This is a genomic window from Herbidospora daliensis, from assembly GCF_001570585.1.
In the GTDB taxonomy this organism is placed as follows: domain Bacteria; phylum Actinomycetota; class Actinomycetes; order Streptosporangiales; family Streptosporangiaceae; genus Herbidospora; species Herbidospora daliensis.
In genome coordinates, this window is sequence record NZ_BBXF01000007.1 from 201508 (window position 1) to 409142 (window position 207635).

Genomic DNA, 207635 nt, shown 5'->3' on the forward strand with positions numbered 1-207635 from the left:
CGCAACAACCCAGAACCGCCCCAAAGAGACCAGCCACCCCCGCAAGACCAACCCCGAGACAAGCCCCCCGCCAACCCTGCCCCGACGAATGGACCGACACGTGGCTCTGGGAGATGTGCCAGGAGGAAGCGCGCAAGCCGGCCTGAAAACCCCGCGCCAACCCATGCGAACGGTCCACAAGGCGCACATGGAACAAGACACGCCAATCGGTATGTAACGGCTCCTACGACTCGGCCACGACCACACATCCTGCTGTAGTAACGTGCGTCCCTGACCGAGGTCACGAATTCGCAAACGGAGGAGTCGAGCGTGCGATCAGCGGGACTGGTCGCGGCCCTCATGCTGGCGCTCTCAATCGCTGCGCCAGCTCAGGCCGCGCCGGCACGGACCGCGCCGGCGCAGACCACTCCGTCGAAAGACCCGGCCACGCTGACCGAGCTCCGGCGCGACGCCGAAGAGGCGGCCAAGGGGATCGAGGCCGCCACCAAGGCGCTCGTCGCGCGGCAGAAGGAGTTCGACTCCTCCAACAAGCAGCTTGAGGCAAAACTCACCCAGCTTCGCGCCGCCGACCAGGAGCTCGCGAAGATCCGGCAGCCGCTGTCCGACCTGATCGAGGTCATGTACCAGAATCCGGCCAGCCGGAACATGGCCTCCATGCTGACCAGCTCGAACGGCGAGGCGTCGCTGCGGGCGATGAGCGACGCCAACCAGCTGATCGCGGGGCGCAACATCGTGGTCGTCGACGCGACCCGCCTGTTCCAGGATCGCGAGCAGCTGGCCTCGGAGGCGCAGGAGCTGCGGGCCACCAAGCTCCTCCAAGAAGCCCAGCTGACGTTCGAGATCGACACGCTGCGCAAGCAGTCGCAGAAGACGGTCAAATCCCTTACGTCGGCGCTCGCCAAACTCGGCGTGAAGCGTGGTGGGGGCGCGTGCGACCCGACGAGGGTCGTGCTCGCGGAGGAGTACGCCAACGGCCTGCTGCCCACGAACGTGCTCTGCCCGCTGCCCTTCAAGGGCGAGGAACTCCGCGCCGACGCGGCGATCGCCTTCGCCGACCTCAACCTGGCGTACAAGAAACGTTTCGGACAGCCCCTCTGCGTCGTCGACAGCTACCGCAGCCTCCGCGACCAGCAGATCGTCTACTACCAGCGCCCCGGCCTCGCGGCCATCCCCGGCCGCAGCAACCACGGCCTCGGCCTGGCGATCGACTTCTGCGGCCCGATCCGCGTGTACAAATCCACCGAATTCGTCTGGCTCGAACAGAACGGCAAGAAATTCGGCTGGATCCACCCCGACTGGGCCTACGTGAGCCCCTTCGAACCCTGGCACTGGGAATACGACCCCAAGATCGGCTCCCTCCTCTAAAAAGCAGTCTCCGTTACGGCTCCGCCCACCCCGGCACCCCCCGCCGCCGAGACCACGCGCCGCCCCCGGCGCCAACCGGCCGCGCCATCCCCGCCCCGCAACGACTGGAACCGCCCCAAAGACCACCTAACGCGGATGGATCGCGATCGACAACCGCGCCCCCGCCTGCGCCCGAGCCAACGAGGCGGCCTGCCCGGTCGTCGTGGCCAACACGAGCAGCCCACCCTCGTCCGACTGCGCCTTGGTCAACACGGTCACCCGCTCGGCCGCGGTTTCGGCATGCGTCTCATAAGCGGCCAGAACGTCGATCACATCCCCGGCCGCCACCAACCCGGCGGCGTCCGCATCCTCAACCCGCACGGGCGTGGCCACCACCCCCCGCGCATCAGATCCGAGCAACCCACCCCCGAGCAACCGAGCATCGGTGAGCACCTCCCCCCGCCGAGCAGCCCCCGTCAACACCCTCCCGACCACAGCGGACCCGGCCGCCAGATACCCGTCAGGCACAACGGACGCCGGCACCCGAACCGTGGAAAGATCCCCAGCCGCAAGACGCCCGCCAGAAAGATCACGAGCCGCGACGAGAACCGCCACACCCGACGGAGCCCGTACAGAGACAAGGGCCCCCGCCACCGCCAGCCCAAGCAGAACAGCCGAGATCAACCGCCGCCGCCGAGCGAGCACACGAGCCCACCGCGCCGGCACCACGACACGCATGACAGAACTCCAGGCGAGAAAGGGGACGCGGCACCCACCCATCGAGCCCGCACCACAGAACCGAACCGCTCCCACCATGGCCAGAGGAGTGAATCGTTCCAACCGCGGCGAGACGAACACAAAGAACACGGGCAGGCGCAATCACATTGGACCCACCCGAGGGACGGCGGCCAACTGATCGATCACCCAAGTTCCGCCCCGAAAGACGTGGCTAGGTCATTGATCACGTAAGAACCACCCCCGAGAGGGCTAGGCAAATCATCGATCACGTAGAACTCACTCAGGAGGGCCGCAGCTAAGTCATCGATCCTCTGGACCCACCCTGGAAGGCGCCGGCCAACTCATGGATAGCGCAAGACCCGCCCGGGAGGGCGGCGGCCAACTCGTCGAGGAACTCCCCCAGGAGAGAGGCAATCAGGTCGTTGATCCGTAGGACCCGCCTAGGAGGGGCGGCCAAGTCGTCGAGAGGACCCGCATAGGAAGGCGGCAGCCATCGATCACGACAGACCCCTGCCGCCCACAGCACCGACTACGGAAGTTCGAACGGCAGCTTGATCCCGTCCAGCGCGTTCCCGCAAGCGCAAGCCCGTTCCTCCGGCAACGCCTGCACCACCTGCCCCACCAGCGACCGCATCCGCTCCACGTTGCGCGCGAAGAACGCCATCACCTCTTCATGGGTGACCCCTTCGCCCGCCTCGACCCCCGCGTCGTGATCGGTGACAAGCGACATCGACGTATAACAGAGCGCCAACTCCCGAGCCAGCACAGACTCAGGAAACCCCGTCATCCCGACGATCGAGCACCCCATGCTCGCGAACCACTTCGACTCGGCCCGGGTCGAGAACCGAGGCCCCTCGATGACGACCAGGGTCCCACCGTCGGACACATCCCAGCCAGCAGCGCCCGCCACGGACACGGCGGCGGAACGCCCGTCAGGGCAGTAGGGGTCGGCGAACGACACGTGGACGGCGCCGCCCGCGTCGTAAAAAGTCTGGACACGACCGGAGGTGCGGTCGATGAGCTGGTCGGGCACGACCAACGCGCCGGGGCCCAGCTCGGCGCGCAGGGAGCCGACGGCGCTGGGGGCCAGCACCTGGCGCACGCCCAGGGAGCGCAGCGCCCACATGTTGGCCCGGTAGGGGATGCGGTGGGGTGGGAAGCCGTGGTCCCGCCCGTGGCGGGGGATGAAGGCGACGGTGCGGCCGCCGATGCGCCCGACCGTCACCTTGTCGCTGGGAGGCCCGTAGGGGGTCGCGACATCGATCTCCTCGGCGTCGTCGAGCAGGGAGTAGAACCCTGAACCGCCGATGACACCGATGTCTGCACGATTGACCATGGCGCCGACACTAGCGCCCCCGGCCCCACCCGGTGAGGCCGTCTCCGCCTTCCTGTGGACAACCCACTTCGGCGCTGGTCAGGCCGCCGGCGTGCTCGCGGGAGTGGTGCTGGCCGGGGTGCTCGTCTCGGCCGGCTTGCTCTCGGCAGCAGGCTTGGACGCCGTCGACGAGGTCGTGGACGACGACGTCGACGACCGGTTGTCGGTCCGGTAGAAGCCGGAGCCCTTGAACACGATGCCCACCGCGTTGAAGACCTTGCGGAGGCGGCCCTGGCACGCGGGGCACTCGGTCAGGGCGTCGTCGGTGAACTTCTGGACGACTTCGAGCTGCTCACCACAACTGGTGCAGGCGTACTGATAGGTGGGCACGCGGTCCTCCTCGACTTGGCACTCGACCCAAGTGACTGCTAAATGATAAGGCAATCGGCAAGCTGCAACGTTGCCGTGGGGGAGTTTAGTCCCCTGTCTCCCCATACCAGCCTGCGAGTTTGCCTCTGCGAGAGACCGCGCGCAGGCGCTTCTCCACGGTGCGGCGCTGGGCCGCGGTGGTCACGACGAGCAGCTGGTCGTCGCGGCGCAGGCGGGTGCTGCCGTCGGGGACGAACGAGTGGCCGTCTCTGACGACCATGGTGACGGCGGCGTCGGCGGGCAGGCGGAGCTCGAAGACCTCGACGCCGTGGAGCTTCGACTGGGGCGGGATCCGCACCTGGAGCAGGTCGGCGTTGAGCTCCTCCAGCGGGGCGGCCTCCACGTCGAGGTCGCGGGCCTCGCCGTCGTTCGACAGGCCCAGCACACGGGCCAGGAACGGCAGGGTGGGGCCCTGGATCAGGGTGAAGACCACCACGATCACGAAGACCTCGTTGAACAGCGCCTTCGCGCCGGGCACTCCGGCCGCCCACGGGATGGTGGCCAGGACGATCGGGACCGCGCCGCGCAGGCCGGCCCACGACAGGAAGACCTGTTCTCGCCAGCTGACGTGGTCGATGCGGGTGAGACGGACCGCCAGAGACGACAGGACCACCGAGATCGGGCGGGCCAGCAGCACCAGCGCCAGGCCGGCGACCAGGCCGGGGATGATCTGGCTGGGCAGCTCGTCGGGGCTGACCAGCAGGCCGAGGATGACGAACAGGCCGATCTGGGCCAGCCAGGCCGCCCCTTCGGCGAAGCCTCTGGTCGCGGCCCGGTGGGGGAGGCGGCTGTTGCCGATAATGAGCGCGGCGACGTACACGGAAAGGAAACCCGAGGCGTGGAGCAGGACCGCGCCGCTGTAGGCGATGAAGGCGACGGCCAAGACCGCGATCGGGTAGAGGCCCGAGGCGGGCAGCGCGACGCGGCGCAGCGCGTAGGCGGCGATGGGGCCGGCGGCGCAGCCGACCGCCGCGCCCGCGGCCAGTTCCCACAGGGCGGTGCCCAGAACGTTCCACGTGGTGGGCATGGGCGCGCTGACCTGGCTGAGCATCACGACGACGATCACCGTGGGGGCGTCGTTGAAGCCCGATTCGGCCTCCAGGGTGCCGGCCAGGCGGGGCGGCAGCGGGAGGCGGCGCAGCACGCTGAAGACCGCGGCGGCGTCGGTCGAGGCGAGGATCGCGCCCAGGAGCATGGCCGTGCGCCAGTCCATGCCGAGGAAGCCGAACACGGCCAGGGCCAGCACGATGATGCTGACCGCGACGCCGAAGGTGGCCAGCACCAATGCGGTCGGTACGGCCTTGCGCACGTGTTCCCAGTTGGTGGTCAGGCCGCCTTCGGCCAGAATGATCGCGAGGGCGATCAGGCCGATCTGCTTGGCCAGTTCGGCGTCCTCGAAGTGGATGCCGAGGCCCGACTCGCCGAGGGCGACGCCCAGGGCGAGGTAGAGCAGCAGTGAGGGCAGGCCGGTGCGGTGGGCGACTCTGACCGAGACCACGGCCGCCAGGACGATCACGGCGGACAGGAGGAGCCATCCGTCGATGTCCAGACGCACCAGGTCCCCTTTCGTGATTTATGTAGATTCTTTCACAGGAACAACACGGATCCCGGACGGCAACGCCGCGTACCGCACGCGCTGGTCATGCGGCTCGGCGGGCACGCCCGCACGCAGTTCCCCCTCGTTGAGGAGGGCCACGGTCGGCACGTTGGGGCCCACTCTCGCCAGGGCTCTGTCGTAGGAGCCGCCGCCTCGCCCGAGGCGTACACCCGAATGGGGATCGACGGCGAGCGCCGGGACGATCACCAGCGCGGCGGTCCTGATCGTGTCGACGCCGCGCCTGGTGTCGACCGGTTCCATGATCCCGTGGCGGCCCGGCGCCAGGGTGTCGGGACCGTCGTAGACCGCCCAGTCGAGGTCGTCGTCGTCGCGCAGCACCGGCAGGATCACGGTCGCGCCGTGTTTCCACAGGGCGAAGACCAGGCCCTCGGTGGACGGTTCCGTTCCGGTCGACCAATAACAGGCGACGAGGCCGGCCATCTGGACCCATGGCTGGTCAAGCAGGGTCTCCCTGATCCGGCGAGCGCTCTCACGGCGATCGTCGGCGTCCATGATGGAACGTTCACGCAGAATTTCGCGCCTCAGCTCGAACTTGTCCAAAGAGCCCTCCACTAGCCTTCATCCATGGGTGCTGACTTCGACTCCGTAACCAAAGCCGTCGTCCCCGCCGCCGGTCTCGGGACGCGATTCCTGCCCGCGACCAAGGCCACTCCGAAGGAGATGCTGCCGATCGTCGACAAACCGGCGATCCAGTATGTCGTCGAGGAGGCAGTCTCCGCGGGGCTGCTCGACGTGCTGATGGTCACCGGGCGCAACAAACGATCCATTGAAGACCACTTCGACGTGGCCGCGGAGCTGGAGGGCGCCCTCCGGGCGAAGGGCGACGAGAAGCGCCTCTCGCAGATTCAGGAACCCGTCGACCTCGCGACCATGCACTACGTCCGCCAGGGCGAGCCGAAGGGCCTCGGCCACGCCGTGTTGTGCGCCAAGCAACACGTCGGCCACGAGCCGTTCGCGTGTCTCCTCGGCGACGACATCATCGACCCCAACGACCCGCTGCTCAACCGCATGATCGAGGTACGCCAGCAGCGCGGCGGCAGCGTCATCGCGCTGATGGAGGTGCCCGAGGAGCAGGTCTCCCAGTACGGCTGCGCCGCCATCGAGGCGACCGACGAGGACGACGTCGTGCGGATCACCGACCTGGTCGAGAAGCCCCCGAAAGAGGAGGCGCCCTCGAACTGGGCCATCATCGGGCGATACGTGATCGACCCGGCCGTCTTCGAGGTGCTGGAGAAGACCCCGCCCGGCCGGGGCGGCGAGATCCAGCTCACCGACGCGCTGCGCACGCTCGCGTCGAGCACCCCCGAAGAGGGCGGCCCCGTCTACGGCGTGCTCTTCCGCGGCCGCCGCTTCGACACCGGCGACAAGCTGCAGTACCTGCAGACCGTGGTGGAGTTCGCGGCGCGGCGGCAGGACCTCGCCCCCGAGTTCCTGCCCTGGCTGCGAGAATTCCTGAATGAGGCACAGCCCTAGCGATCTCAAACCGGTCGATCGGCACCTCGCCGACATCCTGGCGACCGTCCGCCCTCTCGCGCCGCTCGAGCTCGACCTCGAGCGGGCGCTGGGGGCGGTGCTCGCCGAAGACGTGACCGCGCCGGTCGACCTGCCGCCCTTCGACAACTCGGCGATGGACGGCTACGCGGTCGTCGCCGCCGACCTCGCCGGTGCGCCGGTCACGCTGCCGGTGACCGAGGACGTCGCGGCGGGCGACCCGCTGGTCCGCGCGATCGGGCCGGGCCTCACCGCACGGATCATGACCGGGGCGCCGCTGCCGGCGGGCGCCGACGCGGTCGTGCCGGTCGAGTACACCGACGGCGGCACCGCCAACGTGGTCATCCACAAGCAGGTCGAGCGCGGCAACGCGATCCGCAGGGCCGGTGAAGATGTGCGGGTGGGAGACGTGGTCCTGGCCGCGGGCACGCGCATCGGCGCGGCCCAGATCGGCATGCTCGCCGGCGTGGGGCGGCGGCGCGTGCTGGTCCGGCCGGTGCCCCGGGTGGCCGTGCTCTCGACTGGCGCCGAACTCGCCGAGCCCGGCACCCCGCTCGGCCACGGCCAGATCTGGGAGTCCAACAGCTTCATGCTGGCCGCCGCGGTCCGCGAGGCCGGCGGCGAGGCGTTCCGCGTGGGCTCGGTGACCGACGACCCGCGTGTCTTCATGGAGACTCTGGACGCCCAGCTCGTCCGGGCCGACGCGGTGATCACCAGCGGCGGGGTCTCGATGGGCGCCTACGAGCCGGTGAAAGAGGGCCTGAGCCCGCTCGGCACGGTCAAGTTCGAGAAGGTCGCCATGCAGCCCGGCATGCCCCAGGGGTTCGGCGTGGTCGGCGACGACGAGATCCCGATCTTCACCCTGCCGGGCAACCCCGTCTCGTCGTATGTCTCCTTCGTCCTGTTCGTGCGCCCGGCCCTGCGCCGGTTGCAGGGCCTGCCCGCCGAGCTGCCCGCCTCGGTGCGGGCCGTGTGCACCGGCCGGCTGCGCTCGCCGCAGGGCCGCCGCTCCTACCTGCGCGCCGTGCTGGCCGGCGACCGGGTCACCCCCGCGCGCGGCCAGGGCTCCCACCAGCTCGCCGCGCTGGCCGCCGCCGACGCGCTGATCGTCGTACCCGAAGACGTGACCGAGGTCCCCGAGGGGACGACTGTTGAGGTGATCCCGCTGTGAATCTCACCCATCTCGACGAATCGGGCCAGGCCCGCATGGTCGACGTGTCAGAAAAACCCGTCTCTGTCCGTACGTCCACCGCCTCCGGTCGTGTGCTGCTCTCCGAGGAGGCCGTGGCGATCCTGAGGTCGGGCGACACCCCGAAGGGCGACGCGCTCGGGGTGGCCCGGATCGCCGGGATCATGGGCGCCAAGAAGACCCCCGACCTGATCCCCCTCTGCCACCCCATCGCCCTGCACGGCGTGAAAGTGGAGCTGACGGTGGTCGATTCCGGCGTCGACATCACCGCGTTCGTGAAAACGGCCGACAAGACGGGCGTCGAGATGGAGGCCCTCACCGCCGTGACCGTGGCCGCCCTCGGCCTGATCGACATGATCAAGGCCGTCGACCCCGCCGCCGTCATCACCGACGTGCGCGTCGAGGAGAAGACCGGCGGCAAGACCGGCGACTGGCGGCGCCCGTGATCCGCGCCCTGGTCATCACCGCCTCCAACCGCGCCGCCGAGGGGGTGTACGAAGACCGGTCGGGCCGGATCCTCCACACCCTCCTGGAGGAGCACGGCTGCACGGTCGACGGCCCCGTGGTGGTCCACGACGGTGAACCGGTGTATGAAGCGTTGGTGAAGGGGCTCGAGTCGGCGTACCACGTCATCGTCACCACCGGGGGAACCGGGCTGACGCCGACCGACCTGACCCCCGAGATGACCCGGCGCGTGCTCGACCGGGAGATCCCCGGCATCGCCGAGGCGATCAGGCAGGCCAACCGCGAGAAGGTGCCCACCTCGGTGCTCTCGCGCGGACTGTCGGGCCAGGCGGGCTCGACCCTGGTGGTCAACCTGCCCGGCTCCACCGGCGGCGTACGCGACGGAATGGCCGTCCTCGGCCCCATCCTCGGCCACGTGGTCGACCAGATCCGCGGCGGTGACCATCGCGTCTGATGGCGCGATTCGGTGAACAAGAGGGATGATTGACAAGTGGATCGACTTCGCGGCTGGCCCGCGACCCTGGCGGAGGGCCCCATCGGCCTCCGGCCGCTCCGGCTCCGCGACGTGCGCGTCTGGCGGGAAACCCGCCTGCGCAACGCCGACTGGCTGCGCCCCTGGGAACCCAGCAACCCCGAGACGCCCCTGTTCCGCACCGGCCTCAGCCCCTACGTCTCCATGGTCGGCACCCTCCGCCGCGAGGCCAGACAGGGCCTGGCCCTGCCGTGGGTCGTGACGTACAACGGCGCCTTCGCCGGCCAGCTCACCGTCGGCGCGATCGTCTGGGGCTCGGCCCGCTCCGCCCAGGTCGGCTACTGGGTCGACGGCGCCCAGGCCGGCAAGGGCATCATCCCCACCGCCCTCGCCATGGCCGTCGACCACTGCTTCTTCACCACCGGCCTCCACCGCCTCGAAGCCAACATCCGCCCCGAAAACCACGCCAGCCGCCGCGTCGTCGAAAAACTCGGCTTCCGCGAGGAGGGCGTACGCCGACGGCAACTCCACATCGACGGAGCGTGGCGAGACCACATCTGCTACGCGTTGACCGTGGAAGACGTGCCCAGGGGCCTGCTCGTCCAGTGGCGCCGCGCCCGAGACTCATCGGCCGCACGTCACGGCGAGTCCCCGTAGGCGACAACAGCTTCGACGATCTCGCGACACACCGGACCGAATGCTCGTCAATCAGTGACACGCCGCCTTACGGTGCGTGACGTGAGCATGCAGGCGGGCGGAGACCGGGAGGAGAGCAGCCGATGAGCAGCGTCCTCCTATATCTGGCCATCGTCGCAATGTGGCTCGGCGTCCTCGTTCCGATGTGGCTACGCCGCGACCGCTATGTCCTAATGGACGAAGACAAGGACAACACCGAGGGCGACACCTTGATCGAAACCCCCGATCAAGCCACCCCCTCACCCACGACTGCGGAATCGTCGCAATCACCGGAAGAGGAGGCATCGGTGTCCGACCCCGCGGCCTCCTCCGACCCCCAGTACGCCACCAACCGCCGCAGAGCCCGCATCCGGGTCCGCCGGCGCCGCACCCTGCTGTGGTGCGTGGCCATGGTGCTCGTCTCCTCCGTGGCCGCCTTCCTCGGCGCGGTGCCGTGGTGGGGCGTCGTGCCGGCCGCGCTCCTTCTCGGGCTGTACGTGACGTTGCTGCGAGTGGCCTCCAAGCTGGAAGACGAGCAGCAGGACCTGGCGGCCCGCGTACGGGCCGATCGGATGCGACGGGCGCGGCAGGAAGCCCGGCGGGCCGCCGAGGCGGCTCTGGAGGCCGAGATCATCGAACTGGAGAAGAAGCGCGGGGGCGTGTTCGACCAGTACGCGGATCACCGGCGAGCGGTGGGGGACTAGGCGTGGATGGCGCGAAGGGGTGCTGGAGTTTGGTAGCCTAGATCTCGTTCACGGGGCTATAGCGCAGTCCGGTAGCGCACTTCGTTCGCATCGAAGGGGTCTGGGGTTCAAATCCCCATAGCTCCACTCATGAACTTGCAGGTCAGAGGCCAGTTCCGCTCAGCGGGGCTGGCCTTTTTGATCTTCTGAGTGACAAACTGAGTGACTGCGCCCGATCGCGTCCTGAGGGGCCTCAAGGCGCGCTTGCGGCCACCTGTGTATCTAGATCGTCCTTTGGCAAATCCTCCAAAGCGCTGCTGGGCTTCACGCCCAGCTGAGGGCGGCGCTGGCCTTCAAGTACGAGAACGCCGTCGCTGACAGCCGCTCCCTACGTGCGGCGACCCATGCGAGGGACGGGGGTCACGTTCACTTCCTCAACGCGGCCATCGCTGGGACTGTCGATTTTCCTTTATATGCACGATCGTCCAAGTTATGTCAACTATGAGAGTTTAATCCGAATTGATGTACTTCCTGTGCTTGCGGCCGATTGATTGATGCCATTGGTGCCAATAAATCCAACGTAATGGAATTTTTTTGGGGCATGCCTAAATCTATATAGTGACTGACTAATTTCGCGCATTACGCGAGACCCCCTTGTGTTCTGTAGTTTTGGATGGTCGAAGTGGTTGCTTGTCGCCGTTAAAAAGTGCGATGCCAGTCCATGAATAGATTTATGTCGCGATCAAATCGCGCTTTGGGTCCGCAACTTAACTTCTCCGCAGATGTTGTCGCTAGTTTTATTTCACGCGCCAGACACTGCTTCCACATTCTTCGTGTGCTTGTAATGGGCTATTAACAAAGAAGGGCTCGAAGTTGCTCGTCATAGCGGCCGGACCGCGCGCCCGGTCGACTCAGGAGCCTGCCGAGTCAACAGTGAGAGGGGGTGGCGCAAATGGCTGGGCGGCGCAAGAATCGGGGCCCGTCCGACGCCGGGGAACCGGCTTGGGTGTCGATTCTCGCGAGAGTCGTTGCTGAGACGGTCGGGGCAATCCTCGACCGTCTCATGCGAGGGGGATAAATCGTCGGGCAGCTGCTAGGAGCCATGTAGCCAACTCCTAGCAGCGCCTCTAACGCGCGGGCCTTCGTAGAACGCACCCACGGGCTGCGGAGGCCCGCTACGTCGAAGGATAGCAACGCACGTCATGATTCCAGGTCGGCTTTGCCTGGCGCAGTGAGATGTGTGTCCAGCTTCACCAAGGTCAAAGGCCAGTTCCGTCGACCGGAACTGGCCTTTTGATTTTCTAAATGGTTAAGCCTTGAAGATATCGTCCATGGCCTCAGCGCCCTCCAACAGCATGGGCCGGAGTTGCTTCCTGTAGACGAGTTCAGTGACCTTGGTGTTGCTGTGGCCGACCAGGCGCGAGATGTTCTCGATGGGGACGCCGCTGTCCGAGAGCAGGGAGACGAAGCTGTGCCGCATCTCGCGCGGCGTCCACTCCTTCTCGTTCAGACCGGCCTTCTTGAGGACCTTCCGGAAGGCGCGGCGGACATTGTGTGAGTCGAGTTGAGTGCCGACCGTCGAGGCGAACACGAGGTCGTTCTCCTGCCACCGCTTCCCGGCAGCCTTGCGGGCGACGGCCTGACGCTCCTGATGGGCCTTCAGCGCCTCAGCGCAGCGCTTCGGCATGGCCAGCGTGCGCCGGGACATCTGAGTCTTGGTGTCGCCACCGGCCCGCACGGACCGCCACACCATGATGGACGCGGGTTCGCCCTTCAGGGCGACGTGCGACCAGGTCAGGGCGCGGAGCTCCTCCGTACGAGCCCCGATCAGCAGAGACAGGACGATGTACGCGTTGAGCAACGTCCCGTCCGCCGCGTCCAGGACGGCTTCCGCCTGGTTGAAGGTCAGGGACTTGGACGGGCGGCCCGGCCGGCCTTTCGGGATCTCGCACAACAGGACCACGTTGCGCTTCACCTTGTCGCGGGCCTGGGCGCGGTTGACCGCGCGGAGCAGGATCGAGCGGACCTCACGCAGGGACCGGGTGCTGAGGACCTTCGAGCGGTCGGCCAGCCAGGTGTCAACTTCGTCGGCGGAGAGCTCGGCCAGCTTGCGGGCGCCCAGGCAGGCGATCACGTGTTTCTGGCCGAGGATCTTGCACTTCTCGACGGTGGCGGAGTCTCGGCCGCTGAGGCCGAACAGGAGCCAGTTCTCCACCGCGTTCGCCACGGTGTATCCGGCCGAGGAGACGAGGAGGCCCTCCTCCCAGTCGCGGATGATCTGCTTCAGGCGTGCCTTCGCTTCGGTCTTCGTCTTGCCGCTGGCCTTCTTGACGATGCGCTTGCCCTTCGGGGTGTAGCCCACCGTGAGGGATGCGATCCAGCGCTGACGCTCTTCGTCCCAGTGGAGACCGCCGTCTCCCGGGCTACGTCGCTTGGTCATCAGGCTCCCGCCTCCCGCTCCAGAAGAGTGATGTAGTCGGCGATGGCGCTCGCGGGCACCAGCCGGGTCCGGCCCTCCTTGACCGACCGCAGACGGCCGGACCGGATGAGTTCGTAGATCACCGTGCGGCTCAGGCCGAGCAGGTCCATCGCGGTGGCGACCCGATAGAGGCGGAAGGACGTCAGCTCACTTGCCATGGGCGGTCCCCGTTCCCTTGAGCTCGGCGGCCAGGGCGGCTTCACCAGGGGTGAGGCCCTGACCGGCATAAGTCCACGAGCCGAGGACGAGCGTCGTCGCCGGGTCGCGGGTGATGCGGATGCGGAAGTCGGTGCGTGCCTGACGGAGGCGCGTCAGCGTGGTCGAGTAGCGGCGGCTCTTGGTCGAGAAGTGGCCCCGGAATCCGAGCATGTGAGCCCACTCGCGGAGCCGGAGGTGGGCGTACTCGGGATGGGCGATGTGGTTGCCGAGCCGCCAGGCGGTGCGGATCAGTTGGGCGGTGTGGTCGGGCACGCCCTGGGCCTTGAGCCGGGCGATGTCGTGAGCCCTGACCGGCCGGTCGAGCGTGCCGGAGGTCTCGGCCGACTTGGTGGCGTACTTGGCGACGTATCCGGCGACGGCGCGTTCGGTGATAGCGCCGGAGGCGGTGATGACGGAGACGTCGATCTGTCGTCCCCAGCGGAGAGGCTTGTCCAGGCCGGGGACGTCGAGGCTGACCGCGAGCGCGGCCGACCGTATTGCGTCCCCGAGCAGTTCAGCGGTGGCCCACGGCGGCGGTGTGACGAGCCCGGTTGATGAGCGGCCGTCGAGTCGGATGACCGCGTGGAAGTGGACCAGGCCGCGCGCCTGGTACTCGGCGACCTTGGCGAAGGAGACCCGGGTGGTGGCGTCGAAGGTGGTCCGGGACAGTCCGGCCGTGTTGGCCAGGTGACGGCGCAGGTAGATGGTGAAGCGCCGCCAGAGGTCTCCGGCGTGGGCGTTCCACAGGACGTGGCCGGTGTAGTCGTAAGTGCCCGGGTCGATGGCCTGGCCGATACGCGGGTCGCCGGCCTTGTGCCAGTGGCGGCAGGACGGGCCGGTTCGCCGAGGGTGGCAGACCACGGTCTTGCCGTCCTTGCCGGGACCGCGATGGACCGGGCCGAAGGACGGCGCGGTGAGCGTGGCCAGCACGCGCGGGTGTGCGCTGACGGTCGAGGGCACGCCCTTGTCCCCGCCGAGGAGTCCGGCGCGGATGAGGTGGAAGGTGTCGCGGCGGTAGACCTCGGCGCAGGCCGGGCAGCGGGACGCGCGGCGGTTGCCGCACCTCAGCAAGAGATGCCCGTGCGGTTCGGCGCTGGTGTCGTACGTGCTGACGATCTGGCCGGTCTGGGTGTCGAGCGTTTCGGTGTGGCCGGTGAGCCGCATCGGCTCGCGGCAGCCGCCCAGTCGTTCGACCTGGTCGAGCCAGCGGTTCAGGTCGTGGCCGGAGCGGCGGGCCAGGTCGCGGATGACCGGGCCGATGAGGTCGCTCAGCGCGGTCGGCGTCACCTGAGCGACTTCAGGGCGTGCGAAAGACAACGGTTCTCCTGGTGAGCTATGAGATGCGGCGCGAGGCGGGAGCTGGCAGGCGTCGACCGCCTCGCGCCGAGAGTTCAGATGCCGTGGTTGTCGATGCCGGTGCCCAGGCAGTCGAGGCAGGTGACGGCCTCGCCCTGGTCGTCGTTGACGAGACCGGTTCCGCCGCAGGTGCAGCAGCGGGAGCGGATCACAGGATGCCGGTGCCGCTGCAGTCGAGGCAGAGCGCCCAGGTGTCGAACTCGGCGATGGAGCGGCCACGCCTGACGATGACGGTGTCTTCGATCTGGCCTTCGCCACCGCAGGTCAGGCAGGGGACGGGCTTCTTTCGAGGCATGAGAATCCCTTTCAGGCCGCGTAGGCGTTGTACTCGTCGTCGCTGATCGGGACGACGTCGGCGGTCGTGATGTCGGCCCAGGTCGGGCGCAGATGGGCGTAGGTCACCGCGGCTTGCTCGGCTTGTTGCTCGCTGACGTACTCGGATCGGGCCTTGTACCAGCGGCCATCTGCGCCGGTGACGACGGCGAGACCGGGAGTCTCGGCGGGGATGAGCCGGGCGGCGTTGAGCGCGGCCGGGTCCATGTCGCCGAGTGTCATGTTCGCCGTCTCAGGGTCGTTGACGCGGTGGCAGACGCGGCCGGAGAGCTGGGCGCGGAGCGCGGTGACTCCCGGGCCGAGGTCGGAGCCGACCCGCTGGCCGCAGATGACGAGGTAGACGCCGAACGCGCGGCCGAGCTGGGCGATGCGGATGAGGTTGGTCGCCGTCGCGGCGATCTCGTCCTTCTCGGACTTGTCGGCCATCAGGAACAGCTCGGCGACCTCGTCGACGAACATGATGACCGGGACGGGTTGGGCGTCCTCGGGAAGCTGCCAGATGTTGCGCACCCGATGGTCACGGCAGGTGGACATGCGCCGCTTGATCTCGTCGATGAGCCGGTTCAGGACCGCCGTCATCTGCGCGCGGTCGGTGGCGAGCGCCGTCAGCCGATCCTCGTACGGGGTGAGCTCGACCCCGCCCTTGAGGTCGCACCCGATGATGGCGAGAGGTTGCGGTGCCAGACCGCAGATGAGCCGGTTGATGAGCGTCGACTTGCCTGACTGGGTCGCCCCGGTGATGAGCCAGTGCGGCATGGTGGTGAAGTCGATGACCCAGGGCGCGTTGGTCTCCAGCCGTCCAACACAGACCTTGAGGAACTGGTCGACGACGGAGGCGCTGACCGAGGTGAGCGGGTCGTACACGGTCGCTTGAAGCTGGACCTTGCCGGGTTTCCAGCGCAGGACCCGGACGGAGTGCACGCGCCATGCGTGGCCGAGGTGGTCGAGCTTGGCGGTGTAGTGGTCGGGCGTCTGGCCGTCCGGGAGGCGTACCCACAGCTTGAAGCCGTGCCGCAGTGGCAGGACCAGGCCGAGCCCAGGTGCCTTGTCGACCTGGACGCGGCGTATCCGGCGCTTGTCCTCCCGGCCCTTCGTGAGCAGGTCGAGGGCGGTGATGCCGTCGAGCGTCCATCGGATGCGGCGCCGTTTGGTGCTGAGCCCGCACCCGGCCGCGACGTTCCCCCACGTGAGGTAGACCCGCGCGGCCCGCAGGGGGTAGCCGACGCCGAGCCAGAACGAGGCGGGGTGCAGGTGACGCCAGGTCACCAGCAGCGCGGCGAGGAACGGGAGGACACCCCCGATCGGGGCGAGTGAAACCAGCAGGTCGGTCATACTTGGTGCCTCTCTTCGGTGAGCGAAGGGAAGGCCCCGGGAGCAGGGGAGCTGGCAGGCTTAGGCCCGCTCCCGGGGCGTAGACGTGGCCTGGTCAGGCGGCCTTGCCGTTGGCCGGGACGATCGTCTCGGCGCGAAAGCCGAGCCCCGATCGGCCGTTCATCTGCCAAAAGAAGGCGGCTAGGCCGACCGGCCGGACCTGAACCCCCTCAGGCAGGCTCGGGAAGGTCGCGGACGGGAAGGTCACGACGATCACCGGGTTGCGGCGGTCGTCGTTCGGCTTGGGCAGCAGCGGGACGGTGTAGAGCTCCCGGCCTTCGGCGTCCCTCTTGATCTCGCCAGTGGCGCGGTCGACGATCTTCGCTTCCGCCTCACCGGCGACGACGAAGGACAGGGCCGAGAGGTCCACGGGGATGTTGCGCATGCTGAACACACCTCTTGTCGGTTGGTTGTTGCCGCGATCGGTGGCGGCCTGAGAACGCAGAAAGCGCCTGTGCTGGTGCTGCGATCCCCCGGTGTAGCAGGGACCTCAGCGCCAACACAGACGCTACCTGGTACTTGCAGTATTAGCTAGTACTTCAAGTACTAGTCCTAGTACTTTTTCTACGCGCCGATCCGATCAGCGAGTTCTCGCAGGTCAGAGGCGGGTGGGTCCTGCATGGTGAGCAGGTCGGACACGAGCTGACGCGCCATGCGGTGGTTCCGGAGCTGCTCCGGCGTGATCCTCTCCGCGTCCAGGAGTGCGCTCGTGGCCTCGGCGACCTGGCGGCGCTGAGCGTGCGCGCGGGCCAGGTCGATGTGCAGCCGGGCGCGGCGCTCGCTCGACAGCGTGGACGTGTCGACGGCCGTGCCGACCCGGAGGGCGTGACCGGCGTCGCCGAGCTCGACCGCCACGGCGACCTCATAGAGGGCGACGTTGGCCGGGCCGAACTCGGTGTTGTAGTCGTTACGCCCTTCGCCGAGCTTCTCGGCGATGCTCCGGGCGCGGGCGAGGTGCTCGTACGCGGCGTCGGCCTGGTTGACGCGAGAAGCGGCGACGGCGCGTTGCAAGGTGAGGCCGCCCCACAGAGACATGGCTTCGGGCTTGCCCTGCTCGGCGAGGAACCACAGCGCCTCTGCGGCGGTGCGGGCGGTCTCCTCCGCCTGGTCGAAGTGGCGCGCGCCGAGGAAGACGAAGCCGAGCCGGAAAGCGCCGGCCCCGACCATCAACGGGTCACCGCCACGCTCGGCCGCGACCATCGCGCGGTCGGCGGCGATCCACGCGGCCTCAGGCTCACCGAGCTTGGCCAGCGCGGCCGAACACGCCTGATAGAGGGCGGCGAGCATCTCGTACAGCTCCGGGCGGCGCTCTTCCGGAGCCGAGCGGGCCGCGCCTTCCAGTACGGGGATGAGACTGCGCAGCAGGTCGCCGAGCTCGACGTACTGGCTCTCGTGGGTGAGGTGCCAAGCCCGCTCGACCTGCGGGCGGATCTCGTTGGCCGGGGGAACGGGGGCGGCGTGCAGCATCGCCTTGAGGATGTGCGCGCCGGAGAGCACCAGGCGGAGGTTGGCCGAGCCGGGGATCTCCTCGGTGGTGGCCGCGACGATGGGGGCTTCGGCGGCGAGCTCCGATAGGGGGACTTCGAGGGTCTCGGCGACCTTCTCCAGGACCGACATGCGGTCGATCTTGCGCACGCCGCGCTCGACCTGGGAGACCCAGGCGACCGAGCGGCCGACGAGCTGGGCCAGCTCTACTTGGGAGAGACCGCGTCGCTTTCGCTCCTGGGCGATGCGTCGGCCCAAAGCGCGTTGGTACTCGTCGCTCATGGGGTCGTGACCTTGCCGACCTGGAGGTCGAGCCAGTCGACTTCCACGCCGGACAGCAGTTCGTCACGGGCGCCGAGGAACCGCTTCGTGTGCTCCTGCTCCTCGTGAGCGTCGAAGGCGTCGCGGTCGCGGTAGAGCTCGTAGAAGATCCGCAGGAGTGGCTCACCGTCGACCTTGTGGACGGTGTAGACGAGCGTGCCCGGCTCGTGCGCCTTGATCCCTTCGATGGTCTCGCCGATGAGCTGATCGAACGCGTCGGCGGCGGCCTGGTCCTTGCAGGTGAAGCGGACTACTAGCCCGAACATGGCACCTCTCCCCTCGTGGTGGACGTGTCGGAAACGCCACCTCGCATCTGATCAGCACTTATTGTGCGGGGCAAGTACTCGAAGTGGCTTGTACTCTCAATACCATAACAGTACTTTAAGTACCGATAGCGATCTGACCGCGTTTGGCCTGCGTGATCGTGAGGTGCCCGAGATGAACGCCCCCGCCGTCGAGTGGCGTCAGACCTTCCCCGGAACCGCCCAGCAGGTCGCGCGAGTGCGCCGATTCGTGGCGCTGCACCTGGGGGACCGGCGCGAGGTCGATACGGCTCAGCTGATCGTTTCGGAGCTGTCGGCGAACGCCGTGAGGCACACGAACAGCGGGGAGCCCGGAGGCCGGTTCTCGGTGACGTTACGGGTCGAGGGTGATCAGCTGTGGATGGGGGTTCTCGACGAGGGCGGCCGGGCCGTGCCCGAGGTGTGCAAGGCCGACGAGCGGGCTGAAGGTGGACGAGGGCTTGACCTCGTTGACCACCTGGCGGAGTCGTGGGGCGTTCACGGGGACGAGCGGAGCCGGACCGTGTGGGCGACGGTTTCGCTGTCGCCCCGGTTGCCCTGTTCAGGAAGGAGTGCCTGAGCCCGCATCCCGAACGGGCGCAGGAGGATCAGCGGGAGCTGACGTGGCGGGCGCCGGTTGGGGATCGGCCACCACGGGTGATCGAGTGGACGTGTGACTGTCTGCCGACGGTGTACGAGCTCTGCGAGAGCGGGGGACAGGCGTACTTGCGCCGGACCAGCCGCGGGAAGGTCGAGGAGACGCCCCGGGTGAACGTGAACGAAGGGCGGGCCATGTGGTCTGACCTGTTGGCGGGGCGTGCTCAGTAGCTCTGATGCCGGGAGCTGGTTACAACCTTCTTTACGGGTTCAAGCCGCCGCCCTGCGGGCGTCGGCGGCGCGGGGCGGCCAGGCGCGGCCGGGCATGCGGCCTCTTCGGGCCGACCCGTCCGCGCCACCTTCCCGCGCCCGATCCAGGGACGGCGGTCTTGACCGCGTAGCCGGGTGAGAACCAGCTTCGGGCGGGAGCTACGGCGGTGCCGGCCACAAGGAGCCAAGGGCCTTTTCGCCTCCGGCGGGGGAGTCCGGCCCCGAGGTGATCGCGGGTGCAAGACGTGGCAGGTCCGTAGTTGGTGGCGGGGGGATCACCTCGCACACCGTCGTCCCAGGCAAGCCCAGCAGACCGGAGGCTCCGGCTCAAGCCCGGCTGTGCACGTAGGGCAACCAGCGGGCGAGGAAGGTCACCGGGAGCATGTACACGCGAAGCCGAGCTTGCCCCTCCGCCACCGGCCCGCTGCCCCTCCGGGGTGGGACGACGGCGTACGAGGTGATCAGTTGATGCGGAAAGGTTTGCTTCTAGCTCCTGCTGATACATAGCGTTAGCACCGCTAGTCTCGCAACAGTTGGTTCTCATCTACCGGCTCGCCTCTGGCAGGCGAGGCAAGATCCGAGAGCTAGATTAGCGTCGGATAATGCATCACAAAAACTAATGACCAGGAGCAGGGAGCCGGGCGGCTGAGATGCTTATCAGCGAGATAGTGATCGAGAACATTAAGGGATTCGGAGCAAAAGAAGCCGGTGTAGCGCTCGACTTCGTACGGGAAGATGGAAGTCTACCCAGATGGGTTGTAGTCGCAGGCCGGAACGGGGCGGGTAAGTCGTCCTTTCTTCAGTCGATTGCGCTGGCTATTGCAGGACCATCCGCTGCAAGAACCCTTCGTGAGACATTCGCAGATTGGATTCGAGAGGACGTCGACGAAGCCTACGTGAAGACACGTCTGCGATTTTCTGACTTTGATGCCTTTGCTCCTGGGCGAGTTCCGAAGTTTGAGCCATGGTCGGGCTTGAAGTGGATTCGTCAAGAGGAAGGTCCGGAACCGTCTATCGAAAAGACAAGAGACAAGGTACGCGAGAATTGGGATCCGGTGCGGGGTCCATGGTCGGCCAATCCGCAGGGATGGTTTCTAGCAGGTTACGGACCATTTCGACGTCTCTCGCTAGCTCCAACCGAAGCGCAGCGACTGATGATGACTCCAGGTAGACCTTCCAGCCTGGCGAGCCTCTTTAGAGAAGAAGCGTCTCTCTCTGAGTCTGTTCTGTGGCTTCAACAACTCTATCTCCGAAGGCTTGAGGGCTCTGAAGACGCCGACCGTGTAGAGAAAGCCGTACTGAAGCTCTTGGGGGATGGGCTACTGCCAGAGGGCATGACAGTAAAGCGGGTAACTTCGGATGGCTTGTGGATTACCACTCCGGACGGTATAGAGCTTCCTCTTCGGTCGCTAAGTGACGGATATCGAACAGTTGCTGCACTGGTTCTCGACTTGGTGAAGCAGCTATACGCCGCATTTGGTGATCTCAAAGAAATAGGTGGGGAAAAGATTGCGTTTGGCCATTCGGGTGTCGTTCTTATTGATGAGATTGATGTTCATCTCCATGTTTCCTGGCAGCAGAGGATTGGCTTCTGGCTAAAAGAGCACTTTCCTAACCTGCAATTCATTGTTAGTACGCACAGCCCTTTCATTTGTCAGGCTGCCGATGATAAGGGCCTAGTTCGCCTTTCCGCTCCCGGTGAAGGAGAGGGGGCAAGAATCGTGGAAGGAGAGTTGTTTAATCGAGTCGTAAATGGCACGGCGGATGACGCGGTTCTGACTGATCTGTTCGGTTTGGAAACCCCTTATTCGCGGCCTACGCTTGAGCTGCGAAACGAGGCGGCAAGCCTAGAGATGAAGGCGGCCTCTGAACATATCTCTGTTAGCGAGCAGGCTCGACTCAAGGAGATAAAATCCAGGCTGCCGCGGACTCCGTCGAAGGATGTAGCGGATGCTATCCAGCAGTTGACGCTAAGTTTCGACGATGCAGAAGATTGAGAGGCTCCCGCTCGGCAAGTTGGAGCAGAAGAAGCTTGATGATCTTTCCTTGGAAGTTGCACGCTCCAAGGATCCGAAAGCTACGGCGACGAAGCTTTGGGAGAAGCTGGATCGAAGACTAAAAAGTGAAGTTCAGGCTGTCCTTGCCCGGATGAGCTCAGGGCTTGAGCGATGCATGTACTGCGAAGATAGCCAGGGGACTGACATTGAACATTTTCGACCCAAGTCTGCATATCCAGATCATGCTTTTTCTTGGCTGAACTACCTACTGGCCTGCACGCGTTGTAACAGCAACCATAAACGTACTTTGTTTCCGTTGGGCTCTGATGGTGATGCTCTTCTAATTGATCCCACGGTAGACGACCCTTCGGCTCACTTGCAGTTGACCCCAACTACTGGTCTCTATGTAGGTATAGATGCGAAGGGCGATGCAACTATCGGCGTCTGTGGATTGAATCGGGACGTATGTGCAAGCGGAAGATCGAATGCATGGACGGCGATCGAATACCTGATCCCTTCGTATGTTAAAGCTCTGGAGAGCGGCTACTCAGATAAGGCATTCAAGATTCTTAAGGTGTTGCGCGAGTACCCTTTTCAGTCGGTCAGAGTGGCAATGGTAAAGGTCTTTTCGGAAGCGCAAGATCCTGGGCTGCTGCTTTCTGCTGAAGTTATTTCGGCGTTCAGGGAATACCCGGAACTGAAATAATCTGCGCGCCCTGCCGGCGTGGTGGACTGCTCATGCGGTGCAGGCCTCATAGCCACTCTTGTACGAAGTCATCGTCATAGTCCTCATCTCCATTCATCATGAGGATTGCGCGACCCTGGTTGATGAGACCTTCAGAGTCAGGTATGGCGCAATTCGCGCAGACTTCGCAACCATAGTTGTAGTCATAGTCGAGTTCTCCATTGAACGCTGACTTGTAGTCGGCTCGCGCTTCCGAGACGTCGAAGCTCTCTTCGCATCTGACACATGTCGCCATGCCGATACGGTACAAGCTTTGGCCTCTCACAGTGAGCTATAAAGCCAGCTGCACCTCTGCTGCTTGAGTACAGATCCCTGCCGCAGGTTCTACGCGGGCGGGTTGGTGAAGCGCGGTCCCGACATCTAAAAATGACCAATGACTCAGTGGGCGGGTTTGCTAGGTCGGCCTGTCGGTCGCTTGCCAGAGCGACTCAGGCTCGATGGGTTGAGGCGTCCATCGCCCCTCGGGTCCGCGTCGATGGCGGAACGCTAAGGCATGCAGGGTGAGTGACAAACTGAGTGACAACGGGTGCGTACACCGGCGGACGCTGCCGATCATCGATGGACCGAATCACCAGGTCAACGGCCCAACAGGCTGGATAGAGCAGGCTGGGCAAGTGGCTTCGCATCGAAGGGGTCTGGGGTTCAAATCCCCATAGCTCCACTCATGAACCTGCAGGTCAGAGGCCAGTTCCGCTTAGCGGGGCTGGCCTTTTTGATCTTCTGAGTGACAAACTGAGTGACTGTCCTCGACGATCCGAGATCATGTATGCCGACGTGGATGGCGGCTGGCTCGCCGAGAGCGGCATCCAACGGCGTGCGCCAATGAGGAGCACAACGTAGGTAAGCCTGCAGAGTGCTACAAGGCTGCGGTTACCAGGGATCACGCCGGATATGAGGTGATTACCCCACTGCGCAGATCAGGTGTTAAGCATGCTGCTGAGGTTCAAGCCGCAGTCTCACCGTGGCGAACGCTGTAGCCAGGACCCATCACTCCTCTGGTGCCGAAGCTCTGAGCGTTGCAACCGAGTTGTGGTTCACCGTCTTGACTGTGGTCGCTGGCATAGCCGCCTGGCCGTATGGCTGCAGAGCCCCATGTCTTGCATTCTCGGAAGGAACTGAGTCCGCATGGGTAGTCCCTACCAGCAAGGTCGGAGCATGTCCGCAAAGCATGGCAGCTGAAGCCTGCACACCCGCTGAGCTGGAGAAACGGGGCTATCTAGCGTCGGTGCCTATAAACGTGAAGGCACCACTTCTGCGCTGGAGCGATGGCCTGCGACATTCCAGTCAACAGAGGACATGTTTTGGCTCGCAGGCCTGCTAACGAGGGGCTAATCAGGACTACGATGCCACAATGACCGACGATCGTGACCGCATGCTGCCTGCCGAGGATAGCGAAGGCGGGGATCTTGACGAGTTCCGAGCTCTCGTAAAGGCGGCGTTTGAGCAAGCGCTCAGCAGTGGGAAGTCGACCTGGGAGGAAATGACTTCGGCTGTCCTGAAAAATCGGTTGCTCAATCTTACGCAAGGGCAGTTCACGGAGAGTCGTTACGGATCTCCGAACTTTATCCATCTTGTGCATAAAGTCCCGGATCTCCTTAGCGTTACTAGCAGCAAGCCGCCATTCAATCTGAGGATCAACTCTGCCGCCGTAAGCTCAAAAGAAATTAAGGTCGATCAGGGGATACCCCCCCTTGTTAGCGCAGGAACGTTCGCTCCACTAACGGAGAAGGATTGGCGCAAGGCGCGAATTAGAGATGATTTGTGGCGTGCGGTTCTGGACTATGCGAGCGGAGAGACTTACGTACTGGATATTGAAAGCGGCCATGCTCGGCCGGGGACATCGAACGACTCGAATCTTCCGCTCGCCCCAACAGTTTCCAGCGACGCCGTTGCGTCGTGGAGGAATGAGTTTATCGAGTCGCTCGCGCTACCAGTAGCGGAAAAGTTTGCTGAAGAGCTACGGGTATGGAAGGCAGGTAAAGGGCGCCAGTCTGACCTTCCTCATAGTGTCCGCGGGCTTTGGTCGGGATTCATAAAGAAAAAAGTAAGCGGCATATTGTTTGAGTGGTTTGACAGGCTGGGCGAGTCGCCGCCCAAGGACCTGATTCAGACGCCAAATAGCCGAGTTGTCCCGCCTGCTGAAGCAATTCAAGAAGTTGTTCATACGAGACAGTTGAGAGATTATATAATCCGCGCCATTCGGGTAATGACCTATGAAGAGCTCGTCCAGGTTACGCTGCCGGCGTCAGTCATGCTTCGCGCTTCAGATCAGGAGAGTCGGTAGGGGTGGCCGAAGTCTCGGAGGCGGAAGTAAGCGTTCCGAAGGGTCTGGGGCCAGGTGATACTCCTAGCTCCCTTACGTGGCCTCGCAGCCTTTGGCTCGTACTGCCAGCGAATCCCAGCAAGACACAGCTCGAGACGATAAAGAAATTTCGCGCACAGTTTGGTAATGAGAAGGAGATCTCGGTATCAGAAGTTCGGATTGAGGAAAGAAGGGGCGCTGGGGGTATGGTTTTCCCGCTTATCTCTGCGCAGGATATTTCTGGCCTTTATCGTCGAGCTCATCGGGCTCGGACGGTAGTGATTGCGTTCGGCAGCGCAAAAATTCTCCTGGATGGTAGGGAGTTGCCCAGCAACAAGGGCTGCATGTCTTTGGAAAAATTCATTAGATACAAGTGCTTCTATGTATTGATCAGTAGGCTGGAAGAGGTTGAAAAGGGCTGGGCGAAGGCCCTGGATTGGATGAATGAGCGTCACTGTGAGGGCCCGAATGACCCGCGCTGTTTTCCTGTTGCAGCATTTGATGCCCAGGGCGAATGTTCATTAGACAGTGCAGCGGGGCGCCAGGAGTTCATTGCGCTGCATAAAGAGACAAAGTCGAGCAAGCATCTCACGGATGCATGCGGCCGTACTTGGCAGCGAGGGCCAGATCATTCGCGTGATCTAATTCAAGTTGCGGGGACGACTCTGCCGATTGGATTCCATTGGGACGTTCAGGCGGCGCGCAATAGCACTATCGCAACGGGTTGGGAGGTGTGGCATCTGCCGAAAGGTGGCTACACAAATATTCACCCAGATGCTATGGTGCGGGGCGGTCATGCTACTAAGAAATACCCGTCTTCCGCTGGCTCGAGTAAGCCGAAGACGCCAAAAGCGGCTCGTAGCCAGGCGCGTCGAAAAAAGTGATAAAAAAAATGCCCCGCATGGCGGGGCATTTCATCGGGGCTTAATCTCAAGAACTTGCGCGACAGTACGATGCAGATCGCCCATTAAAACTTCAAAGTCTGTGGCATTCAGCGTGTAACGCCGAACGCGATAGCGTAGTCTTAGCCCGATGGAGCTCTGCGTACCGTCACTACGTTTCTTTGAGACTGGCTCTCAGTAGTAGCTACCACTGAAGGCCTGTCCACGGAGTGTTGCCACCCGGCAGACAACCTCAAGGTATCACACGGTCATCGTTCTGACAGGTCAGGCCATGTCTTGCTTCAGCAGGGCTGCTCTTCCCAGGTCGCCGTGATTGTCTGACACTCGCAACGTCGCAGTCCTACAGCTATCTACTAGCTAGTGACCAGTTCCGCTGGACGGAACTGGTCTTTTCGACCTTCCGAGCTCTAACTAGGTCACTCCGACGCGAAGATGCTGTCCATGGCTTCAGCATCCTCTATGAGCATCGGGCGAAGCTGCTTCCTGTAGACGAGCTCGGTGACCTTGCTGTTGCTGTGGCCGACTAGGCGCGAGATGTTCTCGATGGGGACGCCGCTGTCCGAGAGCAGGGAGACGAAGCTGTGCCGCATCTCGCGCGGCGTCCACTCCTTCTCGTTCAGACCGGCCTTCTTGAGGACCTTCCGGAAGGCGCGGCGGACGTTGTGTGAGTCGAGTTGAGTGCCGACAGTGGAGGCGAACACGAGGTCGTTGTCCTGCCACCGCTTCCCGGCAGCCTTGCGGGCGACGGCTTGGCGTTCGTTATGGGCCTTGAGGGCCTCGGCGCAGCGCTTCGGCATGGCGAGCGTGCGCCGGGACATCTGAGTCTTGGTGTCGCCACCGGCCCGGACGGACCGCCAGACCATGATGGACGCGGGTTCGCCATCAAGGTCGACGTGCGACCAGGTCAGGGCGCGGAGCTCTTCGGTACGAGCTCCGATCAGCAGCGACAGGACGATGTACGCGTTGAGCAACGTCCCGTCCGCCGCGTCCAGGACGGCTTCCGCCTGGTTGAAGGTCAGGGACTTGGACGGGCGGCCCGGCCGGCCTTTCGGGATCTCGCACAACAGAACCACGTTGCGCTTCACCTTGTCGCGGGCCTGGGCGCGGTTGACCGCGCGGAGCAGGATCGAGCGGACCTCACGCAGAGACCGGGTGCTGAGGACCTTCGAGCGGTCGGCCAGCCAGGTGTCAACTTCGTCGGCGGAGAGCTCGGCCAGCTTGCGGGCGCCCAAGCATGCGATCACGTGTTTCTGGCCAAGGATTTTGCACTTCTCGACGGTGGCGGCGTCCCGGCCGCTGAGGCCGAACAGGAGCCAGTTCTCCACCGCGTTCGCCACGGTGTATCCGGCCGAGGAGACGAGGAGGCCCTCCTCCCAGTCGCGGATGATCTGCTTCAGGCGTGCCTTCGCTTCGGTCTTCGTCTTGCCGCTGGCCTTCTTGACGATGCGCTTGCCCTTCGGGGTGTAGCCCACCGTGAGGGACGCGATCCAGCGCTGACGCTCTTCGTCCCAATGGAGACCGCCGTCTCCTGGGCTACGTCGCTTGGTCATCAGGCTCCCGCCTCCCGTTCCAGAAGAGTGATGTAGTCGGCGATGGCGCTCGCGGGCACCAGCCGGGTCCGACCCTCCTTGACCGACCGCAGACGGCCGGACCGGATGAGTTCGTAGATCACCGTGCGGCTCAGGCCGAGCAGTTCCATCGCGGTGGCGACCCGGTAGAGGCGGAAGGACGTCAGCTCACTTGCCATGGGCGGTCCCCGTTCCCTTGAGCTCGGCGGCCAGGGCGGCTTCACCAGCCGTGAGGCCCTGACCGGCGTAGGTCCACGAGCCGAGGACGAGCGTCGTCGCCGGGTCGCGGGTGATGCGGATTCGGAAGTCGGCGCGCGCCTGCCGGAGGCGCGTCAGCGTGGTCGAGTAGCAGCGGCTCTTGGTCGAGAAGTGGCCCCGGAAGCCGAGCATGTGAGCCCACTCACGGAGCCGGAGGTGGGCGTACTCGGGATGGGCGAGGTGGTTGCCGAGCCGCCAGGCGGTGCGGATCAGTTGGGCGGTGTGGTCGGGCACACCTTGGGCCTTGAGCCGGGCGATGTCGTGAGCCCTGACTGGCCGGTCGAGGGTGCCGGAGGTCTCGGCCGACTTGGTGGCGTACTTGGCGACGTATCCGCGACCGCGCGTTCGGTGATGGAGCCGGAGGTGTCGGCGGTGATGACCGAGACGTCGATCTGTCGGCCCCAGCGAAGCGGCTCGTCCTGGCCGGGGACGTCGAGGCTGACCGCGAGCGCGGCCGACTGGACCGCTTCCCTGAGCAGTTCCGCCGTGGCCCATGGCGGCGGTGTGACGAGCCCGTTTGATGAGCGGCCGTCGAGTCGGATGACCGCGTGGAAGTGGACCAGGCCGCGCGCCTGGTACTCGGCGACTTTGGCGAAAGAGACGCGAGTGGTGGCGTCGAAGGCGGTCCTGGACAGACCGGCGGCGTTGGCCAGGTGACGACGCAGATAGATGGTGAAGCGCCGCCAGAGGTCTCCGGCGTGGGCGTTCCACAGGACGTGGCCGGTGTAGTCGTAGGTGGTCGAGTCGATGGCCTGACCGACGAGTGGGTTGCCGGCCTTGTGCCACCGACGGCAGGCCGGGCCGGTTCGCCGAGGGTGGCAGACCACGGTCTTGCCGTCCTTGCCGGGACCTCGATGGACCGGGCCGAAGGACGGCGCGGTGAGCGTGGCCAGCACACGCGGGTGTGCGCTGACCGTCGCGGGGACACCCTTGTCTCCGCCGAGGAGACCGGCCCGGATGAGATGGAAGGTGTCGCGGCGGTAGACCTCGGCGCACGCCGGGCAGCGGGACGCGCGGCGGTTGCCGCACCTCAGCAAGAGGTGTCCGTGCGGTTCGGCACTGGTGTTGTACGTGGCGACGATCTGGCCCGTCTGAGTGTCGAGCGTTTCGGTGTGGCCGGTAAGCCGCATCGGTTCCCGGCAGCCGCCCAGCCGCTCGACCTGTTCGAGCCAGCGGTTCAGGTCGTGGCCGGAGCGGCGGGCCAAGTCGCGGATGACCGGGCCGATGAGGTCGCTCAGCGCGGTCGGCGTCATCTGAGCGACTTCAGGGCGTGCGAAAGACAACGGTTCTCCTGGTGAGCTATGAGATGCGGCGCGAGGCGGGAGCTGGCAGGCGTCGACCGCCTCGCGCCGAGAGTTCAGATGCCGTGGTTGTCCATGCCGGTGCCCAGGCAGTCGAGGCAGGTGACGGCCTCGCCTTGGTCGTCGTTGACGAGACCGGTTCCACCACAGGTGCAGCAGCGGGAGCGGATCACAGGATGCCGGTGCCACTGCAGTCGAGGCAGAACGCCCAGGTGTCGAACTCGGCGATGGTCCGGCCACGCCTGACGATGACGGTGTCTTCGATCTAGCCCTCGCCACCGCAGGTGAGGCAGGGGACGGGCTTCTTCTTCCGAGGCATGTGAGTCCCCTTTCAGGCCGCGTAGGCGTCGTACTCGTCGTCGCCGATCGGGACGACGTCGGCGGTCGTGATGTCGGCCCAGGTCGGGCGCAGATGGGCGTAGGTCACCGCGGCTTGCTCCGCCTGTTGTTCGGTGACGTACTCGGATCGGGCCTTGTACCAACGGCCGTCCGCACCGGTGACGACGGCCAGGCCGGGCGTCTCGGCGGGGATGAGCCGGGCGGCGTTGAGTGCGGCCGGGTCCATGTCGCCGAGCGTCATGTTCGCCGTCTCGGGGTCGTTGACGCGGTGGCAGACCCGGCCGGAGAGCTGGGCGCGGAGCGCGGTGACTCCGGGGCCGAGGTCGGAGCCGACGCGCTGGCCGCAGATGACGAGGTAGACGCCGAACGCGCGGCCGAGCTGGGCGATGCGGATGAGGTTGGTCGCCGTCGCGGCGATCTCGTCTTTCTCCGACTTGTCGGCCATCAGGAACAGCTCGGCGACCTCGTCGACGAACATGATGACCGGGACGGGTTGGGCGCTCTCGGGAAGCTGCCAGATGTTGCGCACCCGGTTGTCACGGCAGGTCGCCATGCGCCGCTTGATCTCGTCGATGAGCCGGTTCAGGACCGCTGTCATCTGCGCGCGGTCGGTGGCGAGCGCCGTCAGACGGTCCTCGTACGGGGTGAGCTCGACCCCGCCCTTGAGGTCGCACCCGATGATGGCGAGAGGTTGCGGTGCCAGACCGCAGATGAGCCGGTTGATGAGCGTCGACTTGCCTGACTGCGTTGCCCCCGTGATGAGCCAGTGCGGCATGGTGGTGAAGTCGATGACCCAGGGCGCGTTGGTTTCCAGGCGTCCGACACAGACTTTGAGGAACTGGTCGACGACGGAGGCGCTGACCGAGGTAAGCGGGTCGTACACGGTCGCCTGAAGCTGGACCTTGCCAGGCTTCCAGCGCAGCACCCGGACGGAATGCACGCCATGCGTGGCCGAGGTGGTCGAGCTTGGCGGTGTAGTGGTCGGGCGTCTGGCCGTCCGGGAGGCGTACCCACAGCTTGAAGCCGTGTCGAAGCGGCAGCACCAGCCCGAGCCCGGGTGCCTTGTCGATCTGGACACGGCGTAGTCGGCGCTTGTCCTCCCGCCCTTTCGTGAGGAGGTCGAGGGCGGTGACGCCGTCGAGCGTCCATCGGATGCGGCGCCGTTTGGTGCTGAGCCCGCACCCGGCCGCGACGTTCCCCCACGTGAGGTAGACCCGCGCGGCCCGCAGGGGGTAGCCGACGCCGAGCCAGAACGAGGCGGGGTGCAGGTGACGCCAGGTCACCAGCAGCGCGGCGAGGAACGCGAGGACACCCCCGATCGGGGCGAGTGAAACCAGCAGGTCGGTCATACTTGGTGCCTCTCTTCGGTGAGCGAAGGGAAGGCCCCGGGAGCAGGGGAGCTGGCAGGCTTAGACCCGCTCCCGGGGTGTTGACGTGGCCTGTTGTTCAGGCGGCCTTGCCGTTGGCCGGGACGATCGTTTCGGCCCGAAAGCCGAGCCCCGACCGGCCGTTCATCTGCCAGAAGAAGGCGGCCAGGCCGACCGGCCGGACCTGCACACCCTCGGGCAGGCTCGGGAAGGTCGCGGACGGGAAGGTCACGACGATCACCGGGTTGCGGCGGTCGTCGTTCGGCTTGGGCAGCAGCGGGACGGTGTAGAGCTCCCGGCCCTCGGCGTCCCTCTTGATCTCGCCAGTGGCGCGGTCGACGATCTTCGAGCTCTGCGAGAGCGGGGGACAGGCGTACTTGCGCCGGACCAGCCGCGGGAAGGTCGAGGAGACACCCCGGGTGAACGTGAACGAGGGGCGGGCCATGTGGTCTGACCTGTTGGCGGGGCGTGCTCAGTAGCTCCGATGCCGCAAGCTGGTTACAACCTTCTTTACGGGTTTTTTTCGAGGTCTCGGTCTGATTTCCAACCTGTGCAGACGGTACTAGCACCGACCGAAGGCCACGAACGGCGGTGGCGAAGATGCCTCGATCTCGTAGTTAGAAGACGCTAGCGTTGCCGTTGCCTCAAGTAGTGGGAAGACAGCTCCTACCTAAAAGCGTAAGATGAGAATTGCGGGTATCAATCATTGGTCGACTTTGCGAAATAGAGGATTAGATGCGCAGGCCTGATGGACATCGCATTGAAAGGCAGGGTGTGGCTTACTGTCAGTCTTTTTTTGACGTAGATCTCGGGTGGATTTTCCGTGAACAGACTATCGGCGACTATGGCATTGATGCCCAGGTCGAGATTGTCGATGACGATAGAGTTGAGGGCAAGCTTATTGCCGTCCAGATAAAATCTGGAGATAGTTATTTCCGAGAAAAGAGTGATGGTGGATGGACCTTTCGCCCCAAGGGTGAACATGTTCGATACTGGCTCGCACATGCGCTTCCTGTAATCATCGTGATTTTCGATCCAAAATCAAATAAGGCTTATTGGCAGTCAGTCTCAAAACACACTCTCTCTCGAAGTGGCAAGGATGGATGGAAGCTGCACATACCTTCGCTCCAAGAGTTGTCAGTTTCGTCAGCTAGACCCCTGTCGAAATTAGCCGAAGGGGACCCATATGTGCTTAGGTTGCGTAGCCTGCAGCTAGCTCATCCCTGGATCGAGATGCTCTCTAGGGGATCCCGACTCTTCGTTGAATATGACGACTGGGTTAATAAGACGTCAGGGCGTGGGACTGTCACGATTTTTGCCGAAGGGAAGGATGGTGAGGACGTAGAGCTCGGTAGCTGGGCATTCATCGCTGGATTACATGAAGAACGAACTCACGATTTTTTTGCCTGGGCCGAACTCAATATTGACACCGACTACTACTATGAGCATGACTATGCCCAGTTCGAGTTGGAGTGCGGCATCTGGGATGGCGAAGATGGGAAGTACCATATTTTTGAAGATTTCCGCGAGTGGCGCAAAGACTATTTTGGGCCTGGGATTCGCCCTTACTCCAATACCGCCGGGGAGGTTGCTCATTATCGACTGGAGCTAACGCTTAATGATCTTGGTGAGTCCTTCCTCGTCGTGAACGAATTTCTAATGAAAGATGCAGTTGAACTTCTTGTGAGGGAAGAGGGTGATTGAGTTCTGCTGGTTTCCCGGCAGCTCATCTCCTGCTTTGAGTTGGCGCCAGTAAGCGCTGGTCAGATGCCAAATCAATCTTGGGACGGCGCGGCTGCGGGTTGATCCCCGCGCCGAAATGACGGTGGTGCCGGCCACAACAGATCAGAAGCTTTTGCCTCCGGCGAGGGGATTCCGGCCCCGAGGTGATCGGGCTCGTAAGACCTGGCGGGTTCGTAGTTGGTGGTGGGGGGATCACCTCGCAGGCCGTCGTCCCAGGTAAGCCCAGCAGACCGGGGGCTCCGGCTCAAGCCCGGCTGTGCAGGTAGGGCAACCACTGGGCGAGGAAGGTCACCGGGAGCATGTACACGCGAAGCCGAGCTTGCCCCTCCGCCACCGGCCCGCTGCCCCTCCGGGGTGGGACAACGGCGTACGAGGTGATCAGGTTGGATGCTGAGCTTGTGCCGCCTTACAGTCCTGGAGCAAAATCAAAACTGTGGTTGATTCCGTGAATGAGTGGACGGCATCCTGATGGATTGAAAAGCAGGCATTGGAATAATGCATTGAGTTCAGAATGCTTGTTGAGGTAAACTGCTTTGGTTTGAGAATTGGGAGTTGCGAGTGAATGTAAGTGAGATCATAGCCATCTACGCTGCCGTCGTCGCAACTATCGCAGTGGTTGTTCCATTTTTGCTGCTTAGAATTTCTCGCAAACAAAGAATGGAGTTAGACATAGTTCCTACTAGGGTTGGTTCACGTGATGGTGGAACGCTCCGCATGATTACTCTTGAGGCTAGGAATCGCGGGGATCATCCCGTGAGGGTAGTTTCGGCATATATATCGGCGGGAACGGTTGACTTCGATTTCCATCCAGGCGAAATTAGGGTTGAACTGGTGTCCGGAGAGTCGTTGTTTGGATTCAAAATCCAAGAGCCCACAGGTGTGACACCTACGGGTGTTCCTTTACCTGAGATAATTCTGCCGCGGGATGCGGGTAGTCGCGTTGTCACAACTCGAATAATTGAGGCGGCCCAAATGGCGGTTGCGCGATCATCAATGGAAAATCTGGATGAATCACGCAAGCAGGACTTCAATCGCCGACTCTCCGAAGCATTCGATGGTGATATTCGAGGAGGTATCGAGATTTCCACGGGCGAGTTCTTTAGGCGTGAGCTTGGCGCATTTGATTGGCTCTCGTTTAAGAAGAAATAGTTCGCCAAATCCGTTTTATGTTTAGGGTGTATCTTGTAAGGAAACAGGGGTGATTGAAGTCTTGCTGAGCATCGCTGGATTCAACGCACGATAAAATTCGGGGCGAGCGACGCTGTCCCGTGGCAACGCGTGCTTGGCTACAAGATTGGAAGCTTTCGGGCGAGAGTCCTTGCGCGCGCTCGAACGTCGCTCAAGTAACGGTGGAAGCTGTTGTTCCGGTTCTGGTCAAGGTTGAGCGGAAGATCTATCCGAGCGATCAGCGGCGGACTCGGCGAGCCAAGGTTCTGGATGCTGAATCCATGACACATGGGCATGATCGCCCATCCAAGTCGACAGTAGCTCTTCTCCGGCTGGGCCAAAGGTCAGCCGCCGGCCGCTGCCCACGCGACGCAGTTCGAGCCCGAGCAAGCAGCCCAGTGTGAGCCGCAGAGTGGAGCTTTCAGCGTTGCCCCTGTAGTGGTACTGGATCCTCTTGCGTAGGTTCCGCTTGCTTGTGCGCGTCGTCATCCGACGAGGAGCAATGCCGACATAGAGCAGGGTGTCAGTCGGCAACTGGGGATCAGGCGACTCGGTAAAGTGCCACCCGTAGACGCCGGAGGCCGCAGGGACTGGGCTGGGGTTTGTTAGCACTTCGGCCCTTCGCCACAACTTCTCAGGCTCAATGAGGGCTGAGGTGTCCATCGCATCTCCTCGCGTTCCGGGCCGATGGAGAGGCTAGGCCATGAGGGGTGAGTGACAAACTGAGTGACAACGGGGACGCACACGGATGGACGCCGCAGATCATCGACGGACTATAACCGCAGTTCAACGGCCTGGAAGGCCGGACGGTGCAAGGTGCTCAAGTGGATTCCTCGTTTACTCCGGGGGGCGACCCCCGGACCCCCGGTACGAGAGGGCTGTCGCCCCCTCGCGCTCCCCCTGGTCCGCTTACGCGGCCCTGGCGTCGCTGTCGCTCCGGGGTCGCTTTGCTCCCTGGCGAAGGGCTCCGCCCCTCGCGCTCCCTGGACAGGCCTCGCTTCGCTCGGGTGGAACTCGCTTCGCTCGTATAGCCAGACTCCGAACAGCATCCCAAGAGTGCGGTTTGCCGTATTGATCTTCTGAGTGACTAACTGAGTGACATCGGTCAGTTCGACTGGGGGCGCGCTGCCCGTATCCGGCCTGACATGGAACGTGTCCTCGTGACCCAGCCGCTCGGTCTTCAGCGCTCAATCCGGTGCGGGCACCCTGAACCTTCGAGGGGACCGGCAGGTATACGGCGCATACAGGCACCTGCCAGGGTGGATTCCATGACCATGGTGACGCCCGAGATGATCGACCACTACACCGAGCTCTCCGAGCGACTGAAGGAGGTCAATTCGTACATCTGCAATTCCATGGGGTGGATCGTTCTGCGTGGCCGGGACACTTCGTTGAGCGTTGAGGACGTGGTCCGCCGCTTAGGCGTCGACCCCGGCCTCACCAGGGTCCAACCGCTCCTGAAGAACGGCGAAGGTGCTGTCGCCGAGCAGGTGGGCACTGACGTGATCGTCGCCCTGGCTAACGTCTTCGTCCCCGCCTCCGCGATGCCGGCCCTTTCCCAGAACGCTGAGGTGTGGGGGTTCTGGTACCTGGTCAATAACACCAACAGCCTGTTCTACGCCGCCGACGGCCACCTCGTGACCGAGGTTGATGTCTGGAGCCCTTACCCGGACGAACGCGTGGGCACCGATCCGCACGCGCTCGACGCCGTACTGCACGAGCTCCAGGCCCGGTCGGAGGCTGAGCACGCTGGCGAAGACGCCCCGGACTGCATCGACATGGCGTTCGCCACGGTGGAGGCGCTGACGGGGGCGCGGCTCACGGCCGAACATTTCACCCGGCCGTTGCCATGGTTCCTCCCCCGGCTGACCTGAACTCCCGCAACACCGGTGGGTGGGGAGCGCGATCCGAATGGTAGATCACCGGGCGTCCGGACGGCGGTTCCACCATGGCCGCTGCAAGGCGTCGGTCACCAGGTAGGTGCGTAGATGGTCGGCAGTGGCCCAGCCGATCACCCGGCGTGAGGCCAGGTCGATGACTGCGGCCAGATACAGCTAGCCCTCATCGGTGGCGATGTAAGTGATGTCCCCGCACCAGCGGGTGCCGATCGCCGAAGGGCCGGGCTGGAATTCCACGGCCGATCAGGTCGGGCCGTTTCCCGGTGTCCGGGTCGGGATCGTGGTGACCTGACGGCGGCGCCGGTGCCGGCTCTGTAACCCCAACAGGCGCATCAGCCGGGCCGCCCACCGACGACCGCATTTCCAGTTGCGCAGAAGTGGCTCAAGGTGAGTGACCAATTGAGTGACAACGGGGGCGAACTCCCGGGAACATCGTCGAACCGCGAGACACCTTAGGGCCAGCTCAACGGCCCCACAGCGCATGTGTTTACCGGCACCACGCTCCTGGAGCGGGCCCACGCCGCCAGAGCCATCAGGCGCGACCTCGGCGTCGCCGACCTGGTGCCGCTCATGTGTGGCATGGCCCACGCCATGACCGTCCACGGCGGCGATCTCGCATCCGGATCGAGACCGGCCACCGCTACCGGCGGCCCTGCTCGAAGGCATGAATACCTGACCATCTGGTCTTGACTTAATTGGTTTTGTATGGTCATCGGCCATTGTTACCAATATACGGGAAATGTACTCGCCGCTTCTAGGCTCAGAGGGAGTTAGCTGCCCCGGGCGAATGCCGGGGCCGCGGAAAGGTGACGACCCGATGAGAAGAAACACGCAGAGAATGGTCGCGGCGGCGGCAACGGTCATGGCGGTCATGGCCTTGATGACGCCGCCCGCATCCGCCGCCGCGACGAAGCGCTGGCAGGGGTACTGGGGCTACTGCCTGACGATGACGAGCAACAGCGCCAACGCCCAAGCCAAGACGGGAAGCTGCACCTCGGGATGGAACATTTGGAAAAACGATACGAATCACAACAAGGCCACCATCACAAACATCTACACCAACCTCTGCCTGACGATCGCCGGGGGCAGCAAGACGTCCGGTGCGCAGGGCGTCCAGTATCACTGTGACAAGGACCCCTCGCGTTACTGGAAACTCGTCAACGTGAGCAGCAAGAAATGGAGATTTCAGAACCTGAACTCCGGCTACTGCCTCATTTCCGGGCCTGCATCCGGCAGCATCACCCAACAGGCGCCGTGCACCAGCCCCGCCGCGGTGTGGACCGAGATCTCCGCCTGACGCGCAGAATGGCCGGCCCGGATGGATTCCGGACCGGCCATTCGCTCACGGCGTTCGGCGCGGTCACCCCGTCGAGGATGGCCACCGCGTCGGAGCCCGTGGTTGACGCCCCTTCAGGGCGGCTGCCACGAGCCGTTCCTCGTTTACTCCGGGGGCGACCCCCGGACCCGCTATACGAGAGGGCTGTCGCCCCGTCGCGCTCCCACTGGTCCGCTTACGCGGCCCAACATCGCTGTCGGCTCCGAGTCGTTCTTGCTCCTTGCGAAGGGCTTCGCCCTCGCGCTCCCTGGAAGAACTCGCTTCGCTCGGATCGTGCTCGCTTCGTTCGACTCTCTTTCTGCGCGGCTGACGGATGACCGAGTAAGGCCGATGACGATCTTGCTGTCCTCATCTCTCTGATCCCGGGAGCCAATTCGGGAGCCGATGTTTTGACGATTGCTCGCTCAACGCGACTTCCGCGAGACTTCAGGCCACCTCAGATTGGCTGGTTGGCCTTGACTGGATGAAGTGCGCTGGAGACAGTCCCCTCGCGAGCAGGGACTACAAGTCCCTTGTCGTTGATGCGGAGATCGACCTTCGAGGCCTCCGGGCCTGAGGGAGGTCGCCCTGTTGCGCGAACCAGGTAGGACATCACTCCGTCGCTATTGGACGGCCCTTGATTGCGGCGAGTCCCGGGGCGGTCAGTAGCCGGGCTGCCCACCGGCGGCCAGCCGGGCTGCTGCCTCGACAGGAGTGTCGTCATAGCCTGGCCGGGCCACGAGTACCGATTGGAAGAAGTGCCCCTGCGTCTCATCTGGATCGTCATCGGCCTCGAACGGTCGCCAGAGTGCGAGGTATGACTCTCGTGCCGTGAACCCGTCGTCGTCTTCGTTCGATGTGAGGTCGACGTACCTTTCGAGCCGCTTCACAACTTCCAGCGCGGGCAAGCCGAAGATGTCGATGTCGCGGTAACGCACCACGTCGCGCTCGTGAGGGCGCCACACCTCGATCGCATTGACCTGGTTCCGTGTCAGCCCCACGCCGAAGCCCACGCTGAATCCAAGACCGCTTGGTAGGTGAAGCGCCAGTTCGCCGTAAGCGGTCGGTGTCAGCGGGCCGAACGTTTCGAGCGCTGCTCGAGCCTCGTCCGGCGTCATCCCGAGCCGCAGCGGACCCACCCCGTGAGGAGGGTCGAGCACCAATTCCATAGGTTGATCATTGCAGGGTGCCTTCGTGGGACGGGTTCTGGCCGGGCTCTGAGGGTTCTGACGTGAATAGGCGCTTGGCGGTTTCGACCACGACAGCTGGCCCGACGCATACCCGGCGTCTGACCCAGTTGGCTTTGAAGAAACCTTGATGCAGCGTGAGTGGTCACCGGGAGACGTCGGCCGGGCATCAGGTTGCGCCGCTCGGTCAACCCGTCAGCGAAAAGCCGCCGCGTTGCGGTTCGCCCAGTCGGCGAAGGTGGCCGGCGTGCGGCCGAGGATCTTCTCGACGTCTGGGCTGATCCTCTGCTCCTGGACGGTCGGCGTGCCGAGAATGTCGAGTGTGGTCTCCACCACCTGGGCCGGCATGAACCCGAGCATCTGGGCGTAAGCCTCCTCCCTCGTCTGCTCCCTGAACGTGACGGGCTCGCCGATGGCCTCCGCGATGGCCGTCGCGCGCTGACGTGGCGTCGTCAACGCAGGGCCGGTGAGTTCGTAGATCGCTTTCTCGTGTCCCGGCTGGGTCAAGGTGGCCGCGGCCACGGCCGCGATGTCGTCGGGGTCGATGATCGGAAGGCCGACTTCGCCGAACGGAGCCGCGATCGTGCGGGCCGCCGTCACGGATGGCGCCCACGCGAAGGCGTTGGAGGCGAAGCCGCCGGGCCGCAGGAACGTCCAGTCGGTGCCGGAAGCCATGACGGCCTGTTCGAAGGCGGCCAGGGCCAGCCCGTGTGACGGAGAGTCCGCCCGGGTCGCCACTCCCTGCGACGAGAGCAGGACGATCTTTCCGGCGTCCGCCCAAGCACCCACGACCTGGGAAGCGTCCCCGGCCATCATCAGTTCTCCTCCGACCAGCAGAAAGACCGCGTCCACCTCGGAGGAAAGGTCGGCAGTGGGCTGGGAAAGGTCGGTCGCGAGCGCGCGGACGCCGACCGGCACGTCCGCCCCCGTGATGCGGCGGGCGACGGCGGTCACCTGGTGTCCCTGTTCGGCGAGGAGGCGGACCAGCGTGCGGCCGACGTTGCCGGTGGCGCCTGTGACGACGATCATGTGATCTCCATATAAGTTAGTTGACTGACTCACTTCAGAGAGAACGTAGCACGGATCGATCACCTAAAGTTAGTCAGGTGACTGACTTGAAAGATTCCGCCCGAGCCCGCACGGCCAGCGCCAAGCGCCAGCGGCTGATGAGGGCGGCCGCCGAAGTCATGCACCGGCAGGGAGCCGAGCGCACCACCATCGCCGACATCGCCCGTGCGGCCGAGGTGCCCGTCGGCAACGTCTACTACTACTTCAAGACCAAGGACGAGCTCGTCGTCGCCGCCCTCTCGGAGCACACGCACCAACTCGACCTGCTCACCGGCGAGCTCGACCGGCTCCCCGACCCTCGCGAACGCCTCAAGGGACTGATCGGCGCCTGGGTGGCCCAGCGTGACCTCGCCGCCCGTTACGGGTGCCCGACCGGCACGCTCGCCGTCGAGCTGGACAAAGGCCAAGGCGGCTTGGACGTCGAAGCGGGCAAGGTCATCCGCCTGCTGCTCACCTGGGCCGAGGCACAGTTCCGCGAGCTGAACCTCCCGCAGCCCGACGGCCTCGCGCTCACCCTCGTGGGCGCCTACCAGGGCATGTCTCTGCTGGCCAACGCCCTACGCGATCCCGGGATCATGGAACGCGAGGGCGCTCGCCTGCTCGCCTGGATCGACTCCCTCTGAGGCGGTCACTTCATTCGGAACACCGGTCCGCGTGGACGGAAGGGGAGTGACGCCCCTTCAGGGATCAGGTACGCGTGCTCTCGCCGCACCCGCAACACGTCACACCACCCGTCGGTGATGATCAAGATCGGGCCGGCGCGAGGGAAGTCGTCGGCCTTCTCCAGCAGGTTCACCCCGGGCTGCAGCACCGTTCCGCCGCGGCCGCGCACGCGGACCTTTGCGGCGATCGTCTCGACCGGCAGATATCCGGCGTCATAGGCTGCCGCGTCGCAGAACACCACCCGCGCATGCGGTACGTCTCTCGCCATTGCATACGACGCGATCGCGCCCAGGGCCTTGCCCAGGAGGCGGACGTCCATCGAGCCCGACGTGTCCAGGACCACGCCGAACGTCGCGTGCCGCACCACCTCCTCCGGGAGGATCCAGCCGGGGCGGGGGATGTCGGGGCTGGACGACTGGCGGCGTGACGCGCGGGCGTAGGTGCGTTTGCGGGTGGGGCTGGGCACGTGTTCGTCGAACCAGCGGGCCAGTTGGGCGTCCCAGGGCAGTGGGGGCTGGTCGAGGGCGCGGATCTCCTGTTCCAGGCCGCTCGGCAGGTGGCCGCGGCCGGACGACAGGTGGTATTCGAGGCCGTTGGCCAGGGCGCTGCGGTAGTAGGCGTCGAGGTCGGCGTAGCGGCCGGGGGTGGCGGGTTCGTTCAGGAGGTCACCCAGGCCCTTGCCGCGGAGGGTGGCCAGTCGTCGCATTCGGCGCAGGTCGGTGCTGATGCGGTCGTACACCTCTTCGCTGGAAAGGCCCCTCAGGTCTGGGTCGTAGAGGAGTCCTTCGGGCATTTCGCCGACGTTCATCTCGACGAGCCAGCCGTTGACGACGTAGTCGCAGGCCACGTTCCACAGGTAGGGGTCGCGGCCGCCCACCCGGTCGCCGTGGCGGAGGGCGGCGTGGAGCATCTCGTGGGCCAGCACGAAACGCCACTCTTCCGTGGGCAGGTCGCGGAGGGGGTTGATGTAGATCTCGCCCGCTTCGGCGCTGACGGCGGCGATCGCGATGTCCCAGCCTCGGGCCACGTCGGCGTCCGCGACGATCTTCAGGCCGGCTGCCAGAGCGCCTAGCAGCGGATAGGACGATACGAACCAGCCCAGAGCCAGTTCCCACGGCGGTTTGCGGCGCAGCGGGTCGCCGCCGGAGGCGACCGTCACGGCCGCCGTCGCCGCCGAGGAGACGCCGACCGCCAGCTCGGCGGGGTATTTGTACCACTCGGCTTCCCGTTCGGTGGCGACGATGAAGTCGGGGTGCGCGTGGGGGGTGTGCTCGACCGGCACGCCGGGCTGCCAGCGGCGGGCGAGGGTCGCCTCGTCTTCGACGGGGAGTTCCGGCAGTGGACGGGGTGGGCGGCCGATGCCGACCGAGCCGAGGAAACGGTCGACGGCCACGCAGCAGGCCGCCTGGTAGTGGACCTTCGGGGCGCGTCGCCTGTCGCGGCCCGAGGGGCGGTCGAGGTCGCCGGGTTCGGCGGTGCTCGGGTCGAGGTGGCCGAAGCCGGCGTGCAGGAACAGGTGGGCGAAGACCCAGGCCCAGAGGTCGGATTCGGCGCGGATGCGTGGATTGAAGCGGATCCGGTCAGGCAGGATGTCGGCCCAGACGTCGTTGGGCAGGTCTTCGTCGTCGATCAGGTCGAAGTGCATGGTGCGGAACAGCGGGTGTTGCGCGACTTCGTGCCAGCCCTGATAGACGGCGATGCGCCACGGGTTGGGTTTGCGCTGCTTGGCCATCACGCCCGCGCCGCCGCCAGGCGAGGCAGGTCGCGGCCGACCTCGATGAGGAACCACGACGGCAGCACCGGCACGCCGTTGTCGTCGGTCGCGATGACCAGCTGGGCGCATTCGAGGCTGACCTCGGCCAGTTCGATCAGCAGGGCCTTGGCCCGGAACGCCAGCTTCTGCAGGGCGGGGGAGGCGTGCTTCTTGGACGCCGGCAGGTCTTTCGCCAGCCGGGCCCGGAACGCCTCCGACAGGAAGAACAGCAGGTCGCGGTCTTGCGGATCGCGCGGCCAGGCCACCTCGCCCTTGAGCACGGCGTCGAGGTCGAAGGCGTGCCTGACCGTCTTCACATAGGCGCGGAACGCCGACGCGTGCACCGGAGACAGGATCCCGTGCGCGAGCACGGCGAGCGTGTCGCCGTCGACGGTCTCGCCGTAGGCGTGCAGCGCGTCGGACAACATGTGCCACCCCCGGGGCGTGGAGAACGCCTCCTCCGTCTTCGGCGGCGGGCTCCACAGGTGATCCGGCCGCTGTACGAGATGGTCGACGACCCACCGGTGCACCCCGTTGGCCGAGGCCCAGGCGAGCCAGTCGTCGACCGAAGCCCGCAGGTGCAGGTGGATCATCCGGTTGATCAGGGCCGACGGCATCGGCCGGGCGAGCGCGTTGTCGGTGGCCCGGTTGCCCGCGCCGATGACGACCGACCCCTTGGGCAGTTCGTAGGTGCCGATCCGCCGGTCGAGGATGAGCGAGTAGAACGCCTTCTGCACCTCGGCCGAGGATGCGTTGAGTTCGTCGAGGAACAGGCAGTAGGGCTCGTCGCGGGCGATCGACTCGGGCGGCGCGAACCGGCTGCGGTCGCCGACGATCTGCGGCACGCCGATGAGGTCTTCGGGCGCGAGCTGGGTGCCGAGCAGCGTCACGCACTCGAGCCCCAGCGACTCGGCGAACGCCCTGACCAGCGAACTCTTCCCAATGCCGGGAGCACCCCAGAGGAAGACGGGACGCACCAGGGCGACGTTGAGCAACACCTCGGGAAGCGCGGCCGGCGTGACGGTGACGGTGGCCTGCATATGTACCAGCTTCTCGAATCACCACATCTCCGGCCATCGGTTTTATGAGCCGGACGAGCGGCAGACCCGAGGGTCCGGCCCCGAATCACTACGAGGCCGGTCCTCGGATCGTCCAAGGATCCGGCCCCGGAATCATTCCGAGGCCGGTCCTCAGGCTGTCCGCCGTCCCCTTTCGGGCGGGTCACCTGAACCGGTAGCCGGACCGTGCCGCACCGCTCCGCTGGTCGGTGAAGGCGGCGACAAGCCCGTCGTGGCCGCGCCCGCCATCCAGGTGTCACTTGGTGCGGTCGGCCCCTTGTCGCCCGGATCAGCAACAGTTGCTGCCACCCTCGGTGCCGACGATGCGGCCTATCCAGTCGACGCAGCGGTCCGCTGCTGGTTCGGTCGCCCTTGTGGTTGCCCGGGTCAGCCGCAGTTGGTGCCGCGTTTGCCGCCCTCCGTGCCGGAGATGCGGCCCATCCAGTCGACGCAGCGGCCCGCCGCCGAGATGTAGATCGGGCCCGCGTAGGAGGTGTACTTGCCGCCCTCGTACAGCGGCCAGTGGGTGCCGACCGGGTTGAGGGCCAGACCGGCCTCGACCAGGACCCGGGTGCCGACGCTGTTCCGTTTGGCGACGACGCAGTTCTTGCCCGTCGAGGAGTTGTAGGTCAGGAAGACGGTGCCCTTGGTGCCGATCGGGGCGGAGTTGACGACGCCGTAGCCGGCGCCGCACTCACCGCCGTAGGACGCGGCCATGGCCGGCTGGGCCGAGGTGAGTGTCGCGGCGAGCACGGCGGTGGCGCACGCGGTGGTGACGGTGGCCTTCGTGACGAGTTTCATTGGTCCCCTTCCAATGCCTTCGAGAACGGATGCTGCGACGTCAGCCGCAGTTGGTGCGGTCGCGGCCCACTGTGAGTGCCGAACGTGCCGCCCCAGTCGACGCAGGAGCCCGGTGCCGACAGGTGGACGGGGCCCGCGTAGGTGGTGAAGGTGCCGCTGTCTTCGAACCAGGTGGTCGTGCCCGAGCGGCGGATGCGGGCCTCCACGAAGGTGGCGGCGCCCGGCGTCTGCCGCAGGGTGACGACGCGGTTCTTCTTGGTCGAGGCGTTGTAGGTCAGGTAGACCGTGCCTCGGCCGTCGGGGAAGACACACACTTAGCCGGAGCCGCGCTGGTCGCCGTAGAGCATGGCGGCTGCCACGACCGTGGCGGCGTCGGTGAGTCCCAGCGCGGCGGCCTTCCTCAGGATGCGCACGACAGAGATCCCTTTCGCTGTGAGAGGTCGGTGCGCTTCACGCTGGCACGGGTTTTCGTCCAACCGGTAGCGATCTCCGTCCGGCATTTGTCCGGTGGACATTGGACAAATGAAACCGCAGGTCAGCTCACTCGGACGTCCAGGAAGATCGGGCGTTTGTCGGGGAACAGGAGGCGGCCCTCTGCGTCGACCATCTTCCAGAAGATCTTGCAGGCGCCGGAGGTCGCGGGCGCCTCGACCGTCACCCGGACGTCGACCGAGCTGCCCGGCGGGGTGTGGGGGATCTCGACCCTTCTGGGGGCGGCGCAGAGGGTGTCGTTCACTCGCATGAGGAAACGCCCGGCCCATGCGACCTTGCCGGCGTTCCTGATCCGCCACACCTTCTCGAACGCCTCGCCCTTTCCGACCAGGGTGCCGTCGGGGATCGTGACGTCGGCCTCGAAGACCGACTCGTCGAGGGGGACGGGGGTCAGCATGGAGGTCTCCGGCGACCCGCCGTCGAACAGGACCACCCCGGCACTGACGACGGCGAACACCGCGACGACGGCGGCGAGAACCTTCGGTCGGAACCGCGCAGCCGCTCGCGAGCCCGACGACACCGGCCCAGGAAAGGTGACGATGAGCCCTTCCGCTGGAGGTGGGGTGATGCCCGGCGAAACACCCGACTCCGTCGAGGACGGTGTCGGGGCCGCAGATGACAGGGCGATGCCTTCGGGAAGCACCTCCGTCAGGGCCTTCGTCCGGGTCCAGTCGGATCGCCACTCCCGTTCGGCCGCTGCCGGATCCTGGCCCAGCCGCCCGACCGCCAGCACCCGGACGAACTCCCACGTCACCCCCCAGCTCGGCAACACCCGCCCCTGAGCCGCGGCCGCCAGCGACGACTTCGACGCCGCGGCGCCCTGGGCGCACATCTCCGCGAACGAAGGGTCGCCGGCCGCGATCTTGAGTTGCCACAGCCGGTCGGCGAACGCTTCGACCGGGCCCGCGGCCGGATCGGGGCGGTTGGGTCTGCGGCCGCGCCGGTCTCCCCGTGCGTCTCTCAACTGGCCCCCCGGATCTTCGGCTCGGCCGCCGACACTACACAACACCGAACTTGACCCGCCCCAGTAAAGAGGCGACCTGTGGAAATCGGTGACCGTCGGGTTCTTATGCTGCAATGGTGACTATCCGTGATCAGATTCATCACTCTGCGCAGCGACGGGGCGGGGTTCGGTGAACGCCCGGTTGAGGCTGGCCGCGTCGATCACCCCGGCCGTCGCCGTGCTGGCGCTCGTGATCGTCTGGGGGCGGGGGCTGCCCGTGGCCGTCGAGGTCGTGGTGGTGTTGTTGCTGGCCGGGTGTGTGCTGGCGGCCGTCCATCACGCCGAGGTGGTGGCGCATCGGGTGGGGGAGCCGTTCGGGTCGTTGATCCTCGCCGTCGCGGTCACCGTCATCGAGGTCGGGCTGATCGTCACGCTGATGCTCTCGGGCGGGCCGGGGGTCGCCACGTTGGCGCGCGACACCGTCTTCGCCGCGGTGATGATCACCTGTAACGGCATCGTGGGGTTGTCGTTGCTGGTCTCGGCGCTGAAGCGGGGGACCGCGCCGTTCAATCCCGAAGGGACCGGGGCGGCGCTGGCCACCGTCATCACGCTGGCGACGTTGTCGCTGGTGTTGCCGACGTTCACGACCAGCAACCCGGGGCCCGAGTTCTCGGGGCCGCAGCTCGTCTTCGCCGCCGTGGTGTCGTTCGGGCTGTACGTCCTGTTCGTGTTCGTGCAGAGCGTGCGGCACCGGGACTACTTCGTGCCCGAGGGAGACGACGCTCCGCACTCCTGGGTGCCTTCTCACCGGGCCGCGCTGGTCAGTCTCGGGCTGCTGGTGCTGGCGCTGGTCGCCGTCGTGGGGCTGGCGAAGGTCGAGTCGAAGAGCATCGAGGACGCCGTCGCCTTCGCCGGGCTGCCGCCATCGGTGGTGGGCGTCGTCATCGCGCTGCTGGTGCTGCTGCCCGAGACCCTCGCCGCCGCCCGGAACGCGCGGCGCGACCGCACCCAGATCAGCTTCAACCTGGCGCTCGGGTCGGCCATGGCCAGCATCGGGCTGACCATCCCGACCATCGCGGTGGCGTCGATCTGGCTCTCGGGGCCGCTCATGCTGGGGCTGGGGGCGGTGCACATCGTGCTGCTGATGCTCACGGCCGTCGTCGGCACGCTGACCGTGTTGCTGGGGCGGGCGACGTTGTTGCAGGCCGGAGTGCATCTCGCGCTGTGCGGGAGCTACCTGTTCCTGGCCGCGGTGCCCTGAGCGGTCAGCGCAGGGCGTCCATGTCGATGACGGTGATCGTGTCGCCGTCGCGGTAGTAGGTCGCCTTGTCGCCGAGCACCAGGCTCGGGTGGCCGCCGCCCGGGCCGTAGCCCAGGAGGATGTGGCCGGCCCGGCCGCTGGCCAGGTCGTAGAGGGCCGAGCCGGGCGCGCCGTAGGGGTCGGGCTGGATGAGGTGGACGACGTGCCCGCCCCACAACCGGGCCGAGGGCCGCCCGGGGAAGGGGCGGGCGGCGGTGCCGTCGCGCCGCCACGCCTCCACCAGGTCGGCGCACCATTCGGGGCCGCAGCCGAACCAGGTCTGCCGGCCTTCCGGCATGGGCTTCCGCGACCGGGTGCCGTCGCGGAGGTTGAGCAGCTCCTCGCGTCCCCGGCTCGCCCACGGCCACTCCATCAGGACGTATCCCGTCGAACCCGGCACCTCGCTGACCGCGCCCCCGGTCAGCGGGATCTGCCTGACGGCCGCGTCGACCGTCGACCAGACCACCATGCCGTTGGCGACGCCGAGGCCGGTGAGCGACGACGGCGACGGCTCCAGGGTGGTCAGCCGCAGGGGATCGCCGCCGGTCAGCGGCACCGACCAGAGCGCTCCCGCGCTCCACCAGACGGCGTGGCCGTTGCCCGCGATGAGATTCGTCGTGTACGCGTTCACAGTCGCCAGCACGCTGAAGGTCCGGCGGGCCAGGTCGTACAGGAGGATCGACTGCTGCTCGCCCTTGCCGACGACGAGGTCGCCGACCACGTCGGCGGGGGTGAACGCGACCCCGCCCGGCCCTTGCGCCGGAACCTGGTGCACGGCCCTTGGCCACACCCGCTCGATGGGGGCGACCGGCGGGGCGGCGTACGGGCCGGTGAATTGTGGGCGGTCGGCGAGGCCGCGTACCGCCAGCATGATGCCGCTCGCCACGACGACGAGGGAGACCGCGACGGCGAGCGGCGCGAGCCAGCGCGACGAGGCCGGGCGGTGCGGCGGCGGCACGGGGTGGGTGAGGCCGTCGTCGGCGACGGTGGCGGCCTTCGCGGTGAAGGCGTCCTTCAGCAGCTTCTCGATGTCGCTCATCCCGACGCCCTCAGCTCTCGTTCGAGGCGGTGCAGCGCCCGCATGACAGTCGAGCGGACCGTGCTCTGGCGCAGGCCGGTCACGTCCGCGATCTCGGCGTCGGACAGGTCGAGGTAGTAGCGCAGCACCAGCGTCTCCCGCTGCCGCGCGGGCAGCCGGGTCACCGCGGTCAGCACCTCCTGGCGGGTCTCGCCCAGCAGCGCCGCCGCCTCGGCCGACTCCGCCGGGACCAGCGCCGGGGGCGGTTTGTGCAGGGCCACCCTGCGGCGGCGTAACGCCGAACGTGCCCCGTTGAGCACGCTCGACCGGACATAGGCCAGGGTCAGCACGCCCGGGCGACGGCCGTGGAGGCGGGCGAAGACGTCTTGGACGATGTCTTCCGCGGTCTCCCGGTCGCCCACGAGCAGCAGCGCCAGCCGGATGAGTTCGAGCCGGTTCTCGCGATAGAGGGTGACCAGAACATCGCCCGACTCCTGGAGCATGTCACCCGTCATGTCTATAGAACGCCCGACCCCCCGCATCCGCTGCGCGAGGCCGGGCACCTAATTCAGCCGAGCCCCGCGTATCGCCGGGGCCGCAGGGCCTGGGTGCGCAGCGCCGACAGAGCCGCCGCCTGGCCGACCGGGGTGAGCTGCCAGGTCGAGCGCCAGTCGCACGACACGCGCAGGTCGAGCGCGTCGAGGCGGCGCTGGAACTCGCCCATCGGGCCGCCCAGGTCGCGGGCGCTCACCTGCGCGCCGGCGGCCGAGCGCCAGCCCTCGCCGTTGACCACCTCGGCGACGCGTTCGCACAGATCTGGATAGTTGTACGCCGCCCCGTCGGCCAGCAGCATCAGCGCCGACTCGCGGATGGACACCTCGAAGTCGTGTTCGCCCTTGGCCGGGGTCAGCAGGGTCGCCGTGACGGCCGTCCAGAGAACATCGGGGTTGTCGGCCAGCTTGCGGCCGGCCGAGGTCAGCACGAGTTTGCGGCCGGTGCGCCGGACCGCCTTCAGCTCGCCCATCATGATCTCGCGCAGCATCGTCAGGGTCGGCACGTCGGCCTCGCCCCTGACCGTTCCCGACGTCAGCGTGTCCCAGCCGAACAGCTCGACCGACTCGACCACCAGGGCGCGGGCGACGTTGAACTTCTGGGTCAGCGGCACCCCGCCGGTCTCGGCCCAGTCGAGCAGCCACCACAACGAGGCCAGATGGGGCTCGTCGGGTGGCGTGACGGGCGCGTGGAGCCGCACCTCGAACGGCTGGGCCAGCTCCCGCCGGGGCCGGCCGCGGCCGAGCACCCACCGGTTGAGGCGTTCGCCGTGGACGCGGTGGAGCCAGCAGTCGCCGCCGAGCTCGGGGCGCGGGCTGGTCAGCCACCGCCGGGTGAGGTCGAGGCGGCCCTTCAGGAACGCCTTCGCGCCGGGCTGCGGCAGCTCGCCCGACACCAGGGCCAGTTCGAGGGCGGCCGCGCAGGCCACGTGGGCGCCCAGTTCCTCCGGACCCATGATGGAGCTCCAACTGAGCTCCGGGACGTCGGGAGGAAGGACTCCGGTCGCCTCCACGGCGTCCTGGTAGGCGGCGGTGCCGGCCTCCTCGCCCTCACGGGCGTAGACGCGCAGGATGCGGGTGGTCGTCGGCGAGTCGCAGAGGGCGGCATAACGCTCCATGCCGCCCAGCTCGAACAGGCGCCCGAGGGCGCGGGCGATCCCGTGGCGGTCGCCCGTCACCTTGATCGGAAGGGCGTACCAGAGGAACTCGCAGACGTCGAGCTGGCTGATCGTCTCAAGGGCCTCGCCGCCGGTGAGCCACTCCACGGCGACACGAGCCGAGTCGGCGACATCCGGCTCGGCTCGCTCCAGCTCGGCGAGGAGGGCCGCCACGTCAGGTGCGGGCATGACCCGCAGTCTGCCGTATGGCACCCACCGTTGACGACGACCGAGAGACACTCGGGACCACCCCCCTAGTGACTCACGATACGGACCGCCCCGCCAGAGGTCAGATCCAGCCCTTCTTGAAGAGCATCCGGTCATACCAGTCCTGGTACGGCAGGAGTTCCGCCGACAACACCGGATAGAGCCACCAGAAGTTCAGCAACGACAGCAGGGCGAACACGCCGACGGCGATCGCTCCGGCGCGTCGCCGCTGCAGCGGAGCTTCGGCCGGGCCGATGAGCAGGCCCGCCGCCAGCACGATGGCCAAGATCATGAACGGCACCATCGGGATGGCGTAGAAGAGGAACATCGTGCGGTTGTCGGCCCAGGCGAAGTAGAACCAGGGCAACCAGCCCGCCGCGTAGCCCAGCAGAACCGCCCCGGCCCGCCAGTCGCGGGTGGCGACGTACCAGGCGATCATGGCGATGAGGGCGGCGAGACCGGCGTACCAGATGATCGGGGTGCCGGTGCCGAGCACGGCCCACGAGCAGCTGTCGGTGCCGCAGCCCGAGGGCGACTCGTAGAAGAACGCCACCGGGCGGGTGAGCAGCGGCCACTGCCACGGTTGCGACTGGTAGGGGTGGGTGGTCTCCAGGCCGGTGTGGAACGACAGGATCTGGGTCTGGTAGTCGATCCACGACCGCATCGAGCTGAACACGAAGTTCTGCCAGCCGCCCGAGGTGGCCTCGGCCCAGTTGCGGCCGTAGCCGCGGTCACCCGCGAACCAGCCGACGAACGAGACGACGTACACGACCAGGGACAGGATCGCCACCCACACGAAGGCGAGCGGCACGTCGAGCTTCAGCGTCGCCAGCAGCGGGCGGCGCAGCCCGACCGCGCGGCGCGCGCCCAGGTCCCACAGGACGGTCATGATCCCGAAGGCGGCGATGAACAGGATGCCGGTCCACTTGGTCGCCAGCGCGGCGCCCAGGCACAACCCGGCGGCCAGCCGCCACGGGCGCAGGCCCAACTTGGGGCCCAGGTCGCTGATGGGGGAGTTCTCGTACCAGTCGGCCAGCCGTTCGCGGGACTTGTCGCGGTCGACGACCAGGCAGGCGAACCCGGCCAGCAGCCAGAACATCAGGAAGATGTCGAGCAGCGCGGTGCGCGACAGGACGAAGTGGAGGCCGTCGACCGCGAGCAGGAAGCCGGCCAGGCAGCCCAGCACGGTCGAGCGGGTCATCCGGCGGGCCAGCCGGGCCAGCAGGAAGATCGAGATCGTGCCGACCAGCGCGGCGGCGAACCGCCAGCCGAACGGGTTCAGCCCGAAGATCCACTCGCCGAGGCCGATCATCCACTTGCCGAGCGGCGGGTGGACGACGTAGGAGCCGCAGTCGACGACGTTCTGACAGACCTTGAAGATGTTGTCGTCGCCGCGCAACATCGCCTGGTTGGCGGCGTCGCCGTCGAGGAACTGGGTCTCCACGCCGTATTTCAGCGTCGACCAGGCGTCTTTGGCGTAGTAGGTCTCGTCGAAGACCACCGCCTTGGGCACCTCGAGGCGGTCGAACCGCAGGAACCCGCCGAACAGGGCGATGAGCGCGGGGCCGAGCCAGGCCCACAACCCGTCACCCGGCATCGGCGGCAGCAGCCGCTCGCGTACCGAGAGCACGCGCTCCTCCGGGTCGGGCTGTTCGGGCGCCTTGTCAGCGAAATCTGTCACGGCCACGGCGACACACTACTGGCGACACGCCGTCACGAACACGACGTACACCCCGATTCCTGACGCAGCGGCGCGGCCGCAGCGTCGGACCTGAGCGCGAGGACCGCCGCGCCGGAGGCGCGGCCATCACCCGGTGAAGCTTTCATACTTGAGTGGTGACGGACTACGGGACCCTCGTGCTGGCCGGCGCCCCCATCGGGCAGCCGGGCGACGCCTCGCCGCGGTTGCGGGCCGCCCTGGAGAGCGCCGACGTGATCGCCGCCGAGGACACCCGGCGGTTGCGCCGCCTGGCCACCGACCTCCAGGCGGAGATCACCGGGCGGATCGTCTCCTACTACGACCAGAACGAGGCCGCCCGCGCCCGGGAGCTGCTCGGCCACCTGCTCGACGGGCAGAAGGTGCTGGTCATCACCGACGCGGGCATGCCGGGCGTGTCCGACCCCGGTTACCGGCTGACCCGGCTCGCGGTCGACGCGGGCGTGCGGGTGACGGCGCTGGCCGGGCCTTCGGCGGTGACCACGGCGCTCGCGGTCTCGGGGCTGCCCAGCGACCGCTTCTGCTTCGAGGGTTTCCCGCCCCGCAAACCCGGCGACCGGGGCCGGCGGCTGGAGAAGCTCGCCGACGAGGAGCGCACGATGGTGTTCTTCGAGGCGCCCCACCGGCTGGAGGCCTCACTGCTGGCGATGGCCGAGGCGTTCGGCGCCGGCCGGGAGGCCGCCGTGTGCCGCGAGCTCACCAAGACCTATGAAGAGGTGCGGCGCGGCACCCTGGCCGAGCTGGCCGCCTGGGCGCCCGAGGCCAAGGGCGAGATCACGATCGTGGTGGCCGGCGCGGCGCCCCGGGAGGTCTCGGTGGACGACCTGCTCGGCGAGGTCGCCCGGCTGGAGGCGACCGGGGTCACCCGGAAGCAGGCCATCGCCGACGTGGCCCGCGACGCGGGGGTCTCGAAGCGCGACCTCTACAACGCGGTGCACGCGGGCTAGGACACGACCGGTTCGGCCGCCAGCGGCTCTTCGGCGCGTTTCCTGGTGAAGCGCACCTGCCGCAGCGCGATGGCCGCCGCCAGGCAGGCGAGCGGCACGGCCGGGAGCAGGTAGCGGTAGTCGAACTCGGCGGTGGCCGCCGGGGCCAGCACCAGGCCGGCCGCCCCGAGGAACGGCAGCAGCACCGGGCCGCCCAGCGTGCGCCAGCGCTGGACCACGCCGACCAGCCCGGCCAGCAGCAGCAGGCCCAGGACCGTGCCCGGGAGCCGCACCACCGACTGGTAGCTCATCATGAACGTCGAGAACGGGGCGACCTTGACGGTGGCCGCCTCGCCGTTCTCGTAGCGGGTGGCGTCGCCGTTGGTGGTGCCCCGGTAGGAGCTCCACTGGGGGAGCTTCGTGGTGGTGTTGTTGCTGAACTCGTAGAGGCCGAAGGTCTTGTTGTCGGGGAAGACCGGGCGGCCCCACTGGAAGGCGCGGAAGAAGTCCTTGGCGACGGCGGCCAGGTAGTCGAGCGGCTGGGCCATGATCGCGCGTTTGGCGAACTCGCTGGCGATCTGGTTGGTCTCGGCGTCGAACTTGCGGCCCGCGCCGAAGACGTGGAGCTGGTTCTCGTTGTCCCACCACAGATAGGCCTGGGCCGACTTCTCGCGCTCGGCCACCGGCGTGTTGATGCAGAGCAGCGCCAGATCGAGGTCGTCGCGCGGGTCGAGGCCCATCTTGTCGCAGTCGGCGAACAGGGCGGTGCGCATGTAGAGGATCACGCCGTCGCTCTGGGTCATCGCGAAAGGGCCGTTGACCGCCTTGAACCAGCCCATGTAGCCGATGACCGGGATCACGCAGGCCACCAGCATCGCCACGATGGGCTTCCAGCCGACCCGCTTGATCAGCATGAACGCCACCACGAGCGCCAGGATCGGCAGCCCGATGCTGCGGGTCAGCGCGGTCAGCGCGAGCAGCCCGCCGACGGCCGCGCCGACCTTCCAGGTCATCGACCGGTGCCAGAGCACCAGCACGATCACCCCGGTGACCAGCAGGGTGAACATCGCGTCGCTCATGATCAGCTGCTCGAGCTGGATCTGGTAGGCGTCGAACAGCACCGGGACGGTGGCCAGAGTGGCGGCCCACCCGGCCATGGCGAACCTTTTGACCAGCAACGCGTAGATCAGCCCGGCCGTGGCCAGGCCCATCAGGTGTTGCGTGAGGACAACGAGGCTGAAGCTGTGAAAGGGTCGCAGGAGCAGCATCCAGAAGGCGTAGCCATCCGGTCTGATCGGGTGGGGCCTCGGGTGGAGCGCGACCGAAACGTAGTCGTAGGAGTCGTTGAACCACATCGCCGGGCCGAAGCCGAGCATCGTGACGAGCCGCAGCAGCGCGCCGACCGCGAGCGCGGCGGCGAACCAGCGATGATTGCGCAGCGTGACGACGAGACGCTCCTTCCAGGTGACCTGGGGGGCGCCTGTGACGGCGGGTTCCGCGACCGCGACCATGGTTACAGAATGCCAGGGGTTTTCGGGACTTGACCCGCCCCCCTTGGGGCAGACGGCATCATGGTCTGATTACTGACCGGCGATCACAGGTGTAAACGGCAGGGGTAACGAACGTGGAACTGACAGTGGTCATGCCGTGCCTCAACGAGGCGGAGACCGTGGAGGTGTGCGTAACGAAGGCCCTGGCCTGCATGCGCGAGAACGGGATCGACGGCGAGGTGGTGATCGCCGACAACGGCAGCACCGACGGCTCGCAGCAGCTCGCCCGTGACGCCGGCGCCCGGGTCGTGCACATCGACCAGAAGGGGTACGGCAACGCCCTCATCGGCGGCATCCGCGCCGCCCGCGGCAAGTACGTGATCATGGGCGACGCCGACGACTCCTACGACTTCACCAACCTGATGCCGTTCGTGGAGGAGCTGCGCAAGGGCGGCGAGCTCGTCATGGGCAACCGCTTCAGGGGCGGCATCGCCCCCGGCGCCATGCCCCCGCTGCACCGTTACCTGGGCAACCCGGTCCTGTCGTTCGTGGGCCGCCTGTTCTTCCCGAGCGCGATCCAGGACTTCCACTGCGGCCTGCGCGGCTTCCGCCGTGACTCGATCCTCAAGCTGGGCCTGCAGACCGGCGGCATGGAGTTCGCCTCCGAGATGGTGGTGAAGGCCACCCTCCAGGGCCTCGACGTGCGCGAGGTGCCGACCACGCTGGCCCCCGACGGCCGCTCCCGCCCGCCGCACCTGCGGTCGTGGCGCGACGGCTGGCGCCACCTGCGCTTCCTGCTGCTCTACAGCCCCCGCTGGTTGTTCTTCATCCCGGGCCTGGCCCTGATGATCTTCGGTTTGATCGTCGGTACGGCGCTGACCTTCGGCCCCGTCTACATCGGCCAGCTCGCCTTCGACGTCGACACCCTCGTGGGCGCCTCGGCGATGGTGGTGATCGGCTTCCAGGCGGTGCTGTTCGCCCTGTTCACCAAGGTGTACGCCGCCGAAGAGGGCTTCCTGCCCGAGTCGCCGCGGATCAGGAAACTGATCGACATCGTCACCCTCGAACGCGGCCTCATCATCGGCGGCCTGCTCGCCCTCGCCGGTCTGCTGGGCCTGGTGGCCTCGCTGGCCCACTGGGGCGGCAAGGGCTTCGGCGAGCTGATCCCGGCCGAGTCGCTGCGTCTGGTCGTGCCGTCGGCGACCGCCTTCATCATGAGCTTCCAGACCATCTTCGCCTCGCTCTTCATCTCGATCCTGGGCATCCGCCGCTCGCGCGAGACCCCGGCCGACATCGCCGCCTCGGCCGCCGAGGAGGCCGCGGAGGCGGTCAACAAGCAGCCGACGCTCTGACCGCACGACCCTCCTGCCGCACGTCACCGGCCTCTTCCCCGATCGCCCGATCGCGGAGGAGGCCGTTTTCGTGCGGGCGCAGGGCGGGAATAAGGCTCCGATCCGGTGGTCGGATGCCTCTAGGCTTGAGGCATGTCTCAGCACATCTTGACCGCCGTCGCGTGGCCCTATGCCAACGGGCCTCGCCACATCGGGCACGTCTCCGGGTTCGGCGTGCCGTCCGACGTCTTCAGCCGCTACCAGCGGATGGCGGGCAACAAGGTGCTGATGGTCTCCGGCACCGACGAGCACGGCACGCCGATCCAGGTCCAGGCCGACAAGGAAGGCGTCTCCGCCCGGGAGCTCGCCGACCGCTACAACCGGGTCATCGCCGAAGACCTGACGGCCCTCGGTCTCTCCTACGACCTGTTCACCCGCACGACCACGCTCAACCACTACGCCGTCGCCCAGGAGATCTTCCTCGGGCTGCACAAGAACGGCTACATCTTCCCCAAGACCACGATGGGCGCGGTCTCCCCGTCCACCGGGCGCACCCTGCCCGACCGCTACATCGAGGGCACCTGCCCGATCTGCGGCTACGACGGGGCGCGTGGCGACCAGTGCGACAACTGCGGCAACCAGCTCGACCCGATCGACCTGATCAACCCCAAGTCGAAGATCAACGGCGAGACGCCGAAGTTCATCGAGACCGAGCACTTCATGCTCGACCTGCCGGCCTTCGCCGACGCGCTCGGCACCTGGCTCCAGGGCAAGCAGGGCGAGTGGCGGCCCAACGTGCTGAAGTTCTCGCTCAACCTGCTGGGCGACCTCCAGCCGAGGGCGATCAGCCGTGACCTCGACTGGGGGGTGCCGATCCCGCTCGACGGGTGGAGCGACCGCAACGACAAGCGGCTCTACGTCTGGTTCGACGCGGTCATCGGCTACCTGAGCGCCTCGGTCGAGTGGGCCCGCCGGTCGGGCGACCCCGACGCGTGGCGCGCCTGGTGGCAGAACCCCGACGCCCGGGGTTACTACTTCATGGGCAAGGACAACATCGTCTTCCACTCCGAGATCTGGCCGGCGATGCTGCTCGGCTACAACGGAGAGGGCGCCCGGGGCGGCGCGGCCGGGTCGCTGGGGCGGCTCGACCTGCCCTCCGAGGTGGTGTCGAGCGAGTTCCTGACCATGGAGGGGCGCAAGTTCTCCTCCTCGCGGTCGGTCGTGATCTACGTCCGCGACTTCCTGGAGCGCTACTCGGCCGACGCGCTGCGCTACTACATCGCGGTCGCCGGGCCCGAGAACCAGGACACCGACTTCACCTGGTCCGAATTCCTCAACCGCAACAACGGCGAGCTCGTCGCGGCGTGGGGCAACCTGGTCAACCGGTCGATCTCGATGGCGTCCAAGAACTTCGGCAAGATCCCCGACGCGGTCGACCTGACCGACGCCGACCGGGCGCTGCTCGAGCGGTCGAAGTCGGCCTTCCCTGCGGTCGGGGCGGAGCTGGGGCGGTCGCGGTTCAAGAACGCGGTCACCGAGGCGTTCGACGTGGTGCGCGACGCCAACCGCTACCTGGCCGAGCAGGAGCCCTGGAAGATCAAGGACGACCCGGTCCGCCAGGGCAGCATCCTCCACGTGGCGCTCCAGGTGGTCGACGACGCCAAGACGCTGCTCACGCCGTTCCTGCCGAACTCGTCCAACAAGATCCACGAGATGCTCGGCGGGCAGGGCGTCTGGTCCGGCATGCCGGAGATCCGCGAGGTCGACGAGCAGGGCGGGCGCTCCTACCCGGTGATCACCGGTGACTACAACGGCGCGGCGAAGTGGGAGCACACGCCGATCCAGTCGGGCACCCCGCTGGCCCCGCCGAAGCCGCTGTTCGCCAAGCTCGACGCGAAGATCGTCGACGAAGAACTGGCCAGACTGGAAAGCTGATGTCCGTTCCGCTCCCCGAGGCGCTCGGCGCCGAGGTGTTCGACAGTCACTGCCACCTCGACATCATGGTCGGGGAGCGCAAGGCGTCGTCCGGCGATCCCGTCGCCCTGGCCGCCCAGGCGGCCGGGGCGAGCGTCGAGCGCATCCTCGACGAAGCCAAATCGGTCGGGGTGACGCGCCTGGTCACGATCGGCTACGACCTGCGCTCCTCCGAGTGGGGCGCCGAGATCGCCCGTGACCACGAGGGCGTCTACGCCGGCGTGGCGATCCACCCCAACGAGGCTCACGCGGCGACCCCCGAGGTGCTCGACCGGATCGAGGCGCTGGCGCGGCTCGATCACGTGCGGGCCGTGGGCGAGACCGGGCTCGACTTCTACCGCGACTGGGCTTCCAAAGACGACCAGCACGCCTCGTTCCGGGCGCACATCGAGATCGCCAAGCGCACCGGGAAGGCGCTGGTGATCCACGACCGCGACGCCCACGACGCGGTCCTCGACGTGCTCGACGAGGTGGGCGCGCCCGACGTGGTCGTCTTCCACAGCTACTCGGGCGACGCCGAGATGGCCGAGCGCTGCGTCGCGGCGGGCTACTACCTGTCGTTCTCGGGCCCGGTCACCTACAAGAACGCCGCCTACCTGCGGGAGGCCGCGAAGGTCGCCCCGGCCGAGCTGATCCTGGTCGAGACCGACGCGCCCTATCTGCCGCCGACGCCCCACCGCGGCAAGCCCAACGCGCCCTACCTGATCCCGCTGACGCTGCGCTGCATCGCGGAGGTGAAGGGCACGACGCCGGAGGCGCTCGCGGAGATCATCAATGTGAACGGTCCGCGCGTTTTCGGTGATTGGTAATGGGATGTCACGGTACGGTGTGAGTTGACCATGGCGCTTCCGGAAGGACGCATCCGTGTATTCCCCGACATTGGAGAGCCCCGCGCATGACACGGGCGGCCAATTGTCGGGCTGGGAACATCCGGTCGAGAAACCCGCTGAGGCGCCGTCACGGTTGAGGGCGCTGGTCCGCCCGTGGCTGGCCGTGGTGTGCGCCGCCGCGCTGGGGGCCTCGGTCGGCCTGGTCACCGGGGTCGGGCTGGCCCGCGAGATCACCCTCGACGTCGACGGCAAGCTCACCACCCACCGGTCGTTCGCGGCCGACGTCAACGGCGTGCTGAAGGCCGCCGGGGTGCCCTACGAGGAGGGCGACATGGTCTCGCCCCCGCCGTCGGCCGAGATCGGCGACGACATGACGATCGTGGTCAGGCACGCCCGGCCGCTGACGCTCACCCTCGACGGGACCTCCAGCACCCATCTGACCACGGCTCTCAACGTCCAGGACGCGCTCGAAGAGCTCAAGATGAACCCCAACAAGCTGCAGTTGTCGACGACCAGACTGCGGCAGATCCCGGTCGAGGGGTTCCAGCTGAACGCGCGGTCGCACCGCAAGGTGACGATCGTGGCCGGCAGCATGCGCATCGAGACCACGACGATCGGCCGGACCGTCGCGGAGGTCCTGAAAGAGGCGAGCGTCGAGCTCGGCGAGGGCGACAAGGTGTCGCCCGGCCTGTCGACCTTCCCGCCCGAAGACACGGTGATCCGGGTGACCCCCGGCCTGCCGCCCCACACGATCCCCATCTCGCCCGACGTGGCCGCGCTGAACTGGGAGGCCCTGGCGCGGTGTGTGTCGGGTCCGGGCGGGCTCTACGGGTTCGGGCTGAAGATGTGGCGCGCGGTCGGCGGGGAGAAGCGGCCGGCCGACTGGCCCGAGGCCGAGCAGACCTACCGGGCCCAGCTGCTCTACCAGCGGCTGGCCGGCGACTGGAAACGCGCCTGGCCGGAGTGCGGCGACCGCCTCTGAGCCGCTAGTCGACGGCATGGCCGTAGTCGACCGAGCCGGTCGGCGCGGGGGTCGCCGCCGAGGTGAAGACCGCCCCGACGCCGTTCCGGTCGGGTGCGCCGATCAGCAGCCCAGAGGGCCCGTCGGCCGCCAGCGACCAGCCGTAGCGCTGGCCCGGCTGGGGCGGGACCGGCAGCGCGGTCACCCGTCCGTCGACCGTGCTGGTGTGTACGCCGCCCGTCGCCCCCTTCGTGTAGGGGTGGCCCATGGCGAGCCTGCCGTCGCCGGTGAACGCCAGGGCCCAGCCGAGACCGGTCGTGCCCGGCACGGTGATGGCCCTGACGGGTTCGAGGTCGGCCCAGAGCTGCACCATCCCGGCGTCGCGCGGCCCGGCGAGAGGCGCGCCCGCGGCCAGGTAGGAGACGCCGCCGATCCGGGCGGTGGCCAGCGTCCAGCCGAAGCGGTTGCCCGCCTCCTCCGCCACCTCCGTGGTCGCCTGCCCGAGGTCCCACTTCTTGCTCTTGTACGGCGCCCCCGCCAGCACGTCCTGGACGACGACCACCGTCCCGGCGTCGACGATGCCGCTGGCGACCTGCCGGCCGGTGCCGTCGTTGTCCTCGTAGGGCACGCCGACGGCCAGGTCGGGCCGGTCGGGGTCGCCGTGGAAGGTCAGCGACCAGCCCCACATGTCGCCGACCTCGCCGTTGCCGATCATGCCTTCGGACTCCTGGTTCAGCCGCACCCTCCCTTGGGGGGAGAGCAGGTGGACGGCCCCGGCGTCGGTCAGCGGGTCGTCGGAGTGCGGTTCGCCGACGGCCAGCACCGCGCCGCCCGGCAGGTCGGCCGCCGCGAGCGACCAGCCGAAGTGGGCGTCCTTCTCCGGGTCCGGCGCGGTCAAGGTCCGCACGCCGCCCGCGCCGAACACGTAGACCGCGCCCTCGTCGCGGGCTCCCGCGTAGGGGGCGCCGACGACGACGTCGAGACAGCGGTCGCCGTCGACGTGGGCGGTGGCCACGGCCCAGCCGAAGCCGGTGTTGGCCTCGCCGCCGGGAGCTTTCAAGGTCTGGCCGCCGAAGGTGACGGTCTCGGCGAAGGGGTCGCCCACGGCGTGGCCCGTGTCGGCGCAGGGCGCGGCGGCGGCCGTACCGGAAGGAAGGAAGGCCGCGCCGAGCAGCAGGGCGGCGAGCAGCCGGGTCACAGGGCCACCTCCAGGCCGCCGCCGAACTGGAGCCGGGCGGGGACGCGGTCGTCGGGGAGGTCGAACACGAGCATGCCGTCGGAGCGGCCGCCGGGCCGCAGCCCGCTCGGCAGCGGAGTGGAGAGGCGATGGGCCTGGTAGGCGGTGCCGGTGTCGTCGAGCAGCACGGGCGTGGCGGCGATCGAGACGAGCTCGCCGCCGGTGTTGACCATGCTCCACGGGATCACGCAGAACTCCCCCTGCGTCGCCGCGACCCCTTCGAAGTCGGCCAGCCCGCAGCGCGGGTCTTTGGTGACGACCAGGTCGACGCCGAACCCGGCCCCGACGGTGATCCGCCGGCCGACGTCGCCGTCGGCGGCCTCCTGCGCGGCGATCTGCACGGCGGTACGCGGCTCGTTGTCACCCGACACGACCAGCACCCCGACGCTCACGACGAACGCGACGAAGATCACGATGGCCCCGATGAGCCAGCGGTCGGTCCGCGACCGCGGTGGCTTGATCGGTGGACCTTCGGTGGTGTCGGCCTCGTTCGCGGTGACGACGGTGACGGGGGCCGCCTCCTCCACGGGTTCGGGGAAGGACGCCTGGAGGGTGCGGTTGAGCTCCTCCACCGGCATCAGCGGCTCGGCCTGCCGGACCTCCGGGTCGCGCGCGGAGACCGCCGGCAGCGCGCCGCCGACCAGGGCGATCAGCAGATCCTGCGCGGTCGGGCGGCGGGTCGGGTCGGGGTCGGTGGCGAGGCGGACCAGCTCGTTCAGCGGCTCGGGGAGCGCGCCCAGGTCGGGGCGGCTGTTCAGGACGCGGGCCGCCAGCGTCACCATGTTGCCCTGGCCGTAGGGGTGGCGGCCGGTGCCGGCGTACGCCACCAGGCAGCCCCAGGCGAAGACGTCGGTCCACGGGCTGACCGGCTCGCCGCGCACCTGCTCGGGCGCCCACCAGCCGGGGCTGCCGAGGAGCTCCCCGGCCTGGGTGAAGTCGTGGGAGGCGTCGAGCGCGCGGGCGATGCCGAAGTCGATCACGCGCGGGCCCGACAACGACAGGATCACGTTGGCCGGCTTCAGGTCGCGGTGGACCAGCCCCGCCACGTGGATGGCCGCCAGGGCCGCCGCCACGCCCAGGGCCACGCCGTGGAGCGGTCCCGGTTCGAGCGGGCCCTCCTGGGCGATCTGCCGGTTGAGCGGGGTGCCGGCGATGTACTCGGTCACCATGTAGGGCCGCCCGTCGGGGGTGTTGCCGTTGTCGAGCACCTGCGCGGTGCAGAACGAGGCGACCTTGCGGGCGTTCTCGACCTCGCCGTGGAAACGCGCCGCGAAGGCGTCGTCGGCGAGCTGGGAGCGGACCACTTTGAGCGCGACCAGGCGGCCTTCGGTGACGGCCAGGTAGACCGTGCCCATGCCGCCCTCACCCAGGCGGCCCAGAAGCCGGTAGGTCCCGATCGTGGCGGGATCGTCGGGGCGGAGCGGCTCGGCGCCGGTCGGTTCCATCTGAGGGCTCTCCTAGGGCCTGTGCGCGTTCATGGGGGATTCGGGGCAATCGCCAGCATGGATTGCCCGCGGGGGTCGCGAACAGGTAATTCGACGCGTTCGCATGCCCGACACTGGTTGCATGAGTCTGCTCGGGCCCGTCGAGGTGCGCACGCTAGCCGAGAAGTTGAACATCCGGCCCACCAAGAAGCTCGGGCAGAACTTCGTGATCGACGGCGGCACCGTCCGCAAGATCGTCAGAGTCGCCGAGGTGACGGCCGACGACGTCGTCATCGAGGTCGGTCCGGGGCTCGGGTCGCTGACCCTGGCGCTGTTGTCGGAGGTCGCCGAGGTCGTCGCGGTCGAGATCGATCCGGTGCTGGCGCGCCAGCTCCCCGAGACGGTCATGGTCATGCTTCCTGATTACGCCGACCGACTGCGGGTCGTCCAGGCCGACGCCTTGCGCATCGTTCCGGATGACCTGCCGAGCCGGCCGACCGCGCTGGTCGCCAACCTGCCCTACAACGTGTCGGTCCCGGTCGTGCTGCACCTGCTGCAGATCCTGCCCGAGCTGCGCCGCGGCCTGGTCATGGTGCAGTCGGAGGTCGCCGACCGGCTGGCCGCCCGCCCCGGCTCCCGCGTCTACGGCGTGCCGTCGGTCAAGGCCGCCTGGTACGCCGACGTCCGCCGCGCGGGCCCGGTCGGCCGCAACGTCTTCTGGCCGGCCCCCAACGTCGACTCCGGCCTGGTCTCTCTTGTCCGTCGTGAGCCCCCGGCGACCACCGCCACCAGGGAGGAGGTGTTCGCCGCGATCGACGCGGCGTTCGCCCAGCGGCGCAAGACCCTGCGCGCCGCCCTGGCGGGCTGGGCGGGCTCCCCGGCGCTGGCCGAGGAGGCGCTGGTGAAGGCGGGCGTCGACCCGCAGGCCCGGGGCGAACAGCTCGACGTGGCCGACTTCGCCCGGATCGCCGAACACCGCCGCTAGGCTCCCGTCACGTGATTACCGTGCGTGTGCCCGCCAAGGTCAATCTTCAGCTCTCCGTCGGCCCGCTCCGCGACGACGGCTTCCACGACCTCGTCAACGTCTTCCAGGCCGTGTCCCTGTTCGACGAGGTGACCGCGTCGGAGTCAGACCGGGTCGAGGTCGTCTGCGACCACGCCGACGTGCCGCTCGGGGCCGACAACCTGGCCGCCAGGGCCGCCCACGCGCTCGCGCCCGGCCGGGGCGTCCGGCTGGAGATCAAGAAGACCATCCCGGTCGCCGGCGGCATGGCCGGGGGCAGCGCCGACGCCGCCGCCGCGCTCGTCGCGTGCGACGCCCTGTGGAACCTCGGCAAGACCCGCGAGGAGCTGATGGAGATCGGCGGCACGCTCGGCAGCGACGTGCCGTTCGCGCTGCTCGGCGGCACCGCCGTCGGCACCGGCAAGGGCGAGGTCCTGACGCCGATGGAGGTCTCGGGCGACTTCCACTGGGTGTTCGCGCTGGCCGACGGCGGCCTGTCGACGCCGCAGGTCTACGGCGAGTGCGACCGCATCAGGGAGGCCACCGGCGACCACGCCGCCTGGCCGGTGCTGAGCGACCCACTGGCCAGGGCGCTGGCAGAGGGCGACGCCGCCGCGCTCGGGGCCGCGCTCGTCAACGACCTGCAGCCCGCCGCCATCATGCTGCGCCGCTCCCTCCACCGCACCCTCGACGAAGGGCGCGCGCTCGGCGCGCTCGGCGCGCTCGTGTCGGGCTCCGGGCCGACCTGCGCGTTCCTGGCCGCCGACGAGATGCACGCCCGCGAACTCGCCGTCTCGCTCACCAGCTGCCGTGAGGCCGTCGTGGCCTCCGGACCCGTGCCGGGAGCCGCGATCGTCTAGATAGGCTTGGCGGGCGATGAATCTGGTCAATCTCGAATCCGTCTCCCATGCCTTCGGCCCGAAGGCGCTGCTCACCGGGGTGTCGCTCGGGGTCGAAGCGGGCGAGCGCATCGGTGTCGTCGGGCGCAACGGTGGCGGCAAGACCACCCTCGTCTCGATCATCGCCGGTGAGCTCACCCCCGACAGCGGGCGGGTGACCCACACGCGCAACCTGCGCGTCGGGGTGCTCGCCCAGCGCGACCTCTTCGATCCCGACGCGCCGATCCGCGACATCGTGCTCGGCCAGCAGGCCGACCACGAATGGGCCGGCGACGCCCAGGTCCGCGAGATCCTCGCCAACCTGCTCGGCGACCTCGACCTGTCGGCCCACGCGGGCGCCCTGTCCGGCGGCGAACGCCGCCGCACGGCGCTGGCGAAGCTGCTCATCGGCGACCACGACCTGATCGTGCTCGACGAGCCCACCAACCATCTCGACATCGAGGCCATCGCCTGGCTCGCCGGCCACCTGTCGGCGCGCAAGTCGGCCCTCCTCGTCGTCACCCACGACCGCTGGTTCCTCGACGCCGTCTCGACCCGCACCTGGGAGGTCGTCGACGGTTCCGTCGAACGCTACGAGGGCGGCTACGCCGCGTTCGTGCTGGCCAAGGCCGAACGGGCGCGCATCGCCCAGGCGGCAGAAGACCGGCGGCAGAACCTCATGCGGAAGGAGATCGCCTGGTTGCGGCGCGGCCCGCCCGCCCGCACGTCCAAGCCGAAGTTCCGCATCAACGCCGCCGAGGCGCTCATCGCCGACGTGCCGCCGGCCCGCGAGACCGTCGAACTGCTCAGGTTCGCGACCGCGCGCCTCGGCAAGACCGTGTACGACCTGGAGAACGTCACCCTCCACGCCGGTGGCCCGAACACGGGCCCGCTCGTGCTCGACCACTGCACCTGGCAGTTCGGCCCCGGCGACCGCATCGGCCTGATCGGCGTCAACGGCTCGGGCAAGTCGACCGTGCTGCGCCTGCTGTCCGGCACCGTCACCCCCGACGAGGGGAAACTGGTCCAGGGCCGGACCGTCAAGCTGGCCCACCTGTCGCAGGAGCTCGCCGAGCTCGACCCGACCCGGCGCGTGCTGGAGACGGTCGAGGAGATCCGCAAGTACATCACCGTCGGCAAGAAGGAATGGACCGCCTCCCAGCTGCTCGAACGCCTCGGCTTCAAGGGCGAGGCGCAGTGGAAGGTCGTCGGCGACCTGTCGGGCGGCGAGCGGCGGCGGCTCCAACTGCTGCGGCTCATCATGGACGAACCCAACGTCCTGCTGCTCGACGAGCCGACCAACGACCTCGACATCGAGACGCTGACCGAGCTCGAAGACCTGCTCGACGGCTGGCCCGGCACCCTCGTCGTGGTCAGCCACGACCGCTACTTCCTGGAGCGGGTCTCCGACCGCACGGTCGCGCTGCTGGGCGACGGCCGGTTGTCGATGCTGCCTGGCGGGGTCGACGAATACCTGGAGCGCCGCGCCGCCGGAACCGCCGTGTCGGCCCGTGCGGCCGCAGCGGAGCCCGTGACGGTCGTCGCCGAGGCCGCAGAGAAGAAGGTCTCCCAGAAGGAGCTGCGGGAGCTCCAGAAGGAGCTGAGCCGGCTGGAGCGGCAGGTCGACAAGCTGTCGGAGCGTGAGGCCAAGGTGCACGCCCAGATGGCCGAGGCGGCCAGCGACTTCGAGAAGCTCGGCAAGCTCGACGCCGAGCTGCGCGACCTCGGGGCCCAGAAGGAGGCCGCCGAGCTCGAGTGGATGGAGCTCGCGGAGCGCATCGGCGAGTAGTCCAGGTCTTCCATACAAATGAGAAGGAGCCCGGTTGGCCGACCGGGCTCCTTCTTTTAGCTTCAGATGACTTGGGGCACCTTCCGAGTCATCTCAGCACTACGCGTTGGTGGCAGATCAGACGATCTTGCCGGACCAGAGAGCCGCCGCCACCTTGTAGACGCCGTAGGTCTCACCGTCGAAGTACGGCGAAACCGAGGTGTCGTAACGGTTGTTCTTGTCGGTGTCAGCGACACCGATCGTCACACCGTTCAGGTAGCCGAGGCGACGGGCGCTCTTGTACTGAGCCAGCCACGACGAACCGAGCGAGCCCTCGCCCGTGAAGGACGACTTGACCCCGATGATCTCCTCAGCCTTGATGTCCGAGGCCTTGGCCGCGAACGTCTTGCCGTAGGTCCACTTCAGGGTGTGCCCGGTGAAGGCGTGGTTGCCGTCCGGGTGCTTGCCGCTCGGGTAACCGAAGACGTAGACCGACTGGCCGACCTTCTGGTTGTACGCCAGACCCTGGCCACCGACGTTGTCACCGAGGCGACCGACGTCCTTGAGGCCGATGTTCAGCGTCGAGCCGAACAGGATGTAGTCGACGTCGTAGTTCAGCCAGAAGGTCCGCTTGACGTACTTGTAGGTGTTGCCCCACTTGTACGAGAAGACGAAGGTCTTGTAACCGGGCTGCCAGTAGGAGTCGCCGTCGTTCTGGGTGCCGGGAGCGGAGCGGAACTCCTCCTGGCTGATGAACGTGTCGGTGACGCCGGTGCCCGGCTTGAAGGTGTGCGCCGGAGCGTCGGCCTTCACGTTGTACGACTGGAACTTCTTGAACTCGTTCCAGGTGACGCCGTCAACCTTCTTGCCCTCGGGGCCAGCGGTGACGTGGTCGTCGTCGACCTTCTCGACGATCCAGAGACGGGACGCGCCGGTCTCCTTCTTGTCCTCGAGAGCCTTCTTGGCGGCCTCGGCGGCAGCCTTGGTCTCGTGCTTGCTGAGCTCGCGGTCCTTGTACACCTCGCCGGCGACGGGGAGGACACCGTTGTACACGTTCACGAACGCGTAGTTGCGGTCGCCGTCCTCGTAGACGTCGAAGTCGTAGTGCGTGAAGGCCTGCTTGCCGACGTAGATGCCCCACGGGGTCTTGCCCTGGTAGTAACCGGGGATGAAGACCCACTTGTCGAGGGTGGCCTTGTTGGACGCCGTGTCGTAGACACAGTGACCAGCGGTGGCGACGAGGTTCTTGTAGCTGCTCTGGAGCGAGGTGCCGGTGCACCAGTGCGGCTTGCCGTCAGCGCCGATGAAGAACACCTTGCCCGAGGTCTTGGGCAGGTTGACGTTCTTCGAGACGCTGGTGGTCTTCTTCTCGTCACCGATGGCCGGAACGATGCCGGGCTTGGTGTCGGCGGTGGGGCCACCGGTCGACACGTGCTTGCCGACGACCTGAGTCTCGACGTTGTAAGGCGTCGCGCCGATCAGGTTGGCCTTCATCTCGCCGTACCAGAAGGCCGCGACCTGCTGGGCAGCGAGGTTGGTGTTGGCCAGGCTGTCGGAGGCGACGTCGCCAGCAGCCTGCGCCGGGGCGGCGACGACCGCGGAGGCAAGCAGCCCCGCGCTCAGACCGCCCAGAATGAGCGTGCGCTTCATGTGGAACTCCCAGGTCTGTCGTGGGACGTCACTTGCGCCCCATGCGTCAGGAAAGGAACGTTCAAGAAGCTATAAGACGGAAAGGGGGTGTGAAAGCAAAAAGACCAACTGCCCGGGGCGGCTGGGATGGGGAAAGTTGCTGTAAACCTGTGGGGTTCCTGTGAAGATTCCGTTATTTCCGCTGATCGCAGGGCATGTCGATCTGTCACGCCATGGATCGATCCAGCTCAGACGTGTGATGTAAATCACACCACTCTGAGGGGAACCAGATCGTGGGTTAAGACCGTCTTAGTCCGACACGACTACGCAGTGTCGGATGTGTCGAACGGTACGAGAAGGGTGCGCAGCAGCCCGGAAAGATCTTGCTGCTGCTGCCGGCCGAGGGCCGCGAGCAGCTCTTGCTCCCGCCTGAGCAGGTCGGCGAAGGCCGAGTCGACCCGTTCGAGCCCCTTGACGGTGAGCCGCACCAGCACGCCGCGCCGGTCGTCGGGGTCGGGGTTGCGGGTGACGAGCCCGGCGGCGGCCAGCCGGTCGATGCGGTTGGTCATGGTCCCCGACGTCACCAGAGTGGCCCGCAGCAGCGCCCCCGGGCTCATCTCATAAGGGGAACCGGCCCGGCGCAGCGCCGTGAGGACGTCGAACTCCCAGGGCTCCAGCCCGTGCTCGGCGAAGGCGGCCCGCCTGGCCCGCTCGAGGTGCCGGCTCAGCCGCGACACGCGGCTCAGCACCTGGAGAGGCGTTACGTCGAGGTCGGGGCGCTCCTGCCGCCAGGCCGCGACGAGCCGGTCGACTTCATCCTCGGCTGAGCTCATGGATGACGAGTCTAGCTTTTCTTGACGTCAAGACATCTCTCTTGATATCAAGTATCTTTATGTCAAGAGATTCCATCTGGGACCCCACCGTCTATGGGCGGTACGCCGATGAGCGGGCCCGGCCCTTCTATGAGCTGACCGGGCGGATCAGGGCCGAAGACCCCGCTCACGTCGTCGATCTGGGCTGCGGCACCGGTGACCTGACCGCGTCGCTGGCCGTTCGCTGGCCGCACGCGCGCATCCACGGGGTCGACTCCTCGCCCGAGATGATCGCCAAGGCCCCGCAGGGCGCCACGTTCGAGGTCGCCGACGTGCGCGACTGGACTCCGGCCGAGCCGGTCGACGTGATCGTGTCGAACGCGCTGCTCCAGTGGGTGCCCGAGCACCGGGAGCTGCTCGTGCGGTGGGCCCGGGAGCTGAACCCGGACGGCTGGCTGGCCTTCCAGGTGCCGGGGAACTTCACCGCGCCCAGCCACCAGGTGATCAGGGAGCTCTGCCAGAGCGCCGAATGGGCCGGAGAGCTGGCCGACCTCGCCTGGCGCGACCCGGTCGACTCCGCCGCCGGCTACCTGGAGCTGCTGGCGGGCGAGGGCCTGACCGTGGACGCCTGGGAGACCACCTATCTCCACGTGCTCCAGGGCGACGACGCGGTGCTCCGCTGGGTGAGCGGCACGGCGCTGCGCCCCATGCTCACCCGCCTCGGCCCCGACCGCCGCGAACGGTTTCTCGCCGACGCCGGCCGGGTGCTGGCCGAGGCCTATCCCCGCCGCGACTACGGCACCCCGTTCGAGTTCCGCCGCATATTCACCGTGGCGCACAAATGATCACCGGGATTCACCACGTGCAACTCGCCGTCCCGCCCGGTCGCGAGGACGAATTGCGCGCCTTCTACCGCGACCGCCTCGGCCTGACCGAGATCCCGAAACCGGCCGGGCTGGCCGGGCGCGGGGGCGTGTGGTTCCGCGGGGAGGGCGCGGAGTTGCACCTCGGCGTCGAGGAGGGCTTCCGGCCCGCGCGGAAGGCGCATCCGGCGCTGCTGGTGCGGGACCTCGCGGAGGTGCTCGCACGATTTCCCGAATGCGAAATCGATCGGCTGCTGCCGGGATATGTACGCAGTTACATCCACGATCCGGTGGGAAATCGTCTAGAACTTATCCAGCCCGTGTCGCGATAGGCGATTTGTTCACCTTCAGGTGGCATCATGGCCGCAATTCGGCCGTTTCACGTTTACCTGGAGGTGCTGGTGGCGATCGAGATCGAGGACAAGTTCGATGTCCCAGACGAGTTCGTCGTGCCGGACCTGCTCGGCGTCAAGGGCGTCGAAGCGGAGTCGGGGCCCAAGTCCCACCAGCTCGTGGCCGTCTACTTCGACACCCCCGATCTGCGGCTCGCCACCCGAGGCATCACCCTGCGGCGGCGGCGCGGCGGCGACGACCCCGGCTGGCACCTGAAGCTGCCCAAGTCCGCCGGGGTGCGGCAGGAGATCCAGCGGCCGCTCACCCGCAGCGCCAAGATCGTGCCGGCCGACCTGGCCGCGATGGTGCTCGTCTACACGCGCGGGCAGGCGCTGGTGCCGGTGGCCGAGCTCGACACCAAGCGGTCGGTGACCCGGCTGCTCGACGCCGACGAGCAGGTGCTGGCCGAGATCGCCGACGACCGAGTCAAGGGCACCGTCTACGGCGAGCCGCCGCGGATCGAGCGGTGGCGTGAGGTCGAGGTCGAGCTCGTCAAGGGCGACGAGGCGCTGCTGAAGCGGGTGGGCAAGCGCGTGATCAAGGCGGGGGCTGCCACGGGTGGCTCCGCCAACAAACTGGGGCGGCTGCTGGGCGAAGCCGTACAGAAACTGCCGCAGTCGCCGACCGAGGGGACGGTCGGCGCCGCGGTGTTCGCCTACCTGCGGAGCCAGACCGACGCGCTGATCGCGCAGGACGGCCGGGTGCGGCGGCAGGAGGAGGACGCCGTGCACAAGGCGCGCGTGGCGTGCCGGCGCATGCGCAGCGCGTTCAAGGCCTTCTCCTCGATCGTGACCGAGTCGGACGCGCTCCAGGAGGAGCTGCGCTGGCTCGGGGAGGTGCTCGGCGAGGTGCGCGACCTGGAGGTCATCCAGGCCCGCTTCGGCAAGGAGCTCGACGGGCTCGACGACCACCTGATCGTCGGTCCGGTCAGGGCGCGGCTGCTCGACGACCTGAAGCTCCAGGAGCAGGAGGGCTACGAGCGGGCCCGCGAGGCCATGAACGGCGAACGCTACTTCGCGCTGCTCGACGCGCTCGACGAGCCCTACGTCTTCACCCACCGGGCGACCCGCGAGGCCGGGCCCGCGCTGGCCAAGATCGTGGCCAGGGAGTGGAAGAGGGTGCACAAGAAGCACGACACCGCCCAGGCCATCGACGACATGCACGAGCGCGAGATCGCCATGCACGACGTGCGCAAGGCGGCCAAGCGCGCCCGCTACACCGCCGAGGCGGCCGGCATGGGCGACGAGGCCGCCCGCGCCGAGGCGATCCAGGAGGCCCTGGGCACCTACCAGGACGGCGTGGTCGCCCAGGAGACCCTGGAGAAGGAGGCCGCCAAGGCCCGCGCGGCCGGCGAGGACACCTTCACCTACGGCGTGCTGGCCGGCCTGGAGCGCGCCGCCGCCGAACGCGCCCGCGACAAGTTCCCGAAGCTCTGGAACAAGCTCACGTGACGTAACGGTCGACGCTGACCAGTTCACCCTCCGCGTGGTGGAGGACGGCGAACCCGCCCTTTCTCAGGTGGGTGTCGCCGATCCGCCCCTCGCAGAGGGCGCCCAGCAGGTCGGGCAGGACCTTGCCGTGGCTGCACACCGCGGTCGGCTCGGTCAGCTTGCGGACCAGCCGGAGGGTGTCCTTCGGGTCGTAGCCGGGCTCGGAGAGCAGTTTCTCCTTGCGGATCGACAGGTCCGAGGCGGTCGCGTAGGGCTTGAGGGTCTGGGTGCAGCGGCGGCTCGGCGAGCTGACCAGGTTGCGCGGGGCGTAGGCCGACAGGGCCTCGGCGACCACCTCGGCCTGGGCCAGCCCGTCGGCGTCGAGCGGCCGCCGGTCGTCGTGGCCCTTCCACTCCGAGCGGCTGCCCGCCAGGCCGTGCCTGACCAGGATCAGCGGCACCGTCACCAGCGGCGCCGCCGTCAGGGCCCGCAGCAGGCCCGCGTCCCACTCGTAGGTGAGCCGGTCGCGGGCCTCGTCGAGCGGCATCCAGACGACCTCGTCGACCTCGTCGACCGCCGTCAGGTCGTCTTCGGCGCTGACCCGCGCGGCCCAGTAGTCGACCCGCTTGAGGCGGCCGTCCTTCAGATAGTGGACGGGCGGCAGCGAGCGGCCCAGCACGACCGACAGGCCGGTCTCCTCCCGGACCTCGCGCAGCGCCCCGGTGATGACGTGCTCGCCCGCCTTGAGCTTGCCCTTCGGGAACGACCAGTCGTCGTACTTGGGCCGGTGCACGAGCGCGACCTCGGGGGAGGTCTCGGCGCCGCGCCAGATCACGGCGCCGGCGGCGTGGATCACGTCGGTCATTTGCCGTCGTCCACGGTCCGCCAGCGTCGCGTGCCGATGAGATGTTGCTGCAGATCGGCGCCGCCGTTTTGGCGAAGCCAACGGCCATCTGAGGTGAGCCACCATGTGTCCGTCCCGTCGGAGAACGCGCGGTCGAGCAGGTCGGCGATGTACGACCGGTGTTGTGCTCCGGTCACCTTCACCAGGGCCTCCACCCTTCGGTCGAGGTTGCGTCGCATCAGGTCGGCGCTGCCGATCCACATCTCGGGCCGCCGTCCGCCGCCGAACTCGTAGATGCGGGAGTGCTCCAGGAAGCGCCCAAGAAGGCTTCTGACCCTGATCGTCTCGGACAAACCCGGTACGCCCGGCCGCAGGGTGCAGATGCCGCGGACCCACAGGTCGATCGGCACGCCCGCCTGCGAGGCCCGGTAGAGGGCGTCGATCACGGGCTCGTCGACAAGAGAGTTGGTCTTGATCCGGATGCGGGCCGCGCGGCCCGCCTTGTGGTGGGCGATCTCCCGGTCGATGCGGGCCAGCAGGCCGTGCCGCAGCGAGTGGGGCGCGACCAGCAGCCGCCGGTACGCCGAGTGGTTGGAGTAGCCCGTCAGGTGCATGAACAGGTCGGTGACGTCCTCGCCGACGAGCGGGTCGGAGGTGAGCAGGCCGAAGTCCTCGTACATGCGGGCGGTCTTCGGGTTGTAGTTGCCGGTGCCGATGTGGCAGTAGCGGCGCAGCTCGCCGTTCTGCTCCTGGCGCACGACCAGGGCCAGCTTGCAGTGGGTCTTCAGGCCGAGCACGCCGTAGACGACGTGGCAGCCGGCCTTCTCCAGCTTCCTGGCCCACGAGATGTTGGCGTGCTCGTCGAACCTGGCCTTGATCTCGACCACCACGACGACCTGCTTGCCCGCCTCGGCGGCGTCGATCAGGGAGTCGACGATGGGGGAGTTGCCGGAGGTCCGGTAGAGCGTCTGCTTGATCGCCAGCACCGCCGGGTCGGCCGCCGCCTGCTCGATGAACCGGCCCACGCTGGTGGAGAAGCTGTCGTAGGGGTGGTGCAGCAGGATGTCCTTCTCGCGCAGCATCGAGAAGATGTCGTCGTCGGCGTGGATCACCTCCGACGGCACGAACGGCCGGTAGCTGAGCTCGCCCCGGTTGTGGGTCGGCCCCAGGTCGGCGATCGTGTGCAGCCCCGATAGGTCGAGCGGGCCGGGCACCCGGTAGATCTCGTGGTCGTGTACGCCCAGCTCCTCGACCAGCAGGTCGAGCACCTCGGGCGTGATCGTGTCCTCGACCTCGATGCGCACCGGCGAGCCGAACCGGCGGCGGCGCAGTTCGCGCTCCAGGGCCTGCATCAGGTTCTCGGTGACGTCCTCGTCGACGTCGAGGTCCTCGTTGCGGGTGACCCGGAAGACGTGGTTCTGGACGATCTCCATGCCCTTGAACAACTGGCCGAGGTGGGCCGCGATGACGTCCTCAAGAGGCACGAACCGGTCTTTGGCCACCTTCACGAACCGGGGCAGCTGCGGGGGCACCTTCACCCGCGCGAAGACCGTGTTGCCGTTGACGGGGTTGCGGACCGTGACCGCCAGGTTGAGCGACAACCCCGAGATGTTGGGAAACGGGTGGGCCGGGTCGACGGCCAGCGGCGTCAGCACCGGCCTGATCCGCTCGCGGAACAACTTCCGCATCACCGTGCGCTCGTCGCGCCCCAGGTCGGCCCAGCGCACGATCTCGATGCCCTCGGCCACCAGCTCGGGCACGATCGTCTTGTGGAAGATCGCCGAATGGCGCTGCACCAGGACGTTGGCGATCCCGTTGATGCGCTCCAATTCCTCGCTGGGCTTCAGCCCGCTCTGCGCTCTCAGCAGCAGTCCGGTGGCCATCCGCCGTTTCAGGCCCGCGACCCGCACCATGAAGAACTCGTCGAGGTTGCTCGCGAAGATCGCCAGGAACCGCACCCGTTCGAGGAGGGGGAGCTTGGGATCTTCGGCTAGTTCGAGCACACGTTCGTTGAACTGAAGCCAGCTCTCCTCTCGGTTGAGGAATCGCTCGTGAGGGAGGGGAAGCTCCTCCGGGGAGATGGGCACGGAAATTTCGGCGGACATGTCCTGAATATGCCCGAGTTTGTTGAACGACGTGTTAACTTCCCCGCAACGAAATTGCCAGTCTCACGCTTCACCCTCGCGGGCACGTGCGAGCTTCTCGTTCTCCCTGGCCTCGCGGGCGCGTACCTTCTCCTGCTCCCGCCGGAGCTTCTCGGCCTCCTTGGCCTCGCGCTCCCGCTGCTTCTCGGCCTCGCGCCAGAGTTTCTCCTGCTCCTTGCGCTGACGGCTGAGCTCTTTGGGGTCGGTCAGCGGGCCGGCCGGCAGCGGCGGGGCCAGCACCAGGCCCCGGGAGGCGTTGGTCAGCGCCGGGACCGGGTCGAGGTCGCTCAGCCCGTTCCAGCAGAGGTTCACCAGGTGGGCGGCGACCGCCTCACGGCTGGGTTTGCGCACGTCGAGCCACCACTGGCCGGTCAGGGCGACCATGCCGACGAGCATCTGGGCGTACATGGGGGCGGTCTTGGGGTCGTAGCCCCGGCCGGCGAACTCGTCGGCCAGCACGTCTTCGACCTGGCTGGCGATGTCGCTGATCAGGCTCGCGAAGGTGCCGGTGCCGGAGGCGGCGTGGGAGTCGCGGACCAGGATGCGGAAGCCTTCGCTGCTCTCCTCGATGTACTGGAGCAGCGCCAGGGCGGCCCGCTCCAGCTTCACTCGCGCGTGGGTCGCCGACAGCGCCTGGGTGACGAGGACCAGCAGGCGCTGCATCTCGCGGTCGATGACCACGGCGTAGATGCCTTCCTTGCCGCCGAAGTGCTCGTACACCACGGGCTTCGACACGCTGGCGTGTGCGGCGATCTCCTCCACCGAAGTGCCGTCGAAGCCCTTCTCCGCGAAGAGGGAGCGACCGATCTGAATCAGCTGCTCGCGCCGTTCCGCGCCCGTCATTCGCCTGCGGGATCTGGATTCGGTCACGGCACCATAATGGCGGGCCGTGAGAGTGACGGCACAGGCACGCCCTCACACGGCCCTCGGTATGGGCTAGGCAATGCGCTTCGCCGCCAGCCGCTCGGGATTGGGCCACCGCACGTCATAGGCCCAGCCGAAGCGCTCGAAGATCTTGATCAGGCCGGCGCTCAGATCGATCTGACCTTTCAGCACGCCGTGCCGCGCGCAGGTCGGGTCGGAGTGGTGCAGGTTGTGCCACGACTCGCCGAACGAGGGCAGCGCCAGCCACCAGACGTTGCGGGACTTGTCGCGCGACTCGAAGGCCTCGTCGCCGAAGACGTGGCAGATCGAGTTGATCGCCCACGTGACGTGGTGGAGCAGGCCGATGCGGACCAGGGTGCCCCAGAAGAAGGCCGTCGCGGCGCCCTGCCACGACCAGGTGATCAGACCGCCGAGGAGGCCAGGCAGCACCAGCGAGGTGATCGCCAGCACCGGGAACATCTTGTGGAACTTCACGATGTCGGGGTCTTTGACCAGGTCGGGGGCGTACTTCTCGCGGTTGGCGCGCTCGGCTTCGAACAGCCAGCCCATGTGGGCGTACAGGAGGCCCTTGGTGACGGCCCAGAACGAGGTGCCGAAGCGCCACGGCGAGTGGGGGTCGCCCTCCTTGTCGGAGAACTTGTGGTGCTTGCGGTGGGTGGCGACCCAGTCGAGCACCGACATCTCCAGCGACATGCTGCCCGCGACACCCAGGGCGATCTTCAGCCCCCGCTTGGCCTTGAAGGAGCCGTGGGTGAAGTAGCGGTGCAGGCCCACCGTCACGCCGAGACCGGTGAACATGTAGAAGACGAACGCGATGATGACGTCGACCCAGCTCAGCCAGCCCCAGGCCCAGGCCACCGGCACCGCGAGCGCCAGTGCCACCAGGGGCAGGCCCACCACGACCCCGAAGGTGATGATCTCGGGAGTGGTCTTCCTCTCGGGGTCCATGTCAGGTTTGGGCTGCTTGGGCCCCGGGCGCTCCGAGACTACGGTCATGAAGTACCTCACGATCTGTGGTAGGTAGTGCCGGTTACGCCACCGTAACCTACGCCATCGTAAGTTAGGAAGTCCTAAGTCGAGAATGGGGAGAAGGTGTATCGTGGGCGGCCATCTCATGGCGCGAAACTGTCTTGCCGACAAAGCTCCTGGTCTGCTATGGCGTGGCACGTTCCGGAAGTGACGCTTAACCACCATCCTTTCCGTGGGTGTGCCCGGTAAGCTTGGGGGCGATCCGGCGTTGGGTAATTGGCAGCCCGCCAACCTTTGGAGTTGGTTTGTCCTGGTTCGAGTCCAGGCGCCGGAACCAATTTGCGTCTCAGGTAAGCTCACGTTGTCGAGCGGGTGACCGTGCGGCATCCGTCAGCTGACCGTTTCGTTCGCGGATCCGAGGGAGCTCCCACAGTGAGTGCGCCGCGCCCGGCCGCCGTCATCGTCCTCGCCGCCGGCGAGGGCACCCGGATGAAGTCCGCCACCCCCAAGGTCCTCCACGAGGTCTGCGGCCGCACGCTCGTCGGCCACATGCTGCACGCCTCCCAGGAGCTCGAACCCGAGCGGCTGATCGTGGTGGTGGGGCACGCCCGGGAGCAGGTCTCGGCCCATCTGTCGGCCGACTTCCCCGACGTGACGCCGGTCGTCCAAGACCAGCAGAACGGCACCGGCCACGCCGTCCGGATGGTGCTCGAGAACGTCGGCGTGATCGAGGGAACGGTCCTGGTCGTGTACGGCGACACGCCCCTCCTGCGCGGATCGACGCTGGCCGGCCTCCTCGGCGAACACTCCGCCCGGGGCAACGCGGTCACCGTGCTGACCGCCCACGTGCCCGATCCGACCGGCTACGGCCGCATCGTCCGCGGCGACGACGGCGCGGTGCTCGCGATCGTCGAGCACAAGGACGCCACGCCCGAGCAGCTGGCCATCGACGAGATGAACTCCGGCGTCTACGCCTTCGACGGCGCCCTCCTGGCCGATGCCGTCAAGCGCGTGTCGACCGCCAACTCCCAGGGCGAGGAGTACCTCACCGACGTGTTGTCGATCCTCCGCGAGGAGGGCCACCGCGTCGGCGCCCACGTCGCCGCCGACCACGTCGAGGTCGAGGGCGTCAACAACAAGGCCCAGCTCGCGTTCGTCCGGCGGGTCCTCAACGACCGCATCCTCCACGAGCACATGATCAACGGTGTGACGATCGTCGATCCGGCCTCGACCTGGATCGACGCCGATGTCACGCTGGAAGCCGACGCCGTGATCCACCCCGGCACCCAGCTCCACGGCTCCTCGTCCGTGGGCGCGGGCGCCGAGGTCGGCCCGGCGAGCACCCTGACCGACACCGTCGTCGGCGCGGACGCCGTGGTCCGCAACGCCGTCTGCGACTCGGCCGAGATCGGCCCCGGCGCGTCGGTGGGCCCCTTCGCCTACCTGCGCCCCGGCACCCGGCTGGGCGCGAAGGGCAAGATCGGCACGTACGTCGAGACCAAGAACGCCGTCATCGGCACCGGTTCCAAGGTGCCCCACCTGAGCTACGTCGGCGACGCGACGATCGGCGAGGGCGCCAACATCGGCGCCGCGACCGTCTTCGTCAACTACGACGGTGTAGACAAGCACCACACCACCGTGGGCGACCACGCCCGCGTGGGCAGCGACACCATGCTCGTCGCGCCGCTGACGATCGGAGAGGGCGCCTACACGGCCGCCGGCTCGGTGATCGTCAACGACGTCCCCCCCGGCGCGATGGCCGTGGCACGCGGCCGCCAGCGCAACGTCGAGGGCTGGGTGATCCGCCGCAGGTCCGGCAGCAAGTCGGCCGAGGCGGCCCAGCGGGCCCTCGAAGAAGGTTCATAACGGTTCAAGGCGCGGGCAGCCCGCGTATCACTCGGTTTCCCCGGGGCCAGGAGGAGCAAGTCGCATGAGCGGGATCCAGACCATGGGCCAGAAGAACCTGATGTTCTTCTCGGGCCGGGCATACCCACAGCTTGCCGAGGAGGTCGCGCGCAACCTGGGGGTGGAGATCACCCCGACCTCCCTGCGTGACTTCGCCAACGGAGAGATCTACGTCCGCTACCTCGAATCGGTCCGGGGCTGCGACGCGTTCGTGATCCAGAGCCACACGGCTCCCATCAACCAGTGGATCATGGAACAGTTGATCATGGTGGACGCCCTGAAGCGGGCCTCGGCCAAACGCGTGACGGTCATCATGCCGTTCTTCGGCTACGCCCGTCAGGACAAGAAGGGCCGGGGCCGCGAGCCGATCACGGCCCGGCTGATGGCCGACATGTTCAAGCAGGCCGGCGCCGACCGGCTGATGTCGATCGACCTGCACACCTCGCAGATCCAGGGCTTCTTCGACGGCCCGGTCGACCACCTGTTCGCGATGCCGATCCTGATCAACTACCTGCGCGACAAGATCGACCCCGCGACCACGACCATCGTCTCGCCCGACACCGGGCGCGTGCGCCTGGCCGAACGGTGGTCCGACGCACTGGGCACGCCGGTGGCGTTCATCCACAAGCGCCGCGACCTCGACGTGGCGAACCAGGTGAAGGTGAACGAGGTCGTCGGCAAGGTCCGCGGCCGGACCTGCGTGCTGATCGACGACATGATCGACACGGGCGGCTCGATCTGCAAGGCGGCCGACGCGCTGTACGACCACGGGGCGACGAACGTGATCGTGGCGGCGACGCACGCGGTGTTCTCCGACCCGGCCGTGGATCGGCTGAAGAACTCGGCGATCTCCGAGGTCATCGTGACGAACACGCTGCCGATCTCGGAGGAGCAGCGCTTCGACAAGCTGACCGTGCTGTCGATCGCACCGTTGATCGCGCGCGCCATCACCGAGGTCTTCACCGACGGATCGGTGACGAGCCTGTTCGAGGGCGACTCGTAGACCTGGAGCTCTGACGGGCCGATCGGTGACTCACCGGTCGGCCCTTTCTACGGCGTGGCAACGTTTGAACTTCCGGCCCGAGCCGCAGGGACAGGCGTCGTTGAGGATCAGTGACAACTGCCGTCGCACATTTCGATGCTCCGGTCCAGCTTGGGTGATGTCCAGAGCGCGGTTGAGCAGGGGCAACGTCCCCGCGAGGTCGCCCAGGGCATACAAGGTCACCGACATCTCGGCGAGGCGATGGGCGACCGCGGGATGCCGGGGACCGTGGAGGGTTTCGGCGGTCCTCAGCGCGCTCTGCTGGAGAGGAAGTGCTTCGGCGGCGCGTCCCAGCATCCGCAGGCTGAGGCCGAGGCGGGCCCGGAAGTCGGCGACGCGGAGGTTGTCGGAGCCGTATGCGGTCTCGGCGATGGCGAGGGCGCGCTCGTGCAGCGGGAGCGCTTCGGCCGAACGGTCGAGCGCCTGGAGGTTGCGGGCGAGCGCGTCGAGACGGAAGGAGAGCTCCGGATCGTCCGGGCTCAAAGCGGTCTCGGCGATGACCAGGGCACGTTCATTCAGGGGGAGTGCTTCCACGGCGCGTCCCATCGCCAGCAGGTCGGCCCCCACTCCGCCGAGCCGATACGCGACATCGGGATGGCCGGGGCCGAACACGGTCTCGCTGATGCTCAGCGCACGCTCACTGTGGACGAGCGCTTCCTGAGGCCGGCCGAGAGCCCGCAGGCTCGACGCGATTCTCCCGAGGCAACTTGCGGTCACCGGGTGGTCGGGGCCGTGAGCGGCTTCCGCGATGGCCAGGGCGCGCTCTTCCAGGGGCAGCGTCGGGGTGACGTGTCCGAGGACCAGGAGGGTGTCGGCTAGGTTGCCGAGGTGTGTGGCGACGTCGGGGTGATGCGGGCCATAGGCGGTTTCGATGATGGCGAGGGCGCGGCGCTGGAGCGGAAGTGCTTCGGCGAGGCGCTCCAACTGGAACAGCGTGAGGGCGAGGTTCGCGAGGCACGCGGCGACGTTCGGATGATCAGGGCTTTCCGTGGCTTCCGCGATGGCGAGGGCGCGCTCGTCCAAGGGGAGCGCTTCAGCTGGACGTGTCGAATTACGCAGGCCGGAGGCGACCATGGAAAGGTGCGGCCCGACGTTCGGGTGATCGGGCCCGTGGGCGGCCTCGACGATGCGCAGAGCCCGGGTGGCCAGGGCCAGTGCTCGTGCTTCGTTCCCCTGGTCGAGGTCGAAGACGGCGGCCTGACTGATGAGGTGCGCACCTGTCTCGCCGAGGTGCTCGTCGGAGGCGACCGCGAGGATGTGCGGCATCAGCCGATGCCAGAGCGGCCAGCCGCCGACGTTCCGGTGTGGGTTCTCGGGCACGGCCGCGGCCAGGAGGTCCACCGCCAGATCGTGGAAGGTGTGCAGGTTCTCCTTGACCGGCTCCACCGATAGGAGCACGGCCCTGATCAGGCGGTGCATGCCGATGGAGTCGTCAGTGCGGGTGATCAGGCTGTAGGAGGCGAGGAGACCGAGGAGTTCGGCGGTCTCGTCTTCGGCCCATCTCTCCGGAAGGACCACCCTGGGGATGTCGTCGGGCGCGAAGTGCGCCAGGACGTGCAGCAGACCGGCTGCCATCGGGCGACGCTCCGCGATGGTGGTGAAGGTGATCTGCCACAGCCGGTTGACGGTGGTGTAGGCCAGGCTTCCGTCGCCGGTGGCGGCGTGCATCTCCGCCGGGCGGGCCCGGAGTTTCGCCAGGTAGCCGGCGAACGTGAGGCCGGTTTCGGTGATGTACGCGGCGGCCTGCTCCAGGGCCAGCGGGAGGTGGCCCAGCTCGGCCGTGATCTCTTCCGCCACCGGTCGTTCCTTGGGCGAGGATCGCCCGGTCAGACTGACGAGCAGGTCGGCGCCGAATTCCGGTGCCAGCCGATGTCACGGCGGCTGGTGATCACCACGTGACCGTGGGTCAGCTGGCCGAGCAGCGGCTGGATGTCCTTCGGGTGCTCGACGTTGTCGAGGATCAGCAACCAGCCTCGGTGGGCCTGCAGCCAGGAGACGGCCCACTCGACGCCCTGCTCGGTCGATTCCGGCTCCCGCCCGGTCAGGCGACGGGTCAGTGCGGCCAGGCCGACGTCCAACTGTCCTGAGTCGGCTGCGGTGATCCACCAACGGAGGTCGTGACGATCGCGAGCCGCGTGGGCGTGGTGCAGGGCGAGTTCCGACTTGCCCACGCCGCCCATCCCGAACAGGCTCTGGGTGATCACGACGTTCGTGTCCCCGTCGAGCGCCGCGCCGAGGTCGCGGAGCGCGTCCTCCCGGCCGAGGAAGATCCTGGCGGGTGGCCGGGGCAGGTTGTTGAGCCCCGGGGCGGCGCTGACGTCGGCGGCCCGGGGGAGACCGGCTGGGGCGCTCACCCTGTCGAGCAGGGAGCGGGTGTCGGCCTGGCGGAGCAGTTCGGGCAGTCCTCCCTGGTCGGCGGCGACCTCGCGGACGGAGAGTTCGATGGCGTCGGCGACGATGCCGGCCACGTCGTCGACGGTGAGGTCGTGCTCGATGAGGATGTCGGCCGCGGTGCGGCCGGTCAGCGGACCGCGCTGGATGGTCGCCCGCGCGAGCGGGGCCAGGCGGGCCGCGAACTCGTCCTTGAAGACGACCGCGCCGCTGCCGGGAGCCGCGAACCAGGAGGGGTCGGCCAGCATCGCGTGCACCGCTTCGGGGATCGGCTCGGGCAGGCGGTCTTCGATCTTCCGCTGCGCCCTCTTGCGGACCGCCTGGATGTCCGGCTCGGCGAACAGCCGCTGACTGCCCTTGGCCAGGGCCTCTTCCGCGAGCCAGCCGAGTAAGAAGTCGATCACCGTGCCCCTACCTCCGGGCACCCAGTGTGACGGCTTGGCGGGTCTTTCGTGCCGTTAGGCTAGAAGGAGTGCCTGTAACGCCTTCCGCTAGGGCGGGTGAGGGGTGGCGCTAAATCCGAATCGAGATCCCTAGGAGATCGTCGTGTCCGAAGTCAAGATCGCTTCCGAGCTGCGTGACCAGTTCGGCAAGGGCGCCGCTCGCAAGATCCGCCGCGCCAACCAGGTGCCCGTCGTCCTCTACGGGCACGGCACCGAGCCGCGTCACCTCACCATGCCCGGGCACGACCTGCTCCTCGCGCTCCGCACGCCCAACGTCCTCATCCGCATCGAGGGCGCGGTCAACGAGCTCGCTCTGCCCAAGGGCGTGCAGCGTGACCCGATCAAGGGCTTCCTGGAGCACGTCGACCTGATCCTGGTCCGCCGGGGCGAGAAGGTCACCGTCGAACTGCCGGTCACCACCACCGGTGACGTCGTCAACGGCGCCATCCTCGACCAGCAGCTCGTCGCCGTCTCGGTCGAGGCCGAGGCGACCAACATCCCGAGCGGCGTCGAGATCGACGTCGACGGCAAGGACGTCGGCTTCACCGTCAACGCCGGCGACCTCGACCTGCCGAAGGGCACCACCCTCGCGGTCGAGGGCGACACGCTGGTGCTGCACGTCATCGCCGCGCCGACCGTCGACCTGCCCGAGGAGGGCGAGGCCGAGGCTGCCGAGGCGCCCGCCGCCGAGGCCGGCGACGAGGCCGCCGAGGGCGAGCCGGCTGCCGCCGCCGCCGAATAAGGCGTTTCTGTAAGGTCCCCCACAGGGAGATCCTGTGGGGGACCTTTCCGTGTGAGGAGACATGCAGTGGACCGCTGGCTGATCGCCGGGCTGGGCAATCCCGGGCCCGAGTACGCCGGGAACCGGCACAACGCGGGCTTCATGGTGGCCGACGAACTGGCCGCGCGGGCCGGTGGGCGGTTCAAGGCCCACCGGTCGCGCGCGGAGGTGCTCGAAGGGCGGCTGGCCGGGGTTCCCGTGGTGCTGGCGAAGCCCATGACGTACATGAATCTCTCTGGCGGGCCCGTGAAGGCGCTGGCCGACTTCTACAAGACCGGGCTGAACCTCATCGTCGTCCACGACGAGCTCGACGTGCCCTATGGCGCGCTGCGGGCCAAGAAGGGCGGTGGCGACAACGGGCACAACGGGCTGAAGTCGATCACCAAGGCGATGACGCCCGAATACCTGCGGCTGCGGTTCGGGATCGGGCGGCCGCCGGGGCGCATGGACACGGCCGTCTACGTGCTGAAGGACTTCGCGACCGCCGAGCGCAAGGACCTGCCGTTCCTGGTCGACCGGGCGGCCGACATGGTCGAGGCGCTGATGACCGACGGGCTCGAACCGACCCAGAACAAGTTCCACGCCGCCGACCTCAACCAGGTCAAGCCGCCTCGGTAGCCCATCGGGGCGTCCACGTGCCGGCTTCCGGCCGCACCGTGCCCAGATGGCCGCGCAGGTCTTCGAGCGCGGCGTGCGGGTTGCCGTGCCGCCAGATCAGCGAGTGGGGGTAGACCGGGGTCGGCTCCTGTACGGCAACACGGCGCAACCCCTGCTCGGCAGGCCAGACCAGCCGGGTCAGCTCGCCCACGAAGGTGGCCAGCGACGGCGACCCGGCGATGGTGTCGAGCAGCGGGTCGGTGCCGAAATCGGGCCCGGTGACCTCGATGGTCAGCCCGAACGCGGCGGCGAGCGTGTCGTAGTAGGCGGCCCATTCGGTCCCGGCGACGATGCCCGGCATCCAGATCCGGTGCCCGGCCAGGTCGGCCGGGGTGACCGCCCCGGCGTCGGCCAGCGGGTGGCCGGGCCCGGTGAGCAGCTGGACGGGCTCGTCGAACACCCGGACGGCCCCGATGTCACCCGGCAGCCGCGACCGGTCGACGGCCCGGAACGACGCGTCGATCGAGCGCGACGTGAGCGCCTCGACGGCCGCGCCGGCGTCGAAGAGGGTCACGACGTCGAGCTCCACCTCGGGACGCGCCCGATGGAAGCCGCCCAGCACCGACGCGGGCGCGAGCCGCCGGCCGATCACGTCGACCCGCAGCGCCCGCCGGCCCGGCCGCACGCTGGCGAGCGCCCGTTCCTCCACCGCGAGCAGGTCGCGCGCGTGGGGGAGGAACGCCTGCCCGTCGACGGTGAGCCGGGCGCCCCGCGCGGTCCGGGTGAACAGCCGCACCCCGAGCGTGCGCTCCAGCGCGGCGATGCGCTTGGACACCGCCTGCTGGGTGATGGCCAGGTCGTCGGCGGCGTCCTGGAAACGGCCCGCGTCGACGACCGCCACGAAGCTGCGCACGACGTCCAGATCCACCTGGGTACGGTACAACGCTCCGTTGTGCGGCCCGGATCGATAGTTGTTTGAGCCGGTTCGCCCCGACCCGCTTCGATGCTCACCGTGGATCGGCGATTCGGGTGGGTGTGGGCGGCGTACGCGGTGAGCGCGTATGGCACGTGGCTGGGGTTCGGCGCGTTTCCGCTGATCGCGGTGCTGGTCTTGGACGTCGGCCCGGCGCAGGTGTCGGCGTTGTCGGCGGCCGGGCTGGCTGTCGGGGCGGTCGCGGCCGTGCCGCTCGGGCCGTGGGTGGAGTTCCGGGCCAAGCGGCAGGTCATGGTCGCGATGGACCTGATCCGGTTCGCGGCGCTGGTGAGCGTGCCCGTCGCGTATGGGCTGGGGTGGCTCAGCTTCGGCCAGCTCGTGGTCGTCTCGGTGGTCGCCGCCGCGGCGAAGATCGCCTTCAACGCGGCGGCGGGCGCGTACCTGAAGGGCCTGCTCTCCCCGCAGGAGCTGCTCGTCGCGAACGGTCGGCTGGAGTCGACGATGTGGTCGGCGAGCGTGGTCGGCCCGCCGCTCGGCGGGGCCGCGATCGGGCTGTTCGGCCCGGTGGTGACGGTGCTGGCCGACGCGGTCAGCTACTTGGTGTCGGCGCTCTGCGTGCGCGCGATCGGGGGTGGTGAACCGAGTCGGGAACGGCGGTCCCGGCCCGGCGGCCTGCTCGACGGGTGGCGCGAGATTTGGGCCCATCGGGCGCTGCGGCGACTGTTCTGCACCACGGTCCTGTTCAACGGCCTGCTGCTGGCGACCGAACCGCTGCTCGCGATCCTGCTGCTCGACCGGCTCGGCTTCACTCCCTGGCAGTACGGCCTGGTGTTCGCGCTCCCGTGCCTGGGCCTGGCCGGGGCGCGGCTGGCCCGCCCGCTGGCGGCCCGGTTCGGCCAGGGCAGGGTGCTGCGCGTCGCGGGGGTGCTGCGGACGTGCTGGCCGGTGTGGCTGGCGTTCGTCCAGCCGGGCGTGCCGGGGATCGTGCTGGTCATCGTCGTCCAGTCGGGCCTGGTGTTCTGCTGCGCGGTGTTCGCGCCGGTGCTGGCGACGTACCGGCTGGAGCGCATCGCCCCCGACCGGGTCGCCCGCACCCTGACCGCCTGGTCGGTCACCGGCAGCCTCGCCGTCGCCGCCCTGACCGCGATCTGGGGCCTGCTCGCCGCCGTCATCGGCCCCCGCGAGGCCATCGTGGCAGCCGGGGTGCTGATCCTGTTCACCGGCTTGTCAGGGAGACCCTGACGTACTAATTTGTCAGGACATCCCTGACGAAGGAGTTCTTTCATGGCGGTGGAAGCGCGCATCCGGTGTTCCTTCTGCGGCAAGCCCGACAGCGAGGTCGAACGCATCGTCGCCGGCCCCGGCGTCTACATCTGCGACCAGTGCGTCGGCCTGGCCGTCACGGTCATCGAACAGAGCGCCGCCCTGGCCGAAGAGGGCGAGGCGAAACCGAAGCTCCCGATGTGGAGCTCCCTCTCGGACGAGGAGATGCTCAACCACATCCCCCGGGTCTCCGCCCACATCGACGCGACCGAGGCCGACCTGGTGGCCTGGGTCCGCGAACTCCGCCGCAGGGGCGTGACCTGGACGAAGATCGGCGAATCGCTGGGCATCACCCGCCAGTCGGCCTGGGAACGCTTCTCGGGCGAGGAGTAAAGCGTCCCTTCCATTAAGTCAGGTCTCATTGACGAGATGGAAGGGAAACCTTACATTGATCGCATGGCAGAGCAGATGCGGCACGACCAGGTCACGCGCGCGGCGCGGCGCGCCGTCCTCATCGACGGCATCCCCGTCGCGGCGCTGGGCGTGGTCGCCCTGACCCTCGGCAGCACCCCCGACCAGACCGCCACCCAGCAGACCTGGTGGATCGCGATCACCACCGTCTTCACCCTCGCGGTGGCCTGGGTCCTCGTGCGCGCGTTCCGGCGCGCCGACGAATACGTGCGCCGGATCCAGCTGGAGAGCATGGCCGTCGGCTTCGCCGCGGTCCTCGTGGGCCTGCAGGTGGCGACGCTCCTGGACGCCGCCGGCGTCATCGAACTCCACCAGGTGGCCCAGCTGATCATCCTGGGCGGTGTGTGGGTCTGGCTCCTGGTCGCCGACCTGCGCACCCGCTTCCACCGCTGACGGCGATCGTGAAGAACCGACTCCGCGAACTGCGCGCGGCCCGCCGCTGGAGCCAGGCCGACCTGGCCGACCGCTGCCAGGTCTCCCGCCAGGCCATCAACGCCATCGAAACCGAACGCTACGACCCCAGCCTCCCCCTGGCCTTCACCCTGGCCGAGGTCTTCGGCCTCACCATCGAAGAGATCTTCCACCCGGCCCGCACAGAACCCCCCGCGTGACATGGCGCCAGGCGGCGAGATGCTTGCGCTGCGGCGGAGACGGCGGTTGTACGGCGGTGCAGATTGAGGGCGCTGAAGGTGGGCTGAGAAGGCCGCTTCCCGGGTACTCGGTAGCGGACCCGAAGAGACGAGCTGTCGCGTGTGTTCCCCGCGCATGCGACCGGTGCGCTCCCCGCCCCACCTTCATTCACATGGTTCGGCAGATCGAATGGGGGCGGGTGCTGTGTTCCGAGCTGGGGCGGTACAGGTCTTCATCGCAGGGTGCCGCAGAGCAAGTCCCAGGGGTTTCGATAGGTATCGATGAACTCGACGATGAACTGGCTCTCGCCGGATTCGGGATCCTTGAAGTAGACGGAGACCATCACGTCGTGTTGGAACCCTGGGATTTTGGCCATGCTGTAGTGGTCGCGGATTCTCTGCGGGGGCAGGGTGGTCAGCAGCGTGATTGGGGCCGGATGTCGCGTCGTGCCTGTGGTGGAACTCGCGCGTATACGGTGGGCGCGGGTAGCTGATCGCCTTTTGGCGGAAGGCGTCGAGACGTGCGTCGTCGCGCCAGACGGGGGTCATGATCAAGAGACGGCTGCCAGACACCCCCACCGTCGTTTCATGATGTTGAACCGTAGTGCTACTGATCAAGGTTGGCGATGGCGACCGGCGGGGTCGCGCCTCCGGCGATCTTGCTGCGGCGCTCGATGAAGACGACGTTTCTCCATCGGTCGTGGTGACGTCCGATGCGTTCGCGGATGCCGACACGGCGGAATCCGGCTTTCTCGTGTAGTCGCAGGCTGGCGATGTTCTCGGGGAAGACGCCGGACTGGATGGTCCAGATGCCGGCGGCCTCGGTCGAGTCGATGAGAGCGTTCAGGAGCAGAGTGCCGACGCCGCGTCCGTGATGGGCCGGGGAGACGTAGACGGAGTGTTCGACGACTCCGGCGTACACGCACCGGTCGGAGACAGCCGAAGCGGCGACCCACCCGATCACCTCATCTGACGCGGTGTCGACGGCAACGTGCCGGTGGCCGGGGAGTTTGGCCGTAGTGAAGGTCTCCCACGCCGGAGCGGTGGTCTCGAAGCCGGCCTGCCCGCCGTCCAGGCCGGCTTGGTAGACGGCCAAGACCTGGGCGGCGTCGTCGTCGCGCATCGGGCGGACGGCGATCTCCGGTTTGGTTGCTTGGATGATCGCGCTGTGGAGCCCTTCGGCCGGCGGCGATGTCCGGGTGACGCGGATGTCGGTGAATCCAGTCGCGGTCAGGTGGGCGCGGTAGTCGGCTTCGGTGAGGGTCCCGATGGTGCAGCCGACCGACCGTTCGGCCTCCTGACGGCGAAACGGTTCCAGGTCGTCGTCGGCGATGATGTCGCTGACGCCGAACCGTCCGCCGGGCTTGAGGACGCGGTACGCCTCGGCCAGAGCGCGCGGCTTGTCGGCGGACAGGTTGATGACGCAGTTGGAGATCACGACGTCTACGGCACGGTCAGGGAGCGGCACGTCTTCGATGTGGCCGTGGAGGAACTCGGCGTTGGTCGCCTCGGCCTCGGCGGCGTTGGCGCGGGCGAGGGCGATCATTTCGGGGGTGCCGTCCAGGCCGTATGCCTTGCCGGTCGGGCCGACGCGGCGGGCGGAGAGCAGGACGTCCAGCCCTGCGCCGGAGCCGAGATCGAGAACGGTGTCTCCGGGCCGCAGGTCGGCGACCGCCACCGGGTTGCCGCATCCCAGGCTCGCCCCCAACGCTCCCTCGGGGATGTCGGTGTCGCAGGGGTAGGCGTTGGAGCCGAGGCAGTCGGCCGATGTGTCGGTGACGGGCTGTCCGGCCTGGGCGGTGAGGGCGAGTCCGGCGTAGCGCCGCAGGACCTCTGTTCGCCGGTCGTCGATGTCGTCGGCCATCCCGGTCTCCTCAGGTGATGGGGCGTCCCATGACCACGTCGGCGGCGGTCGGGAAGTAGTCCACGCACGCGTCGTTGATCCGGTAGAAGCGCGCGGTCCCGAGCTGCTCGACCAGCACGAACCGCACTTCGGCGAGGATCTTCAGGTGGTTCGAGACGGTCGACTGGCTGACGTCGACGGCTTCGACGATCTCCTTGACCGCCATGGGCTGTCCGGCGCGGGCGAGCAGGGTGACGATCTGCACGCGGGTGGCGTCGGACAGGGCGCGGAAACAGGTGGCGTACTTCTCGGCGGTGTCGCGGTCGAGTGGTCCATTCATCGTCAATCGACGATAGGCGATGAAAGCTCCTGGAGCAACGTCAGAACGCGGCGCTCGATCTCGTCGCGGATCGGCCGGACGGCGTCGATGCCCTGCCCCGCCGGGTCGGGGAGCTCCCAGTCCAGGTAGCGCTTGCCCGGGTAGAACGGGCAGGCGTCACCGCACCCCATCGTGATCACGACGTCGGACGCCTGAACCGCCTCGTCCGTCAACGGCTTGGGGAACGCCTTGGACAGGTCGAGCCCGATCTCGTCCATGACGGCGATCACGGCGGGGTTGATCGTGTCGGCGGGGGCGGACCCGGCGGAGCGGACGACCACGCTGCCCTTGCCGTGGTGGTCGAGCAGGGCGGCGGCCATCTGGGAGCGGCCGGCGTTGTGGACGCAGACGAACAGGACCTCGGGCACGGCGGCGGTCATGCGAACTCCTTGGAGGCGGGAGCGGTGGAAGGCGCGGCTGCGGGGTGGAGGACCAGCGCCAGGGCTGCGCCGACGAACGCGCCGACGAGCTGGGCGGCGATGAAGGGCGCGACCGACGCGGGGGCGATTCCGGCGAAGGTGTCGCTGAGGGCGCGGCCGATGGTCACGGCGGGGTTGGCGAAGGAGGTGGAGGAGGTGAACCAGTAGGCCGACCCGATGTAGGCCCCGACCGCCGGGGCGGCCAGGTGGGCGCGGCCGGTGCGGGTCAGGCTGAGGATCAGGGCGACCAGGCCGGCGGTCGCGACGACCTCGGACAGCCACAGGGACGGCGCGCTTCGGACGGTGGCGGAGATCGTGACGGCGGGGAGGCCGAACATCAGGTTGGCCAGTACGGCCCCACTGATGGCGCCCGCGGTCTGGGCCAGCGCGTACACGCCAAGAGCGGTTCCCGTGAGGCCGGTCCGTTCCCGTCTGCCGAGCGCCCAGTCGACGAGGGAGACCAGCGGGTTGAGGTGAGCGCCGGAGACCGGCCCCATCATGAGGATGACGACCGCGAGCCCGGCGGCGGTCGCGGCGGCGTTCTCGGCCAGTTGCAGACCGACGTCGTTCGGGGACAGGCGGGCGGCGGCGATGCCGGACCCGATGACGACCGTGACGAGCAGGCCGGTTCCGACGAACTCCGCCGTGGCGCGTCGTGGCAGGGATGTCACCGGACGCCGGTGTCTTCCTTGGACGTGGCGAACAGCGCGGACAGCCGGTCGAGCGCTTGCGGGATCACCCACGAGTAGACCCAGGTACCTCGCCGTTCGGAGCCGATCAGCCCGGCTTCCCGGAGGGTCTTCAGGTGGTGGGAGATCGTCGGCTGGGACAGGTCGAACTCGGGGAGCAGGTCGCAGACGCAGGTCTCCTCGTCGCGGGCGGCGATGAGGGACAGCAGGCGCAGCCGGACGGGATCGGCGACGGCCTTGAGGATTCTCGCGAGCTCGGCCGCGTCGTCCTTGCTGATGGGTTCACGGGCCAGGGGGGCGCAGCATTCTTCCGCAATGACCGGCAACGGGGTCTGCTTCGACATAGGTCAATATTGACATCAGTCGATCCAGGGACGCAAACTGTGCCTCGACGGGCTAATTAGATGCTCATCGATACAAGGAGACGATCACATGTCCCGCGTTCAGCTCGCCCTCCGAGTCTCCGACCTGGAGGCGTCCGTGGCCTTCTACAGCAAGCTGTTCGACGCCGAACCGGCCAAGCGCCGGCCCGGCTACGCCAACTTCGCCATCACCGAACCTCCGCTGAAGCTCGTGCTCCTGGAGGGCGAGCCCGGCCGGCCGACCGTGATGGATCACCTCGGCGTCGAGGTCGAGACGACCGACGCGGTCACGGCCGCCTCCTCCCGTCTGGCGGCGGAAGGTCTGTCGACCGCCGACGAACAGGACACCGCCTGCTGCTACGCCGTTCAGGACAAGGTCTGGGTCCACGGCCCCGGCGATGAGCCGTGGGAGGTCTACACGGTCAAGGCCGACTCCCCGACGCTGGTCAAGGAATCCGAGTCGGCGTGCTGCGCTCCGGCCGGCACCGATGTCCTCGACGTGGAGCCCAAGCAGGCTTGCTGCTGATTGCCCCGCCTCCGGCGGTCACCACTCGGTGGCCGCCGGGCGCAGCCCGTGCGGCCGGCCTTCGGCGGCGTTGCGGCCATGTCCCGCCGGATCCGCTGGGCGATCTTCGCCGACTCGTTGGCGTCACCGATCAGCCCGCGACGATCACGCGGATCGGCCGGGATGTGATGACTTGGTCATACATCGAAGGTGACTCTAAGAAGGCACGAGGGAAGACGCCGGATCAGAGCGCTCGGGCCCGCGTGTGCGGAGCACGTGCAGTCATACACGCCATTCCATGATGTTCTGGAACAGTTCCGCCTGTTCGATCGCGTCGTCGAGGGCGTGATGTGAGTGCGGATGCGTGGAACGTAGCTCTTTCGGCATCTGTCGTTTCGACGACCAAGTGAGGGGAACACCCGCTTTCGCGGCATACAAGGTCTTGATGTCGAGCGCCCTGGAATGCCCGAACGGTGAATCCCCCGCGAATTGAATGAAGTACCAGTACATCCACATCCAGTCGAACGACAACGGAAACGCGACCAACACCGGAGTCGTCCCGTCGCTTACCTTTCGCACCCACGCCGCCGCCGACTTCATCGCCTCTCTGGGGTCGCGGCCCTCACGTAGCAGCAGGTCACGGTCGAGGCCGCTGACCTCCAGGGCTGACGGCACGAATTCGTCGCTGATCGGCCGTAGTTCCGCGTAAAAGGTGGTGGTGGTCGGATCGTTCCGGGTGAACTCGCGCCCGAGCCGCCGGCCCGCGACCGTCATCCCGAAACTCACCATGGAATATGGGCCGGGAATGGGGCCGTCCGCCTCGATGTCGACGGAAATGTACGTCTCGGCTTTCACTGAATTCTCCCAGGAGCTGGCGCTAGCATTCCTGCGGTTGGTAAACGTTCGGTAAAGGGGGCTTGTGGGTGACTGTCGTCGACCGGCCGAGAACGGCCGTGAAGCGCATGGGTCCCGGGTGGGCGGCGCGATATCGGGCCACGGTGATCGTCTCCGACATTCTGTGCGCCCTTCTCGCCGGTGGTCTGGCGGTCGTCGTCCGGTTCGGCGAGGTTACTCCCTACGTCGAGCCTTACGCACTGTCAAGCGCGGCGTTGCCGCTGTTGTGGGTGGTCGTCGTCGGGCTGAGCAGGGCTTATGAGCCGCGCTTCGCGGGGGTCGGGTCGGAGGAGTTCCGGCGGGTGGCGCGGGCCGGGGTGATGCTCACCGCCGCCGTCGCCGTGGTGGCGTACGTGACCAAGATCGACGTCGCACGGGGTTACGTTATCATCGCGTTACCGGTGATGACCCTTTTAACGCTGCTCGCCCGTTATGCCTTGCGGCGCAGACTGCACCACAAGCGGACGAAGCTCCAGTGCATGCGGCGGGTCATCGCGGTGGGGCACCAGGGGTCGGTCGCCGACCTCGTGCGGCTGCTCCAGAAGGAGCGCTACCACGGCATGCACATCGTCGGGGCGTGCCTGCCCGACGACCGCGCCTCCTCCGAAGAGGTGGGCGTGCCCGTGCTGGGCGGGTTCTCCGACGTGCCCCTCGTGGTGGCGCAGGCCCAGGCCGACACCGTCGCGGTGCTCGCCTGTCCCGAGCTCGACGGTTCGGCGTTGCGGCGGCTCGCCTGGCGGCTGGAGAAGTCGCGCACCGATCTGGTGGTGGCGCCGGCGCTGATGGAGGTCGCGGGGCCGCGTACGACGATCCGGCCGGTGGCGGGCATGCCGCTGCTGCACGTCGAGCACCCCGAACTGGCCGGCGGGCGGCGGCTCGTCAAGAACGTCTTCGACCGCGTCGTCGCGGGGGTCGGCCTGCTGCTGGTCTCCCCGTTGTTCCTGCTCATCGCGGCCGCCGTGCGGGCGACCAGTTCGGGGCCGGCCTTCTTCCGGCAGACCCGCGTCGGCAAGGACGGTCGCACGTTCACCATCGTCAAGTTCCGCACGATGGGCGTCGACGCCGAGAGCCGCAAGATCGAGCTGGCCAGCGACATCGACGGCGTGCTGTTCAAGATCAAGCACGATCCCCGCGTCACCCGCGTCGGCGCGTTCCTGCGCCGCCACTCCCTCGACGAGCTGCCCCAGCTCGTGAACGTGGTCAAGGGCGACATGTCCCTCGTCGGCCCCCGCCCGCCGCTGCCCGAGGAGGTCGCCCGCTACGGCGACGACGTCCGCAGGAGGCTGCTCGTGCGACCGGGCATGACCGGGTTGTGGCAGGTCAGCGGCCGATCGGATCTGTCGTGGGAGGAAGCTGTACGGTTGGACCTGCGCTACATGGAAAACTGGTCACTCACCCTCGACCTCCAGATCATGTGGAAGACGTGGTCGGCCGTGGCACGCGGATCGGGAGCCTACTAACCAGTGATGACGATCAGAGACGATCATTCGCTCGCCGGAGACCTCGCGACGGAGGCGGGTGAGAAACTGCTCCGCCTGCGCGCCCAATACGGGTTCGACGACGCCAAGGCGCTGAAGGACGCGGGCGACCGCTCGTCCCACGACTTCCTCGTCGAATCGCTCGAACGGCTGCGCCCGAGCGACCACATCCTGTCCGAGGAGGGCGAGCGCACCAACCCGGCGCGGCTGTCGGCCAACCGGGTCTGGATCGTCGACCCGCTCGACGGCACCCGCGAGTTCTCCGAGGCCGGCCGCACCGACTGGGCCGTCCACGTGGCGTTGTGGGAAGAGGGCCGGCTCGCCGCCGGGGCCATTGCGCTCCCGGCCCAGGGCGCGACGCTGACCACGGCCAACCCGCCGAAGCTGCCGGCCCCCAACGGCCAGCGCCCCCGGATCGCGGTGTCCCGCACCCGGCCGCCCGAGTTCGTGCAGAAGCTCGCCTACCTGGTCGGGGCCGACCTCGTGCCCATCGGCAGCGCCGGCGCGAAGATCGCCGCCGTGCTGACCGGTCAGGTCGAGGCATACGTCCACGCGGGTGGGCAGTATGAATGGGACTCGGCCGCCCCGGTGGCCGTGGCGCTGGCGGCCGGAGCCCACGCGAGCCGGATCGACGGGTCGGAACTGATCTACAACCAGGCCGACCCCTCGTTGCCGGATATCCTGGTTTCCCTACCAGACTTGGCGCCGACGCTGCTCGCCGGGATCCGTGATCTTCACCAGTAACCCGAGAAGGAACCGTTTTGCTTCAGCATGACTACACGACGTCACAGCTTGACGTCCTCGAAGCCGAGGCGATCCACATCATGCGTGAGGTCGCGGCCGAGTTCGAGCGGCCCTGTCTGCTCTTCTCCGGCGGCAAGGACTCGATCGTCATGCTGCGTATCGCGGAGAAGGCCTTCTGGCCCGCGCCGATCCCGTTCCCGCTCATGCACGTCGACACGGGCCACAACTTCCCCGAGGTGATCGACTACCGCGACCGGCGGTCGGCCGAGCTCGGGGCGCGGCTGGTGGTGGCGTCCGTACAGGACTCGATCGACGCCGGCCGCGTGGTCGAGGAGACCGGGCGGCGCGCCTCGCGCAACCGGCTCCAGACCACCACCCTCCTCGACGCGATCGAGGAGCACGAGTTCGACGCCGTGTTCGGCGGCGCGCGCCGCGACGAGGAGAAGGCCCGCGCCAAGGAGCGGGTGTTCTCCTTCCGCGACGACTTCGGCCAGTGGGACCCGAAGAACCAGCGTCCCGAGCTGTGGAACCTCTACAACGCGAAGATCCGCAAGGGTGAGCACATCCGGGTCTTCCCGCTGTCCAACTGGACCGAGCTCGACGTGTGGGACTACATCCGCCGCGAGGGCATCGAGATCCCGTCGATCTACTTCGCGCACACCCGCAGCGTCTTCGAGCGCGACGGCATGCTGCTGCCCGACGCCGACGTGGTGCAGCGCGGCGACGACGAGCCGCTGTTCGAGTCGCTGGTGCGTTATCGCACGGTCGGCGACATGACCTGCACCGGCGCCGTCTCGTCGAGCGCCGCGACGGTCGACGAGATCATCGCTGAGATCGCCGCCACCCGGATCACCGAGCGCGGCGCGACCCGCGCCGACGACCGCGCGTCCGAGGCCGCCATGGAGGACCGCAAGAAGGAAGGCTACTTCTAATGGACATCCTTCGTTTCGCGACGGCGGGCAGTGTCGACGACGGGAAGTCCACCCTGATCGGCCGCCTCCTGTTCGACTCCAAGGCGATCTTCGAAGACCAGCTCGAAGCGGTCGAGCGCACCAGCCGCGACCGGGGCACCGAATACACCGACCTGTCGCTGCTGACCGACGGCCTGCGCGCCGAGCGCGAGCAGGGCATCACGATCGACGTGGCCTACCGCTACTTCGCCACGCCGAAGCGGAAGTTCATCATCGCCGACACCCCGGGGCACATCCAGTACACCCGGAACATGGTGACCGGCGCCTCGACCGCCGACCTGGCGATCATCCTGATCGACGCGCGCAAGGGCGTGCTGGAGCAGTCGCGCCGCCACGCGTTCCTGACCACGCTGCTGCGGGTGCCCCACCTGGTGCTCGCGGTCAACAAGATGGACCTGGTCGACTACTCCGAGGAGCGGTTCGAGGAGATCCGCGAGGAGTTCACCCAGTTCGCGTCCAAGCTGAACGCGAGCGACCTGACCTTCATCCCGATCTCCGCCCTCCACGGCGACAACGTGGTCTCGCGGTCCGAGAGCATGCCCTGGTACCAGGGCCCATCGCTGCTCCACCACCTGGAGCACGTCCACATCGCCTCCGACCGCAACCTGGTCGACGTGCGGTTCCCGGTCCAGTACGTCATCCGCCCCCACAAGACCGAGTTCCACGACTACCGGGGTTACGCCGGTCAGGTCGCGGGCGGCGTGCTGAAGCCGGGCGACGACGTCATGCACCTGCCGTCGGGCCTGACCACGAAGATCGCCTCGATCGACACCTTCGACGGCCCGGTCACCGAGGCGTTCGCGCCCATGTCGGTGACGCTCCGGCTCGAAGACGACATCGACATCTCGCGCGGCGACATGATCTGCCGGCCGAACAACCAGCCGCAGGTCAGCCAGGAGATCGAGGCGATGGTCTGCTGGATGGCCGACACCGCCAAGCTCACCCCGCGCACCAAGCTGACCATCAAGCACACCACCCGGACCGCCCGCGCGCTGGTGAAGGACCTCCACTACCGGCTCGACGTCAACACCCTCCACCGCGACGAGACGGCCACGAGCCTGTCGCTCAACGAGATCGGCCGGGTGTCGCTGCGCATCACCCAGCCGCTGTTCGTCGACGACTACGCCCGCAACCGGCAGACCGGCGGGTTCATCCTGATCGACGAGGCCACCAACGGCACCGTCGGCGCGGGGATGATCCTCTAGTTGTAAACCGGTGCCTAGGTAGATCCTTGGACGTTCGGTGAACGCTTAGTTACTCTCCGCTGTAGCGTCAGCACGTTCCGTATCCACTTCGGGGGTCGTGCACGTGTCTGACGCTCAGCCGATGATCTTTGTTGGAGGGCTGGGGCGCAGCGGGACGACGCTGCTGGAGCGCCTTCTCGGGGAGCTTCCCGGTGTCGCGCCGCTCGGCGAGGTCGTCCATCTGTGGCACCGGGGGGTGCGCGCCAACGAGCCCTGCGGTTGCGGGCGGCCGTTCGCCCAGTGCCGGTTCTGGCACGAGGTCGGCGACCGCGCCTTCGGGGGCTGGCGGCCGGCCAAGGCCGACCGGCTGCTCGAACTGCGCCACAAGGTCGACCGCACCCGCCGCGTTCCGGTGTTCGTGCTGGGCCTCATCAGCCGTGAGGCCCAGCTGACCGAGTACGTCGCCGCGTATCACCGCATCTACGCGGCGGCGGCCGAGGTCGTCCGCGGCCAGGTCGTCATCGATTCGAGCAAGCACGCCTCGCTGGCCTACTGCCTGTCGGCCATCCTCGACCTGACGGTCGTCCACGTCGTGCGCGATCCGCGCGCGGTGGCCGCGTCGTGGCGGCGCAAGGTCGCGCGGCCGGAAGACGGCCGGCCGATGGCCCGGTGGTCGCCCGCGCGCACCGCCGTCCACTGGTTCGTGCAGAACCTCGCCTACGAGGTGCTGCGCGGCAAGGGCGTGCCGATCGTCCGCGTCCACTACGAAGACCTCGTCGAAGAACCGGCCGACACGCTGCGCGCGCTGGCCGGCAAGCTCGGGCTGCCCGCCGACCACGAGGCGCTCGCCTTCATCACGGGCCGCACCGCCCGGCTGGGCGTCGCCCACACCGTCTCGGGCAACCCGATGCGTTTCCACGTGGGCCGCGTGCGCTTCCGCGACCGGCGCCCCGACCTGCCCTTCCCCCACCGCTGGGCAGTCACCGCGCTGACGTTCCCCCTGCTCCTCTGGTACGGCTACCGCCTCAATTACTGAACTCCCGATCGGAGGCCAACGATGACCCCGACCGTCGGCGTCGTCATCCCCACCCGTGGTGACCGTCCCCTGCGAGCGACGATCGATGGCGTGCTCGCCAACCGCCCGGCCGCCGTCGTGGTCGTCGTCGACGGGGCGCCGTTAGATTCGGTCGACGACGACCGCGTGAAGGTGCTGCCCAACTGCCTCAGCCCGGGGCTGCCGGGGGCGCGCAACACCGGCACGGCGGCGCTCGACACCGATCTGGTGGCCTTCTGCGACGACGACGACGTGTGGCTGCCCGGGAAACTCGACGCGCAGGTCGACCTGCTGCGGCGGACGGGAGCGGAGTTCGCCAGCTGCGGCATCGAGGTCGAATACGGCTCGCGCCGGGTGACCCGGCTGGCCGGGACCGCCGAGATCACCGCCGCCGACCTGACCCGGTCGCGGATGGTGATGGTTCACGCCTCCACCTACGTGTTCCGGCGCGGCGCCCTGTGGGTCGACGAGAGCGCGCCGGCCGGCCAGAACGAAGACTGGGACCTGGCCCTGCGCGCGGCCAAACGCCAGCCGATCGCCCACGTCGACCGGCCGCTGGTGCGGGTGCGGTGGGGCCGGTCCCACTACGCGACCCGCTGGGCCGACCGCATCAGCGGCCTCGAATGGATGCTGGCCCGCCACCCCGAGATCGCCGACGACGCCCGGGGCGCGGCCCGCGTCTACGGGCAGCTGGCCTTCCACCACGCCGCGCTCGGACGGCGCAAGGAGGCCCGGCGGTTCGCCAGGCTCGCCTTCCATTCGCGGCACCGGGAGCCCCGGGCGGCGCTGGCGCTGGCCGTGGCGGCCGGGCTCGTCTCGGCTCCGGCCGTGCTGAGCGCGCTGTATACCCGCGGTCACGGAATCTGATGCGCACGCGCATCGTCGCGCCGCCCAAACGGCGGCGCGTCTCCGTGGGAGGGGTGGTCGTCGACCGGCTGACCGAGATCGAGGTGGTCGACCGGGTCATCGGGGCGATCCGGCGCGGGTCGGGCGGGCACCTGGTGACGCCCAACGTCGACATCTGCCGGGCGTGCGCGCGCGACCCCGCGCTGCGCGCCCTGGTCCTGCGGGCCACCATCGCGGTCGCCGATGGCATGCCGCTGGTGTGGGCGACCCGGCTGCTCGGCAAGCCGGTGCCCGCCCGCATCACCGGGGCCGACCTGATCTGGTCGTTGTCGGAGGCGGCGGCCTTCTACCGGGTGCCCATCTACCTGCTCGGCGGGCCGCCCGGGGTGGGCGACCGGGCCGCCCGCGCGTTGTGCGAGCGGTATCCCGGGTTGTCGATCGCCGGGGTCGACGCGCCGCCGTGGGGGTTCGAGGACGACGCCGAGCAGTTCGCCGCGATGCGCGAGGCGCTGACGTCGGCGCGTCCGCTGCTGGTGTTCGTCGGGCTCGGCTTCCCCAAGCAGGATCTGCTGATCGAGCGGCTGCGGGGCGACCTGCCCGAGACCTGGTTCGTCGGTTGCGGGTCGGCCATCGCGTTCGCCGGGGGCGCCGTGGTGCGGGCGCCGGTCTGGATGCGCGACCGCGGGCTCGAATGGTTGTTCCGGCTGCTCAGCGAGCCGTCTCGGCTGGCCAGGCGCTATCTCGTCGACGACCTGCCGTTCGCGGTGCGGTTGCTGACGGTGTGCGCGGTGCGGCGGCTGTTCACCTGAGGGTCAACCGGCTGACCCTCTCGGCGTCGGCGGCGGACAGGCGCGACCTGGCCGCCGCCGTTCTGCTGTCGGTCGGGCGGAAGGCCGTCTTCGAGGTGCCCCGCCAGGCGAAGCCCGACTCCCGGGCCGGGCCGGTGCACGAGCGGGTGATCGTGGCGGCCGAGCGGTCGGTCCAGGGGATGCCGCACCATTCGTACAGGCTGCGGAAGCCGAAGTGCGGATCGGCGGCCAGCGCCTCGTAGGAGACCACGCGGATGTTCGGGTGGCGCATCTGGAGCACCGACTCGTGCGCCGCCTTCCACAGGGCCGAGACTCTGGCGAGCCGGTCGGGCGGGGCCTGCGCCAGCGCCGACACGTGAGGGTGGTCGCGCAGGAGGAGGGGCTGGTCCAGCAGGTCGGCCGGGTCGGCGGTCCAGCCGAGGTGCTCCCAGCTGCCGGCGAACGTGACCGGATCCCGGGTGAGGACGACCACCCGGCAGTCGAGGCGGTCGGCGAACCACTCGGCCGACCAGAGCGCGAACGGGTCGTCGAGGAGGGCCTTGCGGCCGGTGAGGCGGCCGTGGGTGAACGCCGTCGCGTATTTCACGTAGCGGGCCGGCGACGGCGGCCAGGGGAGTTCGGCGAGCCAGCGGAACCGCAGGCGCAGCGTGTCGGTGAAGGGTGTCAGCCAGGCCGCCTCGTTGTCGCGGCAGATGTACTGGAACCGGTGCCCGACCCGCGCGTTCAGCACCCCCCGGTAGGGGCGTTCGGGGTTGAGCGGCTCGTTGACGTAGACGAGCTCGCCCGAGGCGCAGAGCATGCGCCCGGCCCACGAGGTGCCGCTGCGGGGCAGCCCGGTGACGAGGATCATGCCGTCGCCCTGGCCAGCTGGGCGACCGGCAGCAGGTTCTTCACCAGCACCCCGCCCGCCCAGCCGAGCGCCGCGCCGAACGCGCCGTAGGCCGGGACCAGCAGCAGGTCGAGCCCGACCGTGACGGCCAGCGCGGCGGCGACGTTGCCGAGACTGGCCCCCGTCCGCCCCGAGGCGATCAGCACGACGTCGGCCATCCCGCACGCCGAGGCGACCATCATCGTCAGGGCCAGCACGACCGCGACGTCGGCCGCGTGGGCGTAGCCGTCGCCGAAGACCGGGAGGATCTGCGGCGCGAAGACGGCGTACCCGATCCAGAGAGGCCAGGTCAGGGCCATCTGGGTGCGGGCCGCCCGCCGATGGAGCGCGCGCGCCGCAGCCGGCTCTCCCTGGGCGAACTTCCTGACCAGCTCCGCCTGTACGCCCTGCGCCAGCCCCTGCCCGACGAGCTGCCCGACCACCTTGAAGCGCGTCGCGGCGACGTAGAAGGCGGCCTCGGCCGGGCCGGCCAGCAGCGCGACGACCACGACGTCGAGCCGCTGGAACACGGCCTGCAGAGCGGCGGCCAGCGACCGGGGTGAGGTGTACCCCCAGAACTCCCGCCAGGTCGTCCGGGTCTCCGTGCCGCGCAGCCGGAACGCGGCGAGCACCAGCACCGGAACCGCCGGGACGCCCCACGCGACGATGAGCCAGGGCGCGGACAGCCCGGCCGCCAGCGCGCCGCCCACGAACAGCAGCTGCGCGACCGGCTGAACCAGCCCGCTGAGCAGCAGCGTCTCGCGCATGGCCCCGGTCCCGCGCGTGGCCGCCACCAGCACATCGGCCACGACGACGAACGGCAGGACGAGCGCGAGCGCGGGTTCGGCACCGGCCAGCAGCACAGCGGCGGCCAGCGCCCCGGCGACGACGGGGATCAGCGCCACGGCGAGAAGGGACCGGCCGGCCGTTGTCCCGAAATTTCCGGACGAGTTCTGGCCCGACGCCCGTTCACGCAGCCTGCCGGTCGTGGGCCGGGTGGTGACGACGGCCACCTGCCCGGCGGGGACGGCCTCCTGGCCCAGGTGGTCAGGCCTGGAGGTGGCCTCCTGGTCCGGGACGTTGCGGTCCGCGTCGGGCGACGATGCGGCTGGTTCGCGGGCGCGGAAGTAGATCAGGCCGTTGCCCGTGTCCAGGCGTAACACCCCGGCCAGCATCAGCCCCAAGGTCGTCGTGGTGAAGAACGCGCCCGCTTCGGCCGGGGGCAGGGTGCGGGTGACGAGCAGGGTGACGGCGAACTGGGCGGTCGCGGTGGTCCCGGCTGTGGCCAGGCCCGCCACAGATCTCAGACGCGCCATGAAGGGGTCGCGTCGAGCCACGACAGGAGCAGGGCGTCCCACGGCAGGAAGTGCTCCGACAGGCGGGCGTGCAGGGCGCGGGGGACCGGCGCGTGCGGCCGGGCGTTGTGGCGGTCGAAGACGGGGTCGGCCATCGGCGGCAGGCCGAGGAACGACAGCAGGTCGTCGTAGACCGGCAGCGGGTCGGCGAAGAAGCGGCCGCTGTCGACGACCTTGACGCGGTCGCGGGGGATCACCGGTTCGAGGCGGGCGAGTTGTTCGGCGTAGCGGCCCCGGGCCAGGTAGGCGTGGTGGCGGTGGGCGTGGCTCGACGACAGCGGGGCCGCGCACAACCGGGCGCTCTCCCCGGCCAGCCGTTCGGGTTCCAGGTCGATCGCGCGGGCGAACGACGGCTCCGACTCGAACCCCCGGGCCAGCTCGTGGGCGTGGGCCGAAATGGCACGTTCCACCGGATCCCGGACCAGCACGATCAGCTTCACGTCCGGCAGGTCCCACGCGATGCGCGGCCCGGCCAGCGGGTGGAACAGGTAGTAGGGCGACGACTCGAACGCCATCAGCCCCGGCCGCCGCAGCGGGAAGTGGGCCCGATACCAGGCCAGACCGCGTCCGTAGGCCATGTCGAAGTAGTGCACGCCCTTGCGCAGCACCGGCTTGGCCACCATCGGGTGTTGCGACAGCGCCCGGTAGAGGGAGGTCGTGCCACAACGCTGCGCGCCCACGATGAGGAACGACGGGAGCATGCGGGCGCCCCCGGTCAGCCGCCCCGCCGTGATCGACACGGCGTGGGCGGTCGTCTTCAGGGCGTTCACGTCAGGGGTTCCAGCCCGTCGACGGCGGGGTTCAGCCACGTGGCGGGCGAACCGAGCGGCTCGTGGCCGGCGGCGCGGTGGCGTTCGGCCAGGGTCATCAGGTAGGCGGCGGCGGTCACGCGGGCCTCTTCGTAAGAGATCCCGAAGGGTTCCAGCAGGCGGCCCGACTGCGCGACGCACGCCTTCGCCGCCGACACGGGACGCATGCGCCGCAGGGCGGTCTGGAAGAAGTAGTGCAGCGTGTCGAAGCCCGGCGGCACGCCGGTGCCGAACCGTTCCCAGTCCCAGACCAGCAGCCGGTCGCCCATCGGGGCGACGTTCCACGGCGAGAAGTCGCCGTGCCAGGAGCCCTTGCCGAGCGCGGCGATCTCCTTGGCGGCGGCGGCGAGCAGGTCGGCCGACGGCCTGCCCTTGGTGACCGGCAGCGGCGTCAACACCAGGACGTCGAGGTCGCGCCACACCCCGTGGTGCATGACCTTGGGCGCGACGACGACGTCGAACGAGTGGCGGGCGATCGCCCGCAGGGTGTCGGTCTCGTGGCGGATCAGGTCTCGGGTGTGCGGCTGGTCGCCGATCTTCACGAAGGCCAGGAGGCCGGCGTCGCCGTACAGCTCCAGGACGGGTTTGCGGTTCGCGCGGCGGGCCGGGCGCACGTGCAGTGTGGCCCGCACCCGGCGGCCGAGCACGTCGCCGAGGTGGGTTTCGATGGTGTCGGGCCCGTCGGGGACCAGCACCCGCCCGCCGACATGCCAGGCCGCGCGCGGCACCAGCCGCCGGGGGACGAGCCGGCTCGGCACCAGAGTCCGGGCCGAAGAAGTGGTGGACGGCGGGAACAGCAAGGAGATCACCTCATCCAGATAGCGCAGACGTATGCGGAAGTCCTTCACGTCGCGTTCCGCCACAGGACCGCGAACGAGATCAGATAGAGGGTCAGGGCACTGACGAGGCCGTCGTAGATGAACATGTAGAAGAGGACGAGGAGCATGACCAGGCTCCCCGCCTGCCCGATCGGCGACCGATCATGCCAGTGCCGCCTGACCGCCCCGGCGAAGAAGGCGACGTAGAGGGCCGCCCCGGTGAAGCCCTGGGTGATGAGCAGCAGCCAGAGTTGCCCGTCGGAGCCCAGCGGAGGATGCCCGCAGGACCGGCACCAGCCGGTCCGGCCGGTGGTGACCGTGCGGTGGTTGCCGAACGCGTTGCGGGTGTTGCCGTAGCCGATGACCGGCGACGTCGCGGCGACCGCGACCGTGGTCGCGACCGTGAAGGCGCGGATGTCGTTGGAGTGGGGCCGGTCGACCCGCGCGGTCACGACCTGGCCCAGCGGCGAGAACGTGAACGCCGCCGCGGTGGCGGCCGCGAGGGTCAGCAGCGCCGCCCGGTTCCGGTTCCGGACGATCAGGTACGCCACCCCGACGGCGATCGCCGCCCACAACCCCCGGTTGAGGGAGTACACGATCGGCACGGCCGCGACGACGACCGCGACCACCGCGACCACCCGGCGGGCGGGCCCGCCGTAGACCCACCAGCCGACGACGAACCAGACCAGCAGGATCGAGACGTTGCCGCCCCAGGCGTTGGCCCACTCGAACGGCGCCTCCGGCCGCGGGGAGGGGTGCCCGAGCACCCACTGGATCTGCGCGGCCGTCGGGTGGACGAGGTTGGTGACGAAGGCATGGTCGGGCAGCAGGTGCTCCATCGGCGCGGTGAACTCGAACTCCGGCGCGAGCACGCCGAGCAGCCCGCCCGCCACCGTGGTGAGGAACAGCACCCCGAGCATCCTGACCAGGGTGAGCTGGGGGAGCTCCTCCTTGGTGAGGTTGCCCAGGTAGAGCACCACGACGAAGAGCGCGACGTAGACGGTGAGCCGCATCGTCCAGCCGACCACCCGGCCCATTCCGAACTCGCCGTAGGTCCCGGCGGGGGTGGCGTCGAGCATGACCGCGCTGATGAGGTAGCCGACGATGAGCAGCGCCCACAGGCCCATGCCCCGGGGAATGAGAATGGGCCGCCGTAACCAGAGCACGGCGGCCATCGGCACGGCGACCACCACGATGGACAACCCGCCGAACCCGAGGGCCCACCAGACGGGGTAACCCACGAGGAACGCCGCGATCGGCCACGCGGCGGGCGCCGGCCGCCAGGTCACAGCAGATCTCGGCGTTGCTGGGGGATGTCGACCGTCGGGGGCTGCTGCGAGCGCAGCGCGTCGACGGCGAGCGTGCCGGGCGCGCCCGCCGGGTCGACGGCGACCACGCCCAGCACGTCGACGCCCCGGCGCTTCAGCGACTTGGCCGCGCGGATGACCCACGGCGCCCGGATCCGGCCGAGGGCCACGGCCAGCACGGCCGCGTCGGTCGGGCCCGCGGTGACCAGCAAGACGCCGCCGCCCGGCGGGAAGCCCTCCTCCAGCGTCCAGGCCACGTGGGCCGGTTCGACCCCCAGGCCCTCGACCAGCACGCTCCGGTGCCCGGCCGCCGTCACCACGGCGGCGAACTCCTCGCCCTGGGGAAGCAGGGCGAGGTTGGTCAGCCGTTCGACGTCGGCCGGGGTTCGGAGGCGGAGGTCGGAGCGGTCGCGGGCGAAGGCCGCTCCCACGCCGAGCAGGATGCCGGCGAAGAGGCCGCCCCCCACGTACAGGGAGGGGCGCGGTTCGCTGGCCGTCTCCGGGGGAGACGCGGGGGTGATCACGGTGCCGGGGGTGACGGCGGTGGTCTTCAGCACGTCGTACCGGAGCGTGAGAGCGGTCGCCTGGCGGGTCAGCACGGTCTGCTGGTGGGCGGCCAGGGCGCGTTGCGGGGTGCCCTTCGGGTGCCGGGACATCGTGACGAGCGCGGTGCTCAGCTGGCTGTTGACCAGGCGGAGCTTGGCCAGGATCGCCTGCTTCTGCTCGGTCAGCTGCGCCTCGGCCGAGGCCAGGCGGTGGGCCAGGTAGGCGTCGGCGAACGCCTGCGCGCCCCGGGCGGCGCCGTCGGCGTCGGGCCAGGTGAACGAAATCCGAAGAATTCCCGAATTGGGCGGCACATCAACGGAAACCTGCCCCCGAAGGTCTTCGGGGTCGCCTCCAATAACGCGTGACGCATTCGTCGCCACCACGGACGATTGTGCGATCTGCACCTCGGTGTCGAGATTGAGAGCTTCGCGCTGCCGGGCGGTCACCACGTTCTGCGGCTCTCCGAGCCCGGTCGGGGACACCTGCACCTCGGCGACCCCGAGATAGGCCGTCGGGGCCGTCCACAGCAGGGCGACACCGCCGGCGACGCCCAGGAACAGGCAGGTCAAGGCGGTGATCCAGCGGCGGCGGAACACGGAGCCGTACTCCGCGAGGTCCCGGCTGTGCGGCGGTGGCAGGCTCATGTCGGTCTCCGATGGGGGTGAAGCGACTACGAACCCTAGCCGGGTGCGGTGATTACCCCGGTGCTAATTACAGAATTTCTGCTGGCGAATCACGGAACAATAACGGCGATTCGCCGGACATGTCGGAGCTGCGTTCTGGAAAAGGAGGTCACATGTTCTCCCCCGGCAGTGGAAAGGTGAATCCATGCGCTGGGCAATCACGGTGGTCGTGTTGATGATGGCGGGCTGCTCCCTGGCTTCGGGAGCCGCCGAGCGGAAGGTGCCGAGAACCGAGCCGCCGATCGCCGCGCCCTGCGCCGTCACCGGCGTGCTGATCCCCACCTGCGGCGCCTGGTGGGGCATCGCGCCCGAGGTCTTCACCGGCCGGGGCCCGGCGCGCGGCCTGCAACGGGCCGAGCAGCGCATGGGCCGCCGCGCCGACATCCTGCACGTCTACCACCGCGCCGGCGAGCTCTTCCCGACCGACGAGGAGCGCCTGCTCGCGAAAGACCGGCTGCTGCTGGTCAACTGGAAGCCGTCACTGCGCCACACCTGGGCCGAGATCGCCTCAGGCGCGCTCGACCGGCGCATCGACAAGCTGGCCGCGCACATCACGGCGACCTTCCCGCAGCGCTTCTTCCTGACGATCCACCACGAACCGGAGAACGACGTCCGGCCCGTCGAAGGCATGGCCGCCGACGACTACGCGGCGATGTTCCGCCACGTCGTGCTGCGGCTGCGGGAGAAGGGCGTCACCAACGCGGTCACCGTGATGACCTACATGGGCGCGCCCAACTGGTCGTCGGCGTCGTGGTTCGAGCGCCTCTACCCGGGCGACGCGGTGGTCGACTGGATCGGCGTCGACCCCTACGCCGACGACCGCGTCACCGACTTCGCCTCGCTCGTCGACAAACGCCGCCCCGACCACCCCGACTGGCCGGGCTTCTACCGCTGGGCCCAGTCGCGTTTCCCGGCCAAGCCGATCATGGTCGCCGAGTGGGGGGTCTTCGAGCGGCCCGGCTTCAAGGCCGCCTTCTTCGATTCGGTACGCCGCCAAATCGGCGCCTACCCGCAGATCAAGGCCCTGGTCTACTTCGACTCCCCGTGGGCGCCCCGGGGCGACACCCGGTTCGACACCACCCCCGACGCCGCCGAGGCGTTCCGGCGGCTCGGGAACTCGCCCTACCTGACCCAGCCGCCGGTCGTGAGGGCGTTCATCACCAGCGAGACCGCCCGCTCGACCGGCAGGCCGGTGGTGTCGATCTCCAAATCGGCGTCCTCGGGCTCCTCGTAGGGGGAGGAGACCCCGGTGAAGTCGGTGATCAGCCCGGCGCGGGCCTTGGCGTAGAGGCCCTTGCGGTCGCGGCGCTCACACTCCTCGACGGGGGTGGAGATCCACACCAGCAGGAAGTCGGCGCCGACCTCCTCGGCCATCTCGCGGGCCTCCTCGCGGGTGTGGGCGTGCGGCGCGATCGGGGCGCAGATGGCCAGGCCGCCGTGCCGGGCGACCTCGCTGGCGACGTAGCCGATCCGGCGGATGTTCAGCTCGCGGTCCTCCGCCGAGAAGCCCAGCCCCTTCGACAACAGTCGCCTGACCACGTCGCCGTCGAGGTAGGTGACCGTCCGGCTGCCCTTCTCCAACAGCGCGTCGCGCACGCCCCGCGCCACGGTCGACTTGCCCGACCCCGACAGCCCGGTGAAGAACACCACCAGCCCGCGCCGGTGCGGCGGCCCGGGGATGCGGACCGGAGCGGGACCGGCGTAGTGCTCGGTCGCGCCGTAGTTGCGGGCGACGTGCTCGCGCAGTTCGAGGTCGATCTCGACGTCCTCACGCGGCGCCAGCGGGACCGCCACCACCTGCGAGCCCGGCAGCTCGGCCTGCGCCTTCAGCGCCGCCCGCACCACCGCGGGCCCGGCCTCGCCGAACACCAGCGGCATCAGCAGGACCGTCGCCTCCAGCTCGTCGGCCGTGGCGGCGACGTCGGCCAGCGCGGGCCCGTCGAGCGGCCCGCGCATCGTGACCGCCAGCACCTCGCCGTCGGCCTTCACCTCGTCAGGTGTACGGCGCAGCCGCGCGAACGGCCCGTAGACGGGCGCGCCCAGCGCCTCCACCGGCCCCGCGGCGTGGTGCCCGTCGCGCTCGGTCACCGTCAGCACCGCCAGCGCGGCCCCCTCGGGATCGGTGAGGGTGACCCGGTCGCCGACGGCGATCTCGTCGGGCAGTGCGATGGTGACGGGGTCGGGCCACGGGGTGCCGTCGGCGAGCGTGCCCGTCTCCTCGACGGAGGCGGCGTCGGCCTTCCCGAGGAAACCGGTCAACGGCGCGAACGCTCCCGAGAGAAGCAGTTCGAGGTCGGCCAGTTCGCGGGCGTCGGGGGTCCAGTCGGTCATGGTGGTCGATTTCCGATCTCGGCAGGCATAGGAGGAGCCGTACGGCGGCGTCTTGAAGGCTGACACATTCTCCAGGAGGTGACCGTGGACTCGGCGGCAGAACTGAGTTTCCGCGAATTCGTGGCCGCGCGATCCCCTGCCCTGATGCGCCTGGCCTACCTGCTGACGGCCGGCGACCAGCACGCGGCCGAGGATCTGGTGCAGTCGTCCCTGGTCAGAGCCCTGGGAAGGTGGGAGAAGGTCGGCGACCCCGAAGCCTATGTGAAGCGGGTCATGTACCACCAGCACGTCAGCCTGTGGCGGCGGGCCTGGCGACGGCACGAGACCACCGTCGCCGACCTGCCAGAGAAGGGCGCCGACGACTCCACCCGGACCATCGAGTTACGCCTGGCGCTGCGCGAGGCGCTGGCCACCCTCACCCGGCGCCAGCGCACCATGCTCGTGCTCCGCTACTACGAGGACCTGCCCGAACAGGAGATCGCCCGCCTCATGGGCTGCTCGATCGGCACGGTCCGCAGCACCACCCACCGATCACTGGCGAGGCTGCGCTCCGCCGACCTGAGGGAGCTCATCGGATGAACGAGGACACCCTGATCAAGGAGGGTCTGCGGGAGTGGGCCGAGGAGGTCCGCGTGCCCGCCGACCTGGCCGGCCGCGCGCTGCGGGCGCGCAGGAGGCGGTTGTTCGGCTTCGCCGGGCCGGGCGTCGTCCTGGTCGCCGCCGCCGTCACCGCCGTCGTCACCCTGCTGCCGGGCGCCTCGCCCGAGCGCACGATCGTGGCCGAGCGGCCGAGGGCGGCGGCCGCGCCGGCCGACGTCCGCACCGACACCGAGAACGACCCTCCGGTGAACCTGATCGCCGCCGGTCCGTGGGCGGTGGGCTCCTACTACACGACCCGATGGGTCTCCACCGACCGGGGCACTGAGACCCTCCGCTACGACTGGAGCGTCTACGACCGGGGCAAGGGTCGCTACGTCCGCACCCCCTACCAATGGGTCGACGTGCTGCCCGGCATGGGCCTGGCGGCGGTGCTCGTGGGCGACCTGCCCTCTCAGGGGCTCGGCCTGGTCGACCTGGAGACCATGATGTACACCCGGTGGTGGGACCTGGACGAGGCCGCCGGTTCGGTCTTCTGGTCGCCCGACGGCTCGAAGCTGGTCCTCACCACCTACAGCGGTCCCCCTGACGAGAAGGTGAGCGTGTCCCGGTCGCGCACCGGCTTCTACGTGATCGATCCGGCCGGCGGGACCATGGCCTGGCGGCGGTTGCCGCCCGACCCCGACGGCGTCGGCGGCCGCGAAGACCTGCGCTGGGACGACGACGGCGTCCGCCTGTGGGCGCAGAAGACCACGGGCGGCGGCCGGTGGCTCTACGACGCGGAAGGCGGCCACCTCGGAGCCGACGACGACCCCCGCCGCATGAACCAGGCAGGGGTGTCGCCTGACGGCAGGCTGCGCGCCGGTCCCGCCGGGCTGCCCACGGAGGTCACCGACGTCGAGACCGGTGAGGTCGTCGGCCGCCAGCAGACGCTCCAGTTGTGGGCCTGGGTTGACGACGACCACCTGATCGGGCTCGGCTGCGCCCGCGCCTGCGACAACGAGTTCGACAACACGCTGGTCATGGTGAGCGTCGACGGGAAGGAGACGACGCGACTCGCCTCCTACCGCGACGCGCGCACCTCGTGGCGGCCGGTCCTGGTGCGCCGCTAGAGGATCCGGGCGAAGTGGTTCTTCGGCCGGCGCACGATCAGCGTGACCTCGTCGTAGACGGGGTCGAGCTTGCCCCGTGACAGCGCGGCCACCACCCGGCACACCGTCTCGACCAGCTTGCCGCGAGGGCCGAGACGGGCCGGGCCGGTGGTGTCGCCTCGGTCTTCGGCGATCATCAGGCCGCGCATCAGGCAGTAGGCCCGCAGGCCCTCCCGCGAGCAGACCGGTTCGTAGACCGCGGGCAGCGACTCGCCGAACCGGCCGCGCAGCCAGCCGGGCAGGACCCGGTCGACGAAGCCGTAGGCCGACTCGCGGTCGCGGACCCGGATGAGCAGCAGCCCGCCGGGGCGCAGCGCGCCGACCATGCGGTCAAGGATCAGTTCGGCGTACTGGACGCGTTCGAGCAGGAACTCCACGCAGACGACGTCGAAGCCCCGCGGCGTCATGGGCACCGAGCGGAGGTCGCCCAGGGCGTAGACGTGCAGATCGGGGCGTTCGACGGTGTGGGCGCGAAGGGCGGGCCGATCCTCATCGACCCCGGTAACCCGGCAGTCGACACCGCCGAGTTCCAGCGGTTCGCCCCGGCCGCAGCCGGCCACCAGGACGTCGAGCGGCTTCCCGGGCGTCTCCGCCGCGCGTTCGCCGATGATTTTTCCGAAAGACGACATGTCACAAAGCGTAGTCATCCGCTCACGAAATCAGGTCCCATCATGGGCGAGTCGCGAGCACAGTAGCCTTGTGTGGTACCCCGGGCCCGTTCAGGCGCCGGGTCGTCCGCGTGCCGTCGACTCGTCCGGCAGGCGGCTGTAGTAACTCACGTGGGGGCCCGCGGCATGACACTTTCCGGACTTCTCGACCTCGTCGCAGCGCAGCCAGAGCTGGCCGAGGCGCTCGGCCAGGAGGTGACCGGCGCCGATCTGATCGCGCCGACCGCCCTGCGGCCGTTCGGGGTGGCCGCCGTCGCGCGCACCCGTCCGGTGCTCGCCGTGACCGCGACCGGGCGCGAGGCCGAAGACCTGGCCACCGCCCTGACCAGCCTGCTGCCCGAGTCGCAGGTGGCCGTGTTCCCGGCCTGGGAGACCCTGCCGCACGAGCGCCTGTCGCCGCGCAGCGACACGGTGGGCCAGCGGCTCGCCGTCCTGCGGCGGCTCGCCCACCCCGTGGCGGGCGACGCGACCGCCGGGCCGCTGCGGGTCGTGGTCGCGCCGGTCCGCGCGATCCTGCAGCCCATCGTGGCGGGCCTTGGCGATCTCGAGCCCGTACGCCTGCTCCCCGGCGACGACGCCGACCTCGAAGACGTGGTCGTCCGGCTGGTCGAGAACGGCTACCACCGGGTCGACATGGTGGAGAAGCGCGGCGAGGTCGCGGTCAGGGGCGGCCTGCTCGACGTGTTCCCGCCGACCGAGGAGCACCCGCTGCGGCTGGAGTTCTGGGGCGACACCGTCGAGGAGATCCGCTGGTTCAAGGTCGCCGACCAGCGTTCCCTCGAAGTGGCCGAGGGCGGCTTGTTCGCCGCGCCGTGCCGCGAGCTGCTGCTCACCGCCGACGTCCGCGAGCGCGCCCGCGAGCTGGCCGAACGCCATCCGGCGCTGGCGGAGATCCTCGGGTCGCTGGCCGAGGGCGTGCCGGTCGAGGGCATGGAGGCGTTCGCGCCCGTGCTGGCCGGCGACATGGACCTGCTGATCGACCACCTGCCGCTGCGCGCCGGGGTGTTCGTCTGCGACCCCGAGCGCATCCGGGGCCGGGCGGTCGAGCTCGTCCGCACCAGTCAGGAGTTCCTGGAGGCGTCGTGGATCACCGCCGCCGCCGGGGGAGAGGCCCCGATCGACCTCGACGCCGCCGCCTTCCGCACCCTCGACGAGGTGCGCGAGCACGCCGGTGAGCTCGGCCAGCCCTGGTGGTCGATCGCGCCCTTCGGCGACGGCCTCGACCTGGGGGCCCACGACGTGGAGGCGTACCGGGGCGACACCCAGCGGGCCCTCGGCGACATCAAGGGCTGGCTCGGGGCCGGGCGCTCGGTCGTGCTGATGAGCGAGGGTCACGGGCCCGCCGAGCGTATGGTCGAGCTGCTCAAGGGGGTCGACGTCGCCGCCCGGCTGGTCAGGTCGATCGACGAGCCGCCGGGCCGCGACGTCGTGCAGGTCACCACCGGCCGGCTGGAGCACGGGTTCGTTACCTCCGGGCTGGCCGTCATGACCCACCTCGACCTGGTGGGGCAGAAGGCGTCCACGAAAGACATGCGGCGGCTGCCGAGCCGGCGCCGGAACATGGTCGACCCGCTCCAGCTCAAGATCGGCGACCACGTCGTCCACGAGCAGCACGGCGTCGGCCGCTACATCGAGATGGTCCAGCGGACCGTCCAGGGCGCGACCCGCGAATACCTCGTCATCGAGTACGCCAAGGGCGACCGCCTCTACGTCCCGACCGACCAGCTCGACGAGGTCACCCGCTACGTCGGCGGCGAGTCGCCCACGCTTAACCGCATGGGCGGCGCCGACTGGGCCAAGGCCAAGACCCGCGCCAAGAAGGCCGTCAAGGAGATCGCGGGCGAGCTGATCCGCCTCTACTCCGCCCGCATGGCCTCCCCGGGCCACGCCTTCGCCCCCGACTCGCCGTGGCAGCGCGAGATGGAGGACGCCTTCCCCTACGCCGAGACCGGCGACCAGCTCGAAGCCATCGACGAGGTCAAGCGCGACATGGAGCGCGCCGTCCCGATGGACCGGCTGATCTGCGGCGACGTCGGCTACGGCAAGACCGAGATCGCGGTGCGGGCGGCGTTCAAGGCGGTCCAGGACGGCAAGCAGGTCGCCGTGCTGGTGCCGACCACCCTGCTCGTCCAGCAGCACCTGTCGACCTTCGGCGAGCGGTTCGCCAACTTCCCGGTGACCGTGAAGCCGATCTCCCGCTTCCAGACCGACGGCGAGGTGAAGGACACCCTCGAAGGGCTCAGGGCAGGCGGCATCGACGTCGTCATCGGCACCCACCGGCTGTTCTCGCCCGAGGTCCGGTTCAAGGACCTCGGCCTGATCATCGTCGACGAGGAGCAGCGGTTCGGCGTGGAGCACAAGGAGGCGATGAAGCACCTGCGCACCCAGGTCGACGTGCTGGCCATGTCGGCGACGCCGATCCCCCGAACCCTGGAGATGGGCCTGACCGGCATCCGCGAGATGTCGACCATCCTCACCCCGCCCGAGGAGCGCCACCCGATCCTGACCTTCGTCGGCCCCTACGACGAGAAGCAGATCGCGGCCGCCATCCGGCGCGAGCTGATGCGCGACGGCCAGGTGTTCTTCGTCCACAACCGGGTGCGCAGCATCGACAAGGTCGCCGCACGCCTCCACGAACTGGTGCCCGAGGCGCGGGTGGCGGTCGCCCACGGCCAGATGAACGAGCAGCAGCTCGAGAAGATCATGGTGGGCTTCTGGGAGCGCGACTTCGACGTGCTCGTCTCGACCACCATCGTCGAGTCGGGCCTCGACGTGCCCAACGCCAACACCCTGATCGTCGACCGGGCCGACAACTACGGCCTCTCGCAGCTCCACCAGCTGCGCGGCCGCGTCGGCCGGGGCCGCGAGCGCGGCTACGCCTACTTCCTCTACCCGCCGGAGAACCCGCTCACCGAGACCGCCCACGAGCGCCTCGCCACGATCGCCCAGCACACCGAGATGGGCGCGGGCATGTACGTCGCCATGAAGGACCTGGAGATCCGCGGCGCCGGCAACATCCTGGGCGCCGAGCAGTCGGGCCACATCCAGGGCGTGGGCTTCGACCTCTACGTGCGGATGATGGCGGAGGCCGTACAGGAACAGAAGAACAAGCTCTCCGGCGAGACGGTCACCGAGCAGCCCGACGTCAAGGTCGAGCTCCCGATCAACGCGCACATCCCGCACGACTACGTCACCAGCGAGCGGCTGCGGCTGGAGGCCTACAAGCGCATCGCCGCGATCGTCACCGAAGACGACATCGCGGCCGTCCGCGACGAGCTCACCGACCGCTACGGCCGCCCGCCGCAGGAGGTCGACAACCTGCTCGAAGTGGCCCGCTTCCGGATCAGGGCCCGAAAGGCGGGGCTGACCGACGTCCAGCTGATGGGCGCCAACATCAAGTTCGCCCCGGTGAGCCTGCGCGACTCCCAGCAGGTGCGGCTCCAGCGGCTCTACCCGAAGGCGCTGCTCAAGCAGGCCACCGAGACCCTGCTGGTGCCGGTGCCGAAGACCAAGCCGATCGGCGGGCAGCCCCTGCGCGACCTCGACATGCTCCGCTGGTGCGGAGACCTGGTCGAGGCGCTTTTCCTGGAGCCCAACCGAGTAAAGTAGGCGCGCCCCGAACAACTGGGACCTGGAGGGTCGTCCGTGAAGCTCAAACTGGCCGCCGTGGCCGTCGCCGCCGGGCTGGCGCTGACCGCGTGCAGCGGGCCGATCGAGGCCGGTTCCGCCGCCACGGTCGGCGACCGCCGCATCACCATCGCCACGCTCGACGAGAACGTGGCGGAGTTCCAGAAGGCGCTGGAGGCGGCCAAGATCGCGCCCGACCAGCTCCAGCAGCTTCCCGGCACGATGACCCAGGCCGTGCTGCTCCAGCTCGTCAACGTGAGCCAGTTCAGCCAGCTCGAAGAGCGCAACGGCATCACGGTCTCCGAGGGCGAGGTCGACGCCTTCTACGCCAGCAACAACGGCCAGGCCGCCGTCGACCAGATCCTCCTGCAGCGCGGCGTGTCCCCGATGCTGGCCCGCGACTGGCTGAAAGTTTCCATCGGCTCGGAGAAGCTGGCCGCCAAGCTCGGCGGCGGCACCGGCGAGCAGCAGATGGCCGCCGGCCAGCAGAAGATCAACGAGCTGGCGGGCCAGATCCCGGTCAACTTCAGCCCCCGCTACGGCGCCTTCGACCCGGCCCAGGGCTGGTTGCCGGGCGACCGTTTCGGCACCCCGCCGGCCGCCAACGGCGCCGCTGCGGGCTGACGCGTGCCGCTGATCGTCGTCACCTCCTCGCCCCGGGTCGCCCCCGGGATCCTCAGCGCTCCCGCGTGGGAGGCCCTGCGGGCGGGGAAGGTCTTCACCGGTTCCGCCGACCATCCGCTGCTGCCGTTCGTGCCCGGCGCGGAGGTCCGCGACGACCCGGCGGCCATCGCCCGCGAGGCGGTCACCACGACGCTGGTCTGGCTCGCGGCGCAAGACGGCGACGAGGCGTTCTTCCGCGCCGTCGGCCACGCGGCGCTGGCGCTGCCCGATCCGCCCGAGATCGAGGTCGTGCCCGGCTCCTACGACCTGCCCGGCGCGCGGCTGCTCGACATGGTCGCCGTGATGGACCGGCTGCGCCGCGAGTGCCCCTGGGACGGCCGGCAGACCCACGAGTCGCTGATCCCCTACCTGGTCGAGGAGTCCTACGAGGTCGTCGAGACGATCGAGAACGGCGACCTGGCCGGGCTCCGCGAGGAACTCGGCGACCTGCTGTTCCAGGTGGTCTTCCACGCCCGGCTCGCGCAGGAGCGCGGCGACGACGGCTGGGACGTCGACGATGTCGCCGAGGCGATCGTGGCCAAGCTGATCCGCCGCCACCCCCACGTGTTCGCCGACGTGAGCGTCGACGGCGCCGAGACGGTCGCGGCCAACTGGGAAGAGATCAAGAAGGCCGAACGCGCGGCCAAGGGCGAGCCGGAGTCGGCGCTGTCGGGCGTCCCGATGGGCCAGCCGGCCGTGTCCCTGGCCGCCCAGCTGCTGCGGCGCGCCGCCCGCGCGGGCGCCCCCGCCGACCTGGCCGACGGTCCCGTCTCCGCGGGTCAGCGGCTTTTCGACCTCGTACGCGAAATCCAGGACGCCGGCGACGACCCCGAGGCGGCGCTGCGCCGGGCGGCCCGCGACTACCGGGCCAGGGTCGAGGCGTGGGAGCGGAACTCCGTCTCAGATGGCGGACAGATGGGCGTTACCGGCGAGTAGGCGTCGATAGGCTCTTGTCGCAAACTGTCTTTCGACATTTAGGAGTGCTTCGTGGCTTCCATCGAGGCCGTTCACGCCCGCGAGATCCTCGATTCGCGGGGTAACCCGACTGTCGAGGTCGAAGTCCTGCTCGAAGACGGCAGCACCGGCCGGGCCGCCGTCCCGAGCGGCGCCTCCACCGGGCAGTTCGAGGCGGTCGAGCTCCGTGACGGCGGCTCCCGCTACAAGGGCAAGGGCGTCGAGAAGGCCGTCCTGGCCGTCACCGACGAGATCCAGGACGAGATCCTCGGCATCGACGCCGAAGAGCAGCGCATCATCGACCAGGTCATGATCGACCTCGACGGCACGCCCAACAAGGCCCGCCTCGGCGCCAACGCCATCCTCGGCGTCTCGCTCGCCGTCGCCAAGGCCGCGGCCGAGTCGTCCGACCTGCAGCTGTTCCGCTACGTCGGCGGCCCCAACGCCCACGTGCTGCCGGTCCCGATGATGAACATCCTCAACGGCGGCGCCCACGCCGACTCCAACGTCGACATCCAGGAGTTCATGATCGCGCCGATCGGCGCCGAGACGTTCTCCGAGGCCGTCCGCATCGGCGCCGAGACCTACCACTCGCTGAAGTCGGTGCTCAAGGAGCGCGGCTACGCCACCGGCCTGGGCGACGAGGGCGGCTTCGCCCCCAACCTGCCCAGCAACCGCGACGCCCTCGACCTGATCCTGGTCGCGATCGAGAAGGCCGGCTACACCCCCGGCACCGACATCGCGCTCGCCCTCGACGTGGCCGCCACCGAGTTCCACAACGGCGGCGTCTACACCATCGACGGCAAGGGCCTGTCGGCCGACGAGCTCGCCGCCTACTACGAAGACCTGGTCCGCAACTACCCGCTGGTCTCGATCGAAGACCCCTTCGACGAGGAGGACTGGGCGGGCTGGAAGACCCTGACCGACTCCGTCGGCGGCAAGGTCCAGATCGTCGGCGACGACCTGTTCGTCACCAACCCCGAGCGGCTGCAGCGCGGCATCGACACCGCCACCGCCAACGCCCTCCTGGTCAAGGTCAACCAGATCGGCACCCTGACCGAGACCCTCGACGCCGTCGACCTGGCCCACCGCAGCGGCTACCGCTGCATGATGAGCCACCGCTCGGGCGAGACCGAAGACGTCACCATCGCCGACCTGGCCGTGGCCGTCAACGCCGGCCAGATCAAGACCGGCGCCCCGGCCCGCTCCGACCGCGTCGCCAAGTACAACCAGCTTCTGCGCATCGAGGAACTTCTCGACGACGCCGCCCGCTACGCGGGTCGCAAGGCGTTCCCGCGCTTCCAGGGCTAGGTTTTACCGGTGAGGCCCGCGTCCCCATCGGGCGCGGGCCCTACCGAAAGCGGGGTTCAGATGGCGAAACGACCGCAGCTCACCGGCCGGGCCGCGATCCTCGCGGTCGTGGTGTGCGCGATCGCGATGAGCCTGGCCTATCCCGTGCGCGAATTCCTCGCCCAGCGGCGGCAGATCACCCAGCTGGAGCAGCAGCAGGCCAAGGCCCTGGCCGACCTGCGCTCGCTCGAAGAGGAACGCAAACGACTCGAAGACCCCGAATACATCAAGCGCGAGGCCCGCGAGAAACTGCACTTCTGCGAGCCCGGCGCCCACTGCTACGGGGTCCTCGACGACGGAACGAAGACATCCGCCTCGGCCGGACAGCGCAAGGCCGCCGTCTCGCCGTGGTACATCTCGCTCTGGCAGTCGGTCGAATCGGCCGACCGGGGGCAAGGCAAGAAAATGGGGGGATAGGTGTCCGGGGTCAGTCCAGACGACCTGGCGGCGGTAGAGGCCCAGCTGGGCCGCCCGCCCCGCGGCGTGCGCGCCATCGCCCACCGCTGCCCGTGCGGCCTGCCCGACGTGGTCGAGACCTCCCCCCGCCTCCCCGACGGAACCCCGTTCCCGACGACCTTCTACCTGACCTGCCCCCGCGCCGCCTCGGCGATCGGCACCCTGGAGGGCGGCGGCGTCATGAAGGACATGCGCGACCGCTTGGCCGCCGACCCCGACCTGGCCGCGCGCTACCAGGCGGCCCACGACGACTACCTGGCCCGCCGCGACAAGGCCGCCGCCGAAGACGGCCTGGAGCCCCTTCCCCGGGGAACCCAGACGGCGGGCGGCATGCCCGACCGGGTCAAATGCCTCCACGCGCTGGTCGGCCACGAACTCGCCGCCCCGGGCACCAACCCGTTCGGCCGCGAAGCCCTCGACGCCCTCCCGGAATGGTGGTCCGAGGGTCCCTGCGTCTGCTGATGCAGGTCTGGCACCTCGGCTTCCTGCTGCGACGCGAGCTCTCGTGGGACTCGGCGCCGTCCTTGGGATTCTCCTTTTCCGTTACGGCTCCGCCCACCCCGGCACCACCCGCCGTCGTCGGATCGGACCTGTCTCCGGCGCCGGCCGCCCGCTCCGGCTTCCGCCGCAACGGCTGATGGCACGTGGTGGGGATTGGGAGACCAACGGCGAGGGGTGATCGTCGGATGGCGTGGTTGCCGGGCCGAATATGCTGGCGGGCCTGATCGCCGTGCTGATGGGGTGGGTTGAGTAGTGACGCGTGTGGCCGCCATCGACTGTGGGACCAACTCGGTCCGGTTGCTCATCGCCGACGTCGAGGGTGACACGCTCACCGACGTCGTGCGGCGGATGGAGATCGTCCGGCTCGGGCAGGGCGTCGACAAGACCGGGATGCTCGCCCCCGAGGCCCTGGAGCGCACCTTCGCCGCGATGCGCGGCTACGCCGCCGAGATCCTCGACGCGGGCGCGGGGAAGACCCGGGTCGTCGCGACCTCCGCCACCCGCGACGCCGGGAACCGTGACGTCTTCGTCGACGGCGTGCGCGCCATCTTCGGCGTGGAGCCCGAAGTGGTGACCGGTGACGCGGAGGCCGCCCTCTCCTTCAACGGGGCCGTAAGGGGCATTTCCGACCCGCCGGGGCCCTATCTGGTCGTCGACATCGGCGGCGGCTCGACCGAGTTCGTCGTCGGCTCGACGGCGGTCAAGGGCGCCCTGTCGATGGACATCGGCTGCGTCCGCCTGACCGAACGCCACGACGGCGACTTCGCCGCCATGCGCGCCGACGTCGACGCCGCCCTGGCGGTGGTCGCGAACGCGGTGCCGGTCAGCGACGCCCGGACCCTCGTCGGCCTCGCCGGCTCGGTGACGACCGTCGCCGGGATCGCCCTCGGCCTGCCCCGCTACGACTCCGAGCGCATCCACCACTCGCGCATCTCCGCAGGTGACGTCCAAGAGGTGACCGAACGGCTCCTCACGATGACCCGCGAGGAACGCGCCGCGATCCCGGTGATGCACCCGGGCCGCGTCGACGTGATCTGCGCGGGCGCGATCATCCTCGACCGGATCGTGCGCGACTTCGGCTTCACCGAGGTGGTCGTGAGCGAACACGACATCCTCGACGGCATCGCCTGGTCGATCGCCTAGCAGTAGTCACGGTCCCCGGCCAGGAACGCCGACCGCGCCCGCGGTCCCCGTGAGCACCCGGCCGGGTGGCAGCGCCGCGGTGGACAGGATGTCTCCTCCGCTGTCGCCTCGCGTGGCGGAGAGGTTGTATTCGACGCCCGGGGAAAGCGTGGGGTCGCCGGTGTCGAGCCGCCAGGCGGGGCCGGGCGACGCGAGGTCGAGCGAGGCCCCTTCGGCGGCGAGGGGGGACACCGAGGTGTAGCGGGCCACCGGCTGCCAGTTCGAGTCGTCGTCGAAGACGCCGATGTCCGCCCGCACCGACGTGGGCGGCACACACCACCTGATCAGCGCCACCGGGCCGGCCGGGCCCTGGTAGACCGCCGTCTCTCCGCTGAGCTTGGCCATGCAGCCGGTCGCCGCGACGAGCACGAGCACGATGGTGGGCCGCCGGAGCATCGGCCGCCCTACCTGTTCAGCCGCACCGGCAGCGAGAACAGGCCGCGCATGATGTTGCTCGGCCACCACACCAGATCGTCGGTCGCCAGCTCCAGGTCGGGGAAGCGCCGGATCACCCCGCTGATCGCGACCTCGCCCTCGATCTTCGCCAGCGCCGCCCCCACGCAGTAGTGGGGCCCCCGCCCGAACGCCAGGTGGGGCTCGTCGATCCGCCCCGGACGGAACGCGTCGGGGTCGTCGAACGCCTCGGGATCGCGGTTGGCCGCCAGCAGCGACACCAGGATCGGCTCGCCGGGCGACATCTCCTGCCCACCGATCACGACGGGCTCGGTCGGGAACCGCCACGTCGCGTTGCGCACCGGACCGTCGTAACGCAGCATCTCGTCGATCACGTCGGGCAACGTCGACGGATCCTTCTTGAGCGCGGCGAACTGAGCGGGGTTGCGTAACAACGCCAGCAGCCCGTTGCCGATCAGCGCGACCGTCGTCTCGTGCCCGGCGATGAGCAGCAGGAACGCCGTGGACGTCAGCTCCTCGACGCTGATGTCGGGCCGCCGCACCAGCTCGGTCAGCAGGTCGTCGCCCGGATGGGTGCGCTTGTGGGCCACCAGGTCGCCCAGGAACCGCTCCATGCCGTCGGTCGCCGCCGCGATCTGGTCGATCTCCGAAGCCGCCGCGGAGTCGATCACCGAGGCCAGCTGGTGGAAGACCGCCCGTTCGGACTCGGGCACGCCCAGCAGATCGCAGATGATCGCGATCGGCAGCGGATAGGCCAGGTCGGCGACCAGGTCGGCCTCGTCCTTGGCGGCCATCACCGCGAGCAGCCCCTCGGTCAGGTCTTCGGCCCGGGCCCGCAACCGCGCCACCCTCCGGGGCGTGAACGCGGCGCTGACCAGGCGGCGCAGCCGGGGATGGTCGGGCGAGTCGGCGTTCAGCATGTGCCGCGCCAGCGAAGAACGGTGGTCGAGCGGCAGACCGAGCTGCGCCCGGAACCATTCGGGCGAACCCAGCGCCGGGTCCTTGGCGAGCGCCGGATGGGTCAGCGCGGTCACCGCATCGGCGTAACGGGTGATCAGCCAGGCCTCGCAGCCCGGCAGCGGCACCTTGACGACCGGGGCGTTGCGCCGCAGCCAGTCGTAGGCCGGATAGGGGTCGGCGTCGAAGGCGGGCCCGAAAAGCGGAGGGAGGGACACGGCGTTGTCCTTCCCCGCCGCCTCCGCTGGCACGCTTGGGGCCATGAGTTTCGTACCTCCCGGCACCGGCTGGCCGGACGACCCGGCCACGCCCTCGACCCCCGTCGCGACCACGCCAGCGGAGGTGGCCGACCTGGCCGCGCACAGCCCGTCCTTGGCTGAGCTGACCGCCCGCCAGTCGGTCTGCCGCGCCTGCCCGAGGCTGGTGACCTGGCGGGAGGAGGTGGCCGACGTGAAACGACGGGCGTACCAGACCGAGACCTACTGGGGTCGCCCCATCGCCGGCTGGGGCGACGACGACCCGAAGGTCCTGATCGTCGGCCTGGCCCCCGCCGCCCACGGAGGCAACCGCACCGGCCGCATCTTCACCGGCGACCGAAGCGGCGACTGGCTCTTCGCCTCCCTCTATCGCACGGGCCTGGCCGCCCAACCGACGAGCGTCCACGCGGGCGACGGCCAACGCCTGATCGGCGCCCGCATGGTCGCCGCCGTCCGCTGCGCGCCTCCCGCCAACAAACCGACCCCGGAGGAGCGCGACAACTGCTTCCCGTGGCTACTCCAGGAGCTCCGTCTTGTACGCCCCCGCGTCGTGGTGGCGCTGGGAGGTTTCGCTTGGCAGGCGATCTGGCTGGCCCTGAAGGCCACGGGCTACGGCCTGCCGACCCCCCGCCCCGCGTTCGGCCACGGGGTGGAAGTGCCCCTGACCCCACCGACCCCCGCCCAGGGGGAGACGACGTTGATCGGCTGCTACCACCCCAGCCAGCAGAACACCTTCACCGGCCGAGTGACGGAGACGATGCTGGACGCGATCTTCACCCGCGCCGCCGCCCTGTGAAAGCTCCTGACGATCCACTGCTCGCAGGGGGAGGGGTGTCCGGTGGCCGGTGTGCGACAGCCCTCCAGAGGAGCTTCACCCAGCATCCGGCGCTCCGCACCGGATATTTCGGGCTATGGGCACTGCCGCAGCAGGCGTGTCGACCGGGTGATCGCCTGCTCGCCGCCCGACGGAACCGCCATAGAGCCTAGAGAACGCAGGATATTTCCGGCTCCGGGCACTCCGCGATGCTGCGGTAGGCGTGCCGACCATGAGGTCGCCCGCTCTCCGCCCGACAGCCTAGAGGGCGCCGGAAATTTCGGGATATGGGCACTGCCGCAGCAGGCGTGTCGACCGTGAGGCCCTGATCTCCGCCCGACGGAACCGCCCGGGAGCCTCTCGATCGCCGGATATTTCCGGCCATGTGCCCCCGCCCAGCCGATGTCGTCTCGGTTGGTGGACGCGGGCGCTCGCGGCCTTGGAGCGCCTTCGCGTTCTCCCAGGTCACCAGGCTTGTGAATTGCTTCACATGTGTGAAGTCGGTCACGTTCGAAAATTCGGGCAAAGTTCGCACGTCAAGTCGTACCGAAAATTCTTGATCTGGAAAGTTCGGTCAAGTTCCCTTGGGAAGGGATTGGCTTCGCCGGGTGTTGTTCAGGTAGCTTGTGAATGCTTTCACAAGCGACCGGCACACACGAAGGGCATCCGTGATGGACCGCACGTCGAAGCACATCGTCATCGTTGGCGGTGGATACGTGGGCATGTACACCGGCCTGCGGCTCCAGCGCACCCTCCGTCGCGAACTGCGGAACGGATCGGTCCGGATCACCCTCATCGACCCGCAGTCCTACATGACCTACCAGCCGTTCCTGCCGGAGGCGGCGGCGGGGAGCATCTCGCCGCGGCACGTCGTCGCGCCGCTGCGCCGGGTGCTGCCGAAGATCCGGATTCTCAACGGCAAGGTCGCCAAGGTCAACCACGAGCAGCGGGAGCTGACCTTCGAGCCGATCGTGGGCGAGCCCCGCGAGATCGGTTACGACGTCGTGGTCATGGCGGCCGGGTCGGTCTCGCGCACGCTGCCGATCCCGGGGCTCGCCGACGCGGCCATCGGGTTCAAGTCGGTCGGGGAGGCCATCGCGCTGCGCAACCGGGTGCTGGCGCTGCTCGACCGGGCCGAGTCGGCCGACGACGAGGACGTGCGGCGCCGGGCGCTCACCTTCGTCGTGGTCGGCGGCGGGTTCGCCGGGATCGAGGCGCTGGCCGAGCTGCAGGACATGACCGACGACGCGATCTCCTACTACCCGTCGATCAAGAAGGGCGACCTGCGGTGGGTGCTGATCGAGGCGACCGACCGCATCCTGCCCGAGGTCGGGCCCGAGATGGGGACCTGGACCGCCGAGCAGCTGCGTGAGCGCGGCATCGAGCTGAAGATGTCGACCCGGCTGAACTCGGTCGTCGGCGGGCAGGTCGAGACCAGCGACGGCGACTCCTTCGAGGCGGCGACCGTCGTCTGGACGGCCGGCGTCAAGGCCGCCCCCATCGTGCTCTCGGGTGACCTTCCGCTCGACGAGCGCGGCCGGATCAAGACCACCACCCAGCTGACCGTCAGCGGCGTCGAGGGCGCCTTCGCGGCCGGCGACGTGGCGGGCGTGCCCGACCTCACCCACCCTGGGGAGTACTGCGCGCCCAACGCCCAGCACGCCGTCCGCCAGGCCAAGGTCCTCGGCGACAACATCACCGCCTACCTGCGCGGCCGTCCGCTCAGGGACTACAAGCACAAGTACGTCGGCTCGGTCGCCGGACTGGGCCTGCACAAGGGCGTCGCGAACGTCTACGGAGTCAAGCTGCGCGGCTGGCCCGCGTGGTTCATGCACCGGACCTACCACCTGTCGCGGGTGCCGACCACCAACCGGAAGGTCCGCGTCATGGCCGACTGGACCCTCTCGCTGTTCTTCCGCCGGGAGACCGTGTCGCTCGGTGAGATCGAGCACCCCCGCGACCAGTTCAGAGCCGCTGCCGCCGGGTAACCCCGGCATCTCCCTTTGTTAACGGCCCGCGCCTACCATCAGGCGCGGGCCGTTATCACATTGGTAGGCGAGAGTGTTTCATCCCGTTTCGCCAGCCATTCTCCCTGCTACTGTATTGCCGCCCAGTTTGATGGATCGTACGGGGGATGCGGCGTAAGGTCTCACCAGTTACAGTTGTGCGCTCCGTGACGTATGATCGCGGCGCCCCCGTAGCCCAATGGCAGAGGCAAGCCCCTTAAAAGGGCTTTAGTGCGGGTTCGAGTCCCGCCGGGGGCACCGTTTGGTGGCGTAATTCGGCCCGTGACCAGCAGAAATGCGGTCGCGGGCCGTTGTGATTCCAGGATGGCCGTTTCGGGGTGCCGGAACTGACCTGCGACGATGATCGTCCGGGGTGCCCCGGGAGCGGGTTGTCAGTGCCCCCGTCAAGCCGGGATCCCCGTCGGGCACGCCTGATCGGGGTGCCGGGGCGGCCGTCTGAGGGTGGCCGGGTCAGGGGGACCGGTGGAGGGGCGGCGGCGGGCCCGGCTCCGACCGCCTGGCGGTGCCTTGCCTTGAGGGGAGAATCCCATTCCGTGCCCGAATGTCGGCCTCTCCCTTTTGGTCAGTGGTGGAAACCGGAGAACGCCGCCAAGGCCCGGCCGATAAATCCCTGATCAGGAATGGGCTGGTTGTCGCGGGATCGTGGACGCTGTTTCGCGGGCACGGCGGTAGTGGCCATTCTCGTGGCGGCGGAAGGGTGAATCTCCGGTGAATGGTCATCGGCGAAGCCCGGATCGAAGACAAAGGCCGATCTCACCAGCTTTCATATACGCGAAAAGCGCCGCGACCGAGCCTTCTCGATTTCGTTCTCAATGGGACATGACGTGCCGACGCGCCAGTTTTCGCAGGTGGGAGGCGGTCTTGGGGGTCGCGGTGATCTTCGGAGACCATTTGCGGCGGCTCGGGGAAAGGGTGTGAGTCGGCCCCATGTAGAGGGGCTCCGGGCCGGTTCCCGGAAAGCGGTAAAGTTTCCCTCAAGTTCGTCGGAGAACCGTCAGGTAACATCCGTCACTTTGGTGACCGGCCCTTTCTCGGCCGAAAGTTGCCAGGTTCCGTTCAGGTTGCGGCGGCCAGCGCCGATCTGACCGCCTCGGGCAGGTCGGGGGAGTCGACCGCGTCGACCTCGTCGCGGTTCCAGTGGCGGGCCGCGATCAGCTTCGCCAGCGGCTCGGCCAGCCCGTCTCCGACCAGGCAGCAGACCGCCCGGGGCAGCAGCAGGTCGTGTGAGGCGGCCAGCCGCAGGAACGCCGCCGCGGCCTCCGGCGACTCGTCGGCGACGATGCCGAGCCACCACAACGCCCGCCGGGCGTCCTGCCACGACAGGTCACGGGTGATCGCGTCGATGACGCCCGGCCGCGCCGCCGCGAGCACCCGCGCGGCGACGAGGACGGGCCGCAGCGGCTCGCCCATCACCCACCCGGGCACTATGCCGCCCCGGGGCCGGTCGGCCGGCGTGGCGAGCCGCTGGAGGATCTCCGGCCGCGCTCCCACCAGCAACTCCACCACGACGTCGTCCCCCTTTCTCATCGGCAGGGGGACCGCGTGGGGGCGGGCCGCCAGCCGGGCGCGATCGATGACGTCGAAGACGGGTCCGGTGAGTTCGGGCGCCTCGTCGGGCGCCTCGCCCTCGAACTCGTCGACGGCCAGCGTGAAGCACCGGCCGAGGTCGTCGGGGTCGGCCACCCGGATCACCGGGCCGAACGGGGCCTCCAGCCCGCCGGGACGCCGCGCCTCCGCGATCACCCGGATCGGCTGCCGGCCCTGGTGCTCGCGGAGGGCGGCCAGCAGGAGCGGCACGTCGTCGCGCAGGTCGGCCTCGTCGACCAGGATCAGGGTGGGCTGCCCGATCGCCGCCAGCCGCGTGATCAGGCCCCGGCTGGGTCCGGGCGCGAGCCGGCCGCACGTCCATTCACGCTCGCGGGTCCGGGCGAACTCGATCATCAGCCGCGACTTGCCCACCCCGGGCGGGCCCGCCACGACCATCAGCCGATCGCCGTCGGGATCGTCGAGCCAGGCGCCGAGCCGGGCCATCTCCTCTTCCCGGCCGACGAAGGGCACCGAGCAGGAGACCGGGTCGACGAGCGACCTGCCGAACCGGGCGGTCTCCCGCAGCGGCAGGAGCGGGATCACCCGGCTGGGCGGCGGCGCGAGGTCCGCGGGCCGTCGCCTGCCCCGCAACGCGACTCCGACCGCCACCACGAACGCGCCCGTCCCGACCGCGGTCCACCCGTCGACCCAGTCGCCTTCCAGAAATCCCCCGAGAGCTCCCTTCACGGCGAGCAGGCCCGCGATGAAGGCGCACAGGAACCAGTTGACACCCCGTAACCTCACACCTGATCATCACCCCGCCGGGCCCGTCGCGGATAGGTGACCAGCCGCCACAGGTGTTCGACCGGTCCCTGCCGGAAACGCCGCAGCCACCAGGTCGACCACACCCACTGGACGGCCAGGACACCCCCGGCGATGCCCAGCACCGTGCCCGTCGACCAGCTCTCGGCCGTGCCGCCGACCAGGGGCCGCAGCGCCAAAACGAGCAGCGTCGCCGTGAGGTAGTTGGTCAGCGCCATCCGGCCGAGGGGCGCGAACAGGGCGTACAGGAACCCCCGGAGGGGGCTGCGCAGCAGCACCAGGAACAGGCAGACGTAGACGACGGCGGCGGCCAGCCCGGCGGCCGTGAACAGCTGGGCGTCGGAGGTCTGCAGACGCCCCAGCACGACGGCCGGCACCAGCGCCGCCCCGCCGACGATCGCCGGAACCTTCGTGGACGAATCCAGCCGGTCGGCCACCCCGTAGCGGACCAGCGCCGACCCGAGCAGGAACAGGCCGGGGACCACGAGGATCCCGCCGCCGAAGAACAGCGCCAGCCCCAGCGCCACCGCCGACAGCGCGGCGGACACAGATCGGGGCAACCACGTCGACGGCAGCAGGACGGCCAGCCCGGCGACGGCGTAGATCGCCAGGATGTCGCCGTCCCAGAGCAGCCGATGGGCCAGCCCGAGCACGAGCAGCGCCAGCAACCGCCGCAGCAGCACGACCCGGGTGCCGGCCGACTCGTAGAGGAGCCAGAAGCCCATGCCGAACAGCAGTGAGAAGATGGGGAAGAAACGGTGGTCGACCAGCAGCCCGAGCCACAGGTCGGCGGTGGTGGGCGGCGCGCCGTCGGGGGGCAGCAGCCCGACCGTGGTGGCGATGGGCCTGACGTTGGCGACGAGGATCCCGCAGAGCGCGAAGCCGCGGATCACGTCGAGAGCCACGATGCGTGGCCGGGGGGATTGCCGTGACATGTCGCTGAAGTCTGGTCACGGCGGCGGCCCGGAACCTGACCCGAACGGCCAGATCCCTTTCGCCCGGCTCGTCCTTTCGGCCGAGCGGGCGAACCTGCCGCGAGTCGGCGAGAAATGATCTTGTTGGCGATGATCGCGGCGTATCGTGGCTCGGAACACGGTACGGCGATCGGACGGGTGGAACATGGACACGCTTCACGGATCTTCCCCCTTTCCCCCTATCGCGGATTACGGCTTCCTGTCCGACTGCGAAGTGACCGCACTGGTCGCGAGCAGCGGAAACATCGAATGGCTCTGCCTGCCACGGCTCGACTCCCCGTCGGTTTTCGGCGCGGTGCTCGACCGGGGCGCGGGGCGGTTCCGGCTGGGCCCGGCCGACACGTTCGTGCCGGCCGCCCGCCGATATCTCCCGGGCACGATGGTCCTGGAGACCTCCTGGGGCACCCCCCAGGGCTGGATCATCGTCAGGGACGTCCTGCTCATGGGCCCCTGGCACCACGAGAACGAGCTCTCCCACACCCACCGGAGGGCCCCCACCGACTACGACAGCGACCACGTCCTGCTCCGGACCGTGCGCTGCGTGTCGGGGGAACTGCAGATCACACTGGACTGCGAACCGGTCCTCGACTACGGCCGTAAGCCCGTGAACTGGTCATACACCGGCAGGGGTTACCACCAGGGACTGGCGACCGCAGAGGGCAGTGACCTCAGGCTGAGGCTCACCACCGACATGCGGCTGGGTTTCGAGGCGGGTCGCGCCATGGCGCGCACCCTCATCAAAGAAGGGGAGACGCGCTTCGTCGCGCTCTCCTGGACCGAGCACGAACCCCCCTACACCTTCGAGGACGCGTACAAGAGGCTCGTCTGGACCGCGCACCACTGGCAGCACTGGCTGGCCCGCGGCGACATCCCCGACCACCCGTGGCGCGGTTACCTGGAGCGCAGCGCCCTGACCCTGAAGGGGCTCACGTTCGCCCCGACGGGCGCGCTGGTCGCGGCGGCGACGACCTCGCTGCCGGAGACCCCGGGCGGCGAGCGCAACTGGGACTACCGCTACTCCTGGGTGCGCGACTCGACGTTCGCGTTGTGGGGCCTCTACACGCTCGGCTTCGACTGGGAGGCCGACGACTTCTTCTGGTTCATCGCCGACGTGGCCGAGCGCGACGAGGAACTCCAGATCATGTACGGGGTCGACGGCGAACGCGACCTGACCGAACGCATCCTCGACCATCTGGAGGGCTACGAGGGCGCCAAGCCCGTCCGCATCGGCAACGGCGCGTTCGACCACCGGCAGAACGACGTCTGGGGCGCGGTCCTCGACTCCTTCTACATCCACATCAAGTCGCGCGACCGGCTCGACGACCGGATCTGGCCGATCCTGGTCCGGCAGGTCGAGGCCGCGATGAAGCACTGGCGCGAGCCCGACCGGGGCATCTGGGAGGTGCGCGGCGAGCCGCAGCACTTCACCTCGTCCAAGGTCATGTGCTGGGTGGCCATGGACCGGGGCGCCCGGCTGGCCGAACTGCGCGGCGAGCCCGAGCTGGCCGAGACGTGGCAGGCGGTCGCCGACGAGATCAAGGACGACATCTGCACCAACGGCGTCAGCGAGAACGGCATCTTCCGGCAGCACTACGCCACCGACGCGCTCGACGCCTCGCTGCTGCTGATCCCGCTGGTCCGGTTCCTGCCGGCCGACGACCCGCGCGTGCGGGCGACCGTGCTGGCCATCGCCGACGACCTGACGGTCGACGACCTGGTGCTGCGGTACCGCACCAAGGAGACCGACGACGGCCTGGCGGGCGAGGAGGGCACCTTCACGATCTGCTCGTTCTGGCTGGTCAGCGCCCTGGCGGAGATCGGGGAGCTCCAGCGGGCCCGGCGGCTGTGCGAGAAGCTGCTCTCGTTCGCCAGCTCGCTCGGCCTCTACGCCGAGGAGATCGACCCGGTCAGCGGACGGCAGCTGGGGAACTTCCCGCAGGCGTTCACCCACCTCGCGCTGATCAACGCGATCATTCACATCATCCGTGCGGAAAACCACCATCACCACCCCGGAACTTCTCCAGCGGATCACTCGTTGAGGAGGCGGTGAGAACCATCCCTTGGTCTTGCGGGGTCACTGACTCCACGGGACCATGGCGAGATAGCTGATCATTAAATCCGCATCGTGGAGGCACGGTGGAGAGCAGAAACCCGATTTTCAGTCGGCGTGGCCCGGTCGGCCAAGGACAGTGGTCGGGGCCGACGCCGAGCCCCCAGCACCTGCAGGACATGTACAACCAGCCGTCCTACGCGCCGCCCACCCCCGTGGGCCGCACGTTGACGATGGACGACGTCGTCATGAAGGGCTTCATCGTCCTCGGCACGCTGCTGGCGTCCGCGGGCGTGGCCTGGGTGATGGAGGTCCCGATCGGGATCGCGATCGTGGCGGTCATCGCCGCGCTGATCCTGGGCCTCGTCATCACGTTCAAGCAGAGCACCAACCCGGCGCTCATCCTGACCTACGCGGTGCTCGAAGGCGTCGCGCTGGCCGGGATCAGCCTGATCTTCGCGGCCAGGTTCGGTAACGGCATCGTCCTCCAGGCGATCGTCGGCACCATGATGGCCGTCCTGGGCGTCCTGTCGGTCTACGCGCTGAACATCTTCCGGCCCACGCCGAAGTTCGCGAAGTTCGTGATCGGCGCCGCCGTCGGCGCCATCGGCCTGATCCTGGTCAACATGCTCGTCGGCATCTGGGTGCCCGGCGGGCTGGGCCTGCGCTCGGGCGGGACCCTGGCGATCGTGTTCAGCGCCGCCATGATCCTGCTGGGCATGTTCTTCCTGCTGCTCGACTTCGACGAGATCAACCACGCGGTCCAGGCTGGCGCTCCCGAGCGCACGTCCTGGCTGCTCGTCTTCGGCCTGATGCTCAGCATCGTGTGGATCTACCTCGAGGTCCTGCGTCTGCTGTCGTACTTCTCCGGCGACGACTGATCGAACGACGGAAAGCACGCCCCCGGCTTCCGGCCGGGGGCGTTTTCCGTTGTACGGCGAGGAACAAAAGATCAACAATTCGTAACGAAGAGATGTCTGTTGGGTCTTGTCAAGCCCCTGGCCGTGAGGCAGTGTCGACTCAAAGAGCCTTATCCGTGGAGGTGCTTATGTCGTTGAACCACTCACCGGAGACCCAAACAAAGCTCATCGCCCGCGTCCCCACGATCACCGGACGCGAACTCCCCGAGTGGTTTCAAGCCATCGACAACGGTCCGTCGTTCTCTCGCTGCGACGAGCGTGCCAACTGGCTCGCCGACGAACACGGGCTGACCCACGGCTACGCCGCCGCCATCGTGCTGGAGCACGAGCGACGCCGACGCGGCCACCTGTTCTAAAGCCCGGTCTTCCGCGCCCGCGCCCCCTCCGGCGCGGGCGCATCATTGTGTCCATGGACATCAGCAAGGCCCTGGAGTTCGTCCGGGCCAACCACCGCGCCGTTCTGATCACTCGCCACGCCGACGGCCGCATCCAGTCGTCACCCGTCACGGTCGGGGTCGACGCCGATGACCACGTCGTGATCAGCAGCCGCGAGACCGCGGTCAAGACCCGGAACGTGCGGCACAACCCCGAGGTCGTGCTCACCGTCATGACCGACGCGTTCTACGGCCAGTGGCTGCAGATCGAGGGCACCGCCGACGTGGTCTCGCTGCCCGAGGCGATGGAGCCGCTGGTCGACTACTACCGGCGCATCAGCGGCGAGCACCCCGACTGGGACGACTACCGCGCCGCGATGGAGCGGGACCGGCGGGTGATCATGCGCGTCACCGTCACCAGGGCCGGTCCCGACTTCCACGGTTAGGAGAGCCGCTCCACGACCATCGCCATGCCCTGGCCGCCGCCGACGCACATCGTCTCCAGGCCGATGGTCTTGTCGTGGAAACGCAGGCTGTTCAGCAGCGTCGAGGTGATGCGCGCCCCGGTCATCCCGAAGGGGTGGCCGACGGCGATGGCGCCGCCGTTCACGTTGAGCCGGTCGAGGTCGATGCCGAGGTCCCGGTACGACGGGATCACCTGGGCCGCGAACGCCTCGTTGATCTCCACCAGGTCGACGTCGCCGATCGCCATGCCGGCCTTGGCCAGCGCCTTCTTCGACGCCTCGACCGGGCCGAGGCCCATGATCTCGGGCGACAGGCCGGTCACGCCGGTCGACACGATCCGGGCCAGCGGGGTGATGCCGAGCTGGGCGGCCTTCACGTCACTCATGATCACCACGGCGGCGGCGCCGTCGTTGAGGGGGCAGCAGTTGCCCGCGGTGACCGTGCCGTCGGGGCGGAAGACCGGCTTGAGCTGCGAGACCGCCTCGTAGGTGGTGCCCGCGCGGGGGCCGTCGTCCTTGCTGACGACGGTGCCGTCGGGCAGTGTGACCGGCGTGATGTCGGTCTCCCAGAACCCGTTGGCCAGGGCCTTCTCGGCCAGGTTCTGCGACCGTACGCCGAACTCGTCCTGCTCGCGGCGGGTGATGCCCCGGGAGGAGGCGACGTTCTCGGCGGTCTGGCCCATCGCCATGTAGATGTCGGGCACGTCGCCGTCGTCGCGCGGGTCGTGCCACGGGGGCGTGCCGCCCGCGGCGGCGGCCTCGGTGCGCGCCTTGGCGTCGAGGAAACGGCTGTTGCGGGTGTCGGGCCACGAGTCGGCGGCGCCCTTGACGAACCGCGAGACGCACTCGACGCCGGCCGAGACGAACACGTCGCCCTCGCCCGCCTTGATCGCGTGGAAGGCCATGCGGGTGGTCTGGAGCGAGGAGGAGCAGTAGCGGTTGACGGTGGTGCCCGGCACCCCGTCGAGCCCGAGCAGCACGGTCACCACCCGGGCCAGGTTGAAGCCCTGCTCGCCGGCCGGCTGGCCGGTGCCCAGCAGCAGGTCGTCGATCTCGTGCGGGTCGAGCTGCGGCACCTTCGCCAGCGCCGCCGTGACCATCTGGACGGTCAGGTCGTCGGCGCGGATCTCCTTGAGCGATCCCTTGTTGGCGCGGCCGATGGGGGAGCGGGCGGTCGCGACGATGACTGCCTCAGGCATGGGGGCTCTCCAGTGTGACGGCGGACCTCTCCCCGGAGGCTACTACCTGGTATTCCGGAATTCGGCGGCAGGGTGCCAGAAAACAGAACTTTGTACTGTTGCACAACTCAGCCGTACATTCCCGGCAGGGTCGTGGTGGCGTCCTTGACGCCGTGGAGGGCGCCCTTCTCGTCGCGCCACAGGCGCCAGCCGTTCTGGGCGCCGGTGAACCAGGCCGGCGGGGCGCCCGCGTCGGTGGTGCGCTTGCCGGTGGACAGGTCGAACTCGCAGAGCGAGGCGACCGAGTAGAACCCGGCGGCGGCCTTGCCCAGCGGCTGCGGGTCGGTCACGCAGAACGACCAGCTGCGGATGCCCTTGACCTGGGTGGCCTGGCCGCTCGACAGGTCGAAGGCCGAGCCGGGGGCGTTGTGCTTGAGGAAGCCGAGCGTGTTCATCGCCTGCGGGAACGCCAGCCACCAGCCCGAACCCGGCACCTGGGTGGCGGTGATCTGCCCCATCACCCGGCCGCTCTGCCCGTCGAGGCGGGCGAACCCGCCGTAGGTGCCCTGGCCGTCGACCGGCCGCACCACCGGCGACACCGCCGGGTTGCCGCTCGGGTAGACCCGCACCACCGACGGCCGCACCCAGTCGATCACCCCGTCGGCCAGCCGGATCGAGAACATCCCGAACGTGGAGGTCTTCCCGGTCTTCGGGTGCGTGTACGGCGCGATGTAGCCCACCAGCCGGTCGCCCGACACCCCGAACGCCCAGCCGCCCGACAGGTCGACCCCGTTCCCGAGGGCCGCCTGCACCGGCTGCTGCCACAGGGGCGTGCCGTCCTTCAGCGAGTAGGCCTCCACGACCGGGTCGGCCGCCAGGCGCAGGATGACGACGTGCTTGTCGTCGGACCACTCGACCTCGGCGATGCCGGGCATCTTCCACACGACCTTGCCGGTCTTCGGGTCGAGCACGATCATGCGCGCGTTGGCCAGGGCGGTGTGCTCCGACATGCAGACGTACGCCCCGCAGCGCTGCGGCCCGAACGTCGAGTGGACCGGCCGGGTCCAGAGCTGCTTTCCGGTACGCGCGTCGCGCGCGATCAGGGTCGCGTTCCAGCGGCCCTGCTTGGCCGGGTCGAGCGCGACCACGACCCCCTGGCCGGGGGCGGTCTCGACCGTGGCGGGGGCCTGCACCCCCATGCCGGGCAGCCGCCCGGCCATCGTCGCGGGCTGGGCCCAGAGCTTCTTTCCGCTGGTCAGCTCGACGGCCACGGTCTCCAGGCTTCCATCGGCCCGCATCGACGTCAGAGCGGCCACCCCGGCGCCCATGGTGGTCCGGCTGACCACGTTGACCTGGGTGTTGTTCCAGGTCGGGAAGTCGGCGGGGGCGATGGCGGCGTCACTGCCCGAGCAGGCGGCCAGGGCTCCACAGGTGAGCAGGGCGAGCGCGAGGGCATGGGGCCGTATCAAGATTCACTCCTCCAGGGGGTGACGGCCCGGACGCCGAGGGTGACCGGATCTAGGTGTGCGGAGACACCACGTCACGCCTGCGGCGGAGCAGCATGGCCCACCGTCCGTGGGGACCGACCGCCCGGCCTGCGACGCGGGTCGCGGTGACCTCGGTTCCGGGTTCCTCAACGGCCATCGCCGCCAGAAGGTATTGCGAGCCTTCGACGCGCTCGGGGGAGGGCTCTGGCCACAGGTCGAGCGCGGCGCATACAGAAGGTAGCACTGTGTAAGCGGCCTGTAGGTAGCCTCGGGCACTTGGATGGAATCGATCGGGTCCGAACATCTCTGCCGGATTTGTCATGAACGAAGGTCCGAGCAGGTCGGCGAAGCTGACGGTGCGCCCGCCCGCCTCGATCACCGCGATGGTCTGCGCCGCGGCGAGCTGACGGCTCCACCGGCGTGTCACCCAGCGCAACGGCTGGGCGATCGGCCGGACCGTGCCGAGATCGGGGCAGGTGCCCACGACCACCTGCGCGCCCGACTCGCGCAGCCGCCGCACGGCGTCCTGGAGGTGGCGCACCGCCGTGGCCGGGCGGGTCTGGGTGGTGACGTCGTTGGCGCCGATGAAGACGACCGCGAGGTCGGGGCGGGCGTCGAGGGCGCGGTCGACCTGGGCGTCGAGGTCGCGGGAGATGGCGCCCGACCGGCCGACGACGGTCAGCCGGACCGGCCGCTCGGCCAGCGACGCCAGGCCGAGGGCCAGGTTCACGCCCGGGGTGTCCATCGGGTCGGTCATGCCGAGGCCGACCGAGGTCGAGTCGCCGAGCACCACCATGGAGATCGGCTCGCCGGTCCCGTCGCCGTAGAGGCCGTCGGAGGGCGGGCCGTCCTCGGAGACCGGGCGGCCGACGAGGCGGCGGGCGAGCACGCCCTCGGCCAGCAGGAGCGCGTAGGTCGCCGCGCCGAGAGCGGTCACGCCGCCCCCGCCCAGCGCCGCCGCCGTCGCGATGCGCCTGGCGGCCCGCGCCGCACCCGGAGTCCAGATCACCGGCCCAACCCCCTATACGGTGTGAGGTGAAAACTAGCCGAGCCCCGGCCACCCTCTCCGGGCTGCGGCAGCCGTCCGGCCGACAAAGCTTCGGCAAAGAACGCAAGGTGGTTCTCGCGGTGCGCGTACACGACTCGCTGATCGAGCTGATGGGGAACACCCCGCTTGTGAGGCTGCGCAAGGTGACGGCGGGCGCGCCGGCGCAGGTGCTGGCGAAGGTCGAATACTTCAACCCCGGCGGGTCGGTCAAAGACCGCATCGCGCTGCGCATGGTCGAGGCGGCCGAGCGCAGCGGCGCGCTCAAGCCCGGGGGCACGATCGTCGAGCCGACCTCGGGCAACACCGGCGTGGGGCTGGCCATCGTGGCGCAGGAGAAGGGCTACAAGTGCCTGTTCGTCTGCCCCGACAAGGTCGCCAACGACAAGATCGCCGTGCTGCGCGCGTACGGCGCCGAGGTCGTGGTCTGCCCGACGGCCGTCTCGCCCGACCACCCCGACTCCTACTACTCGGTGTCCGACCGCCTCGCGCGTGAGGTCCCGAACGCGTGGAAGCCCGACCAGTACAGCAACCCCGAGAACCCGGCCAGCCACTACCACTCGACCGGCCCGGAGATCTGGGAGCAGACCGAGGGCCGGATCACCCACTTCGTGGCGGGCGTCGGCACCGGCGGCACGATCAGCGGCACCGGCAGGTACCTGAAAGAGATCTCGAACGGCCGGGTGAAGATCATCGGCGCCGACCCCGAGGGCTCGGTCTACTCGGGCGGCACCGGCCGTCCCTACCTGGTCGAGGGCGTCGGCGAGGACATCTGGCCGGCCACCTACGACACCACGATCTGCGACGAGATCATCGCGGTCTCCGACCGCGACTCGTTCGGCATGACCCGGCGGCTGGCCCGCGAAGAGGCGCTGCTCGTCGGCGGCTCGTGCGGGATGGCGACGGTCGCGGCGATCCGGGTGGCCCGCGACGCCGGGCCCGACGACGTCGTGGTGGTGCTGCTGCCCGACAGCGGCCGCGGCTACCTGTCGAAGATCTTCAACGACGAGTGGATGGCCGACTACGGCTTCCTGTCCACGGCCGCCGACGAGCACGCCGTCGGCGAGGTGCTCGGGCGCAAGGGCGGGGTGCTGCCCCAGTTCGTCCACGTGCACCCCCACGAGACCGTGTCCACGGCCATCGCGATCATGCGCGAGTACGGCGTCTCCCAGCTCCCCGTCATGAAGGAGGAGCCGCCGGTCATGGCCGCCGAGGTGGTCGGCTCGATCGTCGAGCGCGACCTGCTCGACGGCCTCTACCGGGGCAAGGTGCACGCCGACGACCCGCTGGGCGACCACATGTCGGCCCCGCTGCCGATGGTGGGCTCCGGCGAGGCGGTGGCCCGCGCCATCGAGGCGCTGGAGAAGGCCGACGCCGCGGTCGTGCTCGAAGACGGCAAGCCCGCCGGCCTGGTGACCAGGCAGGACCTGCTCGCCTTCCTATCGGGCCGGTAGGGGGACCACCGCGGCCACCTCCCACAGGTGCCCGGCCACCGGGCCGGCGATGAGGTGGCCGCCCATCGTCTCCACCCGTTCGGCCATGCCCACCAGGCCGAACCCGCCGCCGAGCCGCGACAACCGCGGGTCGGCGGCCGACAGGGGGTTGGCGACCCGGAGCCGCACCGAGTCGTCGAAGGTGGTCAGCCGCACCTCGACCCACGGCGCGTGCGGGGCGTGGCGGCGGATGTTGGTGAGCGACTCGGTCAGCACCCGGTGCAGCGTGGTCAGCACCTCCGGGGCCAGGGTCAGCGACGAGACGCCCGGCCCGAGGTCGAAGGTGGCGGCCGGGGAGAACTGGCCGACCATCGTCCGCAGGTCGTCGAGGGTGACCCCGACGTTGCGGGTGGCGTGGTCGTCGGCCCGCAGCACGCCGACGAGCCGCCGCATCGAGGCCAGCGCCTCGCTGCCCGCCCCGGCGATGGCGTCGAGCGCCGGGAGCACCGCCTCCGGGTGGGTCTCGCCGACCGCGCGGGCCGCCTGGGCCTGGACGACGATGCCGGTGATGTGGTGGGCGACCAGGTCGTGCAGCTCCCGGGCCAGTTCGAGGCGCTCGCCCCGCCTGACCCGCTCCTCGCCGACCTTGCGGCGCTCCTGCTGGACGCGCAGATAGCCGCCGATACCGGCGCCCGCGCCCCACCCGAGGAAGTACACGACCGTGGCGGCCTGCGTGGCCGCGCTCGCGTAGCCGTCGGCCGGGCCCTCGAACCGGAGCGAGGGCAGGCTGAGCAGCACGACCAGGATCCCGACGGCGAGCACGACCGCGTTCCTGATCGGCTCGACCCGGCGCAGCACGGTGATGGTCAGGACCATGAACGCGCCCGCCTCGGTGAACCCCACCGCCCGCAGGTCGTCCGCCCCGGCCATGACCGCCGACAACCCCAGGGACGTGGCGGCCAGCGCGAGCGTCACCAGCCAGGTCCGCCGTTTGCGCAGCACCACCGCCAGGATGCCGGCGCCGCCGCCGAGGAAGCAGACGACCGCCCCCGTGCTGTCGGCCGGGGCCGTCGTCAGGATGGTGTCGAACACCCAGAGCAGGCCGAGCAGGCCCAGCAGCGCTATCTCGCCGGCCCGTTGCGTCCAGGTGCTCAGTCTTTCCCACACGACCGCAGAGGCTACGACGAAAGGGGTAGACCGGGCATCGGCCGATCGGCCGACCCCGGCACGGTGAACCGTTCCCATGGGCGAGATGGAGATGAATGTCCGTCTTGTTCTATTGAGAGTGGAGGTGGTCACCGTGACCGTGATCGCAATCGCCCTGGTGGCGTTAGGCCTGGTGCTCGTCGGCGTGCTGGCGCTCGCCGACCCCGTCCTGCTCTCTCGCTTCGAGGAGTCGGACTTCGGAACGAAGGAAAAGCGCAAGGCGGCCTAGCCGATACGCTCGACTCCATGACTGAAGGCTTCGAAACCCTGGCCATCCACGCCGGACAGGAACCCGACCCGCTGACCGGGGCCGTGGTGCCGCCCATCTACGCCGTCTCGACGTACAAGCAGGACGGCGTGGGCGGACTGCGGGGCGGATACGAGTACAGCCGCTCGGCGAACCCGACCAGGACCGCCCTTGAGTCGTGCCTGGCCGCCCTCGAAGGCGGGGTGCGCGGGCTCGCGTTCGCCTCGGGCCTGGCCGCAGAAGACACCCTGCTGCGCACGGTCTGCCGGCCCGGCGACCACGTGATCATCCCCGACGACGCCTACGGCGGCACCTACCGGCTGTTCGCCAAGGTGCTGGAGCGCTGGGGCCTGGCCTACGACCCCGTCCCGCTCGGCGACGCCGCGGCGGTGCGCGCGGCGATGCGGCCGGAGACCAAGGTCATCTGGGTCGAGACCCCGACCAACCCGCTGCTCGGCATCGCCGACATCGAGCGGCTCGCGTCCATCGCCCACGAGGGCGGCGCGCTGCTCGTGGTCGACAACACCTTCGCCTCGCCCTACCTCCAGCAGCCGCTGGCGCTGGGGGCCGACGTGGTCGTCCACTCGACGACCAAGTACGTCGGCGGCCACTCCGACGTCATCGGCGGCGCGCTGGTCGCCCGCGACGTCACGCTGGGCGAGGAGCTCACCTACCACCAGAACGCCATGGGCGCGGTGGCCGGCCCGTTCGACGCGTGGCTGACCCTGCGCGGCGTGAAGACCCTCGGCGTGCGCATGGACCGCCACTGCGACAACGCCGAGCGGGTCGTCGACCTGCTGCTCTCGCACCCGAAGGTGATCGAGGTCTTCTATCCGGGCATCGAGCGCCACCCCGGTCACGAGGTCGCGGCCAAGCAGATGAAGCGCTTCGGCGGCATGGTGTCGTTCCGGGTCGCGGGTGGCGAGCAGGCGGCCGTCGACGTCTGCGACCGGGCCCGGCTGTTCACGCTCGGCGAGTCGCTCGGCGGGGTCGAGTCGCTGATCGAGCACCCCGGCCGGATGACCCACGCGAGCGCGGCGGGTTCGCCGCTGGAGGTTCCGGCCGACCTGGTGCGTCTGTCGGTGGGCATCGAGACCGTCGGAGACCTCCTCGACGACCTCTCGCAGGCCCTCGGCTGACCCGTCCTACGGGTTGAAGAAGACCATCAGGACGAGGATCACCAGCCAGATCAGGGCGACGATGCCGCCCAGTGCGGCGATCTTGGCGGTCTGGACCCGCCCGTCGTCCGACGGGTCGTCGTTCTCCAGAGCCGCGATCGCCTTCTTCGTGTCGCGGTCGATGATGACGAGCATCACGGCCGCGACTATGAACAGCGTCATGGATACGGTGAGGTAGACCTCTCCCAGGTTGCTGCCCCCGAGCAGCAGACCGAAGAGGAAGACGCCCAGGGTCAGCAGGCCGAAGACCCGCCCCATCCGCTTCAGGTAGTGCAGGACGTTCAGGTCCTGCTTGCGGATGTAGCGCGGGATCGAGCTCGTGACGACGGTCAGCGGGCCGATCGTGAAGATGGCGAAGGCGATGTGCAGCCAGAGCAGCAGCTTGTCGAGGAACGACATGCGCCGAAGGCTATCGCGATCACGCCTCACACCGTCAGGGTGTCGTCGACCTTCGCGCATGTCGGGCAGGCCTGCTCGGGGTGGATCACACACGCCGTGTGGTCCACGTTGAGTCCGAGCATGCGCCGCGACAACGACGACAGGGCGCTCTGGGGGCTGAGGGTGAGGCTGCGCCGGCGGTCCTCCCGCTTGATGCTGTGCACCAGGAGGGCGAAACCCGCCAGGGCGCCGAAGGCGAGCAGGAGCGAGACGACGAGGATGAAACTGGACAACATGTGCGCGACTCCAATCGCTGCGGTGCCTCGCACGTTATGAGGTCGCGGAGTCGCCCGGTTGTGAGGCGCCGGACAGGGTGATCTCACCTGCTGTTAGACCGATATCACCCTTCGTCCACTATGACCGGCGGCGGGCCCGCAGGAAGTCGCTCACCACGTATTCGCCGAGTTTGTCGACGTTCGGGGCGAACACCCGGCCGCCGTTGCGGCGGGCGACCTCGTCGACGAACGCCCTGAGCCGTTCGTCGGCGGCCAGCATGAAGACGTTCAGCGTGGCCCGGCGGCGGGTCATCTTGTCGACCTCGGCCAACGTCAGTTCGAGGGTCTCCTTCGAGGGGGGCCACTCGAACTGCGGGGTGCCGTCGCGCATCAGGTGGGCGGTCGGCTCGCCGTCGGTCACGACCAGCACGACCGGCTCGAAGTCGGGGTGGCGGTCGAGGTGGCGGCCCGCGATCAGCAGCGCGTGGTGCAGGTTGGTGCCCTGGACCATGTCCCATTCGAGCCCGGCCAGCTCGTCGGGCTGGAGCACCCGGGCGTAGTTGGAGAAGCCGATGATCTGCACCGAGTCCTGCGGGAACTTCGACGCGACCAGGGCCTGGAGGGCGAGCGCGGTCTGCTTGGCCGCCGCCCAGGTGCCGCGCAGCGCCATCGAATAGGACAGGTCGACCAGCAGGCAGACGGCCGCGGCCGAGCGCCTTTCGGTTTCGGCCACCTCGAAATCGTCGACGCTCAGGGTCACCGGCGCGCCGCCGCCCCGGCGCACCCCGTTGATCACCGTGCGGACGACGTCGATCGGCTGCTCGTCGCCGAAACGCCACTGCCGGGTCGAGCCGGTCAGCTCCCCGGCGGCCCCCGCGTCGTGCTGGTCGTGGTCGCCCCGGCGGGTGCTCTCCAGGGAGTTGAAGACCCGGCGCAGCGCGGTCTCGCCGAGGCGGCGCACCGCCTTCGGGGTGAGCTCCAGCTTGCCGCGGTTGCGGCGCAGGTAGCCCTGCTGCTCCAGCTCGCGCTCGATCTGCTTGAGGGCCTGCAGGTCGTCGACGGCCGTCCGGCCGAGCGCCCGGCGGATCGCCTCCTCGTCGACGTCGGACAGCCGCGCGCCCGGGTAGTCCTGGCGCAGCGACGACTCCAGGTCGTTGAGGTCGGCGAGCTCCTGGAGGGCGCTGACCGAGTCGCCCATGCTCATCGGCGACTCGCCGCCGACCCGCTCGGCGGAGTTCCAGGCGAGGTCGGGGCGGCGGGTGTACAGGGAGTCGCCGAGGCGGCGCATCTGGTCGGCCAGGCCGCTGTCCTGGAGGGTCTGGTCCATCAGGCTCGCCAGCTCGGCGCGCTGCTGCGGGGTCATCGAGGCCAGCATGCGCTGGGCGGCGGCGGCCCGGCGGGCCAGCTGGTCGACCAGTTCCTCCAGGTTGCGCGGGTTCTCCGGGAACATGTCCCCGTAGTCGCGCATGAAGTCGTCGAAGTCCTGCTGGGTGTGCTCACCCCGGGCGTCGCGGTCGAGCATCTCGTTCAGGGCGGCCATCATCTGCCTGACCCGCTCCATCGCGGCCGGGTCGGGGTTGGCCAGCGCGTCGCGCATGCCCTTGAACTGGCTGTCGAGCACTTCGCGCCGCAGCAGGTCGCGCAGCTCCTCGAACGACCGGCGCGCCTGCGGCGAGCGCCAGTCGTACTCGGAGAGTTCCTGTACGGCCCTCGCGGTGTCCCCCGGCAGGTTGTCGAGCTGGGCCTCGCGGAAGCGGGCGTCGTCGGACGGGTCGGGGAACAACTCGGTGCGCTCCTGGTCGAGGGCGCGGTCGAGCAGCTCCCTGGCCTGCTCCAGGATCCCGTCGAGCCGGGTGTTCTGCCGCAGGTCGCGCCTGCGTTTGCGGACCTGCCGGAGCAGCTCTTCGAGCCCGCGCCGCCCCGGCGCGTTGGGCAGCCCGCGTTTCAGCAGGTCACGCAGCGCGTCGAGGGGGGTCGAGCCCGACAGGATGGCGTCGCCCATCTCGTCGAGGGCGCCCCTGACGTCGTAGGGCGCCGCCAGGGGGTCGGGGCCGTCCTGGTATTCGCCGTACCGGTAGGAGGTCACGTGCGGTAGACCGCGGCGCCCGCGACGTCGTCCTTCGACAGGCGGCGCATCAGGTAGAGGCCCTCGAGCGCGAACTCCAGCGCGGCGGCGGCGTGGCCGGGGGACTCGTCGCCCTCGCCCATGCCGATCCGCGACATGATCTTGGCCAGGCCCTCGACGCGGCCGATCCGGCGCAGCAGCTCGGTGGCGCCGACCAGCTCGCCCGACTCGATCTGGGCGCCCTGGGCGAACTTGTCGAGCAGCGGCGCGAGGTCGGCGCCGCCCAGGGTGCCGCGGAAGGTCTCGGCGGTGGCCCGGCGGAGCAGGTGGGCCAGCACCTCGATCTCCCGGCCCTCCTCGCTGACCTCGAACTCGACCTTGCCGCGCAGCGTGTGGACGATGCCCGGCAGGTCGCAGACCCGCGCCACCGGCAGGTCCTCCCCGGTCAGGGCGGCCCGCCGCACGGCCGAGGCGGCGGCGGTCTCGGCGGCGGCGATCGAGAACCGGGCCGACACGCCCGAGCGGGTGTCGACGGCGGACGACTCGCGGACCAGCCGGGTGAACCGGGCGATGATCTCGACCAGGTGGTCGGGCACGTCGGCGCCGATGTCGGCCATGGCCTCCTGGCGGATCAGCACCAGCTCGTCGTCGACCGACCTCGGGTAGTGGGTGCGCACCTCGGCCCCGAACCGGTCTTTCAGCGGGGTGATGATGCGGCCCCGGTTGGTGTAGTCCTCGGGGTTGGCGGAGGCGATGAGCAGGACGTCCAGCGGAAGCCGCAGGTTGTAGCCGCGGACCTGGATGTCGCGCTCCTCCAGCACGTTGAGCAGCGCGACCTGGATGCGCTCGGCCAGGTCGGGCAGCTCGTTGACGGAGAAGACGCCGCGGTTGGTGCGCGGGACCAGGCCGTAGTGGACGGTCTCGGGGTCGCCCAGGGTGCGGCCTTCGGCGATCTTGATGGGGTCGACGTCGCCGATCAGGTCGCCGACCGAGGTGTCGGGGGTGGCGAGCTTCTCGCCGTAGCGTTCGCTGCGGTGCTTCCAGGCCACGACGATCTCGTCGTCGCCGAGCGCGCGGCAGCGTCCGCAGACGGGGGCGTAGGGGTGGTCGTTGATCTCGCAACCCGCGACGACCGGCGTCCACTCGTCGAGCAGCCCGACGACCGTGCGGATCAGCCGGGTCTTGCCCTGGCCGCGTTCGCCCAGGAGCACGATGTCGTGCCCGGCGATCAGCGCGCGTTCGAGGTAGGGCAGCACGGAGTCGTCGAACCCGACGATGCCCGGGAACCTCGGCTCGCCGGCACGCAGCCTGGCCAGCAGGTTCTCGCGGATCTCGGCTTTGACTGACCGGTGGACATGTCCGCTCTCGCGCAGTTCGCGCAGAGTGCTCAATGTCGGAGCAGGTGCTGGCGATTTGTGCACGGGATCGAGACTACGTCGCGATCGGAGTTCCGGCACCCCAATGGGGGATTCGGATCTTGACCATTGCGTGACGATCCGTACGCGTCGGCAACGTGCTACTGGGGAGAAACGGGGCATGAAGCCTATGCAAGGCAACTACCCGAGATAGCACGACTTGTCGGTAAAGAGGGGGCGAGACGATGGCGGTAATCACCAGCCGGTTCGCCGACGGTCTCGCCGTCGGGCCCAATCTCGTGGAGAGTGCCGAATCGGCCATCCGGCAGGCCGTCGAAGGTCTCTCCGGCCCCGCCGACCTGGTCTGCTTCTTCATCTGCGGGGAAGACCCCGACGACGTCGCCCGCGCCGGGCAACGGGCGATGGCGCTGGTCCCCGACGCCGCGGTGATCGGGTGCAGCGCCACCGGCGTGATCGGCGACGCGCAGGGGGTCGAGCTGACGCCGGCGGTGTCGGCGTGGGCCGCCAGCCTCGGCGAGGCGCGGGTGACCACCTTCGCGCTGGAGTCGTTGCGGGCCGATGACCGGTTCGTGGTGATCGGGCTGCCGGAACGTGACCCCGACGACCGGGTGGCGATCATGCTCGCCGACCCCTACAGCTTTCCGACCGACGCCTTCATCGAGCACTCCGGCGAGGTGCTGGGCAACCTGCCGATCATCGGCGGCCTGGCCAACGGGCTGCGCGGGCGCGGCTCGGTCCGGCTCTTCGCCGACGGCGAGGTCTACACCGAGGGCGCGATCGGGGTGCTGCTGAGCGGCCCCGTCCAGATCAGCACCGTGGTCAGCCAGGGGTGCCGCCCGATCGGCCCGACGATGATCGTCACGGCGGCCGAGGACAACCTGCTCCTGGAACTGGCCGGCCAGCCCGCGCTGGCCCGGCTGGAGGACATCGTCAGCTCCCTCGACGAGGACGACCGCGAACTCGTCGCCAGCGGCCTGCAGATCGGCGTGGCCATGGACGAGTACGCCGAACGCCACGAGCGCGGCGACTTCCTCATCCGGGGCGTGCTGGGCATCGACCCCGAACGCGAGGCCGTGGCCATCGGCGACGTCGTGGAGATCGGCCGCACCGTCCGCTTCCAGGTCCGCGACGCCGAGACGGCCGACGAGGACCTCTACGAACTGCTCGACGCCCACATCGAGGCCGGCGGCCGGGTCGACGGCGCGTTGTTGTTCTCCTGCAACGGCCGGGGCTCGGCGATGTTCGGCACCCCCGACCACGACGCCCTCGCGCTGCGCGACACCCTGGGCCCCATCGGGATCGCCGGGTTCTTCGCCGCGGGGGAGGTCGGGCCGGTGGGCGGAGTGAACCACGTACACGGATTCACGGCTTCCGTCCTGGTCTTCTCGTCCTCGTCGTGAGACAGTCCGCTTCGTGGCGGTTCTGGCGATCGACATCGGCGGTACGAAGTGCGCGGTCGCCCTGACCGACGCGTCGGGAGACATCCTGACCTCGGAAGTGGCGCCCACCCCGCCCGGCGGTGACGCCGAGACCCTCTGGCAGTCGTTGTGGTCGCTGATCGAGACCACGGTCGGCGCCGAGACGGTCGACGGCGTCGGCGTGGGCTGCGGCGGCCCGATGGCCTGGCCCGAGGGCGTGGTCGCCCCCCTCAACATGCCCGGCTGGCGCGACGGCTTCCCGGTGGTGGCCCGCCTTCGCGAGCGCTTCCCCGGCGTGCCGGTCCGCGTCCACAACGACGCCATCGCGCTGGCGGCGGCCGAACACTGGAAGGGCGCCGGCCGGGGCGTCGACGACATGATCGGCATGGTCGTCTCGACGGGCGTCGGCGGCGGGCTCATCCTGGGCGGCCGCCTGATCAACGGCGGCACCGGCAACGCCGGGCACATCGGCCACGTGGTCGTCGACCCGGCGGGCCCGCCCTGCGGCTGCGGCGGCAACGGCTGCCTGGAGGCGATCGCCCGGGGCCCCGCCCTCGCGGCCTGGGCGGTCGACCAGGGCTGGGTGCCCGGCACCCCCGCCGCCGGTCCCATCGACCCCGAACTCTCCGAGCGGGAGGCCGCGGCCCTCTACCGCGAGAACGCCAAGGCGACCGGCCGCCAGCTGGCCGCCGACGCGGCGGCGGGCGACCAGATCGCGGTCGCCGCCATGAACCGGGCGGGCTGGGCCCTCGGCCTGGCCATCGCCTCGGCGACCCACCTGTGCGACGTCGACCTGGTGACCGTCGGCGGCGGCCTGTCGCAGTCGGGCCCGCTGCTCTTCGAGCCCCTGGACGAGGCCCTGCGGCTCCACGCGCGGATGGGTTTCTCGTCCCGCGTGAGGGTGGTCCCCGCCCTGCTGGGCCAGGAAGCGGGGCTGATCGGCGCGGCGGCCCTGATCGTGGGCGGCGACCGCTACTGGTCACCCGGGAATATTCCCGGTTCGGCCAGGGATTGACGCCTTCATGGAGTGGACTGCGCTGGCGGGGATCGCCGTCGTCTCGCTCGGGATGGTGCTGACTCCCGGACCGAACATGATCTATCTCGCCTCGCGGGCGATCTCGCAGGGGCGCAGGGCCGGGTTCGTCTCGCTGCTGGGGACGTTCGTCGGGTTCGTCGTCTACCTGATCGCCACCTGCCTGGGCCTGACCGCGATCTTCGCGCTGGTGCCGGCCGCCTACACGGCGATCAAGCTCGCGGGCGCGGCCTACCTGCTCTATCTCGCCTGGAAGATCGTCAAGCCCGGCGGGCAGTCGGTCTTCGACACCAAGGAGCTCCCGGAGGACTCCAACGGCCGGCTCTTCACCATGGGGCTGGTCACCAACCTGCTCAACCCGAAGGCCGCCATCCTCTACATGTCGCTGCTGCCGCAGTTCATCGAGCCCGCCCACGGCCACGTGATCCTGCAGAGCTTCGCGCTGGGGACCGTCCAGATCAGCATCAGCATCCTGGTGAACGGGCTCATCATCCTGGGCGCGGGCGGGCTGGCCGCCTACCTGTCGACCCGTCCGACCGCCGTCAAGATGCAGCGGTACGTCACGGGGACCGTCCTCGGCGCCTTCGCCGTGCACCTGGCCGTCGACCGCTCCAAGGCCGTGCTGCCCACGTCGTAGCGGCAGGGTAGTGGCAGGATTGCGCGCATGGCCGCACCACAGGTGACGTACGACGACGTGCTCGCCGCCCGTGAACTCCTCAAGGGCGTGATCGCCCACACCCCGGTCGTGCACTCCCGGGTGTTGTCCGAGACGATCGGCGGGCCGGTCTACCTGAAGGCCGAGAACCTCCAGCGGGCCGGGTCGTTCAAGGTGCGCGGCGCCTACGTCCGCATCGCCCGGCTGACCGAGGAGGAGCGGGCCCGGGGCGTCGTCGCGGCCAGCGCGGGCAACCACGCCCAGGGAGTGGCCTTCGGTTCGGGGCTGCTGGGGGCCAAGTCGACCGTCTACATGCCCGAGGGCGCGCCGCTGCCCAAGGTCGAGGCCACCCGGGGCTACGGCGCCGAGGTCATCTTCGCCGGGCACACCGTCGACCACGCCCTGCAGGCCGCCCGCCGCCACGCCGACGAGACCGGCGCGATCTTCATCCACCCCTTCGACCACCCCGACGTCATCGCCGGTCAGGCCACGATCGGGCTGGAGATCATCGAACAGCTCCCCGAGACGGGCACCATCGTGGTCGCCATCGGCGGCGGGGGCCTCGCGGCCGGGGTGGCCCTGGCGGCCAAACACCTCCGTCCGGGTGTACGGGTGGTCGGCGTCCAGGCCGAACGCGCCGCCGCCTATCCCGAGTCGCTCGCGGCCGGCCACCCGGTGATGGTCGAGCCGCAGTTCACCATGGCCGACGGCATCGCCGTCGGGCGGCCCGGCGACCTGCCGTTCGAGATGATCCACTACCTGGTCGACCAGGTGGTGACCGTCTCGGAGGAGTCGTTGTCACGGGCCCTGCTGCTCTGCCTCGAACGCGGCAAGATGGTCGTCGAGCCGGCGGGCGCCGCCGGGGTGGCCGCCCTGCTCGACAAGCCGCGCGCCTTCGAGCCCCCGGTCGTCGCGGTGTTGTCGGGCGGCAACATCGACCCGCTGCTGCTGGCCCGGGTATTGCGCCACGGCCTCGCCGCCGCCGGGCGATACCTGGCCTTCCGCATCCGCCTGGCCGACCGGCCCGGCGCGCTCGCCGCCCTGCTCAGGAGGCTGGCGGAGCTCAAGGCCAACGTGCTCGACGTGGTGCACGAACGGGTCGGCGCCCGGCTCCACCTCGACGAGGCCGAGGTGCTGCTCCAGCTGGAGACCCGCGGCCCCGACCACTGCGACGACGTGCTGGCCGCCCTCAGGCGAGACGGCTACAAGCTCATCTTTTCGTGATCGGGTTCGGGCGGCCCTTGTCGAAGAGCCACTGGCCGAAAAGCTCGCCGAGCTTCTGCCCCGAGACCTTCTCGGCCAGGGTGGTGAACTGCTCGGTGGTGGCGTTGCCGTGGCGGTGGTCGCTCGCCCACTGGCGGATGATCTTGAAGAAGGCGTCGTCGCCGACCGTCGCGCGCAGCGCGTGGAGGGTCATCGCGCCCCGGGCGTAGACCGAGTTGTTGAACAGGTCGGCCTTCTGCGCCACCCCGGGCGGGTAGTTCCACATCGGGTCGGTGGCGTTGGCGTAGTGGCGGTCGAAGGTCTGCTGGGCGGTCGCCTGGCCGCGGTGCTCGGTCCACAACCACTCGGCGTAGGTCGCGAAGCCCTCGTTGAGCCACAGGTCCTTCCAGCGGGAGATGCTCACGCTGTCGCCGAACCACTGGTGGGCCAGCTCGTGGGAGATGATGCCCTCGTCGGGCTCGAAGCCGCCGTAGATCGGCTTGGTCTGGTTCTCCAGCGCGTAACCCGACGCGTAGTCGTCGACGATCCCGCCGGTCGACTTGAACGGGTAGGGCCCGAAGACCGTCACCCAGTAGTCGGTGATGCGCGCCGACACCTCGAAGACCCGGTCGAGCTGGCTCTGGTAGCGCGGGTCGACGGCGGCGTAGACGGGGATGCCGCCCTCGGTGTCGCCTGTCTTCACCAGGAACTTCCCGGTCGTCATGGTCGCCAGGTAGCTCACCATCGGGTTGGTCTCGCGCCAGACGAACGTGGTCTTCCCGCCCGCCGACGCGGGTTGGCCGGCCAGCTCGCCGTTGGCGATGGCGGTCACGCCGTCGGGCACGGTCAGCCGGAACTCGTAGGTCGCCTTGTCGGCCGGGTGGTCGTTGCCGGGGAACCAGGTCTTGGCGCCGTTGGGCTCGGAGGCGACGAAGGAGCCGTCGCTCGTGGGCACGAAGCCGTAGGTGCCGAGGTTGGGGGAGTTGCGGACCGGCTGGGGCTCGCCCTGGTAGGTGACCGCCGTGCGGAACGGCGCCCCCTTGGACAACTCGGCCGTGACGGTCATCTCGTCGCCCGACCGGGTGTAGGCCGCCGGGCGCCCGCCGACCGTCACCGCGCTGACGGTGAAACCGTGGAGGTCGAGGTTGAAGCTCGACAGGTTCTCGGTCGCGGTCGCGTCGATGGTCGCGGTGCCGGACAACTGCCGGGTGGCGGGGTCGTAGCCCAGGGCCAGGGTGTAGTGGCCGACGTCGTAGCCGCCGTTGCCGTCGGTGGGGAAGTCGTCGTCGCCGATCCCGGACGCGCCCGCCGAGCCCGACCCCGCGACCGGCTGGTCGGACGCCCCCGACGGCGAACAACTCACGAGTGTGACGACGATGAGCGCGCCTGACAGCGCCCTGGCCAACCGCATGGGTGCCCCTCCCCGAACCGACCCTGCCGGGACACCTTATGCGAGGTCACGGACACGTTCAGGCATCGACGACCAGGGTTGATGCCGCTTTGTCGTGCAACGCCTGCTTTCTGCGGTCGAACAAAATCCAGACCAGGTCGACGAAGCCGAGGCAGCAGGTCGCCGTGAGGACGACGTACACGATCGAGCGCAGGGCCGCCTGGCCGACGCCGATCCGGCCGCCGTCCTCGCGGGCCACGCGCATGCGGAAGATCTTCTTGCCGGGGGTCTGGCCGTTCCAGTAGGCGTGGAAGAGCCAGTAGTAGAGGAACCCGATCAGGAAGCCCCAGAACCAGTGGGTGACCTGCTCGCCGTGCCAGGTCCCGGTGCGCTCGTCGTAGACCGCCGACCACGACTCGTAGGTGAACGGCGAGGAGATGAGGCCGACGATGACGGCGTCCACGACGCCCGCGAGAAGTCGCCGCCACCGGCCGGCGAGGGGTTGGCCGGCCGGTGGCGGGGCGCCGTGTCCGGGCGTCCCGTACGGAGGACGCCCGCCCGGCGCGGGCGGCGGTGTCCAGGGCTGGGACGGGTCCTGGCCCGGCAGATCGCCCGGCGGCGGTGTCGGAGAAGCCATGCCGAGGTGATCACCTGTCGCGGACCAGGACAAATCCGCCGCGAAGTAAAGATCTACAGGTTGCCGCGCAGCTCCTGCTCCCGCTCGATCGCCTCGAACAGGGCCTTGAAGTTGCCCTTGCCGAAGCCGAGGGAGCCGTGCCGCTCGATGAACTCGAAGAACACCGTCGGCCGGTCCTGCACGGTCTTGGTGAAGATCTGCAGCAGGTAGCCGTCCTCGTCGCGGTCGACCAGGATGCGCCGCTTCTTCAGCTCCTCGACCGGGACGCGCACGTTGCCGATCCGCTCGCGCAGCTCGGGGTCGTCGTAGTAGGAGTCGGGCGTCTCCAGGAACTCCACCCCGGCGGCGCGCATGCGGTCGACGGTATCGAGGATGTCGCCCGTGGCCAGCGCGATGTGCTGCACGCCGGGGCCGCCGTAGAACTCCAGGTACTCGTCGATCTGCGACTTCTTCTTCGCCAGGGCCGGCTCGTTGAGCGGGAACTTGACCTTGCGGGTGCCGTCGGCCACCACCTTCGACATCAGCGCCGAGTACTCGGTCGCGATGTCGTCGCCGATGAACTCGGCCATCCGGGTGAAGCCCATGACCCGCTCGTAGAACTCGACCCACTCCTCCATGCGCTCGACGTTGCCGACGCAGTGGTCGATCGCCTGGAACATGCGCTTGCCGGGCTCCACGATCGGCTTCGCCTCGACGTACCCGGGCAGGTAGGGGCCGGTGTAGTTGGACCGGTCGACCAGCGTGTGCCGGGTCTCGCCGTAGGTGGCGATGGCCGCGAGCACCACCTTGCCGAACTCGTCCTCGACCACATACGGCTCCGCCAGGCCCGTGGCGCCCTGGGCCAGCGCGTGCGCGTACGCCGCGTCGACGTCGGGCACGTCGATGGCCAGGTCGATCACGCCGTCGCTGTGCGCGGCCACATGGCGGGCGAGGTCGGTGTCAGGCCTGACCGCCCCCCGGAACTCGAACCGGGCGCCGCCCGACTTGAGCACATAGGCCACCTCGTCGCGGCTGCCGGTCTCCGGCCCCTTGTACGCGATCAGGGTCATGCCGTAGGCCGTCGAATAGTAGTGGGCGGCCTGCTTCGCGTTGCCTACCGCGAACACGACCGCGTCCATGCCGTGGACAGGGAACACGTCATCGCTCATGGGGCCCACTCTGTTCTTCAGTGTCCAACCTGTGCAACTGTGTCCGGAAACAGTGGACAATGTGTCTAGTGCTGGGCGGATCGGGAAGAGCAATGTTGTGAGCGTTGACCAGCTGGATATCCGACTTGTGGCATTGCTGAATGAGGAACCCAGAATCGGGGTACTCGAGTGCAGCCGCCGCCTCAACGTCGCCCGGGGCACCGTCCAGGCCCGGCTCGACCGGCTGGTCGCCCGCGGGGTGATCATCGGTTTCGGACCCGAGATCGACCCGGCCGCCCTCGGCTACGATGTCACGGCGTTCGTGACGCTCCAGATCCGGCAGGTGTCCGGCCACGAGCCGCTCGCCGACCGGCTCGGCCGCATCCCCGAGGTGCTCGAAGTCCACACGATCACCGGCAGCGGCGACATGCTGTGCCGTATCGTCGCCCGTAGCAACGCCGATCTCCAGCGGGTCATCGACCTGATCGTCGATCTCCACGGGGTCATGCGCACCGAATCGGTGATCGCACTGGACACACCCGTCCCTTACCGCACACTTCCGCTGGTCAGGGCGGCACAGCGCTAAGTGCACGGAGCATCACGACGTATCGTTTACGGTGATGGTTCATCGTCGGCCGGGGGGTGCGCGTGGGGATCGGCAGGAAGATCGCGGGTTTGTGGCCGCGACGGAGGTTCCTGCGCATCGCCCTCATCGGCTTCGGCGCCGCCGCCGTAGCCGCGATCGGCGCCTTCGCGGTGATCTGGGTGCTCACCCCCATCCCCGACACGACCCAGGAACTGGCGACCGCCCAGGGCTCGGTGTTCTACTACCGCGACGGCAAGACGGTGCTGGCCAGCCGGGGCGTCGACCGTAAGAACGTGCCGCTCTCCGAGGTGCCGAAGCCGGTCAGGGAAGCCGTCATCGCGGCCGAGAACCGCACCTTCTACCAGGATCAGGGCGTGTCTCTCTCAGGTACGGCCAGAGCGATGTGGTCGACCCTCACGGGAGCCCAGATCCAGGGCGGCTCGACGATCACCCAGCAGCTGGTCCGCAACTACTACAGCGGGCTCAGCCAGGAACGGTCCATCATGCGCAAGCTCAAGGAGATCATGATCTCCCTGAAAGTGGATCGATCCAAGTCGAAAGACTGGGTCCTGGAGCAATACCTCAACACCATCTACTTCGGGCGCGGCGCCCACGGCATCCAGGCCGCGGCCCAGGCCTACTTCCGGGTCGACGTCGACAAGCTGACCCCCGCCCAGGGCGCCTACCTGGCCGCGGTGATCCAGCAGCCGTCCAACTTCGCCAACCCGACCGGCGCGATGCTGACCGCCGCGCAGGCCCGCTGGAAGTCGGTCGTCGACGGCATGGTCAAGATCAACGCGATCACCGCCGGCCAGGCCGCCCAGATGACCTTCCCCGAGCTCAAGAAGCAGAAGAAGCCGCTGTCGCTGTCGGGCCAGAACGGCTACATGCTGGCCCAGGTGGTCGGCGAGCTCAACCGCATGGGCTACAGCGACGAGGACATCTTCCAAGACGGCCTCAAGGTCACCACGACCTTCGACAAGAAGCTGATGGCCGCCGCCTCCGACGCCGTCGCCGAGATCCTGCCCGAGGGCACCCCCAAGAAGGTCCGCGCCGGCCTGGCGGCCGTCGACCCGGGCAACGGCGAGGTGGTCGCCTTCTACGGCGGCCGCGACTACGCCCAGAGCGAGTGGAACAGCGCCTTCGACGCCAAGGTCCAGGCCGGCTCCACCTTCAAGGCCTACGCGCTGGCCGCCGCCCTGCAAGACGGCGTGCCGCTGACCCAGCGCTACTACGGCAACTCGCCCATGTACGTCAACGGCGCCGCCATCCCCAACTCCGGCGGCTCCTCCTACGGCTCGGTCAACCTGGTGCAGGCCACCCAATACTCGGTGAACACCGCCTACGTCGACCTCGGCCAGCAGATCGGCCTCGACAAGATCGCCGCTGCGGCCGAGGCGGCCGGCATCCCCGCCGCCCAGCTCGCCCAGCACCGCAAGGCCGCCACCTTCCCGCTGGGGGTGGCGTCGGTGAGCGCCGTCCAGCAGGCGGGCGCCTACGCGACGTTCGCGTCCGGGGGCGTGCACCACGACCCCCACGTGATCAGGTCGGTGACCGACGGGAGCGGCAAGACCCGCAAGACCGACACCACCGGCCGCCGCGTCTTCACCGAGGACACCGCCGCCGACGCCACCTTCGCGATGGAACAGGTCGTCACCTCGGGCACCGGCACCGGCGCCCGCCTCTACGACCGCCCGGTGGCCGGCAAGACCGGCACCACCGACGCCTCGGCCGCCGTCTGGTTCAACGGCTTCACCCCGCAGTTGTCGGTGGCGGTCGACATGTTCCGCGACGACAACCTGCCGGTGACCATCCCCGGCTACGGCGAGCTCTACGGCGGCACCCTTCCGGCCCAGATCTGGAAGGCGTTCATGACCACCGCGATGGAGGGCAAGCCGGTCAAGGAGTTCCCCGACCCGGTGACCTACTACCGGTGGGACAACGACTACTACCGCCCGACCGACGACGAGGAACGCGAGTTCGCCTCCGGCGAGCCCAGCCCCGACCCGAGCCCGACGGCCCCCGGCGACGACGGGAACTCCCCGCCGCCCGGAGACGACGGCGGTCAGCCCGAGGTCACCCCGCCGCCCTCAGACGGCGGGGGCCCTGACGACGAACCCCCGTCGACGGAGGAACCCGGCAACCAGCAGCCCGACCTGCCCGATGAGAACAACCCGCCCGACGTGCCGGTGGGCACCCGCTAAGCGGGCCCGGTGGCCAGTTGTGCTCGGAGGTCGGCGGGTGTGGTGACCGGGAGGCGGCAGGCGAAGTTGCGGCACACGTAGGCGGCGGGCTCGCCGTCGACGAGGGTGCGGCCCGTCATCAGCGGCACGTCGCCCTCGCCCAGGGCGACGACCAGGCCCGGCGCGCCCGACATGAGGGCGGCGCGGTGCAGCGCCTTGACGCGGTCGTCCGACGGGTCGCCGGTGATGGCCACCTCGATCGGCCCCGCCAGCGCCGCCGCCGCGACGGCCAGCCCCCACCCGGCGAAGCGGGCGTAGCGGTCGGCCAGCGTCGACACCGTTCCGATCGCGGCCTCGGCCGCCTCGCGGTGCCGGGCCGAACCCGACAGCGCCGCATACGACAACAGCGCCCCGGCCGCCGCGAACTGCCCCGAGGGCGTCGCGTTGTCGGTCGGGTCCTGCGGCCGCTGGAAGAGGCGTTCGCCGTCGGCGGCGGTGTCGAAGAAGCCGCCCGCGCCGTCGGGGAACCGGTCGAGCAGCGTGCCGAGCAGGGCTTCGGCCTGCCGGTACCAGTGGACGTCGCCCGCGATGCCGTAGAGGGTGAGGAAACCCTCGGCGACGTCGGCGTAGTCCTCCAGCACCCCGGCGTTGCCGCCCGCCTGCCCGTCACGCGAGGTGCGCAGCAGCCGCCCGTCACTGATGTGGACCTCGTCGAGCAGCCGGGCCGCCCGCGCCGCCGCCTCGACCAGGGCCGGCCGGTCGAACAGCGCCCCCGTCTCGGCGAGCGCGGCGATGGCCAGCCCGTTCCAGGCCGCCACCACCTTGTCGTCACGCCCGGGACGCACCCGCAGCTCCCGCGCCGTCCGCAACCGCGCCCTGATCGACTCGTAGCGCTCCTGGTCGTCGGGGTCGGCGAGCAGCTGCAGCACCGAGGTGCCGTGCTCGAAGGTCCCGGTGACCTCGAACAACTCGGCCGCCCAGGCGGCGTCGGCCTGCCCGAGGACCTCCTGGAGCTGATCGGGCGTCCAGACGTAGAACCGCCCCTCCTCACCCTCGCTGTCGGCGTCGAGCGCCGAGGCGAAACCGCCCTCGGGGGTGCGCAGCTCGGCGATCATCCACTCGGCCGTCTCGAGCGCGATGCGCCTGGCGAGCGGAGAGCCGGTGTCCCGCCACCAGTGGGCGTAGACGCGCAGCAGCAGCGCGTTGTCATAGAGCATCTTCTCGAAGTGCGGCACCACCCACGACGCGTCGACGCTGTAGCGGGCGAACCCGCCTGCGAGCTGGTCGTAGAGGCCGCCCCGGGCCATCGCCTCCAGGGTGGTGTCGGCCATGGCGCGGGCGTCGGGAGTGCGTACCCGAAGCAGGAACTCCAGCACCATCGACGGCGGGAACTTCGGCGCCGCCCCGAACCCCCCGCGCTCGGCGTCGAAGCCCTCCTGGAGACTCCGCACCGCCGCCTCCAGCGTCTCGGCGGTCGGCAGCGGCCCCGACGGCAGGGCGGCCCGCTCGTTGAGCGCCTCGACGACCTTCCCGCCCTGATCGAGCACGGCCTCACGGTCAGTGGTCCAGGCTTCGTGGACGCCCATCAGCAGCCGCTGGAACCCCGCGCGCGGGAAGTAGGTGCCGGCGTAGAAGGGATGGCCGTCGGGCGTGGCGAAGACGGTCATCGGCCAGCCGCCCTGCCCGGTCATGGCCTGCGTGGCGGCCATGTAGACGGCGTCGACGTCGGGACGTTCCTCCCGATCGACCTTGATGTTGACGAACCGGGCGTTCATGATCGCCGCAGTGCCCTTGTCCTCGAAGGACTCATGGGCCATGACGTGGCACCAGTGGCAGGCGGAGTAGCCGACGGAGATGAGGAGAGGGACGTCGCGGCGTCTGGCCTCCGCGAAGGCGTCCGGGCCCCATTCGAACCAGTCGACGGGGTTGTCGGCATGCTGCAACAGGTAGGGGCTCGTGGCCCCGGCCAGCCGGTTCATACGGCCAAGCCTAGGTGAGCAACTCCGACGGCTCCGACGCCGCAGGTCCCGGCGGGCTGAGCCTGCCGGCTCTGGTCGGCTGAATCGAAGGTCAGGCTATTTCCCTATGGGGGGCGCGTGGCGCTCCATCAGATATTCGTCCCGCCACGCCCCATCGAGGAAGACGTGCTGGCGGGCGATCCCGATCGTACGGAACCCGTTCTTCTCCAGCACCCGCTTCGACCGGGGATTGTCGACCCGCACCGACGCCTCGACCCGGTGGAGCCCCAGCTCGCAGAACGCGATGTCGAGCACCACCCCCAGCGCCCTGGTCGCGACGCCGCGGCCGCCGTCCTTTTCGGCCACCCAGTAGCCGACCCGGGCCGACTGGAGGGCGCTGCGGAGGATCGTGTTGAGCGTGATGAACCCGCACGGGCGGTCGCCCAGGTAGATCATGGCGGGCCAGCGGTCGCCCGCGCGCGCGGCCGTGATCATCATGCGGATGTTGTCGCGCTGGCCGGCGATCGTGAAAAAGGCCTCTGTACGTTCCGGCTCATAGGGCCGCAGGAAATCGCGGTTCTCCTGATAGACGGCGGCCAGATCGGCCGCCATGGACAGCCCTATCGGCCGGATTTCCAGGTGCATCCAGCGATGCTACGCAGCCGACGTCGGCAGGTTGAACACCTGGTCGAGGGCCGTCACCTCGAAAAGATGGGCGATATATGGAGTCATCCCCACAAATCGCATCTCCGCCGGATGCTCTTCGGCCGCGTGATAAAGGTGGATCAAGGTCGCCAGGCCCGACGAGTCGATGAACGTCACCCCCGTCAGGTCGACCTCCAGCACTCTCAGGGCGCTGGTCATCAGCGTCGGCGTCATGGCGGCCAGGTCGGCCGACGTCGTGTAGTCGAAGTCTCCGGACAGCGTCAGCCGGGTGGTGTCGGGCTCCGGATTCTCGATCTCAATCAGGAAAGGCGCGGTTTCCATCAGGCTCCATCTGCGGCGAGCGTGCCCTCCGCCAGAAGGTGGCGGGCGCGCGGGAAATCATGCAGTTCGTCGTGGAGGAGGCGCAGGGCCAGCGCCACCGACCGGGACGGCACGCCGCGGGCGTGCAGGAGGTCGCAGGTCCACGTGACGAAGTCGGTGAACAGTCTCGTGTCGTCGATGTAGAGGGCGGCGGAGAGGAAGTCGGCGATGTGGGCCAGGTCGTCGGCGGTGTGATCGAACTGGGCCTGGGTGTAGTCGCGCATCGGCGGGAAACGGCGGGGGAGTTCGGCCATCACGCCGGCGAGGATCTCTCCCCGGCGTTTGGTGAACAGGGTGTACTCCTCGTCGGCCAGGTGGGCCAGGGTCGCACCGGGGGTGGGGAACGACGGGAGCCTGCCCTGTTCGAGCAGGTCGGCCGCCGCGTCGGCGGTGGGGGCCCAGCCGTCGGCGCCGAGCTTGGCGGCGAAGCGGCCGTCGAAGCCGAAGCCGGAGCCGCCCGCGAGGACCGGGATGCCGACGGCCTGGCAGGCGGTCAGGGTCGCGTGGGCGCGCGGCAGCCTCGTGGGGAGGGCGCAGCCGATCGCGACGGCGTCGGGGCCGGTCTGGTGGAGGTGGGTGATCAGATGAGGGCCCGGTACGTTGGCCCCGAGGAAGTCGACGTGCCAGCCGCGCAGCCGCAGGACCTCGGCCAGCAGGCGGGTCGGCAGGGCGTGGTATTCGCCGTCGGTGCAGGCCACGGTGATGCGGCTGCGGGTCGGGCGGGGGCGCACGGCGGTGGCGATGGCGGCCACGGCGCGTTCGCTGATCGCGGTGGCGCCGTGTTCGCGGGCCACCGACCAGGTGCCGGCCGCCCACAGTTCGCCGACGCGCCGCTGCGCCGGGGCGATCACGTCGAGGAGCAGCGACTCGGCCGGCACGCCCTCGCCGAGCAGGCCGAGGACGAGGTCGATCGCGCCGAACTCGTCGGCCGTGCCGACCTTCTCGAGGTAGTCGTCGACGACGTCGACCGCGACGCTCATCGTGACCGCCGGATCGCCAGCAGGGCGCGGTCGTCGAAGACTCCTCCCGCCAGCCAGTCGCTGTTCAACTGCTCCAGACGCTCCACGACGGCGGTCGCGGGCATGCCGGCGCAGGTGGCCAGGGCGGTCTTGAGGCGGTCGGAGCCGTACATCTCGCGGCCGGTGGGGCCGCCGAAGGCCTCGGTGATGCCGTCGCTGTAGAGGAGCAGCAGGTCGCCGGGGGCCAGTTCGATCGAGGCGGTGCGCAGGCTGATCGCGCCCGACTTGATCGCGCCCAGGAGGGTGCCCCGGGCGTCGACCTCCTCGACCGCGCCGTCGGCGCGCAGCAGCAGCGGGGCCGGGTGACCGGCCACGGCCAGGTCGATCACGCCCTCGCCGGGGTGGATCGCCGCCAGCACCAGCGTCACGTGGGACCGCGGCGTGTAGGAGCTCAGCAGCGCCTTGTTGATCAGGTGCATGAGCTGTTCGGGGTCGCGTTCGAGCAGCAGCAGCGCGCGCAGGCTGTGGCGCACCTGCCCGGCCAGCACGGCCGCGCGGGGGCCCTTGCCGCACACGTCGCCGAGGGTCACCAGCGGGCCGTCGGGAGTGGGCAGCGCGTCGTAGAAGTCGCCGCCGATCAGCGCGGTCTGCTGGGCGGAGCGCAGCGAACCGGCCAGTTCGAGGCCCTCGACCACGGGCAGCGGCGGCGGCCGCAGGTCGCCCGCGAGGATCGCGTTGGTCGCGCTCTGCTCCTGGTAGAGCACCGCGGCCGAGATCGCCGCGCCGGCGCGGGCGGCGAACACCCGGACCAGCGTCTCGGTCTCGTCGTCGAAACCGGCGCCGCCCTCGCGGCGGGCCAGCACCAGCGCGCCGGCGGGCACGCCGTTGCCGGGCAGCGGGGTCACCAGCAGGTGGCCCACGGGGCCGAAACCGGCCGGCAGCAGCCACTCGGGCGCCTGGTGCGGGTCGAGCCAGCGGCTGGGCACCGGCGGGAACCCGGCCAGCGCCTCGGCCAGGCCGGGCACCTGGTCGGCGTGGGCGACCGGGATGTCGCCCTCTTCGAGGCCCGCGTCGGACGACCGGAGCCAGGCGGTGCGCCGCAGGCCGCCCGGCGGCAGCACGACCATCGCCGCGTCGGCCAGCAGACCGGTCGCGAGCTCGGCGGTGGCGCGGGCGCAGCGGCGCGTGTTGAGCGAGGCGGACAGACGGCGGCCGGCCTCGACGAGGAACTGGGTGCGCTCGCGCTCGGCCCGCAGGGCGTCGGCGCGCGCGGTCTCGTTGGTGACGTCGCGCAGATACCACGCCTGGTGGACGATGCCGAAGATCTCGCGGCGGACCCGGAGCAGCCGGTCGCCCAGCGCCGTCTCGTAGGTCTCCCCGGGCTCGCGGGCGCGGTCGAGCAGGCTGATCACGTCGCCCGGGACCATCTCCCGTGCGGCGGCGTTGACCAGCACGACAGCGCCGTCGGCGTCGCACAGCACGACTCCGTCGGCGGCCGCTTCCACGATCGCCCGCAGTACCTCTGTCGAGGGCGCATGCGTTACCGAATCCATCACCGGACCTTTCGCGCGAGGATCGCTCAACTTTACCCGTCGGGGTCAGCGTCGACGCGTGCCTGCGATATTGCCCGTAAAGATGGCAATCATGCAGCTTGTGAATTGACCGGCGGGTGCCGGGTAGTTAGCGTGCGACGAGCTATCACAGGGGGACGGAGTGAACACCGACCAGCATCTCCGGTGGGCGATCACCACCGACCTGATCGGCCTGCGCGGCCGGGTGTCCGGCGTGGCCACCGAAGCAGGTCTGCGTGGCCACCGACTCAACGACCTGGTCACGGCGGTCAACGAAGCCGTGATCAACGTGCTGGAACACGGCGGCGGCGAGGGCCTCGTCGAGATCTGGTACGACGCCGACGGCATCACCGTCGAGGTGACCGACTCGGCCGGCACCCTCAAACCGCAGGACATCCACCGCAGCCGCCCCTCGTCGAGCACGCCCCGGGGCTTCGGCCTGTGGCTCATGGGCCAGCTGTGCGACGAGTTCAGCATCTCCCAGATGGTCGGCCGATCCCGCATCCGGTTGCGGATGACCCTTGCCCAGTCACCCCGCTAGCCGCGTCCGACCGGCGGGCGTAGGCTCACGACACGTGAGCGAGCGAGCCGTCGGGCACACGAGCCGGAAGCACCCGCCGACGGAGGAGACCGCGTGAGCGTCGATCTGGACTTCGCGGCGCGTCACGCGGGCCGGCCCGCCCGCGACCTGACCCGGCGCGACGTCGCCCGCGCCCTGCTGGCCGTGCCCTCGGGCCAGGCCCTGGTGTCGCTGCCCGAGCTGCGCCGCGACCTGATGGCGGCCGGGAACCCCCTCACGGTGGTGTTCTGGGAGTCGGCCAAGTCGACCCTGACCCGTATCGAGTCGGGCGTGGCCACCGTCGGCGACGTGCAGCGCTGGCTCGAGTCGACCGGCACCGAGCCGATCCTGCTGACCCGCAGCTACTTCGTCTGGCCCGACGAGAGCGAACGCGGCCCGGTGGCCACCGAGATGTACGGCCGCCTCGTCGCCCACCTGGAGGAGCTCGTCGAAGCGGGGGTGATCGACCCCGACGCGCTCGCCCAGGGCGACGTGACCTCGCGGCAGGCGTACGAGGAGCTGCAGGAGCGCTGGCTCACGGCCGGGCTGCCCGACGGGCGGGTGCCGGGCGTCTCGGTGAGCGAGGAGCAGGACGCCGAGCTCTACGCCGCCTGGGACGAGGAGGAGGCTTACGCCCTCCAGGAGCTCAGGAGGGCCCTCGACGACCTGCCCGAGCCGCCCTTCCCGGCGGGCGACCTGAAGGCGGCGGCCGACCGGCTGCGGCGTTCGCTGGTCTCGCCGGGCTTCCCCGGCAACGTGCTGCGGGCCTGCGCCGGCCTCGACGAAGACCGGCTGCCCGACGCCGACGAAGACCTGTGGTTGCGGGTGGCCGCCGGCATCGCCGCGCCGATCTCCGACCTGCCCGACGAAGAGGACGCCGCCCGGTTCTTCGACCTCGACGGCGAGCTCAGCCACGAAGACTCGGTGCTGGCGTCGTTGTGCGCGATCCACCACGCCGACTGGCTGGCCGCGATCGTCGCGCTGACCCGCTACGGCCCCGGGGTGCTGGCCTCGCCCGAGCGCATCGCCCGGTTCATCGCCGATTCCGAAGACCTGGTGAGCGAGCCCGACGACCCCGAGGAGCTCGAGGCGACCGAGATGCTGTTCACCTCGGTCACCCCGTTGTGGGCCCATCTCGGGATCGTCGACAAGGCCGAGGTGCTCACTCCGCTCGGCTGGTGGGGCCTGCCCAAGGCCCTCGAACGCGCCTGGTCAGGCGACTAGGTCGGCGTATTCGGGGTGGCGCTCGATGTAGCCCTTGATGAACGGGCACATCGGCACCACCTCGAGGCCACGCTCGCGGGCCGAGTCGAGCACCGCGCGGGCCAGCTTCGAGCCGAGGCCCTTGCCCTCGTGGGCCGGATCGATCTCGGTGTGCACGAACACGATCCGGCCGGGGCGCGGCAGGCGGTATTTGACGAAGCCCGCGACCGCGCCGTCGACGCTGATCTCGAAGCGCCCGGCCTCGGCGTCGTCGGCGACGTCAGTCACTTTTGGATCCCTCGTGGGGCACCTCGATCTTCGCGATCTGCCGGTTCATCGACTTGATCAGGAAGAACAGGGCCACGCCGATGGAGGCGACGACGATGAACCCCAGCAGGCCGGGGCCGATTGCCGTCGGGTCGGTGGCGGGAGCAGCGATCGAAATCACGGTATGTAGTCTACGAGCAGGGGGCGGCGCCGGTTCCGGCGGGGACCTGGATGCCGGTGAACAGGTCGTCCTCCGGGAGGGTCACGTCGACCAGTGAACGGGCCAGGTGGTAGTCCTCGGTCGGCCAGACCTCCTGCTGGATCTCGCGCGGGCAGGCGAACCAGAACCCGTCGGGGTCGACCTGGGTGGCGTGGGCCATCAGGGCGCGGTCGCGGGTCTCGAACCAGTCGCCGCAGGGCACCCGGGTGGTCGTCTCCCACTTCTGCGGGCGGTCCTCCCAGCGGGCGATCCAGTCGGCGTAGGGGGAGCCCAGGCCGCGGGCGTTCATGGCCTCGTGGAGCGCCTCGAAGCGGGCCTTGGTGAAACCGCCGTGGAAGTACATCTTGAGCGGCTGCCACGGCTCGCCCGTGCCCGGGTAGCGGTCGGGGTCGCCGGCCGCGTCGAAGGCCTCGACCGACACCCGGTTGGTCTTGATGTGGTCGGGGTGCGGGTAGCCGCCGTCGTCGTCGTAGGTGAGGATCACGTGGGGCCGGAACTCGCGGACGGCCGCCACGAGCGGCGCCGACGCGACCTCGATCGGCTGGAGGGCGAAGCAGCCCTCAGGCAGCGGCTCGTTCTCGTCTTCGGGCAGGCCCGAGTCGACGAAGCCGAGGAACCGCTGGTCCACGCCGAGGATCTCCCTCGCGCGCTCCATCTCCAGCCGGCGGACCTCGCCCATGTTCTCCAGGATGTCGGGGCGGTCCATCTTGGGGTTCAAGATCGAACCGCGTTCCCCGCCCGTGCAGGTCACGACGAGGACCTCGACGCCCTCGGCGGCGTACCGGGCCATCGTCGCGGCGCCCTTGCTCGACTCGTCGTCGGGGTGCGCGTGCACGGCCATCAGCCTCAGCGCGTTCGTCACGGCTCTCCTTGTCAAAGCATCCAATAGCGTTGGTGAGAATTGTCTCGGACAACGCCGGGACCTCGCAGGGAGATTCCTTTCATGTCGGCACCAGCTCCGCGCCCGATCCTGGGCACCCCCGACGAGTTCCCGCCGAGGCCGCCCATGGGGCGCGGCCGGTTCGTCGTGTACGCCGTCATGGCCGTCGTCGTCGCGATCGTGGCCGGCGGCTGGGGTTACGTGATCCTGTCGGCGCGGGGCAACCCGGAGGTGCGGGCCGACGTCATGACCTTCGACACCAGCCGCCCCGATTCCGCCGAGATCACCTTCATGGTGCACAAGCCGGAAGACCGCGCGGCGACGTGCCGTCTGCGGGCCGTCGACGTCCACCACGTCGAGGTCGGGACCCGGGAGATCACCATTCCCCCGGGCGACGGTGACGTCACCCTGACCGAACAGGTGAGGATCAACGCGCAAGCCACAAGCGTAGATGTTCAGGGCTGCTCCCTCGTATAGACTGGAATCTTTGGGGAAGCGTTCGAAGGCGTTAACTTGTTAGCCCTTCGACTCACCTAGGGAAGCAAGGAGAACCCGCGTGGCCGTCTCCCACAACGAGAACGTCACCTGGCTGACGCAGGAGGCGTACGACCGCCTCAAAGAGGAGTACGACCGCCTTTCTGGCCCGGGTCGGATCGAGATCGCCAAGAAGATCGAGGCCGCCCGCGAGGAGGGCGACCTGAAGGAGAACGGCGGCTACCACGCCGCCAAGGACGAACAGGGCAAGATGGAGGCCCGGATCTTCCACCTCCGGCAGATCCTCGACACCGCGAAGGTGGGCGAGGCGCCCCGCACCGAAGGTGTGGTGGGTCCCGGCATGACGGTGACGATCCGGTTCGAGGGTGACGACGAAGAGGTCACCTTCCTGCTCGCCTCCCGCGAGGAGAGCGGTTCGCCGATCGACGTCTATTCGCCGAAGTCGCCGCTGGGGGCTGCGATCAACGGCAAGAAGATCGGCGAGAAGGCCAGCTACACCATGCCCAACGGTCGCTCGATCACCGTCGAGGTGCTGGAGGCGGTTCCCTACATTGGGAGCTGACGCGTTCGTCTGACATCGAATCCGCCGGAGAAGCGTGCTCCGGCGGATTTTGACTTCTCGGGCCTCATTGGGCACAGTCGTGGAACGGGACAGCCCGATGAACGTCTTCGGAGGGAGTGGTGGCGTGCCCCTGCGGGTCGGAGGCTTCCTCCACGAAGCCCGTCAGGATCTCGCCTATCGCCCCCGGCTTCGCCGCCCCCACCTCGCCCGACGGGCCGTCCCCGTCATCGGGGTCGCGCTCGCGGTGGTGCTGATCACCGACTTACTCGTGCTCGCCGGGCTCGACGGGGTGCAGGAACGCGCCGCCCTCGACCTGCCCCGCCCGCCCGCCGCCGGCGACTACGTCGCGGCCAGCGGTCAGGTCCCCACCAACGCGGTCGCCCCCCTGGGCAAGCTGGCCCGCCCCCACCTCTTCGTCGTCGCCCCCTCGGCGCTCAAGCCCGAGCAGGTCGACGAGGTCCGCAGGCAGAAGGGCGTGAAGGCGGTCGAGCTCGCCGACGCCGCCGACGTGAACCTCGGCGGCTGGCGGGTGCCGACGATGGGCGTCGACCCCTCGACGTTCCGCCGGTTCACCCCGAAGAAGACCGCCTCCTCCGACGAACTCTGGACCAACGTGGCCGCCGGCGACGTCGTGGTCTCCTACGAACTCGGCAAGGAGGGCGGCCTCAAGCTCGGCGGCGACGTCGCGAGCCCCGGGGCCGAGCTGCGGGTGGGCGCCTACGCCACGGTCGGCATGGGGTCGATCCACGCCGTGGTCTCCCGCGAGACCGCGACCCGGCTCGGGCTGCCCCACGGCAACGCCATGGTGGTGAGCGCGCCCAGCGTCGACTCCGCCAAGCTGCGCAAGGCGCTGCTGAAGGTGCTGCCGGGCAGCCAGATCGCCACGATCAACCCGGTCGTGGTCGCGCCGCCGCGCCAGCACATCGCCCAGCCGCGGCAGGTCGTGCAGTGGCCGGCCTCGGCGTTCATGACCAGCCCGCAGATGCAGACCGCGCTGCAGGCGGCCGCCTCCAAGCTCGGCAGCCGCTACGTGTGGGGGGCCGAGGGCCCCGACACCTTCGACTGCTCCGGCCTGGTGCAGTGGGCCTTCGCGCAGGCCGGCATCAAGATGCCGAGGGTGACCAACCAGCAGTGGGCGACCGGGCCGCAGGTCTCGCTCGCCCAGGCCCAGCCGGGCGACCTGCTGTTCTGGCGCAGCGACCCGACCAACCCGGGCTACATCTCCCACGTGGCCATCTACTGGGGCGACGGGAAGATGCTCCACTCGCCGCGTACCGGCGACGTCGTGAAGATCGCCCCGATCAACATGCGCAACCTCGCCGGAGTGGTGCGGGTCAGCCCTCAGGTCGCGGCGCAGGTTCGATAGGCAGGCCGGCCTCCAGCAGGGCGAACGCCTCGTCGACCATGTCGGCGAACGGGACGTCGTCTTCGGCGGTCGCCCAGGTCTGCAGCACCGGGATGATCGTGCCCATGACCGCGCCGATGAGGACGCGTACCGGGAACGAGGCGGGGTCGGCGCCGGTGCGGGCGGCGATGCCGTCGGCGAGCAGGTCCATCGTGTCGAGCATGTTCTGGAAGATCCGGGCCCTGATGGCCGGCACGCCCATCTGGAGGCGGGCGCGGGCCCGGATCTCGGTGAGCTCGTGGTCGGGGATGCCGCGCATGGCCTCGCCGAAGGCGTTGCGCAGGGCCCTGACCGGCGGCACGTCGGGCGGCTGGGCGGTCAGGCGCTCGACCAGCAGCGGGTCGTAGTCGTCTTGGACGACGATGTCTTCCTTGGTGGGGAAGTAGCGGAAGAGCGTGCTGGGGGACACCTCGGCGGCCTCGGCGATCTGCTCGATCGTGGTCGCGTCGTAGCCCTGCTGGGCGAACAACCGCAGGGCGTGTTCCTGGATCGTCCGCCGAGTCTTCTCCTTCTTGCGTTCACGCAGTCCCGGCGAGTTCATGGGTCGATTCTCCCGCCGGTTCCGCGGGAGCGGAACGCATGAACGTCACGATCAGCAGCGCGGCGAGCACCATCAGGCCGCCGCAGGCCCACAACACGGCGTCCATGGCGTCGGCGAAGGCCGCCCGGCCGGCGTCGGCCCAGCCGGGCACGCGCACCGCCGTCGCCACCGAGTCGCGCACCGGGGCGGGGGCGGCCGGGGGGAGCGCGTGGACGTACACGGAAGAAAGAAGGCTGCCCAGCCCGGCCACGCCGAACGCGCCGCCGGTCTGGCGGAGGGCCTGGAGCACGCCGTTGCCCATGCCGGTGCGGTCGGGCGGGAGGAGGGCGAGCAGGCCGTCCATGGCCGGGACCATGGTCAGACCCACGCCGGCCCCGGCGAGGGCGAGCCAGGTCGCGGTGTACGGATAGTCGCCCGGCAGCACCGCCCCCGCCATCAGGCCCGCCGCCAGCAGCAGCAGTCCGGCGGCCATGATGACCCGCAGGCTCAGCAGCCTGATCAGGCGCTCGCCGACCAGGCCGCCCGCCATCAGCCCGGCGACCATGGGCACGATGCGCAACCCGGTGCCCATCGCGTCGAAACCCTGGACGGCCTGGAGGTAGAGCGGCGCGACGAACAGCACGCCCATCATGCCGAGCGAGACCACGGTCGCGCCGAGGGCGCCCCAGACGAAGGTGCGGTCGCGGAACAGCGCCAGGTCCATCATCGGGGCCTGGGCGCGGGCCTCCACGCGTACGAAGAGAAGAAGGAGCAGCAGTCCGGCGGCGATCGGCCCGAGCACCAGGGGCGAGCCCCAGCCGCGCACCGGCGCCTCGATGACGCCGAAGACCAGCGCGGCGAGGCCGGTCACCGACAGCAGCGTGCCGGGGACGTCGGCGCCCTTCCGCTGCGGATCCCGCGACTCCGGCACCAGCACCACCACCGCGACCAGGGCGACCACCACGGCGGGCAGGTTGATCAGGAAGATCGAGCCCCACCAGAAGTGGTCGAGCAGGTAGCCGCCGACGATCGGGCCGAGCGGCAGGCCCACGGCCATGCCGGCGGTGAAGACGGCGATGGCCCTGGCCCGCTCGGCGGGCGGGAAGATCGTCGGCAGGATCGACGTCGACAGCGGCGTGATCAGGGCCGCCCCCGCGCCCATGAGCGCCCGCCCGGCGATCAGCCACCCGGTGGAGTCGGCCAGCATCGCCACGGCCGAGGCGACGCCGAACGCCACCAGCCCCGCGACCAGCAGCTTCTTGCGCCCGAACCGGTCGCCGAAGACCCCGGCGGGCAGCAGCAGGGCGGCGAACACGACGAGGTAGGCGTCGACGATCCACTGGAGTTCACCGGTGGTCGCGCCGAGGTCGACGGCGAGGGTGGGCAGCGCGACGTTGAGCACGGTCGCGTCGAGCCCGATCACGAGAACGGAGAGAACCAGGGCTGATAAGGCCCACCATCTGGAAGCGAGACGCGGGCGGCCGGAGGCCGACCGTGGCTCGCGTTCGGGAATCTGCCCAAATGAAGTCGTCATTTTTTGATAGTAGCTCTCAAAAAGTAGTTACTGTCAATATCGTGCTGCGTCGCGAGCAACGATGTAATGTTGATTACATGAGTGCAGAAGCCGAGTGGTTCGCCCACCGCCTCCCCGAGAACTGGTTCACCGAGCGCCCCGAGGTCGTCGTCGACCGCGAGGAGATCACCGTCGTCGGCGCGCTTCCCCCGCTGACCGTGACCGAGGGCCTGCCCGACCCCGAGCGGGCCGCCGCCGAGGAGGGCTACGTCGAGCGGTTCCGCGAAGAGACCCGCGAGCGGCGCATCGAGATCGCCCGGCAGGCCGAGCACCGCTTCCGCCGGAAGGTCTCCTGGGGGGTGAAGATCGGCGGCGACGTGGTGATGTTCACCACACTCTCGGTCCCGGTCATGACCCGGCTGCGGCAGGGCGAACGGCAGGTGCTCGACACGCTCGTCGCCGCCGGGGTCGCGCGCAGCCGTTCCGACGCCCTCGCCTGGTGCGTGCGCCTGGTCGGCCGCCACACCGACACCTGGCTCGCTGACCTGCGCGATGCCCTCCAGGCGGTCGACCGCGTGCGGGCCGCGGGCCCCGGCGGAGTGGACTGAACCAATTCGCCGAATGGTCTAAACCATTCATCATGGCCTATACCAATGTTTAGTCGGTTATCTACGGGAAAGAGGGTGGCGGCACAATTTGAAATGGTTCGTCAGGGGTAAGCTCCTCCCATCATCCACGCGCTGACCAGCGGTTGTGGTGGCGAATACGCACTGGTCCACACCAATTGGATTTAGTGGGTAATCGTCGCGGATGATGAATTGGCCCTGACGTACATTAAGGAGCCGACCTCGTGTCCGTGTCAGTACAGGTGTCGCATCCGACCACTCATGCCGCGCTGGCCGCCTGGGTCAGCGAGATCGCGGAACTCACCGAACCCGACCGGATCGAATGGTGCGACGGGTCCGAGGTCGAATGGACCCGGCTCACCAACATGCTCGTCGAGCAGGGCACCCTGACCCGGCTGAAGGCCCGGCCCAACAGCTTCCACGCCGCCTCCGACCCGTCCGACGTCGCCCGCGTCGAAGACCGCACCTTCATCTGCTCCGAGCAGGAGAAGGACGCCGGTCCGACCAACAACTGGATCGCTCCCGGCGAGATGCGCCGTACCTTCGGGAAGCTGTTCAAGGGCTCGATGCGCGGCCGGACCATGTACGTGGTCCCGTTCTGCATGGGCCCCCTCGGCGGCCCGATCTCCCAGCTCGGCGTGGAGATCACCGACTCGGCCTACGTGGCCGTCTCGATGCGCGTGATGACCCGCATGGGCGAGGAGGCCCTGCGCCTCATCGAGGAACGCGGCGACTTCGTGAAGTGCGTGCACTCCGTCGGCGCCCCGCTCGAACCCGGGCACGACGACGTCGCCTGGCCGTGCAGCGACACCAAGTACATCAGCCACTTCCCGGAGACCCGCGAGATCTGGTCGTACGGCTCCGGTTACGGCGGCAACGCCCTGCTCGGCAAGAAGTGCTACGCCCTGCGGATCGCCAGCACGATGGCCCGCGACGAGGGCTGGCTGGCCGAGCACATGCTGATCCTCAAGCTCACCCCGCCCAGCGGCGAGACCCGCTACATCGCGGCGGCCTTCCCGTCGGCGTGCGGCAAGACCAACTTGGCGATGCTCCAGCCGACCATCCCGGGCTGGACGGTCGAGACGATCGGCGACGACATCGCCTGGATGCGGTTCGGCGACGACGGCCGCCTCTACGCGATCAACCCCGAGGCTGGCTTCTTCGGGGTCGCGCCCGGCACCGGCCAGACCACCAACGCCAACGCGATCAAGACGTTGTGGGGCAACAGCATCTTCACCAACGTCGCGCTGACCGACGACGGCGACGTCTGGTGGGAGGGCCTCACCGACGAGCCGCCCGCCCACCTGACCGACTGGCGCGGCGACCCGTGGACGCCCGACTCGGGCGAGCTCGCCGCCCACCCGAACGCCCGGTTCACCACGCCGGCCCACCAGTGCCCGACGATCGCCCGCGAGTGGCAGGACCCGAAGGGCGTGCCGATCTCGGCGATCCTCTTCGGCGGCCGGCGCGCGACGGCGGTCCCGCTGGTCACCGAGGCCCGCAGCTGGCGGCACGGCGTGTTCATGGGCGCCAACGTGGCCTCCGAGAAGACCGCCGCGGCCGAGGGCACGGTCGGCGAACTGCGCCACGACCCGTTCGCGATGTTGCCGTTCTGCGGCTACAACATGGGCGACTACTTCGCCCACTGGCTGGAGATCGGCGAGACGAAGGGCGCCCGGCTGCCCCGGATCTACTACGTGAACTGGTTCCGCAAGGACGCCGAGGGCCGCTTCGTGTGGCCCGGCTTCGGCGAGAACAGCCGGGTCCTGAAGTGGATCGTCGAACGCCTCAACGGCCAGGCCGAGGCGGTCGACACCCCGATCGGACGCCTGCCCGTCAAGATCGACACCGAGGGCCTCGACATTGCCGAGGACGACATGGAGCTGCTGCTCACCGTCGACCGCGACGTCTGGCGCCGCGAGGCGGCCCTGATCCCGGCCCACTTCCAGACCTTCGGCGAGCACCTGCCCGAAGGACTCTGGGAGGAGTACCGCACCCTGGTCGACCGCCTGGGCTGACCTCACCCCGAGCAGGAGTCCCGCCAACGACGTCGGGCCTCCCCCATTGCGGACGGCCCGCGCCATCACGGCGCGGGTCGTCTCGCGTCGGCGGAAATCGTGAATGCGCCGACCGGGGGTCGTATGTGATCGTTCAGGGACGAGACGATCACTTCTGGAGGTGGTGTGGACTTCTTCCTGCTCTTCGTCCCCGCGCTCGTCGTCGCCGTGGCGGTCCTGGTCCAGGCGTGGCGGCTGCGGCGGGAACTGCGCCGGGTCCGGTCGCGCGCCGGGTCCGTCCCCGCCGATCTCGGTCCCTACGCCCTGGCCCACCTCGTCGGCGGGCGGGACCGCGTCTTCCGGACCGCCCTGGCGGCGCTGGTCATGCAGGGCCGGGCGCGGATCTCCCGCGACGGCCTCGTCACGGCCGTCCGGGGTGTGCCCGGCGGTCCCGCCGAGCCGGTCGAGCGGGGGCTGCTCGACCTGATCGGCGCCTCCGGCGGCTGGACGGTCCCGGATCTGCGGCTGACCTTCGGCCGGAGCGGCGTGCACACCGACGGCGTCGTCCGCGAACTGCACGACGCGGGCCTGCTGAACGAGGCGACGCGCGCCACGGCCGAGCGGGCCGTCGCCATCCTGCGCGGGTGGTGCTGGGCGGCGGCCCTGTTCACGCCGCTGGGCCTCCTCTCGCTGGCGCTCGGCTGGTTCGAGACGGTGCTGTGGAGCGTGCTGACGCTGACGGTCTCCCTGCTCACGGTGATCATCGGGGTGGCCGTCGCCGCCGCCTACGCCGAGGCGAACCGCCGCGAGGTGACCGACGCCGGCCGCGCGGCCGTCAGGGCGGCCGAGGCCCGGCATCCCCGCCGCGCCGCGATCCCTCCTCCGTCGCCGTCGACCGTGGAGGACGTCGTCCAGGTCGCGATCTACGGGATGGCCGCCTACGTCGGCCCGGACCAGGAGCAGGTGCGGAGCGCCGATTCCGGCGACTCCGGCGGCTCCGCGACCGCACAATCCGGCGGCGGGTCGAGCTACACCGGGTCGAGTTGCAGTTCGTCGAGCTGTAGCTCGTCGAGTTGTGGCGGCGGGTATTAACGGTCGGCTTTCGTCATTGCGGACGATGTGCGAACCGCGACCCTCATGCGATCGTCTAATCGGTTGAACTTCCCCTCGGAGTCGTCCCCTGGAGGCGGCATGGGCTCCCTTTTGCTCTTCGTCCTCGCGTCCGTCGCGTCCGTCGTGGTCTTCCGTCAGGCGGGACGGGTGAAGAAGGAACAGCGCCGGGTCAAAGCCGGCGGCTACCATCCCACGGCTCCGCCCGACCCCTACTCGCTGGCCTTCCTCGCCGGCGGCCCGCGCCGGGTGGTGAACACCGCGGTCGCGGTGCTCGTCTCCCAGGGGCGGGTGCGCATCTCCCGCGACGGCACCGTCACGGCGGTCCGGGGCATCTCCGGGGCGCCCGCCGAGCGGATCGAGCAGGAGGTGCTCGACCTGGCGGCCGGGAGCAACGGCCGTTCGCTGGCCGACATCCGGCGCACCGCCGCCGTCGGGCCGGCGGTGACCGGCATCGACTACGGGCTGCGCGGGCAGGGTCTCGTGGTGGCCGAGTCGGCGCTCACCGTGGCCCGGCGGGCCAACACCACGCTGCGCCGGCTGGTGATCATCCCTGGCCTGCTCGTGCCGGTCAGCATCGTGACGATGGCGCTGGGCTGGTTCGACTTCCTGGTCTGGAACGTGCTGACCCTGGTGATCTCGACGCTGACGTGGATCATCGCGCTGGCGATCTCCTCGGGCTACGCCAAGGAGAACCGCAGCGTGCTGACCGACGCCGGGCACGCCGCGCTCAGGTCGGCCATGGCGCGTTACCCGCGCACCCGGGAGCTCGCCTACGCCCACAACAGCGGCAACGACAGCACGCTCGCCCTCTACGGCATCGCCATCTACACCGGGCCCGGCCACACCGAGCTGCAGAACGGCGCCGGGTGCGGCGCGGGGGCCTGCGGCGGCCCGTCGGGCTCCGACGCCGGATGGGGCTCCGGCTCCGACTTCGGCGGCGGCGACTTCGGCGGTGGCGGGGGCGACTCAGGCGGCGGCGACTCCGGCGGCGGGTCGAGCTGCGGGGGTGGCTGCGGCGGAGGAGGTTGCGGTGGTGGCAGCTGACCGGCTCGGCGTCGGCATCGGCTGGCGGTCGGAGATCGACCTGACCGTCGAGCACCTGCCCGGGGTCGAGTTCACCGAGGTCATCGCCGAGACGGTGCAGCCCGGCCGGGTGCCCGAGTCGTTGCGGGTGCTGCGTGCCCGGGGCGTCCCGGTGATCCCCCACGGGGTGGCGCTCGGGCTCGGCGGGGCCGAACGGCCCGACCGGGCCCGGCTCGACCACCTGGCGGCCGCCGCCGAGGCGCTCGGGTCTCCGCTGGTGTCCGAACATCTCGCGTACGTCCGCTCGGGCGACCTCGAAGCCGGGCACCTGCTGCCGGTGCCGCGCACCCGCGACGCGCTGGCCGTGATCGTGGAGAACGTGCGGATCGCCCTCGACTGCCTGCCGGTGCCGCTGGCCCTGGAGAACGTCGCGGCCCTGTTCGGCTGGCCGGGCGACGAGCTGACCGAGGCCCAGTTCCTCGGCGAGCTCGTCGAGCGGACCGGGGTGAAGCTGCTGATCGACGTCGCCAACCTCTACACCAACCAGGTCAACCTGGGCCTCGACGCGGTCAAGGCCCTCGACGCGCTGCCCCTCGAACACGTCGCCTACGTCCACGTCGCCGGCGGCCACGGCCACGGCGACGTGTGGCACGACACCCACACCGCGTCCCCGCCGGAGGAGGTGCTCGACCTGCTGGCCGAGCTCTGCGCCCGCCACCGGCCGCCGGGCGCGCTGCTGGAGTGGGACGCCGACTATCCGAGCGACGCCGACCTCGCGGCCGAACTCGACCGCATCAGGGCGGCGATGGGCCGTGGCTGAGCCGAACCGGCGCGGCCGGTCGGCGCCGGCTGCGGGCCGGGCCCACGGCGGCGGTCGGCGCCGGCCGGGCGGAGCCGTAACGGAGCCGAAGAATGGATGACCCCCGCGCCCGGCTCGCCGATCAGCAGCGGGCCCTGCTGTCGGCGCTGGTGGCCGGGGCGGCTGCGCCCGAGGGTTTCGACGCCGAGCGGCTGCGCATCCAGGCCGGGAGCCTGATCGCCAAGCGGCGGGGGCTGGTCGCGGTGCTCCGGCCCGACGTGGTGCAGGCGCTCGGGAACGGCTTCGCCCGGGAGTTCCACGCCTACGCTTCCGGCCGGCCGAAACCCCAGGGCGGCTCGCGGGCCGACGCGGCGGCGTTCGCCGACTGGCTGCGGGGCCGGGGGCTGCTCGACGCCCCCGATCCGGAGCTCCGGCAAAAGCGGCACTGGTGGCGGCTCACCCCAAAGAGGGATCAATCACGGTAGGGCCGGTTTGCGGGGGTCCGCCCGGGATACCCTCTGTGGCGTGGGTGGACTACGGTGCGTTGATGGGTCGTACCTGACCGTTGATCCCGTGGCATGCCGCGACAGCGCCGGGGTGCCCTACGAGGTCACGCTGGAGCTGTTCCGCGACGGCGCGGCCTACGGCTCGGTCGGGGAACGCTGCGGCTGGTTCCTGGCCCGCCTGGCCCGGTCGGTGGCCGAGGCCCGGGAGTCCCAGCTTTCCTGGAGCGATCCCGACGACCGGTTCCCGGGCGAGGCCGACGAGGCCGAGCTGTTCGGGTTCCGCTACCGCAGCCGCACCGACGTCGTGGGCGGCGGGGAACTGCGCTGCCAGCTGCGGCTCATCCCCGTCTGGGTGCCCGGCCGGGGCGCGACCGGCCGCTGGCGGCTGACCCGCCGGGCCTGCGTCGAGGCGTGGGGCGCGCCGGGCATCGGGCTGCGCGCGGTGGTCACTTCAGGAGAACTCCTGATGTTTCTGATGTCTCTCGTGACAGAGGCAGAAGTCCGGCTTGGCGCACAATATGGGATGGAACGTAACAGCTCCCTCATTTCGGGAGCGGGGATGGCATCTCGCCCCCGATAATTGCTTGACCATGTCTGTCATGTGACAGCTGGCTCAAGCGAATCACCGGGGGAGTCATGGACCTGCGCGATCTTGTTTACAAGGTGTACGAACGCAGGCTCGAACGAAAGCTCACCTCCATCCAGGCCCCCCGCCACGTCGGCGTGATCGTCGACGGCAACCGCCGCTGGGCCCGCTCGAACGGCCACGAAGACGTGCGCCACGGCCACCAGAAGGGCGCCGACAAGATCTCCGAGCTCCTCGTGTGGTGCAAGGAGGCCGGCGTCGAGTACGTCACCCTGTGGCTCCTCTCCACCGACAACCTCTCGCGGGACAAGAAGGAGCTCGAACCGCTCCTCCAGGTGATCGAGAACCTGGTCGACGACCTGGTCGAACAGGGATGGCACGTCAAGCCCATGGGGTCGCTGGACCTGCTGCCCGATCACACGGCTCATGTCCTGAAAAATGCGAAAGAGGCAACATCACACCGGCCTGGGCTGATTGTGAACGTGGCCGTTGGGTATGGAGGAAGACGTGAGATCGCTGATGCGGTGCGCTCCCTCCTCCAGGAGCACGCCAGCAAGGGGGCGAGCATCGAGGACCTCGTGGAGGTCCTCGATGTGGAGCACATCGCTGAGCATCTCTACACGCGCGGCCTGCCCGATCCGGATCTCGTCATCCGGACCTCGGGAGAGCAGCGACTCTCCGGATTCCTGCTGTGGCAGAGTGCTCACTCCGAGTTCTACTTCTGCGAGGCCTACTGGCCCGATTTCCGCAGAGTGGACTTTCTGCGCGCACTCCGCGCCTACGCCGCGCGTAACCGTCGGTACGGCTCCTGAAACGGCACGTGAACACCCCCTTTCGGACAGGATTGGAGCGTTGGCGCGGGGGGATTCAGGACGTACCGTAAGACGTGAGCATCCACGCTCACCTCGGGAGAGGGCCCGTTCTTGCGTCTTGATGACTTCGCAGGTGGGGCCGGTTCCCGGCACCGCCGTGAAGGCGTCCGGGCCCGGTCCGTTCACCACCAGTCAAGGCAGGGCGCCGACCCCCGGCGCCCGGGGGAGAACGCGTGGCATTGTCCAACCCGTCCATGTCCGGTCACTCGTCTGGCACCTCCCGGCGCACGTACATCCTGGACACCTCTGTCCTGCTCGCAGACCCGGCCGCCATGAGCCGGTTCGACGAACATGAAGTGGTGCTCCCCGTTGTCGTGATCACAGAGCTGGAAGGTAAGCGGCACCATCCCGAACTGGGATACTTCGCCCGCAAAGCCCTGCGATTCCTGGACGATCTGCGTGTCCAGCACGGCCGTCTCGACGAGCCGATCCCGATGGGTGAGGGAACCCTGAGGGTCGAGCTCAACCACAGCGACCCGTCCGGCCTGCCGGCCGGGTTCCGGCTGGGCGACAACGACACGCGCATCCTCACCGTCGCGCAGAACCTGGCGTCCGAGGGATACGACGTCGTGCTGGTCTCCAAAGACCTGCCGATGCGCATCAAGGCCGCCTCGATCGGCCTGGCCGCCGAGGAATACCGAGCGGAGCTGGTCGCCGAGTCCGATGAGAGCTGGACCGGCATGGACGAGCTCCAGGTCACCACGGAAGACGTGGAGGCGCTCTTCGAACACGGCTCGACCGAGCTCCAAGAGGCCCGCGACCTGCCGACCCACACGGGTCTGCGGCTGCTGACCAGCAAGGGTTCCGCGCTCGGACGGGTGCTCCCCGACAAGTCGGTGCGCCTGGTGCGCGGCGACCGCGAGGTGTTCGGCCTCCACGGCCGCAGCGCCGAGCAGCGCATCGCGCTCGACCTGCTGATGGACCCGGAGATCGGGATCGTCTCGCTGGGCGGCCGCGCGGGTACCGGCAAGTCGGCGCTGGCGCTCTGCGCCGGTCTGGAGGCCGTGCTCGAACGCCGCCAGCACCGCAAGGTCATCGTCTTCCGCCCGCTCTACGCGGTCGGCGGCCAGGACCTCGGCTACCTGCCCGGCACCGAGAACGAGAAGATGGGCCCGTGGGCCCAGGCCGTCTACGACACGCTGGGCGCGGTGACCACGCCCGAGGTGATCGAGGAGGTCCTCGACCGGGGCATGCTGGAAGTGCTGCCGCTGACCCACATCCGCGGCCGGTCGCTCCACGACGCGTTCGTGATCGTCGACGAGGCCCAGTCGCTCGAACGCGGCGTGCTGCTGACGGTCCTGTCGCGCATCGGCGCCAACTCGCGGGTCGTGCTGACCCACGACATCGCCCAGCGCGACAACCTGCGGGTCGGCCGCCACGACGGCGTCGTCGCGGTGGTGGAGAAGCTGAAGGGACATCCGCTCTTCGCCCACGTGACCCTGACGCGTTCGGAACGGTCCCCGATCGCCGCACTGGTGACGGAGATGCTCGAAGACATCACCCCGTAGGACTAGCGGGGAAGCTGCCGGCCCGGGGCCGCGAGGTGCCAGAACTCGCGGCAGGTGTGCTCACCGTAGGACACCGGGCCGGTGGCGTCGGTCCTGGTGATCGTGACGGCCCAGATGTCCTGCCGCTGCCGCATGGCGGTGCAGGTCATCTGGGCCTGCGCCGTCTTGGTGATCGGACGCCCGCCGCTGACGAACAGCGACAGCCGGAAGCCGTCGGCGTTGTCGGGGTCGTTGCGGACCGTCCCGAAGCGGGTGAGCTGGCTGGTCTGCCACGACAGGCCGGTGAGCTGGGTGGTGAGGCCCGCGGTCGAGCGGGCGCCCGCCTCGAAGAGGGCGGCCATCACGTTGTCCATCGAGTGTGAGGCGACCGCGACGCTGCTCGGCTCCAGCTTGCCGTCGCGCAGCAGGTAGACCGTCGCGACGGCGGCCTTCGGGCTGATCACCGGCGGCGGGCCGCCGTCTTGGACCCCGGTCGGGGTGACCCCGCAGGCGGCGACCAGCAGCAGGAGTGCGAGCTGTCTCCTCATGGGCGCGGTATCCACAACGTGAACTGGGTGCCGGGGTCGGCGAGCTTGACGGTGATCGTGCCGCGGTGGAGTTCGGCGTTGGCCTTGGCGATCGACAGGCCGAGGCCGCTGCCGCCCGAGCGGGCCCGGTTGGCGCCGGTCTTGAAGAAGCGGTCGAAGACGTGCGGCAGGTCCTCGCGGGGGATGCCGGCGCCGTGGTCCCTGACCCGGACCTCCAGGCCGCTGGGCAGCACCTTGGCGGTCACCGTGACCGGGCGTTCGCCGTGCTTGAGCGCGTTGCCGACCAGGTTGGCGACGATCACGTCGAAGCGGCGCGGGTCGAGCTGGTAGGTCAGGCCGTCGGGCACCCGCAGGGTCACCTGGTCGGTCCAGCCGCGGATCTCCAGGCACTCGGTCAGCTCGTCGCCGACGTCGACGGTCTCGCGGCGGAGCACGGCCGCGCCGGAGTCGAAGCGGCTGACCTCGATCAGGTCGTCGACCAGCGAGCGCAGCCGCTCGATCTCGGCGACCACCAGGTGGACCGCCTGGCCCGCGTCGTCGGGCAGGCGTTCGGCCTCGTCGGAGAGCATGTCGGTGACGGCGGTCATGGTGGTCAGCGGGGTGCGCAGCTCGTGGGAGACGTCGGCGACGAACCGCCGTGACATCGCCTCCAGCGTCGAGAGCTCCTGGACGGTCTGTTCCAGCGCCCGCGCCGTCTCGTTGAACGTGGCGGTCAGCTCGGCCAGTTCGTCGCGGCCGTGGACCGGCAGCCGGGTGTCGAGCTTTCCGGCGCCCAGGGCGCGGGCGGCCTCGCCGAGGCGGCGTACCGGAAGGAGGACCTGGCGGGCCGACAGCAGCGCGACGGTGAGCGCGATGACCAGGGTGAGCGAGCCGGCCTGGAGCAGGGCGGCGCGCAGGTTGGCGAGCACCCGGTCGACGTCGGTCATGGAGACGAACACGAAGATCGACATGCCGGTGGAGCGGACCGCGCCGCTGCCGGTCTGGCGTTTGACGTCGGTGCCGACCACGAGGGTCGGCTGGTCGGCGAGGGTCATGGTCCGGTAGGCGATCCGGGTGCGCGCGGCGGCCCGCAGGTCGTCGGGGATGTCGGCCGGGGTGACCTGGGCGCTCTCGGAGAACCTGGGGGGTTCCTGGCCGTACTCGACGATCACCTGGCGGTCGGGGCCGCTGAGGCTGGCGACGAGGTTGCTGAGGTCGTCGTCGGTGACCGAGGCGTCGTTGGGCCACAGCAGGTCGCTGGTGCCGATCGGGAGGGTCAGCCGGTCCATGGTGTCGCGGACGTCGTCGATCGCGCTCGACTCGGCCCGCCGCAGCAGCTCGCCCCTGACGATCTGGTAGCCGATCCCGGCGACCATGAACGAGGCCGTCACCGCCACGACCGTGAAGGTGACGACGAGCCGCTTGCGCAGGCTGCTCACGGGCCGCTGAAGCGGTAGCCGAACCCCCGCACCGTGTGGATGTAGACGGGGTCGCCCGGGGTGGGCTCGATCTTGGCCCGGATGCGCTGCACGCACGCGTCGACGAGCCGCGAGTCGGCCACGTGGGTGTGGTCCCACACCGAGCGCAGCAGGTAGCGGCGGTTGAGCACCTGGCCGGGGTGGCGGACGAGTTCGAGCAGCAGCCGCAGCTCGGTCGGGGTGAGGTGGACCTCGCGGCCCTCCAGGGTGACCTTGAGCGCGCCGCGGTCGATCATCAGCTCGCCGAAGGTGATGCGGTCGGTGGAGGCCGACTCCATGCGGCGCAGGATCGCCCGGATGCGGGCGTCGAGGACGCGGGGCTCGACCGGCTTGACCACGTAGTCGTCGGCGCCGGCCTCCAGGCCGACCACCACGTCGAGGTCGTCGCCGAGCGCGGTCAGCAGGATGATCGGCAGCGAGTCGAGCTTGCGGATGCGGCGGCACACCTCGACGCCGTCGATCCCGGGCAGCATCACGTCGAGGATGACGATCTCGGGTCGCCGCGCGCGGATGTGCTCCAGGGCCTCCTCGCCCGTGCCGAACGCGGTGATCGAGTGACCCTGGCGGGCGAGCGCGAGCTCCAGTCCGGTCCGGACCGAAGGGTCGTCTTCTACGAGGAGGATGCCAGCCATCCGGTCATTATGCGGCCTGCCCGGACCGGAAGAAGCTGGCATAAGGCGACGAAATCGGGTGTGAGCAAAATCACATCAGCGAAGAAAGTGCTTGTTAGACCCCTTTGTCTAAAGAAGTGGTCAAGCGGGTTTCGTGAATCGGTTGCGGACCACCCACCCCCGCACGGCAAGCTCATAGGTCGTGAGTTCTGGTCAGCCTGTCAGGGAACGCCGCCCCGGGGCCCGTCGTGCCCGCCGGTCCGCGTCGCCGACGACACCCCCGCCGCCGCCGTCCCAGCCGAGGCTGTCGGAAGAGCCTCCGCCGCCACCGAAACGGCCCAGGGGGCCGTTGTTCACCACCAAGCGCCTGGTGATCGCCGGCGTCACGGTCGCCGTGATCGCGGGCTTCACCACCTTCCTGGTCCGCACCGCGATCGACAACGCGAACCAGCCGAAGACGCCGATCGACATCCTCGGGTTCAACCCCGACATCATCGGCAACGACCCCCGCATCGACGCGCTCAAGGCCGACGCCGCCTCGGCGATGCAGGAGGAGAAGCTCGCGAGCAGCCGTGAGGGCCGCAAGCCCTTCGGCCCCGACGACAGCGTCGAGATCCCGAAGGAGGCGCCCGGCGGCGGCGGCTTCCTGCCCGCCGACTTCCCGCCCGGCTCCTCGCCCGACCCCGGCTCCAACAAGGCCCTCGGCAAGCAGATGAACGCCGCCATGGGCTGGGAGAGCGAGTGGGGCTGCCTGGAGAAGCTCTGGGACAAGGAGAGCCACTGGAACGAGCGGGCGATGAACCGCTACTCCGGGGCCTACGGCATCCCGCAGTCGCTGCCCGGCAGCAAGATGGCCAGCGCGGGCTCCGACTGGCAGACCAACCCGGCCACCCAGATCAAGTGGGGTCTGGGCTACATCAAGGGCCGTTACGGCTCACCTTGTGGCGCCTGGGGGCACAGCCAGCGGGTGGGCTGGTACTAGGTAAGGAATGGCCATCCTTCGGCAAGGCTGATCAGCGGTTTGGCGCATCCCCCGCACGCTGGGGGGATGCGCCAAGGGCTGAAAGTCTCCGTCGCGGTCCCTGTCGGAAATGCCGGGCCCGCCAGCGACTCGTTCGACGCGTGCGTGCGCTCGTTGCTGGAGCTCCCGCCGGACGAGTACGAAGTGATCTTCGCCGACGACGGGTCGACCGACGGGACCCGTAAGCGCCTCGACGCCCTCGCGGCCACACGGTCGAACGTGCGGGTGCTGCACCTCGACCGCACCGGCGATCCGGCCCGGGGCCGCAACGCCGCGCTGTCGGTGGCGCTGGGCGAGTTCGTGTTCCTGATGAACGCGCACGACCGGCTGGAGCCGGGCGCGCTGCGGCGGCTGTTCGAGCGGGCCAAGGAGACCGAGGCCGACGTGCTGGTCGGGCGGCTGAGCGGCGACGGGCCGGTGGCCGCCGCGTTCACCCGCGACCGCGACCGGGCCGACCTGCTCCGCGACCGGCTGCTCACCGCCGTGACCGCGCACAAGCTGTTCCGGCGCGAGTTCCTGGAGACCCACCAGCTCCGGTTCGCCGACCGGGCGCTGTCGGAGCAGGCGTTCGTGCTGCGGGCCTACCTGTCGGCCAAGGTGATCGCGGTGGCGGCCGGGCACGTGGTCTGCCACGTCGCGCCGCCGGGCGAGCCCGAGCCGGGGGACTGGGACCTCGTCGCCGGGCTGAGCGCGATCATGGACATCGTCGAGGCCCAGACCGAGCCGGGCGCGCAGCGCGACCGCATCGCCGCCCACTTCTTCCGCAGCGTCGCCCTGCGCCGCCTCGGCCCGCCGTTCCTCGGCCTGCCGGCCGAGCGCCAGGAGCTCCTGTACGGCCATCTCAAGGCCATCACCGCCACCAGGTTCCCCGAGACCCTCGACACCCATCTGCCGGTCCACCTGAGGGCCAGGGCGGCGCTGCTGCGTACCGGCGACGTCAAGGGGATCGTCGACCTGGCCGCCGCGGCCCAGGGGACCCGGCTCGACGCCGAGCTGGGGGACCTGCGCTGGGAGGGCCACGTGTTGTCGCTCACCCTGGCCGCCGAGCTGGTCGCCGCCGACGGCACGCCGATGGTGTTCGCGGCCGACGGCGACCGGGTCTGGTGGGTGCCGCCGTCGCGGGTCGACCGGCTCGACCCCGCGCTGCGCGAGATCACCGACGCCGCCGAAGAGGTGCGGATGGAGGTGTACGTCCGCCACTCGGAGACCGGTGAGATGCACTTCCTGCCGGTCACCGGCGAGCTGAAGCGGCTGCCCGTCGACGGCGGCGTGCGGCTGCGCGCCTCCGGCGACGCCCGGTTCGACGTCGCCACCGCCGCCTTCGGCCGCCCGCTCGACCCGGGCGTGTGGGAGGTGCACGTGCGCATGCGCGGCGTGAACCCGGCGCGCACCCGGGTCATGCGCCCCGACCGGGGTTTCACCTCGGCCGGGATGATGGCCGAGTACCCCCGGCGGCTCGTGGTCCCGTGCTGGTCGGACCGGGGCGAGCTGAGCGTCTGCGTCGAGCCCCGCTCGTTCGCCGAGTCGATCGCCCTGGTCTCCCAGGAGGCCACCGTCTCGGCCCACGACGGCGCGGTGTTCGTGTCGGTCCCGGTGCCCTACGTGCCGCCCAACGGCGGCCCGGCGGCCGAGCTGGTGCTGCGCCGGGTCGGCGGCAAGACGGTCGTGGCGCCCGCCCTCATCGAACCGGGCGAGCCGGGCAAGTTCGCCGGCCAGCTCATCGCCAAGCTGCCCGCCGGGCGCGGCGGCCTCACCCGGGGGGTCTGGCGGCCCAAGCTGCGCATGGACGGCAGCCTGGTCGACCTCCGCTTCGCCGTGGAGACCCAGCGCGGCAAGGCGGTCGTGCGGCCCCTGGAGACCCCGCGCCCGCCCACCGGATGGAAGCGCATGACCGACACCCTCAAGCGCCGGTACGGGATGCTCTAACCGAGGTGTTTCCGCAGCGCCTCGCGGAACTCCTCGGGCTTCTCGATGTGCGGGCTGTGGCCGCAGTCGTCGATGACGACCTCGGTGTGGTTCCCGTACGCCTCCAGGAACGCCCTGGTCTGGCCGATCATCGGCTGGGCCGGGGTGCCGGGGGAGCCCGGGATCGCGCCGAGGGCGCCCAGGTGGGCCAGGTCGAACAGCGAGGCGTCCGAGACGATCACGTCGTCGGCGCCGCGCAGCCACAGGATCGGCGGCTTGGGGTCGACGCCGCTCAGGTCGATGCGGAAGTGCGCGGGCGACAGGGTGTTCAGCACGCCCCGGGTGCCGGGCCCGACGCCGGGCCAGTTCTCCGAGGGGGCCGCGTCGCCCGGGTAGTGGTCGTCGCCGATGCGGGTGGTCAGCATCGAGGCCACCCAGCGGTCCTCGCCGGGCACCGGGTTCTTCACGTACGTCGTGCGGAAGACCCGCAGCGGCGTCACCGGGCCGTCGCCGGTGTCGCCGTTGGCCAGGGCCGACACGAAGTCGGGGTTGGCGCCGCCGGCGCCGCTGCCCGCGTGGTCGGCGTGGGTGACCGTGCCCGCGACGTCGTGGGTGCCGCCGAAGCCGTAGGGCGAGACCGGGTTGACCAGCGTCACGCTCGCCACCACCGAGGGCCGGTCCATCAGCGCCTGGAGCACCACGCCGCCGCCCAGGCTCCAGCCGACCAGGTGGACCCGGTCGATCTCCAGCGCGTCGAGCAGCGCCAGCACGTCGTCGCTGTAGTCGCGCACCCCGCGCGAGGCGTCGACCGGCTCGGGGTCGGTGTCGCCGAAGCCGCGCAGGTCGACCGCGAGCGGCCGGTGGGTGGCGGCGAACGCCGTGAGGGTGTCCTCCCAGAAGGCGCCCGACGACACGTTCCCGTGCACGAACAGCACCGCTTCGCCCTCGGCGCCGGGCACCGACCGGACGTTCTGCGTCAACCTCGCGGTGCCGATTCGTTCCATTTTCATGCTCACAACCTAAGGAGTGACGCCCATCACAACCATGGGCGTACCGCACACATCACCGGCCGCCCGGGTGGCGGAAGGCGCTACCGAGCCGTAGCGCGAGCTGGATCTCCAGCGCCCGTTCCGGCTCCTGCCAGTCGTCGCCGAGCAGCCGCCTGATCCGGTCGAGCCGCTGGGTGACCGTGTTGACGTGGATGTGCAGGGCCTCGGCCGTCTTGGTCAGTTGCCCGCCGCACCCGAAGTAGGCGGCCAGAGTCTGGACGAGCTGGGTGCCCTTCTTCTCGTCGTAGTCGCCCACCGCGCCGATCGTGCCCCGCACGAACCCGGCCACGTCGCGGCCCTCGCCGATGACCAGGCCGACGAAGCCGAGCTCGGCCGCGCCCGCGCCGTCGCCCGCCCGGCCGAGCGCCACCAGGGCCGCCGCGCACCGGCGGGCCTCCTCGTAGGCGGCGGCCACGTCGGAACGCGCCTGTGCCGCGCCCGCGGTGGCCGGGCGGCCCAGGCTGGCCGACAGCTCGGCGGCCAGCCGTTTGGCCGTCACGCCCGGTTTGTCGCCCGGGAGCAGCAGCACCACCTCGTCGCCGCGCGCGGTCGCCAGGCCGCCCGTGAGGGCCGCCTCCGACGACGCCCAGAACGCGGCCCGCTCCCGCTGCCCGTCGTGGGCGACGGTCACCAGCACGTGGGGCTCGGCCAGGTCGAGGCCCAGGCGGCGGGCCCGCTCGGGCAGCCCGGCCAGGTCGGGCCGGGCGATCAGGTCGTCGAGCAGCTCGCCGCGCACCCGGCCCTCGGCGTCGGCCACGCTGCGGCGGAACAGCAGCAGCAGCGCGGTCACCAGGGCGGCCCGCTCCAGGATGCGCCGGTCGGTGTCGGCCACCGGTCCGGCGGTGCGCAGCACCAGCGTGCAGAGCGGCGAACTCTCCGAACCGCCCACGTCGACCGAGGCGATCAGGTTCCGGCCGCGCTCCACCGAGCGGCCCAGCGCCCGCGAGGCGCGCGCCGCGTCGGGCACGGCCGGGTCGACGTCGCCCGGATCGCCCACCAGGGGCTCGCCGGCGCCGTCGAGCACGGTCAGCTTGCCGCCGATGACCTCGGTGACCACCGCCGCGACGTCCTCGACGCCGCCGCCCCGCAACACCAGGCCGGTCATCCGGTCGTGGGCGTCGGCGGCCCGCTCGATGGCCGTGGAGTGGTTGCGGATCAGCCGGTTGGCCTCGCTCAGCTCGGTCAGCGCGGCCCGGGTCTCCTCCAGCAGCCGCGCGGTGTCGATGGCGACCGAGGCGTGCGCGGCCAGCGACGACAACAACGCGATCTCCTCCCGCGCGAACGGCCGCGCGCCCCGGTCGGCCGCGAACAGCACGCCGATGACCTGGCCGCCGAGCCGCAGCGGCACGCCCAGGATCGCCACCAGGCCCTCTTCGGTGACGGCGTCGTCGATCGAGGTCGTGTGGCGGAAGCGCTCGTCGGCGAAGTAGTCGGAGGTCGCGTACCCCTCGCCGGTCTGGGCCACCAGGCCGCCGAGGCCGGCGCCGAGAGGGAGGCGTACAGAACGGAACCGGGCGGTGATCACGCCGTCGGTGACCCGCATGTAGGTGTCGCCGTTCTGGGCGTCGTTGAGCGTCAGGTAGGCCACGTCGGTGCCGAGCAGCCCGCGCGCCCGGCGCACGATGGCGGCCAGGACGGCGTCGATGTCACGCAGGCCCGCGAGGTCCTTGGCGGTGTCGAACAGCGCCGACAACTCCGCCTCGCGGCGGGCCCGGCGGCGCATCACGGCCCTGATCCGCAACGCGGCGACCTTCTCGCGCTCCAGCTCCTCCAGCGTGGCCGGGTCGGCTCCCGCCGCCCGCGCCTGGAGCACCGGCCCCTCGAATTCGACGGCCGAGGCCTCCCTGGCCAGCAGTTCCAGGAAGACGTTCATCTATCGCGCGCTCCAGCCTCCGTCGAGCGGAATGGACACCCCCGTGATGAACGATCCCGCAGGGCCGCACAGATAGGCGACCATCTCGGCCACCTCTTCGGGTTCGACCAGCCGCTTGACGGCGGCCGGTTGCAACATGATGCGCTCGACGACCTCCTCGGGCGAGATCCGGTGCGCCTCCGCCTGCGCGGCGATCTGGTTCTCGACGAGCGGGGTGCGCACGTAGGCCGGGCAGACACAGGTCGAGGTGATGCCGTGGGGCGCGCCTTCGAGCGCGATCACCTTCGACAAGCCTTCGAGCGCGTGCTTGGCCGTCACGTAGGCCACCTTGAACGGCGAGGCCCGCAGCCCGTGCACCGACGAGATGTTCACCACCCGCCCGAACCGGTTCTTCTTCATGTACGGCAACGCCGCGCGCACCAGCCGGAAGGGCGCCTCCACCTGCACCGACATCAGACGGGAGAAGACCTCCGGCGGGAACTCCTCGATGGGCGCGACGTGCTGGAACCCGGCGTTGTTGACGATGACGTCGGCGCGGGCGGCGTGCTCCATCAGCGGCCCGTCGTCGAAGACGGCCGGATCGGCCAGGTCGGCCGTGACCGCGACGCCTCCGATCATGGCCGCGGTCTCGGCCGCCTCGGCCTCCCGCAGGTCGGCGACGACCACGTGGGCCCCCGCCGCCGCCAGCCTGATCGCGCACGCCCGTCCGATGCCGCTGCCCGCGCCCGTCACCAGGGCCGTCCGCCCGGCGAGGTCTTCCGTCATGCGACAGGAATCTACGGGGTGGCCTCTCCGCCGCCCATGTGGGGATCCGACATAACGGTCTTTTCCGGTATGTGGCCGGTCATCGGGAGGACGTCGAGGAGCTCGTCCAACTGCTCCTCGGTGAGCGTGCCGTCGGCCACGTGCCCCCGCTGGACGACCACCTCGCGGATGGTCCTGCGCTCCTGGAGGGCCTGCTTGGCGATGCGGGCGGCCTCCTCGTAGCCGACGTACCGGTTCAGCGGGGTGACGATCGAGGGCGACGACTCGGCGTACTCCCGCAGCCGGTCGGCGTTGGCCGTGATCCCCCGTACGCAGCGGTCGGCGAGCAGCCGCGACACGTTCCCGAGCAGCCTGATCGACTCCAGCAGGTTCCGCGCGATCACCGGCATCTGCACGTTCAGCTCGAACGACCCCGACGCCCCCGCCATCGTGATCGTCGCGTCGTTCCCGACGACCTGCGCGGCGACCATCGTCACCGCCTCGGGCACGACCGGGTTGACCTTCCCCGGCATGATCGACGACCCCGGCTGGAGGTCGGGCAGGTTGATCTCGCCCAATCCCGTACGCGGCCCCGACCCCATCCACCGCAGATCGTTGGCGATCTTGTTGAGGGAGACCGCGATCGTCTTCAGCACCCCCGACGCCTCGACGAGCGCGTCCCGCGCCCCCTGGGCCTCGAAGTGGTTCCTGGCCTCGGTGAACGGCAACCCGGTGGCACGCGAGATCTCCGCGATCACCTTCCCGGCCCACTCGCGGTCGGGGGTGTTCACGCCGGTGCCGACGGCCGTGCCGCCCAAGGGGAGCTCGGCCACTCTCGGGAGGGCCGACTGCAGGCGTTCGATGCCGAGCTCGATCTGGGCGGCGTACCCGCCGAACTCCTGGCCGAGGGTGACCGGGGTGGCGTCCATGAGATGGGTGCGGCCCGACTTCACCACCTCGGCGAACTCGACCGACTTCGACTCCAGCGCGGTCGCCAGGTGCTCCAGCGCCGGGGTGAGGTTCCCCGTCAGCTCGATCACGGCCGCGACGTGGATGGACGAGGGGAATACGTCGTTGGACGACTGCGCGGCGTTCACGTGGTCGTTCGGATGCACCGCCCGCCCCAGCCGCTCCTCGGCCAGCGTCGCGATCACCTCGTTGGCGTTCATGTTCGACGAGGTGCCCGAACCGGTCTGGAAGACGTCGACGGGGAAGTGCTCGTCCCACTTGTTCGCCGCCACCTCACCGGCCGCCTCGGCGATCACCGCCGCCATGTCGGGCTCCAGCAGGCCGTAGGAGGCGTTCACCACGGCCGCGGCGGCCTTGACCGTGCCCAGCGCGGAGATGTGCGCCGGCTCCAGCCCCCGTCCCGAGACCGGGAAGTTCTCCACCGCACGCTGCGTCTGCGCCCGCCACTTGGCGAGATCGGGTACCTCGACCTCGCCCATGGAGTCATGCTCGATGCGCGTCATACAACCCAGTCTGTCCCCAGACGGGCGGATGATTCAGTTGGGGTCGCGCTGGAACCGGAACGAGGCGAAAACGGCGTCCCGCTGCTTCTTCGACTTGGCCCACTGCGCCTCGGGAACCGCGTAGTAGATCGCGAACGCCCCCGCGTCGGGCACGTCGACCCACCGCGCCACGACGTGGACCAGGCCGTCCTTGCCCTCGTAGGCGTACTCCCACTCGGCCGTGTCGGCCCCCTTGTAGGGGGAGGTCTCCAGCGGCGCGATCCGGATGAGCTCGTAGCCCTCATAGGGCTGCTTGGCCTCGGCCGCCTCGATCGACTTCAGCAGATCGGTGGTGATCTGAACCTCGGCCACCCGGATGACAGCCCGGCCCTTGGCCGAGAAGGCGACCTGCGTTCCCTTCTCCGTACGAATGAAGCCCGCCGGGATGTCGACGGTGTAGCCGTCGCCCTGCTGGCGCTTGGTCCCCTTGGCCGGGGCGGGGGCCGGAGGCTCCGGCGGGTAGGTGGCCGAAGTGGGACTGGGCGGAATGATCCGCCCCGCGGTCTTGACCGGCGTGGCCGAGTTGGCCCCGAACGCCGAGACGGCGACCACGGCCAGCGCCACGAACGCGACGAACGCCAGCACCAGCAGCAGAACCAGCCTGCCCTTGCCCTTCGGCTTCGCGGCCGGAGGGGGCGGGGTGCGCTGCATCGAGAAGATGTCGGTGCCGAGACCACGCGGGACTGCCTGGGTGACGTTGGGGTCGGGCTCGCCGGGGTGGTGGGGCTGGCCTTGCGGGAAACCGGGCTGGGCCGGGGGCTGCTGTGGCGGCGGGTAACCGCCGACGGGCGGGGGAGCCCACTGCTGCGGGGGCTGCTGGGGGTGCGGCGGCAGGGGGAGGGCGGAAGGGGGAGTGGCGTCGGTGTCGACGTCTAGACGCCGGGCACCGGGGTCGGGCGGGTAGACCCGACGGCCGGGCAGCTGGCCCTGGACGACGGTGACATCGTCGGCGAGACCGGGGGGTTCGGACTTGACTACGACGACGGTCTGGTCATCGGGAGCGGTGGGCCGACGGAAACGAGTGGCATCGGGGTCCTCAAAGTCAGGCGCCCCAGACTGCCCACCTCCGGGACCGCCCATGCCCGAACCACTGGCGCCGGGACCGCCCGCGCCGGGACCACCCATGCCCGGACCGCCCACACCGGGACCACCTACGCCGAAATCATCTGGGCCCGGACCGCTGGAACCTGGGCCGCCCGAACCTGGGCCACCAGGCCCCGGACTTCCGGTGCCCCGGCCGCCTGATCCTGGGCCGCTCGTGCCTGGCCTACCCGTGAACGGGCCGCCAGCACCTGGTCCGCCAGAACCCGGGCCTGGCCCCCACGGACCTGCGGCACCCTGACCTGCGGCACCCGGTCCACCGGAACCCGGACTTGCGGCACCTGGGCCGCCTATTCCTGGCGCACCTGCCTCAGGGCCATCCGCCGGACCGCCCAGGCTGCGACCTGCTGCCTGTGGGCCCCTCGCGCCGGGGCCGCTTGCGCCAGCGGGAAGACCACCGCCGAGCGGGGTGCCCGCATGCGGGGGCTCCCCACCCGAACCAGAGCCGCCAGTCCCAGGCCATGCGCCGACGGAGTCGGGACCTGCTCCAGGTCCGGAAATTTCGGCATTCGCCCCAGGGTGAGCACTTGCTGAATACGAACTACCGGCAGAGCGCTGGTGTTCTGCTGCTGGCCCATGCGCGGAACGGGGGGCGTCGGGAGACCGCGAGCTCACGAAGCCAGATGCCGAAATTTCCGGATCTGCCCAGGTCGGATGAACATCTGCGGCGAAGTCGCTTGAGACTCCGCCTGCTGGTGATGCGCCAGCCCCAGATCCGGAAATTTCGGCATCCGGGACGATCGGGCGGCCGCCTGATTCCGAACCTGGCTGGCCAGAGCCTGGTCCGCTGGAGCCGGGTGCGCTGGAACCTGATGCGCCGGAATGCGGGCCCCTCGCACCAGGGCCGCCAAATGTCGAAATTTCAGGACCGGGGGTGGCCGCGCCGGGTTCCTGTGCCCGTCCGCCCGGTCCCGACGGAGTGGTGCCCGCGTCGCCGGCCCCCGCGCCTGGCCTGACGTTCGTGTTATACGGCACGATTCCGAGATAGCTGCGGCCGGGAACGGGAGCCTCAGGACCGTCGGGTCGGGATGCTCCGGGCTGCCCACCGGTGTCCGGAGCCGCGCCCGCGACCCCCGAGGCAGGGGTGGGTGTCGTGGTCCGGTTCGGGTCCTGCGGGGGTGTCGTGCTGCCGAGTACCGGCCTGGGGGCGCCGAACGGCCGATCCACGCTCGGGTCTCGGCCGCTGTCGCCGTAGGGCGAGACCGCGTCGGGGGCGAAGGCGCCGCCGCTTGGTCTGGGGGCGCCCGCCGCCGGGAACTGGGTCATCGTCGGGGTGTCGGCGACGGCGCGGAGGAGGACGGAGGCGCGTTCGGCGGTGATGCGCTTCGTGTGGTCCTTCTCCAGCATCGCCTCCAGGACCGGGCGCAGCTGGCCGGCGTTCCTGGGCGGGTCGCACACCTCGGTCATCAGCGCCGCGAGCGTCTCGGCGATCGAGCGGCGTTCGTACGCCGGGCGGGCCTCCACCGCGAAGTAGAGGGTCGCGCCCAGGGACCACAGGTCGGACTCCGGGCCCGTGTAGTCGCCACGGGCCCGTTCGGGGGCCGTGTAGCCGGGGGAGCCGATCACCATTCCGGTCTGGGTCAGGGCCGAGTCGCCGCGGGACTTCGCGATGCCGAAGTCGGTCAAAACCACTCGCCCCGAGTGGGTGATCAGCACGTTGCTCGGCTTGACGTCGCGGTGCAGGATGTCGGACGCGTGGGCGGCGCGCAGCGCGCCCAGCAGGTCGGCGCCGATCTCGGCGACCAGGCGGGGTGGGAGGGGGCCGTCTTCGTCCACGACCTGTTCGAGGGAGCGGCCCTCGACGAGTTCCATGATGATCCACGGCACGCCGCCGACCTCTATGGCGTCGAAGATCGTCGCGACGGAGGGGTGGTGGACCCGGGCGGCGGCGCGGCCTTCGCGGATCATGCGTTCGCGGAGTTCGGTGCGCTGGTCCTGGGTCAGCCCGGGATCCTGGCGGATCTCCTTGACCGCCACGTCACGCCCCAGCGTCCGGTCGACGGCACGCCAGACGGTGCCCATCGTGCCGCGCCCGAGGGGAGATATCAGTTCGTAGCGCTCCGCCAGCAGCCTGCTCTGCATGACTAGAAAGATAGCGTCCTAGGCCTTGAGGAACGCTTTAGGTTCACTTGCGAAATTTCTTCGGCCAGAACCGCCGGGGCAGCACTATCCGGACGAAGTTCCAGAAGCTCCGGGTCAGCGGGCCGATGGGTGCGTCGTAGGTGGCCGGCTTCCGGTGTGAGCCTTCGGCCGGCCGGCGTCGCTGCGCCGGGACGGGCACCGCCTGGAACTCCCCGGTCGGGTGGGGTTCGCGGGGGAAGACCTGCGGGCTCTGCGGCCGGGGGACCGCTGGGCGGTTGTCGGCCCGGTGCTGGCCCCGGTGGGGCGGCTTGCGGACGGGCGGCGGCGCGAACGCGGGCGGCGGCGACGGCCTGACCGGGGGGCGGTGGACCGCGATGGGCTCCTCGGCCGTTCCGCCCGCGGCGATCCTGGCCAGCATCAACGCCGCCCGTACGCCGTCGAGCCGGACCGCCGGGTCTATCTGCAGCAGGCCGCGGAGCACCGGGGCCAGCGGGCCGGCGTTGTCCATCGGTATGGGGGCGCCGCTCGTGAGGGCGGCCAGCGCGGCGGCGGCCGTACGGCGGCCGTGAAGGCCCCGGCCCTCGACGGCGGTGTAGAGGGTGGCCCCGAGCGACCACAGATCGGCGGCGGGGGAAGCCTTGTCGCCCAGGACGCGCTCGGGCGCGATGTAACCGGCGGAGCCCAGGACGATGCCCGCCTGGGTAATGGAAACGTCACCTTCGAGTGCGGCCAGTCCGAAGTCGGTGAGCACCGCCCGGTCGTGGGTGACGAGCACGTTGCTGGGCTTCACGTCGCGGTGGAGGATGCCCTTCGCGTGGACGGCGCGCAGCGCGCCGAGCACCTGACGGCCTATTTCGGCGACCCTGATGGGGTGTTGCGGGCCCTGGGCCTTGACCAGCTCTTCGAGCGACTGGGCCTTCAGCAGCTCCATGACGATCCACGGGCGGTCGTCTTCGGTGACGACGTCGTAGACGGTGATCACCGAGGGGTGGGCGACCATCGCGGTGGCCCGGCCTTCGCGTTCGGTGCGGGCGCAGAGTTCGGCCCGCAGTTCCTCGTCGAGGACGAGGGGCAGCCGCACCTCCTTGACCGCCACATCGCGGTCGAGAAGCTCGTCACGCGCACGCCACACCGTGCCCATGCCGCCGCGGCCTACCGGCTGGAGGAGCCGGTAGCGCGCGGCTAACTGGTATCCGGACGGCGCACGCATGGGTGGCAGCTTACCGATTTGTGTACGAGTGCCTGTAGAGACCGGGCCGATTCGTTGTCGAGAACTTTTGTCAAACTCGGTCAGGTTCGGCGTCCGATGGACAGAATCGGCCCAGTTGTGTCGGTGAAGAAGTCGTTGCCCTTGTCGTCCACCACGATGAAGGCCGGGAAGTCGACCACGTCGATCTTCCAGACCGCTTCCATGCCGAGTTCCGGATATTCCAGGACTTCGACCTTCTTGATGCAGTCTTGCGCGAGCCGCGCGGCCGGGCCGCCGATCGAGCCGAGGTAGAAGCCGCCGTAGGACTTGCAGGCGTCGGTGACCTGCTTCGACCGGTTGCCCTTGGCGAGCATGACCATCGAGCCGCCCGCCGCCTGGAACCGCTCGACGTAGGAGTCCATGCGGCCGGCGGTGGTGGGGCCGAACGAGCCGGAGGCGTAGCCCTCGGGCGTCTTCGCGGGCCCGGCGTAGTAGACGGCGTGGTCCTTCAGGTATTGCGGCATCTCGCCGCCGGCGTCGAGGAGCTCGCCGATCTTGGCGTGGGCGATGTCGCGGGCCACCACCAGCGGGCCGGTCAGCGACAGGCGGGTCTTCACCGGGTATTTCGAGAGCTCGGCCAGCACCTCGGACATCGGGCGGCTGAGGTCGACGCTCACGACGTCGCCGCCGAGGTGCTCGTCGGTGGTGTCGGGCAGGAAGCGGGCCGGGTCGGTCTCGAGCTGCTCCAGAAAGACGCCCTCGGCGGTGATCTTGGCGAGCGCCTGGCGGTCGGCCGAGCAGGAGACCGCGATGGCGACCGGGCAGGAGGCGCCGTGGCGGGGCAGCCGGATCACCCGCACGTCGTGGCAGAAGTACTTGCCGCCGAACTGGGCGCCGATGCCGAGCTTCTGGGTGAGCTCGAAGACCTTCTGCTCCATCTCGAGGTCGCGGAAGCCGTGGCCCTCGGGCGAACCCTCGGTCGGCAGCGCGTCGAGGTAGCGGGCGCTGGCGTATTTCGCGGTCTTCAGGGCGAACTCGGCGGAGGTGCCCCCCACGACGACGGCCAGGTGGTAGGGCGGACAGGCGGCCGTACCGAGAGAACGGATCTTCTCCTCCAGGAAGGCCAGCATGCGCTTCTCGTTGAGGACCGCCTTGGTCTCCTGGTAGAGGAACGACTTGTTGGCCGACCCGCCGCCCTTGGCCATGAACAGCAGCTTGTAGGCGTCGTCGCCCTCGGCGTAGAGCTCGATCTGGGCGGGCAGGTTGGAGCCGGTGTTCTTCTCCTCCCACATGGTGATGGGGGCCATCTGGGAGTAGCGGAGGTTCAGTTCCGTGTACGCGTCGTAGACGCCCCGCGAGATGTGCTCGGCGTCGCGGCCGTCGGTCAGCACGTGGCGGCCGCGCTTGCCCATCACGATCGCGGTGCCGGTGTCTTGACACATGGGGAGCACGCCGCCGGCCGAGATCGACGCGTTCTTCAGCAGGTCGAGGGCGACGAAGCGGTCGTTTCCGCTCGACTCGGGGTCGTCGACGATCTTGCGGAGCTGGGCGAGGTGGGAGGCGCGCAGGTAGTGGGAGATGTCGTGGATCGCCGTCTCGGTCAGCAACCGCAGCGCCTCGGGCTCGACCTCGAGGAACCGCCGCCCGGCCGCCTCCACGACCCTGACCCCCTCCGAGGTGATCAGCCGGTATTCCGTCTCATCGGCCCCCAGGGGGAGGAGGTCGGTGTAGCTGAACTCGGGCATGGGGTCGAGCCTCCGTTGATCACGCCGGTGTGAGTCTGCAAAGACTGTACGGCAACCACCCGACACCCCTGCCCGAAGGGACAAATAGTGAGAAACTAGACATCAGACCTGAACGCGGGAGGAATCATGGCAGCTGGATTCGTCATCGCCATCGGAATCGTGGGTGTCGTCGTCATCGTGGGCGCCCTGGTCTTCATGCTGATCCGGTCGGTCCGCAAGAACATGGACGACCCCCACCCGCACTGGCCGATCGGGTAGCAGTCCGACCACGATGCCGCCCACCACGATCGCGGCGCCGGCCAGTTCGGCGCCCGAGGGAAGGCCCAGCCCGATGAGGGTCCCGGTTGTGATCGCGCCGACCGGGATCACCCCGGCGAACAACCCGGCGCGGCCGGGCCCGAGGCGCGGGAGCGCCGTGTACCAGAGGAAGAACGCGCCGCACGTCACCACCGAGGCGAGATAGGCGAAGCCCAGCGCCTCGGGGACCGTCGGCACGCGCAGGAACGCCGCGCCGTCGACGGCCAGCCCCGTGACGGCCAGCAGCGGCACGGCCAGCGCCACCGACCAGGCCGTCACCCCCACAGCCCCCAGCTTCGGCAGCAGCGGCAGCGCCAGCAGCGAGAAGCACACCTCGCACGCGACCGCCCCCAGCGCCCAGGACAGCGCGCCGGCCCCGCCCTCGCCGAGCCCGGTCGCCAGCAGCGCCCCGGCCACCACGATCCCGGCCGCCACGACCAGCCGGGGCCTCGGCCTGCGGGTGGTCACCACCGCCATCACCAGGGGCACCGTGGCCAGCATGGTCCCCACGAGTGCCGGCCCGGCTCCTCTGGTCGACTCGACCACGCAGACGTTGAACAGCACCAGGCCGGTCAGCGCGAGTGCGACCAGGAGCCCGAAATCCTTTACCGTGAGGTGGGCCATGGGCCTGGAACTCATCTTCATGATCACGAACATGATCAGGGCGGCGACGGCGTAACGCACCGTTTGCCCGCCGTAGAGGGGATAGTCCTTGATCAGGCCACTCACCGCGGCGAGAGTGCCCACCAGGAACATCGCCCCGGCCGCCGCGGCCACCGTCGTGCCTTTGCTCATGACGATGGATGCTAGGAATGAAATGGTTCACAGAATCAGTCCAATCCCTCCGGTAAAACGAGGACCAATCGTTGGCCGACCTGCATCTCTCCCTTGACCGCCAGGCCGGCGGTCTCGCCCGCCAGGTGGCCGGCGAACTCCGCGAGGCGGTGCGAACCGGCCGGCTGCCCGCCGGCACACGGCTCCCCGCGAGCCGTGATCTGGCGCGCGATCTGGCGGTCTCGCGCGGGGTGGTCGTCGAGGCGTACGAGCAGCTCGTCGCCGAAGGTTTCCTGGAGTCGCGGATCGGGGCCGGCACGACCGTGGCGGCCGTCGCGATCGAGGAACCGGCCTCCCCGGCCGACGCGTCGGGGGAGTTCGGCGGCCGGCCGACCTCGCCCGACCTGGGGGCGTTCCCCCGGCAGGCGTGGAGCGCCTCCTACCGCCACGTGCTGGCCACGCTGCCGCACGACGCGCTCGACTACGGCGATCCCGGCGGCGTGCCCGAGCTGCGCGGCGAGCTCGCGGCCTACCTGCGGCGGGTCAGGGCGGCGCGGGCCGAGCCCGAGAACGTCGTGGTGGTCACCGGGGTGGCGCAGGGGTTGTCGCTGGTCGTCCAGGCGCTCGGGCCGCTGCGGCTGGCCACCGAGTTGCCGACGAGCGAGCGGCAGACGCCGCTGCTCCGCCGGGCCGGGGCCGACCTGGTCGGCATCCCGGTCGACGACGAGGGCATCGACGTCGCCGAACTGGCCCGCAGCGGCGCCACGGCGGTGCTGCTGACCCCGGCCCACCACTATCCGACCGGGGTGGTGCTGTCGCCGCGCCGCCGGGCCGAGCTGATCTCCTGGGCGGCCCGGACCGGCGCGACCGTGCTCGAAGACGACTACGACGCCGAGTTCCGGTTCGACCGCGAACCCGTCGGCTGCCTCCAGGGGCTCGCCCCCGCCCGGGTGGTGCTGGCCGGCAGCGTCAGCAAGGCGCTCGCGCCGGGCCTGCGGCTGGGCTGGCTGGTCGCGCCCGCCTCGCTCGCCGCCGAGCTGCGCAGGTTCCGGGGCGAGTTCGACCTGGGGTCACCGGTGCTCGACCAGTACACCCTGGCCCACTTCATCGCCACCGGCGCCTACGACCGGCACCTGCGGCGGATGCGGCGCGAATACCGGGCCCGCCGCGACGCCCTGGTGGGCGCGCTGGCCGAGCGGTTCCCCGAGGTGAAGGTGTGCGGCATCTCGGCCGGGCTGCACCTGTTCGCCGAACTGCCGCCCGACTGGGACGCCCGCGCGTTCGCCGCTCAGGCGGTGGCCGCCGGGCTGGCCGCCGAGCCGGTCGACGTCGACGGCCCGGCGGTGGTCATGGGGTTCGCCCGGTGGCCCGGCCATCGGCTCGCGGGAGCCGTACGGGAGATGCGAAGCCCCTAGCCAGCACCACGATGCCGGCGGCCAGGATCAGCGGCGCGAGGAAGGCGGCCTGGAACCCGGCGGCGTCGCCGACGCCGCCGACCAGCGCGGCCCCGACGATGAAGCCGACGTAGTTGAACATGTTGACCCGCGCGATGGCCACCCCGGTCCCGGCCGGGTCGAGCCGCCCGGCGGCCGAGAACGACTGCGGCGCGACCACCGACAGGCCCACCCCGGTCAGCGCGAACCCGGCGATGGCCGTCGCCTCGTTGGGCGCGACCACGATCAGCAGGAATCCGAGCGCCGCGACCAGCCCGCCGGCCCGCACGATAGTGGCGGGCCCGAACCGGCTGACCGCCGCGTCGCCGCCGACCCGGACGAGGAACGTCGTCGCCTGGTAGGCGCCCAGGGCCCACGGGGCCATCCACGCCTCGGCGGCCAGCGCCTGGTCGAAGTAGACCGACCCGAAGTTCGACACCGACGCGTCGCCGACGTAGAGGAACGCCATCGCCAGGAACAGCGGCAGGATCGGCCGCCAGGGGATGGCGACCGGGCCGGTCTCCACGGTGGTCTCGACGTGCTCCTCGGCCGGGCCGAACAACCACCGGTTGGCGGCCAGCGAGATCACCGCGGCCGGGACCATCACGATCGTGAACGCCGGCCCGAGGTCGAGGCCGAGCCCCGTCGCGTTCGACGCCCACGCGGCCCCGATCACCGCCGCCAGGCTCCAGAGCGCGTGGAACCCCGTCATCACGGGCCGGGCGTAGCGCCGCTCGACGGCGGTGCCCTGCATGTTCATCCCGGCGTCGACCCCGCCCAGGCCCAGCCCGAACAGCACCAGCGCCGCCACGAGGACCGGCACGCTGCCCGCCCACCCGCTGAACGCGACGGCGGCGCAGGCCAGCGGCTGGACGTACAGGAGCATGAACCGGCTGCCCCATCGGGCGGCCACCTGGCCCGCGACGACGCTGCCCACGCCCGCGATGACCGGCACGACCAGCAGGAGGAGGGTCAGCTCGCCCTCGTCGAGGCCGTGTTTGTGCTGCAGCGCCGCGACCTGGGTGAGCAGCGTCGAGAACGTGAGGCCCTGCACGAAGAACACCGCGAACGTGGCGAGACGGGCCTGCCGGTCACGAGGCACGAGAGCCTCCGAACATGAGCGAAGTTCAAGATTTCGATCAGGCTAGGGGCGGGCCTCCTCCAGGTCAACAATCCCCCGGACGGCGGTCGCGAAAGCCACCAGGATGATCGCCGCCGAGACCGGCAGCAGGTCGAGCTCGAACGCCGGGAGCACGCTGGCCACCAGCACGGCGACCGGGATCCAGAAGGGAGTCCGGCGCTGGATCGCGAGGTGGGTCATGGCGGCGAACAGGGCGAGGTAGAACAGCGGCGGACCGACCTGCTGGACGGCCGTCTCCAGCCCCGGGGTGTCGTAGACGCGGCCGAACAGGTCGCTCATCTCCGCGCGGTCGGCGGCCATGAAGCCCACCACGAGGTCGATGACGAACTGCGCGGCGAAGGCGGCCAGGCCCACGAAGCCCACGACGGTGAAGGCGGTGTGGGTGTGCCGGTCGAGGTGGATCAGCACCACGCCGTAGAGGCCGAGGGCGACGAGGAAGGCGATGTGGCCGGTGGTCCAGGCGAGACCGGGACCGTGCTCGCTCAGCAGGCGGATCACCCCGTAGACGAGGGTGAGCAGCGGGGCGCCGATGAAGGCGATGCGGGGATTCATGGCTTCAGCGTCGCCCTCGTGAAGCCCGTGGGAATCGGCGGAAAGGCCGATCCGGGACCTCCTCCGTGCGGCGGAGATCCCGGAGCGGCGACTAGGGGTTCACCCGGGGATCGCCGCCAGGTCGACGATGATCAGACGGCCCCCCTTGACGTAGGTCAGCGTCTTCATGCGGTAGTCGAGCACGGGGTTGTTGCTCGCGCGGAGTTCGTAGGTCCGGCCCGTGGCCAGGTCGATCAGCCCCTGGCCCGGACTGCGCGGCAGCAGGAAGCGGTCGAGGGCGGGCGGGTCGATCATGGGCATCTCCGGCACCACCCTTGTCCGGGTGCCGTCACGCCGCCCGACCCGGTCGCGGGACACGCACCAGGTCACCGAGCACATGGCGGGCGGCCTCCACCGCGACGCGGTGCGCCGCTCGCCGGTCAGCGCGTCGACGATCTCGCCGTGGACGACGGCCGGCTTCTGCTGGCGGAAGGGCGGGCTGCCGACCCACGGCCACTGAACCATGTGCATGCCCTCGGTGCCCGCGACCAGCCTCGGCTCGCCGCCCGACAGCGGCACCTCGTAAGCGCCTCCGGCGCCGCTCCGGGTCCAGATGATCTTGCCGTCGGAGATCGTGTGATCGAGCGGTGAGCCGGGGGCCTGCGCCACCACTCGCTGGGGGCCGCCGGTGACGGGCGCGGTGAAGAAGGTCGTGGTCATCTTCCCCTTGACCTTCCTGGACGTCCACCAGGCGATGAGGCCCTCGCCCACCGCGGCCGACCAGAAGCTGACCACCGTGCCCTTGGGCGTGGACACCTCGACCAGCCGCCTGGCCCGGCCGCTGGCCAGATCGAGGGACCACAACCCGTTGGTCAGGTCGGCCCGGCCGGTGCGGATCAGCGCGTGCCCCCGGTCGATCATCGCGACGACGTCGTACTGGCGGCGGCCGGGCATCAGCAGGGGAACCGAGTGCACCGCCTTCGGAAACGCCTTCTCGATGAGGAGGGGCCGCTCCACCGATTCCGCGCCCGGCGAGGTGACGATCACGCCCGTCCCCACGAGCACGCCCGTCGTCACGAACGCCGCCAGCGCCTTCCACCAGCGCCGGGGCCGGCGGGCCCGGACCCGCGCCAGCAGGTCGGGCGGGGCGGTGGGGGCGCGGTCGGCCAGGAGCCGGAGGCCGGATTCCAGGCGCACTTCGAACTCGTCGCGCATCAGACCCTCCTGAACCCGTCGGACTTGAGCTGCCCGCGCAGCCGCCGGGGCCGCGCGGCCCGCCCGTCGGCGAACTTCTCGAACTGGTCGTCTTCCCGCATGTTCCCTTAGAGCGCGTCAGGGCCGGAGCCGTTGCATGTCGGGGTCCGTCCCTGGTGGGGATCGGGCTCTCACGCCGTAATCTCAAGGGGTGAGTAGCGACTTCCGCGAATGGATCGCCGCCCTGGTCGCCCCCAGGGATGCACAGTCGGGCCCGCGGCCCGAAGAACTGCGGGCCTCCGACGCCGACCGTGAGCACGTCATCGCCGTGCTCACTGAGGCCGCCGCCGACGGGCGGTTGTCCCGCCTCGAACACGAGGAGCGGGTCGACGCCGCCTACCGCTCCCAGACGCTCGGGCAGCTCACAGTGCTCACGCGGGATCTGCTGCCGCCCGACCAGCAGCCGTTCGCCCTGCACAGCCGGCCCGTCGCGGCCGTGTTCCGCAACGAGTCACGCGGCGGGCGCTGGGTGGTGCCCTCGACCGTCCCGGTCAGCTCGATCGGGGGCAAGGTCGACCTCGACCTGCGCGAGGCGCTGCTCCAGTCGCGCCGGATCGTGGTGCAGCTGGCCGTCGTGGCCGGCACGGTCAACATGACCGTGCCCGAGGGGGTGCGCATCGTGGTCGCCCCCGCCGCCCGGATCGGCCAGTTCAAAGACCAGACCCGGGTGCCCGCCGACCCCGACTGCCCGGTCATCGAACTGGCCGGGTACGTCTGGGGCGGGCGGGTGATCGCCAAGTCGCCGAAGCCGCCGAAGAAGGGCCGCCGGCGCTAGAGGGCGGTGTCGAAGTTGATCGCGCTGTAGGCGCCCAGCTTCCACAGCTGGTGCTCGCTCTCGATCCGCCTTATGGTGCCCGACCGGCCGCGCATGACCAGTGAGTGGGTGTGCGCCACGCCTCCCCGGTTGCGCAGGCCGCCCTGGTAGCGCACGCCGTTCATCAGCTCGCCGTCGGTCACGCCGGTCGCGGCGAAGAACACGTCGTCGGAGCTGACCAGGTCGTCGGTGGTGAGCACCCGGTTCAGGTCGAGGCCCGCGTCGAGGGCGCGCTGCCGCTCGGCGTCGTCCTGGGGCCACAACTTGCCCTGGATGACGCCGCCGAGGCACTTCATCGCGCACGCCGCGACGGTGCCCTCGGGGGTGCCGCCGACGCCGAGCATCAGGTCGATGCCGGTGCCCGGCTGGGCGGCCATGATCGCGCCCGCGACGTCGCCGTCGGTGATGAACTTGATGCGGGCGCCGGTCTCCCGGATCTCCCGCACGATCGTCTCGTGCCGCGTCCGGTCGAGGATGACCACGGTCACGTCGGACGCCTTGCCGCCCTTGGCCTTGGCCACCGCGGCCACGTTGTGAGCCACCGGGGCCTCGATGTCGACCACGCCGGCCGCCTCGGCGCCGGTGACGAGCTTCTCCATGTAGAAGACGGCGCTGGAGTCGTACATGGACCCCCGGGGGCTCACCGCGATCACCGAGATGGCGTTGTTCATGCCCAGGGCGCACAACCGGGTGCCGTCGATCGGGTCGACCGCGACGTCGCACTCGGCGCCGGTGCCGTCGCCGACCTCCTCGCCGTTGAACAGCATCGGCGCCTGGTCCTTCTCGCCCTCGCCGATCACCACCTTGCCGCGCATCGACACCGTGTTGATCAACTGGCGCATCGCGCTGACCGCCGCGCCGTCGGCGCCGTTCTTGTCACCACGGCCGACCCAGCGGGCGCTGGCCATCGCCGCCGCCTCGGTCACCCTGACCAGTTCGAGGGCCAGGTTGCGGTCGGGCGCGTGGCGGTCGGTGGCAAGCGGCGGCGGTACGGACTGGTCTGAGTTCATCGTGTCTCCTTGAGGTATGACACTGCCTTACCCGGTATCGCCCGTTGATTCTGCGTGAGTCGTGCCACACCACCCGGCCGCCTCGATAATCTCGCCTGCATGAGCGGCGACAACATCAAGGAGACCGGCCGGGGCACCTCGGAAAGAGGCGCGGCGACCCGGGTCGCCCTTCTCGACGCCGCCCGCGACGTGTTCATCACCCAGGGCTTCGCCGAGGCCGGGGTCACCGAGGTGGTCCAGCGGGCCGGGGCCAGCGTCGGCAGCCTCTACCACCACTTCTCCGGCAAGGCCGATCTCTACCGGGCGCTGTTCGACGAGTTCCAGGACCGGCAGGCCCAGCGCACCAAGACGGCCGTCCACGACGCCCGGACCGGCGGCGAGACCGAGCCGATGGGGTTGTTCCTGGCCGGGGCGCGCGCCTACCTCGACGGCTGCGTGCAGGAACGCGACCTGGCGGCGCTGTTCCTGCGGGGCGACGGGCCGCCCGGGTTCGAGGTCGTCATCCGCGAGCGGCTGCGCACCTGGGCCCGCCGCAACGCCTCGCTCTTCGAGCACGAAGACGCGCTGGTGGTGGTGATCACGGGGGCGCTGGCGGCGGTCGTCCAGGAACTGACCCTGTCGGCCGACCTCGACGCGGCCCGGCTGATGGCCGATCAGGCCCTCGGCATCATCGGCCGGATCAGGAACCCCTGACCCGAGCCGGTAGTCTCGGCACGTGCGCCGATTCACCCAGGGCCTCTACGGCTACGCCTTCGCGCTGCTCGTCTGCTTCGCCGGGGTCGGCCTGTTCCTGCTGATCACGCCGCAGAGCCGGACCGAGCACATCCCGCGCGTCGACTTCGCCGTCGACGCCGACAACGCCGCCCGCGCGGCCGAGTTCCCGGTCGCGGTACCCGAGCCGGTGCTGGCCGATTGGGTGCCGACCAGCTCCCGGCTGACCAACACCAAGGGCGTGGTGACCTGGCGGCTCGGCTTCGCCACCGGCAAGCGCATGCACGCCATGCTGGCCCAGAGCAACGAGCAGCCCACGGCCGGGTTCGCCAACCGCCTGGCCAACACCGAGACCTCGATCGGCACCGAGGTGATCAAGGGCACGACGTGGGAGAAGCGCTTCCGCGAGGACAAGAACCAGCGATCGCTGGTCAGGGTCGCCGACGGCCGCACCGTCGTCGTCACCGGCTCGGCCGACTGGCCGGAGCTGGGCGCGCTCGCGGCCAGCCTGGTCGAGCGGGACGTCTAGAAGGGCGCTTCGTCGGAGGCCGGCTCGGGTCGGCGCTCGGCCATCGCGGCGGCCAGCTTGACCCGGGCGCCCTGGAGCCAGTTCTCGCAGATCGCGGCCAGTTTCTCGCCGCGCTCCCACAGTTCGATCGACTGCTCCAGGGTCAGGCCGCCCGCTTCCAGGCGGCGCACCACCTCGGTCAGCTCCTCGCGCGCCTTCTCGTAGGACGGCGTCTTCTCGTCAGCCACGCTGCCCACCCTAAAGGCCGGTGACCTCGACCCCGACCCGATCGTCGGGGAAGCGGACCGTGAGCGCCTCGCCCTCGGCGAGGTCGGCGGCCTTCCTGACCACCTCGCCCGAGGGCTTCTGCACGATCGCGTAGCCCCGTTCGAGGGTCGCGGCGGGGGAGAGGGCCACCAGCCGGGCCCGGAGGTGCTCCAGCCCGTCGGAACTGCGGTGGAGGGAGTGGTCGAGCACCCGCCGGGCCCGGTCGCGCAGCTGGTCGACCTGTTCGGCGCGGCGGTCGATCTCGCGGACGGGATCGGCCAGCGACGGCCGCGACCGCACCGCGGTCACCCACGCGAGCTCCCGCTCCAGCCAGCCCCCCATGACGCGCCTGCCCCGGTCGCGCAGCTGGTGGACCAGCGCGAGCTGCTCGCCCACGTCGGGCACCACCTTCTTGGCGGCGTCGGTGGGGGTGGACGCCCGCAGGTCGGCCACCAGGTCGAGCAGCGGCGAATCCTGCTCGTGCCCGATCGCGCTCACGACCGGGGTGCGGCACGCCGCGACCGCCCTGACCAGCGACTCGTCGGAGAACGGCAGCAGGTCTTCGAGCGACCCGCCGCCCCGGGCCACGATGATCACGTCGACCTCGCGGTCGGCGTCGAGCCGGTGCAGCGCGTCGGTCACCTCGGCGACCGCCAGCCCGCCCTGCACCGCCACCTGCTCGACCTTGAACCGGACGGCCGGCCACCTGCGCCGCGCGTTCTCCAGCACGTCGCGCTCGGCCGCCGAGTCGCGCCCGCAGACCAGCCCGACCGTTCCGGGGAGGAACGGCAGCCGGCGTTTGCGGTCGTTGTTGAACAGACCCTCGGCCGCCAGCACCTGCCGCAGCCGCTCCAGCCGGGCCAGCAGCTCGCCGACCCCGACGGGCCGGATCTCCATGGCGGTGAACGCGAACGACCCCCGGTTGACCCAGAAGTCGGCCTTGACGTGCACCACCACCCGCGCGCCGTCGACCGGGCGCGGGAGACTCGACTCGTAGACGTTCCTGGCGCACGTCACCCGGGCCGACACGTTCGCGACCGGGTCGCGCAGGGTCATGAACACCGTGCCGCCCCGGGCGGTCAGCTCGGTGATCTGGCCTTCGACCCAGACCGTGCCGAGCTTCCCGATCCACTGGGCGACCATCTGCAGCACCGACCTGACGGGCAGGGGCGCCTCGGGGGAGGTCTTCGCGCTCACCTGCTCAGCTTTCCAGCTTGGCCAGCCGGTTCTCGAACATCCGCAGCACCTCCGGGCGCGCCGTGCTCGCCTTCTCGTAGTCGATCCAGCTCTGGATCTCCTCCTTCGACCGGCCGCGCATGCGCGCCCGGAGGGAGGCGAAGGTCAGGTCGGCGTAGCCGGGGATGGGCTCGGCGGGCAGGTCGCGGGCCGGGGGCTCCTCGGTGTGACCGGGGACGACCTCGGGCACGGCCGTGTCGGTGACCGGCTCGCCGGGGGTCTTCTTCGCGGGCTTGGGGGCCGGCGGGATCTTCGACGGGACGGCCGGCTCGGAGGCCAGCGCGGGGTCGGACGAGGGCTCGGTGGTCTTCTGCCCCTGCGGCTCGGCGGCGACGGGGGTGGGCTCCTCCTCCTGCTTCGCCTTGGCCTTCTCGGTGGCCTCGGGGGTGGCGGCGGGGGTGGTGGCCGCGTGGTCGGCCGTCTCGGCGACCTTCTCCTCGGTCTTCCCGGCCTTGACCGGTTCCGCGGGGGCGGGGTCGGTCGCGGCGTGCGGGGTGGTCTCGGTGGATGCCTCGGCGGCTTCGCTCACAGGGGTCTCCTCTGCCTTCGCGCCCGAGGCGACCAGGCGGTCGCCCTTCGGGGCGCTACCCCCGGGCTGGAAGATCACCGGTTCGGGCTTGTCGGCCTTGGCCGGGCGGGGAGCGAAGATGACCGGCTCGCGGCGGGGCTTGTCGTCGCCCTCGACCACGATGTCGGAGACCGACTTCACGCCGGGGCGCGAGGGGTCGGTGGGGGTCTCCTCGGCCGGGGCGTTGCCGGTGACCCGCTTCAGGGTGGTGCGGACGCGGTCGCCGAGGAGGAGGGCCTGACCCACGCCGCTGAGCGCGCCCTGGAGCGCCATCATGGGCAGGTCTTTCACCTTCTGTGTTATCTCGTCACGGTTGTTATACGCCTCGCGAATGGGCTTTGTGATCGTACGCAAGAGGGACATGGGCAGCTCCCAGGAGATATTCCGTTGATGTCGCAGTCTGGCAAGACTGGCGCGGGCGGAGGTCAAGCCACTGCAGACCATCCACGTAGCATGAGACCATGACGTCACAGACCCCCGCGACCATTACAGATCGCCGTCGTGTCCTGGTGGCGAAGCCGCGCGGTTACTGCGCCGGCGTCGACCGGGCCGTCGAGGCCGTGGAGCGGGCATTGGCGCAGTACGGCGCGCCGATCTACGTCCGTAAGCAGATCGTCCACAACACCTTCGTCGTGAAGACCCTCGAAGAGCGCGGTGCGATCTTCGTCGACGAGACCGAGGAGGTCCCCGAAGGGGCCATCGTCGTGTTCTCGGCTCACGGCGTCTCTCCGGCCGTCCACCAGGAGGCCGCCCAGCGCAGCCTGAAGACCATCGACGCGACCTGCCCGCTGGTCACCAAGGTCCACAACGAGGCCAAGCGCTTCGCCGCGCAAGACTACGACATCCTCCTCATCGGCCACGAGGGCCACGAAGAGGTCGAGGGCACGGCGGGCGAGGCGCCCGACCACGTCCGCCTGGTCGACGGCCTCGAAGGCGTCGAGACCGTCGAGGTGCGCGACCCGTCGAAGGTCGTGTGGTTGTCGCAGACCACGCTGTCGGTCGACGAGACCACCGAGACCGTCACCCGCCTCAAGAACCGTTTCCCCGACCTGATCGACCCGCCGAGCGACGACATCTGCTACGCGACGTCCAACCGCCAGACGGCGGTCAAGGAGATCGCCGCCGAGGCCCAGCTCGTGATCGTGGTGGGTTCGGAGAACTCGTCCAACTCCAAGCGGCTGGTCGAGGTGGCCCTCGACTACGGCGCCGACGCCTCCTACCTCGTCGACCACGCCTCGTTCGTCGACCCGGCCTGGCTCGACGGCGTCACCACCGTCGGCGTGACGAGCGGCGCGTCGGTGCCCGAGATCCTCGTCGAGGGCGTGCTGGCCAAGCTGGCCGCCCACGGCTTCGGCGACGTCGAGGAAGTCGAGTCGGTGACCGAGAGGATGCGCTTCGCGCTGCCCCACGAGCTCCGCAAGGACCTGCGGGCCTGACCCGCCGGCCCCCGGGCCGTCAGGCCTGGGGGCGCTCTTCCTTCGCGGTTCCGTAGACCTTGGGCTCGAAGTAGCCCTCGGGCTCGGCGTCGAACTCCTTGCTCTTGCGCGGCGCGGGCACCCGCGTCTTCATGTCCTCGCGGGTCGCCCGCACGCTCTGCGGCAACCCCCGATACCAGGCCAGGCCCAGGGAGAGCGCCGATCCGGCGAACAACCACGGCGCGGCGGCCGACAACGTGGTGAACATGCCCAAGCCCAGCGACTGCAGGGCCGAGTCGGCGCCCATCGCGCTCAGGATCTCCACGAGCAGGGCGGCCACGAAGAAGACCAGGGGCGGCGACACCACCAGGGTCAGCAGGTCGCGGGGGTTCACCAGCCAGACCGCCGCCAGCACCCCCACGAGGAAGAACGGCCCCGGGAGGGTGAACTGTCCGAGCAGACAGACGAAGAACAACAACGTGATGGCGCCGCGCGCGGTCACCTTCATCTCTCCGGCCCCCCTCCCTGGTGGCTCAAGCTACCGTCATATCCGGTGTCGTCCCCGACGAGTTCGGGCATCGACAACGACCGGGTCGACTCCTCGACCGGCTGCGGGGCCGGCAAAAGGGTGTCGACCAGGCCGAGGTCGGTCATCTTGCGGGCGCTCACCAGCACGCGGCTCTCAAGAGAGCCGACCGTCCGGTTGTACGCCGCCACGGCCCGTGCCAATGATCTTCCCAGACCGTCGACCTGACGGCCGAGACTGCCGAGCCGGTCGTACAACTCCTTGCCGAGGTCGAACACGGCCTTGGCGTTCTCGCTCAGCGCCGCCTGCTGCCAGGCGTAGCTCGCGGTGCGCAACATCGTGATCAGCGTGGTCGGGGTGGCGATGTGCACCCGGCGGTTCATCGCGTACTCGAGCAGCGAGGGGTCGCGCTCCAGCGCCGGGGCCAGGAACGCCTCGCCCGGGATGAACAGCACCATGAACTCGGGCGCGGGACTGAACGCCTGCCAGTAGGTCTTGGCCGCCAGCCGGTCGACGTGGTCGCGCAGGTGGCGGGCGTGCGCGTCGAGCCGGGCGCCGGCCAGGTCGGGGTCGCCCGCCTCGGACGCCTCCAGGTAGGCCGCCAGCGACACCTTCGAGTCGACGATGATGTTCTTGCCGCCGCTCAACCTGACGATCATGTCGGGCCTGACCGGCCCGTCGGGGGTCATCGCGGTGACCTGCTCGTCGAAGTCGCAGAACCGGGCCATGCCGGCGATCTCCGCCACCCGGCGCAGCTGCAGCTCACCCCACCGGCCGCGCGCCTCGGGCCGCCGCAGCGCCCGCACCAGCGCGGAGGTCTGCGACTTGAGCTGCTCGGAGCTGTGCCGGACGAACTCCATCTGCTGGGCGAGCTCGGCGCGGGCCACCCGCGCCCCCGACTCGCTCTCGCGGAGCTGCTCCTCGACCTTCGCGAGGGTCTCGCGTAACGGCCCGACGAGGTTCTCCACCGCCTCGCGGCGCAGGTCGAGGTCGCCGGCCGCCTCGGCGCGGGTCGTGTTCAGGCGGTTCTCGGCGAGTTCGAGGAAACGCAGGTTGTTGACGTCGAGCGCGCGGGCCGACAGCGCCTGGAAGCGCTCGGCGAGCTGCTCCTCGACGTACACCACCTTCTCTTCGGCCGCCCGGGCGCGCGCTTCGGCGTCGGCGAGCTTGACGGCGGCCTCGGCGTTCGCGCCCGCCGACCGGGCGCGCCCGACGACGAACCCGATGGCGAGCCCGGCCGCCAGGCCCACCAGCAGTTGGAGAGCGAGAGCCAGGACATCCACGTCCTGGATGATCCCAGGCTTTTCCCGGCAGAAGAGGGAGGCTCGCCCTCCGCATACCCCGCCACGACCCAGAGTTTGCCTGCGACGGGGTTTGACGAGCGGCGTACCGGATTCCAATAGACTCGAATTCCGTGAGCCTGAGCATCGGGATCGTCGGCCTCCCCAACGTCGGCAAGAGCACCCTCTTCAACGCGCTGACCAAGAGCGCCAACGCCCTCGCGGCCAACTATCCGTTCGCCACGATCGAGCCCAACGTGGGCATCGTGGGCGTGCCCGACGACCGGCTCGCCAAGCTTGCCGAGATCTACGACTCGGCCAAGATCCTGCCCGCCAAGGTCGAGTTCGTCGACATCGCCGGCCTGGTGAAGGGCGCCTCCGAGGGCCAGGGCCGGGGCAACCAGTTCCTCGCCAACATCCGTGAGACCGACGCGATCTGCCAGGTCATCCGGGTGTTCACCGACCCCGACGTGACCCACGTCGACGGCGGCGTCGAGCCCGGCCGCGACATCGAGACGATCAACACCGAGCTGATCCTCGCCGACATGCAGACCATCGAGAAGGCGATCCCGCGGCTCCAGAAGGAGGCCCGCACCAACAAGGACCGCAAGGCCACCCTGGAGGCCGCCGAGGCCGCCATGAAGGTCCTCGACGGCGGCACCACGCTCTACGCGGCCGGCACCGACCTCACCGACCTGCGCGAGCTCCACCTGCTGACGGCCAAGCCGTTCCTGTACGTCTTCAACCTCGACGCCGACGAACTCGTCGACGAGGAGCTGCGCGCCCGCCTGTCGGCCATCGTGGCCCCGGCCGAGGCCGTCTTCCTCGACGCGAAGATCGAGTCGGAGCTCGTCGAGCTCTCCGACGAGGAGGCGCTGGAGCTGCTCCAGTCGGTCGGCCAGTCGGAGTCGGGCCTGTCGCAGCTCGCCCGCGTCGGCTTCGAGACCCTCGGCCTGCAGACCTACCTGACGGCCGGCCCGAAGGAGACCCGGGCCTGGACCATCAAGAAGGGCGCCACCGCCCCCGAGGCCGCCGGCGTCATCCACACCGACTTCCAGCGCGGCTTCATCAAGGCCGAGGTCATCTCCTTCGCCGACCTGATGGAGGCCGGCTCGGTCGCCGCCGCCCGCGCGGTCGGCAAGGCCCGCATCGAGGGCAAGGACTACGTGATGCGCGACGGCGACGTCGTGGAGTTCCGCTTCAACGTGTGAAGATCTTTTTCCGTTACGCCTCCGGAGTGGCCGGCCGCACTCCGGAGCACAGGTCACCGCAGCCTCAGCCACTCCTCGAAGGTCTGCACCCCTCGCGGCCCCGGGCCGGTCGGCAGCAGGCCCCCGGCGCTCATCCCGCCGGGAAGGTAGACGGGCAGGACCGGCCGCCGCCGCGCCCCGCCCGCCGCGATCAGGCGGCGGACCATGCCCGGCAGCGACTCGACCTGCGGGCCTGCCAGTTCGGGCGCCATGCCCATCGGCGCTCCGAGGGCGAGGCCGGCCAGCGCCTCGCCTGCCTCGCGGGCGGCGACGGGCTGCACCTGCCCGGTCGGGACCACCGCGACCGGGCCGGGGATCCCGCTGAGGAACTGGCCCGCGAACTCGTGGAACTGGGTGGCCCGCAGGATGGTCCACGGCACCGCGCCCTCCCGGACGATCGCCTCCTGGCGCAGCTTCCCGGCGTAGTAGCCCAGCCTGACCCGGTCGACCCCCACGATCGACAACGTCACGAGATGCCGCACCCCGGCCCGCTCCGCCGCCGCCGCGAGGTTGCGGCCCGTCCTGTCGAAGAAGCTCACCGCCGCCGACCGGCTCGACGTGGTCACGTTGCCGACGTCGACGACCGTCTCGGCACCCACCAGCGCCGCGTCGAGCCCCGCGCCGCTCACCAGGTCGACGCCGGTCGCCCGCGAGAGCACCGCGGGTTCGTACCCCCGGGCCCGCAGGGCCGCCACGACGTACCGCCCGACCACGCCGGTTCCACCGGCCACCACGATTCTCATGACCGCTGTGGCGGAGGGCGGCGGCGCTTTCGTGACATTGCGGGCCCGTGAGCATGCTCACATCGGGGCCGTGTCACGAACGGCCCGGCCAGGGATGTCGGTCGTGCATGACTTCAACCGCAAAGTGGCTGCGTGCCGGGCTGCTCGCCCTGGCCGCCCTGCAGACCCTCGTCTCGGTCTGGCAGTACGTCTTCCCGCGTTCGTTCTTCGACGACTTCCCGACGGTGAGCCTCGACCCGCCGTACAACGAGCACTTCGTCTCCGACATCGGCGGGCTCGGGCTGGCGCTGACCGCCATGCTCTTCTACGCCGCCTGGGTGATGGACCGCAGGGTGGTGCTGACGGCGCTGATCGGATACCTGATCTATGCCGGTACGCACTTCATCTTCCACGTCAGGCACTTCGACCACTTCTCGCTGCGCGACGCCATCGGAGTGGGCACCGGCCTCGGCCTGGAGTGGGCGCTCGCCCTGGTCCTGCTGTACGTCGCCTGGCGACACCACCGCGCGTCCTAGCAGCGCCGATCGGCGGCCTCGGCCACTAAGATGATCACACGACGGGTTTCCACTACGAGTGCGGGATGCCGGACTGAGTGTCAGAGCCCTTTGGTTACCTCCTGATGGCTCGCGGGTTACATTTTGCCACGGTGGCCTGCGCAAACGTCGTTATGTAGTCATCCATGCCGGTACGGACACTCTCAGTGTCATGCACACTCGGTTTGGCCGGTTACGGCGATGCCTGCAGCATGGGCGTGGCTTTCCTGGAACAATTGGCGAGGCCGCTAAGGTGATTACTTCAACATGGATAACCGGATCGAGAGTAAGACGACACCGCGCCAGCCGGGGGGATCGGCGCGAGCGGAGGCGTGATGGCTCGCAGGTCAACCGTCCAGCAGGATCCTCGGATCGCTGGCGACCCAGAGTCATACCCTCCTACGGATCCGCCGTTGCCTGAACGGGAGCCGATGCGGCGCAGGGGCTGGAGCGGCGGCGGGGGCCGCTGGCTCGTCTGGACCGGCCGGGCCGTGCTCTGGGCGCTCATCGTGGTGATCGTCGTCAACGGGGTGAGGGCGCCGTTCGAGCGTTTCACGTCGAATCAGGGCGCCACCGGCGCACCGTCCGTGCCGGCCGATTCCGGTTTCCCGGTGCAGCAGGGAGCGGCGTTCGCGAATCAGTTCGCCGCCGTTTATCTGAATTTCGACGCGACGAATCCAGAACAGCGCGACACCCGGCTCACCGATTTTCTCGCCGACGGCGTCGAAAGGCGATTCGGCTGGAATGGGTCGGGCCGCATGGCGGCCGGCGCCATTCAATTCCATTCCATCGAGGTCACCGACGCGAACAACGCGCGGGTGCAGGTCAGCTTCCAGTCGGGCGCGCGGCGCTGGCTGCTGTCGGTGCCGATCTTCCAGGCCGACGGCCGCTTCGTCGTGTCCGGGCTGCCCGCCCTGCTGCCCTCCGGGGGCGCGGCCGGGCTGCCGGCCATCGCGGGTCCCGACCGCGACGCCAACCTCGAAGACCAGCTGCGCCAGACGCTCGAAGGCTTCTTCCGGGCCTACGCCTCCGGCAACTCCGCCGAGCTCAAGCTCTACGCCGCCGACGGGGCGACGATCGAGGGCCTCGGCGGGCAGTTCACCTTGGCCCAGCTCAACAGCGTGGTCGCGCCGCTCGGCGGGGAGACCGGCCGCGATGTCACCGTGACGGTCACCTGGTCCATCACGGCGGCCGACACCGCCGCGGTGCCGACCGCCGACCCGGCCGATCCGGCCGCGCAGCCCGCGCTGCTGGAGCAGGCCTACCTGCTCACCATGGAGAAGCAGGGCGACAAGTGGCTCGTCCGGCAGGTCCAGGGCGCGAGCCGGTCCGTGGGGTAGCGCATGAACGACCACGACGTCGCTGATCCACACCCCCGGGAGGGCGAGAATTGATTCTCCAAACGATTGTCGAGACCGTGACCGCGCTCGCGCCGTCCCCCGCGCCGGGGACGGGGACCGGGCTCAACACCGAAGGCCTGGCCGAGTTCCTGCGCCGATTCTTCGCGCCGTTGTTCTTGGTGATCGTGTCGGTCGTGGCGCTGTTCTTCCTCTTCACCAGGGAGATCACGCGGTTCGTCCAGTTCATCATCCTGGCGATCGCCATCGGTGTGATCTTCTATGTGCCGAACATCATCGAGGTGACGGCCAAGGCGATCGCGGGGGCGCTCGGCATCCAGTGACCTTTGGCACGTTGCGGAGAGGAGGATTCGGGTGGATCTGCCTACATACACCAATATCTGGCGAATTGAGAAGCGGCTTTACAAGCTCTACGACCTTCGGCTGCCCATGCCGCTGCCCATCGTCTGGATCGGTGTCTTCGTCGGCGTCTCCGCCTTCTGGTGGGTCCTCCTCCAAGTGGTCGGTTTGCCCTTCGACGCGCCCTGGCATGTGATCTATCTGGTTCCGCCCGGGATCGTTACATGGTTGTCGACCCGTCCCGTGATCGAGGGCAAACGACTGACCGAACTGCTCCAGTCGCAGACCCGCTACTTCTCCGAGCCCAAGACGTGGTGCCGCCTCGCGCCCTCGGGCGAGCCCGACGTGATCGACTTCCAGGCCAAGGTCTGGCGCGCCAGCACCGAGCGGGTGCGGGTCAAGAAGCCCAAGCGCGCCCCCGAGCCCCAGCGCGCGACGGTCCGCCCGGCGGTGGCCGCCGCCGCCGCGGCCGCCGCGCCGGTGGTCGAAGAGATCCCCGTACGCGTGAAGCCCCCGCTGACCACCACGGCGACGGCCCACGCGTCCCCCGAACCGCCCCGCCGGTTGATCGGCCACCCGGACGACAAGCAGACGGCCCTCCCCGAGGGCCGCCGCCCCGCGACCTTCGGCCAGCCCCCCCGCCTGATCCGCCCGGTGAGCGAACCCCCCGCCGACCCGGCGAAGGACCGCTCCCGCCCCCTCGCCGCCAACCCCCTCCGCCCGGCCCTCCTCGCCCACCCCTCCGAC

The 207635-nt window shown here is 69.4% G+C and carries 199 protein-coding genes, 3 tRNA genes and 4 pseudogenes; 99 read left to right on the forward strand and 107 right to left on the reverse strand.

Going from position 1 to position 207635, the window contains the following annotated elements; all coding sequences use genetic code 11:
• Nucleotides 1-309 precede the first annotated feature (309 nt).
• Entirely contained in the window at nucleotides 310-1365 is a 1056-nt protein-coding gene (locus AW274_RS31695) for a M15 family metallopeptidase (protein ID WP_157520833.1), read from the forward strand.
• Nucleotides 1366-1491: 126 nt separating this feature from the next.
• Here the strand turns inward: AW274_RS31695 and AW274_RS42295 are convergent, their stop codons facing one another.
• From AW274_RS42295 to AW274_RS31720, 6 genes and pseudogenes are all read right to left on the reverse strand, one after another.
• Complete coding sequence (locus tag AW274_RS42295) at nucleotides 1492-1725, reverse strand: hypothetical protein (RefSeq protein WP_232320591.1); 234 nt, start codon at nucleotides 1723-1725, stop codon at nucleotides 1492-1494.
• A gap of 63 nt (nucleotides 1726-1788) precedes the next feature.
• Nucleotides 1789-2160 (reverse strand): annotated as a pseudogene (locus tag AW274_RS42300) (SAF domain-containing protein); the annotation flags it as partial.
• A 451-nt stretch (nucleotides 2161-2611) separates the two neighbouring features.
• Complete coding sequence (locus tag AW274_RS31705) at nucleotides 2612-3418, reverse strand: S-methyl-5'-thioadenosine phosphorylase (protein WP_062440064.1); 807 nt, start codon at nucleotides 3416-3418, stop codon at nucleotides 2612-2614.
• A 78-nt stretch (nucleotides 3419-3496) separates the two neighbouring features.
• Entirely contained in the window at nucleotides 3497-3787 is a 291-nt protein-coding gene (locus AW274_RS31710; RefSeq protein ID WP_062440067.1) for an FmdB family zinc ribbon protein, read from the reverse strand.
• An 85-nt stretch (nucleotides 3788-3872) separates the two neighbouring features.
• Nucleotides 3873-5381, reverse strand: a complete 1509-nt coding sequence (locus tag AW274_RS31715; RefSeq protein ID WP_369408684.1) for a potassium/proton antiporter — start codon at nucleotides 5379-5381, stop codon at nucleotides 3873-3875.
• An 18-nt stretch (nucleotides 5382-5399) separates the two neighbouring features.
• Nucleotides 5400-5984: a 5-formyltetrahydrofolate cyclo-ligase gene (locus AW274_RS31720; RefSeq protein ID WP_062440069.1), complete on the reverse strand. Its 585-nt coding sequence runs from the start codon at nucleotides 5982-5984 to the stop codon at nucleotides 5400-5402.
• Nucleotides 5985-6008: 24 nt separating this feature from the next.
• Here AW274_RS31720 and galU point away from each other — a divergent pair, with 24 nt between their 5' ends.
• The 7 genes from galU to AW274_RS31755 all read left to right on the forward strand — a co-directional run bounded on the left by galU (nucleotide 6009) and on the right by AW274_RS31755 (nucleotide 10566).
• The gene (galU, locus tag AW274_RS31725) at nucleotides 6009-6917 is read left to right on the forward strand and encodes a UTP--glucose-1-phosphate uridylyltransferase GalU (protein ID WP_062440071.1); all 909 of its coding nucleotides are present in this window, start codon (nucleotides 6009-6011) and stop codon (nucleotides 6915-6917) included.
• Nucleotides 6901-8106 carry a molybdotransferase-like divisome protein Glp gene (gene glp / locus AW274_RS31730; RefSeq protein WP_062440076.1) on the forward strand — a complete coding sequence of 402 codons (1206 nt, stop codon included), beginning with the start codon at nucleotides 6901-6903 and terminating at the stop codon, nucleotides 8104-8106. The genes galU and glp overlap by 17 nt, the downstream gene beginning before the upstream one ends.
• Nucleotides 8103-8570, forward strand: coding sequence for a cyclic pyranopterin monophosphate synthase MoaC (moaC, locus tag AW274_RS31735; RefSeq protein WP_062440079.1), 468 nt, complete (start codon nucleotides 8103-8105; stop codon nucleotides 8568-8570). The genes glp and moaC overlap by 4 nt, the downstream gene beginning before the upstream one ends.
• The gene (locus AW274_RS31740; protein ID WP_198169508.1) at nucleotides 8567-9043 is read left to right on the forward strand and encodes a MogA/MoaB family molybdenum cofactor biosynthesis protein; all 477 of its coding nucleotides are present in this window, start codon (nucleotides 8567-8569) and stop codon (nucleotides 9041-9043) included. Before moaC ends, AW274_RS31740 begins: the two co-directional genes overlap by 4 nt.
• Before the next feature lie 36 nt (nucleotides 9044-9079).
• Entirely contained in the window at nucleotides 9080-9718 is a 639-nt protein-coding gene (locus AW274_RS31745; RefSeq protein WP_062440085.1) for a GNAT family N-acetyltransferase, read from the forward strand.
• Between the two features lie 122 nt (nucleotides 9719-9840).
• Entirely contained in the window at nucleotides 9841-10440 is a 600-nt protein-coding gene (sepX, locus tag AW274_RS31750; RefSeq protein ID WP_062440089.1) for a divisome protein SepX/GlpR, read from the forward strand.
• A 52-nt stretch (nucleotides 10441-10492) separates the two neighbouring features.
• A tRNA-Ala gene (locus tag AW274_RS31755) sits at nucleotides 10493-10566 on the forward strand.
• 1162 nt (nucleotides 10567-11728) lie between these two features.
• Here the strand turns inward: AW274_RS31755 and AW274_RS31760 are convergent.
• From AW274_RS31760 to AW274_RS31790, 8 genes are all read right to left on the reverse strand, one after another.
• A complete protein-coding gene (locus AW274_RS31760) occupies nucleotides 11729-12859 on the reverse strand; it encodes a tyrosine-type recombinase/integrase (RefSeq protein ID WP_062440092.1) in 1131 nt (376 codons plus the stop codon).
• Nucleotides 12859-13056, reverse strand: a complete 198-nt coding sequence (locus tag AW274_RS31765) for a helix-turn-helix domain-containing protein (protein WP_062440095.1) — start codon at nucleotides 13054-13056, stop codon at nucleotides 12859-12861. The genes AW274_RS31760 and AW274_RS31765 overlap by 1 nt, the downstream gene beginning before the upstream one ends.
• Entirely contained in the window at nucleotides 13046-14383 is a 1338-nt protein-coding gene (locus AW274_RS31770; protein WP_062440098.1) for a replication initiator, read from the reverse strand. Before AW274_RS31770 ends, AW274_RS31765 begins: the two co-directional genes overlap by 11 nt.
• Nucleotides 14384-14600: 217 nt before the next feature.
• Nucleotides 14601-14747, reverse strand: coding sequence for a hypothetical protein (locus AW274_RS40710; RefSeq protein ID WP_157520834.1), 147 nt, complete (start codon nucleotides 14745-14747; stop codon nucleotides 14601-14603).
• Between the two features lie 11 nt (nucleotides 14748-14758).
• Nucleotides 14759-16117, reverse strand: a complete 1359-nt coding sequence (locus AW274_RS31775; protein WP_062440102.1) for an FtsK/SpoIIIE domain-containing protein — start codon at nucleotides 16115-16117, stop codon at nucleotides 14759-14761.
• 94 nt (nucleotides 16118-16211) lie between these two features.
• Nucleotides 16212-16541 carry an SCO3933 family regulatory protein gene (locus tag AW274_RS31780; RefSeq protein WP_157520835.1) on the reverse strand — a complete coding sequence of 110 codons (330 nt, stop codon included), beginning with the start codon at nucleotides 16539-16541 and terminating at the stop codon, nucleotides 16212-16214.
• 179 nt (nucleotides 16542-16720) lie between these two features.
• Nucleotides 16721-17923, reverse strand: coding sequence for a helix-turn-helix domain-containing protein (locus tag AW274_RS31785; protein ID WP_062440121.1), 1203 nt, complete (start codon nucleotides 17921-17923; stop codon nucleotides 16721-16723).
• The gene (locus AW274_RS31790; protein ID WP_062440125.1) at nucleotides 17920-18228 is read right to left on the reverse strand and encodes a putative quinol monooxygenase; all 309 of its coding nucleotides are present in this window, start codon (nucleotides 18226-18228) and stop codon (nucleotides 17920-17922) included. The genes AW274_RS31785 and AW274_RS31790 overlap by 4 nt, the downstream gene beginning before the upstream one ends.
• A gap of 172 nt (nucleotides 18229-18400) precedes the next feature.
• Here AW274_RS31790 and AW274_RS43055 point away from each other — a divergent pair, with 172 nt between their 5' ends.
• Nucleotides 18401-18823, forward strand: a complete 423-nt coding sequence (locus AW274_RS43055) for an ATP-binding protein (RefSeq protein WP_063813791.1) — start codon at nucleotides 18401-18403, stop codon at nucleotides 18821-18823.
• A 28-nt stretch (nucleotides 18824-18851) separates the two neighbouring features.
• Here AW274_RS43055 and AW274_RS40715 read toward each other — a convergent pair whose 3' ends face one another.
• Entirely contained in the window at nucleotides 18852-19037 is a 186-nt protein-coding gene (locus tag AW274_RS40715) for a hypothetical protein (RefSeq protein WP_157520836.1), read from the reverse strand.
• Between the two features lie 723 nt (nucleotides 19038-19760).
• On the opposite strand from AW274_RS40715, the gene AW274_RS38710 reads away from it, so the two are divergent.
• The 4 genes from AW274_RS38710 to AW274_RS40730 all read left to right on the forward strand — a co-directional run bounded on the left by AW274_RS38710 (nucleotide 19761) and on the right by AW274_RS40730 (nucleotide 25038).
• Nucleotides 19761-21107: an AAA family ATPase gene (locus tag AW274_RS38710; protein WP_063813756.1), complete on the forward strand. Its 1347-nt coding sequence runs from the start codon at nucleotides 19761-19763 to the stop codon at nucleotides 21105-21107.
• Complete coding sequence (locus tag AW274_RS40720) at nucleotides 21094-21813, forward strand: HNH endonuclease family protein (RefSeq protein ID WP_157520837.1); 720 nt, start codon at nucleotides 21094-21096, stop codon at nucleotides 21811-21813. Before AW274_RS38710 ends, AW274_RS40720 begins: the two co-directional genes overlap by 14 nt.
• A 1390-nt stretch (nucleotides 21814-23203) precedes the next feature.
• Nucleotides 23204-24136 carry a hypothetical protein gene (locus AW274_RS40725; RefSeq protein WP_157520838.1) on the forward strand — a complete coding sequence of 311 codons (933 nt, stop codon included), beginning with the start codon at nucleotides 23204-23206 and terminating at the stop codon, nucleotides 24134-24136.
• 224 nt (nucleotides 24137-24360) lie between these two features.
• Nucleotides 24361-25038 carry a hypothetical protein gene (locus tag AW274_RS40730; protein ID WP_157520839.1) on the forward strand — a complete coding sequence of 226 codons (678 nt, stop codon included), beginning with the start codon at nucleotides 24361-24363 and terminating at the stop codon, nucleotides 25036-25038.
• A 434-nt stretch (nucleotides 25039-25472) separates the two neighbouring features.
• Here the strand turns inward: AW274_RS40730 and AW274_RS31800 are convergent, their stop codons facing one another.
• The 6 genes and pseudogenes from AW274_RS31800 to AW274_RS31820 form a co-directional block, all read right to left on the reverse strand.
• The gene (locus tag AW274_RS31800) at nucleotides 25473-26606 is read right to left on the reverse strand and encodes a tyrosine-type recombinase/integrase (protein ID WP_062440133.1); all 1134 of its coding nucleotides are present in this window, start codon (nucleotides 26604-26606) and stop codon (nucleotides 25473-25475) included.
• Nucleotides 26606-26803: a helix-turn-helix domain-containing protein gene (locus AW274_RS31805; RefSeq protein ID WP_062440136.1), complete on the reverse strand. Its 198-nt coding sequence runs from the start codon at nucleotides 26801-26803 to the stop codon at nucleotides 26606-26608. The genes AW274_RS31800 and AW274_RS31805 overlap by 1 nt, the downstream gene beginning before the upstream one ends.
• Nucleotides 26793-28135, reverse strand: a pseudogene (locus AW274_RS31810) (replication initiator). Before AW274_RS31810 ends, AW274_RS31805 begins: the two are co-directional and overlap by 11 nt.
• Before the next feature lie 379 nt (nucleotides 28136-28514).
• Nucleotides 28515-29405, reverse strand: a complete 891-nt coding sequence (locus tag AW274_RS31815; protein WP_232320561.1) for an FtsK/SpoIIIE domain-containing protein — start codon at nucleotides 29403-29405, stop codon at nucleotides 28515-28517.
• 112 nt (nucleotides 29406-29517) lie between these two features.
• Nucleotides 29518-29871, reverse strand: a pseudogene (locus AW274_RS43205) (FtsK/SpoIIIE domain-containing protein); the annotation flags it as partial.
• A 97-nt stretch (nucleotides 29872-29968) separates the two neighbouring features.
• Nucleotides 29969-30334, reverse strand: coding sequence for a hypothetical protein (locus AW274_RS31820; RefSeq protein ID WP_062440138.1), 366 nt, complete (start codon nucleotides 30332-30334; stop codon nucleotides 29969-29971).
• Between the two features lie 290 nt (nucleotides 30335-30624).
• Between AW274_RS31820 and AW274_RS39690 the strand changes: the two genes are divergently transcribed.
• Nucleotides 30625-31593, forward strand: coding sequence for a DUF4365 domain-containing protein (locus AW274_RS39690; protein WP_083975144.1), 969 nt, complete (start codon nucleotides 30625-30627; stop codon nucleotides 31591-31593).
• A gap of 597 nt (nucleotides 31594-32190) precedes the next feature.
• A complete protein-coding gene (locus AW274_RS40735) occupies nucleotides 32191-32781 on the forward strand; it encodes a hypothetical protein (protein WP_157520840.1) in 591 nt (196 codons plus the stop codon).
• Nucleotides 32782-33006: 225 nt separating this feature from the next.
• Here AW274_RS40735 and AW274_RS43060 read toward each other — a convergent pair whose 3' ends face one another.
• Nucleotides 33007-33462 carry a GIY-YIG nuclease family protein gene (locus AW274_RS43060; protein WP_369408685.1) on the reverse strand — a complete coding sequence of 152 codons (456 nt, stop codon included), beginning with the start codon at nucleotides 33460-33462 and terminating at the stop codon, nucleotides 33007-33009.
• A gap of 605 nt (nucleotides 33463-34067) precedes the next feature.
• On the opposite strand from AW274_RS43060, the gene AW274_RS31825 reads away from it, so the two are divergent.
• Complete coding sequence (locus AW274_RS31825; protein WP_062440140.1) at nucleotides 34068-34673, forward strand: DUF6461 domain-containing protein; 606 nt, start codon at nucleotides 34068-34070, stop codon at nucleotides 34671-34673.
• Between the two features lie 841 nt (nucleotides 34674-35514).
• Entirely contained in the window at nucleotides 35515-35994 is a 480-nt protein-coding gene (locus AW274_RS31830; protein ID WP_198169509.1) for an RICIN domain-containing protein, read from the forward strand.
• A gap of 680 nt (nucleotides 35995-36674) precedes the next feature.
• Here AW274_RS31830 and AW274_RS31835 read toward each other — a convergent pair.
• Nucleotides 36675-37181, reverse strand: a complete 507-nt coding sequence (locus tag AW274_RS31835) for a hypothetical protein (RefSeq protein ID WP_062440145.1) — start codon at nucleotides 37179-37181, stop codon at nucleotides 36675-36677.
• Between the two features lie 213 nt (nucleotides 37182-37394).
• A complete protein-coding gene (locus AW274_RS31840; protein WP_062440149.1) occupies nucleotides 37395-38228 on the reverse strand; it encodes an SDR family oxidoreductase in 834 nt (277 codons plus the stop codon).
• A 77-nt stretch (nucleotides 38229-38305) separates the two neighbouring features.
• Here AW274_RS31840 and AW274_RS31845 point away from each other — a divergent pair, with 77 nt between their 5' ends.
• Nucleotides 38306-38890 (forward strand): TetR/AcrR family transcriptional regulator, encoded by a 585-nt coding sequence (locus AW274_RS31845; protein WP_232320563.1) that lies wholly within the window; start codon nucleotides 38306-38308, stop codon nucleotides 38888-38890.
• 5 nt (nucleotides 38891-38895) lie between these two features.
• Here AW274_RS31845 and AW274_RS31850 read toward each other — a convergent pair whose 3' ends face one another.
• The 5 genes from AW274_RS31850 to AW274_RS31870 form a co-directional block, all read right to left on the reverse strand.
• Nucleotides 38896-40662, reverse strand: a complete 1767-nt coding sequence (locus AW274_RS31850) for a vWA domain-containing protein (RefSeq protein ID WP_062440157.1) — start codon at nucleotides 40660-40662, stop codon at nucleotides 38896-38898.
• Nucleotides 40662-41723 carry an AAA family ATPase gene (locus tag AW274_RS31855; protein WP_062440161.1) on the reverse strand — a complete coding sequence of 354 codons (1062 nt, stop codon included), beginning with the start codon at nucleotides 41721-41723 and terminating at the stop codon, nucleotides 40662-40664. Before AW274_RS31855 ends, AW274_RS31850 begins: the two co-directional genes overlap by 1 nt.
• Nucleotides 41724-42128: 405 nt before the next feature.
• Nucleotides 42129-42542, reverse strand: coding sequence for a hypothetical protein (locus AW274_RS31860; protein WP_062440164.1), 414 nt, complete (start codon nucleotides 42540-42542; stop codon nucleotides 42129-42131).
• On the reverse strand, nucleotides 42539-42856 hold the full coding sequence (locus AW274_RS31865; RefSeq protein WP_062440168.1) for a hypothetical protein: 318 nt from the start codon (nucleotides 42854-42856) through the stop codon (nucleotides 42539-42541). Before AW274_RS31865 ends, AW274_RS31860 begins: the two co-directional genes overlap by 4 nt.
• Nucleotides 42857-43077: 221 nt before the next feature.
• Nucleotides 43078-43998, reverse strand: coding sequence for an NBR1-Ig-like domain-containing protein (locus AW274_RS31870; RefSeq protein WP_062440171.1), 921 nt, complete (start codon nucleotides 43996-43998; stop codon nucleotides 43078-43080).
• A gap of 169 nt (nucleotides 43999-44167) precedes the next feature.
• Between AW274_RS31870 and AW274_RS31875 the strand changes: the two genes are divergently transcribed.
• Nucleotides 44168-45238, forward strand: a complete 1071-nt coding sequence (locus AW274_RS31875) for a calcium:cation antiporter (RefSeq protein WP_062440174.1) — start codon at nucleotides 44168-44170, stop codon at nucleotides 45236-45238.
• 4 nt (nucleotides 45239-45242) lie between these two features.
• On the opposite strand, the gene AW274_RS31880 is transcribed toward AW274_RS31875, so the two are convergent.
• The 4 genes from AW274_RS31880 to AW274_RS31895 form a co-directional block, all read right to left on the reverse strand.
• Entirely contained in the window at nucleotides 45243-46316 is a 1074-nt protein-coding gene (locus tag AW274_RS31880; RefSeq protein ID WP_062440177.1) for a hypothetical protein, read from the reverse strand.
• On the reverse strand, nucleotides 46313-46810 hold the full coding sequence (locus tag AW274_RS31885) for a sigma-70 family RNA polymerase sigma factor (protein ID WP_232320565.1): 498 nt from the start codon (nucleotides 46808-46810) through the stop codon (nucleotides 46313-46315). Before AW274_RS31885 ends, AW274_RS31880 begins: the two co-directional genes overlap by 4 nt.
• Before the next feature lie 53 nt (nucleotides 46811-46863).
• A complete protein-coding gene (locus tag AW274_RS31890; protein WP_062440184.1) occupies nucleotides 46864-48192 on the reverse strand; it encodes a hypothetical protein in 1329 nt (442 codons plus the stop codon).
• A gap of 100 nt (nucleotides 48193-48292) precedes the next feature.
• Entirely contained in the window at nucleotides 48293-49897 is a 1605-nt protein-coding gene (locus tag AW274_RS31895; RefSeq protein WP_062440188.1) for a dolichyl-phosphate-mannose--protein mannosyltransferase, read from the reverse strand.
• Nucleotides 49898-50046: 149 nt separating this feature from the next.
• Between AW274_RS31895 and rsmI the strand changes: the two genes are divergently transcribed.
• Complete coding sequence (rsmI, locus tag AW274_RS31900; RefSeq protein ID WP_062440193.1) at nucleotides 50047-50874, forward strand: 16S rRNA (cytidine(1402)-2'-O)-methyltransferase; 828 nt, start codon at nucleotides 50047-50049, stop codon at nucleotides 50872-50874.
• On the opposite strand, the gene AW274_RS31905 is transcribed toward rsmI, so the two are convergent.
• On the reverse strand, nucleotides 50871-52364 hold the full coding sequence (locus AW274_RS31905) for a hypothetical protein (RefSeq protein WP_062440196.1): 1494 nt from the start codon (nucleotides 52362-52364) through the stop codon (nucleotides 50871-50873). The genes rsmI and AW274_RS31905 overlap by 4 nt on opposite strands.
• Before the next feature lie 113 nt (nucleotides 52365-52477).
• Here AW274_RS31905 and AW274_RS31910 point away from each other — a divergent pair, with 113 nt between their 5' ends.
• The 4 genes from AW274_RS31910 to AW274_RS31925 all read left to right on the forward strand — a co-directional run bounded on the left by AW274_RS31910 (nucleotide 52478) and on the right by AW274_RS31925 (nucleotide 57460).
• Nucleotides 52478-53695 carry a glycosyltransferase gene (locus AW274_RS31910; protein ID WP_063813759.1) on the forward strand — a complete coding sequence of 406 codons (1218 nt, stop codon included), beginning with the start codon at nucleotides 52478-52480 and terminating at the stop codon, nucleotides 53693-53695.
• Nucleotides 53696-53827: 132 nt separating this feature from the next.
• Nucleotides 53828-55609, forward strand: coding sequence for a methionine--tRNA ligase (metG, locus tag AW274_RS31915; RefSeq protein WP_062440203.1), 1782 nt, complete (start codon nucleotides 53828-53830; stop codon nucleotides 55607-55609).
• A complete protein-coding gene (locus AW274_RS31920) occupies nucleotides 55609-56457 on the forward strand; it encodes a TatD family hydrolase (protein WP_062440207.1) in 849 nt (282 codons plus the stop codon). Before metG ends, AW274_RS31920 begins: the two co-directional genes overlap by 1 nt.
• 154 nt (nucleotides 56458-56611) lie before the next feature.
• A complete protein-coding gene (locus AW274_RS31925) occupies nucleotides 56612-57460 on the forward strand; it encodes a ubiquitin-like domain-containing protein (RefSeq protein ID WP_198169511.1) in 849 nt (282 codons plus the stop codon).
• Nucleotides 57461-57464: 4 nt separating this feature from the next.
• On the opposite strand, the gene AW274_RS31930 is transcribed toward AW274_RS31925, so the two are convergent.
• Both AW274_RS31930 and AW274_RS43180 read right to left on the reverse strand, forming a co-directional pair.
• Nucleotides 57465-58637: an FG-GAP repeat protein gene (locus AW274_RS31930; protein WP_062440215.1), complete on the reverse strand. Its 1173-nt coding sequence runs from the start codon at nucleotides 58635-58637 to the stop codon at nucleotides 57465-57467.
• Nucleotides 58634-60121, reverse strand: coding sequence for a serine/threonine-protein kinase (locus AW274_RS43180; protein ID WP_062440219.1), 1488 nt, complete (start codon nucleotides 60119-60121; stop codon nucleotides 58634-58636). The genes AW274_RS31930 and AW274_RS43180 overlap by 4 nt, the downstream gene beginning before the upstream one ends.
• 121 nt (nucleotides 60122-60242) lie before the next feature.
• Here AW274_RS43180 and rsmA point away from each other — a divergent pair, with 121 nt between their 5' ends.
• From rsmA to AW274_RS31950, 3 genes are read left to right on the forward strand one after another with little or no spacing between them, the layout of a single operon-like run.
• Nucleotides 60243-61085 carry a 16S rRNA (adenine(1518)-N(6)/adenine(1519)-N(6))-dimethyltransferase RsmA gene (gene rsmA / locus AW274_RS31940; RefSeq protein ID WP_157520842.1) on the forward strand — a complete coding sequence of 281 codons (843 nt, stop codon included), beginning with the start codon at nucleotides 60243-60245 and terminating at the stop codon, nucleotides 61083-61085.
• Nucleotides 61086-61099: 14 nt separating this feature from the next.
• Nucleotides 61100-61963 (forward strand): 4-(cytidine 5'-diphospho)-2-C-methyl-D-erythritol kinase, encoded by an 864-nt coding sequence (locus AW274_RS31945; protein ID WP_062440678.1) that lies wholly within the window; start codon nucleotides 61100-61102, stop codon nucleotides 61961-61963.
• A gap of 16 nt (nucleotides 61964-61979) precedes the next feature.
• On the forward strand, nucleotides 61980-63770 hold the full coding sequence (locus tag AW274_RS31950) for an ABC-F family ATP-binding cassette domain-containing protein (RefSeq protein WP_062440226.1): 1791 nt from the start codon (nucleotides 61980-61982) through the stop codon (nucleotides 63768-63770).
• A 117-nt stretch (nucleotides 63771-63887) separates the two neighbouring features.
• On the opposite strand, the gene AW274_RS38715 is transcribed toward AW274_RS31950, so the two are convergent.
• On the reverse strand, nucleotides 63888-65399 hold the full coding sequence (locus AW274_RS38715) for a trypsin-like serine peptidase (RefSeq protein WP_063813762.1): 1512 nt from the start codon (nucleotides 65397-65399) through the stop codon (nucleotides 63888-63890).
• Nucleotides 65400-65701: 302 nt separating this feature from the next.
• The gene (locus AW274_RS31960; RefSeq protein ID WP_062440229.1) at nucleotides 65702-66211 is read right to left on the reverse strand and encodes a MarR family winged helix-turn-helix transcriptional regulator; all 510 of its coding nucleotides are present in this window, start codon (nucleotides 66209-66211) and stop codon (nucleotides 65702-65704) included.
• A gap of 59 nt (nucleotides 66212-66270) precedes the next feature.
• Here AW274_RS31960 and AW274_RS31965 point away from each other — a divergent pair, with 59 nt between their 5' ends.
• Genes AW274_RS31965 through AW274_RS31975 form a run of 3 tightly spaced genes read left to right on the forward strand, consistent with a single transcriptional unit; the run spans nucleotide 66271 to nucleotide 68897 of the window.
• The gene (locus AW274_RS31965; RefSeq protein WP_062440232.1) at nucleotides 66271-67035 is read left to right on the forward strand and encodes a trans-aconitate 2-methyltransferase; all 765 of its coding nucleotides are present in this window, start codon (nucleotides 66271-66273) and stop codon (nucleotides 67033-67035) included.
• Nucleotides 67032-67385 carry a VOC family protein gene (locus AW274_RS31970; RefSeq protein WP_062440237.1) on the forward strand — a complete coding sequence of 118 codons (354 nt, stop codon included), beginning with the start codon at nucleotides 67032-67034 and terminating at the stop codon, nucleotides 67383-67385. The genes AW274_RS31965 and AW274_RS31970 overlap by 4 nt, the downstream gene beginning before the upstream one ends.
• Nucleotides 67386-67412: 27 nt before the next feature.
• Nucleotides 67413-68897, forward strand: coding sequence for a CYTH and CHAD domain-containing protein (locus AW274_RS31975; protein WP_063813764.1), 1485 nt, complete (start codon nucleotides 67413-67415; stop codon nucleotides 68895-68897).
• On the opposite strand, the gene AW274_RS31980 is transcribed toward AW274_RS31975, so the two are convergent.
• The 4 genes from AW274_RS31980 to AW274_RS31995 form a co-directional block, all read right to left on the reverse strand.
• Nucleotides 68890-69741, reverse strand: a complete 852-nt coding sequence (locus tag AW274_RS31980; protein ID WP_062440241.1) for an NUDIX hydrolase — start codon at nucleotides 69739-69741, stop codon at nucleotides 68890-68892. The two genes, AW274_RS31975 and AW274_RS31980, sit on opposite strands and share 8 nt — an antisense overlap.
• On the reverse strand, nucleotides 69738-71825 hold the full coding sequence (locus AW274_RS31985) for an RNA degradosome polyphosphate kinase (RefSeq protein ID WP_062440244.1): 2088 nt from the start codon (nucleotides 71823-71825) through the stop codon (nucleotides 69738-69740). The genes AW274_RS31980 and AW274_RS31985 overlap by 4 nt, the downstream gene beginning before the upstream one ends.
• A gap of 63 nt (nucleotides 71826-71888) precedes the next feature.
• Nucleotides 71889-72734 carry a TetR/AcrR family transcriptional regulator gene (locus AW274_RS31990; RefSeq protein ID WP_232320567.1) on the reverse strand — a complete coding sequence of 282 codons (846 nt, stop codon included), beginning with the start codon at nucleotides 72732-72734 and terminating at the stop codon, nucleotides 71889-71891.
• 66 nt (nucleotides 72735-72800) lie between these two features.
• The gene (locus AW274_RS31995; protein WP_062440251.1) at nucleotides 72801-73745 is read right to left on the reverse strand and encodes an acyl-CoA desaturase; all 945 of its coding nucleotides are present in this window, start codon (nucleotides 73743-73745) and stop codon (nucleotides 72801-72803) included.
• Nucleotides 73746-73979: 234 nt separating this feature from the next.
• Between AW274_RS31995 and AW274_RS32000 the strand changes: the two genes are divergently transcribed.
• The 3 genes from AW274_RS32000 to AW274_RS32010 all read left to right on the forward strand — a co-directional run bounded on the left by AW274_RS32000 (nucleotide 73980) and on the right by AW274_RS32010 (nucleotide 76626).
• Nucleotides 73980-74055: transfer RNA gene (locus AW274_RS32000), tRNA-Gln, on the forward strand.
• Between the two features lie 95 nt (nucleotides 74056-74150).
• Nucleotides 74151-75584, forward strand: coding sequence for a bifunctional UDP-N-acetylglucosamine diphosphorylase/glucosamine-1-phosphate N-acetyltransferase GlmU (gene glmU, locus AW274_RS32005; RefSeq protein WP_062440254.1), 1434 nt, complete (start codon nucleotides 74151-74153; stop codon nucleotides 75582-75584).
• 64 nt (nucleotides 75585-75648) lie between these two features.
• Nucleotides 75649-76626 (forward strand): ribose-phosphate diphosphokinase, encoded by a 978-nt coding sequence (locus tag AW274_RS32010; protein ID WP_062440257.1) that lies wholly within the window; start codon nucleotides 75649-75651, stop codon nucleotides 76624-76626.
• A gap of 30 nt (nucleotides 76627-76656) precedes the next feature.
• Here AW274_RS32010 and AW274_RS32015 read toward each other — a convergent pair whose 3' ends face one another.
• Complete coding sequence (locus AW274_RS32015; RefSeq protein ID WP_062440260.1) at nucleotides 76657-78462, reverse strand: tetratricopeptide repeat protein; 1806 nt, start codon at nucleotides 78460-78462, stop codon at nucleotides 76657-76659.
• Nucleotides 78463-78491: 29 nt separating this feature from the next.
• Entirely contained in the window at nucleotides 78492-79460 is a 969-nt protein-coding gene (locus tag AW274_RS32020) for a hypothetical protein (protein WP_062440263.1), read from the reverse strand.
• Nucleotides 79461-79602: 142 nt separating this feature from the next.
• Here AW274_RS32020 and AW274_RS32025 point away from each other — a divergent pair, with 142 nt between their 5' ends.
• A complete protein-coding gene (locus AW274_RS32025) occupies nucleotides 79603-80241 on the forward strand; it encodes a 50S ribosomal protein L25/general stress protein Ctc (protein ID WP_062440266.1) in 639 nt (212 codons plus the stop codon).
• 66 nt (nucleotides 80242-80307) lie between these two features.
• The gene (pth, locus tag AW274_RS32030) at nucleotides 80308-80898 is read left to right on the forward strand and encodes an aminoacyl-tRNA hydrolase (RefSeq protein ID WP_062440269.1); all 591 of its coding nucleotides are present in this window, start codon (nucleotides 80308-80310) and stop codon (nucleotides 80896-80898) included.
• Here the strand turns inward: pth and AW274_RS32035 are convergent.
• Nucleotides 80882-81805, reverse strand: coding sequence for a LysR family transcriptional regulator (locus AW274_RS32035; RefSeq protein ID WP_062440272.1), 924 nt, complete (start codon nucleotides 81803-81805; stop codon nucleotides 80882-80884). The two genes, pth and AW274_RS32035, sit on opposite strands and share 17 nt — an antisense overlap.
• A 75-nt stretch (nucleotides 81806-81880) precedes the next feature.
• Between AW274_RS32035 and AW274_RS32040 the strand changes: the two genes are divergently transcribed.
• The 4 genes from AW274_RS32040 (at nucleotide 81881) to AW274_RS32055 (ending at nucleotide 84156) form a co-directional block, all read left to right on the forward strand.
• Nucleotides 81881-83053 (forward strand): MFS transporter, encoded by a 1173-nt coding sequence (locus AW274_RS32040; RefSeq protein ID WP_062440275.1) that lies wholly within the window; start codon nucleotides 81881-81883, stop codon nucleotides 83051-83053.
• Between the two features lie 42 nt (nucleotides 83054-83095).
• A complete protein-coding gene (locus tag AW274_RS32045) occupies nucleotides 83096-83467 on the forward strand; it encodes a ClpX C4-type zinc finger protein (RefSeq protein ID WP_062440279.1) in 372 nt (123 codons plus the stop codon).
• 63 nt (nucleotides 83468-83530) lie between these two features.
• Nucleotides 83531-83938, forward strand: a complete 408-nt coding sequence (locus tag AW274_RS32050; RefSeq protein WP_062440282.1) for a hypothetical protein — start codon at nucleotides 83531-83533, stop codon at nucleotides 83936-83938.
• Nucleotides 83939-83946: 8 nt separating this feature from the next.
• Nucleotides 83947-84156 (forward strand): helix-turn-helix transcriptional regulator, encoded by a 210-nt coding sequence (locus AW274_RS32055; RefSeq protein ID WP_062440285.1) that lies wholly within the window; start codon nucleotides 83947-83949, stop codon nucleotides 84154-84156.
• A 251-nt stretch (nucleotides 84157-84407) separates the two neighbouring features.
• On the opposite strand, the gene AW274_RS42320 is transcribed toward AW274_RS32055, so the two are convergent.
• The 6 genes from AW274_RS42320 to AW274_RS32085 all read right to left on the reverse strand — a co-directional run bounded on the left by AW274_RS42320 (nucleotide 84408) and on the right by AW274_RS32085 (nucleotide 87848).
• Nucleotides 84408-84551, reverse strand: coding sequence for a hypothetical protein (locus tag AW274_RS42320; RefSeq protein WP_157520843.1), 144 nt, complete (start codon nucleotides 84549-84551; stop codon nucleotides 84408-84410).
• 230 nt (nucleotides 84552-84781) lie between these two features.
• Nucleotides 84782-86038 carry a GNAT family N-acetyltransferase gene (locus AW274_RS39700; protein ID WP_083975151.1) on the reverse strand — a complete coding sequence of 419 codons (1257 nt, stop codon included), beginning with the start codon at nucleotides 86036-86038 and terminating at the stop codon, nucleotides 84782-84784.
• A gap of 10 nt (nucleotides 86039-86048) precedes the next feature.
• Nucleotides 86049-86357, reverse strand: coding sequence for an ArsR/SmtB family transcription factor (locus AW274_RS32070; protein WP_062440288.1), 309 nt, complete (start codon nucleotides 86355-86357; stop codon nucleotides 86049-86051).
• A gap of 2 nt (nucleotides 86358-86359) precedes the next feature.
• Nucleotides 86360-86776 carry an arsenate reductase ArsC gene (locus AW274_RS32075; RefSeq protein WP_062440291.1) on the reverse strand — a complete coding sequence of 139 codons (417 nt, stop codon included), beginning with the start codon at nucleotides 86774-86776 and terminating at the stop codon, nucleotides 86360-86362.
• Complete coding sequence (locus tag AW274_RS32080; RefSeq protein ID WP_062440296.1) at nucleotides 86773-87486, reverse strand: aquaporin; 714 nt, start codon at nucleotides 87484-87486, stop codon at nucleotides 86773-86775. Before AW274_RS32080 ends, AW274_RS32075 begins: the two co-directional genes overlap by 4 nt.
• Nucleotides 87483-87848 (reverse strand): ArsR/SmtB family transcription factor, encoded by a 366-nt coding sequence (locus AW274_RS32085; RefSeq protein WP_062440299.1) that lies wholly within the window; start codon nucleotides 87846-87848, stop codon nucleotides 87483-87485. The genes AW274_RS32080 and AW274_RS32085 overlap by 4 nt, the downstream gene beginning before the upstream one ends.
• Before the next feature lie 88 nt (nucleotides 87849-87936).
• Here AW274_RS32085 and AW274_RS32090 point away from each other — a divergent pair, with 88 nt between their 5' ends.
• On the forward strand, nucleotides 87937-88392 hold the full coding sequence (locus tag AW274_RS32090; protein ID WP_062440302.1) for an ArsI/CadI family heavy metal resistance metalloenzyme: 456 nt from the start codon (nucleotides 87937-87939) through the stop codon (nucleotides 88390-88392).
• 261 nt (nucleotides 88393-88653) lie between these two features.
• Here the strand turns inward: AW274_RS32090 and AW274_RS32095 are convergent, their stop codons facing one another.
• Nucleotides 88654-89226 (reverse strand): 3'-5' exonuclease family protein, encoded by a 573-nt coding sequence (locus AW274_RS32095; protein WP_062440304.1) that lies wholly within the window; start codon nucleotides 89224-89226, stop codon nucleotides 88654-88656.
• A 107-nt stretch (nucleotides 89227-89333) separates the two neighbouring features.
• Here AW274_RS32095 and AW274_RS32100 point away from each other — a divergent pair, with 107 nt between their 5' ends.
• The 7 genes from AW274_RS32100 (at nucleotide 89334) to AW274_RS32130 (ending at nucleotide 96351) form a co-directional block, all read left to right on the forward strand.
• The gene (locus tag AW274_RS32100) at nucleotides 89334-90725 is read left to right on the forward strand and encodes a sugar transferase (protein WP_062440306.1); all 1392 of its coding nucleotides are present in this window, start codon (nucleotides 89334-89336) and stop codon (nucleotides 90723-90725) included.
• Between the two features lie 6 nt (nucleotides 90726-90731).
• Nucleotides 90732-91487, forward strand: coding sequence for a 3'(2'),5'-bisphosphate nucleotidase CysQ (locus AW274_RS32105; protein WP_198169512.1), 756 nt, complete (start codon nucleotides 90732-90734; stop codon nucleotides 91485-91487).
• Nucleotides 91488-91504: 17 nt separating this feature from the next.
• A complete protein-coding gene (gene cysD / locus AW274_RS32110) occupies nucleotides 91505-92419 on the forward strand; it encodes a sulfate adenylyltransferase subunit CysD (RefSeq protein ID WP_062440310.1) in 915 nt (304 codons plus the stop codon).
• Nucleotides 92419-93663, forward strand: a complete 1245-nt coding sequence (gene cysN / locus AW274_RS32115) for a sulfate adenylyltransferase subunit CysN (RefSeq protein WP_062440313.1) — start codon at nucleotides 92419-92421, stop codon at nucleotides 93661-93663. Before cysD ends, cysN begins: the two co-directional genes overlap by 1 nt.
• Before the next feature lie 121 nt (nucleotides 93664-93784).
• Nucleotides 93785-94678, forward strand: a complete 894-nt coding sequence (locus tag AW274_RS32120; protein WP_062440315.1) for a sulfotransferase family protein — start codon at nucleotides 93785-93787, stop codon at nucleotides 94676-94678.
• A gap of 21 nt (nucleotides 94679-94699) precedes the next feature.
• Complete coding sequence (locus tag AW274_RS32125; RefSeq protein ID WP_062440318.1) at nucleotides 94700-95563, forward strand: glycosyltransferase family 2 protein; 864 nt, start codon at nucleotides 94700-94702, stop codon at nucleotides 95561-95563.
• Nucleotides 95563-96351, forward strand: a complete 789-nt coding sequence (locus AW274_RS32130; protein WP_062440321.1) for a WecB/TagA/CpsF family glycosyltransferase — start codon at nucleotides 95563-95565, stop codon at nucleotides 96349-96351. The genes AW274_RS32125 and AW274_RS32130 overlap by 1 nt, the downstream gene beginning before the upstream one ends.
• Here AW274_RS32130 and AW274_RS32135 read toward each other — a convergent pair.
• From AW274_RS32135 to AW274_RS32160, 6 genes are read right to left on the reverse strand one after another with little or no spacing between them, the layout of a single operon-like run.
• The gene (locus AW274_RS32135; protein WP_062440325.1) at nucleotides 96344-97201 is read right to left on the reverse strand and encodes a sulfotransferase; all 858 of its coding nucleotides are present in this window, start codon (nucleotides 97199-97201) and stop codon (nucleotides 96344-96346) included. The two genes, AW274_RS32130 and AW274_RS32135, sit on opposite strands and share 8 nt — an antisense overlap.
• On the reverse strand, nucleotides 97198-98535 hold the full coding sequence (locus AW274_RS32140) for a lipopolysaccharide biosynthesis protein (protein WP_157520844.1): 1338 nt from the start codon (nucleotides 98533-98535) through the stop codon (nucleotides 97198-97200). Before AW274_RS32140 ends, AW274_RS32135 begins: the two co-directional genes overlap by 4 nt.
• On the reverse strand, nucleotides 98523-99344 hold the full coding sequence (locus AW274_RS32145; protein WP_439648799.1) for a sulfotransferase domain-containing protein: 822 nt from the start codon (nucleotides 99342-99344) through the stop codon (nucleotides 98523-98525). Before AW274_RS32145 ends, AW274_RS32140 begins: the two co-directional genes overlap by 13 nt.
• Nucleotides 99341-100231, reverse strand: coding sequence for a hypothetical protein (locus AW274_RS32150; RefSeq protein ID WP_062440689.1), 891 nt, complete (start codon nucleotides 100229-100231; stop codon nucleotides 99341-99343). The genes AW274_RS32145 and AW274_RS32150 overlap by 4 nt, the downstream gene beginning before the upstream one ends.
• The gene (locus tag AW274_RS32155; RefSeq protein WP_062440331.1) at nucleotides 100228-101490 is read right to left on the reverse strand and encodes a hypothetical protein; all 1263 of its coding nucleotides are present in this window, start codon (nucleotides 101488-101490) and stop codon (nucleotides 100228-100230) included. The genes AW274_RS32150 and AW274_RS32155 overlap by 4 nt, the downstream gene beginning before the upstream one ends.
• Complete coding sequence (locus tag AW274_RS32160; protein WP_062440334.1) at nucleotides 101487-102698, reverse strand: YveK family protein; 1212 nt, start codon at nucleotides 102696-102698, stop codon at nucleotides 101487-101489. The genes AW274_RS32155 and AW274_RS32160 overlap by 4 nt, the downstream gene beginning before the upstream one ends.
• A 184-nt stretch (nucleotides 102699-102882) precedes the next feature.
• On the opposite strand from AW274_RS32160, the gene AW274_RS32165 reads away from it, so the two are divergent.
• A complete protein-coding gene (locus AW274_RS32165) occupies nucleotides 102883-103971 on the forward strand; it encodes a glycoside hydrolase family 26 protein (RefSeq protein WP_062440338.1) in 1089 nt (362 codons plus the stop codon).
• Here AW274_RS32165 and cysC read toward each other — a convergent pair.
• Nucleotides 103860-105068 (reverse strand): adenylyl-sulfate kinase, encoded by a 1209-nt coding sequence (gene cysC / locus AW274_RS32170; protein ID WP_062440341.1) that lies wholly within the window; start codon nucleotides 105066-105068, stop codon nucleotides 103860-103862. The genes AW274_RS32165 and cysC overlap by 112 nt on opposite strands.
• An 84-nt stretch (nucleotides 105069-105152) precedes the next feature.
• Here cysC and AW274_RS32175 point away from each other — a divergent pair, with 84 nt between their 5' ends.
• Together AW274_RS32175 and AW274_RS32180 are read left to right on the forward strand one after the other, a co-directional pair.
• Nucleotides 105153-105647 (forward strand): SigE family RNA polymerase sigma factor, encoded by a 495-nt coding sequence (locus AW274_RS32175; RefSeq protein ID WP_062440691.1) that lies wholly within the window; start codon nucleotides 105153-105155, stop codon nucleotides 105645-105647.
• Nucleotides 105644-106777 carry a TolB-like translocation protein gene (locus AW274_RS32180; protein WP_062440344.1) on the forward strand — a complete coding sequence of 378 codons (1134 nt, stop codon included), beginning with the start codon at nucleotides 105644-105646 and terminating at the stop codon, nucleotides 106775-106777. Before AW274_RS32175 ends, AW274_RS32180 begins: the two co-directional genes overlap by 4 nt.
• Here the strand turns inward: AW274_RS32180 and AW274_RS32185 are convergent.
• Nucleotides 106774-107445 carry a class I SAM-dependent methyltransferase gene (locus AW274_RS32185; protein ID WP_062440347.1) on the reverse strand — a complete coding sequence of 224 codons (672 nt, stop codon included), beginning with the start codon at nucleotides 107443-107445 and terminating at the stop codon, nucleotides 106774-106776. The genes AW274_RS32180 and AW274_RS32185 overlap by 4 nt on opposite strands.
• 165 nt (nucleotides 107446-107610) lie before the next feature.
• Here AW274_RS32185 and mfd point away from each other — a divergent pair, with 165 nt between their 5' ends.
• The 7 genes from mfd (at nucleotide 107611) to AW274_RS32220 (ending at nucleotide 116178) form a co-directional block, all read left to right on the forward strand.
• Entirely contained in the window at nucleotides 107611-111093 is a 3483-nt protein-coding gene (mfd, locus tag AW274_RS32190) for a transcription-repair coupling factor (RefSeq protein WP_062440350.1), read from the forward strand.
• 36 nt (nucleotides 111094-111129) lie between these two features.
• On the forward strand, nucleotides 111130-111735 hold the full coding sequence (locus AW274_RS32195; RefSeq protein ID WP_062440353.1) for a SurA N-terminal domain-containing protein: 606 nt from the start codon (nucleotides 111130-111132) through the stop codon (nucleotides 111733-111735).
• 3 nt (nucleotides 111736-111738) lie between these two features.
• On the forward strand, nucleotides 111739-112710 hold the full coding sequence (locus tag AW274_RS32200) for a nucleoside triphosphate pyrophosphohydrolase (RefSeq protein WP_062440358.1): 972 nt from the start codon (nucleotides 111739-111741) through the stop codon (nucleotides 112708-112710).
• Nucleotides 112711-112761: 51 nt separating this feature from the next.
• Complete coding sequence (gene eno, locus AW274_RS32205) at nucleotides 112762-114039, forward strand: phosphopyruvate hydratase (protein WP_062440362.1); 1278 nt, start codon at nucleotides 112762-112764, stop codon at nucleotides 114037-114039.
• A 60-nt stretch (nucleotides 114040-114099) separates the two neighbouring features.
• Nucleotides 114100-114495 carry an FtsB family cell division protein gene (locus AW274_RS32210; protein ID WP_062440365.1) on the forward strand — a complete coding sequence of 132 codons (396 nt, stop codon included), beginning with the start codon at nucleotides 114100-114102 and terminating at the stop codon, nucleotides 114493-114495.
• Complete coding sequence (locus tag AW274_RS32215) at nucleotides 114496-114996, forward strand: DUF501 domain-containing protein (protein ID WP_062440369.1); 501 nt, start codon at nucleotides 114496-114498, stop codon at nucleotides 114994-114996.
• A gap of 291 nt (nucleotides 114997-115287) precedes the next feature.
• On the forward strand, nucleotides 115288-116178 hold the full coding sequence (locus AW274_RS32220) for a Ppx/GppA phosphatase family protein (protein WP_062440372.1): 891 nt from the start codon (nucleotides 115288-115290) through the stop codon (nucleotides 116176-116178).
• Nucleotides 116179-116184: 6 nt separating this feature from the next.
• On the opposite strand, the gene AW274_RS32225 is transcribed toward AW274_RS32220, so the two are convergent.
• Nucleotides 116185-116613 carry a hypothetical protein gene (locus AW274_RS32225; RefSeq protein ID WP_062440376.1) on the reverse strand — a complete coding sequence of 143 codons (429 nt, stop codon included), beginning with the start codon at nucleotides 116611-116613 and terminating at the stop codon, nucleotides 116185-116187.
• Nucleotides 116614-116621: 8 nt separating this feature from the next.
• Nucleotides 116622-117806, reverse strand: a complete 1185-nt coding sequence (locus AW274_RS32230) for a cytochrome P450 family protein (protein WP_232320570.1) — start codon at nucleotides 117804-117806, stop codon at nucleotides 116622-116624.
• A gap of 43 nt (nucleotides 117807-117849) precedes the next feature.
• Here AW274_RS32230 and AW274_RS32235 point away from each other — a divergent pair, with 43 nt between their 5' ends.
• From AW274_RS32235 to AW274_RS32245, 3 genes are all read left to right on the forward strand, one after another.
• On the forward strand, nucleotides 117850-118641 hold the full coding sequence (locus tag AW274_RS32235; RefSeq protein WP_062440385.1) for a uracil-DNA glycosylase: 792 nt from the start codon (nucleotides 117850-117852) through the stop codon (nucleotides 118639-118641).
• 689 nt (nucleotides 118642-119330) lie between these two features.
• Nucleotides 119331-120647 (forward strand): NAD(P)/FAD-dependent oxidoreductase, encoded by a 1317-nt coding sequence (locus AW274_RS32240; RefSeq protein WP_062440389.1) that lies wholly within the window; start codon nucleotides 119331-119333, stop codon nucleotides 120645-120647.
• Between the two features lie 203 nt (nucleotides 120648-120850).
• Nucleotides 120851-120923 (forward strand) — tRNA-Leu (locus AW274_RS32245).
• Between the two features lie 819 nt (nucleotides 120924-121742).
• Here AW274_RS32245 and AW274_RS32250 read toward each other — a convergent pair.
• Both AW274_RS32250 and AW274_RS32255 read right to left on the reverse strand, forming a co-directional pair.
• Nucleotides 121743-123017, reverse strand: coding sequence for an ATP-binding protein (locus tag AW274_RS32250; RefSeq protein WP_062440392.1), 1275 nt, complete (start codon nucleotides 123015-123017; stop codon nucleotides 121743-121745).
• Nucleotides 123014-123970 (reverse strand): DUF418 domain-containing protein, encoded by a 957-nt coding sequence (locus tag AW274_RS32255; RefSeq protein WP_062440395.1) that lies wholly within the window; start codon nucleotides 123968-123970, stop codon nucleotides 123014-123016. The genes AW274_RS32250 and AW274_RS32255 overlap by 4 nt, the downstream gene beginning before the upstream one ends.
• Nucleotides 123971-124154: 184 nt before the next feature.
• Between AW274_RS32255 and AW274_RS32260 the strand changes: the two genes are divergently transcribed.
• The 4 genes from AW274_RS32260 (at nucleotide 124155) to AW274_RS32275 (ending at nucleotide 127799) form a co-directional block, all read left to right on the forward strand.
• Nucleotides 124155-126059 carry a glycoside hydrolase family 15 protein gene (locus tag AW274_RS32260; RefSeq protein WP_062440398.1) on the forward strand — a complete coding sequence of 635 codons (1905 nt, stop codon included), beginning with the start codon at nucleotides 124155-124157 and terminating at the stop codon, nucleotides 126057-126059.
• An 86-nt stretch (nucleotides 126060-126145) separates the two neighbouring features.
• Entirely contained in the window at nucleotides 126146-126940 is a 795-nt protein-coding gene (locus AW274_RS32265; RefSeq protein WP_062440401.1) for a Bax inhibitor-1/YccA family protein, read from the forward strand.
• 167 nt (nucleotides 126941-127107) lie between these two features.
• Nucleotides 127108-127335, forward strand: a complete 228-nt coding sequence (locus AW274_RS32270) for a DUF4287 domain-containing protein (protein WP_062440405.1) — start codon at nucleotides 127108-127110, stop codon at nucleotides 127333-127335.
• Between the two features lie 53 nt (nucleotides 127336-127388).
• Nucleotides 127389-127799 (forward strand): PPOX class F420-dependent oxidoreductase, encoded by a 411-nt coding sequence (locus AW274_RS32275; RefSeq protein WP_062440408.1) that lies wholly within the window; start codon nucleotides 127389-127391, stop codon nucleotides 127797-127799.
• Here the strand turns inward: AW274_RS32275 and AW274_RS32280 are convergent.
• The 3 genes from AW274_RS32280 to AW274_RS32290 all read right to left on the reverse strand — a co-directional run bounded on the left by AW274_RS32280 (nucleotide 127796) and on the right by AW274_RS32290 (nucleotide 131491).
• Complete coding sequence (locus tag AW274_RS32280; protein ID WP_062440410.1) at nucleotides 127796-129016, reverse strand: acetyl-CoA C-acetyltransferase; 1221 nt, start codon at nucleotides 129014-129016, stop codon at nucleotides 127796-127798. The genes AW274_RS32275 and AW274_RS32280 overlap by 4 nt on opposite strands.
• 107 nt (nucleotides 129017-129123) lie before the next feature.
• The gene (locus AW274_RS32285) at nucleotides 129124-130464 is read right to left on the reverse strand and encodes an outer membrane protein assembly factor BamB family protein (protein ID WP_232320576.1); all 1341 of its coding nucleotides are present in this window, start codon (nucleotides 130462-130464) and stop codon (nucleotides 129124-129126) included.
• Between the two features lie 49 nt (nucleotides 130465-130513).
• Nucleotides 130514-131491, reverse strand: a complete 978-nt coding sequence (locus tag AW274_RS32290) for an SGNH/GDSL hydrolase family protein (protein ID WP_062440415.1) — start codon at nucleotides 131489-131491, stop codon at nucleotides 130514-130516.
• A 119-nt stretch (nucleotides 131492-131610) separates the two neighbouring features.
• On the opposite strand from AW274_RS32290, the gene AW274_RS32295 reads away from it, so the two are divergent.
• Complete coding sequence (locus AW274_RS32295) at nucleotides 131611-132981, forward strand: cystathionine beta-synthase (RefSeq protein ID WP_062440418.1); 1371 nt, start codon at nucleotides 131611-131613, stop codon at nucleotides 132979-132981.
• On the opposite strand, the gene AW274_RS32300 is transcribed toward AW274_RS32295, so the two are convergent.
• Entirely contained in the window at nucleotides 132967-134127 is a 1161-nt protein-coding gene (locus AW274_RS32300; RefSeq protein ID WP_062440421.1) for a sensor histidine kinase, read from the reverse strand. The two genes, AW274_RS32295 and AW274_RS32300, sit on opposite strands and share 15 nt — an antisense overlap.
• 76 nt (nucleotides 134128-134203) lie before the next feature.
• Between AW274_RS32300 and AW274_RS40745 the strand changes: the two genes are divergently transcribed.
• Together AW274_RS40745 and AW274_RS32305 are read left to right on the forward strand one after the other, a co-directional pair.
• On the forward strand, nucleotides 134204-134395 hold the full coding sequence (locus AW274_RS40745; protein WP_157520845.1) for a hypothetical protein: 192 nt from the start codon (nucleotides 134204-134206) through the stop codon (nucleotides 134393-134395).
• A gap of 17 nt (nucleotides 134396-134412) precedes the next feature.
• The gene (locus AW274_RS32305) at nucleotides 134413-135552 is read left to right on the forward strand and encodes a cystathionine gamma-synthase (RefSeq protein ID WP_062440424.1); all 1140 of its coding nucleotides are present in this window, start codon (nucleotides 134413-134415) and stop codon (nucleotides 135550-135552) included.
• 6 nt (nucleotides 135553-135558) lie between these two features.
• Here the strand turns inward: AW274_RS32305 and AW274_RS32310 are convergent, their stop codons facing one another.
• From AW274_RS32310 to AW274_RS32325, 4 genes are all read right to left on the reverse strand, one after another.
• Complete coding sequence (locus tag AW274_RS32310; protein ID WP_062338934.1) at nucleotides 135559-135990, reverse strand: hypothetical protein; 432 nt, start codon at nucleotides 135988-135990, stop codon at nucleotides 135559-135561.
• Between the two features lie 26 nt (nucleotides 135991-136016).
• Nucleotides 136017-136265 carry a hypothetical protein gene (locus AW274_RS32315; RefSeq protein WP_062338935.1) on the reverse strand — a complete coding sequence of 83 codons (249 nt, stop codon included), beginning with the start codon at nucleotides 136263-136265 and terminating at the stop codon, nucleotides 136017-136019.
• 118 nt (nucleotides 136266-136383) lie between these two features.
• Nucleotides 136384-138330 carry a vWA domain-containing protein gene (locus AW274_RS32320; protein ID WP_062440427.1) on the reverse strand — a complete coding sequence of 649 codons (1947 nt, stop codon included), beginning with the start codon at nucleotides 138328-138330 and terminating at the stop codon, nucleotides 136384-136386.
• Nucleotides 138327-139700, reverse strand: a complete 1374-nt coding sequence (locus tag AW274_RS32325; RefSeq protein ID WP_439648800.1) for a sigma 54-interacting transcriptional regulator — start codon at nucleotides 139698-139700, stop codon at nucleotides 138327-138329. Before AW274_RS32325 ends, AW274_RS32320 begins: the two co-directional genes overlap by 4 nt.
• Before the next feature lie 209 nt (nucleotides 139701-139909).
• On the opposite strand from AW274_RS32325, the gene AW274_RS32330 reads away from it, so the two are divergent.
• The 4 genes from AW274_RS32330 to ilvA are packed head-to-tail and all read left to right on the forward strand — an operon-like array spanning nucleotide 139910 to nucleotide 144015.
• Nucleotides 139910-141085 (forward strand): FIST signal transduction protein, encoded by a 1176-nt coding sequence (locus AW274_RS32330; RefSeq protein ID WP_062440433.1) that lies wholly within the window; start codon nucleotides 139910-139912, stop codon nucleotides 141083-141085.
• 13 nt (nucleotides 141086-141098) lie between these two features.
• Nucleotides 141099-142118, forward strand: coding sequence for an ROK family protein (locus tag AW274_RS32335; protein WP_062440436.1), 1020 nt, complete (start codon nucleotides 141099-141101; stop codon nucleotides 142116-142118).
• Nucleotides 142119-142125: 7 nt separating this feature from the next.
• Entirely contained in the window at nucleotides 142126-142773 is a 648-nt protein-coding gene (locus AW274_RS32340; protein WP_062440441.1) for a LysE family translocator, read from the forward strand.
• A gap of 27 nt (nucleotides 142774-142800) precedes the next feature.
• Entirely contained in the window at nucleotides 142801-144015 is a 1215-nt protein-coding gene (gene ilvA, locus AW274_RS32345) for a threonine ammonia-lyase (RefSeq protein ID WP_062440444.1), read from the forward strand.
• On the opposite strand, the gene AW274_RS32350 is transcribed toward ilvA, so the two are convergent.
• The 3 genes from AW274_RS32350 to hppD are packed head-to-tail and all read right to left on the reverse strand — an operon-like array spanning nucleotide 144002 to nucleotide 147169.
• The gene (locus AW274_RS32350; protein ID WP_062440448.1) at nucleotides 144002-145405 is read right to left on the reverse strand and encodes a M1 family metallopeptidase; all 1404 of its coding nucleotides are present in this window, start codon (nucleotides 145403-145405) and stop codon (nucleotides 144002-144004) included. The genes ilvA and AW274_RS32350 overlap by 14 nt on opposite strands.
• A 58-nt stretch (nucleotides 145406-145463) precedes the next feature.
• Entirely contained in the window at nucleotides 145464-146021 is a 558-nt protein-coding gene (locus tag AW274_RS32355; RefSeq protein ID WP_083975157.1) for an RDD family protein, read from the reverse strand.
• 53 nt (nucleotides 146022-146074) lie between these two features.
• The gene (gene hppD, locus AW274_RS32360) at nucleotides 146075-147169 is read right to left on the reverse strand and encodes a 4-hydroxyphenylpyruvate dioxygenase (RefSeq protein ID WP_062440454.1); all 1095 of its coding nucleotides are present in this window, start codon (nucleotides 147167-147169) and stop codon (nucleotides 146075-146077) included.
• Between the two features lie 97 nt (nucleotides 147170-147266).
• Between hppD and AW274_RS32365 the strand changes: the two genes are divergently transcribed.
• Nucleotides 147267-147734, forward strand: a complete 468-nt coding sequence (locus AW274_RS32365; RefSeq protein WP_062338945.1) for an Lrp/AsnC family transcriptional regulator — start codon at nucleotides 147267-147269, stop codon at nucleotides 147732-147734.
• 62 nt (nucleotides 147735-147796) lie between these two features.
• Nucleotides 147797-149938: a transglycosylase domain-containing protein gene (locus tag AW274_RS32370; RefSeq protein ID WP_062440457.1), complete on the forward strand. Its 2142-nt coding sequence runs from the start codon at nucleotides 147797-147799 to the stop codon at nucleotides 149936-149938.
• On the opposite strand, the gene AW274_RS32375 is transcribed toward AW274_RS32370, so the two are convergent.
• The 5 genes from AW274_RS32375 to AW274_RS32395 all read right to left on the reverse strand — a co-directional run bounded on the left by AW274_RS32375 (nucleotide 149935) and on the right by AW274_RS32395 (nucleotide 155413).
• Nucleotides 149935-151896 (reverse strand): thioredoxin domain-containing protein, encoded by a 1962-nt coding sequence (locus AW274_RS32375; protein ID WP_062440460.1) that lies wholly within the window; start codon nucleotides 151894-151896, stop codon nucleotides 149935-149937. The genes AW274_RS32370 and AW274_RS32375 overlap by 4 nt on opposite strands.
• Before the next feature lie 96 nt (nucleotides 151897-151992).
• Nucleotides 151993-152520 (reverse strand): GNAT family N-acetyltransferase, encoded by a 528-nt coding sequence (locus AW274_RS32380; protein ID WP_063813768.1) that lies wholly within the window; start codon nucleotides 152518-152520, stop codon nucleotides 151993-151995.
• A gap of 9 nt (nucleotides 152521-152529) precedes the next feature.
• Nucleotides 152530-152862, reverse strand: a complete 333-nt coding sequence (locus AW274_RS32385; RefSeq protein WP_062440466.1) for an STAS domain-containing protein — start codon at nucleotides 152860-152862, stop codon at nucleotides 152530-152532.
• Nucleotides 152862-153881, reverse strand: a complete 1020-nt coding sequence (locus tag AW274_RS32390) for a cobalamin B12-binding domain-containing protein (protein WP_062440469.1) — start codon at nucleotides 153879-153881, stop codon at nucleotides 152862-152864. The genes AW274_RS32385 and AW274_RS32390 overlap by 1 nt, the downstream gene beginning before the upstream one ends.
• A complete protein-coding gene (locus AW274_RS32395; RefSeq protein ID WP_083975161.1) occupies nucleotides 153878-155413 on the reverse strand; it encodes a SpoIIE family protein phosphatase in 1536 nt (511 codons plus the stop codon). Before AW274_RS32395 ends, AW274_RS32390 begins: the two co-directional genes overlap by 4 nt.
• Before the next feature lie 160 nt (nucleotides 155414-155573).
• On the opposite strand from AW274_RS32395, the gene AW274_RS32400 reads away from it, so the two are divergent.
• Nucleotides 155574-155972: an ATP-binding protein gene (locus tag AW274_RS32400; RefSeq protein WP_062440475.1), complete on the forward strand. Its 399-nt coding sequence runs from the start codon at nucleotides 155574-155576 to the stop codon at nucleotides 155970-155972.
• Nucleotides 155973-156065: 93 nt separating this feature from the next.
• Complete coding sequence (locus AW274_RS32405; protein ID WP_062440478.1) at nucleotides 156066-157214, forward strand: hypothetical protein; 1149 nt, start codon at nucleotides 156066-156068, stop codon at nucleotides 157212-157214.
• Here the strand turns inward: AW274_RS32405 and AW274_RS32410 are convergent.
• From AW274_RS32410 to mca, 3 genes are read right to left on the reverse strand one after another with little or no spacing between them, the layout of a single operon-like run.
• Nucleotides 157203-157481: a GNAT family N-acetyltransferase gene (locus tag AW274_RS32410; protein WP_062440481.1), complete on the reverse strand. Its 279-nt coding sequence runs from the start codon at nucleotides 157479-157481 to the stop codon at nucleotides 157203-157205. The two genes, AW274_RS32405 and AW274_RS32410, sit on opposite strands and share 12 nt — an antisense overlap.
• On the reverse strand, nucleotides 157474-157641 hold the full coding sequence (locus AW274_RS40750; RefSeq protein WP_157520847.1) for a hypothetical protein: 168 nt from the start codon (nucleotides 157639-157641) through the stop codon (nucleotides 157474-157476). The genes AW274_RS32410 and AW274_RS40750 overlap by 8 nt, the downstream gene beginning before the upstream one ends.
• Nucleotides 157642-157651: 10 nt before the next feature.
• On the reverse strand, nucleotides 157652-158542 hold the full coding sequence (mca, locus tag AW274_RS32415) for a mycothiol conjugate amidase Mca (RefSeq protein WP_062440484.1): 891 nt from the start codon (nucleotides 158540-158542) through the stop codon (nucleotides 157652-157654).
• An 81-nt stretch (nucleotides 158543-158623) separates the two neighbouring features.
• On the opposite strand from mca, the gene AW274_RS32420 reads away from it, so the two are divergent.
• From AW274_RS32420 to AW274_RS32430, 3 genes are all read left to right on the forward strand, one after another.
• The gene (locus tag AW274_RS32420) at nucleotides 158624-159037 is read left to right on the forward strand and encodes a DUF4307 domain-containing protein (RefSeq protein ID WP_062440487.1); all 414 of its coding nucleotides are present in this window, start codon (nucleotides 158624-158626) and stop codon (nucleotides 159035-159037) included.
• Nucleotides 159038-159116: 79 nt separating this feature from the next.
• A complete protein-coding gene (greA, locus tag AW274_RS32425; RefSeq protein ID WP_062338955.1) occupies nucleotides 159117-159617 on the forward strand; it encodes a transcription elongation factor GreA in 501 nt (166 codons plus the stop codon).
• Nucleotides 159618-159741: 124 nt separating this feature from the next.
• Nucleotides 159742-160983, forward strand: coding sequence for a C40 family peptidase (locus tag AW274_RS32430; RefSeq protein WP_232320578.1), 1242 nt, complete (start codon nucleotides 159742-159744; stop codon nucleotides 160981-160983).
• On the opposite strand, the gene AW274_RS32435 is transcribed toward AW274_RS32430, so the two are convergent.
• Complete coding sequence (locus AW274_RS32435; RefSeq protein ID WP_062440490.1) at nucleotides 160952-161563, reverse strand: acyl-CoA-like ligand-binding transcription factor; 612 nt, start codon at nucleotides 161561-161563, stop codon at nucleotides 160952-160954. The two genes, AW274_RS32430 and AW274_RS32435, sit on opposite strands and share 32 nt — an antisense overlap.
• Nucleotides 161541-163055, reverse strand: coding sequence for an MFS transporter (locus tag AW274_RS32440; RefSeq protein WP_062440694.1), 1515 nt, complete (start codon nucleotides 163053-163055; stop codon nucleotides 161541-161543). Before AW274_RS32440 ends, AW274_RS32435 begins: the two co-directional genes overlap by 23 nt.
• A gap of 98 nt (nucleotides 163056-163153) precedes the next feature.
• Here AW274_RS32440 and abmR point away from each other — a divergent pair, with 98 nt between their 5' ends.
• The 9 genes from abmR to phoH2 all read left to right on the forward strand — a co-directional run bounded on the left by abmR (nucleotide 163154) and on the right by phoH2 (nucleotide 172085).
• Nucleotides 163154-163663 (forward strand): ATP-binding transcription factor AbmR, encoded by a 510-nt coding sequence (abmR, locus tag AW274_RS32445; RefSeq protein WP_062440493.1) that lies wholly within the window; start codon nucleotides 163154-163156, stop codon nucleotides 163661-163663.
• A gap of 242 nt (nucleotides 163664-163905) precedes the next feature.
• On the forward strand, nucleotides 163906-165699 hold the full coding sequence (locus AW274_RS32450; RefSeq protein ID WP_062440496.1) for a phosphoenolpyruvate carboxykinase (GTP): 1794 nt from the start codon (nucleotides 163906-163908) through the stop codon (nucleotides 165697-165699).
• A gap of 165 nt (nucleotides 165700-165864) precedes the next feature.
• On the forward strand, nucleotides 165865-166770 hold the full coding sequence (locus tag AW274_RS41570) for a TIGR04222 domain-containing membrane protein (RefSeq protein ID WP_062440499.1): 906 nt from the start codon (nucleotides 165865-165867) through the stop codon (nucleotides 166768-166770).
• Between the two features lie 99 nt (nucleotides 166771-166869).
• Complete coding sequence (locus tag AW274_RS32460) at nucleotides 166870-167835, forward strand: TIGR04222 domain-containing membrane protein (protein ID WP_062440503.1); 966 nt, start codon at nucleotides 166870-166872, stop codon at nucleotides 167833-167835.
• Entirely contained in the window at nucleotides 167822-168634 is an 813-nt protein-coding gene (locus AW274_RS32465; RefSeq protein WP_232320580.1) for an MbnB/TglH/ChrH family RiPP precursor modification enzyme, read from the forward strand. The genes AW274_RS32460 and AW274_RS32465 overlap by 14 nt, the downstream gene beginning before the upstream one ends.
• A 92-nt stretch (nucleotides 168635-168726) precedes the next feature.
• Nucleotides 168727-169098 (forward strand): SCO6045 C-terminal-like domain-containing protein, encoded by a 372-nt coding sequence (locus AW274_RS32470; protein ID WP_062440509.1) that lies wholly within the window; start codon nucleotides 168727-168729, stop codon nucleotides 169096-169098.
• A gap of 88 nt (nucleotides 169099-169186) precedes the next feature.
• Nucleotides 169187-169699: a hypothetical protein gene (locus tag AW274_RS32475; protein ID WP_232320581.1), complete on the forward strand. Its 513-nt coding sequence runs from the start codon at nucleotides 169187-169189 to the stop codon at nucleotides 169697-169699.
• A gap of 56 nt (nucleotides 169700-169755) precedes the next feature.
• The gene (locus AW274_RS32480) at nucleotides 169756-170517 is read left to right on the forward strand and encodes an isoprenyl transferase (protein ID WP_062338964.1); all 762 of its coding nucleotides are present in this window, start codon (nucleotides 169756-169758) and stop codon (nucleotides 170515-170517) included.
• A 254-nt stretch (nucleotides 170518-170771) separates the two neighbouring features.
• Entirely contained in the window at nucleotides 170772-172085 is a 1314-nt protein-coding gene (gene phoH2, locus AW274_RS32485; protein ID WP_083975169.1) for an RNA 5'-3' helicase PhoH2, read from the forward strand.
• Between the two features lie 2 nt (nucleotides 172086-172087).
• Here phoH2 and AW274_RS32490 read toward each other — a convergent pair whose 3' ends face one another.
• Genes AW274_RS32490 through AW274_RS32500 form a run of 3 tightly spaced genes read right to left on the reverse strand, consistent with a single transcriptional unit; the run spans nucleotide 172088 to nucleotide 174701 of the window.
• Nucleotides 172088-172612, reverse strand: a complete 525-nt coding sequence (locus AW274_RS32490; protein ID WP_062440517.1) for a hypothetical protein — start codon at nucleotides 172610-172612, stop codon at nucleotides 172088-172090.
• Nucleotides 172609-174030 carry an ATP-binding protein gene (locus tag AW274_RS32495; protein ID WP_062440520.1) on the reverse strand — a complete coding sequence of 474 codons (1422 nt, stop codon included), beginning with the start codon at nucleotides 174028-174030 and terminating at the stop codon, nucleotides 172609-172611. Before AW274_RS32495 ends, AW274_RS32490 begins: the two co-directional genes overlap by 4 nt.
• On the reverse strand, nucleotides 174027-174701 hold the full coding sequence (locus AW274_RS32500) for a response regulator (protein WP_062440524.1): 675 nt from the start codon (nucleotides 174699-174701) through the stop codon (nucleotides 174027-174029). Before AW274_RS32500 ends, AW274_RS32495 begins: the two co-directional genes overlap by 4 nt.
• A 328-nt stretch (nucleotides 174702-175029) precedes the next feature.
• On the opposite strand from AW274_RS32500, the gene AW274_RS32505 reads away from it, so the two are divergent.
• The gene (locus AW274_RS32505) at nucleotides 175030-175662 is read left to right on the forward strand and encodes an aggregation-promoting factor C-terminal-like domain-containing protein (RefSeq protein ID WP_232320582.1); all 633 of its coding nucleotides are present in this window, start codon (nucleotides 175030-175032) and stop codon (nucleotides 175660-175662) included.
• Nucleotides 175663-175728: 66 nt separating this feature from the next.
• Complete coding sequence (locus AW274_RS32510; protein ID WP_062440531.1) at nucleotides 175729-177627, forward strand: glycosyltransferase family 2 protein; 1899 nt, start codon at nucleotides 175729-175731, stop codon at nucleotides 177625-177627.
• Here the strand turns inward: AW274_RS32510 and AW274_RS32515 are convergent.
• The 9 genes and pseudogenes from AW274_RS32515 to AW274_RS40760 all read right to left on the reverse strand — a co-directional run bounded on the left by AW274_RS32515 (nucleotide 177624) and on the right by AW274_RS40760 (nucleotide 189992).
• Nucleotides 177624-178616 carry an alpha/beta fold hydrolase gene (locus AW274_RS32515; protein ID WP_062440534.1) on the reverse strand — a complete coding sequence of 331 codons (993 nt, stop codon included), beginning with the start codon at nucleotides 178614-178616 and terminating at the stop codon, nucleotides 177624-177626. The genes AW274_RS32510 and AW274_RS32515 overlap by 4 nt on opposite strands.
• 52 nt (nucleotides 178617-178668) lie before the next feature.
• A complete protein-coding gene (locus AW274_RS32520) occupies nucleotides 178669-180528 on the reverse strand; it encodes a helix-turn-helix domain-containing protein (protein ID WP_062440538.1) in 1860 nt (619 codons plus the stop codon).
• Nucleotides 180529-181293 (reverse strand): 3-hydroxybutyrate dehydrogenase, encoded by a 765-nt coding sequence (locus tag AW274_RS32525; protein ID WP_062440541.1) that lies wholly within the window; start codon nucleotides 181291-181293, stop codon nucleotides 180529-180531.
• An 11-nt stretch (nucleotides 181294-181304) separates the two neighbouring features.
• Nucleotides 181305-182744, reverse strand: coding sequence for a class II fumarate hydratase (locus tag AW274_RS32530; protein ID WP_083975171.1), 1440 nt, complete (start codon nucleotides 182742-182744; stop codon nucleotides 181305-181307).
• A gap of 33 nt (nucleotides 182745-182777) precedes the next feature.
• On the reverse strand, nucleotides 182778-183863 hold the full coding sequence (locus AW274_RS42325) for a serine/threonine kinase C-terminal domain-containing protein (protein WP_232320583.1): 1086 nt from the start codon (nucleotides 183861-183863) through the stop codon (nucleotides 182778-182780).
• Nucleotides 183864-185246: 1383 nt separating this feature from the next.
• Nucleotides 185247-185966, reverse strand: a pseudogene (locus AW274_RS43065) (serine/threonine-protein kinase); the annotation flags it as partial.
• A gap of 43 nt (nucleotides 185967-186009) precedes the next feature.
• Nucleotides 186010-187176: a serine/threonine-protein kinase gene (locus AW274_RS32555; RefSeq protein WP_062440559.1), complete on the reverse strand. Its 1167-nt coding sequence runs from the start codon at nucleotides 187174-187176 to the stop codon at nucleotides 186010-186012.
• An 80-nt stretch (nucleotides 187177-187256) separates the two neighbouring features.
• The gene (locus tag AW274_RS32560) at nucleotides 187257-188900 is read right to left on the reverse strand and encodes a fumarate hydratase (RefSeq protein ID WP_062440562.1); all 1644 of its coding nucleotides are present in this window, start codon (nucleotides 188898-188900) and stop codon (nucleotides 187257-187259) included.
• A 102-nt stretch (nucleotides 188901-189002) separates the two neighbouring features.
• Nucleotides 189003-189992: a DMT family transporter gene (locus tag AW274_RS40760; protein ID WP_063813770.1), complete on the reverse strand. Its 990-nt coding sequence runs from the start codon at nucleotides 189990-189992 to the stop codon at nucleotides 189003-189005.
• A gap of 71 nt (nucleotides 189993-190063) precedes the next feature.
• On the opposite strand from AW274_RS40760, the gene pdxR reads away from it, so the two are divergent.
• Nucleotides 190064-191386, forward strand: coding sequence for a MocR-like pyridoxine biosynthesis transcription factor PdxR (pdxR, locus tag AW274_RS32570; protein WP_062440565.1), 1323 nt, complete (start codon nucleotides 190064-190066; stop codon nucleotides 191384-191386).
• On the opposite strand, the gene AW274_RS32575 is transcribed toward pdxR, so the two are convergent.
• From AW274_RS32575 to AW274_RS32585, 3 genes are all read right to left on the reverse strand, one after another.
• The gene (locus AW274_RS32575; RefSeq protein ID WP_062440569.1) at nucleotides 191319-192506 is read right to left on the reverse strand and encodes an MFS transporter; all 1188 of its coding nucleotides are present in this window, start codon (nucleotides 192504-192506) and stop codon (nucleotides 191319-191321) included. The genes pdxR and AW274_RS32575 overlap by 68 nt on opposite strands.
• A 42-nt stretch (nucleotides 192507-192548) precedes the next feature.
• A complete protein-coding gene (locus AW274_RS32580) occupies nucleotides 192549-193097 on the reverse strand; it encodes a hypothetical protein (protein ID WP_062440573.1) in 549 nt (182 codons plus the stop codon).
• Between the two features lie 99 nt (nucleotides 193098-193196).
• Nucleotides 193197-194291, reverse strand: a complete 1095-nt coding sequence (locus AW274_RS32585) for a TolB-like translocation protein (RefSeq protein ID WP_062440576.1) — start codon at nucleotides 194289-194291, stop codon at nucleotides 193197-193199.
• A 190-nt stretch (nucleotides 194292-194481) separates the two neighbouring features.
• On the opposite strand from AW274_RS32585, the gene AW274_RS32590 reads away from it, so the two are divergent.
• Nucleotides 194482-195105, forward strand: a complete 624-nt coding sequence (locus AW274_RS32590) for a DUF1707 SHOCT-like domain-containing protein (RefSeq protein ID WP_157520848.1) — start codon at nucleotides 194482-194484, stop codon at nucleotides 195103-195105.
• On the opposite strand, the gene glpX is transcribed toward AW274_RS32590, so the two are convergent.
• Nucleotides 195102-196154 (reverse strand): class II fructose-bisphosphatase, encoded by a 1053-nt coding sequence (gene glpX / locus AW274_RS32595; protein ID WP_062440579.1) that lies wholly within the window; start codon nucleotides 196152-196154, stop codon nucleotides 195102-195104. The two genes, AW274_RS32590 and glpX, sit on opposite strands and share 4 nt — an antisense overlap.
• Nucleotides 196155-196253: 99 nt before the next feature.
• Here glpX and AW274_RS32600 point away from each other — a divergent pair, with 99 nt between their 5' ends.
• Entirely contained in the window at nucleotides 196254-196847 is a 594-nt protein-coding gene (locus tag AW274_RS32600) for a TetR/AcrR family transcriptional regulator (protein WP_062440581.1), read from the forward strand.
• Nucleotides 196848-196869: 22 nt separating this feature from the next.
• Nucleotides 196870-197394 (forward strand): DUF4245 domain-containing protein, encoded by a 525-nt coding sequence (locus AW274_RS32605; RefSeq protein ID WP_062440584.1) that lies wholly within the window; start codon nucleotides 196870-196872, stop codon nucleotides 197392-197394.
• Here AW274_RS32605 and AW274_RS32610 read toward each other — a convergent pair.
• The 3 genes from AW274_RS32610 to AW274_RS32620 are packed head-to-tail and all read right to left on the reverse strand — an operon-like array spanning nucleotide 197391 to nucleotide 199735.
• Nucleotides 197391-197621: an exodeoxyribonuclease VII small subunit gene (locus AW274_RS32610; protein ID WP_030451886.1), complete on the reverse strand. Its 231-nt coding sequence runs from the start codon at nucleotides 197619-197621 to the stop codon at nucleotides 197391-197393. The two genes, AW274_RS32605 and AW274_RS32610, sit on opposite strands and share 4 nt — an antisense overlap.
• A gap of 10 nt (nucleotides 197622-197631) precedes the next feature.
• Nucleotides 197632-198837, reverse strand: coding sequence for an exodeoxyribonuclease VII large subunit (xseA, locus tag AW274_RS32615; protein ID WP_083975179.1), 1206 nt, complete (start codon nucleotides 198835-198837; stop codon nucleotides 197632-197634).
• 4 nt (nucleotides 198838-198841) lie between these two features.
• Nucleotides 198842-199735 carry a DUF8129 domain-containing protein gene (locus tag AW274_RS32620; RefSeq protein WP_062440587.1) on the reverse strand — a complete coding sequence of 298 codons (894 nt, stop codon included), beginning with the start codon at nucleotides 199733-199735 and terminating at the stop codon, nucleotides 198842-198844.
• Nucleotides 199736-199905: 170 nt separating this feature from the next.
• Here AW274_RS32620 and AW274_RS32625 point away from each other — a divergent pair, with 170 nt between their 5' ends.
• Nucleotides 199906-200880, forward strand: coding sequence for a 4-hydroxy-3-methylbut-2-enyl diphosphate reductase (locus AW274_RS32625; RefSeq protein WP_062440590.1), 975 nt, complete (start codon nucleotides 199906-199908; stop codon nucleotides 200878-200880).
• Nucleotides 200881-200899: 19 nt separating this feature from the next.
• Here the strand turns inward: AW274_RS32625 and AW274_RS32630 are convergent, their stop codons facing one another.
• Entirely contained in the window at nucleotides 200900-201367 is a 468-nt protein-coding gene (locus tag AW274_RS32630; RefSeq protein WP_062440593.1) for a DUF6542 domain-containing protein, read from the reverse strand.
• Nucleotides 201364-202668 (reverse strand): DNA recombination protein RmuC, encoded by a 1305-nt coding sequence (locus AW274_RS32635; RefSeq protein ID WP_083975181.1) that lies wholly within the window; start codon nucleotides 202666-202668, stop codon nucleotides 201364-201366. The genes AW274_RS32630 and AW274_RS32635 overlap by 4 nt, the downstream gene beginning before the upstream one ends.
• A 131-nt stretch (nucleotides 202669-202799) precedes the next feature.
• Between AW274_RS32635 and ychF the strand changes: the two genes are divergently transcribed.
• Nucleotides 202800-203876, forward strand: coding sequence for a redox-regulated ATPase YchF (gene ychF / locus AW274_RS32640; protein ID WP_062440596.1), 1077 nt, complete (start codon nucleotides 202800-202802; stop codon nucleotides 203874-203876).
• Between the two features lie 53 nt (nucleotides 203877-203929).
• On the opposite strand, the gene AW274_RS32645 is transcribed toward ychF, so the two are convergent.
• A complete protein-coding gene (locus AW274_RS32645) occupies nucleotides 203930-204658 on the reverse strand; it encodes an SDR family oxidoreductase (protein WP_062440601.1) in 729 nt (242 codons plus the stop codon).
• A 107-nt stretch (nucleotides 204659-204765) separates the two neighbouring features.
• Between AW274_RS32645 and AW274_RS32650 the strand changes: the two genes are divergently transcribed.
• From AW274_RS32650 to AW274_RS41575, 4 genes are all read left to right on the forward strand, one after another.
• Nucleotides 204766-205173 (forward strand): hypothetical protein, encoded by a 408-nt coding sequence (locus AW274_RS32650; RefSeq protein ID WP_062440605.1) that lies wholly within the window; start codon nucleotides 204766-204768, stop codon nucleotides 205171-205173.
• Nucleotides 205174-205604: 431 nt separating this feature from the next.
• Nucleotides 205605-206531, forward strand: coding sequence for a conjugal transfer protein (locus tag AW274_RS32655; protein WP_232320586.1), 927 nt, complete (start codon nucleotides 205605-205607; stop codon nucleotides 206529-206531).
• A 77-nt stretch (nucleotides 206532-206608) separates the two neighbouring features.
• The gene (locus AW274_RS32660) at nucleotides 206609-206872 is read left to right on the forward strand and encodes a hypothetical protein (protein ID WP_232320587.1); all 264 of its coding nucleotides are present in this window, start codon (nucleotides 206609-206611) and stop codon (nucleotides 206870-206872) included.
• 31 nt (nucleotides 206873-206903) lie between these two features.
• Nucleotides 206904-207635: conjugal transfer protein (locus tag AW274_RS41575; protein ID WP_198169515.1), on the forward strand; the 732-nt coding region annotated here is incomplete at its 3' end.

Bases quoted from the DNA above. Each gene is read 5' to 3' on its own strand.
- phoH2 (WP_083975169.1), top strand. From the start codon at position 170,772: ATGTCCGGTCACTCGTCTGGCACCTCCCGGCGCACGTACATCCTGGAC.
- cysC (WP_062440341.1), bottom strand. From the start codon at position 105,068: ATGACCGACTGGACCCCCGACGCCCGCGAACTGGCCGACCTCGAACTG.
- AW274_RS32580 (WP_062440573.1), bottom strand. From the start codon at position 193,097: ATGAATCCCCGCATCGCCTTCATCGGCGCCCCGCTGCTCACCCTCGTC.
- mfd (WP_062440350.1), top strand. From the start codon at position 107,611: ATGACACTTTCCGGACTTCTCGACCTCGTCGCAGCGCAGCCAGAGCTG.
- AW274_RS32255 (WP_062440395.1), bottom strand. From the start codon at position 123,970: ATGTCACGGCAATCCCCCCGGCCACGCATCGTGGCTCTCGACGTGATC.
- AW274_RS32305 (WP_062440424.1), top strand. From the start codon at position 134,413: ATGACTGAAGGCTTCGAAACCCTGGCCATCCACGCCGGACAGGAACCC.
- AW274_RS32130 (WP_062440321.1), top strand. From the start codon at position 95,563: ATGCGCACGCGCATCGTCGCGCCGCCCAAACGGCGGCGCGTCTCCGTG.
- AW274_RS32315 (WP_062338935.1), bottom strand. From the start codon at position 136,265: ATGTTGTCCAGTTTCATCCTCGTCGTCTCGCTCCTGCTCGCCTTCGGC.
- AW274_RS32645 (WP_062440601.1), bottom strand. From the start codon at position 204,658: ATGAGAATCGTGGTGGCCGGTGGAACCGGCGTGGTCGGGCGGTACGTC.
- AW274_RS42320 (WP_157520843.1), bottom strand. From the start codon at position 84,551: ATGGCCAAAATCCCAGGGTTCCAACACGACGTGATGGTCTCCGTCTAC.
- AW274_RS32490 (WP_062440517.1), bottom strand. From the start codon at position 172,612: ATGAGGAGACAGCTCGCACTCCTGCTGCTGGTCGCCGCCTGCGGGGTC.
- AW274_RS32140 (WP_157520844.1), bottom strand. From the start codon at position 98,535: ATGGCGCGTCTGAGATCTGTGGCGGGCCTGGCCACAGCCGGGACCACC.
- AW274_RS32210 (WP_062440365.1), top strand. From the start codon at position 114,100: ATGGCGAAACGACCGCAGCTCACCGGCCGGGCCGCGATCCTCGCGGTC.
- AW274_RS32500 (WP_062440524.1), bottom strand. From the start codon at position 174,701: ATGGCTGGCATCCTCCTCGTAGAAGACGACCCTTCGGTCCGGACCGGA.
- AW274_RS32160 (WP_062440334.1), bottom strand. From the start codon at position 102,698: ATGAGCCTGCCACCGCCGCACAGCCGGGACCTCGCGGAGTACGGCTCC.
- AW274_RS31830 (WP_198169509.1), top strand. From the start codon at position 35,515: ATGAGAAGAAACACGCAGAGAATGGTCGCGGCGGCGGCAACGGTCATG.
- AW274_RS31890 (WP_062440184.1), bottom strand. From the start codon at position 48,192: ATGCCCGCACCTGACGTGGCGGCCCTCCTCGCCGAGCTGGAGCGAGCC.
- AW274_RS32520 (WP_062440538.1), bottom strand. From the start codon at position 180,528: ATGAACGTCTTCCTGGAACTGCTGGCCAGGGAGGCCTCGGCCGTCGAA.
- AW274_RS31760 (WP_062440092.1), bottom strand. From the start codon at position 12,859: ATGACCAAGCGACGTAGCCCGGGAGACGGCGGTCTCCACTGGGACGAA.
- AW274_RS39690 (WP_083975144.1), top strand. From the start codon at position 30,625: ATGCGCAGGCCTGATGGACATCGCATTGAAAGGCAGGGTGTGGCTTAC.
- AW274_RS32375 (WP_062440460.1), bottom strand. From the start codon at position 151,896: ATGAACCGGCTGGCCGGGGCCACGAGCCCCTACCTGTTGCAGCATGCC.
- glp (WP_062440076.1), top strand. From the start codon at position 6,901: ATGAGGCACAGCCCTAGCGATCTCAAACCGGTCGATCGGCACCTCGCC.
- AW274_RS32270 (WP_062440405.1), top strand. From the start codon at position 127,108: ATGTCGTTGAACCACTCACCGGAGACCCAAACAAAGCTCATCGCCCGC.
- AW274_RS32340 (WP_062440441.1), top strand. From the start codon at position 142,126: ATGGAGTGGACTGCGCTGGCGGGGATCGCCGTCGTCTCGCTCGGGATG.
- AW274_RS32530 (WP_083975171.1), bottom strand. From the start codon at position 182,744: ATGACGCGCATCGAGCATGACTCCATGGGCGAGGTCGAGGTACCCGAT.
- AW274_RS39700 (WP_083975151.1), bottom strand. From the start codon at position 86,038: ATGGCCGACGACATCGACGACCGGCGAACAGAGGTCCTGCGGCGCTAC.
- AW274_RS31950 (WP_062440226.1), top strand. From the start codon at position 61,980: ATGAATCTGGTCAATCTCGAATCCGTCTCCCATGCCTTCGGCCCGAAG.
- AW274_RS32395 (WP_083975161.1), bottom strand. From the start codon at position 155,413: ATGGATTCGGTAACGCATGCGCCCTCGACAGAGGTACTGCGGGCGATC.
- AW274_RS32165 (WP_062440338.1), top strand. From the start codon at position 102,883: ATGCGCTGGGCAATCACGGTGGTCGTGTTGATGATGGCGGGCTGCTCC.
- AW274_RS31985 (WP_062440244.1), bottom strand. From the start codon at position 71,825: ATGTCCGCCGAAATTTCCGTGCCCATCTCCCCGGAGGAGCTTCCCCTC.
- AW274_RS32585 (WP_062440576.1), bottom strand. From the start codon at position 194,291: ATGCGCGACGAGTTCGAAGTGCGCCTGGAATCCGGCCTCCGGCTCCTG.
- AW274_RS32050 (WP_062440282.1), top strand. From the start codon at position 83,531: ATGGCAGAGCAGATGCGGCACGACCAGGTCACGCGCGCGGCGCGGCGC.
- AW274_RS32260 (WP_062440398.1), top strand. From the start codon at position 124,155: ATGGACACGCTTCACGGATCTTCCCCCTTTCCCCCTATCGCGGATTAC.
- AW274_RS32510 (WP_062440531.1), top strand. From the start codon at position 175,729: ATGCGCCAAGGGCTGAAAGTCTCCGTCGCGGTCCCTGTCGGAAATGCC.
- AW274_RS31980 (WP_062440241.1), bottom strand. From the start codon at position 69,741: ATGACCGACGTGATCCACGCCGCCGGCGCCGTGATCTGGCGCGGCGCC.
- AW274_RS32355 (WP_083975157.1), bottom strand. From the start codon at position 146,021: ATGGCTTCTCCGACACCGCCGCCGGGCGATCTGCCGGGCCAGGACCCG.
- AW274_RS40760 (WP_063813770.1), bottom strand. From the start codon at position 189,992: ATGAGCAAAGGCACGACGGTGGCCGCGGCGGCCGGGGCGATGTTCCTG.
- AW274_RS32385 (WP_062440466.1), bottom strand. From the start codon at position 152,862: ATGGAAACCGCGCCTTTCCTGATTGAGATCGAGAATCCGGAGCCCGAC.
- AW274_RS32235 (WP_062440385.1), top strand. From the start codon at position 117,850: ATGAGTTTCGTACCTCCCGGCACCGGCTGGCCGGACGACCCGGCCACG.
- AW274_RS40710 (WP_157520834.1), bottom strand. From the start codon at position 14,747: ATGCCTCGAAAGAAGCCCGTCCCCTGCCTGACCTGCGGTGGCGAAGGC.
- AW274_RS31905 (WP_062440196.1), bottom strand. From the start codon at position 52,364: ATGGTCGCGGTCGCGGAACCCGCCGTCACAGGCGCCCCCCAGGTCACC.
- AW274_RS32480 (WP_062338964.1), top strand. From the start codon at position 169,756: ATGGACCTGCGCGATCTTGTTTACAAGGTGTACGAACGCAGGCTCGAA.
- AW274_RS32045 (WP_062440279.1), top strand. From the start codon at position 83,096: ATGGCGGTGGAAGCGCGCATCCGGTGTTCCTTCTGCGGCAAGCCCGAC.
- AW274_RS32280 (WP_062440410.1), bottom strand. From the start codon at position 129,016: ATGCCTGAGGCAGTCATCGTCGCGACCGCCCGCTCCCCCATCGGCCGC.
- AW274_RS32085 (WP_062440299.1), bottom strand. From the start codon at position 87,848: ATGTCGAAGCAGACCCCGTTGCCGGTCATTGCGGAAGAATGCTGCGCC.
- AW274_RS31790 (WP_062440125.1), bottom strand. From the start codon at position 18,228: ATGTTCGGGCTAGTAGTCCGCTTCACCTGCAAGGACCAGGCCGCCGCC.
- AW274_RS32180 (WP_062440344.1), top strand. From the start codon at position 105,644: ATGAACGAGGACACCCTGATCAAGGAGGGTCTGCGGGAGTGGGCCGAG.
- AW274_RS31800 (WP_062440133.1), bottom strand. From the start codon at position 26,606: ATGACCAAGCGACGTAGCCCAGGAGACGGCGGTCTCCATTGGGACGAA.
- AW274_RS32125 (WP_062440318.1), top strand. From the start codon at position 94,700: ATGACCCCGACCGTCGGCGTCGTCATCCCCACCCGTGGTGACCGTCCC.
- AW274_RS38710 (WP_063813756.1), top strand. From the start codon at position 19,761: ATGCTTATCAGCGAGATAGTGATCGAGAACATTAAGGGATTCGGAGCA.
- AW274_RS32470 (WP_062440509.1), top strand. From the start codon at position 168,727: ATGGATGACCCCCGCGCCCGGCTCGCCGATCAGCAGCGGGCCCTGCTG.
- AW274_RS32185 (WP_062440347.1), bottom strand. From the start codon at position 107,445: ATGTCGTCTTTCGGAAAAATCATCGGCGAACGCGCGGCGGAGACGCCC.
- AW274_RS31840 (WP_062440149.1), bottom strand. From the start codon at position 38,228: ATGATCGTCGTCACAGGCGCCACCGGCAACGTCGGCCGCACGCTGGTC.
- AW274_RS32070 (WP_062440288.1), bottom strand. From the start codon at position 86,357: ATGAATGGACCACTCGACCGCGACACCGCCGAGAAGTACGCCACCTGT.
- AW274_RS32625 (WP_062440590.1), top strand. From the start codon at position 199,906: ATGACGTCACAGACCCCCGCGACCATTACAGATCGCCGTCGTGTCCTG.
- AW274_RS31975 (WP_063813764.1), top strand. From the start codon at position 67,413: ATGGCCGCAATTCGGCCGTTTCACGTTTACCTGGAGGTGCTGGTGGCG.
- AW274_RS31785 (WP_062440121.1), bottom strand. From the start codon at position 17,923: ATGAGCGACGAGTACCAACGCGCTTTGGGCCGACGCATCGCCCAGGAG.
- AW274_RS31855 (WP_062440161.1), bottom strand. From the start codon at position 41,723: ATGCAGGCCACCGTCACCGTCACGCCGGCCGCGCTTCCCGAGGTGTTG.
- AW274_RS32515 (WP_062440534.1), bottom strand. From the start codon at position 178,616: ATGAAAATGGAACGAATCGGCACCGCGAGGTTGACGCAGAACGTCCGG.
- galU (WP_062440071.1), top strand. From the start codon at position 6,009: ATGGGTGCTGACTTCGACTCCGTAACCAAAGCCGTCGTCCCCGCCGCC.
- AW274_RS31995 (WP_062440251.1), bottom strand. From the start codon at position 73,745: ATGACCGTAGTCTCGGAGCGCCCGGGGCCCAAGCAGCCCAAACCTGAC.
- AW274_RS32075 (WP_062440291.1), bottom strand. From the start codon at position 86,776: ATGACCGCCGCCGTGCCCGAGGTCCTGTTCGTCTGCGTCCACAACGCC.
- AW274_RS32525 (WP_062440541.1), bottom strand. From the start codon at position 181,293: ATGACGGAAGACCTCGCCGGGCGGACGGCCCTGGTGACGGGCGCGGGC.
- AW274_RS32390 (WP_062440469.1), bottom strand. From the start codon at position 153,881: ATGAGCGTCGCGGTCGACGTCGTCGACGACTACCTCGAGAAGGTCGGC.
- cysN (WP_062440313.1), top strand. From the start codon at position 92,419: ATGGACATCCTTCGTTTCGCGACGGCGGGCAGTGTCGACGACGGGAAG.
- AW274_RS31880 (WP_062440177.1), bottom strand. From the start codon at position 46,316: ATGAGCGACATCGAGAAGCTGCTGAAGGACGCCTTCACCGCGAAGGCC.
- AW274_RS43055 (WP_063813791.1), top strand. From the start codon at position 18,401: ATGAACGCCCCCGCCGTCGAGTGGCGTCAGACCTTCCCCGGAACCGCC.
- AW274_RS43060 (WP_369408685.1), bottom strand. From the start codon at position 33,462: ATGGACACCTCAGCCCTCATTGAGCCTGAGAAGTTGTGGCGAAGGGCC.
- ilvA (WP_062440444.1), top strand. From the start codon at position 142,801: ATGGCCGCACCACAGGTGACGTACGACGACGTGCTCGCCGCCCGTGAA.
- AW274_RS31920 (WP_062440207.1), top strand. From the start codon at position 55,609: ATGTCCGTTCCGCTCCCCGAGGCGCTCGGCGCCGAGGTGTTCGACAGT.
- AW274_RS32135 (WP_062440325.1), bottom strand. From the start codon at position 97,201: ATGATCCTCGTCACCGGGCTGCCCCGCAGCGGCACCTCGTGGGCCGGG.
- AW274_RS32010 (WP_062440257.1), top strand. From the start codon at position 75,649: ATGAGCGGGATCCAGACCATGGGCCAGAAGAACCTGATGTTCTTCTCG.
- AW274_RS42325 (WP_232320583.1), bottom strand. From the start codon at position 183,863: ATGGGCGGTCCCGGAGGTGGGCAGTCTGGGGCGCCTGACTTTGAGGAC.
- AW274_RS32460 (WP_062440503.1), top strand. From the start codon at position 166,870: ATGGGCTCCCTTTTGCTCTTCGTCCTCGCGTCCGTCGCGTCCGTCGTG.
- AW274_RS31835 (WP_062440145.1), bottom strand. From the start codon at position 37,181: ATGGAATTGGTGCTCGACCCTCCTCACGGGGTGGGTCCGCTGCGGCTC.
- AW274_RS32100 (WP_062440306.1), top strand. From the start codon at position 89,334: ATGGGTCCCGGGTGGGCGGCGCGATATCGGGCCACGGTGATCGTCTCC.
- AW274_RS32435 (WP_062440490.1), bottom strand. From the start codon at position 161,563: ATGAACTCGCCGGGACTGCGTGAACGCAAGAAGGAGAAGACTCGGCGG.
- AW274_RS31775 (WP_062440102.1), bottom strand. From the start codon at position 16,117: ATGACCGACCTGCTGGTTTCACTCGCCCCGATCGGGGGTGTCCTCCCG.
- AW274_RS31825 (WP_062440140.1), top strand. From the start codon at position 34,068: ATGACCATGGTGACGCCCGAGATGATCGACCACTACACCGAGCTCTCC.
- AW274_RS31820 (WP_062440138.1), bottom strand. From the start codon at position 30,334: ATGGCCCGCCCCTCGTTCACGTTCACCCGGGGTGTCTCCTCGACCTTC.
- AW274_RS32330 (WP_062440433.1), top strand. From the start codon at position 139,910: ATGGCGGTAATCACCAGCCGGTTCGCCGACGGTCTCGCCGTCGGGCCC.
- AW274_RS40725 (WP_157520838.1), top strand. From the start codon at position 23,204: ATGACCGACGATCGTGACCGCATGCTGCCTGCCGAGGATAGCGAAGGC.
- rsmA (WP_157520842.1), top strand. From the start codon at position 60,243: ATGAGTCTGCTCGGGCCCGTCGAGGTGCGCACGCTAGCCGAGAAGTTG.
- AW274_RS31965 (WP_062440232.1), top strand. From the start codon at position 66,271: ATGTCAAGAGATTCCATCTGGGACCCCACCGTCTATGGGCGGTACGCC.
- AW274_RS31765 (WP_062440095.1), bottom strand. From the start codon at position 13,056: ATGGCAAGTGAGCTGACGTCCTTCCGCCTCTATCGGGTCGCCACCGCG.
- AW274_RS32380 (WP_063813768.1), bottom strand. From the start codon at position 152,520: ATGCACCTGGAAATCCGGCCGATAGGGCTGTCCATGGCGGCCGATCTG.
- glpX (WP_062440579.1), bottom strand. From the start codon at position 196,154: ATGAACTCAGACCAGTCCGTACCGCCGCCGCTTGCCACCGACCGCCAC.
- AW274_RS32420 (WP_062440487.1), top strand. From the start codon at position 158,624: ATGTCGGCACCAGCTCCGCGCCCGATCCTGGGCACCCCCGACGAGTTC.
- AW274_RS32090 (WP_062440302.1), top strand. From the start codon at position 87,937: ATGTCCCGCGTTCAGCTCGCCCTCCGAGTCTCCGACCTGGAGGCGTCC.
- AW274_RS31805 (WP_062440136.1), bottom strand. From the start codon at position 26,803: ATGGCAAGTGAGCTGACGTCCTTCCGCCTCTACCGGGTCGCCACCGCG.
- AW274_RS32350 (WP_062440448.1), bottom strand. From the start codon at position 145,405: ATGCGGTTGGCCAGGGCGCTGTCAGGCGCGCTCATCGTCGTCACACTC.
- sepX (WP_062440089.1), top strand. From the start codon at position 9,841: ATGAGCAGCGTCCTCCTATATCTGGCCATCGTCGCAATGTGGCTCGGC.
- AW274_RS43180 (WP_062440219.1), bottom strand. From the start codon at position 60,121: ATGGAACCGACCGGCGCCGAGCCGCTCCGCCCCGACGATCCCGCCACG.
- AW274_RS32225 (WP_062440376.1), bottom strand. From the start codon at position 116,613: ATGCTCCGGCGGCCCACCATCGTGCTCGTGCTCGTCGCGGCGACCGGC.
- AW274_RS38715 (WP_063813762.1), bottom strand. From the start codon at position 65,399: ATGAAGCGCACGCTCATTCTGGGCGGTCTGAGCGCGGGGCTGCTTGCC.
- AW274_RS31970 (WP_062440237.1), top strand. From the start codon at position 67,032: ATGATCACCGGGATTCACCACGTGCAACTCGCCGTCCCGCCCGGTCGC.
- AW274_RS32120 (WP_062440315.1), top strand. From the start codon at position 93,785: ATGATCTTTGTTGGAGGGCTGGGGCGCAGCGGGACGACGCTGCTGGAG.
- AW274_RS32105 (WP_198169512.1), top strand. From the start codon at position 90,732: ATGACGATCAGAGACGATCATTCGCTCGCCGGAGACCTCGCGACGGAG.
- AW274_RS32600 (WP_062440581.1), top strand. From the start codon at position 196,254: ATGAGCGGCGACAACATCAAGGAGACCGGCCGGGGCACCTCGGAAAGA.
- AW274_RS40715 (WP_157520836.1), bottom strand. From the start codon at position 19,037: ATGGCCCGCCCTTCGTTCACGTTCACCCGGGGCGTCTCCTCGACCTTC.
- AW274_RS32240 (WP_062440389.1), top strand. From the start codon at position 119,331: ATGGACCGCACGTCGAAGCACATCGTCATCGTTGGCGGTGGATACGTG.
- AW274_RS31885 (WP_232320565.1), bottom strand. From the start codon at position 46,810: ATGACGGGTGACATGCTCCAGGAGTCGGGCGATGTTCTGGTCACCCTC.
- AW274_RS31705 (WP_062440064.1), bottom strand. From the start codon at position 3,418: ATGGTCAATCGTGCAGACATCGGTGTCATCGGCGGTTCAGGGTTCTAC.
- AW274_RS32560 (WP_062440562.1), bottom strand. From the start codon at position 188,900: ATGCCCGAGTTCAGCTACACCGACCTCCTCCCCCTGGGGGCCGATGAG.
- AW274_RS32040 (WP_062440275.1), top strand. From the start codon at position 81,881: ATGCTCACCGTGGATCGGCGATTCGGGTGGGTGTGGGCGGCGTACGCG.
- AW274_RS32275 (WP_062440408.1), top strand. From the start codon at position 127,389: ATGGACATCAGCAAGGCCCTGGAGTTCGTCCGGGCCAACCACCGCGCC.
- AW274_RS31850 (WP_062440157.1), bottom strand. From the start codon at position 40,662: ATGGCCAAGCAGCGCAAACCCAACCCGTGGCGCATCGCCGTCTATCAG.
- AW274_RS32555 (WP_062440559.1), bottom strand. From the start codon at position 187,176: ATGCGTGCGCCGTCCGGATACCAGTTAGCCGCGCGCTACCGGCTCCTC.
- abmR (WP_062440493.1), top strand. From the start codon at position 163,154: ATGAGTGCAGAAGCCGAGTGGTTCGCCCACCGCCTCCCCGAGAACTGG.
- AW274_RS40720 (WP_157520837.1), top strand. From the start codon at position 21,094: ATGCAGAAGATTGAGAGGCTCCCGCTCGGCAAGTTGGAGCAGAAGAAG.
- AW274_RS40730 (WP_157520839.1), top strand. From the start codon at position 24,361: ATGGTTTTCCCGCTTATCTCTGCGCAGGATATTTCTGGCCTTTATCGT.
- hppD (WP_062440454.1), bottom strand. From the start codon at position 147,169: ATGAGCGATGACGTGTTCCCTGTCCACGGCATGGACGCGGTCGTGTTC.
- AW274_RS31860 (WP_062440164.1), bottom strand. From the start codon at position 42,542: ATGAAACTCGTCACGAAGGCCACCGTCACCACCGCGTGCGCCACCGCC.
- AW274_RS31780 (WP_157520835.1), bottom strand. From the start codon at position 16,541: ATGCGCAACATCCCCGTGGACCTCTCGGCCCTGTCCTTCGTCGTCGCC.
- AW274_RS31960 (WP_062440229.1), bottom strand. From the start codon at position 66,211: ATGAGCTCAGCCGAGGATGAAGTCGACCGGCTCGTCGCGGCCTGGCGG.
- AW274_RS32650 (WP_062440605.1), top strand. From the start codon at position 204,766: ATGACTTCAACCGCAAAGTGGCTGCGTGCCGGGCTGCTCGCCCTGGCC.
- AW274_RS32630 (WP_062440593.1), bottom strand. From the start codon at position 201,367: ATGAAGGTGACCGCGCGCGGCGCCATCACGTTGTTGTTCTTCGTCTGT.
- metG (WP_062440203.1), top strand. From the start codon at position 53,828: ATGTCTCAGCACATCTTGACCGCCGTCGCGTGGCCCTATGCCAACGGG.
- AW274_RS40745 (WP_157520845.1), top strand. From the start codon at position 134,204: ATGGGCGAGATGGAGATGAATGTCCGTCTTGTTCTATTGAGAGTGGAG.
- AW274_RS32310 (WP_062338934.1), bottom strand. From the start codon at position 135,990: ATGTCGTTCCTCGACAAGCTGCTGCTCTGGCTGCACATCGCCTTCGCC.